204 protein-coding genes and 5 pseudogenes are annotated in these 217,306 nt (G+C 67.9%); 114 read left to right on the top strand and 95 right to left on the bottom strand.

The genetic code is table 11. The features are described from left to right. The first annotated feature begins 214 nt into the window (after window positions 1-214). Window positions 215-361: a hypothetical protein gene (locus AC3ERS_RS25590; RefSeq protein WP_431970621.1), complete on the top strand. Its 147-nt coding sequence runs from the start codon at window positions 215-217 to the stop codon at window positions 359-361. A gap of 201 nt (window positions 362-562) precedes the next feature. After that, window positions 563-1,330, top strand: a complete 768-nt coding sequence (gene map, locus AC3ERS_RS25585) for a type I methionyl aminopeptidase (protein WP_431970620.1) — start codon at window positions 563-565, stop codon at window positions 1,328-1,330. A gap of 18 nt (window positions 1,331-1,348) precedes the next feature. Here the strand turns inward: map and AC3ERS_RS25580 are convergent, their stop codons facing one another. Then, complete coding sequence (locus tag AC3ERS_RS25580; RefSeq protein WP_431970619.1) at window positions 1,349-2,068, bottom strand: VOC family protein; 720 nt, start codon at window positions 2,066-2,068, stop codon at window positions 1,349-1,351. Between the two features lie 118 nt (window positions 2,069-2,186). Here AC3ERS_RS25580 and AC3ERS_RS25575 point away from each other — a divergent pair, with 118 nt between their 5' ends. The 3 genes from AC3ERS_RS25575 (at window position 2,187) to AC3ERS_RS25565 (ending at window position 3,906) form a co-directional block, all read left to right on the top strand. Further along, window positions 2,187-2,735, top strand: a complete 549-nt coding sequence (locus tag AC3ERS_RS25575) for a PadR family transcriptional regulator (protein ID WP_431970618.1) — start codon at window positions 2,187-2,189, stop codon at window positions 2,733-2,735. Between the two features lie 52 nt (window positions 2,736-2,787). Further along, the gene (locus AC3ERS_RS25570; protein WP_431970617.1) at window positions 2,788-3,174 is read left to right on the top strand and encodes a PPOX class F420-dependent oxidoreductase; all 387 of its coding nucleotides are present in this window, start codon (window positions 2,788-2,790) and stop codon (window positions 3,172-3,174) included. Window positions 3,175-3,408: 234 nt separating this feature from the next. Further along, on the top strand, window positions 3,409-3,906 hold the full coding sequence (locus tag AC3ERS_RS25565; RefSeq protein WP_431970616.1) for a DUF4333 domain-containing protein: 498 nt from the start codon (window positions 3,409-3,411) through the stop codon (window positions 3,904-3,906). Between the two features lie 84 nt (window positions 3,907-3,990). On the opposite strand, the gene AC3ERS_RS25560 is transcribed toward AC3ERS_RS25565, so the two are convergent. Next, the gene (locus AC3ERS_RS25560; RefSeq protein WP_431970637.1) at window positions 3,991-5,307 is read right to left on the bottom strand and encodes a metallopeptidase TldD-related protein; all 1,317 of its coding nucleotides are present in this window, start codon (window positions 5,305-5,307) and stop codon (window positions 3,991-3,993) included. A gap of 95 nt (window positions 5,308-5,402) precedes the next feature. Continuing rightward, a complete protein-coding gene (locus tag AC3ERS_RS25555) occupies window positions 5,403-6,941 on the bottom strand; it encodes a TldD/PmbA family protein (RefSeq protein ID WP_431970615.1) in 1,539 nt (512 codons plus the stop codon). A 208-nt stretch (window positions 6,942-7,149) separates the two neighbouring features. On the opposite strand from AC3ERS_RS25555, the gene AC3ERS_RS25550 reads away from it, so the two are divergent. Next, the gene (locus tag AC3ERS_RS25550; RefSeq protein ID WP_431970614.1) at window positions 7,150-7,806 is read left to right on the top strand and encodes a TetR/AcrR family transcriptional regulator; all 657 of its coding nucleotides are present in this window, start codon (window positions 7,150-7,152) and stop codon (window positions 7,804-7,806) included. Window positions 7,807-7,865: 59 nt separating this feature from the next. On the opposite strand, the gene AC3ERS_RS25545 is transcribed toward AC3ERS_RS25550, so the two are convergent. After that, a complete protein-coding gene (locus tag AC3ERS_RS25545) occupies window positions 7,866-8,633 on the bottom strand; it encodes a TSUP family transporter (RefSeq protein ID WP_431970613.1) in 768 nt (255 codons plus the stop codon). A 66-nt stretch (window positions 8,634-8,699) separates the two neighbouring features. On the opposite strand from AC3ERS_RS25545, the gene AC3ERS_RS25540 reads away from it, so the two are divergent. After that, window positions 8,700-9,878, top strand: a complete 1,179-nt coding sequence (locus AC3ERS_RS25540) for a sensor histidine kinase (RefSeq protein WP_431970612.1) — start codon at window positions 8,700-8,702, stop codon at window positions 9,876-9,878. Window positions 9,879-9,991: 113 nt separating this feature from the next. Here AC3ERS_RS25540 and AC3ERS_RS25535 read toward each other — a convergent pair whose 3' ends face one another. Further along, entirely contained in the window at window positions 9,992-10,693 is a 702-nt protein-coding gene (locus AC3ERS_RS25535; protein WP_431970611.1) for a DUF4132 domain-containing protein, read from the bottom strand. A gap of 119 nt (window positions 10,694-10,812) precedes the next feature. Between AC3ERS_RS25535 and AC3ERS_RS25530 the strand changes: the two genes are divergently transcribed. The 7 genes from AC3ERS_RS25530 (at window position 10,813) to AC3ERS_RS25500 (ending at window position 31,452) form a co-directional block, all read left to right on the top strand. Next, a complete protein-coding gene (locus AC3ERS_RS25530) occupies window positions 10,813-11,472 on the top strand; it encodes a response regulator (protein ID WP_431970610.1) in 660 nt (219 codons plus the stop codon). A gap of 83 nt (window positions 11,473-11,555) precedes the next feature. After that, on the top strand, window positions 11,556-12,080 hold the full coding sequence (locus AC3ERS_RS25525) for an FxsA family protein (protein ID WP_431970609.1): 525 nt from the start codon (window positions 11,556-11,558) through the stop codon (window positions 12,078-12,080). Between the two features lie 55 nt (window positions 12,081-12,135). Beyond that, on the top strand, window positions 12,136-13,734 hold the full coding sequence (locus AC3ERS_RS25520) for an amidohydrolase (RefSeq protein ID WP_431970608.1): 1,599 nt from the start codon (window positions 12,136-12,138) through the stop codon (window positions 13,732-13,734). A 2-nt stretch (window positions 13,735-13,736) separates the two neighbouring features. After that, complete coding sequence (gene lnt / locus AC3ERS_RS25515; RefSeq protein ID WP_431970636.1) at window positions 13,737-15,428, top strand: apolipoprotein N-acyltransferase; 1,692 nt, start codon at window positions 13,737-13,739, stop codon at window positions 15,426-15,428. A 376-nt stretch (window positions 15,429-15,804) separates the two neighbouring features. Continuing rightward, entirely contained in the window at window positions 15,805-29,496 is a 13,692-nt protein-coding gene (locus AC3ERS_RS25510; protein WP_431970607.1) for a non-ribosomal peptide synthetase, read from the top strand. A 16-nt stretch (window positions 29,497-29,512) separates the two neighbouring features. After that, complete coding sequence (locus AC3ERS_RS25505) at window positions 29,513-30,505, top strand: ATP-binding cassette domain-containing protein (protein WP_431970606.1); 993 nt, start codon at window positions 29,513-29,515, stop codon at window positions 30,503-30,505. A 143-nt stretch (window positions 30,506-30,648) separates the two neighbouring features. Next, window positions 30,649-31,452, top strand: a complete 804-nt coding sequence (locus tag AC3ERS_RS25500) for an ABC transporter permease (protein ID WP_431970635.1) — start codon at window positions 30,649-30,651, stop codon at window positions 31,450-31,452. A gap of 68 nt (window positions 31,453-31,520) precedes the next feature. On the opposite strand, the gene AC3ERS_RS25495 is transcribed toward AC3ERS_RS25500, so the two are convergent. After that, complete coding sequence (locus AC3ERS_RS25495) at window positions 31,521-31,856, bottom strand: RNA polymerase-binding protein RbpA (protein ID WP_067791875.1); 336 nt, start codon at window positions 31,854-31,856, stop codon at window positions 31,521-31,523. A 264-nt stretch (window positions 31,857-32,120) separates the two neighbouring features. Between AC3ERS_RS25495 and AC3ERS_RS25490 the strand changes: the two genes are divergently transcribed. Then, window positions 32,121-32,444 carry a hypothetical protein gene (locus tag AC3ERS_RS25490; protein WP_068061705.1) on the top strand — a complete coding sequence of 108 codons (324 nt, stop codon included), beginning with the start codon at window positions 32,121-32,123 and terminating at the stop codon, window positions 32,442-32,444. A 99-nt stretch (window positions 32,445-32,543) separates the two neighbouring features. Here the strand turns inward: AC3ERS_RS25490 and AC3ERS_RS25485 are convergent, their stop codons facing one another. Further along, entirely contained in the window at window positions 32,544-33,593 is a 1,050-nt protein-coding gene (locus AC3ERS_RS25485; RefSeq protein WP_431970605.1) for a hypothetical protein, read from the bottom strand. A gap of 228 nt (window positions 33,594-33,821) precedes the next feature. Then, a complete protein-coding gene (locus AC3ERS_RS25480) occupies window positions 33,822-34,517 on the bottom strand; it encodes a M23 family metallopeptidase (RefSeq protein WP_431970604.1) in 696 nt (231 codons plus the stop codon). 183 nt (window positions 34,518-34,700) lie between these two features. On the opposite strand from AC3ERS_RS25480, the gene AC3ERS_RS25475 reads away from it, so the two are divergent. After that, the gene (locus AC3ERS_RS25475) at window positions 34,701-35,018 is read left to right on the top strand and encodes an ArsR/SmtB family transcription factor (protein WP_431970603.1); all 318 of its coding nucleotides are present in this window, start codon (window positions 34,701-34,703) and stop codon (window positions 35,016-35,018) included. Between the two features lie 4 nt (window positions 35,019-35,022). Here the strand turns inward: AC3ERS_RS25475 and AC3ERS_RS25470 are convergent, their stop codons facing one another. After that, a complete protein-coding gene (locus AC3ERS_RS25470) occupies window positions 35,023-35,997 on the bottom strand; it encodes a glycosyltransferase family 9 protein (RefSeq protein ID WP_431970602.1) in 975 nt (324 codons plus the stop codon). A 196-nt stretch (window positions 35,998-36,193) separates the two neighbouring features. Here AC3ERS_RS25470 and AC3ERS_RS25465 point away from each other — a divergent pair, with 196 nt between their 5' ends. The 3 genes from AC3ERS_RS25465 (at window position 36,194) to AC3ERS_RS25455 (ending at window position 39,464) form a co-directional block, all read left to right on the top strand. Continuing rightward, window positions 36,194-36,607 (top strand): VOC family protein, encoded by a 414-nt coding sequence (locus AC3ERS_RS25465; RefSeq protein WP_431970601.1) that lies wholly within the window; start codon window positions 36,194-36,196, stop codon window positions 36,605-36,607. Between the two features lie 85 nt (window positions 36,608-36,692). Then, on the top strand, window positions 36,693-37,277 hold the full coding sequence (locus AC3ERS_RS25460) for an HdeD family acid-resistance protein (protein ID WP_431970600.1): 585 nt from the start codon (window positions 36,693-36,695) through the stop codon (window positions 37,275-37,277). Between the two features lie 417 nt (window positions 37,278-37,694). Next, entirely contained in the window at window positions 37,695-39,464 is a 1,770-nt protein-coding gene (locus AC3ERS_RS25455) for a hydroxysqualene dehydroxylase (protein ID WP_431970599.1), read from the top strand. On the opposite strand, the gene AC3ERS_RS25450 is transcribed toward AC3ERS_RS25455, so the two are convergent. From AC3ERS_RS25450 to AC3ERS_RS25440, 3 genes and pseudogenes are all read right to left on the bottom strand, one after another. Then, window positions 39,461-40,288 (bottom strand): MFS transporter, encoded by an 828-nt coding sequence (locus AC3ERS_RS25450; protein WP_431970598.1) that lies wholly within the window; start codon window positions 40,286-40,288, stop codon window positions 39,461-39,463. The two genes, AC3ERS_RS25455 and AC3ERS_RS25450, sit on opposite strands and share 4 nt — an antisense overlap. 116 nt (window positions 40,289-40,404) lie before the next feature. Further along, window positions 40,405-40,617 (bottom strand): annotated as a pseudogene (locus AC3ERS_RS25445) (MFS transporter); the annotation flags it as partial. Beyond that, entirely contained in the window at window positions 40,554-40,958 is a 405-nt protein-coding gene (locus AC3ERS_RS25440; protein WP_431970597.1) for an MFS transporter, read from the bottom strand. The pseudogene AC3ERS_RS25445 and the gene AC3ERS_RS25440, both read right to left, overlap by 64 nt. 46 nt (window positions 40,959-41,004) lie before the next feature. Between AC3ERS_RS25440 and AC3ERS_RS25435 the strand changes: the two genes are divergently transcribed. Next, window positions 41,005-41,415, top strand: coding sequence for an FCD domain-containing protein (locus AC3ERS_RS25435; protein ID WP_431970596.1), 411 nt, complete (start codon window positions 41,005-41,007; stop codon window positions 41,413-41,415). A 149-nt stretch (window positions 41,416-41,564) separates the two neighbouring features. Here AC3ERS_RS25435 and AC3ERS_RS25430 read toward each other — a convergent pair. Further along, window positions 41,565-41,906 (bottom strand): annotated as a pseudogene (locus AC3ERS_RS25430) (protein kinase domain-containing protein); the annotation flags it as partial. Between the two features lie 222 nt (window positions 41,907-42,128). Between AC3ERS_RS25430 and AC3ERS_RS25425 the strand changes: the two are divergent. After that, window positions 42,129-43,220: a 4Fe-4S binding protein gene (locus AC3ERS_RS25425; RefSeq protein ID WP_431970634.1), complete on the top strand. Its 1,092-nt coding sequence runs from the start codon at window positions 42,129-42,131 to the stop codon at window positions 43,218-43,220. Window positions 43,221-43,291: 71 nt separating this feature from the next. On the opposite strand, the gene AC3ERS_RS25420 is transcribed toward AC3ERS_RS25425, so the two are convergent. After that, window positions 43,292-43,951, bottom strand: coding sequence for a class I SAM-dependent methyltransferase (locus AC3ERS_RS25420; protein ID WP_431970595.1), 660 nt, complete (start codon window positions 43,949-43,951; stop codon window positions 43,292-43,294). Window positions 43,952-44,082: 131 nt separating this feature from the next. Here AC3ERS_RS25420 and AC3ERS_RS25415 point away from each other — a divergent pair, with 131 nt between their 5' ends. Next, window positions 44,083-44,448 carry a helix-turn-helix domain-containing protein gene (locus tag AC3ERS_RS25415; RefSeq protein ID WP_431970594.1) on the top strand — a complete coding sequence of 122 codons (366 nt, stop codon included), beginning with the start codon at window positions 44,083-44,085 and terminating at the stop codon, window positions 44,446-44,448. 9 nt (window positions 44,449-44,457) lie between these two features. Here AC3ERS_RS25415 and AC3ERS_RS25410 read toward each other — a convergent pair whose 3' ends face one another. Next, window positions 44,458-45,051, bottom strand: a complete 594-nt coding sequence (locus tag AC3ERS_RS25410) for a ClpP family protease (RefSeq protein ID WP_431970593.1) — start codon at window positions 45,049-45,051, stop codon at window positions 44,458-44,460. Then, a complete protein-coding gene (locus tag AC3ERS_RS25405) occupies window positions 45,048-45,653 on the bottom strand; it encodes a ClpP family protease (RefSeq protein ID WP_431970592.1) in 606 nt (201 codons plus the stop codon). Before AC3ERS_RS25405 ends, AC3ERS_RS25410 begins: the two co-directional genes overlap by 4 nt. 340 nt (window positions 45,654-45,993) lie before the next feature. Here AC3ERS_RS25405 and AC3ERS_RS25400 point away from each other — a divergent pair, with 340 nt between their 5' ends. The 3 genes from AC3ERS_RS25400 (at window position 45,994) to AC3ERS_RS25390 (ending at window position 49,520) form a co-directional block, all read left to right on the top strand. Continuing rightward, a complete protein-coding gene (locus tag AC3ERS_RS25400; protein ID WP_431970591.1) occupies window positions 45,994-47,310 on the top strand; it encodes a lipase family protein in 1,317 nt (438 codons plus the stop codon). Between the two features lie 520 nt (window positions 47,311-47,830). Then, on the top strand, window positions 47,831-49,042 hold the full coding sequence (locus AC3ERS_RS25395) for an alkane 1-monooxygenase (RefSeq protein ID WP_431970590.1): 1,212 nt from the start codon (window positions 47,831-47,833) through the stop codon (window positions 49,040-49,042). A gap of 307 nt (window positions 49,043-49,349) precedes the next feature. Then, entirely contained in the window at window positions 49,350-49,520 is a 171-nt protein-coding gene (locus AC3ERS_RS25390; RefSeq protein WP_488186862.1) for a hypothetical protein, read from the top strand. Window positions 49,521-50,353: 833 nt separating this feature from the next. On the opposite strand, the gene AC3ERS_RS25385 is transcribed toward AC3ERS_RS25390, so the two are convergent. Then, window positions 50,354-50,614 (bottom strand): hypothetical protein, encoded by a 261-nt coding sequence (locus tag AC3ERS_RS25385; protein WP_431970589.1) that lies wholly within the window; start codon window positions 50,612-50,614, stop codon window positions 50,354-50,356. 146 nt (window positions 50,615-50,760) lie between these two features. On the opposite strand from AC3ERS_RS25385, the gene AC3ERS_RS25380 reads away from it, so the two are divergent. Beyond that, window positions 50,761-51,327, top strand: coding sequence for a DUF6968 family protein (locus AC3ERS_RS25380; protein ID WP_431970588.1), 567 nt, complete (start codon window positions 50,761-50,763; stop codon window positions 51,325-51,327). A gap of 95 nt (window positions 51,328-51,422) precedes the next feature. Here the strand turns inward: AC3ERS_RS25380 and AC3ERS_RS25375 are convergent, their stop codons facing one another. Further along, complete coding sequence (locus AC3ERS_RS25375; RefSeq protein ID WP_431970587.1) at window positions 51,423-51,914, bottom strand: MarR family winged helix-turn-helix transcriptional regulator; 492 nt, start codon at window positions 51,912-51,914, stop codon at window positions 51,423-51,425. A gap of 121 nt (window positions 51,915-52,035) precedes the next feature. Here AC3ERS_RS25375 and AC3ERS_RS25370 point away from each other — a divergent pair, with 121 nt between their 5' ends. Both AC3ERS_RS25370 and AC3ERS_RS25365 read left to right on the top strand, forming a co-directional pair. Then, complete coding sequence (locus tag AC3ERS_RS25370; protein ID WP_431970586.1) at window positions 52,036-53,340, top strand: catalase family peroxidase; 1,305 nt, start codon at window positions 52,036-52,038, stop codon at window positions 53,338-53,340. Window positions 53,341-53,345: 5 nt separating this feature from the next. Beyond that, entirely contained in the window at window positions 53,346-53,900 is a 555-nt protein-coding gene (locus AC3ERS_RS25365; RefSeq protein WP_431970633.1) for a cytochrome b, read from the top strand. A gap of 58 nt (window positions 53,901-53,958) precedes the next feature. Here AC3ERS_RS25365 and AC3ERS_RS25360 read toward each other — a convergent pair whose 3' ends face one another. The 14 genes from AC3ERS_RS25360 to AC3ERS_RS25295 form a co-directional block, all read right to left on the bottom strand. Beyond that, the gene (locus AC3ERS_RS25360) at window positions 53,959-54,354 is read right to left on the bottom strand and encodes an antibiotic biosynthesis monooxygenase family protein (protein WP_431970585.1); all 396 of its coding nucleotides are present in this window, start codon (window positions 54,352-54,354) and stop codon (window positions 53,959-53,961) included. 119 nt (window positions 54,355-54,473) lie between these two features. Next, a complete protein-coding gene (locus tag AC3ERS_RS25355; RefSeq protein WP_431970584.1) occupies window positions 54,474-55,451 on the bottom strand; it encodes a glycine betaine ABC transporter substrate-binding protein in 978 nt (325 codons plus the stop codon). Further along, a complete protein-coding gene (locus tag AC3ERS_RS25350) occupies window positions 55,448-56,230 on the bottom strand; it encodes an ABC transporter permease (protein ID WP_431970583.1) in 783 nt (260 codons plus the stop codon). The genes AC3ERS_RS25355 and AC3ERS_RS25350 overlap by 4 nt, the downstream gene beginning before the upstream one ends. Beyond that, the gene (locus AC3ERS_RS25345; RefSeq protein WP_431970582.1) at window positions 56,227-57,411 is read right to left on the bottom strand and encodes an ABC transporter ATP-binding protein; all 1,185 of its coding nucleotides are present in this window, start codon (window positions 57,409-57,411) and stop codon (window positions 56,227-56,229) included. Before AC3ERS_RS25345 ends, AC3ERS_RS25350 begins: the two co-directional genes overlap by 4 nt. Beyond that, complete coding sequence (locus tag AC3ERS_RS25340; RefSeq protein ID WP_431970632.1) at window positions 57,404-58,054, bottom strand: ABC transporter permease; 651 nt, start codon at window positions 58,052-58,054, stop codon at window positions 57,404-57,406. The genes AC3ERS_RS25345 and AC3ERS_RS25340 overlap by 8 nt, the downstream gene beginning before the upstream one ends. Window positions 58,055-58,218: 164 nt before the next feature. Continuing rightward, window positions 58,219-59,310 (bottom strand): alpha/beta hydrolase, encoded by a 1,092-nt coding sequence (locus AC3ERS_RS25335; RefSeq protein WP_431970581.1) that lies wholly within the window; start codon window positions 59,308-59,310, stop codon window positions 58,219-58,221. 148 nt (window positions 59,311-59,458) lie between these two features. Next, on the bottom strand, window positions 59,459-60,421 hold the full coding sequence (locus AC3ERS_RS25330; RefSeq protein WP_431970580.1) for an alpha/beta hydrolase: 963 nt from the start codon (window positions 60,419-60,421) through the stop codon (window positions 59,459-59,461). 156 nt (window positions 60,422-60,577) lie between these two features. After that, window positions 60,578-61,090 carry a GNAT family N-acetyltransferase gene (locus tag AC3ERS_RS25325; RefSeq protein ID WP_431970579.1) on the bottom strand — a complete coding sequence of 171 codons (513 nt, stop codon included), beginning with the start codon at window positions 61,088-61,090 and terminating at the stop codon, window positions 60,578-60,580. 352 nt (window positions 61,091-61,442) lie between these two features. Next, window positions 61,443-62,906 carry an NCS1 family nucleobase:cation symporter-1 gene (locus AC3ERS_RS25320; RefSeq protein WP_431970578.1) on the bottom strand — a complete coding sequence of 488 codons (1,464 nt, stop codon included), beginning with the start codon at window positions 62,904-62,906 and terminating at the stop codon, window positions 61,443-61,445. Window positions 62,907-62,933: 27 nt separating this feature from the next. Further along, window positions 62,934-64,442: a CoA-acylating methylmalonate-semialdehyde dehydrogenase gene (locus tag AC3ERS_RS25315; RefSeq protein ID WP_431970577.1), complete on the bottom strand. Its 1,509-nt coding sequence runs from the start codon at window positions 64,440-64,442 to the stop codon at window positions 62,934-62,936. Next, window positions 64,439-65,767 (bottom strand): aspartate aminotransferase family protein, encoded by a 1,329-nt coding sequence (locus AC3ERS_RS25310; protein WP_431970576.1) that lies wholly within the window; start codon window positions 65,765-65,767, stop codon window positions 64,439-64,441. Before AC3ERS_RS25310 ends, AC3ERS_RS25315 begins: the two co-directional genes overlap by 4 nt. Beyond that, window positions 65,764-66,789 (bottom strand): TIGR03842 family LLM class F420-dependent oxidoreductase, encoded by a 1,026-nt coding sequence (locus tag AC3ERS_RS25305; protein ID WP_431970575.1) that lies wholly within the window; start codon window positions 66,787-66,789, stop codon window positions 65,764-65,766. Before AC3ERS_RS25305 ends, AC3ERS_RS25310 begins: the two co-directional genes overlap by 4 nt. Before the next feature lie 9 nt (window positions 66,790-66,798). Continuing rightward, window positions 66,799-68,220 carry a dihydropyrimidinase gene (hydA, locus tag AC3ERS_RS25300; RefSeq protein WP_431970574.1) on the bottom strand — a complete coding sequence of 474 codons (1,422 nt, stop codon included), beginning with the start codon at window positions 68,218-68,220 and terminating at the stop codon, window positions 66,799-66,801. A gap of 13 nt (window positions 68,221-68,233) precedes the next feature. After that, the gene (locus AC3ERS_RS25295) at window positions 68,234-69,082 is read right to left on the bottom strand and encodes a nitrilase-related carbon-nitrogen hydrolase (protein WP_431970573.1); all 849 of its coding nucleotides are present in this window, start codon (window positions 69,080-69,082) and stop codon (window positions 68,234-68,236) included. Between the two features lie 105 nt (window positions 69,083-69,187). On the opposite strand from AC3ERS_RS25295, the gene AC3ERS_RS25290 reads away from it, so the two are divergent. Continuing rightward, entirely contained in the window at window positions 69,188-70,564 is a 1,377-nt protein-coding gene (locus AC3ERS_RS25290; RefSeq protein WP_431970572.1) for an aminotransferase-like domain-containing protein, read from the top strand. On the opposite strand, the gene AC3ERS_RS25285 is transcribed toward AC3ERS_RS25290, so the two are convergent. Together AC3ERS_RS25285 and AC3ERS_RS25280 are read right to left on the bottom strand one after the other, a co-directional pair. Beyond that, window positions 70,516-70,923: a hypothetical protein gene (locus AC3ERS_RS25285; RefSeq protein WP_431970571.1), complete on the bottom strand. Its 408-nt coding sequence runs from the start codon at window positions 70,921-70,923 to the stop codon at window positions 70,516-70,518. The two genes, AC3ERS_RS25290 and AC3ERS_RS25285, sit on opposite strands and share 49 nt — an antisense overlap. Next, entirely contained in the window at window positions 70,920-71,378 is a 459-nt protein-coding gene (locus tag AC3ERS_RS25280; RefSeq protein ID WP_431970570.1) for a DUF6463 family protein, read from the bottom strand. Before AC3ERS_RS25280 ends, AC3ERS_RS25285 begins: the two co-directional genes overlap by 4 nt. Window positions 71,379-71,459: 81 nt before the next feature. Between AC3ERS_RS25280 and AC3ERS_RS25275 the strand changes: the two genes are divergently transcribed. Beyond that, a complete protein-coding gene (locus AC3ERS_RS25275; protein ID WP_431970569.1) occupies window positions 71,460-72,026 on the top strand; it encodes a TetR/AcrR family transcriptional regulator in 567 nt (188 codons plus the stop codon). A 108-nt stretch (window positions 72,027-72,134) separates the two neighbouring features. On the opposite strand, the gene AC3ERS_RS25270 is transcribed toward AC3ERS_RS25275, so the two are convergent. The 9 genes from AC3ERS_RS25270 to AC3ERS_RS25230 form a co-directional block, all read right to left on the bottom strand. Further along, window positions 72,135-72,779, bottom strand: a complete 645-nt coding sequence (locus tag AC3ERS_RS25270) for a hypothetical protein (protein WP_431970568.1) — start codon at window positions 72,777-72,779, stop codon at window positions 72,135-72,137. Window positions 72,780-72,832: 53 nt separating this feature from the next. Next, window positions 72,833-73,444 (bottom strand): isochorismatase family protein, encoded by a 612-nt coding sequence (locus AC3ERS_RS25265; RefSeq protein WP_431970567.1) that lies wholly within the window; start codon window positions 73,442-73,444, stop codon window positions 72,833-72,835. Between the two features lie 56 nt (window positions 73,445-73,500). Continuing rightward, entirely contained in the window at window positions 73,501-74,484 is a 984-nt protein-coding gene (locus tag AC3ERS_RS25260; RefSeq protein WP_431970566.1) for a GlxA family transcriptional regulator, read from the bottom strand. Between the two features lie 118 nt (window positions 74,485-74,602). Beyond that, window positions 74,603-75,637, bottom strand: coding sequence for an LLM class flavin-dependent oxidoreductase (locus AC3ERS_RS25255; RefSeq protein ID WP_431970565.1), 1,035 nt, complete (start codon window positions 75,635-75,637; stop codon window positions 74,603-74,605). Next, window positions 75,637-76,152, bottom strand: coding sequence for an SRPBCC family protein (locus AC3ERS_RS25250; protein WP_431970564.1), 516 nt, complete (start codon window positions 76,150-76,152; stop codon window positions 75,637-75,639). The genes AC3ERS_RS25255 and AC3ERS_RS25250 overlap by 1 nt, the downstream gene beginning before the upstream one ends. 94 nt (window positions 76,153-76,246) lie before the next feature. Continuing rightward, on the bottom strand, window positions 76,247-77,131 hold the full coding sequence (locus tag AC3ERS_RS25245; RefSeq protein WP_431970563.1) for an acetoacetate decarboxylase: 885 nt from the start codon (window positions 77,129-77,131) through the stop codon (window positions 76,247-76,249). Next, window positions 77,118-77,999 carry an alpha/beta fold hydrolase gene (locus AC3ERS_RS25240; RefSeq protein ID WP_431970562.1) on the bottom strand — a complete coding sequence of 294 codons (882 nt, stop codon included), beginning with the start codon at window positions 77,997-77,999 and terminating at the stop codon, window positions 77,118-77,120. Before AC3ERS_RS25240 ends, AC3ERS_RS25245 begins: the two co-directional genes overlap by 14 nt. Before the next feature lie 32 nt (window positions 78,000-78,031). Beyond that, window positions 78,032-78,535 (bottom strand): hypothetical protein, encoded by a 504-nt coding sequence (locus AC3ERS_RS25235; protein ID WP_431970561.1) that lies wholly within the window; start codon window positions 78,533-78,535, stop codon window positions 78,032-78,034. A 7-nt stretch (window positions 78,536-78,542) separates the two neighbouring features. Beyond that, on the bottom strand, window positions 78,543-79,013 hold the full coding sequence (locus AC3ERS_RS25230; protein WP_431970560.1) for a hypothetical protein: 471 nt from the start codon (window positions 79,011-79,013) through the stop codon (window positions 78,543-78,545). Between the two features lie 207 nt (window positions 79,014-79,220). Between AC3ERS_RS25230 and AC3ERS_RS25225 the strand changes: the two genes are divergently transcribed. From AC3ERS_RS25225 to AC3ERS_RS25215, 3 genes are all read left to right on the top strand, one after another. Beyond that, a complete protein-coding gene (locus tag AC3ERS_RS25225) occupies window positions 79,221-80,024 on the top strand; it encodes an IclR family transcriptional regulator (protein ID WP_431970559.1) in 804 nt (267 codons plus the stop codon). Between the two features lie 258 nt (window positions 80,025-80,282). Then, window positions 80,283-80,621: a histone-like nucleoid-structuring protein Lsr2 gene (locus tag AC3ERS_RS25220; protein ID WP_431970558.1), complete on the top strand. Its 339-nt coding sequence runs from the start codon at window positions 80,283-80,285 to the stop codon at window positions 80,619-80,621. A gap of 248 nt (window positions 80,622-80,869) precedes the next feature. Continuing rightward, the gene (locus tag AC3ERS_RS25215; protein ID WP_431970557.1) at window positions 80,870-81,451 is read left to right on the top strand and encodes a YdcF family protein; all 582 of its coding nucleotides are present in this window, start codon (window positions 80,870-80,872) and stop codon (window positions 81,449-81,451) included. 41 nt (window positions 81,452-81,492) lie between these two features. Here AC3ERS_RS25215 and AC3ERS_RS25210 read toward each other — a convergent pair whose 3' ends face one another. Next, the gene (locus tag AC3ERS_RS25210) at window positions 81,493-82,119 is read right to left on the bottom strand and encodes a TetR/AcrR family transcriptional regulator (protein WP_431970556.1); all 627 of its coding nucleotides are present in this window, start codon (window positions 82,117-82,119) and stop codon (window positions 81,493-81,495) included. A gap of 7 nt (window positions 82,120-82,126) precedes the next feature. Continuing rightward, window positions 82,127-82,936: an SDR family NAD(P)-dependent oxidoreductase gene (locus AC3ERS_RS25205; protein ID WP_431970555.1), complete on the bottom strand. Its 810-nt coding sequence runs from the start codon at window positions 82,934-82,936 to the stop codon at window positions 82,127-82,129. A gap of 66 nt (window positions 82,937-83,002) precedes the next feature. Here AC3ERS_RS25205 and AC3ERS_RS25200 point away from each other — a divergent pair, with 66 nt between their 5' ends. From AC3ERS_RS25200 to AC3ERS_RS25190, 3 genes are all read left to right on the top strand, one after another. Next, window positions 83,003-83,836, top strand: a complete 834-nt coding sequence (locus tag AC3ERS_RS25200) for a TIGR03619 family F420-dependent LLM class oxidoreductase (RefSeq protein WP_431970554.1) — start codon at window positions 83,003-83,005, stop codon at window positions 83,834-83,836. Beyond that, entirely contained in the window at window positions 83,836-84,312 is a 477-nt protein-coding gene (locus AC3ERS_RS25195; RefSeq protein ID WP_431970553.1) for a nuclear transport factor 2 family protein, read from the top strand. Before AC3ERS_RS25200 ends, AC3ERS_RS25195 begins: the two co-directional genes overlap by 1 nt. Window positions 84,313-84,860: 548 nt before the next feature. Then, window positions 84,861-85,112, top strand: coding sequence for an FDXHR family putative zinc-binding protein (locus tag AC3ERS_RS25190; protein ID WP_431970552.1), 252 nt, complete (start codon window positions 84,861-84,863; stop codon window positions 85,110-85,112). Window positions 85,113-85,324: 212 nt separating this feature from the next. On the opposite strand, the gene AC3ERS_RS25185 is transcribed toward AC3ERS_RS25190, so the two are convergent. Next, complete coding sequence (locus tag AC3ERS_RS25185; protein WP_431970551.1) at window positions 85,325-86,335, bottom strand: AraC family transcriptional regulator; 1,011 nt, start codon at window positions 86,333-86,335, stop codon at window positions 85,325-85,327. 91 nt (window positions 86,336-86,426) lie between these two features. Between AC3ERS_RS25185 and AC3ERS_RS25180 the strand changes: the two genes are divergently transcribed. Then, window positions 86,427-86,960 (top strand): DUF4334 domain-containing protein, encoded by a 534-nt coding sequence (locus tag AC3ERS_RS25180; RefSeq protein WP_431970550.1) that lies wholly within the window; start codon window positions 86,427-86,429, stop codon window positions 86,958-86,960. A gap of 254 nt (window positions 86,961-87,214) precedes the next feature. Next, complete coding sequence (locus tag AC3ERS_RS25175; RefSeq protein WP_431970549.1) at window positions 87,215-88,447, top strand: NAD(P)/FAD-dependent oxidoreductase; 1,233 nt, start codon at window positions 87,215-87,217, stop codon at window positions 88,445-88,447. 24 nt (window positions 88,448-88,471) lie between these two features. On the opposite strand, the gene AC3ERS_RS25170 is transcribed toward AC3ERS_RS25175, so the two are convergent. Both AC3ERS_RS25170 and AC3ERS_RS25165 read right to left on the bottom strand, forming a co-directional pair. Beyond that, complete coding sequence (locus tag AC3ERS_RS25170; protein ID WP_431970548.1) at window positions 88,472-89,431, bottom strand: phosphotriesterase family protein; 960 nt, start codon at window positions 89,429-89,431, stop codon at window positions 88,472-88,474. Next, the gene (locus AC3ERS_RS25165) at window positions 89,428-90,939 is read right to left on the bottom strand and encodes an AMP-binding protein (RefSeq protein WP_431970547.1); all 1,512 of its coding nucleotides are present in this window, start codon (window positions 90,937-90,939) and stop codon (window positions 89,428-89,430) included. Before AC3ERS_RS25165 ends, AC3ERS_RS25170 begins: the two co-directional genes overlap by 4 nt. 312 nt (window positions 90,940-91,251) lie before the next feature. On the opposite strand from AC3ERS_RS25165, the gene AC3ERS_RS25160 reads away from it, so the two are divergent. The 8 genes from AC3ERS_RS25160 (at window position 91,252) to AC3ERS_RS25125 (ending at window position 99,178) form a co-directional block, all read left to right on the top strand. Next, entirely contained in the window at window positions 91,252-92,211 is a 960-nt protein-coding gene (locus AC3ERS_RS25160; RefSeq protein ID WP_431970546.1) for an ABC transporter ATP-binding protein, read from the top strand. Further along, window positions 92,211-93,200 carry an oligopeptide/dipeptide ABC transporter ATP-binding protein gene (locus AC3ERS_RS25155; protein ID WP_431970545.1) on the top strand — a complete coding sequence of 330 codons (990 nt, stop codon included), beginning with the start codon at window positions 92,211-92,213 and terminating at the stop codon, window positions 93,198-93,200. The genes AC3ERS_RS25160 and AC3ERS_RS25155 overlap by 1 nt, the downstream gene beginning before the upstream one ends. After that, entirely contained in the window at window positions 93,197-94,729 is a 1,533-nt protein-coding gene (locus AC3ERS_RS25150; protein WP_431970544.1) for an ABC transporter substrate-binding protein, read from the top strand. Before AC3ERS_RS25155 ends, AC3ERS_RS25150 begins: the two co-directional genes overlap by 4 nt. Before the next feature lie 47 nt (window positions 94,730-94,776). Continuing rightward, window positions 94,777-95,703 (top strand): ABC transporter permease, encoded by a 927-nt coding sequence (locus AC3ERS_RS25145; RefSeq protein WP_431970543.1) that lies wholly within the window; start codon window positions 94,777-94,779, stop codon window positions 95,701-95,703. After that, complete coding sequence (locus tag AC3ERS_RS25140) at window positions 95,700-96,593, top strand: ABC transporter permease (RefSeq protein WP_431970542.1); 894 nt, start codon at window positions 95,700-95,702, stop codon at window positions 96,591-96,593. The genes AC3ERS_RS25145 and AC3ERS_RS25140 overlap by 4 nt, the downstream gene beginning before the upstream one ends. A 114-nt stretch (window positions 96,594-96,707) precedes the next feature. Then, on the top strand, window positions 96,708-97,346 hold the full coding sequence (locus AC3ERS_RS25135) for a TetR/AcrR family transcriptional regulator (RefSeq protein WP_431970541.1): 639 nt from the start codon (window positions 96,708-96,710) through the stop codon (window positions 97,344-97,346). Window positions 97,347-97,528: 182 nt separating this feature from the next. Continuing rightward, window positions 97,529-98,347 carry an SDR family oxidoreductase gene (locus AC3ERS_RS25130; RefSeq protein WP_431970540.1) on the top strand — a complete coding sequence of 273 codons (819 nt, stop codon included), beginning with the start codon at window positions 97,529-97,531 and terminating at the stop codon, window positions 98,345-98,347. A gap of 150 nt (window positions 98,348-98,497) precedes the next feature. Beyond that, the gene (locus tag AC3ERS_RS25125; protein ID WP_431970539.1) at window positions 98,498-99,178 is read left to right on the top strand and encodes a TetR/AcrR family transcriptional regulator; all 681 of its coding nucleotides are present in this window, start codon (window positions 98,498-98,500) and stop codon (window positions 99,176-99,178) included. 7 nt (window positions 99,179-99,185) lie between these two features. Here the strand turns inward: AC3ERS_RS25125 and AC3ERS_RS25120 are convergent, their stop codons facing one another. Next, the gene (locus AC3ERS_RS25120) at window positions 99,186-99,947 is read right to left on the bottom strand and encodes a crotonase/enoyl-CoA hydratase family protein (RefSeq protein WP_431970538.1); all 762 of its coding nucleotides are present in this window, start codon (window positions 99,945-99,947) and stop codon (window positions 99,186-99,188) included. 408 nt (window positions 99,948-100,355) lie between these two features. Here AC3ERS_RS25120 and AC3ERS_RS25115 point away from each other — a divergent pair, with 408 nt between their 5' ends. From AC3ERS_RS25115 to AC3ERS_RS25075, 9 genes are all read left to right on the top strand, one after another. Beyond that, the gene (locus AC3ERS_RS25115) at window positions 100,356-101,108 is read left to right on the top strand and encodes an SDR family oxidoreductase (RefSeq protein WP_431970537.1); all 753 of its coding nucleotides are present in this window, start codon (window positions 100,356-100,358) and stop codon (window positions 101,106-101,108) included. Window positions 101,109-101,118: 10 nt separating this feature from the next. Next, window positions 101,119-102,102 carry an NADPH:quinone oxidoreductase family protein gene (locus AC3ERS_RS25110; RefSeq protein ID WP_431970631.1) on the top strand — a complete coding sequence of 328 codons (984 nt, stop codon included), beginning with the start codon at window positions 101,119-101,121 and terminating at the stop codon, window positions 102,100-102,102. A gap of 31 nt (window positions 102,103-102,133) precedes the next feature. Further along, window positions 102,134-102,895, top strand: a complete 762-nt coding sequence (gene fabG / locus AC3ERS_RS25105; protein WP_431970536.1) for a 3-oxoacyl-ACP reductase FabG — start codon at window positions 102,134-102,136, stop codon at window positions 102,893-102,895. A 19-nt stretch (window positions 102,896-102,914) separates the two neighbouring features. Continuing rightward, window positions 102,915-103,367 (top strand): MaoC family dehydratase, encoded by a 453-nt coding sequence (locus AC3ERS_RS25100; protein WP_431970535.1) that lies wholly within the window; start codon window positions 102,915-102,917, stop codon window positions 103,365-103,367. Continuing rightward, a complete protein-coding gene (locus tag AC3ERS_RS25095; RefSeq protein WP_431970534.1) occupies window positions 103,367-104,404 on the top strand; it encodes a phosphotransferase family protein in 1,038 nt (345 codons plus the stop codon). The genes AC3ERS_RS25100 and AC3ERS_RS25095 overlap by 1 nt, the downstream gene beginning before the upstream one ends. 118 nt (window positions 104,405-104,522) lie before the next feature. After that, the gene (locus AC3ERS_RS25090) at window positions 104,523-105,539 is read left to right on the top strand and encodes an NADP-dependent oxidoreductase (protein WP_431970533.1); all 1,017 of its coding nucleotides are present in this window, start codon (window positions 104,523-104,525) and stop codon (window positions 105,537-105,539) included. A 159-nt stretch (window positions 105,540-105,698) separates the two neighbouring features. Further along, window positions 105,699-106,922 carry an acyl-CoA dehydrogenase family protein gene (locus tag AC3ERS_RS25085; RefSeq protein ID WP_431970532.1) on the top strand — a complete coding sequence of 408 codons (1,224 nt, stop codon included), beginning with the start codon at window positions 105,699-105,701 and terminating at the stop codon, window positions 106,920-106,922. Between the two features lie 44 nt (window positions 106,923-106,966). Further along, window positions 106,967-107,290, top strand: a complete 324-nt coding sequence (locus AC3ERS_RS25080; RefSeq protein ID WP_431970531.1) for a putative quinol monooxygenase — start codon at window positions 106,967-106,969, stop codon at window positions 107,288-107,290. 97 nt (window positions 107,291-107,387) lie between these two features. Then, window positions 107,388-108,389 carry an NADP-dependent oxidoreductase gene (locus AC3ERS_RS25075; RefSeq protein ID WP_431970530.1) on the top strand — a complete coding sequence of 334 codons (1,002 nt, stop codon included), beginning with the start codon at window positions 107,388-107,390 and terminating at the stop codon, window positions 108,387-108,389. A 166-nt stretch (window positions 108,390-108,555) separates the two neighbouring features. Here the strand turns inward: AC3ERS_RS25075 and AC3ERS_RS25070 are convergent, their stop codons facing one another. After that, on the bottom strand, window positions 108,556-109,371 hold the full coding sequence (locus AC3ERS_RS25070) for an enoyl-CoA hydratase-related protein (protein ID WP_431970529.1): 816 nt from the start codon (window positions 109,369-109,371) through the stop codon (window positions 108,556-108,558). 65 nt (window positions 109,372-109,436) lie between these two features. Next, a complete protein-coding gene (locus tag AC3ERS_RS25065; RefSeq protein ID WP_431970528.1) occupies window positions 109,437-110,090 on the bottom strand; it encodes an HAD family hydrolase in 654 nt (217 codons plus the stop codon). A gap of 250 nt (window positions 110,091-110,340) precedes the next feature. On the opposite strand from AC3ERS_RS25065, the gene AC3ERS_RS25060 reads away from it, so the two are divergent. The 3 genes from AC3ERS_RS25060 to AC3ERS_RS25050 all read left to right on the top strand — a co-directional run bounded on the left by AC3ERS_RS25060 (window position 110,341) and on the right by AC3ERS_RS25050 (window position 112,504). Further along, window positions 110,341-110,949 (top strand): TetR/AcrR family transcriptional regulator, encoded by a 609-nt coding sequence (locus tag AC3ERS_RS25060; protein WP_431970527.1) that lies wholly within the window; start codon window positions 110,341-110,343, stop codon window positions 110,947-110,949. Between the two features lie 140 nt (window positions 110,950-111,089). Beyond that, window positions 111,090-111,983 carry an SCO6745 family protein gene (locus AC3ERS_RS25055; RefSeq protein WP_431970526.1) on the top strand — a complete coding sequence of 298 codons (894 nt, stop codon included), beginning with the start codon at window positions 111,090-111,092 and terminating at the stop codon, window positions 111,981-111,983. A gap of 11 nt (window positions 111,984-111,994) precedes the next feature. Next, entirely contained in the window at window positions 111,995-112,504 is a 510-nt protein-coding gene (locus tag AC3ERS_RS25050; RefSeq protein ID WP_431970525.1) for a thioesterase family protein, read from the top strand. 90 nt (window positions 112,505-112,594) lie between these two features. On the opposite strand, the gene AC3ERS_RS25045 is transcribed toward AC3ERS_RS25050, so the two are convergent. From AC3ERS_RS25045 to AC3ERS_RS25025, 5 genes are all read right to left on the bottom strand, one after another. Next, on the bottom strand, window positions 112,595-113,518 hold the full coding sequence (locus tag AC3ERS_RS25045; protein WP_431970630.1) for an alpha/beta fold hydrolase: 924 nt from the start codon (window positions 113,516-113,518) through the stop codon (window positions 112,595-112,597). Between the two features lie 111 nt (window positions 113,519-113,629). Then, window positions 113,630-114,427, bottom strand: a complete 798-nt coding sequence (locus AC3ERS_RS25040) for a class II aldolase/adducin family protein (RefSeq protein ID WP_431970524.1) — start codon at window positions 114,425-114,427, stop codon at window positions 113,630-113,632. A gap of 291 nt (window positions 114,428-114,718) precedes the next feature. After that, window positions 114,719-115,567 carry a 3-hydroxybutyryl-CoA dehydrogenase gene (locus AC3ERS_RS25035; RefSeq protein ID WP_431970629.1) on the bottom strand — a complete coding sequence of 283 codons (849 nt, stop codon included), beginning with the start codon at window positions 115,565-115,567 and terminating at the stop codon, window positions 114,719-114,721. A gap of 158 nt (window positions 115,568-115,725) precedes the next feature. Then, on the bottom strand, window positions 115,726-116,619 hold the full coding sequence (locus tag AC3ERS_RS25030) for a TauD/TfdA dioxygenase family protein (protein WP_431970523.1): 894 nt from the start codon (window positions 116,617-116,619) through the stop codon (window positions 115,726-115,728). Window positions 116,620-116,662: 43 nt separating this feature from the next. Next, window positions 116,663-117,637 (bottom strand): quinone oxidoreductase family protein, encoded by a 975-nt coding sequence (locus tag AC3ERS_RS25025; protein ID WP_431970522.1) that lies wholly within the window; start codon window positions 117,635-117,637, stop codon window positions 116,663-116,665. 251 nt (window positions 117,638-117,888) lie between these two features. On the opposite strand from AC3ERS_RS25025, the gene AC3ERS_RS25020 reads away from it, so the two are divergent. Beyond that, window positions 117,889-118,893 carry an AraC family transcriptional regulator gene (locus AC3ERS_RS25020; RefSeq protein ID WP_431970628.1) on the top strand — a complete coding sequence of 335 codons (1,005 nt, stop codon included), beginning with the start codon at window positions 117,889-117,891 and terminating at the stop codon, window positions 118,891-118,893. 74 nt (window positions 118,894-118,967) lie between these two features. Here AC3ERS_RS25020 and AC3ERS_RS25015 read toward each other — a convergent pair whose 3' ends face one another. From AC3ERS_RS25015 to AC3ERS_RS25000, 4 genes and pseudogenes are all read right to left on the bottom strand, one after another. Continuing rightward, entirely contained in the window at window positions 118,968-119,384 is a 417-nt protein-coding gene (locus AC3ERS_RS25015; protein WP_431970521.1) for a pyridoxamine 5'-phosphate oxidase family protein, read from the bottom strand. A gap of 76 nt (window positions 119,385-119,460) precedes the next feature. Next, the gene (locus tag AC3ERS_RS25010; protein WP_431970520.1) at window positions 119,461-119,670 is read right to left on the bottom strand and encodes a TOBE domain-containing protein; all 210 of its coding nucleotides are present in this window, start codon (window positions 119,668-119,670) and stop codon (window positions 119,461-119,463) included. A 60-nt stretch (window positions 119,671-119,730) separates the two neighbouring features. Then, window positions 119,731-119,859 (bottom strand): hypothetical protein, encoded by a 129-nt coding sequence (locus tag AC3ERS_RS25005; protein ID WP_431970519.1) that lies wholly within the window; start codon window positions 119,857-119,859, stop codon window positions 119,731-119,733. 128 nt (window positions 119,860-119,987) lie between these two features. After that, a pseudogene (locus AC3ERS_RS25000) lies at window positions 119,988-121,083 on the bottom strand (molybdopterin-dependent oxidoreductase); the annotation flags it as partial. Here AC3ERS_RS25000 and AC3ERS_RS24995 point away from each other — a divergent pair. Then, the gene (locus AC3ERS_RS24995; RefSeq protein WP_431970627.1) at window positions 121,048-121,635 is read left to right on the top strand and encodes a molybdopterin-binding protein; all 588 of its coding nucleotides are present in this window, start codon (window positions 121,048-121,050) and stop codon (window positions 121,633-121,635) included. The pseudogene AC3ERS_RS25000 and the gene AC3ERS_RS24995 sit on opposite strands and share 36 nt — an antisense overlap. A 35-nt stretch (window positions 121,636-121,670) precedes the next feature. On the opposite strand, the gene AC3ERS_RS24990 is transcribed toward AC3ERS_RS24995, so the two are convergent. The 5 genes from AC3ERS_RS24990 to AC3ERS_RS24970 all read right to left on the bottom strand — a co-directional run bounded on the left by AC3ERS_RS24990 (window position 121,671) and on the right by AC3ERS_RS24970 (window position 127,283). After that, the gene (locus AC3ERS_RS24990) at window positions 121,671-122,606 is read right to left on the bottom strand and encodes a protein kinase family protein (protein WP_431970518.1); all 936 of its coding nucleotides are present in this window, start codon (window positions 122,604-122,606) and stop codon (window positions 121,671-121,673) included. A gap of 84 nt (window positions 122,607-122,690) precedes the next feature. Beyond that, window positions 122,691-123,554: an alpha/beta fold hydrolase gene (locus AC3ERS_RS24985; protein ID WP_431970517.1), complete on the bottom strand. Its 864-nt coding sequence runs from the start codon at window positions 123,552-123,554 to the stop codon at window positions 122,691-122,693. Further along, the gene (locus tag AC3ERS_RS24980; protein ID WP_431970516.1) at window positions 123,551-124,927 is read right to left on the bottom strand and encodes a flavin monoamine oxidase family protein; all 1,377 of its coding nucleotides are present in this window, start codon (window positions 124,925-124,927) and stop codon (window positions 123,551-123,553) included. Before AC3ERS_RS24980 ends, AC3ERS_RS24985 begins: the two co-directional genes overlap by 4 nt. A 158-nt stretch (window positions 124,928-125,085) precedes the next feature. Beyond that, window positions 125,086-126,525 (bottom strand): wax ester/triacylglycerol synthase family O-acyltransferase, encoded by a 1,440-nt coding sequence (locus AC3ERS_RS24975; protein ID WP_431970515.1) that lies wholly within the window; start codon window positions 126,523-126,525, stop codon window positions 125,086-125,088. A 107-nt stretch (window positions 126,526-126,632) separates the two neighbouring features. Continuing rightward, window positions 126,633-127,283 (bottom strand): TetR/AcrR family transcriptional regulator, encoded by a 651-nt coding sequence (locus AC3ERS_RS24970; RefSeq protein ID WP_431970514.1) that lies wholly within the window; start codon window positions 127,281-127,283, stop codon window positions 126,633-126,635. 131 nt (window positions 127,284-127,414) lie between these two features. Between AC3ERS_RS24970 and AC3ERS_RS24965 the strand changes: the two genes are divergently transcribed. Next, on the top strand, window positions 127,415-129,004 hold the full coding sequence (locus tag AC3ERS_RS24965) for an MFS transporter (RefSeq protein WP_431970513.1): 1,590 nt from the start codon (window positions 127,415-127,417) through the stop codon (window positions 129,002-129,004). A gap of 220 nt (window positions 129,005-129,224) precedes the next feature. Here AC3ERS_RS24965 and AC3ERS_RS24960 read toward each other — a convergent pair whose 3' ends face one another. Further along, window positions 129,225-129,704, bottom strand: coding sequence for a hypothetical protein (locus AC3ERS_RS24960; protein ID WP_431970512.1), 480 nt, complete (start codon window positions 129,702-129,704; stop codon window positions 129,225-129,227). Between the two features lie 246 nt (window positions 129,705-129,950). Here AC3ERS_RS24960 and AC3ERS_RS24955 point away from each other — a divergent pair, with 246 nt between their 5' ends. Then, complete coding sequence (locus AC3ERS_RS24955) at window positions 129,951-130,676, top strand: hypothetical protein (RefSeq protein ID WP_431970511.1); 726 nt, start codon at window positions 129,951-129,953, stop codon at window positions 130,674-130,676. 124 nt (window positions 130,677-130,800) lie between these two features. On the opposite strand, the gene AC3ERS_RS24950 is transcribed toward AC3ERS_RS24955, so the two are convergent. Continuing rightward, window positions 130,801-131,535 (bottom strand): TVP38/TMEM64 family protein, encoded by a 735-nt coding sequence (locus AC3ERS_RS24950; RefSeq protein WP_431970510.1) that lies wholly within the window; start codon window positions 131,533-131,535, stop codon window positions 130,801-130,803. Between the two features lie 10 nt (window positions 131,536-131,545). Then, window positions 131,546-132,127 carry a TetR/AcrR family transcriptional regulator gene (locus tag AC3ERS_RS24945; RefSeq protein WP_431970509.1) on the bottom strand — a complete coding sequence of 194 codons (582 nt, stop codon included), beginning with the start codon at window positions 132,125-132,127 and terminating at the stop codon, window positions 131,546-131,548. Between the two features lie 134 nt (window positions 132,128-132,261). Here AC3ERS_RS24945 and AC3ERS_RS24940 point away from each other — a divergent pair, with 134 nt between their 5' ends. Beyond that, window positions 132,262-132,672 carry a nuclear transport factor 2 family protein gene (locus tag AC3ERS_RS24940; protein ID WP_431970508.1) on the top strand — a complete coding sequence of 137 codons (411 nt, stop codon included), beginning with the start codon at window positions 132,262-132,264 and terminating at the stop codon, window positions 132,670-132,672. A gap of 292 nt (window positions 132,673-132,964) precedes the next feature. Next, window positions 132,965-134,500: a flavin-containing monooxygenase gene (locus AC3ERS_RS24935; protein WP_488186861.1), complete on the top strand. Its 1,536-nt coding sequence runs from the start codon at window positions 132,965-132,967 to the stop codon at window positions 134,498-134,500. 104 nt (window positions 134,501-134,604) lie between these two features. Here the strand turns inward: AC3ERS_RS24935 and AC3ERS_RS24930 are convergent, their stop codons facing one another. Both AC3ERS_RS24930 and AC3ERS_RS24925 read right to left on the bottom strand, forming a co-directional pair. Beyond that, entirely contained in the window at window positions 134,605-135,327 is a 723-nt protein-coding gene (locus tag AC3ERS_RS24930) for an ABC transporter ATP-binding protein (RefSeq protein ID WP_431970506.1), read from the bottom strand. A gap of 16 nt (window positions 135,328-135,343) precedes the next feature. After that, window positions 135,344-136,390, bottom strand: coding sequence for an ABC transporter permease (locus tag AC3ERS_RS24925; protein WP_431970505.1), 1,047 nt, complete (start codon window positions 136,388-136,390; stop codon window positions 135,344-135,346). Between the two features lie 130 nt (window positions 136,391-136,520). Here AC3ERS_RS24925 and AC3ERS_RS24920 point away from each other — a divergent pair, with 130 nt between their 5' ends. Together AC3ERS_RS24920 and AC3ERS_RS24915 are read left to right on the top strand one after the other, a co-directional pair. Next, a complete protein-coding gene (locus AC3ERS_RS24920; RefSeq protein WP_431970504.1) occupies window positions 136,521-137,717 on the top strand; it encodes a sensor histidine kinase in 1,197 nt (398 codons plus the stop codon). Further along, window positions 137,714-138,331: a LuxR C-terminal-related transcriptional regulator gene (locus AC3ERS_RS24915; RefSeq protein ID WP_431970503.1), complete on the top strand. Its 618-nt coding sequence runs from the start codon at window positions 137,714-137,716 to the stop codon at window positions 138,329-138,331. Before AC3ERS_RS24920 ends, AC3ERS_RS24915 begins: the two co-directional genes overlap by 4 nt. Before the next feature lie 57 nt (window positions 138,332-138,388). Here AC3ERS_RS24915 and AC3ERS_RS24910 read toward each other — a convergent pair whose 3' ends face one another. Both AC3ERS_RS24910 and AC3ERS_RS24905 read right to left on the bottom strand, forming a co-directional pair. Next, the gene (locus AC3ERS_RS24910) at window positions 138,389-139,126 is read right to left on the bottom strand and encodes an MBL fold metallo-hydrolase (protein ID WP_431970502.1); all 738 of its coding nucleotides are present in this window, start codon (window positions 139,124-139,126) and stop codon (window positions 138,389-138,391) included. A gap of 10 nt (window positions 139,127-139,136) precedes the next feature. Continuing rightward, entirely contained in the window at window positions 139,137-140,090 is a 954-nt protein-coding gene (locus AC3ERS_RS24905; protein ID WP_431970501.1) for a fumarylacetoacetate hydrolase family protein, read from the bottom strand. A 184-nt stretch (window positions 140,091-140,274) separates the two neighbouring features. Between AC3ERS_RS24905 and AC3ERS_RS24900 the strand changes: the two genes are divergently transcribed. After that, window positions 140,275-140,907 (top strand): TetR/AcrR family transcriptional regulator, encoded by a 633-nt coding sequence (locus tag AC3ERS_RS24900; RefSeq protein WP_431970500.1) that lies wholly within the window; start codon window positions 140,275-140,277, stop codon window positions 140,905-140,907. 79 nt (window positions 140,908-140,986) lie between these two features. On the opposite strand, the gene AC3ERS_RS24895 is transcribed toward AC3ERS_RS24900, so the two are convergent. Together AC3ERS_RS24895 and AC3ERS_RS24890 are read right to left on the bottom strand one after the other, a co-directional pair. After that, window positions 140,987-141,898, bottom strand: coding sequence for a thermonuclease family protein (locus AC3ERS_RS24895; protein WP_431970499.1), 912 nt, complete (start codon window positions 141,896-141,898; stop codon window positions 140,987-140,989). A 23-nt stretch (window positions 141,899-141,921) separates the two neighbouring features. Continuing rightward, window positions 141,922-143,124, bottom strand: coding sequence for a peptidoglycan-binding domain-containing protein (locus AC3ERS_RS24890; RefSeq protein WP_431970498.1), 1,203 nt, complete (start codon window positions 143,122-143,124; stop codon window positions 141,922-141,924). Window positions 143,125-143,410: 286 nt separating this feature from the next. Between AC3ERS_RS24890 and AC3ERS_RS24885 the strand changes: the two genes are divergently transcribed. Then, entirely contained in the window at window positions 143,411-143,770 is a 360-nt protein-coding gene (locus AC3ERS_RS24885) for a hypothetical protein (protein WP_431970497.1), read from the top strand. Window positions 143,771-143,876: 106 nt separating this feature from the next. Next, the gene (locus tag AC3ERS_RS24880; RefSeq protein ID WP_431970496.1) at window positions 143,877-144,740 is read left to right on the top strand and encodes an SDR family oxidoreductase; all 864 of its coding nucleotides are present in this window, start codon (window positions 143,877-143,879) and stop codon (window positions 144,738-144,740) included. 109 nt (window positions 144,741-144,849) lie between these two features. Here AC3ERS_RS24880 and katG read toward each other — a convergent pair whose 3' ends face one another. The 6 genes from katG to AC3ERS_RS24850 all read right to left on the bottom strand — a co-directional run bounded on the left by katG (window position 144,850) and on the right by AC3ERS_RS24850 (window position 149,558). Then, complete coding sequence (katG, locus tag AC3ERS_RS24875) at window positions 144,850-147,081, bottom strand: catalase/peroxidase HPI (protein ID WP_431970495.1); 2,232 nt, start codon at window positions 147,079-147,081, stop codon at window positions 144,850-144,852. A 34-nt stretch (window positions 147,082-147,115) separates the two neighbouring features. Beyond that, on the bottom strand, window positions 147,116-147,520 hold the full coding sequence (locus AC3ERS_RS24870) for a Fur family transcriptional regulator (RefSeq protein WP_431970626.1): 405 nt from the start codon (window positions 147,518-147,520) through the stop codon (window positions 147,116-147,118). 385 nt (window positions 147,521-147,905) lie between these two features. After that, window positions 147,906-148,760 carry a class I SAM-dependent methyltransferase gene (locus tag AC3ERS_RS24865; protein ID WP_431970494.1) on the bottom strand — a complete coding sequence of 285 codons (855 nt, stop codon included), beginning with the start codon at window positions 148,758-148,760 and terminating at the stop codon, window positions 147,906-147,908. 5 nt (window positions 148,761-148,765) lie between these two features. Continuing rightward, window positions 148,766-149,107, bottom strand: coding sequence for a VOC family protein (locus AC3ERS_RS24860; protein ID WP_431970493.1), 342 nt, complete (start codon window positions 149,105-149,107; stop codon window positions 148,766-148,768). Next, window positions 149,104-149,280 (bottom strand): CopG family transcriptional regulator, encoded by a 177-nt coding sequence (locus AC3ERS_RS24855; RefSeq protein ID WP_431970492.1) that lies wholly within the window; start codon window positions 149,278-149,280, stop codon window positions 149,104-149,106. The genes AC3ERS_RS24860 and AC3ERS_RS24855 overlap by 4 nt, the downstream gene beginning before the upstream one ends. Window positions 149,281-149,330: 50 nt before the next feature. Beyond that, window positions 149,331-149,558, bottom strand: coding sequence for a hypothetical protein (locus AC3ERS_RS24850; protein WP_431970491.1), 228 nt, complete (start codon window positions 149,556-149,558; stop codon window positions 149,331-149,333). 224 nt (window positions 149,559-149,782) lie between these two features. Between AC3ERS_RS24850 and AC3ERS_RS24845 the strand changes: the two genes are divergently transcribed. The 3 genes from AC3ERS_RS24845 (at window position 149,783) to AC3ERS_RS24835 (ending at window position 153,600) form a co-directional block, all read left to right on the top strand. Continuing rightward, complete coding sequence (locus tag AC3ERS_RS24845) at window positions 149,783-150,067, top strand: hypothetical protein (protein WP_431970490.1); 285 nt, start codon at window positions 149,783-149,785, stop codon at window positions 150,065-150,067. Between the two features lie 20 nt (window positions 150,068-150,087). Next, on the top strand, window positions 150,088-152,823 hold the full coding sequence (locus tag AC3ERS_RS24840) for a helix-turn-helix transcriptional regulator (protein WP_431970489.1): 2,736 nt from the start codon (window positions 150,088-150,090) through the stop codon (window positions 152,821-152,823). Window positions 152,824-152,934: 111 nt separating this feature from the next. Then, window positions 152,935-153,600: a hypothetical protein gene (locus AC3ERS_RS24835; RefSeq protein WP_431970488.1), complete on the top strand. Its 666-nt coding sequence runs from the start codon at window positions 152,935-152,937 to the stop codon at window positions 153,598-153,600. 75 nt (window positions 153,601-153,675) lie between these two features. On the opposite strand, the gene AC3ERS_RS24830 is transcribed toward AC3ERS_RS24835, so the two are convergent. The 3 genes from AC3ERS_RS24830 to AC3ERS_RS24820 all read right to left on the bottom strand — a co-directional run bounded on the left by AC3ERS_RS24830 (window position 153,676) and on the right by AC3ERS_RS24820 (window position 157,960). Continuing rightward, the gene (locus AC3ERS_RS24830; protein WP_431970487.1) at window positions 153,676-154,197 is read right to left on the bottom strand and encodes a RipA family octameric membrane protein; all 522 of its coding nucleotides are present in this window, start codon (window positions 154,195-154,197) and stop codon (window positions 153,676-153,678) included. Window positions 154,198-154,315: 118 nt separating this feature from the next. Then, complete coding sequence (locus AC3ERS_RS24825; protein ID WP_431970486.1) at window positions 154,316-157,138, bottom strand: TIR domain-containing protein; 2,823 nt, start codon at window positions 157,136-157,138, stop codon at window positions 154,316-154,318. Between the two features lie 261 nt (window positions 157,139-157,399). Beyond that, window positions 157,400-157,960 (bottom strand): hypothetical protein, encoded by a 561-nt coding sequence (locus tag AC3ERS_RS24820; RefSeq protein WP_488186860.1) that lies wholly within the window; start codon window positions 157,958-157,960, stop codon window positions 157,400-157,402. Window positions 157,961-158,295: 335 nt separating this feature from the next. Between AC3ERS_RS24820 and AC3ERS_RS24815 the strand changes: the two genes are divergently transcribed. Continuing rightward, entirely contained in the window at window positions 158,296-158,844 is a 549-nt protein-coding gene (locus tag AC3ERS_RS24815) for a hypothetical protein (RefSeq protein WP_431970484.1), read from the top strand. Window positions 158,845-159,059: 215 nt separating this feature from the next. Further along, on the top strand, window positions 159,060-159,542 hold the full coding sequence (locus AC3ERS_RS24810) for a hypothetical protein (protein WP_431970483.1): 483 nt from the start codon (window positions 159,060-159,062) through the stop codon (window positions 159,540-159,542). Window positions 159,543-159,851: 309 nt separating this feature from the next. On the opposite strand, the gene AC3ERS_RS24805 is transcribed toward AC3ERS_RS24810, so the two are convergent. Further along, window positions 159,852-160,517 carry an SRPBCC family protein gene (locus AC3ERS_RS24805; RefSeq protein ID WP_431970482.1) on the bottom strand — a complete coding sequence of 222 codons (666 nt, stop codon included), beginning with the start codon at window positions 160,515-160,517 and terminating at the stop codon, window positions 159,852-159,854. Window positions 160,518-160,663: 146 nt separating this feature from the next. Between AC3ERS_RS24805 and AC3ERS_RS24800 the strand changes: the two genes are divergently transcribed. From AC3ERS_RS24800 to AC3ERS_RS24775, 6 genes are all read left to right on the top strand, one after another. Then, window positions 160,664-161,311: a TetR/AcrR family transcriptional regulator gene (locus tag AC3ERS_RS24800; RefSeq protein ID WP_431970481.1), complete on the top strand. Its 648-nt coding sequence runs from the start codon at window positions 160,664-160,666 to the stop codon at window positions 161,309-161,311. A gap of 230 nt (window positions 161,312-161,541) precedes the next feature. After that, the gene (locus AC3ERS_RS24795) at window positions 161,542-161,979 is read left to right on the top strand and encodes a Pycsar system effector family protein (RefSeq protein ID WP_431970480.1); all 438 of its coding nucleotides are present in this window, start codon (window positions 161,542-161,544) and stop codon (window positions 161,977-161,979) included. Between the two features lie 120 nt (window positions 161,980-162,099). Further along, the gene (locus AC3ERS_RS24790; RefSeq protein ID WP_431970625.1) at window positions 162,100-164,814 is read left to right on the top strand and encodes an AAA family ATPase; all 2,715 of its coding nucleotides are present in this window, start codon (window positions 162,100-162,102) and stop codon (window positions 164,812-164,814) included. A 174-nt stretch (window positions 164,815-164,988) separates the two neighbouring features. After that, complete coding sequence (locus AC3ERS_RS24785; protein ID WP_431970479.1) at window positions 164,989-166,035, top strand: alpha/beta fold hydrolase; 1,047 nt, start codon at window positions 164,989-164,991, stop codon at window positions 166,033-166,035. A 241-nt stretch (window positions 166,036-166,276) separates the two neighbouring features. Then, window positions 166,277-166,705, top strand: coding sequence for a hypothetical protein (locus AC3ERS_RS24780; RefSeq protein WP_431970478.1), 429 nt, complete (start codon window positions 166,277-166,279; stop codon window positions 166,703-166,705). Beyond that, complete coding sequence (locus AC3ERS_RS24775; RefSeq protein WP_431970477.1) at window positions 166,705-167,619, top strand: alpha/beta fold hydrolase; 915 nt, start codon at window positions 166,705-166,707, stop codon at window positions 167,617-167,619. Before AC3ERS_RS24780 ends, AC3ERS_RS24775 begins: the two co-directional genes overlap by 1 nt. A gap of 159 nt (window positions 167,620-167,778) precedes the next feature. Here AC3ERS_RS24775 and AC3ERS_RS24770 read toward each other — a convergent pair whose 3' ends face one another. The 3 genes from AC3ERS_RS24770 to AC3ERS_RS24760 are packed head-to-tail and all read right to left on the bottom strand — an operon-like array spanning window position 167,779 to window position 170,579. Further along, the gene (locus AC3ERS_RS24770) at window positions 167,779-169,224 is read right to left on the bottom strand and encodes a dihydrolipoyl dehydrogenase family protein (protein WP_431970476.1); all 1,446 of its coding nucleotides are present in this window, start codon (window positions 169,222-169,224) and stop codon (window positions 167,779-167,781) included. 23 nt (window positions 169,225-169,247) lie between these two features. Next, complete coding sequence (locus AC3ERS_RS24765) at window positions 169,248-169,694, bottom strand: VOC family protein (protein WP_431970475.1); 447 nt, start codon at window positions 169,692-169,694, stop codon at window positions 169,248-169,250. Window positions 169,695-169,727: 33 nt separating this feature from the next. After that, the gene (locus AC3ERS_RS24760) at window positions 169,728-170,579 is read right to left on the bottom strand and encodes an alpha/beta fold hydrolase (protein ID WP_431970474.1); all 852 of its coding nucleotides are present in this window, start codon (window positions 170,577-170,579) and stop codon (window positions 169,728-169,730) included. Between the two features lie 153 nt (window positions 170,580-170,732). Here AC3ERS_RS24760 and AC3ERS_RS24755 point away from each other — a divergent pair, with 153 nt between their 5' ends. After that, the gene (locus AC3ERS_RS24755) at window positions 170,733-171,029 is read left to right on the top strand and encodes a hypothetical protein (RefSeq protein WP_431970473.1); all 297 of its coding nucleotides are present in this window, start codon (window positions 170,733-170,735) and stop codon (window positions 171,027-171,029) included. Window positions 171,030-171,051: 22 nt separating this feature from the next. Here AC3ERS_RS24755 and AC3ERS_RS24750 read toward each other — a convergent pair whose 3' ends face one another. Beyond that, window positions 171,052-173,169 carry an alpha-amylase family glycosyl hydrolase gene (locus tag AC3ERS_RS24750; protein ID WP_431970472.1) on the bottom strand — a complete coding sequence of 706 codons (2,118 nt, stop codon included), beginning with the start codon at window positions 173,167-173,169 and terminating at the stop codon, window positions 171,052-171,054. A gap of 377 nt (window positions 173,170-173,546) precedes the next feature. On the opposite strand from AC3ERS_RS24750, the gene AC3ERS_RS24745 reads away from it, so the two are divergent. The 21 genes from AC3ERS_RS24745 (at window position 173,547) to AC3ERS_RS24645 (ending at window position 199,285) form a co-directional block, all read left to right on the top strand. Further along, window positions 173,547-174,116, top strand: coding sequence for a LuxR C-terminal-related transcriptional regulator (locus AC3ERS_RS24745; protein WP_431970471.1), 570 nt, complete (start codon window positions 173,547-173,549; stop codon window positions 174,114-174,116). 204 nt (window positions 174,117-174,320) lie between these two features. Continuing rightward, window positions 174,321-175,880: a phage tail sheath family protein gene (locus AC3ERS_RS24740; protein ID WP_431970470.1), complete on the top strand. Its 1,560-nt coding sequence runs from the start codon at window positions 174,321-174,323 to the stop codon at window positions 175,878-175,880. A gap of 9 nt (window positions 175,881-175,889) precedes the next feature. After that, the gene (locus tag AC3ERS_RS24735) at window positions 175,890-176,399 is read left to right on the top strand and encodes a phage tail protein (protein WP_431970469.1); all 510 of its coding nucleotides are present in this window, start codon (window positions 175,890-175,892) and stop codon (window positions 176,397-176,399) included. A gap of 4 nt (window positions 176,400-176,403) precedes the next feature. Continuing rightward, on the top strand, window positions 176,404-177,147 hold the full coding sequence (locus AC3ERS_RS24730) for a T4 family baseplate hub assembly chaperone (protein ID WP_431970468.1): 744 nt from the start codon (window positions 176,404-176,406) through the stop codon (window positions 177,145-177,147). Beyond that, window positions 177,140-177,892, top strand: coding sequence for a hypothetical protein (locus AC3ERS_RS24725; protein WP_431970467.1), 753 nt, complete (start codon window positions 177,140-177,142; stop codon window positions 177,890-177,892). Before AC3ERS_RS24730 ends, AC3ERS_RS24725 begins: the two co-directional genes overlap by 8 nt. After that, window positions 177,889-179,163 (top strand): Pvc16 family protein, encoded by a 1,275-nt coding sequence (locus AC3ERS_RS24720; RefSeq protein ID WP_431970466.1) that lies wholly within the window; start codon window positions 177,889-177,891, stop codon window positions 179,161-179,163. Before AC3ERS_RS24725 ends, AC3ERS_RS24720 begins: the two co-directional genes overlap by 4 nt. Further along, window positions 179,163-181,055 carry an ATP-binding protein gene (locus AC3ERS_RS24715; RefSeq protein ID WP_488186859.1) on the top strand — a complete coding sequence of 631 codons (1,893 nt, stop codon included), beginning with the start codon at window positions 179,163-179,165 and terminating at the stop codon, window positions 181,053-181,055. Before AC3ERS_RS24720 ends, AC3ERS_RS24715 begins: the two co-directional genes overlap by 1 nt. Continuing rightward, the gene (locus tag AC3ERS_RS24710; protein ID WP_431970464.1) at window positions 181,046-181,255 is read left to right on the top strand and encodes a hypothetical protein; all 210 of its coding nucleotides are present in this window, start codon (window positions 181,046-181,048) and stop codon (window positions 181,253-181,255) included. The genes AC3ERS_RS24715 and AC3ERS_RS24710 overlap by 10 nt, the downstream gene beginning before the upstream one ends. Beyond that, on the top strand, window positions 181,252-183,516 hold the full coding sequence (locus AC3ERS_RS24705) for an eCIS core domain-containing protein (RefSeq protein ID WP_431970463.1): 2,265 nt from the start codon (window positions 181,252-181,254) through the stop codon (window positions 183,514-183,516). The genes AC3ERS_RS24710 and AC3ERS_RS24705 overlap by 4 nt, the downstream gene beginning before the upstream one ends. Before the next feature lie 172 nt (window positions 183,517-183,688). Then, on the top strand, window positions 183,689-184,345 hold the full coding sequence (locus AC3ERS_RS24700; RefSeq protein ID WP_431970462.1) for a hypothetical protein: 657 nt from the start codon (window positions 183,689-183,691) through the stop codon (window positions 184,343-184,345). An 8-nt stretch (window positions 184,346-184,353) separates the two neighbouring features. Further along, complete coding sequence (locus AC3ERS_RS24695) at window positions 184,354-184,713, top strand: LysM peptidoglycan-binding domain-containing protein (protein WP_431970461.1); 360 nt, start codon at window positions 184,354-184,356, stop codon at window positions 184,711-184,713. A gap of 79 nt (window positions 184,714-184,792) precedes the next feature. Then, a complete protein-coding gene (locus AC3ERS_RS24690) occupies window positions 184,793-185,833 on the top strand; it encodes a hypothetical protein (protein WP_431970460.1) in 1,041 nt (346 codons plus the stop codon). Continuing rightward, window positions 185,830-186,345: a phage baseplate assembly protein V gene (locus AC3ERS_RS24685; protein WP_431970459.1), complete on the top strand. Its 516-nt coding sequence runs from the start codon at window positions 185,830-185,832 to the stop codon at window positions 186,343-186,345. Before AC3ERS_RS24690 ends, AC3ERS_RS24685 begins: the two co-directional genes overlap by 4 nt. A 303-nt stretch (window positions 186,346-186,648) precedes the next feature. Next, window positions 186,649-187,017, top strand: a complete 369-nt coding sequence (locus AC3ERS_RS24680) for a GPW/gp25 family protein (protein ID WP_431970458.1) — start codon at window positions 186,649-186,651, stop codon at window positions 187,015-187,017. Between the two features lie 14 nt (window positions 187,018-187,031). After that, a complete protein-coding gene (locus tag AC3ERS_RS24675) occupies window positions 187,032-189,740 on the top strand; it encodes a putative baseplate assembly protein (RefSeq protein WP_431970457.1) in 2,709 nt (902 codons plus the stop codon). Beyond that, window positions 189,737-192,238 (top strand): putative baseplate assembly protein, encoded by a 2,502-nt coding sequence (locus AC3ERS_RS24670; protein WP_431970456.1) that lies wholly within the window; start codon window positions 189,737-189,739, stop codon window positions 192,236-192,238. The genes AC3ERS_RS24675 and AC3ERS_RS24670 overlap by 4 nt, the downstream gene beginning before the upstream one ends. Beyond that, window positions 192,235-194,241, top strand: a complete 2,007-nt coding sequence (locus AC3ERS_RS24665) for a hypothetical protein (protein WP_431970455.1) — start codon at window positions 192,235-192,237, stop codon at window positions 194,239-194,241. The genes AC3ERS_RS24670 and AC3ERS_RS24665 overlap by 4 nt, the downstream gene beginning before the upstream one ends. Window positions 194,242-194,254: 13 nt before the next feature. Then, window positions 194,255-197,323 (top strand): DUF6519 domain-containing protein, encoded by a 3,069-nt coding sequence (locus tag AC3ERS_RS24660; protein ID WP_431970454.1) that lies wholly within the window; start codon window positions 194,255-194,257, stop codon window positions 197,321-197,323. A 260-nt stretch (window positions 197,324-197,583) separates the two neighbouring features. After that, complete coding sequence (locus AC3ERS_RS24655) at window positions 197,584-197,976, top strand: hypothetical protein (protein WP_431970453.1); 393 nt, start codon at window positions 197,584-197,586, stop codon at window positions 197,974-197,976. A gap of 180 nt (window positions 197,977-198,156) precedes the next feature. Next, a complete protein-coding gene (locus AC3ERS_RS24650) occupies window positions 198,157-198,282 on the top strand; it encodes a hypothetical protein (protein ID WP_431970452.1) in 126 nt (41 codons plus the stop codon). Between the two features lie 442 nt (window positions 198,283-198,724). Then, a complete protein-coding gene (locus AC3ERS_RS24645; RefSeq protein ID WP_431970451.1) occupies window positions 198,725-199,285 on the top strand; it encodes a choice-of-anchor K domain-containing protein in 561 nt (186 codons plus the stop codon). A 72-nt stretch (window positions 199,286-199,357) separates the two neighbouring features. Here the strand turns inward: AC3ERS_RS24645 and AC3ERS_RS24640 are convergent, their stop codons facing one another. Both AC3ERS_RS24640 and AC3ERS_RS24635 read right to left on the bottom strand, forming a co-directional pair. Further along, complete coding sequence (locus tag AC3ERS_RS24640; RefSeq protein ID WP_431970450.1) at window positions 199,358-200,542, bottom strand: zinc-dependent alcohol dehydrogenase family protein; 1,185 nt, start codon at window positions 200,540-200,542, stop codon at window positions 199,358-199,360. Between the two features lie 294 nt (window positions 200,543-200,836). Next, window positions 200,837-200,998 (bottom strand): hypothetical protein, encoded by a 162-nt coding sequence (locus AC3ERS_RS24635; RefSeq protein WP_431970449.1) that lies wholly within the window; start codon window positions 200,996-200,998, stop codon window positions 200,837-200,839. A 33-nt stretch (window positions 200,999-201,031) separates the two neighbouring features. Between AC3ERS_RS24635 and AC3ERS_RS24630 the strand changes: the two genes are divergently transcribed. Both AC3ERS_RS24630 and AC3ERS_RS24625 read left to right on the top strand, forming a co-directional pair. Next, the gene (locus tag AC3ERS_RS24630) at window positions 201,032-201,712 is read left to right on the top strand and encodes a hypothetical protein (RefSeq protein WP_431970448.1); all 681 of its coding nucleotides are present in this window, start codon (window positions 201,032-201,034) and stop codon (window positions 201,710-201,712) included. A gap of 276 nt (window positions 201,713-201,988) precedes the next feature. Further along, window positions 201,989-202,606 carry an SGNH/GDSL hydrolase family protein gene (locus AC3ERS_RS24625; protein ID WP_431970447.1) on the top strand — a complete coding sequence of 206 codons (618 nt, stop codon included), beginning with the start codon at window positions 201,989-201,991 and terminating at the stop codon, window positions 202,604-202,606. 161 nt (window positions 202,607-202,767) lie between these two features. On the opposite strand, the gene AC3ERS_RS24620 is transcribed toward AC3ERS_RS24625, so the two are convergent. Further along, window positions 202,768-203,730 (bottom strand): NADP-dependent oxidoreductase, encoded by a 963-nt coding sequence (locus AC3ERS_RS24620; RefSeq protein WP_431970446.1) that lies wholly within the window; start codon window positions 203,728-203,730, stop codon window positions 202,768-202,770. Window positions 203,731-203,799: 69 nt separating this feature from the next. Here AC3ERS_RS24620 and AC3ERS_RS24615 point away from each other — a divergent pair, with 69 nt between their 5' ends. From AC3ERS_RS24615 to AC3ERS_RS24590, 6 genes and pseudogenes are all read left to right on the top strand, one after another. Next, complete coding sequence (locus AC3ERS_RS24615; RefSeq protein ID WP_431970445.1) at window positions 203,800-204,810, top strand: GlxA family transcriptional regulator; 1,011 nt, start codon at window positions 203,800-203,802, stop codon at window positions 204,808-204,810. A 66-nt stretch (window positions 204,811-204,876) separates the two neighbouring features. Next, a pseudogene (locus AC3ERS_RS24610) lies at window positions 204,877-204,999 on the top strand (zinc-binding dehydrogenase); the annotation flags it as partial. Between the two features lie 633 nt (window positions 205,000-205,632). Further along, the gene (locus tag AC3ERS_RS24605) at window positions 205,633-206,346 is read left to right on the top strand and encodes a type 1 glutamine amidotransferase domain-containing protein (protein WP_431970444.1); all 714 of its coding nucleotides are present in this window, start codon (window positions 205,633-205,635) and stop codon (window positions 206,344-206,346) included. Between the two features lie 194 nt (window positions 206,347-206,540). After that, complete coding sequence (locus AC3ERS_RS24600) at window positions 206,541-207,494, top strand: alpha/beta hydrolase (RefSeq protein WP_431970443.1); 954 nt, start codon at window positions 206,541-206,543, stop codon at window positions 207,492-207,494. Between the two features lie 35 nt (window positions 207,495-207,529). Next, a complete protein-coding gene (locus tag AC3ERS_RS24595; protein WP_431970442.1) occupies window positions 207,530-208,522 on the top strand; it encodes an NAD(P)H-quinone oxidoreductase in 993 nt (330 codons plus the stop codon). A gap of 280 nt (window positions 208,523-208,802) precedes the next feature. Next, complete coding sequence (locus tag AC3ERS_RS24590; RefSeq protein WP_431970441.1) at window positions 208,803-210,368, top strand: acyl--CoA ligase family protein; 1,566 nt, start codon at window positions 208,803-208,805, stop codon at window positions 210,366-210,368. 6 nt (window positions 210,369-210,374) lie between these two features. Here the strand turns inward: AC3ERS_RS24590 and AC3ERS_RS24585 are convergent, their stop codons facing one another. Beyond that, a complete protein-coding gene (locus tag AC3ERS_RS24585) occupies window positions 210,375-210,956 on the bottom strand; it encodes a TetR/AcrR family transcriptional regulator (protein WP_431970440.1) in 582 nt (193 codons plus the stop codon). 95 nt (window positions 210,957-211,051) lie between these two features. Next, window positions 211,052-211,360: an ArsR/SmtB family transcription factor gene (locus AC3ERS_RS24580; RefSeq protein ID WP_431970623.1), complete on the bottom strand. Its 309-nt coding sequence runs from the start codon at window positions 211,358-211,360 to the stop codon at window positions 211,052-211,054. 163 nt (window positions 211,361-211,523) lie between these two features. Between AC3ERS_RS24580 and AC3ERS_RS24575 the strand changes: the two are divergent. The 4 genes and pseudogenes from AC3ERS_RS24575 to AC3ERS_RS24560 form a co-directional block, all read left to right on the top strand. After that, window positions 211,524-212,186: pseudogene (locus AC3ERS_RS24575) on the top strand (energy-coupling factor ABC transporter permease); the annotation flags it as partial. Window positions 212,187-212,198: 12 nt separating this feature from the next. Beyond that, a complete protein-coding gene (locus AC3ERS_RS24570; RefSeq protein WP_431970622.1) occupies window positions 212,199-212,585 on the top strand; it encodes a PDGLE domain-containing protein in 387 nt (128 codons plus the stop codon). Beyond that, window positions 212,586-213,347, top strand: a complete 762-nt coding sequence (cbiQ, locus tag AC3ERS_RS24565; protein WP_431970439.1) for a cobalt ECF transporter T component CbiQ — start codon at window positions 212,586-212,588, stop codon at window positions 213,345-213,347. It begins immediately after the preceding gene. Beyond that, the gene (locus AC3ERS_RS24560) at window positions 213,344-214,063 is read left to right on the top strand and encodes an energy-coupling factor ABC transporter ATP-binding protein (RefSeq protein WP_431970438.1); all 720 of its coding nucleotides are present in this window, start codon (window positions 213,344-213,346) and stop codon (window positions 214,061-214,063) included. The genes cbiQ and AC3ERS_RS24560 overlap by 4 nt, the downstream gene beginning before the upstream one ends. Window positions 214,064-214,287: 224 nt before the next feature. Here AC3ERS_RS24560 and AC3ERS_RS24555 read toward each other — a convergent pair whose 3' ends face one another. Together AC3ERS_RS24555 and AC3ERS_RS24550 are read right to left on the bottom strand one after the other, a co-directional pair. Next, complete coding sequence (locus AC3ERS_RS24555) at window positions 214,288-215,886, bottom strand: HD domain-containing phosphohydrolase (protein WP_431970437.1); 1,599 nt, start codon at window positions 215,884-215,886, stop codon at window positions 214,288-214,290. A gap of 97 nt (window positions 215,887-215,983) precedes the next feature. Beyond that, window positions 215,984-217,306, bottom strand: a 1,323-nt coding sequence (locus AC3ERS_RS24550; protein ID WP_431970436.1) for a tetratricopeptide repeat protein, incomplete at its 5' end; no start/stop codon positions are given.

Genomic DNA, 217,306 nt, shown 5'->3' with positions numbered 1-217,306 from the left:
CCCCCCCCCCCCCCCCCCCCCCCCCCCCCCCCCCCCCACGCCCATGTCGGCTATCGGGAGCACGACTGTTCACTCGTTGGATGTGACGCCGCCCACCGGCTGGATACCCGGTCGCGCCTCGAAAACTCGTTCCCGTGACGCGGGGTTTCCGCGCTCGGAAACCGGACATCCCCCGAATGGAATGAGAACGCCGCGAGAGCGAGAGGGAGGATTCATGGTTTCCCGCGACACGATCGCCCAGCTTCGTCAGGACATCACCACGGCCGAGGATTGCAACGATCGCCAGGCCGCCGAGCGGTTGCGCGCCGAGCTGGCGGAGGCCATGCGCGCCTTGGAGCAGGGCGAGGACGACGCGGAGTAAGGGCCGCCTGCCGGTGATCCGGCGCGTGTGTCTCTCGAGTCCTGCCGCGCCCGGGAATCGCCGGGCGCGGCGAGCTCTCGTGTGCGATTGGTATTTAAATACCGACGCCGCTACGCTGGTATAAAAATACCGGTCGACCGTCGGCGCGTCCCGCCGGCGGGGTCGGAACCGGTAGTGGATTCGGCGCAGTGGAGGTCGGAAATGGTGGAGTTGAAGTCGGCGGCGGAGATCGCCCGGATGCGGGTGGCCGGTGAGTTCGTCGCGGACGTGCTCGCCGAGGTGCGCACGCGGGCGCGGGTCGGGGTGAACCTGCTCGACCTGGAAGCCTATGTGCGCGAACGCATCCGCGACCGCGGCGCCGTCTCGTGCTATTGGGATTACGCGCCGTCCTTCGGGCGCGGACCGTTCCGGAACACGGTGTGCCTGTCCGTGAACGACGCCGTGCTGCACGGACTTCCGTTCGACTACGTGCTGCGCGATGGCGATGTGCTGAGCATCGACCTCGCGGTCGGCGTCGACGGGTGGGTCGCGGATTCGGCGATCACGGTGATCGTCGGGACCGCGGCGGAGGCGGACCTGCGGCTGGTGCGTGCCACCGAGGAGGCGCTCGCCGCGGCCATCGCGGTGGCATTGCCCGGCAACCGCATCGGCGATCTGTCCGCGGCCATCGCGGGGGTGGCCCGCGCCTACGGTTATCCGGTCAACACCGAGTTCGGCGGGCACGGCCTCGGGCGCACCATGCACGAGGATCCGCACATCCCGAACACGGGCCGGGCCGGTCGCGGCTATCCGCTGCGGCCGGGACTGACCATTGCCATCGAACCGTGGTTCGCCCGCACCACCGATCGCATCTACACCGACGCCGACGGCTGGACCATCCGCTCCGCCGACGGTTCGCGTACCGCGCACTCCGAGCACACCGTCGCCATCACGGCCGACGGGCCGCAGGTGCTGACCCGCGCGGCCTGACGCGGAACCTCCTTCGCCTCAGCGCGTTTCGGTGAGCCAGCGCTCCAGCTCGGCGCTCGCACCGAGTTCGGCGGCCACTGCCGCGCGATCTTCGGCCGAAAGATTCAGCGCGCGCACCTCGTCGCGGTATCGGGCGGCGCGCTCCGGGTCCTCCGCGGCAATGGCGATCTCGGCGAGCATGGCCAGCGCCCGCGCGCGCTCCACCGGCGCGGCGGTTGCGGCGAAGCGACCGAGGCCGACTTCGAGCACCCGCGCGGCGGCTTTGTCGTCGGTCTTGAAATCGCGCAGGATTCGCGCGTTGTCGATGACCCTCGCCAGATCTTCCAGGTCGCGTGAGCCGCCGTACTCGCGGTCGTCGGGCTCGTCGCGCTGGATGAACAGCAGGGAATTGCCGTCGGGGTCGACGAGGGTGAAGCGGCTCTGCCCGGGGCGGAAACGCGTGATGCGCGGGCGGCCCTTGGTAGGCACCTTGCCGAAGGCGGCGCGCAACGCGGCGGTGAAGTCGCGGTGGCGCGCGGCCACGTCGTCGACCATCACCAGGCAGCCGACGCGCTCCGGCGGCAGCTCGAAGCCCTTGGGCGGCGAGTTGAAATGCACCGGACAACCGTGGAATTCCAGCGCGAGATAGACGTAGGGGCGGGTCTGCTCGTGGGTCACCGTGTAGCCGATGGCCCGGTAGAAGTCGAGGGTGGTGGCCGGCGACGCGGTCCACAACACCGGGACCGGAGAGTCGTCCATGAGTCGTTCCTCCGACACTAGTCAAATTTGAGTACCGCCAACCTAGGCGCGCGCTCTCCCGGAAGTCAAATTTGAGTAGCATGGGTCGATTCGTGGCGACAGGGAGAAAGGAACGCGCGTGGCGGCCGTGCGTCTGCTCGTCCTCGGGGTGATCCGCACCCGCCAACCGACGCACGGTTACGCCGTGCGGCGCGAACTGCTGTCGTGGCGGGCCGAAACCTGGACGAACGTCAAGCCGGGCTCGATCTACCACGCGCTCAAACAGCTCACGCAGGAAGGGAAGCTGCGCGCGCTCGGCACCGAGGACAGCGACCAGGGACCCGGCCGGACGCTGTTCGAGCTCACCGAGGCGGGTGAGGCCGAGTTCCGCACGCTCATGGACGCCGCGCTGGTGAGCATCGATATGGAAGAACTCGGCGCCGCCATCGCTTTCATGGACGCTCTGCCCCGCGCGCACGTCATCGCCAAACTGGCGGAGCAGCGGCGCAACGCGGCCGCGGTACGCGAGGACCTGCTGGCCATGATCCCGACCTTCCCCGGCCGCTACGAGGCGCCGCACGCGCCCGATCTGCTCGAGCTGTGGAGCGGCGTGTTCGACAACCTCACCCGATGGACCGACGGACTGCTCGCCCGCCTGGAGTCGGGCGAGTACCGCATGCCGGAGTGATCCCTTCGTGCTGCCCTCGCACCCCCGCCGCGCCCCCGGATACGCTGTGATCATGACGAACTCGCTCGGTGAGGCAGGCTCCGCCGACTACGTGCAGCTGACCACCTTCCGCAAGGACGGCACGCCCGTCAGCACGCCGGTGTGGGCGGTCGCCGACGGCGGCAAGCTGTACATCTGGACGGAGACCGAGAGCTGGAAGGTCAAGCGGCTGCGCCGGGATCCCGCATGCACCGTGCAGGCGTGCGACGCCAGAGGTAAGCGGGTGCGCGGCGCCGTCGTCGCGGGCACCGGGCGCGTGCTGGACGCCGACGGTACCGAACGCGTGCGCGCGTTGCTGCGCAAGAAGTACTGGCTGCTGGGACCGCTGCTCATTCTGGGCAGCACCCTGCGCAGGGGCAAGGCCGGCACGATCGGCATCGAGTTCACGCCCGACGCCTGACCGGCGCTGCCCGGCGAGGTCGATCCCCGGGTCCGCGCACACTCGGAGCGGAAGCGGGAGTGCGCAGATTCGGCCGAATGCCCGGAAGGTCCGGAATAGGCAAGGCGGACACGGGGATTCCGGGGGTACCGGCGGAGGCGGTGATCATGGCTCGGCTATCCTTCGTCGGGCATACCGGGGTAGTCCCCAGGCGGACACGATGTCTCGACCCTGCCCCGGGGGGAGGGATCGTTCATGACAGCACCGACTCGGCCGCCGCGGGCCTCGCAGCCTTACCCGGTCGCCGCCCACTCGGACGCCGAAACCACCGACAGCGGTTGGCTTCCCGTGCTCGTCGCCGCTCTGGTCGGCGCCGTCGTCATCGCCATCGCCGGGGTGATCGCCGGACTCGTGGTGGTCAACATCCGCGAGAGTGCGGCGGCCGACAACCCGGTGCGGACACCGGCAGCCTCGGCGCCGCTGGCGCAGACCTCGGCTCCCGTCGCGCCGGTCCGCGCGGTGGATCCGCCGGCCAAGCAGCTGGACCAGATGGACCTACAACGCGGTGTGCAGCTGGTGCTCATCGACTCCTACGGCATGGACGACGTCCGCGACGTGCGCTGCCCCGGAGGTCAGACCGTCGTCCTCGGCGCGACCTTCGAATGCCTCGTGAAGGTCGGCAGCATGCAGAAGTCCGTATCGGTCACCATCACCGACAGCGACGGCACCTACGAGGTCGGCCGCCCGCACTGAGGCCGGTCGCCGCCACGATCCCGTCCGCACGGGCCGCTCCCAGCACGGAGCGGCCCTGCGTCGTGTCTCGGGTGGTGTCGTGTCTCAGGTGGCCTGGCTGACCGAGGACATGTGGAAGTCGGGAATCCGCAACGGCGGCATGGCGGTTCGGGTGAACCAGTCCTTCCACTCGCGGGGCAGCGTGGCCTGGGTCACGCCCGCCTCGGTGGCCCTGCGCAGCAGGTCGATGGGGCTCTCGTTGAAACGGAAGTTGTTCACCGCCGCGCTGACTTCACCGTTCTCCACCAGATACACGCCGTCCCTGGTGAGACCGGTCAGCAGCAGGCTGGCCGGATCGACCTCGCGGATGTACCAGAGCGTGGTGAGGAGCAGGCCGCGCTCGGTGCGCGCGATCATCTCGTCCAAGCTCGCGCCGGAACCCCCGGTGAGCAACAGGTTCTCGCCGGGCACCGTGGCGGGGGCGTCGAATTCGGCGGCGGTGGCGCGCGGATAGACCAGCGATTCGATGACGCCCTCGCGCAGCCAGTCGACCCGCGCGGCGGGCAGCCCGTTGTCGAAGACCGAGAGCGCCTCGGACGAGGCCGATGTCGCGACGAACGGCCGGTACTCCAGCCCGGCCGCGCTCGGGTCGGAATACAGCGTGAGCGGAATGTCGGTGAGCCGCTCGCCGATTCGGGTGCCGCCCGCGCGGGCGAAGGCGTTGTGCCCCTCCTGCGCGCCGCGGCCCTCCATCGACCACGCCATGTAGATCATCAGGTCGGCGACCGCCGAGGGCGGTAGCAGCGTCTCGTAGCGACCTGCGGGCAGCTCGACGCGGCGCCTCGCCCAATCCAGGCGTCGGTTCAGCTCGGCGAGCAGGCCCGGGGTGTCGACATCGGTGAAATCGGCGGTGCCGACGCCGACCCAGGCGCTGGCCAGCTCCGCGCCCGCACCGCGTTTGCCGTTGATCTCCACCGAGCCGGTCGGTTGCACGAAGCGGCGGCGGATGCCGGTGGAGGTGCCGAGCCAGGTGGTGTGCATCTGGTGGTGGGCGAAGCCGTACAGCAGGTCGGCGCCGTCGAATCCGGCCGACAGGTCACGGGCCAGATCGGCGAAGACCTCGATGCCCGTGCTGCCGGGTGCGGCCGCCCAGTCCTCGGCGGCGGCGTCCGATTCCAGCAGCGGCATCGCGTCTTTCGCGGGTTCGGCGGTGCGCGCCGCGTCCTCGCTTGCCCGTACGACCGCCTCGATCTCGGCGAGGTCGACGCTCGTCGAACCGACGCTGCCGACCCTGGCCGCATGCGGTCCGTCGCGGAAGATCGACACCACCGCCCAGTCCCGCGAGACCGACGAGCCGTTGGTCGTCATCGAATTGCCCGCCCAGCGTAGCGACGCCTCGTGCGCGTCGGTGACGATCACCATCGCCTCGTCGGCGCGGGAGAGCGCCAGCGCCCTCTCCACCACGTCGCCCGCGGGCGCCACACCGCGCGCGTGCACCCTGTCGCTGCCCGGCTCGCTCACTGACCGGCCTCCGTCCTGGTGTTGAGAACGTTGATGCCGCGCACCAGGATCGATGGGCAGCCGTGGCTGACAGCGGCCACCTGACCCGGCTGGGCCTTACCGCAGTTGAAGGCGCCGCCGAGCCGCCACGTCGACGGGCCGCCCACGGCCTCCATCGCGCCCCAGAAATCGGTGGTGGTGGCCTGGTAGGCGACATCGCGCACCTGGCCGTCGAGCGCCCCGTTGCGGATGCGGAAGAACCGTTGGCCGGTGAACTGGAAGTTGTAGCGCTGCATATCGATCGACCACGATTTGTCGCCGACGATGAAGAGGCCGTCCTCGACCCGGGAGATCAGCTCCTCGGTGCTGGTGTCGCGGTCCGGGTCGGGTTGCAGCGAGACGTTGGCCATTCGCTGGATCGGCACGTGGTGCGCGGAATCGGCGTAGGAGCAGCCGTTGGAGCGCGGCAGACCGAGGCGCGGAGCGAACGCGCGGTCCAGTTGGTAACCGGCGAGCACGCCGTCGCGCACGAGATCCCAGCGCTGCCCGGCAACGCCCTCGTCGTCGTAGCCGACGGTGGCCAGGCCGTTGCGCTCGGTGCGGTCGCCGGTGACCTGCATGATCGGGGTGCCGTAGCGCAGCGTGCCCAGCTTGTCCGGGGTGGCGAAGGAGGTGCCCGCGTAGGCGGATTCGTAGCCGATGGCCCGATCGTATTCGGTGGCGTGACCGATGGATTCGTGGATGGTCAGCCACAGATTGCTGGGATCGATCACCAGATCGGTCGGGCCCGCGGTGACGCTCGGCGCCTTCACCTTCTCGGCAAGCCAGCCGGGGATCCGCGCGAGTTCGTCGTCCCAGTCCCAGATTCCGTCGGCGCCGGTGACGTACTCCCAGCCGCGCCCGGCCGGAGCGGCGAGGGTGCGCATGGTCTCGAAGACGCCCGCGGCCGAATCGACAGTGACGGCCTCGAGTTGCGGGTGCAGCCGGACGCGCTGCTGGGCGATCGACGAGCCCGCGGTGTCGGCGTAGAAGGTCTGCTCCTTGACCTGCAACACCGAGGCGGTCACGTGATCGACGCCGTCCGCCGCGGCCAGCCTGCCCGAATAATCTTGCAGCAGAGCGACCTTGTCGGCGGTCGGCACGGTGAACGGGTCGATGTCGTAGGCCGAGACCCAGTGCGCGTCGGTGTAGCGTGGCTCGTCGGCCAGTTCGACGCGCTCCCGGTTCAGATCGCGCAGGGCCGTGGCCACGGTGACCGCGCGGCGCGCCACCTCGGCGGCGGTGTCGGGGGTGAGCGCGGCGTGCGAGGCGAAACCCCAGGTGCCGTCGACGATCACGCGCACGGCAAACCCTAGATCGGTGGCATTGCTGATCGCCTCGACGCGGCCGTCGCGCAGCCGGATGGACTGCGTGACCAACCGGTGCACGCGCAGATCGGCGTGTTCGGCCCCCGCCGCGGTGGCCGCCGCGAGCGCGGCGTCGGCCAGCGCGGACAGTGGTAGCGCGAGGAATTCGGCGTCGATCACCGAGCCGTCCCCGGAAGTCGCGATGCTCACCCCGTTTACGCTACCGGGTGTCCGCCGACCCAGGCATCGGCGGACGAGCCGCGCACCTCGGCGCGGTGGGCGATCGGCCGAAATACTCAGCGGTGCAAGAAGACATCCGTCGGCAGCCGATTCGTGACGCCGGATCGCACCGGCGCGAACGGCACGCGCAAGGCGTGGGTTACCGCATCGGCGCTGCGGAATGCCGTACTGTGCCCGCGTGCCGCCATCCGCCCTCCGTGACCGCAAACGTGACCGTACCCGCCGCGCGCTGCTCGAGGCCGCCGTCGAACTCTTCGAGACAAGAGGCTACGACGAGACCACGGTGGCCGACATCGCCGCCACGGCGGAGGTGGGCACGCGCACCTTCTTCAATTACTTCGCCAGCAAGGAAGAACTGCTCTTCCCCGAGCCCGACGATCGCGTGCGAATGGCGGTGGCCGCCATCGCGAGCCGCCGTGTCGGCGAGCGTCCGGTCGAGGTGCTGCTGCGCGCGCTACGGGCCGCGGGCGACAATCCGGGCGAACACCTCGTCGACGATCTGGGCGCTCGCATCGCCGCGGTGCGCGCCCAGGTCTCGCGGACCGTGCCCGCGGTGAGCGGCCGCGCCGCGCACGCCCAGCTGGTGGCGCAGCGCGAGATCGGCAGGCAGCTACACGCCGCGTTCCCCGACGAATTCGACGAGGTCGGCGCCGCGGCGCTGGTCGGCGCGGTGGTCGGTGCGGTGTCCGGCGCGCTCACCGTGCTCTTCCAGCAGCCGCACGCGGGACCCGAGGACGGTGAGCGGTTGCACCGCCAGATCAACGAGACCACCCGCCGCGTCCTGCGGCCGTGGCTCACCGCCAGCTGCGCGGCGCACGCCGAACCGGTCGGCTGAGCGCCTCGAAAGGCTGAGCGCGTTCGACTGACTGCGCACCGACTGACTGAGCGCGCCGCTCAGCCGAACTGCTGCCAGCCGAGGCGGAGCACCATCGCCACCACGACCACGAGCAGCACGACGCGGACGAATTCGGCGCCCCGGCTCAGCGCCATCCGCGACCCGGCGATCGCGCCGGCGATATTGGCGACCGCCATCGTCGCGCCGAGCGCGAACATGACGTGCCCGGTGAGGCCGAAGAAGAGCAGCGCGCCGGCATTGGACCCGCAGTTGATCACCTTCGCCATGGCCGCGGCCCGCACGAACTCGGTGCCGAGCAGCGTGGCGAAGGTGATGATCAGGAAGGTGCCGGTGCCGGGCCCGAGCAAGCCGTCGTAGAACCCGATCAGCCCGGCGGCCAGCGCCACGACCAGCACCACCTTGCGGCGGGTCGGCGGATGGGTGGCCATGGTGACGCCGATCGACGGGCGCAGCGTCACGACGATCGCGACCGACACCAGGACCACCATCACGATCGGGACGAACAGGTCGCGATCGATCAGCGAGACCGCCGCCGCGCCCGACGCCGCGGCCACGGCGGCGATGCCCGCCGCGGGCAAGAGCACCCGCCACTGCATCGGCACCTTCCTGGCGAAGGTCAGCACGGAGGCGGTGGTGCCCGCGAACGCGGCCAGCTTGTTGGTGCCGAGCGCGGTCTGCGGCGCGATGCCGGGAGCGACCAAGAACAACGTCGGCAGGACGATCAGGCCGCCGCCGCCGACCACCGCGTCGACCCAGCCCGCGGCGGTCGCGGCCGCCACCAGGGCCGCCCAGTCTGCAAGATTCACGGTGCAACCCAACCAGACGTCCCATGTTTCCGTGCTGCCTGGGACGGAGGGCCTAGTCTTGCCGGCATGCGCCGGTTCAGTCTGTGGCTTCGTGGCAAGCCCCTCGTGGCGGATTCCATCCTCGCATTCGGCTTGCTGTTGCTGGACCTCACGGCCATCGGCGATTCCAACCAGAAGGCCGTGTACCTGGTGGTCGGCGGATTGCTGCCGATCCCGGTCGCCTTCCGCCGCGTCTACCCGAGGGCCACCGCCGCCACCATGCTCGGCCTGGCCATCAGCACCACCCTGCTGAGCTACCTGCTCGACGACAAGGCAATGCACCCGGCGCTGCTCGCGCTCGGGATCATGCTGTACACGCTGGTCGCCTACGTCGGCAGGCGCGAGGGCTTGCTGCTGCTGGCGGGTCTTGTCGTCGACACCACGCTGTCCACCCTGCTGCTCGATCAGCCCGTGTGGTCGACGATCGCGTTCATCGCGTTGTACTACGCGCTGTGCTGGACCTTGGCGGAGTTCAACGGCGCGCGGCACGCCTACGACGCCGAGGTGGCCGCGCGGCTCGCGGTCGCCGACTACGACCGGGAGCGGCGCACCCACGACGCGGTCGCGCTCGAACGCACCCGAATCGCGCGCGAACTGCACGACGTCGTCGCGCACGCGGTGAGCGTCATCATCGTGCAGGCCGACGGTGCGAAGTACGCGCTGCGCCGCGACCCGGACATCGCCGAGCAAGCCGTCACCACCATCGCGAGCACCGGCCGCGAGGCGCTGCGTGAGCTGCGCCGCACGGTCGCACTGCTGCGCACCGAGCACGCGCCCGATCAGCTGCCCCAGCACGGCACGGCAGGCATCGCCAAGGTGGTGGAGATGATGCGCGGCACCGGTCTCGCCGTCGAGCTGGAGCTGACCGGCGACATCGACGACATCGCCCCGGAGGTGAGCCTCGGCGTGCACCGGATCGTGCAGGAGTCGCTGACGAACACGTTGCGTCACGCGGGCGCCCACCCCAAGGCGTGGGTCCGGGTGCACCGCCGCGACAGCGACGTCCTCGTCGAGGTCACCGACTCCGGCGGCGTTCCGATGCACGGGCCCGAGGCCAACCCGATCAAGGGCAGCGGCCTCGGGCTCGTCGGCATGCGTGAACGCATCGCGGTCCTCGGCGGAACCCTGGACGTGGGCCGCGCCGCTGACGGCGCCTGGCGGGTACGCGCGACCATCCCGCTGGTCACCGAGCCGCTGGACTGCTAGGGCGCGGTCCCGCTGCCGCGGCCCCGGTGGGGGCGGTCCCGCTGGTGCGGCCGCGGGGGATGGAGGGGCGGTTCCGCTGGTGCGGCCCCGGGGGAGTGGTCAGCTACGCCCGGTCACTCGAAGATCGCCGCGAGCTCGCGCAGCACCTCGCTGGCGGTGATCGGGTTCAGCGCGCCGAAGGCGGTGTCGCCGCATCGGCGCCACCACGGTGACGCGGGGCGCGAGCTCAGCTCGACCGCCTCGATGACCCGCTCGCCCTCGGGCTCCGCATCCCCGACGGCGATGCCGTCGTCCAGGTGCAGCAGCACCTGGAGGTCGCCGTCGACCCGGCGGTAGAGGTGATCGTGCACCCCGTCGATCGGTGCGCCGCGGCGCCAGCCGAATCCCTCCAGGCGCAGCAGCGCGCAGGTGGGCACCATGCGGTGCGCGAAGCGTTCCAGCGAGGTCGCCGCCCGCTCCCGCTCGGTCAGCGCGTGCACCTCTCTGGCCAGTTGCGGAAAGGGTTGGCGCAGTTCGTGATCCGTGAAATGGCTGACCCAGTGCGGTAGCTCGCCCGCGAGCTGGAGCGGATGGGCCACCGCGATACGGGCCGAGTCGACGCCGATCGTCCGCCCATCGCGGTCGGTCGCGGAGCCGTCCGCCGCGACACGGAAGGAGACCTCGAGGTTGGCTCGCTCGTCGAACCCGAGCCAGACCAGCCGTCGCGCCGGATGGCGCAAAAACGGATGGTCGAGGACGGAAACCCGATGCTGACCGCCGGTCCACGTGTGCTGCTGGATCATCGCGATCTCCAGAAGCCGAATCTGTTCGCACATCTCCCCACCACGAGAGTCGATTACAGGGAACGCAAGAGAATATCGGCGCGCGCCGACAAGTCCGGGAGACGCGCGGAAGCGGTAACCGAATTGTCGCCCGGCACCGCTAGATTGGACGCGTGCCGATCACTGTTCTCGTAGTCGACGACCAAGAATTGATGCGCATGGGGCTGAAGATGGTGCTCGGCGCGCATCCCGACATCGAGGTGATCGGGGAGGCCGAGAACGGCGCGGCGGCCGTCAGCAAGGCCAAGGAACTGCGCCCCGACGTGGTGCTGATGGACGTCCGCATGCCCGTGGTCGACGGCGTGACCGCCACCGGCCGCATCGTGGAAGCGGGCGACGGGTGCCGTGTCCTGGTGATGACCACCTTCGACCTGGACGAACACGCCCTGGGCGCGCTGCGCGCGGGCGCCAGCGGCTTCCTGCTCAAGGACACCCCGCCGGAAGATCTGGTCTCGGCCATCCGCAGCGTGGCCGCGGGCGACGCGGTGGTCTCACCGAAGGTCACCAAGCGGCTGCTCGACCGGCTCATCGCCGACGATCCCGCAGGCATGCGCGACCCCTCGGTGCTCGATGTGCTCACCGCGCGCGAACGCGAGGTGCTCGAGCAGATCGCCGCGGGCCGCTCCAACGCGGAGATCGCCGAGCAACTCTACCTCTCCGAAGCCACCGTCAAGACGCACGTCGGCCGGGTGCTCACCAAACTCGGGCTGCGCGACCGGGTGCAGGCCGTGGTGTTGGCCTACGAGACCGGGCTGGTGCGGCCCGGCGGCTGAATCTCAGCGAGCTATCAGCCCCGGGCGGGAGAAAAACACCGCTCGCTTGCGTTGGTAGGGGTAGATCGTCCGGAAGGAACGCCATGCCCGCCCTGCTGTTCGTGCTCTACGTGGTCGTCGAGATCGCCGCGCTGTTCGCCGTCGGTCAGCTGATCGGCGCGATGCCAACCATCCTGCTGCTCATCGCGGGCTCCGCGGCGGGCATGCTGCTGATCGGCTCCCAGGGGCGGCGGGTGTTCGACCAGTTCCGCCGGGCCGGACGCGGCGAGATCACCCCCGGCACCGCCGTCGCCGACGGCGCGCTGGTCGCGACGGGCGGAGTGCTGATGTTCGTGCCCGGACTGGTGACCTCGCTGTTCGGGCTGCTGTTGCTGCTGCCGCCGACCAGGATGCTGGTGCGTCCCATCGTCACCGCGCTGGCCGCGCGTCGCTTCGGTCGTCTGCTGAGCCGCGCGCCGTACCGCGGCGTCGTCATCGACGGCGACGAGGTGATCGACGGCGTGGTCGTCCAGCAGTGTTCACCCACCCCGTCGGCTCCGCCGACTGCCGTCCCCCAGTGGTACGACGACGGTCAAGGCAACGCCCGCCGGGCGGTCGGCCCGGCCTGACGGTGGGCCGTCCACGGTGATCGACCGAATCCGGCATACGGCAGACTGGTGACCCGTGGGTACCCAGTTGCTGATCGGCGGTCGTTTCTACAGCTCTAGTTCACCGGACGCGACCGCGATGGCGGTCAGCGACGGCATGGTGGTGTGGCTCGGCGCCGAGCGGCCCGGCCGCGCGTTGCACCCGGACGCCGAGATCATCGACCTGGACGGCGCGTTCGTCGCGCCCGCGTTCGTCGAGCCGCACGTGCACGTGACGGCACTCGGCCTGAAACTCACTGGACTCGACCTGTCGGGCGCGCGGTCGCTGGCCGACTGCCTCGCGGCGGTGCGCGAGCACGCCGCCGCGCGGCCGCACGGCGCGATCCTCGGCGACGGTTGGGACGAGACCCGCTGGCCCGAGGGCCGCCCGCCGACGATCGAGGAGATCGATGCCGCGGTGGGCCCCGGCCGTCAGGTGTATCTGGCCCGGGTGGACGCCCATTCGGCCGCGGTGTCCTCGGCGCTGCTGAACGCCGTGCCCGCGGTGACCTCGGCGGCCGGGTTCACCAGGGGTGAGCCGCTGCGTGGTGCGGCGCACCACCTCGTGCGCGCCGCGGTGCTCGGCGGTCTGGACCGCGCGCGGCGGGACGAGGCGCGCCGCGCGGCGCTGGACGCGGCGGCCGCTCACGGCATCGCGGCCGTCCACGAATGCTCCGGACCCGATATCGCGGGCCGCGACGACGTGCGCGAACTGCTGGAATTCGAGCACGGGGTGGAGGTCCGCGCCTACTGGGGCGAAGCCGTGACCAGCGCCGAGCAGGCCAAGACCCTGGTCGCCGAGCTCGGCGTGCACGCGCTCGGCGGCGACCTGTTCGTCGACGGGTCGCTCGGCTCGCGCACCGCCTGGCTGCGCGAGCCCTACGCCGACACGCCCGGGACGGGTATCGGATATCTGGACGTCGACGCCATCGCCGCGCACCTGCGAGCGTGTACCGCCGCGGGCATCCAGGCAGGCTTCCACGTCATCGGTGACGCCGCCATGGACGCGGCGGTCGCGGGCTTCCAACGGGTCGCCGACGAGCTCGGCGGTCCGGCCGTCGCTTCACGCGGACACCGCGTCGAGCACGCCGAGATGGTCGACGCCGAGCAGATCGGCAAGCTCGCCTCGTGGGGCGTGATCGCCAGTGTCCAACCGGGTTTCGACGCGACATGGGGCGGTACGGACGGCATGTACGCGGCCCGGCTCGGCGCCGAGCGGGCCGCCGCGCTGAATCCGTTCGCGGCCATGGCCGCCGCCGGTGTGTCGCTGGCCATCGGCTCGGACGCGCCGGTGACCGAGCTGAACCCGTGGCAGGCCGTGCGCGCCGCCGTCGACCATCGCACGCCGGGCCACGGCATCTCGCCGCGCGCGGCCTTCGCGGCCGCCACGCGCGGCGCCTGGCGGGCGGGCGGCGTGCGCGACGGCGTCGCAGGCACGCTCGTTCCTGGCGCGCCCGCCTCGTACGCGGTGTGGGAGGCCGACGATCTCGTCGTCGCCGCGGCCGCCGATTCGGTGCAGCGCTGGTCCACCGATCCGCGCTCGCGGGTACCGGGATTGCCTCCGCTGGAACCGGATTCGGCGCTGCCCCGGTGCCTGCGCACCGTGCACCGCGGCGCCACCCTGTTCGAGGCATGACGATGCCCGGCCTCGCGCGCACCGGCGTCGCTCCGGAACAGTTTCGCGGCGTAGCGGCGCGTGTCGTGGCCGCGCTGATCGCGGGACTGCTTCTCTTCGGCAGCTTTCCGCCGCGGCCGTTCTGGTTCCTCGCGCCGGTCGGCATCGCCGTACTCACCGCGACGGTCCGCGGCGCGGGCAGCCTGCGCGGCGGCTTCGGCTACGGAATGCTCGCGGGGCTCGGCTTTTTCGTGCCGCTGCTGCCATGGACGGGAATCTACGTCGGACCTGCGCCGTGGCTGGCGCTGTCCACCGCGTGCGCGGTCTACCTCGGACTGTTCGGCCTGCTGACCAACCTGATCGGGCGGCTGCCCGGCTGGCCGCTGTGGGTGGCGCTGGCCTGGGTGACGGCCGAATGGATCCGCTCCAGCTTTCCGTTCGGCGGATTCCCCTGGGGACGGCTGGCTTTCGGGCAGGCGGACGGTTGGTTCCTGTCGCTGGCCGCGGTCGGCGGCGCGCCGCTGATCGGCTTCGCGGTGGCGCTCACGGGCACCGGGCTCGCGGCGCTGGTCGAACGGCTGGCGATGGCGCGCCAGGCGGCGAAGGCCGCTGCGGGCGAGCGGAACTCGGCGGGCGAGGCCGTGGGCAGCGACTCGGCGAACTCGGCTAGATCCCGGGCAGGTCTCGCATCGAGGACCGGAATTATCACCGCGGCAGCGACTTTGGCTATCATGCCGATCGCCGGAGTGATCCTCCGGTCCGCGCTGCCCGCCCCTGACGACGGTGACCGGACGATCACGGTCGCCGCGATTCAGGGCAGCGTGCCGCGGCTCGGACTCGACTTCAACGCGCAGCGACGGGCGGTGCTGGACAACCACGTCCGGCGCACCGAGCAGCTGGCCGACGAGGTCGCCGCGGGGCGGGTGCGGCAGCCGGATGTGGTGATCTGGCCGGAGAATTCCTCCGACATCGACCCGCTGCGCAACGCCGACGCCGCGGCGCTCATCACGCGCGCCTCCGAGGCGATCCACGCGCCGATCCTGGTGGGCGCCGTGCTCGTGAACGGCGATCGCACCACAACGAATTCGGTGATGGTGTGGAACGGCGCGGCCGGCCCTGGGGACCGGCACGACAAGAAGATCATCCAGCCGTTCGGCGAGTACCTGCCGATGCGTTCCTTCTTCCGGCTGTTCTCCGAATACGCCGACCGGGCAGGCTATTTCGTGCCGGGTGACGGGGACGGCGTGGTGCGCGCCGACGGCGTCGACATCGGCGTGGCGACCTGTTACGAGGTCGCCTTCGATCGGGCCTTCCGCGATTCGATGCGGGCCGGAGCGCAACTGCTCACCGTGCCGACCAACAACGCGACCTTCGGCGACAGCGAGATGACCTACCAGCAGCTGGCCATGTCCCGTGTACGCGCGGTGGAGCACGGCAGGGCGCTGGTCGTCGCGGCGACCTCCGGTGTCAGCGCGATCGTCACCGCCGACGGCGCGGTGCCGCAGCAGACCGATCTGTTCGTGCCCGCGGCCCTCGTCGCGGACCTGCCGTTGCGCAGCAGCACCACATTGGCTACTCGAATCGGCGCCACACCGGAATGGGTCTCCGCTATCCTGACCGCTGCCGCCGTCGTTGTTGCATGGTCCCGCCGGCGGGGGTCGCGGTCTGTCTACGCGACCGACCAGGGTTTTTCGGTCGACCAATCGGTCGGCTGACCTGGATAACGATCTCATCGACAACCGAACATCCGGTCTTTTCCGGGACAGGCGAGACCTCCGTAGCCTGTTCGTGATGTTGCGTGCCGTTTGCTGGCGTGACTCGCGAGGTCGATCCTGTCCGCGGCGTCAGCCGTCGGACCTCGGTGTTTCCGGTCCGCGACGCCGCTCGCCGCAAAAGTTTGCGGAAATGTAGCTGACCAAAAAGACGTTCTGCCAACGTCGTTCGATGTGAAACAAATCCAATACGTCGGCCATCCGGCATCTGGGGTGCTCCGAATCATAGGGCGTGGATCACACGTCCTACGGCTCGCGCGTGCGTGCCCGCCGTGGGGGGTCGGGGAGTTGCGTCAGTTGCGGCAGAACGGAGTGATGAATGAGTTCATTGGCCACCGATCGCGTCGACCAATGCACTTCGGGTGAATTTTCGGCACAACCGTTCGCTCTCTCCCCAGCGCAGACGGCCCTGTGGTATGCCCAGCGGATTCGGCCCGACGTTCCCTTGACGATCGCCCAGTACCTCGAGATCCATGGGGATCTCGACATCGGGTGCCTGCTCTACGCGATCGAACGTTTCGGTGCCGAGACCGAGGTCGGGCACGTACGGATGGCGGAGATCGACGGTGTTCCGCACCAGATGGTCGACTGGTCCCGCCGTCCCGGCTGGGGCCGCGTCGACATGCGCGACCAGCCCGATCCGCGCGGCGCCGCACTGCGCTGGATGACCGAGCACGCCAGCTCTCCCATCGATCTGGAACGCGATCCACTCACAACTAACGTGGTGCTGCGCGTCGGCGAATCCGAGTACTACTGGTACTCGCGCGGGCATCACATCGTGATCGACGGCTACGGCGCGATGAACGCGCTGACGCGGACGGCCGAGATCTACACCGCCGTGCAGAATCAGACGGAGCCGTCGGTCTCGCGCGCGACGGGGCTGGAACAGATCTACGCCGACGAGTCGGCTTACCGCGAGTCCAACCGGTTCCGCACCGACCGCGACTATTGGCGCGAGCAGCTCTCGGACGCGGGCGGGCCGCTCAGCCTGTCCCAGGTCGCGGTGACCACCTCGACGCCGGATCCGGGCAGGCGCCTGGCCATGGGCATGCTCGACGATCACGCCGATACCACCATGACCGCGGCGATGGCGGCGTTCGACACGAACAACTCGACGCTGTTCGTCGCGGCGCTCGCGTGCTACGTGCGCTCGGTGACCGGCGATTCGGACGTGGTGCTGAGCCTGCCCGTCGCGGCGCGGACGACCGTCGCGCTGCGCCGTTCGGCGGGCGTGCTGTCGAACGTGGTGCCCATCCGCCTGCGGTTCGACGCCGACACGACCGTCGGAGACGTGGTGCGCTCGACGGAGCTGCAGATCACCGGCGCGTTGCGGCACCAGCGCTACCGGCACGACGACATCCGGCGCGACTGCGGCTATTCCAGGGACGCGCGCGGCTTCTTCGGGCCGATGGTCAACATCATGCTGTTCCACAACGAACTGAAGTTCGGTGATCTGACCGGCTCGCTGCACGTGCTCGCCACCGGACCGGTGGAGGACCTCTCGATCAACCTCTACAACGGCGAGGCCGGGCACATCCATGTCGACTTCGAGGCCAACCCGCGGCTGTACGGCGACACCGAGGTCGTCATGCACCACGGTCGCTTCCTCGACTTCCTCGGCAAGTTCCTGGCGTCCGAGCCGGCGACCGCGGCGGAATCGCTGTGCGCCCTCACCGACGCCGAACGCGATCTCGTGCTACGCGACTGGAACGCCACCGAGGCGCCGGTCCAGGACGACACGCTGGCCGGGCTGTTCGCCGATCGCGTCGAGATCTCCCCGGATGCGACCGCGCTGGAGTTCGAAGACCGTGTGCTGACCTACCGCGAGCTCGACGAGCAGGCCAATCGATTGGCGCGGCTGCTCATCGCCCGCGGCGCGGGCCCCGACACGGTGGTCGGCCTCTGCCTGCGGCGCAGCATCGAGCTGATCGTCGGCATGTACGCGATCGTCAAGGCAGGCGCGGCGTATCTGCCGCTGGACCCCGATCATCCGGCCGATCGCATCGACGGCATCCTCGCCCAGGCCGAACCCGTGTGCCTGATCGGCGCCGAGCGCGACGGGCTCGCGTTGCCGCTGCGCACCCCGGTGCTGACGCTCGACACCGTCGATCTCTCCGGTTTCGACGCCGCGCCGATCACCGACGCCGACCGGAAGGCGCCGCTGCGCCCCGAGCACTTGGCCTACGTCATCTTCACCTCGGGATCCACCGGAAAGCCCAAGGGCGTCGGGGTATCCCACGCGGCCATCGTGAACCGGCTGCGCTGGATGCAGCACGAGTACTCGCTCGACCACACCGACGCGGTGCTGCAGAAGACCCCGGCCACCTTCGATGTCTCGGTCTGGGAGTTCTTCTGGCCCCTGCAGATCGGCGCGCGTCTTGTGATCGCCGCGCCGGACGGCCACCGTGACCCGGCGTATCTCGCCCGTGTCATCGCCGAAAAACGCATCACCACCGCGCATTTCGTGCCGTCCATGCTGTCGGTGTTCGTCACCGACACCGATGTGCGCCAGTGCGGCTGCCTGCGCCGGGTGTTCTGCAGCGGTGAGGCGTTGCCCGCCGCGATCATCCGCGATTTCCACGGGGTGCTGCGCGGGACCCAGCTGCACAACCTGTACGGGCCCACCGAGGCCGCCGTCGACGTCACCTACTGGCCGTGCCCGGAGGAGCCGGGGACCGTGCTGATCGGCTCGCCGGTCTGGAACACCCAGACCTACGTGCTGGACAGGCAGTTGCGGCCGGTGCCGCCGGGTGTCGTGGGTGAGTTGTACCTGGCAGGAGTGCAGCTGGCGCGCGGCTATCTCGGTCAGCCGCGGCTGACCGCCGACCGCTTCGTGGCCAACCCGTTCACGCCGGGGGCGCGCATGTACCGCACCGGCGATCTCGCCCGCTGGCAGCTGGAGCCGGCGGCGGACGGCCGGGGCGTACTGGAATACCTGGGCCGCACCGACTTCCAGGTGAAGATCCGCGGCCTGCGCATCGAGCTCGGCGAGATCGAGGCCGCGCTGCTCGACGACGATCACGTCGCGAGGGCGGTCTGCATCGCGCACGCGGGACGCGCAGGCGACGAGCTGGTGGCCTATGTCGTCGCGGCGCCCGGCGCCGACTTCGAACGCCTGGACACCGCGACACTGCTGGCCGCGCTGCGGCGCACCCTCCCCGCCTACATGGTGCCTTCTGCGCTGATCGAGCTCGACGAACTGCCGCTCAGCGCCAACGGCAAGATCGACCGCAAGGCGCTGCCGGTGCCGACGCTCGTCGCCAGGACGATGCCGGTCACCGCCGCGCCGCGCACCGAGGTGGAGCGGGCGCTCGCCGCGATCTTCAGCGAGGTGCTCGGCACCGAGGCGATCGGGCTCGAGGACGGTTTCTTCGATCTCGGCGGCAACTCGCTCATCGCCGCGCGCGCCGTGGCGCGGATCAACGTCGCGCTCGGCACGGCGCTGACCATCCGTGACCTGTTCGAGGCCTCCACGGTTGCCGCGCTCACCCAGCGTTTCGCCTCGCACACCCCGGACACCAGCTCGCCGCGGCTGGTTCCCGCCGAACGGCCGGAACGGATTCCGCTGTCGCTGGCCCAGCAGCGTCTCTGGATTCTGAACCGCTTCGCCGAGCACGCCGCCGCCTACAACATGCCGCTGGCGGTGCGCCTCGACGGACCGCTCGACCACGCGGCGCTGCGTGCGGGCCTCATCGACATGATCGAGCGCCACGAGAGCCTGCGTACCACCTTCCCGGAGAGCGTCGACGGTCCGTACCAGCTGATCCACCCCGCGACGGACATCCCGCTCACCCTGGATCCGATCGACGCCGTCGGTGCCGACGTGACCGAGCTGGCCACCGAATTCGCCGGGTACGGCTTCGATCTGCGCAGCCAGGCCCCGATCCGGGTCGCGCTGTGGCAGACCGGCCCGCAGCAGCACGTGTTCCTGATCGTGCTGCACCACATCTGCGGTGACGGCTGGTCGGTGATTCCGCTGGCCGACGACCTCATGACGGCGGTGGCGGCGCGGGTCGACGGCGTCGCCCCGCAGTGGACGCCGCTGCCGGTGCAGTACGCGGATTTCTCCCTCTGGCAGCGCGAGCTGCTCGGTGACGAGGACGATCCGGCCAGTGCGCTGAGCCGTCAGCTGACCTACTGGCGCTCGGCGCTGATCGGGCTGCCCGATCAGCTCGATCTGCCGCTGGACCGCCCGCGCCCGCTGCGTCGCTCCACCGCCGGCGGCCGGGTCGCCTTCACGATCGCCGCCGAAACCCGCCGTGCCGCAGCGGAACTCGCCGCGACCCGGGGCGTCAGCATGTTCATGGTGCTGCACGCGGCGCTCGCGACGCTGCTGGCCCGGCTGTGCGCGAGCACCGACATCGCCGTCGGCACCCCGATCGCCGGGCGTTCCGATCCGGCGCTCGACGACCTCGTCGGCATGTTCGTCAACACCCTGGTGCTGCGCACCGAGGTGGATCCGGCGGCGGGCTTCGACCGCATGCTCGACGTGGCCCGTGAGACCGACCTCAACGCGTTCGCCAACGCCGATGTGCCGTTCGAGCGGTTGGTCGAGGTGGTCAACCCGGAGCGGACGGCCGCACGGCACCCGCTGTTCCAGGTGATGCTCTCCTACGACGGCACGCCGGAGCTCGCCATCGATCTGCCGAACGTGACGGCCCGAGTGCTGCCGCTCGCGTCCGACATCGCCAAGTTCGACCTGCAGCTCGAGGTGCACGACAGCTTCGGCGAGGGACCGCTGGCCGCCGAATTCGGTTACGCCAAGGACGTTTTCGACGAGCGCACGGTGGAGTGGTTCGCGCGGCGGTTCGTCGCGCTGCTCACCGCGGCGGTCGCGGCGCCGCAGCGGCCGGTCGGCGACATCGACATCCTCGATCGCAAGGAATCGGCCAACCTGGTGCCGATCGCGGCGGCGCCCGCCGAGCCCCAGATCTCGCTGGCCCGCCTGCTCACCGCCACCGCCGAGCGACTCCCCGATTCGGTCGCGGTGCGCTACCTCGGGCAGGACACGACCTACCGTGAGCTCGACGAGATGTCGAACCGCTTGGCGCGCGTGCTGATCGAGCACGGCGCCGGGCCCGAGGTCGTGGTGGCCATCGCGCTGCCGCGCAGCCTGGACTCGATTGCCGCCATCTGGGCGGTCGCGAAAACCGGTGCGGCGTATGTGCCCATCGATCCCGGGTACCCGGCCGAGCGGATCGGGCACATGATCGCCGACTCCGGCGCGATTCTCGGCCTGACCATCCCGGAGTGCTTGGCCGCCATGCCCGAATGGCCCGCACCGCGCGGGCGGCACCGCAAGTCGTACGTGGACTGGCTGGTGCTCGGCTCGACGGAACTGGCCGACGAATGCGACGACCAGTCCACCGCGCCGGTCACCGACGTCGACCGCTACCACCCGCTACGGACCAGCCACCCGGCGTACCTGATCTACACCTCGGGCTCCACCGGCATACCGAAGGCCGTCGTGGTGACCCACGCGGGTATCGCGTCGCTGGCCAGCGAACAGACGCATCTGTTCGGCGTCACGGATTCCGCACGCACACTGCACTTCTCGTCGCCCAGCTTCGACGCCTCGGTGCTGGAACTGCTGCTCGGCTTCGCGGCAGGCGCGACGATCGTGATCGCGCCCGCGGGAATGTACGGCGGCGCGGAGCTGGCGGAGCTGCTGCGCACCGAACACGTCACGCACGCGTTCATCACCCCCGCCGCGCTGGCCACCGTGCCGGACGAGGGACTCGACGAACTCGAGGCCGTGATCGTCGGCGGCGAGGCGTGCTCGGAGGAACTCGTGACGACCTGGTCGGCACGGCACCGCATGCACAACATGTACGGACCATCCGAGGCCACCGTCGCCGCGACCGCGTCCGGCCCTATGGCCGCGGGACGTCCGGTGCCGCTCGGCATGCCGGTGCGCGGCATGCGCCTGTTCGTGCTCGACGCGCGCCTGCACCCGGTGCCGCCGGGCACGCCCGGCGAGCTGTACCTGTCCGGCCCCGGCTTGGCCCGCGGTTACCTGGGACGTTACGGCCTGACGGCGCAACGCTTCCCGGCGAACCCGCACGGCAGGCGCGGCGAAAGGATGTACCGCACCGGCGATCTGGTGGTCGCCGACTTCGGCGGGCGCCTGCGCTTCCTCGGCAGGGCCGACGACCAGATCAAGATCCGCGGCTTCCGCATCGAGCTCAGCGAGATCGATCACGCGTTGCGTGCGCATCCCGGGGTGAGCTTCGCGCTGACGCTGGTGCACACCGGCGAGCACGGCGACCCGCGGTTGGTGTCGTACGTGACGGCGGAACGGGACGCCGCGTCCGTCACGCCGGCCGCGATCCTGGAGACCGCGCGGCAGCGGCTGCCCGGCTACATGGTGCCCGCCTCGGTGATGGTGCTCGACGAGCTGCCCGTGGCGCCGACCGGCAAGCTGGATCGAAAGGCCTTGCCGCAGCCGGTGTTCGCGGGCGCGGGTCCGTCGAGGGCGCCGCAAACCGAGGCCGAGATCCGGGTGGCGGGCGTGTTCGGCGCTGTGCTCGGGCATCCGGTCCAGGGCGCCGAGGACAGCTTCTTCGACATCGGCGGCACGTCGCTGCTCGCCACCCGGCTGGCGGCCGCGCTGCACGAAGAGTTCGGCGTCGACCTGCCGGTGCGGACGCTGTTCGAGGAGCCGACGGTCGCCGCCGTCGCGCTGCGGATAGCGGAAGCGCCCCGGACGCAACGGGTGCCGCTGGCTGTTCACACCCCGCGTCCGGGACGCATCCCGCTGTCGCTGCCGCAGCAGCGACTGTGGTTCCTCAATCGATTCTCGCCCGAATCCAGCGCCTACAACATCGCATTCGTCATTCGAATCGACGGCGATCTGGATGTGGCGGCGCTGCGCGCGGCCCTCACCGATCTGGTGGAGCGGCACGAGGTGCTGCGCACCGTGTACCCGGAGGACAGCGGCGGCGCCCAGCAGTTGGTGCTGCCGATCGGCCGGGCACTGCCCTCGGTGGAGCCGATCGCGGTCGACGAGGCGGCAGCGAAGGACGCGCTGCGCGTGCTCGCGCGCGGCGGCTTCGACTTGACCAGGGACACGCCGCTGCGAATCGTGTTGCTGCGCACCGGCGCCGAGCGCTATCAGCTCGGCATCGTGCTACACCACATCGCGGCCGACGGCTGGTCGCTCGGCCCGCTGACCCGCGACCTCGCGATGGCGTACGCGGCGCGCCGCGACGGCCGGGTGCCGGGCTGGGCGCCACTTCCGGTGCAGTACGCCGACTTCGGGCTGTGGCAGCGGGCCTCCCTCGGCGACGAGAACGACCAGGACAGCGTCGCGGCCGCTCAGCTGGCCTACTGGCGCGACGAGCTGGCCGAGCTGCCCGCCGAGCTGCCGCTGCCGTACGACCGGCCGCGGCCCCTCGATCCCACCCAGCAGGCGGGCACCGTGCGGTTCACCGTGCCGGAGCCGGTCCAGCGCGCGCTGGCCGAGCTCGCGCGTGCGCAGGGTGTCAGCCTGTTCATGGTGCTGCGCTCGGCGCTGGCCGTGCTGCTGCGGTTCGTCACCGGCGGGCGCGACATCGTCATCGGCACACCGGTGGCGGGCCGCACCGATACCAAGCTCGACGAGCTGGTCGGCATGTTCGTGAACACCATGGTGCTGCGCTCCGATGTGGATCCGGACCGGCCGTTCGTCGCCCAGCTGCGCGCCGACCGCGACACCGAACTGAGCGCGATGGCCAACGCCGACGTGCCGTTCGAGCGCGTCGTCGAGGAGCTGGGCCGCGCCATGGGCGTCGGAGCGAACCGTCCGATGTTCCAGGTGGCGCTGACCGTTCAGGACGGCCCCACGCCGACCCTGGAGCTGCCCGCGTTGGCGCTGAGCGCCGAGGAACTCGACATCGCGCGCGCCAAGTTCGATCTGGAACTGCGGGTCGCGACCCGCGACAACGGCGCGCGCGCCTTCGAATTCGTCTACGCGGCAGAACTTTTCGATGCCTCGACGGTCGAGACGCTTGCCGATCGTTTCCTGCGCGTGCTGGCCACGGTCAGCGCGGACCCGCGCATGCCGGTGCGGGCGATCGATGCGCGCACCGAAACCGAGCGCAGGCTGCTCGGCCCGGCGACCGGCGGGGCGACCACCCCGCAGCTCACCTTGGCGGACTACTTCACCGCCACGGCGCGACGGCACGCGCGGCGCGAAGCGGTGCGGTCCGGCGGTATCGCGTTGACCTACGCCGAGCTCGACCGTCTCTCGAACCGACTGGCCCGTGCCCTCATCGGGCGCGGACTCGGCGCGGGCGATCGGGTCGCGCTCGGCCTGACCCGTTCCATCGAATCGGTGCTCACCGTGCTCGCGGTCGCCAAGTCCGGCGCGGCCTTCGTGCCGGTCGACCCGAACTACCCGGTGGATCGCGTCCGGCACATGCTGATCGACTCCGGCTGCCAGGTCGGCGTCACCGTGTCCACGCACGCCCAACGGCTGCACGCGGCGACCGACGACACGGTAACGATCGACGGCACGGGGTCCATCGACGGCACGGTGTCGACCGACTGGCTGCTGCTCGACGACCCGACCCTGATCGCGGAGCTGGATCGATGGGACGACAGCACGATCGAGGAGTCCGAGCGGCTGCGTGCCGTGCCGCTGACGGAGCTGGCCTACATCATCTACACCTCGGGCTCGACCGGTAAGCCGAAAGGCGTCGCGGTCACCCACGGCGGAGTCTCGAACTTCGCCGACGAGGTCAGGGACCGGATGCGGGTCGACGCGAACGCGCGGACGCTGCACTTCTCCTCGCCCAGCTTCGACGCCGCCGTGTTCGACCTGCTGCTCGCGGTGGGTTCCGGCGCGACCATGGTGATCTGCCCGCCGGACATCTACGGCGGCGACGAGCTCGCCGCGCTCATGGACCGCGAGCGGGTCAGCCACACCTTCATGACTCCCGCGGCGCTGGCCACCATCGACAGCGAACGCTGGCCGCTGCCGCACCTGCGCTCTCTGATGATCGGCGGCGAGGCGTGGGGACCGGAACTGGTCGACCGGTGGGCGCCGGGACGGCTGATGTTCAACGGCTACGGCCCGACCGAGACCACCGTCGTCGCCACCGCGAGCGAGGTGGCCGTCGGCGCGCCGATCACCATCGGCACGATGGTGCGCGGCGCGCGGGCCATGGTGCTCGACGATCGGCTGCGGCCGGTGCCGGTCGGCGTGCCGGGCGACCTGTACCTCAGCGGATTCGGCATGGCGCGAGGCTATTTCGAGCGCTTCGGCCTGACCGCCGCCCGGTTCGTCGCCGACCCGTTCGGCCCGGCGAACGAGCGCATGTACCGCACGGGTGACGTGGTGCGCTGGAACGCCGACCACGACCTGGTGTACCTCGGCCGCAGCGACCATCAGGTGAAGGTCCGCGGATTCCGCATCGAGCTCGGCGAGATCACCGCCGCGCTGGGCACACATCCGAGTGTCCGCTTCGCGCACACCGAGGTCAGGCACATCGCGGGCGCGGACCGGATCGTCTCCTTCGTCCACCCGTCCGACGAGCGGGCAGGCATCGACGTCGACGCGGTGCGCGAGCACGTGGCGCAACAGCTGCCCGCGCACATGGTTCCGGTGAGCATCACGGTGCTGGACCGGATTCCGCTCACCCCGGTGGGCAAGCTCGACATCGCGGCGCTGCCGGAACCGCAGTTCACCGCCGTGTCCGCGGGGCGCGCGCCGGAGACCGAGTCCGAGAAGGTGGTCGCCGCGGTGATGGCCGAACTGGTCGGCGTGCAGACGATCAGCGCGACCGACAGCTTCTTCGAGATCGGCGGAAACTCGCTGCTGGCAACCCAGCTGGTGGCCCGGCTGGAGGCGGCGACGAACACCCGGCTGGAGGTGCGCGGCGTCTTCTCGTCGCCGACCGTCGCCGAGCTCGCCGCCATGCTCGACTCCGGTCCCGCGGGAACGGCCACGCGTCCCGAGCCGGTGCGGCGCGACCGGCCCGATCGGATTCCGCTCTCCGCGGCGCAGCATCGGTTGTGGTTCCTGAACCGGTTCAACGAGGTCGGCGCGGCCGCCGACGGGCCGGACCGCAGCGCGGGCGCCTACAACATTCCGGTCGTGCTGCGGATGCGCGGCAGGCTCGACGTCGACGCGCTGGTGCATGCGCTGCACGAGGTGCAGGCCAGGCACGAGTCGCTGCGCACGGTGTTCCCGGAGCTGGACGGCGAACCGGCCCAGGTCGTCCTCGACGAGGACGACGCCGCGGTGACCCTGTTCGTCGCGACCGTCACCCCGGACGCCGTCGACGACGCGGTGCGGCGTTTCGCCGAACCGGGATTCGACCTCGGCGAGACCGTGCCGCTGCGCGCGGCGCTGATCACGGTGTCGGACGAACCCGATCCGGACGGCATGGCGCCGCCTGCCGCCTCCACCGACAACGTCCTGGTGCTGGTCGTGCACCACATCGCCATGGACGGCTGGTCGCTGGAACCGCTGGCCGCCGACGTGGCCACGGCCTACCGCGCCGCCTGCGCCGGGCAGCAGCCGGACTGGGACGAGCTGACCCTGCAGTACGCGGATTACACACTGTGGCAGCGGGATACGCTCGGGGACGAAAACGATCCCGACTCCGTGCTGCGCCACCAGCTCGACTACTGGCGGACCACGCTGGACGGCGTCCCAGAGCTGCTGAGCGTGCCCGCGGACCGGCCGCGTCCGCCGGTGCCTTCCTATCGCGGCGGCACGGTGGAATGCGCGATCGACGCCGTCACCCACCGGGAACTGCAGACGGTGGCCACTACCAACAACGTCAGCATGTTCATGGTGCTGCACGCCGCGCTCGCGGTGCTGCTGCACCGGATGACGGCCACCGACGACATCGCCGTGGGCACGGCGATCGCGGGTCGCGGCCACCCGGCGCTGGACCGGATGATCGGCATGTTCGTCAACACGCTCGTGCTGCGCACCAGGATCGATCCCGACGCGCGGTTCACCGACCTGCTGCACGGCGTGCGCGACGCCGACCTGGACGCGTTCGCCCACGCCGACCTGCCGTTCGAACGGCTCGTCGAGGTGCTGAACCCGACCCGCTCGCAGTCGCACCACCCGATGTTCCAGGTCATGCTCTCGGTGCGGAACCGCCCGGTCCGGACACTGGAGCTGCCGGGGCTGCACATCGAGGCCGAGGACGGCGACACCGGGATCGCCAAGTTCGATCTGCAGTTCACCCTCACCGAGGAGCAGACCGCGCAGCGCGAGCCCGCAGGCCTCACCCTCGCGGTGAACTACGCCAGCGATCTGTTCGACGAGCGGACCGCGCACGGGCTCGGCAAGCGCCTGATGCGGCTGCTCTCGGCGATCGCCGCGACGCCGACCGCCGCGGTCGGCGATCTGGAGCTGCTCGACCCGGAGGAGTGGACCGGGCTGGCTCCGGTGCGCGGTATCGAAGCCGACCGCCCGATCGTCTTCCCCGAGGTCTTCGAGGCCGCGGCGAACGTCGACCGCACGGCGGTGGCGCTGCGTTCCGACGGCACCCACGTGACCTACGACGCGCTGGATCGCTGGACCAACCGGCTGGCCCGCGTGCTCATCGGCTGCGGTGTCGGACCCGAAACGCTGGTGGCGCTGGGGATTCCGCGCTCGGTCGAGTCGGTCGCCTCGGTGCTCGCGGTGGCCAAGGCCGGCGCGGCGTTCGTGCCGGTCGATCCGCTGTACCCGTCCGGGCGCATCACCCACATGCTCACCGATTCCGGTGCGGCGCTGGGCATCACGCTCGCCGAGTACCGCGAGGAGCTGCCCGACGGCATCGAGTGGATCGTGCTGGACGATCCGGACTTCCGCGCGGCCGTGCTCGCGGAATCGGACAACGCGATCGCGGACGAGGAGCGGGTGCGTCAGCTGCGGGTGGACAACCCCGCGTACGTGATCTACACCTCCGGCTCCACCGGCACCCCGAAGGGCGTCGTGGTGACCCACGGCGGCCTGTCCAACTTCGCCGCCGAGACCGCGGAGCGCTTCGACGTCCATCCCGGCAGCCGGGTCCTGCATTTCGCGACGCCGAGCTTCGACGCCGCGATGCTGGACCTGCTGCTCGCCCTCGGCGGCGCGGCGACGCTGGTGATCACGCCGTCCGGGGTGGTCGGTGGCGCGGATCTGGCACAGGTGTTCATCGAGGAAGAGATCACCCACGCCTTCATCACGACCTCCGCGCTCGGCACCGTCGACCCGACGGGCGTCACCGATCTGGCGCACGTGCTGGTCGGCGGCGAGGCGCTGCCGCCCGACCTGGTCACCCGGTGGGCGCCGGGCCGCAACCTGTACAACGTGTACGGCCCCACCGAGACCACCATCGTCACGGTGATCTCGCAGCCGATGGAGCCCGGCGGTCCGATCACGATCGGCGGTCCGATCCGCGGCGTCGCCGCGACCGTCCTGGACCACAGGCTGCACCCGTCGCCGGTCGGCGTCACCGGCGAGCTGCACCTGGCGGGCACCGCGCTGGCCCGCGGCTACCTGAACCGGTCGGGACTGACCGCGCAGCGGTTCGTCGCGAACCCGTACGGCAAGCCGGGCGAGCGCATGTACCGCACCGGCGACCTGGTGCGCTGGTGGTCCGGCGCCGCGGAGGGCGAGCACGAGATCGAGTACGTCGGCCGCACCGACCATCAGGTCAAGGTCCGCGGCTTCCGCATCGAGCTCGGCGAGATCGACACCGCGCTGTTCCGCCACCACGCCGTCGAGTTCGCCACCACCATCGGCTACCGCACGCAGGCGGGCAGCACGGCGCTGGTGGCGTATGTGAAGCCGCGCAACGGATCCGAGGTCACCGCGCGGGAGCTGACCGAGCACGTGGCCGGGCTGGTGCCGAATTACATGGTGCCGCAATCGATCATGCTCATCGACGAGGTGCCGCTGAGCCCGGTCGGCAAGCTCGACCGCCAGGCGCTGCCCGAGCCGGTGTTCAGCGCGTCCGGCGGCTACCGACCGCCGAGCAACCCCGTCGAGGCGGTGTTGTGCGCGGCCTTCGAGTCGGTGCTCGGCGTGGAGACGGTGGGCGCCGACGACGCCTTCTTCGAACTCGGCGGCAACTCGCTGCTGGCCACGAAGGTCGTCGCGCAGGTGCGTGCCGAGGGCATCGACCTGCCGGTGCAGGTGATGTTCGGCGAGGCGACGCCCGCCGCGATCGCCGCGCGGCTGACCGGCTCCGAGGGCGCCGCGGCCGCCATGGCCGGTGCGCTCGGGCCGGTGCTGCCCATCCGGCCGGTCTCCGCGAGGCGGTCGGCGCCGCTGTTCTGCGTCCACCCGGCGATCGGGTTGTCCTGGTGCTACTCGGGCTTGCTCGCGCACCTGTCACCCGACCGCCCGGTGTACGGGCTCCAGTCTCCGCACGTCGCGGGGGAGGACGGCTTCTCCTCCCTCGGTGAGGCCGCGGATTACTATGTGGCCCACATCAAGTCGGTGCAGGCCGAGGGGCCGTACCACCTGCTCGGCTGGTCGCTGGGCGGCCTCATCGCGCACGAGATCGCGGTGCGGTTGCAGGAGTCCGGCGACGAGGTGGCGCTGCTGGCGATGATGGACAGCTACCAGCTCTCCGACGAATGGCTCGAACACGCCATCCCGAGCGTCGCCGAGATCATCGCGGAGTTCGGCAGCGATCTGGGCGACGGCGACGACCTCGACCCCACGATGAGCCTGCTCGATGCGGCAGAACTGCTGCGCTCGCGGCCCGGTGCGTTCTCGGCGCTCACCATCGAGCACCTGGAACGGCTGTACGCGGGCTACGCCAACGGCACGGTGCTGGCGCACGGCTTCCGGCCGCGCACCTTCGACGGTGACGTGCTGTTCTTCACCGCCGCCGACGACGAGGTCAACCAGTCCGATCCGGCCAGGTGCGCCGCGGCGTGGGAGCCGTTCGTCACCGGGACCGTCCACGACCACGAACTGTTCTGCCGTCATTCGGCGATGACCGCACCCGAATCGCTCGCCGTGATCGGACCGGTGCTGAACCGGCATCTCGAGGGTGAAGCGGGCACAACGAAGGAGGATGCGTAGTGAGTGAGGTGCGGCCATGACTCTCGCGGTGGAAGTGCGCGGCCTCGTGAAGAGCTACGGCAAGGTCCGGGTGCTCGACGACATCGACCTGGAGATTCCGGCGGGAACGGTGATGGGACTGCTCGGCCCCAACGGCGCGGGCAAGACCACCACCGTCCGGATCGTGACCACCCTGCTGAAACCGTGCGCGGGTTCGGTGCGGGTGGCCGGGGTCGACGTGCTGCGCGATCCGGCGGGCGCGCGACGGCGGATCGGCCTGTCCGGCCAGTACGCCGCCGTCGACGCGAACCTCTCGGGTTACGAGAACCTGCGCATGGTGGCCCGGCTCTACGGGATGTCACCGCGCCAGGCCGCCACCAGAGCCACCGAACTGCTCGACGCGCTCGGCCTCGACCATGCCGCGCACCGCCGCGCGGGCACCTACTCCGGCGGCATGGCTCGCCGCCTCGATCTGGCGGGCGCACTGGTGGCCCGCCCCACTGTGGTGGTGCTCGACGAGCCGACCACCGGTCTTGATCCGCGCGGCAGGCTCGACATGTGGCGGGTCATCGGCGATCTCGTCGACGACGGCACCACCGTGCTGCTCACCACCCAGTACCTGGAAGAAGCCGATCTGCTCGCCGACCGCATCACCGTCATCGACCGCGGGCGGGTCATCGCGCGCGGCTCGGCCGACGAGCTGAAGACCTCGATCGGCGGCGACCGGCTCACCGTCACCTTGGCCCCCGGTCAGGAGGCGAAGCCCGCGATGAGAGTGCTCGCCCAGGTCGGCGTGGGCGAGCCGAGCCACGATATCGGCACCGAGGAGGTGACAGTGGTGGTCGGCGACGGCTCGCGCACGATGGTTCAGGCGTTGCGCAGGCTCGACGACGCAGGGGTGTGCGTCGTCGACGCGAGCGTGCACCGGCCGAGTCTCGACGACGTATTCCTGTCTCTCACCGGCACCCCCGCGCCCACGTCGGGCGCCGAATCGGAAACCGACGACGTACCCGAGGAGATCATGTCGTGAGTCAGCGACGCGAACCGACGACGACCAGCGCACGTGAGTGAGGTGACCCTGTGACGAGTGCATCGACCGTGGTACGCGAAGAGCTCGACAAGTCCGAGGAAGCCCCGCGGCAGCCGGAGCCGAAAGCGGCTGTGGCCCTGGAGATCACGCCTCCGAAGCTGCGGGTCTTCCGTGACAGCGCGATTGTCGCGCACCGCAATCTGCTGACCATCCTGCGGGTGCCGACGCTGCTGGTGACCGCGACGATCCAGCCGCTGATGTTCGTGTTCCTGTTCGCGTACATCTTCGGCGCCACATTGGGCGGCGGCCAGTACCGCGAGTTCCTGCTGGCCGGAATCTTCGCCCAGACGGTGGCCTTCAACGCCGCGTTCACCACCGTCGGCCTGGCGGGCGACCTGCAGAAGGGCATCATCGACCGGATGCGCACATTGCCGATGTCGCGGCTGGCGGTGCTCATGGGCCGCACGCTGTCGGATCTGGTGGTGAACATCCTGAGTTTGGCGGTCATGGTGGGTTGCGGCTACATCGTGGGCTGGCGTATCAACGGCGGAGTCGCCGACGCCGCCTTGGCCTTCGGAATCATCCTGCTGTTCGCGTTCGCGATGTCGTGGGTGGGCGCGGTCACGGGCCTGTTCTCGCCGACCGTCGAGGTGGCGCAGAGCGCGGGTCTGATCTGGTTGTTCCCGCTCAGCTTCATCTCCTCGGCGTTCATCTCCGCCGAGACGCTGCCGGGACCGCTGCGCACCATCGCGGAATGGAATCCGATCACCGCGGTCTCGGCGTCCGGCCGCAAGCTCTTCGAGAACGGGTCGCCGCCGTCGTTCGTGCCGCCGTCGGGCTGGGCGGCCGACCATTGCGTGGAATACGCGATCATCTGTTCGGTCGCGATCCTGGCCGTGGCGATGCCGTTGGCGCTGCTGCGCTACCGCAAGGTCGCCAGCCGCTGACACACCCCGCCGATGTCATGACAAAAGGCCGCCTCCCGAACGGGAGGCGGCCTTCGTAGTCTGCTGCGTCAGGCGCGGCGGCGGGTCTTGAGCAGTTCGAGGCGCTCCTTGAGCAGTTCCTCGAGCTCTTCCTTGCTGCGGCGCTCCAGCAGCATGTCCCAGTGGGTGCGCGGCGGCTTGACCTTCTTGGTCTCCTGCGTGGTGCCCTCGACCAGGATGCCCTCCTGGCCGTTGCGGCACAGCCAGGTCGGGGGGATCTCGGCGTCGTCGGCGAAGGGCACGTCGAACTCTTCGCCGTTGTCGGTGCGGTACCGGGCGATCCGACGCGGGGCCAGGTCGTGGTCGCGATCGGTCTCGTAGCTCACCGCTCCGAGCCGACTGCCCCGGAGTACGCGATCTGCCATGGTGTGCCTCTCCCTGTGTGCTCGAGTCTTGTTGCGCTGCGACCGTGCCCGGGCGAACGCGTCCTGCGCTCGCTGGACCTCTAGTGCAACGAACGGGCCTGCGTCAATAGTTCCCGATACGGCGACGGTGAACCGTTCCATTGTAGTCGGTGCCGAGGTAGTTGCTCGCCACGCGGGCGGCGGTGCGGTCGGCTGTGTTGCGGTCCGGCCACGGTGGGGGGTCTCCGGGCGCACCCCGCGGGCGACACACTAGTGTTCTGCCTCATGTCGCGCCGCTTGCTGTCCTGCCTGTGGTGTGGGCGGGAGATCGTCGAGTCGGAGGCCGGACGTCGTCGCCGGTACTGCCGCCAGTCCTGCCGCCAACGGGCCTACGAACACCGCAACAGCCTCAAAGGCACCGGTATTCCGGAAGACTCCGTGGTGCTCAGCGCCCAGGAGGCCGCCGACTTGGCGGACCGCTGGTTCGCGGCCCGCTGCGCCGCCGAGGACATCGCCACCGCGATCGGCGAAGGCGCCGACACCGACGAGCTCGCCTCCCTCAGCGCGACCCTCGTCACCTTGGCCCGCGAAGCGGAACGGCTGCGCTAGCTGGCCCACCGAACGTGGGCGGGATGACTTCGTCTCGGATGCCGATCGCCTGCGCTGAGAACGGGCGAACGGCTGTGGGCTGTCACGATGGCGTCCTCACTACACGGCTGTCTGTGCTTCGGCGACCAGTCGTCGTCCGTGTCGGCGGACGACGAGGGTCGCGCTGACGGCGAAGGCGGTGAGGCAGGCGTAGGACGTGAGGGTCGCGGCGTCGGGGTGGACGAGGGACTGGGCGCGCATCGCTTGCGCGAAGGTGACGGCCAACAGCCCGGTGTAGGCGAGGGCGAGGACGCCGATGAGGGCGGCCCGGATGGATTCGGGGCGCAGCCAGGCGTGGCGGCGGGCCAGGCGGGTGAGCAGGAACGTGGCCAGGAGCAGGATCTGGATGCCGTGCAGGCCGAGGAAGTGGGGGATGCGCAGGTCGCCGCCGATGGTGCTCCAGTGGGTGAGCGGCATGCCTTCGGCGGCGTCGCGGACCGCGCGTTCGGCGGCGGGGGCGTCCCGCAGCACGGTGTGCCCGGCCTCGAGTTCGACGACCCGTCCGTTGGCGTCGCGGACGAGTTGTCCGCCGGTGAATCCCATCAGATAGCCGAGGGCCATGCCCGCCACGGCCAGCGCGAGTCCGGCGTGGATGGCGCGCGCGGTGGGGCGATCGACCAGCCGCTGCCAGGACAAGATCAGCACGATCAGCAGGTTCGCGAAGAACAGGCCGGGTACGCCGGAGGCGAACACCGTCTGGCCGACGGAGTTGACCGGGTCGTCGGAGGAGTTGAAATGGCTGAAGGTGCCGCGGGCGGCCTGTAGCGCGATGAAGCCGACATCGAGCGCGCCGGTCACCGCGAACACCGTGCCGAGCCACCAGGTGGCGCGAGATCCTTTGTGTGGCAGGGACAACAGCCACGCCAGCGTGATCCCGTAGACCGCGAACGCGACCCCGAACTTGAAGGTCTTCAACCACACCGATTCCCCCAGCAGCGTGCGGTCGTCGACGACCATCGCGCCGAGGGAGAACACGGCCAGCGCGGTCATCGCCGCCGAAGACCACAGCAGCGGACCGTGCAGGCCTCGCACGCCGCGCGGCAGATCGAGCCAGGGACGCGGATCGAGGCGGTGGCGTCGGGTGACGGTGCGGAGCTCGGTCGTCGGCATGTCCCGAAAGTAGGTACCGGCGACGCCGGAACACGTCCCGCCGCAGCGCCATTCGCGTCTCGTACCGGAGTATCAGACGGCGCCGCCGCTCACCCCGGAGCGGGGGAGCGGCGAGCGGAAACGCACATGCCCGCGAACGGCGCTGTTCGCGGGCATGGCTGCCGGGAGTGACGACCGGCGGGGTTTCACGAGCCCCTCATCGTTGCTCGCGAAACCCCCGGGAGTGGATCACTCCTCGACGTGGCCTACATCGATGCCTCGGGCGGCGAGCCACGGCATCGGGTCGATCGGGCCGTAGGTGGGATCGTGCACTTCGTAGTGCAGGTGCGGTCCGGTGGACTGGCCACGGTTGCCGACGGTGGCGATCAGATCGCCCGCGCGGACCGGCTGGCCGACCTCGGCGAGGATGTCGTTGACGTGTCCGTAGACGCCGACGGTGCCGTCGTCCTGCTGGACCCGCACCCACAGGCCGAAGCCGGAGGCGGGGCCCGCCTCGATCACGACGCCGTCGGTGACGGCCGAGATGGGGGCGCCGAGCGGGTCACCGAAGTCGAGGCCGTTGTGCGCGGCACCCCATCGGCTGCCGAAGTTGGAGGTGAGTCGTCCGGCGACCGGGCGAACGGTCTTCGGGCGGGCGGCTTCCGCAGCTGCCGCGGCTTCCTGGGCGAGGCGGTGCTCTTCCCAGGCGGGGTCGACGACCTGGCCCTCGTCGGTGAACGCGGCATACTGGATGGCGCTCGAGTCGGCGGTGGCCTGGGCGGCGGCCGCGGGCGCGGCAGCCTGGTCATCGGGGTTGGCAGCGGCGAGGACGCCGAGAGTGGCGCCTACGGCGGCGGAGACAGCCACCGCACGGGTGGCGACACGGTGCCGGCGAGAGCGAGTCGCGCCGGGCCGAAGAGCGGATAACAGATCGGTCACGGGCATGACTCGAACGTAACGGACCGTGATAGTCGGTTCGTTATCTTGTGGCTACCATCACAGATCGGTAAAAGCCCAGCTCGTGTGTCACGAACCGATAACGACACGACGAGCCTCCGTTATCAACCTGCGGAAATTGGGTAATAGCCGATCTTGACCAGTTAATCGCTAGTTGATCACAATGTTTAAGTGGCGACTAACGGAGTCCGGGCCCTGGAGGCGCTGGCCGAGCCGACCAGGCGGGCGATTTTCGAGGCATTGCCGCAAGCGCCGAGGTCGGTGGGGGAGCTGGCCGAACTGGTCGGCGTGAGCAGCTCGGCGGTCTCCCAGCATCTGAAGGTGCTGCGGGCGGCGCGGCTGGTCATGGTGCGTCCGGAAGGCACCCGGCGGGTGTACACGCTCGACCCGCGCGGGCTCGGCGACGCGCGCGATTACCTCGACCAGTTCTGGCCGAGCGCGCTGGCGGCCTACTCGGCCGCGCTGAGCGAGGCGAGCGCCGAGGGGTGAGTAGTCAGCCGACCCGGCGATAGGTGGGGCGACGCGCCGCGGCCGAGTTGCGCTGGTTCAACTGCTTCTCGACAGCGCCGACGACGTCGGCTACTCCTATGCGCAACAGGCCCGGGTCGGGAGTGTCGGCATAGGGGTCGCCCGTCTGACCGGCCCACAGCACGATGTGCCTGGCGAGCAGGTGCGGCGGCGGACCGCCCCAGCGCGGCGGCGTCGGCCCGAACAGCAGCACCGTCCTGGTGCCGAAGGCCGTGGCCAGCCGTGCGACCCCGGTGTCGCCGCTGATCACCAGCGCGGCCTCGGCGACGGTGGCGGCGAGGTCGATGAGGTTCTGCTGACCCGCGAGCACGTTCGTCTGGGCGAGTCCGGCCCGCGCCGCGACGTTCAGCGCGATGTCGCGTTCGAATTCGTCGCCGGTGAGCACCACCTCGCGCCCGAGCACGAGCAGGTGCCGCACCACCGCGGCGAACCGGTCCGGCGGCCAGCGTCGCGCGGGCGCGCCCGCGCCGACGTGCACGACGACGCAGTCGCGGCGGCTGTTGGTGGACACGGGCGGCACCAGGCCCAGATTGCGGCGGTCGGCCACGATGCCGTCGGATTCGAGCAGATGACACCACCGCTCCACGTCGTGCATCTCCGGCTGCCAGTCCGGGCCTTCCAGCTCGGGAAACGCCGGGTTGCGGTAGGTCAGTATCCGTCCGGGGTCGGTCTTGACCAGTTCGACGATGCTCTCGGCGCTCGGCCCGTTCAGGTTCACCGCCAGCTTCGGCGACGGCCCGTCCCAGCGCAGCGCGCTCACGTCGGCGGTGGGCACCATGGTGTCCACCGACGTGATCAGGTCGATGATCGGTTTGAGGCGGTGTGGGGCGGCGAGCACGATCTGGTCGCTCGGCTCGGCGCGTCGCAGCGCACGAAGCGCCGGGACCGCGGTGAGCAGATCACCGAGTCCGCGTGCCTGCAGCACGAGTACAACCGCCACCCTCTTCTCCCTAGCAACCCGAGACTCACGAAATGCGACCCCCGCTCCGCAGGTGCTTACGGCGAGAGCCACTGAGGGATGACTTCCCATGCCGCGCGAGCGGTAAACGTGGACCGGGTCCAGCGTTATCTACGCCACTTTTCGCGGTGCGGCAGTACCCTCGCACGTGGCGGCAACGACAGCTAAGGAGCATCCGATGGTCTCCAAGCTCAATCCGTATCTCGGCTTCGGCGACAACGCGCGCCCTGCCCTCGAGTTCTATCGCGAAGTGTTCGGCGGCACCCTGGCGGTGAACACCTTCGGCGAGTTCGGCGACAAGGAATCGCCCGGCGCCGAACTGGTCATGCACGGCCAGCTGGAGACGCCGAGCGGGTTCACGCTGATGGCGGCGGACACTCCGCCCGGCATGGAATATCAACCGGGCAGCAGCATTTCGATCAGCCTCAGCGGTGACGACGGCGAGGAACTGCGCGGCTACTGGGACAAACTGATCGCGGGCGGCGTGGTCACCGTGCCGCTGGAGAAGCAGATGTGGGGCGACGAGTTCGGCATGTGCCGCGACAAGTTCGGCGTGGCGTGGATGGTGAACATCGTCGCGTCCGGGGACTGACCGGCGCCGCGCCGCGGAGTCGATCCGCGGCGCGCTGTATAGCGAATGACCAGAAAACCTATGCCGCAAGGCATAACATCTGGTCATGACGACAAACAGTGTGGTCGAGGGACCTGCTCAGGCGCTCGTGCGGGCCGCCTGGCAAACCGTTCTGGTCACCGGCGTCCTCTCGGTGATCCTCGGAATAGTGATTCTGGTGTGGCCGGACAAGACCCTGTTGGTCGCTGGCGTCCTCTTCGGTATCTATCTTGTTGTCGCAGGCGTGCTGCAGCTGGTTGCCGCGTTCGGCGCGACCAAGAGCACCGGCATGCGGGTGCTGTACTTCATCAGTGGCGCGTTGTCGATCATCATCGGCATCTTCTGCTTCCGTGACGAGCTCGCCTCGATCCTGCTGCTCGGACTGTGGATCGGTATCGGCTGGCTGTTCCGCGGTGTGGCCATGCTGGTGGCCGCCATCTCCGATCCCGACCTGCCGGGCCGCGGCTGGCAGGGATTCTTCGGTGTGATCACCACGATCGCCGGCATCGTCCTGATCGTCTGGCCGGTCAGCTCGGTGGCCACGCTGACTCTCGTCGCGGGCATCTGGCTGATCGTGCTCGGTGTCATGGAGATCATCACCTCCTTCGGCGTCCGCAAGGACGCGGCGCGGTTCAGCGAGGCGGGCCTCTGATCGCTGCGGCCACCTCTTCTCCGCCCGGTGCGTGCTACGCGCCGGGCGGTGTCGTTTCCGGTCTGTTCGTGCAATACCCCAGGTAGCGCGACATGCTCGCCGATCTCGATGCGCCTCTCGAGCAGCGCCGTCTCCGGGCTCGAGCCGTGTGCCGCCTGACTATTTCGAAGGACTCACCGATAACATAATGGCCTCGACAGGAGTGGAGATATCTGACCCGAAATCCCCATTGACGATGCAGCACTGCCTATATAGCGGGTGTTTTGCCGAAGTCGTGGCCCGCGAAGTTCTCCCGAATCGACTTCTCGTGTAAGGAATGATTGTTAACATAGTCCTCGCGAGGCAAAGGCGCCTGGGCGCGACGTCAGTGTCGAGTCGCGGGCCGATGGTCGGGAGTTCGAATTGCACAGAAGGCAATTGCCGTCGCAGTCGCGGCGAGCGTTCATCAAGTCCGCGGCGTGGGCGGGCGGCGTGGCCGCCGCCATGACATTGGCGCCGGCGCATCCGGTCCGGGCGGTGGCGGGTCGATCGGTCGCGGTGTTCGGCGCGGGGCCCGCGGGCCTGACCGCGGCGCACGAGCTGGCCGAGCGGGGATTCGCGGTCACGGTGTACGAGAAGCTGGCGGACTTCGGCGGCAAGACGCGCAGCATCTACAGCCAGGACGGGCTGCCGGGTGAACACGGTTTCCGAAGCTTCTTCGGCTTCTATCACAACCTGCCGGACACCATGCGGCGCACGCCCTTTCCCGGCAACGCGAACGGCACGCTCGACAATCTGGTGCGGCTCAACGCCGAGATGATCGTCGGGACGAATCGCAAGAACCTGACGATCCCCCTGCCGTTTCCGCTGCCCTTCTCGCAACCTCCCATGACGCCCCAGGCGTTCGTCGACTCGGTCGCCGCGGTCTTCGAGACGCTGTTCCGCCTACCGCTGCACGAGGCGATCTTCGCGGCCGAGCGCCTCGCGGTGTACGTATCCAGTTGCGGTGAACGCAAACTCGGCCAATGGGAGCGCATGACCTGGTGGGATTTCGCGAAGCTGGACAATTCTTCGCCGGAGTACGGCCGTTTCCTCGGCGATGGCTTCATCCGTTCGCTGGTGGCCACCAAATCCGCCAACTGCAGCGCCCATTCCATCGGGTTGGTCGGCGAGGAGTACGTGTGGTCGTTGCTGAATCTCAACAACGACAACGACGGACGCGGTAACGACCGGGTGCTCAACGGACCGACGACGGAGGCCTGGATCAGCCCGTGGGTCGACTACCTGCGCTCGATCGGAGTGACCTTCCGTGCGGGACAGCGGCTTTCGGGGTTCCAGCTGGATGGTTCGCACATCGTCTCGGCGACGGTGACCGACGCGGGCGGCGGCCGTCACGAGGTGGAAGCGGATCACTACATCTCGGCCATTCCCTTGGACAAGGTCCCCGACGTGCTGTCCGACGAGATGATCGCCGCCGACCCAGCATTGGACGCGATCCGTCGGCTGCAGGCGGCGTGGATGGTCGGGTTGCAGTTCTTCCTGACCGAGCGCGTCGATCTGGTCAACGGCCACACCTCCTTCGTCGACGCGCCGTGGAGCATGACCTCGATCAACGAGGCGCAGTTCTGGCGTCGTCCCCTCTCGACCTACGGTGACAGGACCGTGCGCGACGTGTGTTCGGTGATCATCTCGGAGTGGGACGCGCCAGGCACGTTCACCCGCAAGACCGCCAAACAATGCACGCCGGAGGAGATCGCGGCGGAGTCGTGGGCGCAGCTCAAAGCGGGCCTCAACGACGACGGCGTCACGCAGTTGACCGACGACATGCTGCACTCGTGGTTCCTCGACCCCGCCCTCACCGGCGCCGGAACTCCGGACGTGGCCTACGACGACCCGATCTTCATCCAGAACCCCGGCTCCTGGTACGACCGGCCCGACGCGCACACCGCCATCGACAATCTGTTCCTGGCCGGGGATTGGATCAAGACCCAGATGAACGTCGCGTGTATGGAAGCGGCCAACGAGGGCGGCAGACTGGCGGCGAACGCCGTCCTGCACGCCGCCGGCGTCCCCGGATCTCCGGCGAAGGTCTTCCCCAGATACACCATGCCGCTGTGGGAGCCGCTCAAACTGATCGATCGCGAACTGTACAAAGCGGGCCAGCCGAACATGTTCGATGTGATCGACCGGCGATATCCGGTCCGTTAGCGCTCGGCGAGCCCAGTGCCGATCCGGCGCTCGGCGAGCCCAGCGCCGATCCGGGCTCCACCGTCGTTCCTGTTCCCGGTGCGAAGAAACGCCGCGACGAACAGCGCCGCGAGCGCGCTGGCGGCCCCCATCCCGAAGCCGAGGTGGAAGGCCGATTCGGCGGGGGCGGCGCCCGCGGCGGTGCCGATGGTGACGGTCGTGAGCAGCATCGCGAGGACGGCGCTCGAACTCGAGGTGCCGATGGTGCGCATCAGGGTGTTCAGCCCGGTCGCCGCCGCGGTCTCGGATTCCGGTACCGCGTTCATGACCAGGGTGGGCATCGCGCTGTAGGCGAGTCCCACTCCTGCTCCGTTCACTCCGGCGCCGACCGCGAGCTGCCAGACACCGGGAGTCATCAGGGCGGCGGTGGCATAGCCGAAGGCGGTGATGACGAGCCCCGCGAGCAGCGTCGTCTTCGGGCCGTGGCGCGTGGACAGGCGGCTCGCGGCGGGGGAGAGCACCATCATCATGAAACCGGCGGGCGCCAGCGCCAGCCCGGTGACGAACGCCGAACTGCCCAGCCCGTACCCGGTGTTCTCGTCGGCCTGCAACAGTTGCGGCGTCAGCATGTTCTGGGTGAACATCGCGAAGCCCGCGAGCACGGCGGCGATATTGGTGAGCAACACCTGCCTGTGCAGCGATGTCGCGAGGTCCACCACGGGATTCGAGACCCGGGTCTCGTACCAGAGCCACAGCGCGGCCGAAATCGGGCACGCGACAAGGGGAACGACCACCGCGGGGTCCAGCCCCAGGAATTCCCTTTCGTGATCGGCACCAGCAGGCACAGCAGCACGACGCCGAGACCGAGTGCGCCGAGGTAGTCGAATCGACCCACTGCGCGCGCGTTCGACTCCGGGACGAAGGCCCGCACCAGCGCCGTGGCGAGCAGGCCGACCGCCGCCGCGCACCAGAACAGCAGATGCCAGTCGAACCGATCCGCCACGAACGCCGACACCGGCAGCGCGACCGAGGCGCCCGCACCGAGGGTCGCGCTGATCAGGGCGATGGCGGTGGGTACCCGGGCCGGGCGCAGTTCGTCGCGCAGAATGCTCAGGCCGAGCGGAACCGCGCTGAGCGCCGTGCCTTGCAGTACGCGCCCCCGAGCTCCGTCCACAGATTGCTCGACAGCGCGCACACCGCGGATCCGAGGGTGAGAATCATCAAGCAGGCGAGCAGCACTCGGCGTTTGCCGTACATGTCACCGAGTCGTCCGCTGATCGGCGTCACCACGGCAGCGGTCAGCAGCGTCGCGGTGATCACCCACGAGGCGCTGTCGGCGCCGACGCCGAGCATGTCGGGCAGGTGGGCCGCGAGCGGAAGCACGATCGTCTGCATCAAGGCGGCCAGGATTCCCGCGAACGCGAGAACGGTGACCATGACGCGGCTGCGGTACGCGCGCGCCGCGGGACGGTCCAGCCAGGGCACGTGCGCGATTCGCGTCTCGGTCTGCGTCACCCTGGCCTCCATCTTTCGCTGCTCGGCCGTGCGGCGGGGGCGAAACGTGGCCAGCCGCTCCGCCAAGTCGATCTCGATCGCGCAGCTCGATCATCTGGCCGCCGTGGTCGCTACGCACGAGCAAGCCGTCGCGGAGGGCGCGGGCGCCGAGCGTGTCGTCGCGCTGGGACACGAGTTCCACCGGACGGTGAACCTCGCGGCCGACTCGCATCGTCTCGCGATACTGCTCGGCGCCGTCGTCAAGCAACTGCCCGACCGGTTCTACAACGAGATCGAGGGCCGCGGCGAGCAGGCGCTGCGCGATCACCCCGCGATTCTCGAGGCCCTGCGGAAGCGCCGCCCCAAGGTGGCGAGCACGGTGATGCGCGATCACATCATGTCGGGCGCCGACGAACTGGTCGCGATGCTGGAGAAGCAGGGCTTGTGGTCCGAGGAGGAGCGCAAGTCCACCGCGTGAGATCGCCCTGTGCAGGCGGATGTTCGCGGCGATCAGCCCGTCGCGGCCTTCCAGCACATAGGCATTGGTCGATCGGAGGCCGAAGAGGGGCAGCGGAAGCGGCACGCGGTAGATCGATCAAGGTGTGATCCACCGCGTACAGCCTAGTGCCTGATCCGCTGTTCCAGCGAGCCGCGGGGGTGATACGGCATGACGAGATAGGGGTGTCCGGAGCCGGTGGTGCCGACCTGGAAGACGTCGACGATGTGCGGGTGGCCGGACAACCGGCCCATGGCCTGCTGCTCACGAATGAACCGTTGCATGCCTTCCACATCGAGATCCGAGGTCAGCACCTTCACGGCAACGGTGCGGTCCAGGTCGGGTTGCATGCACCGATAGACGACGCCGAAGCCCCCACGCCCGATCTCCTCCGCTTGCTCGAACCCTTCGGCGTTCAGGTCCACGTCGATGCCGGAGGACGGACTGCGCTGTGTCGGCAGTATGTCGGCCATTGTCGGCCTCGATTCTGGGCGAGCTCTCGGGGTGACCCTGCGGTCGAATCGTGCCCCACGAGGATAACCCCGATCGACGGCTCGGCAACGGTTCCGCAACTCACCGTGACCGCCGTGAGCAGGGGAGCGGCGCCGCGGGCCGATGAATTTCGACGCTCAGCGGGGTCTATCTTCTCGAGGCCGTCTCGGCCGCACGATGGGTAGGAGGGCCCGATGTCGACAATGGACCAGGAATCAACGGGGCGACTGGCCGATCACCCGACCGTCAAGCGGGTCGCCGAGCGTGCACGCACGACGCCCGACCCGGTGCTGAACACCGCTCGGCTGCGCGAGATCTGCCTGGCCGCCGGCGCCGACGACGTGGGCTTCGTCCCCGTCGACGACCCCAGGGTCGCCGAGGAATTCGACCACGCGCGCGGAATCCTGCCCGCGGCAAGGACATTCGTATCGTTCTGCGTGCGGATGAACCGCGACAATCTGCGCAGTCCGCAGCGCAGCCTGGCGAACACCGAATTCAACCACGCCGACGACGAGACCAACGAGGTCTCGCGTCGCATCACCAGGGCGCTCCAGGACGCGGGCTACCGCGCCGTCTACCCCGCGCCGGGATATCCGATGGAGGTCGACCGGTTTCCCGGCCGCATCTGGGTCATCGCGCACAAGGTGGTCGCGCAGGCAGCGGGGTTGGGCGTGATGGGCATCCACCGCAACGTGATTCACCCGAAGTTCGGCAACTTCATCCTGCTCGGCACGGTGGTCACCGACGCGGTGGTCGACGAGCCCAGCGTCACACTGGAGTTCAATCCGTGCCTCGAGTGCAAGCTGTGCGTGTCCGCGTGCCCGGTCGGCGCCATCACCACCGACGGAGGCTTCGACTTCCAGGCCTGCTACACGCACAACTATCGAGAGTTCATGGGCGGCTTCACCGATTGGGCCGAGACCGTCGCGGACAGCGCCGACCGCGACGAGTACCGCGCGCGAGTGACCACGGGCGAGTCCTTCTCGATGTGGCAGAGCCTGTCGTTCAAGCCCAACTACAAGGCCGGCTACTGCATGGCCGTCTGTCCCGCGGGCGAGGATGTGATCGGCGGGTTCCTCGACGACCGGAAGGGGCATCTCGAGGAGGTCGTGCGTCCGTTGCAGACCAAATCGGAACCCGTCTACGTGCTGCCGGGGTCCGCCGCGGAGGAGCACGTCACGCGCCGGTTCCCGAACAAGATCCCGAAGCCGGTCACCAACGGCTTCCCGGACGAGGTCAACACGCTGCTCGATCAGATCGGCCCGCGCCCGCGTCCGCGGCCCGCGTCGGACTGATCGCGGTACGTCCGCGACCCGGGTCGGCGAATCCGTCCGCGCGGGCAGTACGACCCGCGCGGACGCGACGCTCAGACGCGCCGGATGCGCGCCAGCCAGGCGGCCACGTCGACCAGACCCTCGGCGGGCAGGTCGAGACGCGCCACCTCCTCGGCCACCACTTCGGTGATCCGGCCGCGATAGGTGGTGGGGACGAGATCCTCGAGCTCCCAGCCCTCACCCGCGAACGACTCACGGATGAGCGAATCGCTGATGCGCGGGCCGAAACCCGGCTCGGTGTCGGAGAGCGCGAGGACGTGCACGAGACCGTCCGGTTTGCATATCCGGTGCAGTCCGCGGACATAGGCGGCTCGCGCCTCCGGTTCGGTGCCGAAGACGTGGAAAAGCGCACTGTCGACGACGGTGTCGAAGACGCCGAGCCGGTCGTCGTCCGCGTCGGCGAGCGTGAGCATGTCGACCACTTCGAACCGGGCGCCGGAAACGCCCTTGTCCGCGGCGTTGTGCCGGGCGTAGGCGACCGCGCTCGGCGACAGGTCGACGCCGAGCACGTCGTAGCCCAGTTTCGTCAACGCGATCGTGTGCTCGCCCGCGCCGGTGCCGGGATCGAGCACCCTGCCGCGAATCCAACCGTCCCGTTCCAGGGCGACGATCGCAGGTTGCGGTTCGCCGATCACCCACGGGGCGGTGTCGTTGTCGTAGACGGTGTTCCAGAATTCCGGAGCCTGAGTCATGCTCCCAGCCTTCATCCTCAACCAGGGTTCAGGTCAAGCGCCACGGCCCGGTGGCGGCGGCACCGCCGAGCACGTACGCCCACAGCGTAATGACTAGCCGCGCACCGCGGGGCGAAACGTACGCTTCGTCCATGACCGAGCATCCGAGACTGCACTCGATCCCCGGTGGACGCGACGACCGACCCCGGCGCAAGGAGCCCACCGCTCCGGAACCGCTGTGGCGCGAGGCGCTCGGCGAACGATTGCGCGCGCTGCGGCAGGAACAGCGCGAGACGCTGGTGGAGACGGCCGGACGCGCGGGTATCTCGCCGCAGTACCTGTCGGAGGTGGAGCGCGGTCGCAAGGAGCCGTCGAGCGAGATGATCGCGGCGTTGGCGGGTGCGCTCGGCACCACCCTCGTCGGGTTGACCGAGCAGGTCGCCGAGGAACTGCGCGCGCGGCGCACCCCGATGCGGCACTCCCAGGCCGCACCGACCCTGCTGCTCCGCGCGGCCTGAGCCCGTCGCTCAGCTTCGCGGTTGCAGCACGGTATCGACGAGTCCGTAGTCGATCGCGGCCTGCGCGGTGAAGACCCGGTCCCGATCGGTGTCGTGACGCAGCCGCTCCACCGTCTGTCCGGTGTGCCGGGAGAGGATCGCCTCGATCTCGGCACGCATCCGGACCAGCTCGTCGGCCTGCAGGATCAGATCCGGAATCGCGCCCTGCCCGCGGGCGGCGGGCTGGTGCAGCACCACTCTCGCGTGCGGGAGCATCGCGCGTCGACCCGGCGCGCCGCCCGCGAGCAGCACCGCGCCCACGGCGATGGCCTGGCCGACACAGGTGGTGTGCACGGGCGCGCCGATGTGCTGGATGGTGTCGTAGATCGCGAGCATGGAGGTCAGGTCGCCGCCCTCGCAGTTGATGTAGAACTGGATCTCTTGCTCGGGACTCTCCGATTCCAGGTGCAGCAGCTGCGCGATGAGCGCGTTGGCGACGCCGGAGTCGATCGGCGTGCCCAGGTAGACGATGCGCTCGGCGAGCAGGTGTGAGTAGATGTCGGTGATGCGCTCGCCGCCGCGCGGATGCTGGGCGATGACGTTGGGGATGGTGTAGGTGGTCATGCCGAGATCCCGATTCGCTGGCGTTGGGGGACAACCTGTCCGAAGTTGTCGACGATGTGGTCGATGAATCCGTACTCCTTGGCCTGTGCCGCGGTGAACCAGCGGTCGTGCAGGGAGTCCTCGTAGATCCGGTCGTAGGGCTGGCCGGTGTCGGCGGCGATCAGGCCGAGCACCGTTTCCACGGTGTGGCGCAGGTCGTCGGCCTGGACCTCCACGTCGACGGCCGTGCCGCCGATCCCCGCCGAGCCCTGGTGCATCAGGATCCTGGCGTGCGGCAGGGCGTAGCGCTTGCCGGGGCTGCCCGAGGACAGCAGGAATTGCCCTGCGCTGCACGCCAAACCGAGCGCCAAGGTGGAGACCTCGCACGGCACGAGCCGCATCACGTCGCGGATCGCGAGCATCGCGGGGACCGAGCCGCCCGGCGAGTGGATCCACAGCGAGATGCCCGCGTCGTCGTTCTCGGCGGCGAGGGTCAGCAACTGCGTAGCAAGCAGGGTGCCGTTGTCGTCGTCGAGCGGTCCGTCGAGCACCAGGATGCGGCGGCCGAGCAGTTGCTCTCTGGCGCGCCAGCTGAACAGGGGGGTCTTGTCGTCGTGAGCCATGCCTTCACCGTGCCTCAGCGCGGCGGTGAAACCGGGCCGTCGCTGCCCTCGGCAGATCTGCTCACAGCAGCGCGCGACGTGCGGATCGGGCGCTCCGGTGATCGGCGGGACAGGCCGCACGTTTATTGCCGCGAAGCATGGGAATTCGGGCGGGCGATGAAACAGGCGGTCTGGCTGGACTTGTCGAAACCGTGACGTGGATATCGGCGTTTCGAACTGCCTTTCGACAGTTACATGGAAATAGGATGCGCATTGTTCCTGTCTGACGACCGCGATACCGATAATCTCGGTATCCGATTCTAGATGTCGAGGCTCTTCCCCATCGAAGGAAGGACAGATCGTGAGGAGTCGACTACTCAGCTGGGCCGCAGTTTTGACGGGAACCCTCACCGTGGTTGGCGGCGGGGCGATTTCCGCACCGCAGGCGTGGACGGATCCGGTGGCGGAAGCCGTCGCCGATTTCTACATTCCGCCCGCTCCGCTGCCGGGTGGCGCCCCGGGCAACATCCTTCGCGCCGAACCGACACAAGTGGCTCTGTCTGCCCCGGGGCAGCCCGGAGTCATCCCGGCGCGCGCGACGCGCCTGATGTACCTGAGCAGCGACGCGCAGGACGGGATGACCGCGGTGGTGGGAACGTACCTGGATCCCATCGTGCCGTGGACCGGTCCCGGTGAGCGGCCGCTGGTCGCGTACGCGGGCGGCACGAAGGGGCAGGGCGATCAGTGCGCGCCCTCGAAGCTGCTCTCGCAGGTCGTCCAGTTCGAGCCGCCTGCCGATGTGATCTTCGAATACGACCTGGTCGCGATCTTCACGCTGCTGGCCCGCGGCATGCCGGTGATGGTGACCGACTATCACGGCCTCGGCACGCCCGCGATGCACGACTACCTCAACCGCAAGGCGCAAGCCCACGCGGTGTTGGACTCCGCGCGCGCCGCGCAGCAGTTGCCCGGCAACGGGCTCGGGCCGAACGCCCCTGTCATCCTCTACGGATACTCGCAGGGCGGCATGGCCTCCGGCGGTGCGGCCGAACTCCATTCGAGCTACGCCCCCGACGTGAACGTGCGCGGCGCCTACGTCGGCGGACCGGTGGTCGACGACCAGTACTTCATCGGGTACAACGACGGGCGCGCCGACATCGCCCCCACCTACGCCTGGATTCTCAACGGCATGGCGGCGAACTACCCGAGTGTCGGCCCGGTGCTCGACGCCGAGCTCAACGACACCGGCAAGGCGATCCTGAACGAAGCGGCGGGCAAGTGCGCCGTACCGATGGGGCTGGCGCAGCAGAACCAGCACACGTCCCAGTGGACCGCGAGCGGGCTGCCGCTCACCGCCGTGATCGATCAGTCCCCGACGCTGAAAGCGGTGTTCGACGAGCAGCGCGTCGGTGGGCTCACCCCGGATATGCCCGTGCTGATCTCCTCGGCGCCGAACGACGAGGGCGCGCCGTTCGCGCCGATTCACGGCGTGGCGGCGAGCTGGTGCAGTCGTGGCGTGCCGGTTCAGCTGGACGCGAATGCTCAGATTCCCAGCATGTCCGGACTCGTCGGCACCCACGTGATGGCGTTCTTCCCGGCGCTGGCCGCTTCGCAGCAGTGGCTGACGGATCGGCTTGCCGGTGTTCCCGCTCCGACCAACTGCGGTGGGCTGCCGTGATCGCGGATCCGCGGCGCGGTTGTTCGTCTCTGTGATGTGGTGATTGTCTGATGCACGATGCCCGGCGGCGGGTCGGCCTCTGAGCCGACCCGCGCCGATGGCCGAGCCCGGTCGCGAAGTTCGGGTCACCTGGTGGTACGAAACGGGACCTCGCGCCTTCGGAGCCGGCGAAGTCCCAGCACTCCCGCGCATTCATTCTGGCCGGTGACGGCGAACCCGGCATTGCGCGTGCGGATTCGGGGGCATCCCGCTCGGTGGCGTCGACGGCCACTGCCGAGTGTCACTACTCGACGGTGTAAAGCACCGAGAATCCATCCGCCGCACCCAACTCCCCGAATCATCGGGCCGACCGCTCCGGGTCGGCGAGCATGGCGGCGAAGCGGCCCGGTCAGGGGACGATTTTTCCGGAACTCTGGATTGCTGCGAGGAAACCGCTATTCTGGAACGACAACTCAGTGCACCGTTTTCGGCGGCCACACTTCTGAATTGGGTGTTGTTCTGTTGAATCAGCGGGACGGCTATGACGGTCTTCAAAAACACGCAAGCGCGTGACCCCAAGCGGTATCTCTGGATTTTCGGTCTGATAGCACCGGGTTGCGCACTCCTTCCCTCACAACTGGTGGCCCACACCGGCCTGGAACTGTTTTGGTGGATCGGTCCGATCATCGTGTTCGTGGCCATCCCACTGCTCGACTGGGCGGTGGGTGACGACGGAAGCAATCCACGCGACGAGGACTACGAGGCATTGTCCAACGATCGCTATTATCGTTGGTGCACTTACCTTTTCCTGCCGATGCAGTTCATCGGTCTGCTGATCGCAGGCTATCTGTGGTCCAGAACGGAACTGAGCCTCGCGGACAAGCTCGGGCTCGCCGTGACGCTCGGCGTCGTGTCCGGTATCGGTATCAACGCCGCGCACGAGCTGGGCCATCGCGTCGAGCGCATGGAGCGGTGGTTCGCGAAAATCGCTCTGGCGCAGTCGGGTTACGGACACTTCTTCGTCGAGCACAACCGCGGCCACCACGTGCGGGTCGCCACGCCGGAAGACCCGGCCAGCGCGAGGTTCGGCGAGTCGCTGTGGGAGTTCCTGCCGCGCAGCATGTTCGGCGGGTTCCGCTCGGCGATCGCCCTGGAACGAGAACGCCTGTCCCGCAGGGGAAAGGGCTTCTTCAGCCCGGAAAACCACCTGCTGCAGGCGTGGTCGATGAGCATCGCGCTGTTCGGCACGATGATCCTCGTCTTCGGGCCGATGGTGATCCCGTTCCTGGCGCTGCAAGCGTTGATCGGCGCCGGACTGCTGGAGACGGTGAACTACGTCGAGCACTACGGCCTGCTGCGCGCGCGCCGCCCCAACGGCAACTACGTGCGGTGCACGCCGCGTGACAGCTGGAACAGCGACCGTCTGGTTACCAATATCTTCCTGTTCCATCTCCAGCGGCACAGCGACCATCACGCGAACCCCGGCCGCCGCTACCAGACCTTGCGCAGCTCGATGCAGGCGCCGCAGCTGCCCGCGGGCTACGCCTCCATGGTCGTGCTGGCCGCGGTGCCGCCGCTGTGGCGCGCGGTCATGGACCACCGAGTGCTCGACCATTACGGCGGCAACCTCATGCTCGTCAACCGGAAGCCCCGCTTCAAGCGCAATCCCTTCTCGAATGCCGGGTCTACGCCACCTGTCGATCGAACACCGGTGCGGACGCCGGAGGGAGCCGGTGAGGCGGGATCACATTGACCACCGCCTTGCCGTGCGACCGGCGCGACAACAACGCCCGCGCCCCCTCGCCGACCTGGTCCCAATCCCGCACCAGGCGATGCCCGGATCGAGGCTCCGGCCGCAACCCGGTCGGCGAGCCAGATCGATCCGGGCCGATGTCGGTGCACGACAGCAGGAAGGCGTCGCGATCGTTCGGCCGTGGCGACCCTGAACACCGAAGCACGCACTGGACAGGGATGTCTCGTCCTGCCCGGCTGCGTGGCCGATGGCGTTCCGCCCTCGGCCAGAACGCGGTAGGCCGCCCCTGCCGAGCGGGTCGCCGGTGATGGCGATGACGTGCGCGCCGCCCAAGCGCGAGCTGAATCGCATTGCGGCCGACGCAACCGGTCGCCCCGGGGGGGTCTTCGAGCGCACCTTCTTCCACCCTTTCATCGGAACGAAAGACGTCGCGATGGCGCCAGTGCACAACGTGGCGGTGCTTCTTGCCGATCGCTGAGAGGGCAGGCTCGGAAGGCCTCGTCCGCCCCAGTGCCCGCCGTCCCGCTCCGTGCCAGGCAGGTCGCCGGTAGTGGCGCGATGACGTGCGCGCCGCCCATGCGCTCGAGCTGGATCGCATAGCGGCCGACGCCGGGTCGCACCGGTACGCGACGACCCAATATCGCGCCGATCCGGTGTCGTGCCCGTAGGCGCTCCTGCGACCGGGAGCGTGCTCACCGCGCGGGGTCAGCACCGGTCTGGACGACCGCGAGCAGTCCGGTGTCGACTGCCGCAACTTCGCCTGCGCCTCGGCATCGGACCCTGCGTGACCACAGAAGTGCCCACCGCAGGACCGCAGCCATCGGCAGCCGCTCACTCGACGATCCTGGCCGTGTCCAATCCCAGCGCCGCCCCCCGGGAGCGTTCGCGATTCAGGGACCGGCGAACCGAATCCACTTGCGGCCGAAGGAGTTCGGTGGGAAGTCTGTTGTCTGCCAACACATTAGGTCTGGCCGCGGCCAGGAGGTGGGGCTACGCGACCGCCCACAGCCGGGAGCGAGTCACCCGCCAGATAAACGTAGCTCGGCTTCGAGTCCAATCAGCCTGCTGTGGCAGTGTTCTCGCGGCCTAGCCAGGTTGGGCTCGTCGGCTTGGACCGGCGCTGAGGCCGCATTTCGTGCGAGCCAGTCGAAGCAGGACCTGCCGATCGGCACCGAGCTGAGCGGGCCGAGGCAGGAATCGGCGGGAGAGAAATGGTCGTTCCGGACTACTGGGGACCACCATTCGACTACCGTCGAATCCATTTTCCTATCGACCGTAGTCGAATGGTGGTCCGGGGGTCGGGGGTGAAAATCAGAGAAGGCGAGGGGAATTAGTGGGCCGGCGTGGGGTGCGGCCGATGGAGGGCACCAGCACGATCATGCCGAAGCACACCGCCGCGAAGGAGCCGAGGGCCGCGGATAGCGACCCGGTCAGGATCGCTACTCCGCAGCCCAGAGCCATCGCGATGAGGCCGCCGAGCATGGCGGTACCGCGCTCGATGCCGACGATCTGTTCAGGTCGATCGTTCATCGGAGTCATGCCGATGGTGTTACCCGTCGCGTGCGTGATCAAAACGTGACTGGCGCATCCTCGTTCGGCATCGAAGTGTCGGGTCGCCGTTAGGCGCACTGGTGGCCGGGTATCGCGTGGACACGTCGCTACAGCGCGGAAAGGTGAGACCGGTCCGGCGGATCGGCCGGAAGGCGGGAGGTGTACCGGTGATCGATCGCCTGGGTGAGGTGATTGCGAAACGGATGGTCGCGGACGGGAATCGGTCGGTCCTCATCGAAGTCGGCAGACCGCGGCCCGCGGCGGGCGCGGGTGGTGACGTGTGCGGTTTCCGCATCGAGGGATGGGGCGAGTCCAGGGCGACCGGGGTGGATGCGTTGGCGGCGTTGTATCGCGCCTTGGTGGAGATCGGTACGCAGCTGACTCGGGCGAACGAGGCGGGCGCGCAGTTCACCGTCGCAGGCCCCGCCGAGCTCGGTTTCCCGGCGCCGCCGACCCGCGAGGACATCTCCCACGACCCCGGAATGGAGTACGCGCTGGGCGATCTGCTCGCTATCCGCACGGTGACCGCCGCCAACGGCCCGCACACCGTCACGATCGGCCGCCCCGTCTGCTCGTCCGACAGCCAGTTCTACGTGTGCCCCTTTCGTATCGACGGCAGCCGCCACGCCGTCGCCTCCGGCCTCGACGAAATCCAGGCGTTGCTCACCGCGATCCGCATGATCGGCGCCTGGCTCGAGTTACCCGGCGACTGGCCGGTCAGCCGATTGTCGTAGAGCGTCCTTTTGCAGTGCTTCGAGCACCGGGAAACGACGACGGCGCAATGGATTCGGGGAACACCGGCCGGTCACGGCGACGTCGGCGGGATACGTCATGACGAAGGACCCGGCGGCGGTGTGACCTCACCCTCCGCCGGATCGGCGTGCACTCCGGCGAGGTCGCGAAGCACCACGAGAGCGGCTTCATGCCCGTCGGGGTGCAGGGCGGAGAACAGAATCCGTTGCACTTCATCAGCTTTCGGGAGGAGCTGCGCGTACTCCCGGCGGCCGGTGCGCGTCAAGGCGATCCGCCGTTCGCGCTTGTCCGCGGGGTTGACGGAGCGTTCGACGAGTTTCTTCCTTTCGAGCGCGCTCGCGGACTGCGTCATCGTCGAGGCGTCCGTACGGATGCGGACGGAGATCTCGTGCTGGGTCAGCGGGCCCTCCACGTAGACGGCGTTGAGAATGGCGAACTGCGTTGGCGTGATCGAATCCCCGACGGTGGCGTGCCAGATGGCGTTGTGTCGTTGGTAGAGCAGGCGAATCAGATGGCCGGGTGTATTCGCGAAGACGTGAGGGACCGGCTTCGGGACGGGGGATTCCATCCACCGATTACATCACGGCAGGTGTCGGCGACAGGGCCCGATCCATCACCGTCACCGACCGATTCCCGCGAAATCCATACGTGTACGTACTATCTTCCGCTATTGCTCCAGCATGCTAAAGATGCTGTTGCGCAACATATTTGAACGGAACATCGACACGGAAGAGGCGGTCGAGACCACCTTTGATGTTGTCGCCGCTGACCGCACTGGTGTACGGTTCGGAACCATACGAATGTGGCGTAGTATCACCGGGAAATGCAATGAATTCGCCACCGTGGGGATTCGTCTGGAATTGTCGGATTTCAAATATGGGGGTATGCGAATGGCCGAGCGAAATTCACACAAAAGCACGACCGGGCCGAATATCGGCCCTATTCCGCTGAATCGCCGCACACTGCTCGGCGGCGCCGCCGTCGCCGCGCTCGGAGCCGCGGGAATCGGTGGGTTCTTGTTCGCCGAGGACAGAATCGGACCGTGGCGACTGACCGCGCGCGGCATCGTCGACCGGCTCCAGGACACCGCGGGCGGCTCGTTCCCCGGCTGGCGCCGCAACCACGCCAAAGGAGTGGCCGTGGCCGGATACTTCGACAGCAACGGCAACGGTGCCGAACTGTCGAAGGCGTCGGCGTTCCGATCCGGACGCTACCGGCTGGCCGGACGCTTCTCCCTCGCCGGGGGCAACCCGCACGTGCCCGATACGCCGACCGCGCCCCGCGGACTCGGGCTGCAGCTTTTCCTGCCGGATGGAGAGCAGTGGCGGATGGCGATGCTCAACATCCCCGTCTTCCTGGACGCCACCGCGCAGGACTTCTACGACCGCACCCTGGCCTTCGCTGTGGACCCGGCCACCGGCAAACCCGATCCCGCGGTGATGAAGGACTACATCGCGTCGCACCCGAAGACCGCCGCGGCGCTGGCCGTCATCGGGCAGGGCGCTCCCGCGCCGACCTTCGCGACCTCGACCTTCTTCTCGCTCAACGCGTTCCGATTCACCGACGGTGACGGTCGCACCGTGCCGGTGCGCTGGCGCCTCGAGCCGGAAAACCCGCCGCCCGCGACCGGACCGGCGAACGGCGACAACGCCCTCTTCGACGGCCTCGTCACCGACCTGCGGGCGACGCCGCTGCGGTGGCGGCTCATGGTCGTCGTCGGCGAGGCCGGCGTCGATCCCACCGACGACGCCACCAGGATGTGGCCGAACGATCGCCGCACCGTGCACGTCGGCACGGTCGTGCTGGACCGGATCGAGACCGAATCGGCGGACAACGTGCGCGACGTGAACTTCGATCCGCTGGTGCTGCCCAACGGAATCGAAGCCTCCGACGATCCGCTGCTGCAAGCCCGCTCGGCCGTCTACGGCGAGTCCTTCCGCCGCCGCGCCGGCGAAACGAAGCCCGTGGGCGCCGTCGTGGTGAAGGAGGCGTGACGACCATGTCCATCGGTGAACTCGACACCGGCGCAACCCGATTCGGCCTCCCAGGGCGGATCCTGCACTGGACGATGGCCGTCCTGATCATCACGATGATCGGTATCGGCGCGGCCATGGTGGGCTACCTCGGACACTATGGCACCCTGTTGACCTGGCACAAAACCCTCGGGGTCGCGATACTGGCGCTCGCCGTCGTGCGCATCGCCTACCGGATCCGGCACCGGCCGCCGCCGCAGATCGAAACGATGGCCCGCCCCGAGCGGCTCGTTGCCGCCGGATCCGAAATCCTCATGTACGCGCTGTTTCTCCTCCAGCCGATCGTCGGTTGGGCTGTGGTATCGGCGTCCGGCATCCCGATCCACATCCTCGGCGGCTTCCGGATTCCCGCGATCGCACCCACCGATCCGGAGCTGTACGCGGCGCTGCGCACCGTGCACGGCCTGCTCGCCTACGCCCTGCTGCTCGCCCTCACCGCACACGTCTGCGCGGTGATCTTCCACGCGGCGGTCCTCCGCGACAACCTGCTCCACCGCATGACTTTCCCGCTACGCCGCTAGCGGTCCTCCCGCACCTCCGGCCGGACCCGTACGGCTCCTGGGCGTCTCCGACCCGCGCTCAGAACTCGGCGACCACCTGAAACAGCGCGGGGTTGGCGGCGGCGAAGTCGGGGGAGGCGGACAGGCGCTGCTGGAACCGGGGGTCGTCGCCCGCTGCGCGCCAGGCCTCGGCGCTGTCCCAGTGCGCGATGTTGACCAGTTGGAAGCGAGTGTCCGGGTTCACCGCGCGGTGCAGCCGGTTGTCCCGGAAGCCGGGCGCCTGGCTCATCAGCTCCGCGCGGCCGAGCCAGTGCGGCAGGAATTCGTCGATCCGTCTGCGGTGCATCCGTGCATCCCGGAAACCGGGGGCGGTGTGGATCAGCCCGACGCGCTCCCGCCAGCGCGCGACAGACTCGTCGATCCGGTCCTCGGGCAGTTCCCACGCGTCGATCAAAGTGATTCCGTCATCGGTCACCGCACCATCGTGAAACCTCAACCACACTACAGGTCAAGGTCATTCACGCTACCTAGTGCACGGTCCTCGCGCTTCGCAGCCGCCACACCCGGTGCGAGGCGTGCGCGAACCCGTCGCGGTCATTCGGCGGTGACGAAACCTTGGGCGACCATCCAGTCGCGGGCGACTTCGGCGGGCTCGCGGCCGTCCACGTCGACCTGGCGGTTCAGGTCGGTGATCACCTCGTTGGTGAGCAGCGCGGAGATCGGAGCCATGATCTCGGCGATCCGCGGGTGCGCTTCGTGGAAGTCGGCGCGCAGCACGAGTGCCGCGTTGTACTTCGGGAAGAACGCTAGATCGTCTTGCAGCAGAACGAGATTCAGCGCCGGTATGCGTCCGTCGGTGGCGGCGACCGAGCCGAAGCGGCACTGGCCCGCGTCGGCGGTGGCCTGGTAGACGAGGGGGTCCTGCATGATCCGCTTGCGCACCGTGCCGACGTCGATGCCGTACTTCCGGGCCAGGCCCGGGTAGCCGTCCTGGCGGACGTTGAATTCGGTGCCGACGCAGGTGGCCGCGGCGGCCGGGTCGGTCGCGACGAGCCTGGCATAGTCCGACAGCGTCCGGACGCCGGTCTCCTCAGCGGTGCGGCTGCTGGTCACCAAGGCGTAGGTGTTGTTCATCGGCGCCATCGCCGTCCACACCATCCCGTGCGCGGCGCGGTCGGCGTCGCGCACCGCCTCGAATTGGCCGACCTCGCTCGGCACCGGGGTTTCGTTGCCGAGGTAGTTGATCCAGCCGGTGCCGGTGTAGTCGTAGGCGACGTCGATCTGGCCGTGCAGCTGCGCGTCGCGCAGGCTGTTGGAACCCTGGATGTTGGTCAGGTCGCGAACGTTCGCGCCCGCCGCGGTCATGGCGAATTCGATGAGGTAACCGAGGATGTTCTGTTCGGTGAAGTCCTTGGAGCCCACCGTGATCGTGACGCCGTCGAGTTCGGCCGACGGCTGGATGCTGCCCGGCCCCACGCGCAGCGGCACGGCGCCGCCCGACTCCAGACCGCAGCCGCCCAGCACCAGCAGCGCCGCCGCCACCAGCGCCCACAGCCGTCCGCCGCGCCTCATGCCAAACCCCTCGGTCCGAGGAAGCGTTCGGCCAGCGCGCCGAGCCAGTCGACGAGCAGCGCCAACGCCACGGCCAGCACGGCGCCGACCACCAGGGTGACGTTGTCGCGCAGCTTGTATCCGGTGTCGATGAGAATCCCCAACCCGCCCGCGCTCACCAGGAACGACAGCGTCACAGTGCCGACGGCCAGCACCAGCGAGGTGCGCAGTCCCGCGAGAATGTAGGGCACCGCCAGCGGAAACTCGATGCGCCGCAACACCGTCGCCGCCGACATGCCCTGGCCGCGGCCCGCGTCCATTAACGTCCGATCCACCTGCTGATACCCGAGAATGGTGTTGCGCAGCACCGGAAGCAGTGTGTAGAAGGCGATCGGAGCGACGCCGATCCAGAAACCGGTGGTGCGGGTCGCCAGATAGCACAGCACGATGAGTCCGATGGCCGGCGCGGCCGCGCCGATGTTGGCGATGCCGACGAAAACCGGTGCGAGACGGCGATATCCGGGCCTGGTGAGCAGGGTGCCGAGCGGCACCGCCACCGCGACGACGATCAGCACCACCGTCGCGGTGAGCAGCACGTGCTGCCAGGTGACGGTGGCGATAGTGCTCGCGTTGATGCTCGCGCGCTGGGTGGCGGTGAGGTCGCGGCGGAATGCCCACACCAGGACGCCGACGGTCAGCACCAGGACCAGCGCGGGCTGGACGAGCAACCGCAGCCGCTCGGCTCGGTGCGCGGCGACCGGTGCGGACGCGGCGCTGGGTGCGACGACGGCGGCGGTCACGACGTGGCCTCGGCGGCGGGTTGCTCGCCGCCGTGGCGAGCCCGCGTCGCGGACAGGTGCCCGACCAGCGTGTCGATGGTGATCAGTCCCGCGAATTCGCCGCGCGCGTCGGTGACCACCGCGGTCGCGGTCTGCTCGGCGAGCAGGGCCTCCAGCGCGTCCTGCAGCGTCGATCGCAGCGACAGCGCCTGACCGATCGGGCTGCCGACCTCACGCAGCGTCCCGGCGTTCGTCAGCTGCTCGGCCGACACCCACCGCAGCGGGCGCCGCCGCGCGTCCAGGATCAGCGCCCACAGCGATTCCCGGCCCGCCAGTGCCGCGCGCAAGGTCTCCGCCGGTTCGTCCTGCCCCGCGGTCGGGCAGTCGCCGAGTTCCACATCGCCGACCCTGGTCAGCGTCAACTGCTTGAGCGAGGCGTCGGCGCCGACGAATCCGGCCACGGTGTCGTCGGCGGGGTCGGCGAGGATCGCGGCCGGGGTGTCGTACTGGAGGATTCTGGACCGGTCGCCGAGCACGGCGATCCGGTCACCGAGTTTCACCGCCTCGGCGAAATCGTGCGTGACGAAGACGATGGTCTTGCCGAGTTCCGCCTGCAACCGCAGCAATTCGTCCTGCAACAGGCCGCGGGTGATCGGATCGACTGCGCCGAACGGTTCGTCCATCAGCAGCACGGGCGGGTCGGCGGCCAGTGCGCGCGCCACCCCGACGCGCTGCTGTTGTCCGCCGGAGAGCTGACGCGGGTAGCGGCCGCGGAAGGTGTCCGGGTCGAGGCCGACGAGGTCGAGCATCGCGTCGACCCGCGCGGCGATCCGCGCGCGGTCCCAGCCGAGCAACCCGGGCACGGTCGCGATGTTCTTGGCCACCGTCATGTGCGGGAAGAGGCCGGCCTGCTGGATCGAGTACCCGATGCCGCGGCGCAGCTGATCGGGATTCATCGCCGCGGCGTCGCGGCCGCCGATGGTGATGGTGCCCGAGGTCGGTTCGATCAGCCGGTTGATCATGCGCATGGTCGTGGTCTTGCCGCAGCCCGACGGCCCGACGAGCACGACGATCTCGCCCGCGGGGATGGTCAGCGACACCTCGTCCACGGCCGGATCATGTTGTCCCGGATACCGTTTGGTGACGGCGTCGAGCACGATGTCGACGCCGGACACCGCGGCGCCGGTCTCGATGTCAGTCACGAATCCCCCTCGAGGTGGTCAGTCGCCCCACGAGGACGAACAGGCCGTCCAGTAGCAGAGCGAGCACGATGATCAGCACCGTGCCGGTCAACGCCTGCGGCACGGCGTTGGGGCTGCCGAGCCGGGACAGCCCGGAGAAGATCAGATTGCCGAGCCCAGGCCCTTTGGCGTAGGCGGCGAGCGCGAGGATGCCCATGATCATCTGGGTGCTGACCCGCATCCCGGTCAGGATCGCGGGCCAGGCCAGCGGCAGTTCGACGGCGGCGAGCACCCGCATCCGGTTCATGCCGACACCGCGGGCGGCGTCGACCACCGACGGATCGACCGCGGCCAGCCCGACGATGGTGTTACGCAGGATGGGCAGCAGGGCGTAGAGCACGAGCGCCGTGACGGTCGGCCCGACACCGAGTCCGAGGATCGGGATCAGCAGACCGAGCAGCGCGAACGAGGGCACCGTGAGGATCGCGCTCGCCGCGGCCGTGGCCGCCGCCGAACCGAACGGGCTGCGGTAGACGAGCACGCCGACGACCACCGCGATCAGCGCGGCGACCAGCAGCGACTGGATCACCGCCGAGACATGCAAATACGAGTCGACGAGCAGCTGGTGCCGTCGGGTCACCACGAACGTCCACAGTGTGTCCAGGGCCGAACCTCCCGTACCACGTTGCGCCGGAGTCTATCTCGCACCTTAACTCGCCGCAGCGAGTCGGCGGGACCGAAACGCGCTGTGGTGGATGCGAACTGCGTGGTTCACGCGAACTGCCGTCCGGCGCGGCAGGCTCGGACGGTACGCCGGTGGTCCAGGGTTCAGAAACCGGATGGGCGAGTGGCGATCGGGTTTCGTCCGCCGTCCGGATCCGGGTCGGCCGAGGAGCCGGGCGCCGCCAATGCGTCGGCGAGCATCGCGGCGATCTCGCCGACCGCGGGACCGAAGGCGAGCGCGTTGTTGACGAAGCCGTGCATGTAACCGTCGAATCGCCGCGCCGTCACGGGCACGCCGTCGGCGCGCAGGCGGGTCGCGTAGGCTTCGCCCTCGTCGCGCAGGGGGTCGAAGCCCGCGGTGATCACGACGGCGCGGGGGAGCCCGGCGGTGGTCTCGGCGTAGAGCGGCGACACGTCCGGTCGGGTGCGGTCGAGGTCGGGTGGTAGGAAGCAGCGGTCGAAGAAGTCGATGTCGGTGCGGGTGAGGGCGAATCCCTCGGCGAACGTCGTGCGGGACTGAGCTTTCCCGGTCAGATCCGTGGGTGGGTAGATCAGCAGCTGGAGCAGGGGCGCGGGGCCGCCCTCGTGGCGCATCCTCTGGCACAGCACCGCCGCCAGATGCCCGCCCGCGCTGTCACCTCCCACCGCGACACGTTCGGCCGTGACACCGAATTCGCCTGCGCGAGCGGCGATATCACAGAAGGCCGCCACCGCGTCGTCGACGGCTGCTGGATAAGGGTGCTCGGGTGCGAGCCGATAGTCGACCGCGACCATCCGGATCCGCGCGGTGTGCGCCACGGTCCGGCAGAACGCGTCGTGGGTGTCGAGATCGCCGATGACCCAGCCGCCACCGTGGAAATAGACCAGCAGCGTATCGGCCGCGCCGGGGTCGTACAGCCGCGCCCGCAGCGGTCCGGTGGCGCCCGCGACGGTGATGTCCTCGACGCGCACGGGTGCGCGCCGCCCCGCGCCGATCGCCGCCATCCGCCGCGCCTGGTGACGCAGCCGCACCGGATCCGGCGCCGACTTCGGCAGCGCCCGGGTGATGCGCAGGAGCAACTGGGCATCGAGGTCGAGCTCGTTGCCGTCGCGGTACACCGCGGGACCGGCGAGCGCGCGTTTGACGCGCGGTGGCAACCGGAGCAGTCCGCGGACTGCCGCCGCGGCCGTCCGCGCGGTGGCTGGCACGGAGGGCATCGGGGGGATGGGATCGACCGGCACGGGAACACCTCTCTTGTGCGGTTCAGGCTCGGAGCACGTCACGACGCAGCACCGATGCTGCCACCTGGGTCCTGGAATGCGGCCGATCGGGCGTGATTCGCAGGCCACGCGAACACGTCGACTGTCATCGTGTGTGCTCGGTGACGAATTGGGTGATGGCGTCGTGCATCTGGGTCAGGCCTGGCTCTTCGAGCGGATAGTGCCCGGCATTGTCGAGCACAACCGTGGTGACCGGGACCTTGGTGATCGCCCTGGTGACCGGCTCGCTGAGTTCGAGCGGGGTCCAGTGATCTTCGGCCGGTTGGGTGTGCAGGACGGGGCAGACGTCGAAGTCGGCGGGTTCGAGATCGGGGGCGTAGGAGCCGAATTCGCTGAAGAATTTCGCCGAGACCCAGCTGCCCGCCGAGGTCTTGTCGCGCAGAAAGACTTTCATGGCATCCGGGTTGTTGCACAGTGCGCTCATCTTCGACGCCAGTGACATCGGATAGCGCACACCGCGCAGCGGGGTGCGTGCCAGCAGTTCGAACACCGCGGTACCGAAGGTGGCGTGGAAGGCGTCGTGGGAGACCGCGCGCCAGACCTTCCTGTCGCGCGGGTCGAGGAAGGTCGTGCCGATGATGCCGCGCAGCGTGCCGCGCGGTGCGTGCGCCGCGACGTGGTAGGTCAGCATGCCGCCGGCGCTGAGCCCGTAGAGCACGATCGGCCGGTCGTCGCGGGTGTTTTCGTAGGCGAGGAAATCGGTGGTGAGCTGGATCCAGTCGCGGTAGCCGGGCGCGGCGCCGTCGGCGACCTGGGTCAGGCCGTAGCCGAGGTTGTCCAGGGCGACGGTCTCGAAGCCGCGCTGGGCCAGCGTCGCCCCGGCAACGAGGCTCATCTGCCTGCCGTTGGTGCCGACCCCGTGGTGCAGCACGATCTTGGCGGGAGCGTCGGGCAGGGGATACCTGTCCAGGTGCACGTGATTGCCCCGCCAGTTCCAGTACTCCTCGGCGGGCGCGGTCTCGTCGGTCAGCCGCAGGCGCTCGGGCAGGAACCGCTGCAGGTCCCGCCACGCCTGCTGATCGCGATACCACCGAGGACGCTCGCTCACGGCCAACTCCTCTCGCTCCAGCTATGCTCCGGTTAACCGTCGAGGTGGAGTGTATTCCAGCGGGGGCGGCAGGCCCGCGATGGGAAGCCTTCTCCTCGGCGGGACGGCCCGCGGCTCTCCGGCGCCAGGGACGGTACGCCGCCCCTCGGTGGCGAGCTAGGAACGATCGAAATCGGCAGGCTCCCAGGTGTATTCGTACTCCGGAAGTTCGAAGCCCGCGTCGAATCGCCCGATCCGCGCGTCGGTGCGCCGCCCGCCGCGCCGCTCGTAGAAGGCGATGGCCGCGGCGTTGTCGCGCAGCACCTCCAGATACACCGGACGGCCGGGAAATTCGCTCGCCGCCCACCCGAGGCCGCGCTCGAACAGGCGGCTGCCGATCCCGCGCCCGAGGTTGCCGGGCCGGGCGTGCAGATTGTCCAGCAGCACCCGGCCGTCGTCCGTCGGTACGAGGTAGACGAAGCCCAGCAGTGTCGCGGCGTCCTCCGCCACGAACAGTCCTGGCGTGACCGCGGTGGTCAGCCGCTTTCCCCACAACGCTGACCGGTCGGCGTCGAGCGGCCCGGCGAGATAGTCGTCCGGCATCATGCCCGCGTAGGCCGTGCGCCAGCTCGCGGTGTGCAGCGCCGCGATCGCCTGCGCGTCCGCCGCGCCGCCGGTCCGAATCAGCATGGCGCCAGCATCATCGACGGCACGGTGTTTGTCACGTCGATATCCGCCGCACGCCCGAGCAACATCGGCCGGGAGTGGCGCCTCGCGACAGTCGGCCGAGGCACGTGGCCGAAAGCGGCATTGCTCGACGGCGGCACGGTGACTGTCGAAGGAGGCGGCCCGGTCGACCGCGATGCGGTGGCGGACGCGGTCGAGCGGGCCGGCTTCCGGCTCACCGACTGATCGGCGTCGCGAACGCCGTGGTGGCCGACATCGATCGCGCGGGTACCCGCACCACCGTCCGAGGCCTGCCAGGCCCTCGACCGGCTATCCGACACCGTCGCCGCCGTCGGACAACCGGTCGCGGGTCGGATCAGGAAGCGCTCGCACTCCTCGATCCGGACGGCCGGACGACTTCGAACGCGTACATGAGCAGCGCTCCCAGCGCCGCGCCGACCGGCCAGGACAGCGCCGTCACCTCCTGGGAATCGGGAGCGAGCGCGACGATCACCGCGATCGTACCCGAAAGTGCAAGCGCCGCAAGCGCTTTCGGGTTGAACCCGCGAGAGAAGTAGTAGCGCCCCTCCGCGGTGTCGTCGTACAGCTCGGCGACCGCGGTGCGCTGTCGCCGCAGCAGGTAGTAGTCGACGATCAGGATGCCGAACACCGGACCCATCAGCGCGCCGACACCGCCGAGGAAGTAGATGATGAAATCCTGGTTCTCCCAGAGCTTCCACGGCATCACCAGGATGGACAGGACGGCGGTGATGATGCCGCCGGTGCGGAACGAGATGAATCTCGGTGCGGCATTGGAGATGTCGTAGGACGGGGACACGAAGTTGAGGACCACGTTGATGCCCACGGTCGCCGTCGCGAACAACACCGCGGCGACGACCACCACCACATCGCTGTCGATATCGGCGACCAGCTGCACGGGGTCGCTCAGCACCTTCCCGTACACCTTCAGCGTGGCCAGCGAGATGACGATCGACAGGACCACGAACGCCGTCTCGTTGAACGGGATGCCCCACGCGTTGCCGCGCAGCACCGCCCGCTTGCTGGGGGAGAAGCGCGCGAAGTCGGCGTAGTTGACGAGCGGACCGGCCATGAACGACACCATCAGGAAGGCGACGCCGACGAACGCGGCGACGGTCGCGCCGCCCGACAGCGGCGCACCGGCTCGCGCGTTGAAGTCGATGCTCCACTCGGCCTTGCCCAGAATCCAGATCGCCAGCGCGATCATGCCGAGCCAGACCGCGGGGCCCGCGAAGTCCGAGGCCTTGCGCACGACTTCCATGCCGTAGTTGATGATCGCCAACTGCACGGTCCACAGCACGAGGAACGCGATCCAGCCCAAGGTCGACAAGCCGAGGAAACTGGATTCGGTCCACGACGCCAAACCCGGCGACACACGCAGCAGCAACACCATCAGCGCGGTGGAAGCCAGGTAGGTCTGGATCCCGTACCAGAACACCGCGACGATGGCCCGCAGCAGCGCGGGGATATTGGCGCCGAAGACGCCGAAGGCGGCGCGAGCGAAGACCGGGAACGGCACCCCGACCTTCTGGCCCGCGACGCCGACGAGATTGCTGCCGAGCCAGAGCACGAGCACGCCGGTGAACAGGGCGAGCATCGTCTGCCACCCGGTCATGCCGAGCGCGAGCATGCCGACCGCGAAGCCGTAGCTGGCGATGCTGTGCGCCGAGGTCATCCAGAGACAGAAGATGTCCCAGGTACGCCAGGTCGCGGTCTCCTTGGTCGTTGGCGCCAAGTCGTCGTTGACCAGCGAGGAACTGCTCGGCGCGCCGTCCAGCGGCCGTACCCGAGTTTCGGTCATCGGATGTCCTTCGTGCATCGGTGAGTGCTAACTGTTGCGCGGAAAACCGAGGTCTATGCCGCCGTGGCTGGGGTCGAGCCAGCGCGAGGTGATCGCCTTCTCCCGGGTGAAGAACGCGAAACCGTTGGGTCCGTAGGCTTTCGCGTCGCCGAACAGCGACGCTTTCCAGCCGCCGAAGCTGTGGTAGGCCACCGGTACCGGGATCGGCACGTTCACGCCGATCATGCCGACGTGCACCTGCCGCTGGAAACGCCGCGCCGCGCCGCCGTCGTTGGTGAAGATGGCGACGCCGTTGCCGTAGGGGGAGGCGTTGACGAGGTCGACGGCATGCTCGAAGCCCTCGACCCGCACCACCGAGAGCACGGGCCCGAAGATCTCGTCGCGATAGACCGCCGAGGTGACCGGCACCCGATCGATCAGGGAGGGGCCGAGCCAGAACCCGTTGGGGTCGCCGTCGACGGCGGTGTCGCGGCCGTCGACCACGAGACGGGCCCGATCGGCGACGGCGGTGTCGAGGTACCCGGCCACGCGGTCCCGGTGTTCCCGGGTGATCAGCGGTCCCATGTCGCAGCCGCGGCGGCCGTCCCCGGTGCGCAGCCCGGTCATCCGCGCGGCGACGCGCTCCACCAGCTCGTCGGCGATGGAGTCGACCGCGAGCACCACGCTCACCGCCATGCAGCGTTCACCGGCCGAGCCGAAGCCGGCGTTGACGGCGGCGTCCGCGGCCAGGTCCAGATCGGCGTCCGGCAGGACGAGCATGTGGTTCTTGGCGCCGCCGAGCGCCTGCACCCGTTTGCCGTGCGCGGTGGCGGTCCGATACACGTAGTCGGCGATCGGCGTGGAGCCGACGAAGGAGATCGCCGCGACCTGCGGGTGCGTCAGCAGCGCGTCCACCGCCTCCTTGTCGCCGTGCACGACATTGAGCACACCCGCGGGCAGTCCGGCGTCGGCCGCGAGCCCGGCCAGCCAGTTCGCCGCCGACGGATCCTTCTCGCTCGGTTTGAGCACCACCGTGTTCCCGGCGGCGATCGCGATCGGGAAGAACCACAGCGGCACCATGGCCGGGAAATTGAACGGGCTGATCACGCCGACGACGCCGACCGGTTCGCGCACCGAGTACACGTCGATCCCGGTCGAGGCGTTCTGGCTGAACTCGCCCTTGAGCAGGTGCGGCATGGACAGCGCGAACTCGACGACCTCGAGCCCGCGGGCGATCTCACCCGCCGCGTCGGCGAGCACCTTGCCGTGCTCGGCGGTGAGGATGCTCGCCAGCTCGTCCTTGCGGGCGTTGAGCAGCTCGCGGAAGTTCAGCAGGAACCGGTGGCGGGTGGCGACGGAGGAATCGGCCCAGCCGGGCAGCGCCGCCGCCGCGGCGGCGACGGCCACGCCGACGTCCTCGCCGGTGGCCATCCGGACGCTGCGCTGCGCGACGCCCAGTGCGGGATCGAAAACCGGTGCGGTGCGGGTGGATTCGCCCGTCCACGGCTTGCCGTCGACCCAGTGGTCGACGATGTCGATGGTCTCGGGATGCGTCATCGGATCTCCTCGGCGGGCAGGGCGGTCAATACGTCACGCAGGATGGCGGTCGCCTCCGCGACCTCGGCCTCGGTGACCACGCACGGCGGCGTCACGTGAATGCGGTTGTCGGCCAGGAACGGAAGCAGCCCGCGGGCGACGAGCTCGGTCTTGACCCGAGCCATGGTCGCGGCCGACACGGGTTCCCGGGTGGCGCGATCGGCGACCAGCTCCAGTGCCCAGAACACGCCCTCGCCGCGCACGTCGCCGATCACCGGGCACTCCTCGGCCACACGCGTGAGCGCCGGTCCGAGCACGGTGCGGCCGATACGTTCGGCATTGGCCACGATGCCCTCGTCGGCCATCACATCGAGGGCGGCGACGATCGACGCCGCGGCCAGCGGATGCCCGCTGTAGGTGAGGCCGCCGGGGAAGACGGTGTGGTCGAAGGTGTGGGCGATCTGCTCGGAGATGACGACGCCGCCCACGGGAACGTATCCGGAGTTGACGCCCTTGGCGAAGGTGATCAGGTCGGGCGTCACGTCGTAGCCGTCGAACGCGAACCACCGTCCGGTACGGCCGAATCCGCACATCACCTCGTCGAGGATCAGCACGATCCCGTATCGGTCGGCGATGGCGCGGACACCGGCGAGATAGCCGGGCGGTGGCACCAGGATGCCCGCGGTGCCGGGCACCGTCTCCAGCAGGACCGCGGCGATACTGGACGGCCCCTCGCACTGCACGACCCGCTCGAGGTGCCGCAGCGCGCGCTCGCTCTCCTCCTCGGCGGTGCTCGCCCAGAACTCGCTGCGATACAGGTAGGGACCGAAGAAATGGACGTGGCCGCGGGCGTACTCGTTCGGTATCCGCCGCCAGTCGCCGGTCGCGACCACCGCCGCGCCCGTGTTCCCGTGGTAGGAGCGGTAGGTCGAGAGCACCTTGTCGCGGCCGGTGTGCAGCCGCGCCATCCGGATGGCGTTCTCGTTGGCGTCCGCGCCGCCGTTGGTGAAGAACACCTTCTCGAGCCCGTCCGGCGCGAGCGCGGCGATCCGCTGCGCCGCCTCGCCGCGTTGCAGATTCGCGGCGGCCGGGCCGATGGTGGCCAGGCGCGCGGCCTGATCGGCGATCGCGGCCGTGACCACCGGATGCTGATGGCCGATGTTCACGTTGACCATCTGACTGGCGAAATCCAGGTATTCGCGGCCCCCGTGATCCCAGACCCGGCAGCCGCGACCGCCCGCGAGCACCACCGGATTCAGCGCGGCCTGCGCCGACCAGGAGTGGAACACGTGGTCGCGGTCGAGCTCGTAGGCGCGCGCGTCCAGATCGACGCGCACGGCGGTCATGCCGTCACCTTCGTCGCCGTGATGGATTGCCGCAGTTGCGGAATGATCGTCTCGCCGTAGACGCGCATGGTTTCCTCTTTGTTGTCGTGTTGCAGGTAGCCCGCGAACTGATCGACGCCGAGGTCGGCGAGTCGCCGGAGTTTGGCGATGTGCTCGTCGGCGGTGCCGAGCACACAGAACCGTTCGACGATGTCGTCGGAGACGAAGTCGGCGTGCACGTTTCCGGCGCGGCCGTGCAGGTTGTAGTCGTAACCCGCGCGGCCCTCGATGTATTCGGTGAGCGCTTGCGGCACGGCCCCGCTGCCGCCGTAGCGCGCGACGATGTCGGCGACGTGGTTGCCGACCATCCCGCCGAACCAGCGGCACTGATCGCGCATGTGCTTGCGATCGGTGCCGATGTACATCGGCGCCGCCACGCATATCGTGATCGAATCCGGGTCGCGGCCCGCCGCCACCGCCGCCTCGCGCACCGTGGCGATCATCCATTCGGCGATGTCGAGGTCGGCCAGTTGCAGGATGTAGCCGTCGGCCACCTCGCCGGTCAACGCCAGCGCCTTCGGTCCGTAGGCGGCCACCCAGACGTCCAGCGTCGAGCCGACGCTCCACGGGAACTGCACGGTGCCGCCGCCGTATTCGACCGGCCGCGAATTGGCCAGCTCCCGGATCACGTGGATCGAGTCGCGCAGCGTCTTCAGCGTGGTGGGTTTGCCGCCGCCGACGCGCACCGCGGAATCGCCGCGCCCGATCCCGCAGATGGTGCGATTGCCGTAGGCCTCGTTGAGCGTGGCGAACAGCGACGCGGTGACGGTCCAGTCCCTGGTCGCCGGATTGGTCACCATGGGCCCGACCGTGATTCGCTTCGTCTCGTGCAGAATCTGGCTGTACAGCACGTACGGCTCCTGCCAGAGCAGATGCGAATCGAAGGTCCACAGGTGGCTGAACCCGTGCGCCTCGGCCAGTTTCGCCAATTGGACGGTGCGCGCCGCCGGGGGATCGCACTGTAGTACCGCTCCGAATTGCATGGCGTCTCCTCAGATCAAGTACTGACACGGGTCGCGGCGCACGAACTGCCCGTCGCCTTTGCGGCCGCGGTACTCACCGTCCGCGACCACGACCTTGCCGCGGGAGAGCACGGTGTCGACGTGGCCGTCGATCTCGTAGCCCTCCCAGGCCGAGTGGTCCATGTTCATGTGATGGGTCTTGCCGAGACCGATGGAGGTGTGGCCGTTGGGGTCGTACACCACGATGTCGGCGTCCGCGCCGGGAGCGAGCACGCCCTTGCGTCCGTAGAGGCCGAACATGCGGGCCGGGGTGGTCGAGGTGATCTCCACCCAGCGCTCCAGGGTGATCCGGCCGTCCACGACGCCCTGGTACATGAGGTCCATCCGGTGCTCGATGGTGCCGATTCCATTGGGGATCTTGGAGAAATCGCCGATCCCCATGTCCTTCTGTCCCTTCATGCAGAAGGGACAGTGGTCGGTGGACACCATCTGGAGGTCGTTGGTGCGCAACGCCTGCCACACCTGGTCCTGATGTTCTTCCTGCCGGGAGCGCAGCGGTGTGGAGCACACCCACTTCGCGCCCTCGAAACCCGCTGCGCCGAGGTTGTCCTCCAGGGAGAGATACAGGTACTGCGGGCAGGTCTCGCCGAAGACGTTGCGGCCCCGGTCCCGCGCCGCGGCCAGCTGGGCGACGGCCTGCTTCGCCGACACGTGCACCACGTACAGCGGCGCACCGGTCAGATCGGCCAGCATGATCGCCCGATGGGTCGCCTCCTCCTCGAGCTGCCAGGCGCGTGCGATGCCGTGGTAGTACGGATCGGTCTTGCCCTCGGCCAGCAGCTGCGCGACGAGAACGTCGATGGCGGGGCCGTTCTCGGCGTGCATCATGGTGAGCAGCCCGGTGTTCGCGCCGATCTGCATGGCGCGCAGGATCTGCGCGTCGTCGCTGTAGAAGACGCCGGGATAGGCCATGAAGAGCTTGTAACTGGTGATGCCCTCGTCCGGCAGTCCGCGCAGCGCGGCCAGCGACGCGTCGTTCACGTCGCCGACGATCTGGTGGAACGAGTAGTCGATGGCGCACTGGCCCGACGCCATCTTGTGCCAGGTTTGCAGGGAATCCTGCACGCGCTCACCGAACTTCTGCACCGCGAAGTCGATGATCATGGTGGTGCCGCCCCATGCGGCGGCCCTCGTCCCGGTCTCGAAATCGTCGGACGCCGTCGTTCCGCCGAACGGCATCGACATGTGCGTGTGCGCGTCGATGCCGCCGGGGATGACGTACTTGCCGGACGCGTCGATGACGGTGTCCACGGTCTCGGCCAGATTCGCGCCCAGCGCGGTCGTGCCCGGATGCAGCAGTGCGACAATGCGTTCACCGTCGACGAGGATGTCGGCGGGGCCGCGGCCGGTCGCCGAGACGACCGTTCCTCCGGTGATCAGTGTGGTGGCCACGTTTCCTCCCGGTTCAGGGCGCCACGATGGCGTCGTAGGAATCCGGCCTGCGGTCGCGATAGAACTGCCAATCGCTGCGGACCTCGCGCACCAGATCCAGATCGAGGTCACGGATCAGCAGTTCGTCGGTGTCGGCGGAAGCGCGCTCGCCGACGTAGCAGCCGCGCGGATCGACGAAATACGAACTGCCGTAGAAGGTCACGGCATCGTCGCCGAACTCCTCCGTCTCCGTACCGATGCGGTTGTTCGCGCCGATGAAGTACTGGTTGGCGGCCGCTGCGGCGGGCTGCTCCAGCTCCCAAAGCCGCTCGGACAAGCCGGGTTTGGTCGCCGACGGGTTGAAGATGAGCTCGGCCCCTGCCAATCCGTAGGCGCGCCAGCCCTCCGGGAAGTGGCGGTCGTAGCAGATGTAGACACCGACCTTGCCCACGGCGGTGTCGAACACGGGATAGCCCAGGTTGCCCGGCCGGAAATAGAACTTCTCCCAGAAGCCGGACAGCTGTGGAATGTGGTGCTTGCGGTATTTACCGAGATAGCTGCCGTCGGCGTCGATCACCGCCGCGGTGTTGTAGAGCACGCCGGGCTGGTCTTCCTCGTACACCGGGAGCACGATCACCATCCGGTGCTCCTTGGCCAGCTCGGCGAACCGTTCGGTCGTCGGCCCCGGGACGGATTCGGCGTACTCGTAATACTTCCTGTCCTGCACGTTGCCGAAATACGGTCCGTAGAACAGTTCCTGGAAGCAGATGACCTGCACGCCCGCGGCGGCGGCCTGCTCGACGAATCCCTCGTGCTTGGCCAGCATCGACTTCTTGTCACCGGTCCACGTCGCCTGGGTGATGGCGGCCCTGATTGTCGTCACCTGTCGATCTCCCTACCGAAGTTGGTTATGTTATCTTCGAAGGTAAACATTTCCTGAATATTTCAGTCGGTGCCGAAAGTGTAAATCTCGCGAGGTGTTCGAGGCATGGAAATGAACGACCGGATCCAGATCGATGACCCGACTCCCGCGGGCATCGCGGGCGCCATCGCCCGCCTCATCACCAGCGGCGAGCTGCGCGCCGGGGACCGGCTGCCCACGGTGCGGGAGCTCTCGCGCCGCCTCGGGGTCAGCCCCGCGACCGTGAGCCACGGCTGGCGGGCGTTGGCGCAGGCCGGGCTGGTGGTGTCACGCGGGCGCAGCGGGACCTTCGTCGCCGAGAGCGGAGCCAGGCCCGCGTCGTCGCGGACCGACAGCATGACCCGCGGTGCGACCGATGCCCGGCTCGACCTCTCGCTCGGCACCCCCGACCCGGCGCTGCTGCCCGAGATCGGGTCGATCCTGTCCCGGCTCGCCCTCGATGCCGAGACCACCGATTACCACCAGGCGCCGGTGGTGCCCGAACTCGGGCGGCTGCTGCAAGCGGACTGGCCGACCCGGTCGGGCGCACTGACCGTCGTCGACGGCGCGATGGACGCCATCGTCCGCAGCCTGCAGGCCGTCGTCCGCTTCGGCGACCGGGTGATCGTCGAGGACCCCACCTTCCCGTACATCCTCGACTACCTGGAATCCATTGGCGCGCAGATAATTCCGGTGCGCATGGACGAAGAGGGCGTGCTGCCGGACGATTTCGCGCGTGCGATCGCCACCGGGGCGAGCGCGGCGGTCCTGCAACCGCGCGCGCAGAACCCCACCGGGGCGTCGATGAGTGTCGAGCGCGCCGAGGAGTTGGTCGCGATCCTGCGGCACAGCGAGCGCCGGTGCATGGTCATCGAGGACGATCACTCCGGCGCGGTCGTCCCCGTCGAGGACATCAGCCTCGGCCGATGGCTGCCCGACCGGGTGCTGCACGTGCGCAGCTACTCCAAATCGCACGGCCCCGACCTGCGGATCGCGGCACTGTCCGGCCCGGAGGAGATCATCGACCGCATCGTGGCCACCCGCGTCCTCGGTCCCGGCTGGACGCCGCGCATCCTGCAGCGCCTGCTGCACGAGATGCTGCGCGACGAAACCGTCACCCGCACCGTCGAACACGCCCGTGCGCAGTACCAGATCCGCCGCCGCGCCCTCGCCGACGCGCTGCGCCGCCACGGTCTGCACCTCGCCGAGGGCCAGGGCCTCAACGCCTGGCTGCCCGTCGCCGACGAGCGCACCGCGCTGATCCACTTGGCCGCCAATGGAATCCGGGTCGCCCCCGGCGGCCCGTTCTTCGTGGCCGACCGCGGTCATCCCGAAGCGGTGCGCGTGACCGTCGCCCCCCTCGCGGACGGCATCGATGAGGTCGCCGCCGTCCTCGCCTTGGCCGCGCGGCCCCGTCAATCGGAATACTTCTCCCTGGACCAGGAATCGTGGGATGGTCGGTGAAGGGGAGCGGCCCGTCTCCGATCACTACCCGAAATCGTCGTCGAATCCCGCCGAATCGGCTCCCGCCCACCAGGATTCGAGTGGGTCGTCTTCGTAAATTCCGGCGGCGGCCGATAGCCGTCGGGGAGATCGAAGGCGATCGCGTCGGTGCGCAGTGCGATGGCGCGGACGGCGCGGGTGGCGCGCATCCGCCGCGGATCCTCGGTGCCCGCGACGCCGAGCAGAACGTCGACTCCCGGTGCGTGCCACAGCGCGATCAGCTCGATGTCACCCGCGTCCTCCGCGGCGAGGGCCACTTCATGGACGACCTCGGCCAGGGGTGTGCCGCGCAGCGGTTCGGCGTCAGGCCCGCCTCTCATCCTCCGGCGACGACGCTACCGGCCGCATCTCGGTCTGCTTGGGCCCGAACGCCTTTCCGCGCGGCTAAGACGACAAGTACGCCTGCGACGGCCCCGGCGAAGTACGGGGACGGTACGAGCAGGACGCCGCTGAACACGCAATAGGCCGCGAGGCCCCAGCCGATTCCGGCGGGCACGGCGATCCCGCGCTCGGCGAGATGCCATGTCAGGCAACCCAAAAGGATGAACGGTACGGCGAAACTGCCCGGACCGGCCCAGAAGGTGACCTCGTTCTGCAGCGACTCCACCGTCGGGCCGTCGCTCGTGACGGCGAGGGGGACCGCTCCCCATATCCCGCGATCCACCCAGCCTGCGATGTCGTCCCCAGCGAACAGCGCGAGCAAGGCGAGGTGCCCTGTTCCGAGGACGACCATGATTCCGGCGGCCCAGCGCAGCAATCGCTTGGGGGAGTTCATGAGTTGTGGCACGGTTCGCCTCTCGTTTATACGGTACCGTACAGATCGTTTGTACGGTACCGTATAAACGAGAGGCGAACAATGGAGGTGACCGGAATTCCCGCAGTGGCCCGAACGACACGAGCCCGCTGGATAGCGGCGGGTCTCGACGCCCTCGCCGAAGGAGGGCCCGACGCGGTCCGGGTCGAGACGCTCGCCGCCGCACTCGGCGTGACGAAGGGCGGGTTCTACGGGCACTTCGACGGGCGTGCCGCGTTCCTCGCCGAGATGCTCGACGAGTGGGAAAGTCGCTGCACCACGGAGGTCATCGCCCAGGCGAACGCCGAAGGCGGCGAGGCCGCTGACCGGATCCGGCGCGTCGGCCGGATGACGTTCTCGGAGGACCTGCATCGTATCGATCTGGCGATTCGTGCGTGGGCCAACCACGACGAGGCCGTCGCGGCGCGCCTGCGGCGCATCGACAACGAGCGAATGGCGTTCCTGCGCAAGATGTTCGGCGCCTTCCTCACGGATCCCGACGAGATCGAGGCGCGCTGCATGCTGACGTTCGCGCTCGCCATCGGCCGCCACTTCATCGTCGCCGACCACCCCGGCTACACCAAACTCGAAGCCATCCAGCTCGCCGGAGAACATCTCTTGCGCCCGTGACGGCGTAGCCGACTTGCGTATCCGTTGCGACGAGGGCTGGGCTTGCGCTGCGTCGAGCCCAGCCCTCGCTCGAGCATGTCCGAGCCGACGGCCTCCAAGGATGTGGATTCAGAACGGAAACTCGGCGTAAGCCTCTCCCGCGAACCGGTGGACGGCGTGCGTGCGCATCCGCGAACCATAGATCGCGTGCTCGAAAAGCGCCGTGTAGGTGGGGAATTCCATACGGACCAGACCCGCGGTGTGCGCCAGGTACACATCGAAGCCGGGGTACATCAGACCGGCGAACGGCAGGTCGTCCACATCGAGGGCGATCACCGGGTATTCGCCCTCGGCGTCCGGCTCGCCGACGGCGAGCACCCGCCGCGAGTCCGAACCGCCGGGGAGCAGGAAGCATTCGCCGAAACGCTCGGCCAGCGGGGTGAAGAACTCCGCCCACGGCCCGCCCAGTTCGTCGTCCACGAGCTGGTCGAGCGGTCGGGGCGCGAACGCACCGTCCTGGCCGAACCAACCGTAGCGCTCCAGCAGGCTCACATCGAACGCCAACCACGCCCGCAGGCTGGGCGGCAGCGGTCGTCCCGACGGAAAAACCATGTCCGCCAGTACATCCGCCGCCATCGGCCGCGGGCTGCCCTCCACCCATGGGACGTGCTGGTATTCCAGTGCGGACGCTTCGGGCGCCCGCCGCACCGCCTCGATCACGCGCTCCGTCAAGGCCACTCCGTGTGCGGAGCTCGCGCCCCGGTCGATCACCATGCCGCGCAAAGTAACAGCCCCGACCGACACCGACGCGTGTGTATGGCCCCGGGCTAGTGCAGGATGTCGTCCACGGTCGGGGCGACGACGCCGAACAGGTCGGCGATGGTGGTGAGGGCGGCGCTCTGCAGTGCGGCGGAGGGCACGGTGTCTCCCAAGGGGCTGGGCAGTGGTCGGGTGGCGGTGGCTTCGGCGACGACGGTGGGGCGGTAGCCGAGATTGAACGCGCCCTGGGCGGTGTAGCTCACGCACATGTGGGTCATGAATCCGGCGAGCACCAATTCCTGCCCCGCACCCAGCTCCTTCAGGGTCTGCTCGAGATCGGTGGCGTGGAACGCATTCGGGAATTGCTTGACCACCACCGGTTCTCCCGTCCGCGGGGCGACGGGATCGCTGATCGCACCGATATCGGCGCGAATATCGTAGGGGGTGTCCGGCCCGCCGTCGTTGACGATGTGCACCACCGGTCGCCGCAATTCTCTTGCGGCCGTGAGCAATCGGGCACCGGCGGCCAGCGCCTCCTCGGGCCCGTCCACCGCCATGACACCGCGGAGGTACGTGTTCTGGAAATCGATCATGATCACCGTGGCATCTGCCAATCGCGGTAGCCGATCATCGAGACCGATCACGTCGCGCAGGGTGCTGGAGACGGCATTCATCGACATGTGTCGCTACTTTCTGTGTGGGAGAGGGAAATACGTGCGGGATCACCGCTCGACATTCAGGTAGTGATGCGGAATCGCTTCCGGTAGTCGCCGGGTGTGGCGGAGAGTTGCCTGCGGAAGGCGCGGTGCAAGGTCTCGACCGATCCGAGCCCGACCGTCGCGGCGATCCGTTCGACGGGCTGGTCGGTGGTTTCGAGCAGGCGGCGCGCCGCCTCGACCCGGCACGCCTCGACATAGACCGCGGCGCTGGCGCCGGTCTCCTGCTGGAAGACCCGCGTGAAATGGCGTTCGCTCAGGCACATCCTGGCCGCGAGCGCTGCGGCGGACAGATCGCCGTCCAGATTCTCGGTGATGAAGAGCCGCAGGTCATCGATGTCGCGGCGGGCGGTCGCGGGACGGCTCAGCGGCACGCTGAATTGGCTCTGCCCGCCTTGCCGTTTGAGATACACCACCAACTGCCGTGCCACCTGCAACGCCAAGTCCTCGCCGTGATCCTCGGCCACCAGAGCCAGGGAGAGGTCCAGGCAGGCGCTGATCCCCGCGCCGGTCCAGATCCGGCCCGAGCGGATGAAGATCGGGTCGGGGTCCACGACGATGTGGGGGTGTTCGGCCGCGAGCTGGTCGGCCGTCGACCAGTGTGTGGTGGCCGTTCTCCCGTCCAGCAGACCCGCGGCGGCGAGCAGATGCGCGCCCACGCACACCGAGGCTATTCGCCTCGCATGTGGCGCAACGGACTCGATCCACGCCACGACCTCGCGATCGATCCGCGCGACCGGCCCGCTGGGCGGAGTGTCGACCGCGCCGGGGACGATCAACGTGTCGATCGTCGGCTCCACCTCGTCGAAGCCGAGGTCGGTGACGACGCGCACCCCGGCGGAGGTGCGCACTTCACCGCGGACCGGGCTCGCCAGCCGCACGTCGTAGCGCACTCGCCCGCCACCCTCGCGGTTGGCCAGCGCGAACACTTCGGCGGGCCCGGTGACATCGAGCAGGTCGACATCGGGGAAGGTCGCGATGACCACGCGGTGGCTCGAAATCATGAGTCCATCGTCGAGGCGCGCGCCGATGGCCGCAACGACGGATCTCTGTCAGATCCGGCCACCGGATCCCACGCCCGAGCTCAGCGGCGCACCGTCGTCTCCCGCTCCACGCGCGGACTCAGTTCAGGTCGCGGATGATGTCGAGTGCACGGCCCAGGGTTGTCACCCGGGCATCGATGGTGTCACCCGCCGGATAGAGGCGAATCGTGTCGACACCCGCGTCGCGCCAGACGCGCAGCCGGGCGCGGACCATCGCCTCGGTGCCGATCAACGTGGTCGCCAGAACCATCTCGTCGGTGACGAGCGCCGCGGCTGCTTGCCGGTCTCCTGCCTGCCAGCGCTGACGTACCGCTTCGGCGACGTCGGCCCACCCTTGACGGCTGTAGGCGTTGTTGTAGAAGTTGGTGGCGCCCGATCCCATTCCGCCGAGGCTGAAGGCCAGTTCCTTCTTGCGGGCCGCGAGCATCGTCCGCAGGGTGTCCTCGTCGTCGGCGAAGGCCACCTCCGCGCCTTGGCAGATGTCGAGCTCGTCGCGTGACCGGCCCGCGGCGGCCAGCCCGGTGTCGAGGCGATCGAGATACGCGGCGGCGCGTTCGGGAATGAAACTCGTGCCGAGCCAGCCGTCGGCCATCCGTCCGGTCAGTTCGAGCATGCGGGGCGACAGGGTCGCGAGGTAGATCGGGATGTCGGTGTTCGCAGGCAGCGACAATCGCATCGGCCTGCCTTCGCCGCCTGCCATCGGGATCCCATGCCTGTGACCGGAGTAGCTGATCTTTTCTCCGGCGAATGCCTGGCGGATGATCTCCACGGTCTCGCGCATACGGACGAGCGGCTCGGCGAACGAAACGCCGTGCAGCCCTTCGATGACCTGCGGTCCCGAGGCGCCGAGGCCGAGCAGGAACCGTCCCTGCGACAAGTCCGCCAAGGTCAATGCCGATTGGGCGATCGCCACGGGTGTGCGGGTCCCGATCTGGATGACGCCGGAGCCCAGCAACATTCGGTCGGTTCGGGCGGCGAGGTAGCCCAAGGCGGTCGGGGCGTCCGAGCCCCACGCCTCGGCGACCCAGCAGATATCGAGACCGAGTTTCTCTGCCTCCAGGGCGAATTCGAGTGCTCCCGGGTAGGAGGCTTCGATGGTGGTGGCGGTGCGCATCAGTGCTCCTCACCCTCGAGGAATGTCTTGATCGCCGCGAGGGTGTGCTCGATGGCTCGTTCGAGCTCGCGCATCCGGACGAAGACGATCTTCTGTTCCTTCTCCGGCATGGCGGCGATGGCGAAGCTCAGGCCGGACGGCCCCGGCCCCATCCGAACCCATTGACGCAAGCGGGTGCCGTCGTTGTCCGCCTCGAGGGTGAACCGCCAAGTCGCACCGGGATTTTCGACGCTTCCGACGACCCAGGAGAAGGTCCGGGACGCGTCGAATTCGACGATGTAGGACGTGGTCGACCACTCGCCGAGTTTCGGATGCCGGCTCGTACCGACGAAGGCGCCGCCCAGCCGCGCGCCGTGAATGGGATCGACCCATTCGGCGGACTTCAGTTCGTCGCTGAACAGCGGCATCAGTTCGATATCGGTGACAACGCTCCAGACCTTCGCGAGGGGCGCATCGATGTGGATGACGCTCTCGGCGGTCGGGGTGTCGGCATAGATCGCGCCGGTCCACTCCATCGTGTCGGTACTCCTTCGGTTCGGTGGTACGAGGTCCGCACCCGGTGCCGTCGCGTGGCAGTACCGGGTCGCGGTGCGGGTGCGGCGGTGTGTGTCACAGTGCGAGCGGACGCGGAAGATGCAGCACGAGTTGCGCTTCGGTGGTGACTTCCAATCGCAGCGGTCTGCTGAGGCCGAGCCCGGTGAGCAGGTCGCTGAGCGGTCCTGTGCCGCGGTGGAGCCGAACGTTCGAGGGAAGGATCCGCGTGCCGATCGTGAGAGGGTTGGCCTGGGTGGTCGTCTCGTACCACGTTCCGTTCAGGGTGTGGACGAGTTTCGTGGTCGAGACACGGGATTCCGGACGAAGATCTCGGATGGCGGGGAGCTTCGCGCGGACCTCGATATCGGTCCGGCCCCCGGGCCCGGCGACTCGCGCGTACACCTCGCCGGCGACGTTCACGTCGATGTCGGTTCGCCACTTGGGCAGGTTGTAGCCGTCGACCCCGCGCAGGCGCGCGATCTCGGTGTTCACGGGCAGCGCGAGCACGTGGGCATGGTTGACCCGGCGCCGGGCATCGCCGATCACGCCGAGGGCCCCGGCCCGGCGGCGCGGATCGTGCACGACCGCGGCGACTCCCACTTCGTTGTACGGGTCGTTGTCACAGACTTCGTAGCGATAGAGCGCCAGCGCGATCAGTCCGACGCCCGGCAGGATGCGGACGGGTTCGAGCGGTGCCGGAAGGTGAGCTCGCAGCCGCGACAGCGGCGCCGTGAAAAGCAATTGCGCCGAACTCGTGCGGTAGTAGAAATTCGGCGTCCACATCGGACCCAGCGCCGAATCCGCGATTCGCTTCGGTATCCGACGGAAGAAGGTGATGTCTCCGACGGCCGGATCTCGCTGGATCTCGTCGAGATCCGGATTCATCCGGTAGCGGTCGTAATAGCCGTTCTTGACGACGGGAACCTTGCGGTCCCCGATCGTGATCTCAGTGAATTCCATGACCGATTCCGTCGAGTGAGCTGGTGGCTTCCGGGCTGTCGCCGGGTGCGTTGTCGACCGAGTGGAGGAACGACGCCAAGCACGCGGTGACGATGTGCGGTTGCTCGAGGTTGCTGGTGTGCCCGGCGGCGGGAACGACCTGCAAAGCGGATCCATCGATCCGAGCGACGAGGCGCTCGGCGTCGAGGCGGGGGGTGGCGGTGTCGTCGGCGCCGACGATCACCAGGGTCGGCGCCACGATCTCGGCGAGTTCGTCCCCCATCGGGGCGTGGTCGGCGACCGCCAGAATGGCTTTCCTTATTCCGGTTCTGCCGGAACAGGACAGGCGGGCATTCCATTCGTAGACAACGGGTTCGCTGCGCCGGGAGTTGAGGAAATCCGGACCGAACAAGGTCGGCAGCACCTGCTGCTTCAACGGTGCGGCGCCGAGGAGCTGGTAGATCCACGCGAACAGCGTGTACTTCCGTGCGACATCACGCGGCTCACCGTCCGCGGTGGTGTCCAGAACCGTCAGCGATCGCAAGAGCTCACCCCGGCGTGCGGCGAGCCGCAGACCGACGAACCCGCCCATCGACAGACCGACGAAGTGCACCGGCGCGAGATCCAGTTCCCGAATCAACGCTTCGACATCGTCGCAGAGCGTGTCCATGTCGTACCCGCCCGCCGTGGCGGGGGTTTCGCCTTGGCCGCGCCAATCCACGGTGACGCACCGGTATCGGTGCCGCAGGACATCGATCTGCGGCCGAAACATCCAGCCCCCGAACAACAATCCGTGACCGAACAGGATCGTCGGGGCATCGGGCAGGCCCGGTGGAGTTCCGGTATCGATATAGGCCAGCGATACGCCATTGGCGTGCAGCAGCGGCATGGACAGCTTCCTTTCGAACTGGAGATTTCGGTCTAGGGGACCGGGGTCTGACGTTGCCCCGAGGTGAAGAGCCCCGCGAGAGACAGAGCGACGGCGCACAAGGTCGGGGTCGACACGACCTCGAACCGAGGAGGGGGATAGGACGTGGCCACGGGACCCGAGTGGTGAGCCGCGTGGTCCGCGCCCGACCCGTTGTTCGCCGGTGCGCCCATGGCGGCGTCCATGAACGCGGGATCGGTGAGGTAGGCGTAGACGACGTAGCACACGCCGGTCGTGAGCAGCAGGCTCACGGCGGTGATCGCCGAAATGGCCCACACCCGGGGGAGGCGTCCGAGCGCCGATCTCGCGATCACCGCGGTGAGCGCTCCGGGTGCGAAACCCCACCCGAGCATGAACCACACCGCCGCCAACGCTTTCACCGCGGCGCCCTGGGCCATTCCCAGAAGCGCACCGTGCCAAGCGATCAGCGTCAGTGCGGCGGCAATGACGGCCGCGGAGACCGTGATTCGGAAATCGCCGGTGGCGGCGCCCGTCATCGCGGACTCAGACTCTCGCGAAGTCGAGCAGCCGCGCGCCGCGCCGGGAATTGAGCAGGTAGCCGCCGAGCAATCCACCCGCCAGCGCCGAGGCGTAGCCCTTCACCAGGAACAGTTCGGGCATGTCGATCGATCCCCAATAGTTCAGTCCGACATTGTGATCCAGCGACCAGCACAGGGTCTGACACACGCTCAATGCCAGCGCGCCGCATGCCGCGGTGAGCGCGAACCCCGCGGGACTGCCGGGGCGTCGCCCGGCGGTGACGAGGTAGGTGAGTCCGCCGACCGCCGCCCCCATGCCGATGCCGCACAGGCCGAGCGTCCAGACCACCCGCCACACCAGCGTGCCGTGATCGGGAAACAGGATCAGGCCGAGGAGGAGGAAGTTGAATTCTCCGAAGAAGCTCAGCGCGATGAACACCTTGATCGTGCGGGTGGCGCGGTCGTCGTACGAGCCGTCGGATACGGGTGTGCCCACCGGCGTTCCTCCTCGGTATTGGGCGAAAAGTTCATTGAATGGACTTTCTGAAGTCCAGTTTGTGCGCGGTCAGACCGGTGACGGCGGCCCGTATTCGCGCCGAAGACATCATCAAACGGAATTGACCAATCTGTCAACCACTGGTTTATGGCATAGGGCATATTTGTGAAAATAGTCCGTTGAATGGACTTTTGCTAAGGTCATAGCGTGGTGCAGAGCGAGGAATCGGAGGAGTCCGGCGGCGACACGTCGCGGACGAGCGTGCTGAACCGGGTCGCGACGATCCTGGAGGCGGTCGCACTCCACGGATCGTGGGGAGCCCGTTTGATCGACGTGACCCAGGCGACCGGCCTGTCGCGACCCACCGTGCACAGGCTTCTGCAGGAACTGATCGAGATCGGATACGTCGAGCAGCGTGCGAAGAAATACAGCCTGGGCCCCGCCCTCTACGCGCTCGGGCTGAGCGCCCCGTCGCCCATCGGCGACTACGGCGGCATCGAACGATGCGCGCAGCGACTAGCCGACAGCACCGGCGACACGGTCTACATCGCCATTCGCCAGCTGGGTGGACTGCACTACCTGATTCGCGCCGAAGGTTCGTACCCGATTCGCGCCCGAGTCGTCGAAGTGGGCGAGACGGTGCCGCTCGGCGTCACCTATGCCGGGATCGCGCTGCTGGCCTGGCACGCCCCCGACGAGGTCGAAGCGCAGTTGCGCGCCAACGAACCCCGCCGCGAGAGACTGGGATTCGACGTGTCGAACTTCTCCGCGCGCCTCTCCTCGGTGCGGAGGCAGATCGCCGGCGTCCGGGAACACGGGTGGTGCTTCGACACCGACACCGTGCTACCCGGAGTGACGGGGATGGCGGCGCCGGTACCGTCCCGGACGCGCCAGCCCTACATGGCGGTCACCATCTCCGCCGTGAACGACCGGCTCCCTCCCGACCGAGTCCGCGCACTACGAGGACCGTTGCTCGCCGCGGCGCGGGAGATGACCGGCTTCATCGCGTAGATCGCCTGCGGCGCCGCCTGTTTCCGGGAACGTCGCTCGCCCCCGCGTCGAACGGAGTGTGCCGACTGCTGTGTCCGGCAGAGGACCTCGGAAGTTCCGGAGCGGACATCGATTCCGCGTTCGGACCGAACGCGCGTACCATCCTGCGTCTGGACGGAGAGTCCCAGAACAGAGATGGTTTCGAGCTGTCTGGATCGCGTCGCTCTCCGGTTCTGCAGGGGTCGGTCGGTCGATTCGATGAGTTGGGAGTGGATGTCGATGGCACGCAGAGTGGTTGTCACAGTGATCGATGATTTCGACGGACGTTCACCCGCGGTGGAAACGGTGACGTTCGCTGTCGATGGAGTCGGCTACGAGATCGACTTGTCCGAGGAGAACGCGGCTCGCTTGCGGGAAGTGTTCGGCGAGTGGATTCCGTTCGGTCGTCAAGTCGGCAAAGTGGGACGTCGGCGCAGCGCCACCATCGTGCCGACGAATACGCGCGGACCCGAGGCGGGCGTGGTTCGTCAGTGGGCGCGGGCGAACGGTCTCGCGGTGCCCAGTCGCGGACGGGTGCCGTCCGATCTCGTTGCGGCGTACGAGAAGGCCGCTTCGTAACCGGCGAGTCCCGAAGGGTGTGCGGTCGGGCGGGGGCCGGCGGTCCGGTCGGCCCTTGGCTCAGGTTCCAGCACGGTGCTCCAGCCACCTCGGTGGCCTTCCGAGACGCGGTCAGCGCGTCATTCCGGACGCACAAGGCTCTGAACTGGGAATTCGCAACCTGAACCACGCGGGCGCGGATGGCGCTGGTTGGCGCATCCTGAGCGAGAGCGCTGATCTCTCTTGACGCGTGTGCTTGGCTGGAAGTCGTGGGGAAACGGACCTGGCTGACGACCACCGCCGGTCTCGCGCTGCTGATGCTGTGGGGCGAGTGGGCGAACTGGCGTGCTTCCCGCAGGCTCGTCGGGTCCGTGCCCGGCACCTCCGAAGCCGTCGTGGTCCTCGGGTATCGCAACCCGGGCGCGCGCGCCAACGCCATGAACCGGTGGCGCGTTCGTGCGGGCCTGCGATCCATCGACCCGGCGGCGGTCGAGAGTCGGCTCGTGCTGTGCGGGGGCGCGTGCGCGGGGCCACGCACCGAGGCGTCGCTGATGGCCGAGTACGCCACGCGGACCCGTGGGTACCGCGGTGAGCTCGTCCTGGAGGATCTGAGCCGGACCACTTGGGAGAATGTCGCTTTCGCGATTCCGTACCTGAACGACGTCGATCGGATCAAGATCGTCTCGTTGCCGTCCCATGCCGCGAAGGCTCGGCACTATCTCGCGCAGCAGTCGCCCCACCTGGCGTCCCGCCTGGTCAGGGGAGCGGAGTACCGGTTCGGCGACTGGATGCCGCTGAAACCTCTCTTCGCCCTCTACGGTCTGCTGAAAGCCGTTCGCGACCGTCCGTGACGCGCGGCGTCGTCCGGCCCGCCGCCGACTGTCACGCTGAGCTACTGGTCACCGCCTCCGACGCCGTCGATTGTGCGGGCCCGCCGTTGCCACGGCGCGAGCAGGAGTTCGCAGGCGCGTTGGACGTCGTCGACGGCCTGCTCCGGGGTGATCTCCCCGGCGGTGGCCCAGGTGAGAACTCCGTAGACGGCCTGTTCGACGAGTCGGGCCAGCCGCCGGTCCTCGGCCGTGGCGCGTTGCAGGGCGGCGATGTCGAGGATGCGCTGGTCGATCGCGAACGGCGGGTTGAGCCCGTATTCGTTGCGCACCACGTTGATCGAGACGATCATGGCGCGGGCCAGCGGGACGCTGGTGAGCATGCGCCGCACGGCGGTTCCCATGGCCTCGGCCACGGCGGTGGTCGCGGTGGTGGCCGAGCTCCCGGGGATCGGCATTCGCTCGACTCGGTCGGCGAGTAGCGCGGCGTAGAGGTGGTGCTTGGAGGGGAAGTAGCGGTACAGCGTCCCTACGGCGACGCCTGCGCGGGCGGCGATATCGCTGATCTGGACCTGCTCCAGCCCGTGGCGGGCGCCGAGTTCGGCTGCGGCGCGCAGCATTCGGTGGCACCGCTCACGCTGGCTCGGGGTGCGTGGCTCGGCGAGCTTGCGCATGTCGTGGGTACGGGGCACCGGACGATCATGATCCATCGTCGGCCGTGGCGCCGATGAGCCGTTGCATGGCCCGGTGAGCGCCGAGCACGGCCCGCGCGCGGTCGGCGTCGTTGCGCGCGGTGACCAGGCGCTCGTTGCCGCTGACGATGTGCACCGGTCCGTGCGGCAGCGCCCGCAAGCCCTCGACGGCGACCTGATCGGGCTCGGCGACCGGCAGTCCGGGCACGTCGAAATTCAGCCCGGCTCGCCGCATCGCCGGTGTGCGGGTGACGCCGAGGACGAGCTCGAGGACGTCGACGCCGTGCTCGCGAAGTTCCAGCCACAAGCCCTCGGCGAAGATGCGGCCGAATGCTTTGACGCCGCCGTACACGGTGTGCTGACTCGAGCCGAGATAGCCTGCCATCGAGCCGACCAGGATCACTCCGCCACGCCCCCGCGCCACCATGCCGGGCGTCAAGCGGTGCACCAGCCCGAGCGGGGTGGTCACGTTCAGGTCGATGACCCGGTCGAATGCGGCCAGGTCGCCGTCGAGGAACCGCGCGCTGTGGGTGTTGGCGCCCGCGTTGTACACGAGCAAGCCGATGTCGAGGTCGTCGACCGCGCCCGCGACGAGTGCGGCCGCACCACGGTCCGCGAGGTCGACGGCGAGTGTCCGAACTTCGACACCCGAAGCCCGGCAGGCCTCGGCCGTCTCGCGCAGCGGATCGGCGCGCCGGGCGACGAGAACGAGGTTGATGCCCGCGGCGGCGAGGTGGTGCGCGAACGAGGCGCCGACACCCTCGGAACCCCCGGCGATCAGGGCCCACGGCCCGTATCGAGCGAGCGAGTCGTCCACGGAATGACCTCCACAATTAGAATTCATTCTAGTAATCGGAGTGGACTGTAGCGTATAACTGCTGCCATGCGCATCGGCTTGTCGGCTCCAGTGGTCACCGCGGTCCCGGGAACGGCCGCGGCCTGGGAGGCCGTGGCGGGTCCGGACGAACTCGGTCGGGTGGCGTCCTGCGCGGACGAGCTCGGTTTCGACTACATCACCTGCTCCGAGCACGTGGCCGTGCCGATCGACGCCGCGGCGACGCGCGGCGGCACCTACTGGGATCCGTTGGCCACGTTGTCGTTTCTGGCCGCACGCTCACGCAGGATCCGCCTGGTCACCTCGGTCCTCGTCCTGCCGTATCACCGCCCGCTGGAGATCGCGAAGCGGTACGGCACCCTCGACCGGCTCAGCGGCGGGCGCGTCGTGCTCGGCGTGGGTGTCGGTTCGTTGCGTGAAGAGTTCGAACTCCTGGGAGCGCCGTGGGAGGACCGAGGCGCGGTCACCGACGCGCGGATGCGCGAATTGCGTTCGGTCTGGGGCCGTCCCGAGGTGTCGGGCATGGTCGTGTCGCCGTCGGCGACAAGGGATCACGTACCGCTCTGGGTCGGCGGCCGGACGCCGCGGTCGTTGCGCCGCGCGGTCGAACTGGGCGACGGCTGGATGCCGTTCGGCCTGAGCTCCGAGCGCATCGAGACCATGCTCGGTCGCGTCGAGTTACCCGCGGGATTCGACGTCGTGCTCGGCACCGGCCGCCCGCTCGACCCGCTGAGCGATCCCCGCGCTGCCGGGCGGACGCTCCAGCGCCTTCGCGACGCCGGAGCGACCGCCGTGACCTGCACCGTCCAGGCGACGTCCGCCGCGAACTACTGCGAGCAACTGGAAGCGTTGCGCGCCCTCACCGAAAGGATCGACCACTGATGACACCCGTGCCCACTGTCCCGGCGGAATGGGAGCGACGCCTCCGACGAGTCGAAGACGAACTGGCGATCGGCAAACTCGTCGCCCGCTACGGTCCCGCGGTCGACGCCGCCGACGCCGACGCGGCGGCGGAGTTGTGGACCGAAGACGGAACCTACGACGTCGAAAGCTGGTCCATGAACGGCCGCGACGAGGTGCACGCGATGGTCTGCTCCGCCGAACACCGCGGACTCGTCGAGCGGGGCTGCACCCATTTCCTCGGCCCGGTGGCGACCGTCATCGAGGGCGACCGCGCCACGGCGGTGTGCGAGTCGCTACTGGTCGTGCACCGCGACGGCCGCTTCGTCGTCGCCCGCGCCGGAGCCAACCGATTCGAGCTGACCCGCACCGCCGACGGATGGAAGATCCTGCGTCGCGTCACGCGTGCCCTCGACGGCACTCCCGAGAGCCGTGAGCTGCTCGCGTTGAACCGATGAGCGGCCCAGGTCGATTCGGCGATGCGGCAGTTCCACTCGCACCGCCGAACCCGTAGCGGGCGACAAGGAGCCGCCGACGTCGCGCTGACCATGGACCCGGCGTGGGCGGAGAGGACGGTCCCGAATCCGGTGTCTCCCAATCCAAGGCGAACCTGCGCGTAGAGCACGAACGTGGCGAAGGCCGCGCACAACGGAATCTGCACAACTCCCCGGCGCCGATGGGCGCAGTTCTGTCACGTGCGAGCATCCGTCCGATATTCGCTGACGCGGCGAATCGCTGTCGGACGCATCGGTTCGCAGGTCGGCCCATCAGATCGGGGACCGGGCAACACAATCCGGCGAACACCGAGTTCGACGCGTACGCTACCGTCGGGGTCGCCGAGCCGGGCATGGAATGACGACGTCAGGACAGGATCGACTCCCGTGGTCGACAGCGCTGCCGGAGACCCCGCTCGGCGATCGAAGACGAAGGGTGTGACGCAGCACGACGCGGGTACGGCCAAGGTGATGGCGGACCGCGGCGCGGCAGCGCGAGTGGGTGAGTGATCATGAAGACGAAATCGGCGGAGACGGTGAAATGCCGAGGGTGCGAGTGCTGGTGGCCCTTGAGCGCGCACAACGTGTGCCACTGCTCCCAATGCCATCAGACATTCACGGGCGAAAAAGCGGCGAATCTACATCTGGTCGTGGACTACCGACACAAACCACACGTCGTCTGCCGCACACCGCAAAGCGTCGGCCTCGTCGACGCCGCCCGCGACTACCCCTGCTGGGGCTTGCCGGAGAAGGCCCTCGCGTGAGCGTTCTCCGGCCCGGACGCTGGTTGCTGTCCATGATCATCGAAAACAGCCGCGCCCGTTGAGCGCGTTGACCTGCGTGGTCAGCCGTTACGCTCCCGCCGTGATGATCGCGGCGGGAGCTACCGCCCGAACCCCCGTCATCGAGAATCAATTGGGCCGCTGACGTATGGGCGGCGGGCAACACCACGGGACGCAGCGTAATCGTCAGGGCGTCAGCGGGCTGCGCGGGCGAAGCGACCGGGTGTGACGCCCGTCCAACGGGTGAAGGCGTGGGTGAAGCTGGAGGCGTCGGAGTAGCCGAGGCGGCCGGCGACGTCTTCGACGGTGGCGCCGATGGACAACAGCTCCTCGGCCAGCATCTGGCGGGTCTCGGCGACGAGTTCACGGTAGGAGGTGCCTTCGTCGGTGAGTCGGCGCCGCAGCGTGCGGGTGCTCATGCGCAGTTCGGCGGCGACCTCGTCCAGGCCCGAGGCGACACCGAGGGTGAGCAAGGCCTCCCGGACCTGGGCCGCGAGTCCCTGCCGCTTGCGGCGCTGCTGCATGATCTCGGCGGCTTGCCGCTCGGCGAAGGCGGCGGTGTACGGGTTCGCCTGAGGGAGGGGCAGATCGAGTAGATCCTGGGCCATGACGACCTTCGTCACCGGAGCGTCGAATTCCGGCTCCATGCCGAGCAGTGCGCCGAACTGGTCGGCGTACGGCGGTGGGGGACAGGCCAGCTCGACGCGGGTGGGCGTCACGGTACCGCCGAACACCTCCTTGGCGATCGCGGCCATCTCGGCGATGTCGCGTTCGAGCAGGAATGTGCGCACCCCGGCGGGGACGGCGGAGTCGTCGATGGTGGCGACCCCGTCGCCAGCGTGCACCTCGAAGCGCCAGCGGGCGAAGGAATAGCCGATATCGATGTGGTCGACGCCGATCCGCCAGGCATGCCGCACCGTGGGGCTGCTGATCACCGCGAAGGCCCAGATGCCGTGGACGAACAGGGGGTAGCGGCGGCCCGCCTCCAAACCGAGCGCGGGAACGTGCCCGATCGCGGTGACCAGGTTGTGAACCAGTCGAAGCTCTTGGCGCGCAAGGATTTCCGATTCCGGATCGGGCAGCGCGGCCGGGGCGATGCCCGTGCCGTCCAGGCACTGCTCGACGGGCATGCCGTGCTCCATGGCGAGTTCGACCAGAATCGCCGCGCTGGCGATCGAGCGCGGCATGTTGAGCCGGGTGGTCATCTGCCAACTGTCGAGAGCGTGGCCGGAAAAGTCAAGTTCTGGCCGTCGACCTCATGGCATGGACACGTCCGGCCTTCTAGCGTGAGAGCACATGACAACCACCGACCAACTCGCCGCCTTCGAACCCGCGTGCACCCGAGAGGCGGCATTGGCGCTGTTCGACGGACTTCCCCCGGTGCGTGCCACCGACCTCACCGGCCGATGGCACGGCAGGGAACTGGCGACGGGCCACCGCATGGACGGCCTCCTGGAAGCGTCGGGGTGGTACGGCAAGCAATTCGACGGCGTCGAGCGCGTCCACCCGCTCCTGTTCGTCGATGCTTCCGGCGAGATCTTCGCCGTCGACCCGAAGCTGGTGCCGCTCGGCGTCGCCCACCGGGTGTCCGCTTCGGTCGTCGGCCGAGGCCGGAGGCTGCTCGGCGCCGTGAAGCCCGCGGTGCGCACCAGGAAGTACCGGGCGCGCTTGCGTGAAATCGAGCATCGAGGCGTCGTGACGGCGGCAATGATCTACGACCATCTCCCGATCATCGACGTCTTCCGGCGCGTCGACGACGACACCGTACTGGGCCTCATGGACTTCCGCGACCGCCCGGAGCCGTACTTCTTCATCCTGTCCCGAGACTGACCGGGCGTTCGGCTCGAGAAATCACCATCGCAACGTTCGGCCGGCGATGGATGCGGGCTTCGGCGATCGCGATCTGCCCGGCATGTTCGACCAGGTCCGGTCCGCGCCGGTGCGATGATGCTGGAAGCCGACCGCTGTACCGCTGATCGCACCCTGCTGTCCGGTCTATTGGAAGGAAAGCCCTTGCCTCTCGACCTCTCGCCGGACGGCCACCGATCGCGTGGCGGGCGCGCCGCCGGGGAACCGGAGCGCGCGTGAACACGCCGCGCACCGCACTGGTCGTTGGCGCCGGGATCGCCGGGCTCAGCGCCGCCTATCACCTGGCGCGGCGCGGCGTCGACGTCACCGTCGTGGAAGCCGAGCACGTCGGCGCCGGTGCTTCACACGGCAACGCCGGTTGGGTCGACCCCGTCCAGACCGGACCGCTGCCCGAACCAGGACTGCTGCGGGATGGGTTGCGGCACATACGCTCTGCCGATTCGGCCACTCATGTCGCGTTGCGGGACTACCCGCGCCTCATGCCATGGCTGGTGTCTTTCGCGCGGCACTCCACCGCCCGCCGCTACCGTGACGGCACCCTGGCGTTGGCCGAGCTCGGCACCCGCTGTTTCCCGCTGCTGGATCAGCTCGCCGCCGACGGCGTCGAATTCACCCGCAGCGACGCCGGTTTGCTGGCCGTGGCGCGCGATATCCGCACCGTCGAGGCGTTCACCCACACCCTCGAACCGTTCCGCACCGCCGGATTCGCGATATCCCGGACCGTATTGGACGCCCACGCGCTGCGCGCGCTGGAACCCGCGCTGTCGGCGCAGGTGCGCTCCGGCGTGGAACTGCGCGATCACGTGCAGATCGACCCGGGCGCCTTCCTCACCGCGCTGGCCGCCTACCTGCGAACACAGGGAGTGCGCATCGAGGAAGACAGCCTCGTCGCCGGGTTGGCCGAGCCCGGCCCACGGGCCGGAGTCGAGATGCGCGACGGCCGCCGCTACGCCGATGTGGTGATCGTCGCGACCGGTGCGAGCACCGCGCTGATCGGCAAGCGATTCCCGCTGATCGGCGGGCGCGGCTACAGCTTCGATGTTCCCGTCGCCACCGCGGTGCGGCGGTCCATCCTGCTGCTCGACGCGCACATCGCGTGTTCGCCGATCGGTGGCCGCCTGCGCATCGCATCGGGCATGGACTTCGGCGCTTCGGCGCGGCTGAGCGCCGAGCGTCTGGCGCCGATCGCGCGCAACGCGGCGGTCATGCTCGACGGCATCGATTGGACCGATCGGCAGCGCCTTTGGAGCGGGCGGCGACCGTTGACACCCGACGGGCTGCCGATCATCGACCGCCTGCCCGGCCACCCCGACACCTACCTCCTCACGGGACTGTCCATGCTCGGCATGACCCTGGCCTCGCCCGCCGCCGAAGCGCTGACCGGCTACATCCTCGACGGCGCCTGTCCGCCGGTGCTCACACCGTTTCGCGCCGACCGGTTCCGCTGACGCAGGCATCCGGTACCCGAGGACTCATTTCTCGAAGTAGCGACGCGGATTGCGGACCAGGATCGCGTCGATGTCGTCGTCGGTGAGTCCCTTCGCCAGCAGCGCGGGGATGACGTCCTCGCTGATGTGGCGGTAGTTCCACTTGGGTGCCATCTGGGTCTTGGCCTCGTGCGGGAACCAGTCGATGAAGCAGGCCGCGTCGTGCGCGATGGCGATCTTGTCGCGGTAGCCGCGGCGCACCAGCGCCGCGATCGTGTTCACCCGGTCCTCGAAGGGGAGCAGGACATCGACGCCGAAGCGGTCCATGCCGAGCAACGAACCGGCGTCGGCCAATTCGGACAGGTACTCGAGATCGGTGGAGTCACCGGAGTGCCCGATCACCACGCGGCTCAGATCCACGCCCTCCTCGGCGAGCACCTGTTGCGCAACGAGACCGGATCGGGTGTGCGGGTTGGTATGCACGGTCACGGGAGCCCCGGTGCGCACCGCGGCCTGCCCTACCGCGCGCATCACCCGTTCCACGCCGGGAGTCAGACCGGGTTCTTCGATGGCGCACTTGAGGAATCCGGCGCGGACGCCGGTGTCCGCGATGCCTTCCGTCAGATCCCGGACGAACAGGTCGACCATCGGCTCCGGTTGGTCGAATGTCAAACCCGGTCCGCTGTAATGGAATTGGAAGGGTACGTCGTTGTACGTGTACACGCCCGTGGCGACGACGATCTGCAATCGCGTCCGGGCCGCGATCCGCTGGATGCGCGGAATGTAGCGGCCGAGCCCGAGCACCGTCGGGTCGAGGATGGTGTCGATGCCGAGCGAATGGAGCTCCTCCAACTGGCGGACGGCGTCGTCGATGCGCGCGTCCTCGTCCCAGTCGCCGTAGTTCTGCTGGAACTCCGTGCCGAGCACGAAGACGTGCTCGTGGACGAGCACGCGGCCGAGCTCGCTCGAGTCGATCGTTCCGGTCACGGTGGGTACTTGTGTCATCCGGCGACCTTGTCCGTCGCGGCGGTGAACACGGTGGGGTCGAGCGCGCGTTTGAGGATCTTGCCGGTGGCGCCCTTGGGCAGCTGGTCGACGAAGGCGAAGCGGTGCGGGACCTTGTAGGCGGACAGGCGTTCCTTCGCCCAGGCCCGCAGCTCTTGCGGATCGAGACGCGCCCCGGGCGCGGCGGCCACGACAGCACCCACCTCCTCGCCGTAGTGGTCGTCCGGAATGCCGATGACCGCCACTTCCACGATGTCCGGATGCTCGTAGAGCACCTCTTCGACTTCCCGCGGATAGACGTTGTATCCACCGCGAATGATGAGGTCCTTGGCGCGGTCGACGATATAGACGTAACCGTCGGCATCGACGCGTCCCAGGTCGCCGGTCTTCAGCCATCCTCCGGACAGTTCGGCGGCGGTGGCATCGGGGCGGTTCCAATACCCCTTCATGACGCTGGGTCCGCGGAGGAAGAGCTCGCCGACGGCGTCCGCGGGCAGGACGTCGCCCTCCGGATCGCGAACTTCGATCGAGGTCCCCGGCAACGCGACCCCCACCGATCCGACCCGCCGCTCACGATCCAGCGCGTTGTAGGTCGCGGCGCCACTGGATTCGGTGAGTCCGTAACCCTCCAGAATGGTGCAGCCGAACCGATCCGAGAAGGCGCGGATGACCTCGGCGGGAAGCGACGCCCCGCCGGAGGCGGCCAGTCGCAGGCTGGCGAAGTCGTCCGGGCCGTAGTCACCGGCGGTGTGCAGCATGGCGTTCCACATCGTCGGCACGCCGGAGACCACGGTGAGGCGGTGGTCTCTGATCATCTCGATCATCGCCTGCGGCTGGAACGGTGACACCATCGAGAACGAGCATCCCGCGTGCAGCGCCGTGATCAGGCACACCGCTTGGCCGTATACGTGGAACAGCGGCAATCCGGTGCCGAACCGTTCCTCCGGTGTGAGCTGCAGCTGGCCGATGAAGATCCGCGCGGTCTCGATCAGATTCGAGACGGTGAGCTCGACGCCTTTCGGCTTGCCCGTGGTGCCCGAGGTGTACAGCAGGATCGCGGTGTCGTCGGGGTTGCGCCGGACCGGTTCGGCGACCACCCGCGTCGGCTCGGTGTACGCGCCGGGTTCGAGCACGAGCAGCGGAATGTCGCGCTCGGCCGCCGCCTGCCGCGCTGCGGCCTGCGCCGCGTGCCAGGCGATGGCGAGGCGGGCGCCGGAATCGTCCAGCACATAGCCGATTTCGGGCGCGGTGGCCATGGTGTTCACCGGAATGGCGACGGCCCCCACGAGATGGGCCCCGAGGTAGGCGACGACGAACTCCGGGACGGTCGGCGCGACGAGCAGCACGCGGTCGCCCGCTGCCACACCGGAATCGGTGAGAAGGCCACCGAAGGCGGCGCTGCGATGTGCGAGGTCGAGATAGGTGATGCGCTCGTCCCCGATGCGCAGCGCGATGGCGTCGGGGCGCTCGGAGGCGTGCTGCCAGAAACGGTCGGCGACATTGGTCATGGCACATCCAGACAGGTTGAGACCGGACAGGGACAGGCGTGTGACGGGGGTCACGTACGGTCGCACGATATATGAATCCGGCGTCAACTTCAATCGTGTCGATTCGGCGAAGCGTGGGTTGTCGCGCCCGCCAAACTTCGGTGAAACCGCTATTGAACTTGACGCCAGATTCAATTAGAGTCCGCCCAGCGGATGTGTTGATCGTCACACCGAACCGTCCTCTCGGCTGATCCCGCCCCGCGGACCCGGTGACGATCGGCACATCGATCGCCGCCGGAACATCCTGGCCGACAGGAAGATCGGGAGAAGAATATGGCCGCCTTGCTGAGGGTGGAAGAACTGTCGCTGTCGTTGCCCGCGGTGGGCGGCCTGCTTCGCGACGTCGGGTTCGAAGTGGCCGTTGGCGAAGTCGTCGGGCTCGTGGGGGAGAGCGGCAGCGGGAAGACGCTGACGGGACTCGGCGTCCTCGGGCTACACCCGCCCGATGCCCGGGTGACGGGCCGCATCGACTTCTGCGGCGAGGATCTCCTGACGGCGACGCCCGACAGGTTGCGCGCCCTGCGCGGACGCGAAGTCAGCATGATCTTCCAGGAGCCGCGGTCGTCGCTCAATCCGGTCATGACGGTCGGACGTCAGATCGCGAATGTGCTTCGGGCGCACGAGAAGATGACATCGGCCCAGATCGGCGCACGGACCGCGGAGCTGCTCGAAAAGGTCGGCTTGGCCGACTCGGGGCGCCTGATTCGCTCCTATCCCCACGAACTGTCGGGTGGCATGTGCCAGCGGGTCATGATCGCGATGGCATTGGCGTGCAGACCGAAACTACTGATCGCCGATGAACCGACGACCGCACTCGACGTCACCATCCAGGCGCAGATCCTCGAGCTGCTCCGGGGGCTCACCGTGGACGAGGACTTGGCCGTGCTGCTGATCAGCCACGACATCGGCGTGATCACCGAGCTCTGCGATCGCGTCGTGACCATGTACTCGGGAGAAGTCGTCGATATCGCCGTCCGCGACGAGTTGCTGCGTCGTCCGGCCCACCCTTACGCACAGGCGTTGCTCCAGGCATCGAGTCGCGAGACCGCGCCGACGGTCGTGCGGCCGGCACACGAGTCCACGCGCGACGGGAACGGGTGCTTCTATCGAACCCGGTGCCAGTACGCCATCGATGCCTGCCGGACGACACATCCGGATCTGATCGGCGACGCTCGGTCGGCGACGCGCTGCCTGCGCGCCGGCGACCTCGAACTGGCCGGGTTGGCGGCCTGATGACCGAGATCCTGATGAACGTCCGCGATCTGGTCGTCGACTACGGCGGCGGCGCCGACCGGTTGCGCGCGGTCGACACCGTGAGCTTTTCTCTGTACCGCGGCGAAACGTTCGCCGTCATCGGCGAATCCGGCTCGGGAAAGACCTCCCTGGCCCACGCTCTCGCCGGACTCGTCACGCCGGCCGCGGGATCGATCGACCGCGTCCCGGGCGCGCACGACCGCACCGCGGGGACATCCCATGTGATCTTTCAAGATCCGCGGTCGGCGCTCGACCCCCGGATGGCGGTCTGGCAGTGTGTCGCCGAGCCGATGGCGCCGCGCCGGTTGCGGATACCGCGATCGGCGCGCCCGGCCGCGGTCGAGCTGCTGCGCCGGGTCGGCCTCGGCGACGAGCTGGCCGACCGCAAGCCCGCGCAGCTGTCCGGCGGTCAACGGCAGCGCGTGACCATCGCCCGGGCGGTGGCGTCGCGCGCGGAGTTGATCCTGTGCGACGAACCGGTCGCGTCGTTGGACGTGTCCCTGCAGTCCGAAGTGCTCGCGCTGCTGGCCGAACTGCGCGACGAGCACGGGCTGACCTACGTGTTCATCTCACACGACCTGGGTTCGGTGGCGCGCATCGCCGATCGAGTCGGCGTCATGTACATGGGCAAGCTGGTGGAGCTGGGACCGACCGCGTCCGTGCTCGAATCGCCACGGCATCCCTACACCCAGGCACTACTCGCGGCCGTGCCCCATCCGACTCGTGTGCGCAAGGACAGGCGCGGGCTGCTGCTGCGCGGCGAGATTCCCGATCGGCGTAACCCACCGTCGGGCTGCCGATTCCGTACGCGGTGCCAACTGGCCACCGATCGCTGCGCCGCGACCACCCCCGCACTGACCGACGACACCGAAAACCATTCGGCAGCATGCCATTTTCGCCAGCAAGCCATCGAGGCGTGGCAATCCGCGCTTGGTCCCGCCGCGGACCGGAAAGAAGAATCGCGATGAACCGGAAACTGATCGCCGCCGGGGCGGCGGCCGCACTCACTCTCGTGCTCGGCGCCTGCGGCGCCGACCCCTCCGCGTCCGCGCCGGACCCGAACGCGACCATCAAGGTCGCCACGCGGCAGACGCCCAGTTCGTTCGACCCCTGCCGGGGCAATTCGGGGTACGACCTGACCTATCTCAAGCTGCTGTACGCCCCGCTCATCGATACCGACCCGCAAACTCTCGCACCGCAACCGGGGATCGCCACCTCGTGGGAGTTCGCCGGAGCCGACAAACTCACCTTCACGATGAAACTCCGATCGGGCCTGACTTTCCACGACGGCACACCCGTGGACGCGGAAGCGGTGAAGGCCAGCATGCAGCATTGTCTCGGCACCGGTCTGGTGTCCGTTCCGTCGATCAAGAGCATCGACGTCCAGGGCGCGGACACCGTATCGATCAAGTTGAGCAGCCCGACTTCTGGGCTGCCCGGCTACCTCAGCACCCGTCTGGGTTTCGTCGTCTCGCCCGCCGCGCTGCGACAGTACGGTGACGAATTCGGTAACCATCCGGTCGGCGCCGGGCCCTACCAGCTCGCGCGCGCGGTGCCCAACAGCGAATACTCCTTCACGAGGTTCGCCGGATACCAGCCGGTGAGCGACCCCGCACCGCGAGCGGCGGGCATTGATATCGCGATCATCACCAGCGACACGGCACTGACGAACGCCTTGACCTCAGGGACAGCGGATTTCGCCTTCGGGATCGGCGAATCCGCGGCGCCCGCGCTCGAGCGCCTGCCGGGCATCACTGTGGAACGGCATCGGCAACTCGGCTTCACCGCGGTGGTGATCAACACCAAGAACCACCCGGTCGACAACCCGAAGGTACGGTTGGCGATGGAGTACGCGTTGGACCGCAAGGCCATCGCCACGGCCGCGCTGAACAGCGACGCGGGCACTCCCGCCTGGTCGGTCTACCCGCCGGGGGCGACCTTCCATGATTCCGCCAGCGACAACGCCTGGCCCTACGATCCGGACAAGGCGCGGCGGTTGCTCGCCGAGGCCGGCTACCCGAACGGCGTGCACGTGCGAGGCATCGCCGCCGCCGCGCCGCCGTTCTCCACCAACGCACTGCTGGTCGCGGAGCAGTGGAAAGCGGTCGGCATCGACGTCGAATTCACCAACGTTCCCGGTCCGCAGGCTATTTCGCAGTTCGTAGCGCACAACGGCGCGGACGTCTTCAGTGTCGGATGGCCTTCGCAGGCGTCGGCGCCGCTCAACTACAGCGCCCTGCTGGGTCCGACCTCCTACTACCGGCAGAACGCCGCGCCGAATCCGCAACTCGACCAGCTCATCGCACAGCTCAACAACACCTACACCGACGGCGAACAGCTCGAGGTCGTCAAGAAGATCAACCGGATCATCGTCGAACAAGCCGAATTCATCCCGCTCTACCACGGTCCCGCGGTGATCGCCTACACGCAGCGCGTGCAGGGAGTGGTTCCCTCGCTCAGCGGATCGCCCGAACTCGCGTACCTGGCCGTGTCATGAAGCGGATCCGTCCTCGTCGGCCGGTCGGGCCGATACTCGGGCGATCGGTGTCGATCCTGCTCACCGCGTTTCTGACGACGGTGATGACCTTCGGCCTGATCCATCTCGTGCCGGGCGGGCCCGCCGAGGCGCTGATCGGAGTGAGCAGCACCGATGTCGATCCCGCGGTCATCGAGCAGCGGCTCGGTCTCGACAAACCGCTGCCCGAGCAGTACCTCCGGTGGTTGAGCGGGGTGATCCGAGGCGACCTCGGGACCTCCCTGGTCAACAACGCGCCCGTCACCGATCAGGTGCTGCACCGCTTGCCGGTCAGCGCGGAACTCGTCGGGCTCGCGTTGGCGCTGTCGGCCGTGGTCGCGGTGCCGCTCGGTGTCTGGACCGCGTATCGGGCAGGCCGCCGGTCCGACGGGGTCGTTCGCGCGGCGTCCGGAATCGGGCTCGCGATACCGGAATTCTTCCTGGCCATCGTCTTGATCGACGTGTTCGCCGTCGGCCTCGGGTTGTTTCCCGCCTTGGGTTATGTACCTTTCGGCAAGGACCCGGTGGCGAATCTGCGCCACCTGGTCCTCCCCGCGGCGGCACTGGCGGCGGGCGCGAGCGCGATCGTGGTGCGTCAGGTGCGTGCCGCGATGATCGACGCGCTGTCCAGCGAATACGTGCGCGCCGCGCGGGCCATGGGACTGCGTGAGCGCACGATCGTGTGGCGTTACGCGCTACGTAACGTGTCGACGACCGTCGTGACGGTGTACGGGCTGCTCGCGATCGGCTTGCTCGGCGCCACCGTTGTGCTCGAGCAGATCTTCGTGCTGCCCGGCATGAGCGGCGCACTGGTCACCGCCATCGACACCCGCGACTATCCGATGCTGCAAGGCATCGTGCTGACCTACGTCGTGATCGTGCTCGGCATCAACGTGGTGGTCGACGCGGCCACCGGATTCCTCGATCCCCGGCTCCGAGCGGAGGCGAACGCATGAGCACCGTGACACTGGCCGGCGGAACTCGCTCGACCGGTGACGCCCGGCGGCGGTCCCGCACCGGGTTCTGGCTCGCCCTCGCGATTCTCGGCATCCTGATCGTGCTCGCGGTGCTGGCGCCGCTGGTGACGCCGTACAGCCCGACCGACCAAGATCTGACGAACAGGTTCGCAGGCCCGAGCGGTGCGCATCTGCTCGGGACGGACAGCTACGGCCGGGATGTGCTGAGCAGGTTGATCTGGGGCGGACGGTCCTCCTTCGTCGCGGTGGCCATCGCGGTCGGCGTCGGGCTCGCGGTCGGGCTGCCATGGGGGCTCGGCGCCGGATACGGTCCGGCCTGGTTGCGAATGTTGTTGCTGCGCGCGGCGGATGCATTCCTGGCGTTCCCGGCGCTGGTGCTGGCTGTGGCCATCACCGGTGTGCTGGGACCGGATCTGGTGACGGCCATGTGCTCGGTCGGCGTCGTGTTCGCTCCCGTCATCGCACGGCTTACCGCAGGGGGAGTGGCGCAGATCAGGCGTTCGGAGTACGTGCTCGGCGCGCAGCTGGCCGGCTGTCCGACGCACGTCACGCTGCTGCGGCACGTCCTGCCCAACGCGGCGGGACCGGTGATAGTGCAGGCCACGCTGTTCTCCGGACTCGCCTTCGCCATCGAAGCCGCGTTGTCGTTCATCGGCCTCGGCATCCAGCCGCCGACGCCGAGCTGGGGCGGCGATTTGAACAACGCCTACCAGCACATACTCGGCGCCCCGAATCAGGTGCTCGCACCGGGCGCGCTGATCGCGGTCGCGGTCATGGCCACGTATCGGATCGGCGACGAAGTTCGAGATCGCTTTTCCGAGCTCGGCTCGGCCCGTGCGGCCGAACAGTCCCGGCGAGAAGCCGAATAGCCCTGGTACGGGCGCACTTCGCGCGCAGGACGGAGGTGCGTCCGACGCTGCCGGGGCGGTGATACGGTGAACACGTCAACCGTCCCATCGACCGACAGTGAGTGGCCAGCGTTGGTGTCCGAGCCCGTTGTGAGCGAGGCCGAGCCTCGGAAAGGCGTCCCGCGCACCAAGCGCGGCGAACGGACGCGCACCGCGTTGATCACCGCGGCACGGGAGGTATTCGAGCGCGACGGGTACCTCGACGCCAAGATCTCCGAGATCTCGAAAGCCGCCGGGACGGCCTCGGGGTCGTTCTACACCTATTTCGACAGCAAGGAAGAGATCTTCGCGGCGGTCGTCGAGCAGGTGCAGGAAGAGATGCTGCACCCGCACGTTCGCGAGCGCACCGGCGTCACCGACCCGCGCGACCTCATCGAGGCGGCCAACCGGGAGTACCTGCGCTCCTACAAGCGCAACGCGCGCCTGATGGCCGTGTTCGAAGAGGTCTCCTTGATCAACGAGGACTTCCGCAGGCTGCGCATCGAACGAGGGAAGGCTTTCGCGGCACGCAACGCGAAGATGATCAGCGAGCTGCAGGAATCCGGCCGGGCCAGCGCGGACCTCGATCCCATGATCACCGCGCACGCTTTGTCGGTGATGGTCAGCCGGATGGCCTATACGGTCTTCGTCCAGGGTCATCGCATCCCGTTCGAGAAACTCGTCACCACCCTCACACAGCTGTGGGTGAACGCTCTGCAGCTCGAATCGGACTGATTCGCACTCTCCGAACCCTGTTTCCCTGGGATAGCCGGGCCGTGTGCCTGCTCTTTTCCCAATCGGCGGCCCCCCTTGTCCAAACTTGAAATTGACGTAGGATTCAAGTTTGTTGGATGCTCGGCCCGGCGTGGCCGACCGGGGGATCGCTCGCGCCAGGGGAATCTCGGAAGGAGATGTTCGTGAAGGTCGCTGGAAGAACCGCGATTGTCACTGGAGGCGGCGGCGGGATCGGCGGCGCGATCGCGCGGCTCTTGGTGCACGAGGGTGCGCGAGTGGTGGTCGCCGATCTGGACGCCGACGCGGCCGAGTCTCTCGTTCGGTCCATTCCGGAAGACGCCCCCGGCTCGGCGGTGGCTGTCGGGGCGGACGTGTCCGACGCGGCGCAGATCAGCGGGTTGATCGCGCGCGCGGAGGACGAGTTCGGTCCGGTCGACCTGTACTTCGCGAACGCGGGCGTCAGCGGACCGGTCGGTCTCGGCGACGACGCGGGCTGGGACACCGCGATCGATGTGAATGTCAACGCCCACGTGCGGGCCGCCCGGCTGCTGGTCCCCGGCTGGCTCGAACGGGGCGAGGGATACTTCGTCAGCACCGCCTCCGCGGCGGGATTGCTGACCCAGATCGGTTCGGCCTCGTACGCGGTCACCAAGCACGCGGCCGTCGGGTTCGCCGAGTGGTTGTCGGTCACCTACGGCGACAACGGAATTCGGGTGAGCTGCCTGTGCCCGATGGGCGTCGAGACGAAGCTGCTGCGCGCGGGAGCCGAGTCGGGAGACGTGCTCGGTGCGGCGGCGACCAGGGCGGTCACCACCGCCGGGGCGGTGTTGAGCCCGGAGGCGGTCGCGACGGTGGTACTGGACGCCGTCGACGAGGAGCGTTTCCTGATCTTGCCGCATCCCGAGGTGCTCCAGATGTACCGCGGCAAAGGGGCGGACTACGACAGGTGGCTGGGTGGCATGCGCCGCTACCAGGCCGCGCTGTTGCAGACGGCGGAGTGAATCGCGTCGTCGAACGGTGAACGTGGCCTGAACCTCGGTGCGAGCGGGGGTTCGGGCCGCGTGCGCGGGGAAACTTGATGATGAACTCATGTTCGATTAGCGTTCGACCTGGATGCAGGGCGAATCGAGAGGCGAGAGCGAGGGGTAGTGATGCCGAAAACGACGCGGGGTGACATCGCGGCGGAGGGCATCCCATCGCTTGCCGACACATCGGTCCTGCGCGAGCTGCCGATCACGGCGCGGGGTGCGCGAACGCGCGCGGCGCTGGTCGCCGCGGCTCGGACGGTATTCGAACGCGACGGCTATCTCGAGGCCAGGTTGTCCGATATCGCCGCGGAAGCGAAGTGCTCGACGGGCTCCTTCTACACCTATTTCGCGGGCAAGGAGGAGGTCCTGCAAGCGGTGCTCGACCTCGCCCAGGGCGAGATGCTGCACCCTGGCATGCCCCGGCTCGATCCGGACGAGGCGTCACCCGCGGCGGTCATCGAGGCGAGCAATCGGGCCTACTTCGAGACGTACAAACGCAACGCGAAGCTGATGGCCATCCTCGATCAGGTGGCCTCCATCGATCCGAAGTTCCGCGAGGCCCGTCGGCGGCGCAGTCGCGCCTTCTGGGAGCGCAACGCTCGCTCGATCGCGGAGCTGCAGGAGCGCGGGCTGGCCGATCCCGAGCTCGATCCGCACCAAGCGGCCCGAGCGCTGTCGGGCATGGTGGGGCGAATGGCGTACTACGCGTTCGTCCTCGGTGAAGAGGCAAGCATCGACGAGTTGGTGCGCACCGCCACGCGACTGTGGGTGAACGCGGTGCGTATCGGGCCTGCGGCGGCCTGAGCGCGGATCAGGCGCCGCGCCACACGGGCGGGCGCTTCTCGGCGAACGCGCGTGCTCCTTCCAGCGCGTCCGCCGAGGTGTTGACGGTGCGGACGATCTCGAGCTGGGCGTGGAACGCGTCCGTATCGGTGTATCGAATGGCTTGGGAGAGAACCTGTTTCGTTCCGCGAATGGCAAGGGGTCCGTTCTCGGCGATGCGTGCGGCCAGTGCCTCGGCCGTCCGGAGGGCTTGTCCGGGTTCGGTGATCGCGTTGACAAGACCGAACTGATGCGCGCGGACCGCGCCGAGGGTGTCACCGGTCAGGGCGATCTCCATCGCCAGCTGGTAGGGGAGTGTCTTCGGCAGCCGCAGGACGCCGCCACCCGCCGCGATCAGGCCGCGTTTCACTTCCGGCAGGCCGAACTTCGCGTCGGTGGCGGCGACGATGAGGTCGCACGCGAGCGCGAGCTCGAAGCCGCCCGCGAGGGCCCAGCCCTCCACGGCGGCGATGAGCGGTTTCGTCGGCGGTCGCTCGGTGAGGCCGCCGAATCCGCGCTCGGGCAGGACCGGATGCTCGCCGTCGGCGAATGCCTTCAGGTCCATTCCGGCGCTGAACGTGCCCCCGGCGCCGGTGAGGATTCCGACCGCGAGGTCGGGCCGGGATTCGAATTCGTCGATCGCGTCCGCCAGCGCGTGGGCGACCGCGCGGTTCACCGCGTTGCGCGCCTCGGGGCGGTTGATCGTGATGGTGGCAATGCCGTCGGCGAATTCGGTCAGAACGACGCTCACCGCGGACTCCTCTCGGGGGCTTCTCGTGGCCGCCGCGGGTGCGGCTCGGCCGCGTGATGCTCGGCGCCCGCGCGGTCGGCCGTGTCGCCGTGACGCTAGCGAAATCTGAATTCGAGTTCAACATCGTGTCGGTATCCATGGCATGACCTGGTCTTTCGAGTTCTTCGTGAGGCAAGTCACAGACGATTTCCGGGGTGCTCGGTATTGACGCGGCGGCACCCGTCCCGCAAGGTGGCGGGAGGAAAGTAAGCGCTTAGTTAGTTCCTGCACGCTCGGCACCTCACTGCAATTCCACGACAAGCAGATCGGCCTGGAAACGATGTGCGTCGGCGGTGGCCGGGGGCACGGCCATGGTGCTCGAACGACTGTCGTGACCGCAGGCAACAACCGAAAGGATCGACCCGACCCGTGAACAGGTTCGAAGGAAAGACCGCCATCGTCACCGGCGCCAGCCGTGGCATCGGCCTCGGCATCGCCCAGCGTCTGGTCGACGAGGGCGCGAAGGTCGTCATCACCGCCCGCAACGAGAAGTCGCTCGACGAGGCCGTCGAGACGCTGGGCGGTCCGGATCGGGCGCTGGCCGTCGCCGGGCGCTCCGACGACGTCGCCCACCAGGCCGAGACCATCGAGCGGGCGATCGAAGCCTTCGGCAGCGCGGACCTGCTCGTCAACAACACCGGAATCAACCCGGTCTTCGGCCCGATGGTGGAGCTGCCGCTGGAGGCTGCCCGCAAGATCGTCGAGGTCAACTGCCTGGCCGCGCTCTCGTGGGTCCAGCAGGCGTACCAGGCGTGGATGAAGGAGCACGGCGGCGCGATCGTGAACGTCTCCTCGGTCGCCGGGCTGAAGCCCGCGCCGGGCATCGGTTTCTACGGCTCCAGCAAGGCGATGCTGACCCACATCACCCAGGAACTCGCCGTCGAACTCGGCCCGAACCTGCGGGTCAACGCCGTCGCCCCGGCCGTCGTGAAGACCAAGTTCGCCAGCGCCCTGTACGAGGGCCGCGAGGACGAGGTCGCCGCGGCCTACCCGCTCAAGCGGCTCGGCGTGCCCGAGGACATCGGCAGCGTCGTCGCCTTCCTGCTCTCCGAGGACGCCGCGTGGCTCACCGGACAGCTGCTCGTCGTCGACGGCGGCGTCACCCTCACCGGCGGTGTCTGACGTGACGGCGATGAAGGCGTGGCGCGTCCACGAACTCGGCGAGCCGGGCACGGTGCTGCGGCTCGACACCGTGGAGCGCCCCGAGCCCGGTCCACGTCAGGTCCTTGTCCGCGTCACCGGCGCCGCGGCGAACTTCCCTGACGTGCTGATGTGTCGCGGCCTGTACCAGGTGCGCCCGCCGCTGCCGTTCACGCCGGGCGTGGAGGTGTGCGGCTTGGTGGTGGCCGTGGGGTCCGACGTCGCCGGGATCGCGCTCGGCGATCGCGTGATCGGCGGAACCGCCCTGCCGCACGGCGGATTCGCGGAATTCGCCCTGATGGACGCCGCGCAGACGTTCCCCGCGCCGCCCGCGCTCGACGACGCCGAGGCGGCCGCGCTGTACATCGGATACCAGACCGGATGGTTCGGATTGCATCGCCGCGCCGGTCTGAAGGCCGGGGAGACCCTGCTCGTGCACGCCGCGGCCGGTGGCGTCGGCAGTGCCGCCATCCAGCTCGGAAAGGCCGCGGGCGCCAAGGTGATCGGAGTCGTCGGCGGTCCCGAGAAGGCGGCATATGCCGCGAAGCTCGGCGCCGATGTGGTGATCGATCGCCGGACGGAGGATTTCGTCGAGGTCGTCAAGAAGGTGACGAACAATCGGGGCGCCGACGTCGTCTACGACCCGGTCGGCGGCGATGTCTACGCGCGATCGACGAAATGCATCGCCTTCGAAGGCCGGATTCTGGTCGTTGGCTTCGCCGGCGGGGAAATCCAAACGGCCGCACTGAATCACGCGCTGGTCAAGAACTATTCGGTCGTCGGCCTGCACTGGGGTCTGTACAACGCCTACGAACCGGCCGCGGTCGCCGAATGCCATCGCACGCTGACCCGGCTCGCCGCGGAGGGCGCGATCAGGCCACTGGTCAGCGAACGGCTGACGTTGGACGGCATCGCCGAGGGCGTGCAACGCCTCGCCGACGGCAAGACCGTCGGTCGAGTGGTCTACGCGCCGTAACCGCCGAACACACACCACAGAGGAGAACACCATGAGCAACCAGACGCCGCGGATCGCGGTCGTCACCGGCGCGGCGCGCGGCATCGGCGCGGGCGTCGCACGACGGCTCGCCGCGGACGGCATGGCCGTAGCCGTGCTCGATCTGGACGAGGCTGCGGCCAAGCCCGTGGCCGACGAGATCGAAGCCGCGGGCGGCCGCGCACTGGCCATCGGCGCGGACGTGGCCGACGAAGCCGCGGTGACGGCGGCCGTGGACCGCGTCGTCGCCGAACTCGGTCCCCCGACGGTGCTCGTCAACAATGCGGGCATCCTTCGCGACAACCTGCTGTTCAAGATGACCGTCGACGATTGGGACGCCGTCATGGGCGTGCACCTGCGCGGCGCGTTCCTGTGCACCCGCGCGGTGCAGCGCTACATGATCGACCAGGGCTGGGGGCGCATCGTCAGCCTCTCCAGCACGTCGGCGCTCGGCAACCGCGGCCAGGCCAACTACGCCGCGGCCAAGGCCGGTATCCAGGGCTTCAGCAAGACGCTCGCACTCGAACTCGGCAAGTTCGGCGTCACCGCCAACGCCGTTGCGCCAGGATTCATCGAGACGGACATGACCGCGGCCACGGCCGAACGAATGGGCGTGTCCTTCGAGGAATTCAAGAAGGTGGTGATTGCACAGATCCCCGTCGCTCGCGCGGGAACGCCCGATGACATCGCGCACACCGTGTCGTTCCTGGTGAGCGAGGGCGCGGGATTCGTGTCCGGCCAGGTCATTTACGTGGCCGGCGGACCTCGGGACTAGGACGGAAGGACATCGACCGATGAAGGTATTCCAGGGCTTGGCCGAGCTGGAGAAGGCCATCGGAACTCACCTCGGATACAGCGACTGGCACACCGTGACCCAGGAGCAGATCAACCTTTTCGCCGAGGCGACGGGTGATCACCAGTGGATTCACGTGGATCCGGTGAAGGCGGCGACGGGACCGTTCGGGACGACCATCGCCCACGGATTCCTCACGCTCTCACTGATTCCGATGCTGACCCAGCGGATCTATCGCGTGGACGGCTTGTCGATGGGCGTCAATTACGGCGCCAACAAGGTCAGGTTCCCGGCCCCGGTGCCGGTGGGATCCCGGCTGCGCGCGGGCGTCGAGTTGCTCTCGCTCACGCAGGCCACCCTGGGATTCCAGGCTGTCAGCCGCGTCACCGTCGACATCGAAGGCGCCGCCAAGCCCGCGTGTGTCGCCGAGACCGTCTCGGTGCTGGTGCCTTGATGAGCGATGGTCACGGCAAGGATCTGCCCGGCTTGGACATGGATCGCCTGACGGCATGGCTGGACGATGTCGAGCCGGGCCTGCTCACCGGGCCGCTCACCGGTCGCTTGATCGCCGGTGGGAGATCCAATCTGACCTACGAGATCAGCGACGGCAAATCGGCATGGATCGTGCGGCGGCCGCCGCTCGGTCACGTGCTGGCGACCGCGCACGACATGTCCAGGGAATACCGGGTCATGACCGCGCTGGCCGACACCGGCGTACCCGTTCCCATCACCTACGCGCTCTGCGAGGATCCCGAGGTCCTCGGCGCCCCCTTCTATCTGATGGAGCGGGTGATCGGGACGCCGTACCGCACGGCGGCCGAGCTGACGGCGGTCGGCGCGGAACGGACGCGAACCATCTCGGCCGGAATGGTCGACGCGCTGGCCGATCTCCACACCGTCGATCCGGCGAAGGCTGGACTCGCGGATTTCGGACGCCCGAGCGGATTCCTCGCGCGGCAGGTGCACCGCTGGAAGAAGCAAATGGACGCCTCCTACTCCCGGGAACTGCCGAGCGCGGACGAGCTGTACGGAAAGCTGGCGGCCCACCAACCCCCGCAGTCTCCGGACGGAATCGTGCACGGCGACTACCGGCTCGACAACATCCTGGTGGACTCCGGGGACCGGGTGGTCGCCATCATCGATTGGGAGATGGCCACCCTGGGTGATCCGCTCACCGATGTGGCGCTCCTGCTGCTGTACCAGCGCCTCGGCGATATCGGCGTCACCGGTGTGAGCGACGTGGCCCTCGCACCGGGGTTTCTCACCGAGACCGAACTGCTCGACCGGTACGCCGAACGCAGCGGCCGCGACCTCGCGCACTTCGGTTTCTATCTGGGGCTGGCCGCCTTCAAACTCGCGGCGATCCTCGAGGGCATCCACTACCGTCATCTCCACGGGCAAACCGTGGGTTCCGGCTTCGAGACCGTGGGATCCGGGGTCGAACCCCTGCTGCGCACCGGTATCGACGCCCTCGCGGAGAACACTCGATGACCGGCACGGTTCTCGACGACCTGCGTCGGCGCGTGCGCGTCGGCCTCGGCAGTCCCGGTGAGCAACCGGTCGGTGCTCACCGAGCTCATCGATCTACGGCTGGGAGAGGACTGAATCCATGGAATCGACACAGATCCGGCTCGCCGCCCGGCCCGAAGGCGAGCCCAAAGACAGCGACTTCGCTGTCGCGACGGTCGACCTGCCGGAACTCGAAGACGGTCAGGTGCTGCTTCGTGTGCTCTACCTGTCGCTGGATCCGTACATGCGGGGCAGGATGAGTGCGGCCAAGTCCTACGCCGCGCCCGTGGAATTGGGCGAGGTGATGGTCGGCGCCACCGTCTGCAAGGTGGTCGAGTCCCGAGCGGATTCGCTCGTGCCGGGGGACGTGGTGCTGTCGTACTCGGGCTGGCAGAGCCATGCGGTCGCCGGCGCTCGTCACGTACGGAAATTGGACCCGGAGTCCGCGCCGGTCTCGACCGCGCTCGGCGTTCTCGGCATGCCCGGGTTCACCGCGTACGGGGGCCTGCTCGAAATCGGCCGCCCGCAGCCCGGTGAGACCGTCGTGGTCGCGGCGGCCACCGGTCCGGTCGGCTCGGCCGTCGGGCAGATCGCCCGAATCAAAGGCGCGCGCGCCGTCGGTATCGCGGGCGGACCCGAGAAGTGCCGCGCCCTGCTCGACGAATTCGGATTCGACGCGGCGGTCGACCACCGTGCGCCCGATTTCGCGGAGCGACTGGCCGAGGCGGTGCCGGACGGCATCGACGTGTATTTCGAGAACGTCGGGGGACAGGTGGCCGAGGCCGTCGTCCCGCTGCTCAATCGCTTCGCCCGGATGCCGGTGTGCGGCCTGGTGGCGCAGTACAACGCCACGGAACTGCCCGCGGGCCCCGACCGATTGCCCGGATTCATGCGGCAGATCCTGACACTGAGCCTGACGGTGCGCGGCTTCATCCAGGACGAGTTCATCCCCACCCGGCAAGCGGACTTCCTCCGCGACATGTCGGGGTGGATCCGCGACGGCTCGGTCCGATACCGGGAAGACGTCGTGGAAGGGCTCGAGAACGCACCCGAGGCGTTCCGGGCCATGCTGGCAGGCCGCAATTTCGGCAAGGCGCTCATCCAGGTCGGCGATTGAGCCCGAGCCGGCGATCCCACCATCGAACGGTGCCGTGACATGCCCTGTCACGGCACCGTTCGTGTCTGTGCCGCGTCTCGTCGCGCGGCCCAAAGTTGAATCCGATGTCGAATTCAAGTACGGTGCGAAGGAACCCAACAGTCACCACGAGGAGTTGCCATGTTCGAGTTCTCGGAGCGAGCGCGCCGATACCAGGAGGACTTGCTCACCTTCATGGACGAGCACGTCTATCCCGCGGAGTCGATCTATCACGCGCAGATGACGGAGTCGGGTGATCCGCACTTCCATCCGCCGATTCTCGAAGAACTCAAGACCGAAGCGCGCAAGCGCGGTCTGTGGAATCTGTTCCACCCGCACCCGGAGTGGGGGCCGGGCCTGACCAACCTGGAATACGCGCCGCTCGCCGAGATCATGGGCCGCAGCGCACACCTGGCGCCGGAGGCGACCAACTGCAACGCGCCGGACACCGGGAACATGGAAGTCCTGACGCTGTTCGGCACGCCCGAGCACAAGGAGACGTGGCTGCGGCCGCTGCTGGACGGCGAGATCGCCTCGGCGTTCGCGATGACCGAGCCCGCGGTCGCCAGCTCGGATGCCACCAATATCGAGCTACGCATGCGGCCCGACGGCGACGAGTACGTGCTCAACGGCCGGAAGTGGTGGACCTCCAACGCCTTGCACAAGAACTGCAAGGTCCTCATCGTCATGGGCAAGACGGATCCGGACGGGCCCGTGCACCGTCAGCAGAGCATGATGGTCGTCCCGATCGACACCCCGGGCGTGACGGTCCTGCGCAACCTGCCGGTCTTCGGGTACCAGGACCGGGAGGGGCACGCGGAGGTGGTGTTCGAGAACGTCCGCGTGCCGCGCACCGCGCTGCTGGCCGGTGAGGGCGACGGGTTCATGATCAGCCAGGCCCGGCTCGGGCCGGGACGGATCCACCATTGCATGCGCGCGATCGGCATGGCCGAACGGGCGCTGGACCTGATGATCGATCGGGCGCAGTCGCGGACGACGTTCGGCGCGCCGGTGGCCGACCGCGCCAACATCCAGGATTGGATCGCCGAGTCCCGCATCGAGATCGAGATGGCGCGATTGCTGACCCTCAAGGCCGCCTATCTGATGGACACCGTCGGCAACCGCAATGCGCGCGTCGAGATCGCCGCGATCAAGGTGGCCGCGCCTGAGGTCGCGCTGAAAGTGGTCGACCGCGCCATTCAGGTCCACGGCGGCGGCGGCGTCTCCGAGGACTTCCCCTTGGCGAGCATGTACGCGCACCTGCGGACGTTGCGTCTGGCCGACGGGCCGGACGAGGTGCACAAGCGCACGATCGCCCAGATGGAGCTGCGCCGCCGCGACCCCTCGTGGGGCAAGCGAAAGTAACCGAACGGAAGAACCGACACAACCCACTCCAAGAGGAGGAACCGATGGCCGAACCCTGCGTGGTGGTGGCGACCATGATCGCGAAGCCGGGCCAGGAAGAGCTGGTGGAGAAGACGTTGCGGGCGGCCGCGCCCGCCGTCCACGCCGAGCCTGGCTGTCTGCTGTACGCCCTGCATCGACGGATCGGTGAACCCGGCCGTTTCGTGATGATCGAGAAATGGGAATCGAAGGAAGCGCTGCGCACCCACGGCCAGGGCGCCGCACTGCGTGAGGTCGGTGCGGCATTGAGCGACGCGCTCACCGGTCCGGCCGAGGTGCTGGTCTTCGACGCGTTGCCCGCGGGCGATCCCGAACTGGGAGCGCTCTGATATCAGAACTCGCCGGTCGGGCGAGTCGGCTCGACGGCGTTGGACGTCGTGCCGCGAGATGGCTCGCGGCACGACGTCACGAACGAGAAGAGATCTCATGACGAAAACTCAGCAGGTGCGCCTCGCGCGGCGCCCGTCGGGACTGCCCGACGCCGACACCTGGAACGTGACGACCGAGGAGCTTCCCGAGCTCGCCGCGGGACAGATTCTGGTCAAGATCGACTTCATCTCCCTCGATCCCGCGATGCGCGGATGGCTCAACGACGTGCGCTCGTACCTGCCGCCGGTCGGGATCGGCGAGGTGATGCGATCGCTGGACATCGCGACGGTCGTCGAGTCGACGCACCCGGACTTCTCCGCCGGCGACACCGTCAGCGGAACCTTCGGGGTGACCGAGTTCGCGATCAGCGACGGGAAGGGCGTCCAGAAGGTCGACGCGGGCGTGGCATCGGGGCCCACCTGGCTCGGCACGCTCGGAATGCCGGGCATGACAGCCTATTTCGGCCTGCTCGAGGTCGGGAAGCTGCGCGCGGGGGAGACCGTCGTCGTGTCGGCCGCGGCCGGAGCCGTCGGCAGCGTGGTGGGGCAGATCGCGAAAGCCAAGGGCGCCACCGTCATCGGCATCGCCGGTGGAGCGGAGAAGTGCCGGTGGCTCACCGAGGAGCTCGGTTTCGACGCGGCCGTCGACTATCGGAACGAGGACGTCCTGCGGCGGTTGCGCGAAGTGGCCCCCAAGGGGATCGACGTCTACTTCGACAATGTGGGCGGCGACATCCTCGACGCCGCGCTCGCCAATCTCCGCTTCGGCGCCCGGGTTGTGCTGTGCGGGGCGATCTCGGCCTACAACGACGACAAGCTGCCGCCCGGGCCGTCGCGTTACATGTCGCTGTTGGTCTTCCGCGCGTCCATGACCGGATTCGTCGTCATGGACTACGCCGACCGCTACGGTGAGGCCGTCGCGGAGATCTCGCAATGGCTGGCCGACGGGACGCTCAAGAGCCGCGAGCACGTCGTCGAGGGCGGCGTCGGACGGTTCGGTGAGACGCTCAACATGCTGTTCGCCGGAGCGAACGTCGGAAAGCTCGTGCTAGCGCTCTGAATTCGAGGCGTCAGGGCCCCGCGCGACACCGCGCGGGGCCCTTTCCGGCGGCCGCCGGGGCGTTCACTTTGCCTAGCGGATCGTCCAGTTCAGGTCGTGGCCGGGGCACCGACGTGGATCCAGCTCTGCGTCGCTGGTCGATGGCGCAGAGCCGGTTCCCGAGAATTCAGTCGACCGAGGCGGGTCCGAGGGGGGCGAAGGCAGGCGGTCTGCGGTCGAGGTAGCTCGTGACGCCTTCGGTCGCGTCCGGATGGGCGAACGCCGCGAGCATCAGATCGTCGGCCAGGGCTACCGCGGCCGCGAAGTCGGAATCCATGGCGCGATGGACCTGGCTCTTGACGATGCTCATCGAGGCGGGGGAGCAGAAGTTCGCCAGGTCGGTCGCGTAGTCGACCGCGGATTGCAGCAGCGTCTCCTGCGGACAGAGGCGGTCGACGAGCCCCATCGCATGGGCCTCGTCACCGCGAATCACTCGGCCGGACAGCAGCAGATCCAGCGCACGGCTGCGGCCGATCACGCGGGGGAGCAGCCAGGCGATCCCGTACTCCGCGATCAAGCCGCGGCGAACGAATGCCGTCGTGAACTTCGCGTCGGGGGTGCTGAATCGCAGGTCGCAATAGAGTGCCTCGACCAGTCCGAGTCCGGCGACCGCGCCGTTGATCGCCGCGATCAACGGTTTGCGTACCGAGAGCGGGAACTCGCGGGGGCGCTGCCGTTCCGGGGCGGTGAGATCCGTCGCCGAACTCGCTGCGGCCAGATCGTCCATGTCCGCTCCGGCGCAGAAGCCCCGCCCCGCCCCGGTGACGACGATGGCTCGGACCTCAGGGTCGTTCTCCGCACCGTCCAGCAATTCGAAGTAGCGGCGCTCGAGCGTGTCGTTCCAGGCGTTGAGCCGGTCCGGCCGGTTGAGCGTCAATATCAGTACCGGGCCGCGTTTCTCGGCCAGAACGGTGTCGGTGGATGCCTGGGCGGTCGTGCTCATCGCCGTGTCCCTTCGTCGTGCTCGCTGACAGGTGCTTCCGGGTGGAGGTCGGTGGATCACCGGGCTCACGATCGGCCGAGAGCGGCCCAGAGCCGCTGAGTGGTGTCCGCCGCGTCGCGGTGCAGGACGCCCGCGAGTCCGGCGCGCTCGGCCGCGACGATATTCTGCGGCAGGTCGTCCACCATCACGGTCGCTTCGGGATCGACATCCAAACGGGCGCAGGCGATGTCGTACGCGCGCCGGGAGGGCTTGCGCACTCCGATCTCGCCGGAGATGGTGACGGCGTCGAACATCGAAGCGAGATCGAATCCGGCGTAGCAGTCGTCGCCCAGTGAATTCGACAGCAGCCCCACGCGGAACCCGGCATCCCTGACTTCGGCCACCAGCTCGATCATGGCGTGGTCGGCGCGCATTCCGGACTGAATACGGCGCACGAGCCCGGTGCCGTCCACCTCGACGCCGTGTGCCCGCAGCCGCACGGCGAAGCCCTGTTCGAACTCTCGCTCGCGCATGCGCCCTTCCTCGTGCGCGACCAGCAGTTCCCGCGCCTCCGCGTCGTCCCTGAACAGGCGCAGCGGTAAGCGTGGGTCGCAGCCGAGCGACTCGCCGAAGGCCTGGAACGCGTCGAAGACGCTGGACGTCAGCACACCCCCGAAGTCGAACAGCACAGCGGTCGCCCGGACGGGGTGCTCGGTGGTTGCGAGTGTCGGACTGGTCATGGGATTCCCTTTCCGCTCGGTGCCGCCGGACCGGACGGGGCGTCATGGTGTCGAGTGCGTGCGGCTGGCGGCGGCGCGGCCGAGCGCTTGGTGCGAGTGTCCAGTTTCGTTTCCGGAATCGAGCGTAGTTGAATCTGAGTTCATGTTCAATCCCGATTGCCGACCGTGAGCGGGCGTTTTGCTCGGCGGTGTGACCCGGCGGGCCATACCGGTCCGCAGGTTTCGGACGGATGGATGCGAGACTGTGCCGGTGACCGGATCAGAAGACCGCTCGCGCGCGGACGAGACGCGAGCACGGCTGTTGGAAGCCGCTGTCGCCGCGTTCGCCGAGCGTGGCTTCCACGGCTCGACGACCCGCGACATCACCTCGATCGCCGGCCTCAGCGCCGCGGCGATCTACGTTCATCACCGTTCCAAGGAGGAGTTGCTCTACCAGGTCTCGCGTGCGGGTCACCAGGACACCCTGGGCAGAATCCGGGGGGCCGTCGCCTCCGCGGACGACCCGGTGGGCCAGTTGATCGCGGTGATGCGGGAATTCTCGATCCATCATGCCCGCGCGCACACCGTGGCCAGGGTCATCAACTACGAGCTCGCCGCGCTGAGTCCGGAACATCAGCGGGAGATCACGGCGATCCGGCGGCTCATCGACCGCGAGGTGCGCAGCCTGATCGAGCGCGGCGTCGCGGCGGGCGTCTTCGACAACCCGAATCCGCGCATGGCGGCGATCGCGCTGCTTTCGCTCGGCATCGACCTCGCGCGGTGGTACCGGGACGACGGTCCGTGGTCACCCGAGGAGATCGGCGACTACTACGTCGACCTCGGCCTGCGCATCGTCGGCGCGCGGAAACGGGACACCTGACCTGCCGCGGATTCGCGGGCTGCGCCCGTGAAGCCACCGACTCGGTGCGACTGCCTCCACTCCATCTCTTGAACTTGACATCGGATTCGGGTAATTGTCGAAGTCGAGTTTTCAGTACAACGAGATATCGGAGCAGTCTCTTGACAACGGTCTCCCCGCACAGTGCTCGTCTGACCTTCCGCGCCCTCGAGCCCATCCACGGAATGATCTACTTCACCCCGCACGGCGCCGACGCGTATCGCGACCTGGGCATCACGAATCCGCGGATGATGTACTTCGCATCCAGGTCCGCTGCCTTCGGTCCGGTGGCGGCCGATGTCACCGTGGCCGCGTTCTTCAACTTCAATCCGGCCGCGGTGCACGCCGTCCTCCCGGCCGCGTGGGAAATCGCCACTCCCGCGGCGATTCTGCGCGCCAGGTCGGTCGCCGCGGACCGATCGCTGCGACAGGCGTGGGGCGATGACGTCACCGGCGCCGACGTGCGCGAGGCCGCCGATCTGGCCCGGCGAGCCGCCGAACGCGCCTGCGAGCGGCCCCAGGGGCGTGCGCTGTTCGCGGCCCACGCGGCGCTGCCCTGGCCCGACGAGCCGCACCTGGTGCTCTGGCATGCCCAGACCTTGCTGCGGGAGTACCGAGGCGACGCCCACGTGGCCCTGCTCGCGACGGAGGGGCTCGACGGTGTCGAAGCGTTGATCACGCACAGTGCGACCGGCGAGATCGCGGCAGAGGTGCTGCGCGTGAGCCGAGCCTGGAGCGAGGAGGACTGGGCTTCCGGCGTGGACCGGCTCCGTGGTCGGGGATGGTTGGCGGACGGGGATCTCGCACTGAATGAGCACGGCGCAGCCCGGCGCGGGGCGATCGAGGAGAAGACCGACGAGCTGGCGGTCTATCCGTACGAGGCGATCGGCGAAGAGGGGTGCGCACGGCTGCGTGCGCTGACCTCGTCGTTGGCGATCCGGGTCATCGAAGGCGGCCTGGGATTTCCGCCTGCGCTGTCGGAGCGCTACCGGCAGATCCAGGCCGGATCTCGGTGAGGCGGGCGAATGTGGCGGCGGTGCGACCGGAGATCACCCAGGTACTCGCGATTCCCCCGGCCGTGGTCAGGGAGATCCCGCCGGAGTTCGAGGACGGCAACCGGCACATGAACGTGACGCACTACTTCGGGCTGCACGGCGAGGCGATGTGGCAGCAACACCGTGCGCTCGGTTACGCCGGGTCGGGCAGGTTCGGTCTGTTCGCGATGGAGCAGCACGTCGCCTATTACCGGGAAGTGCTGGTGGGACACGAGGTCTCGGTGCACGTGTGCGATCTGGGGCGCACCGACAAGGTCATGCGCGGCATCTCGTACTTGGTCAATCGCAGCGTCGGCGAGGTCGCGAGCTCGTTCGAATTTCTGAGCATGAACGTCGATCGGGTGTCTCGTCGCCCTGCGGAGTTCGAGGACACCGTCGCCGGGGCCTTGGACGCATCGATCGCGCGCGCTCGGTCGCTCGGTTTCGGTCCCGAGAACGGCGTGCTCGAATTGCGCCCGACGACGGTCCGGGCGCGGGACTGAGCGGCTCCGGGCGGCGGCGTAGCGGCTTCGCGACGCCGCCGCCCGATCGGGCCGCGCGCTGAAAGCTGTTGCGGTCCCGCTCTCTTCGATTCAGCCGAGGCTGCGGGCGAAGTCGATCAGAGCGGCGTTCACTTCGGCCGCGCGTTCCTGTTGGATCCAGTGCCCCGCACCCTCCAGGATGATCGACCCGCGCAGGTCGGACAGCACGGAGGTCATCTTGGCGGTCGGGGTGAACCGGATGACCGGGTCCTCCGACCCGGCGATGAACAGCGCGGGCCGGTCGATCTTCGCGTCGGCCAGGTCCGCGGTGAGCTCCCAGTTCCGGTCCAGGTTGCGGTAGTAGTTGAGCCCGCCGGTGAAGCCGGTGGCGGTGAAAGTCTCGACGTAGTAGCCCAGTTCGGCTTCGCTCGTCCAGTCCGGGACCGCGGGCTCCGCGCCGACCAGAGCACGGGCGCTGATGACGTCGTCCATGAGCAGGGTGCGTCGCACGTCCGCCGCCAGCGCGGCGTCGGCTACGCCCGGCTCCTGGAACCAGCACATGTAGAAGTCGTCGCCGAGCCGGGACCGCAGGATCGTCATCGGCGGCGCCGAGGAGCGCGGAGTGACCGGAACGCTCAGGCCCGCGACCGCCCGCACCCGGCTCGGATACCGAAGGGCGAATTGCCAGACCACCGACGCGCCCCAGTCGTGGCCGACGAAGATCGCGTCGTCGAGACCCGCGTCGTCGAGCAGGCCGACCAGATCGGCGCACAGGGCGGTGACGTCGTAGTCCTCGATCCGGTCCGGGCGGGCGCTGCCGCCGTACCCGCGCATATCCGGGGTCAGCGTACGGAAGCCTGCCTCGGCGAACGCGAAAACCTGATGGCGCCAGGAAAATCCGAGCTCGGGGAAGCCGTGGCAGAAGACGACCGCGGGCCCCTCGCCGTGGTCGACGACCCGCAACTCGATCCCATTCGTCGCGACCTGGCGGCTGCCGAGTCGCAGCCACTCATCCAGCAGATTGCGTGTTTCCATCCCGGGGTCCACCTCGTGTTCGGATGCTGTGTCGCTCATCGACGGTATTCAATTTTGACGTCGAATTCAACTAGCTCGACGGGTCGTGCGGCGGTGGCTGCCCGCCACGCCTCAGACGAACAGGTCGGGGTCGGAAGCGGTGATCTGATCCCACAGCGGCTGGGCCTGGAACCAGCCCGCACGGTGGGTGCCGACCTGTTCTCGCGTGATCAGAGCCGTCTCCCGGTCGATCAGCTTGGGACGTCCCGCGGCCATCGCCAGGAGCTGAGCCTGGCAGGAGCGTTCCATCGTGATGAACCACCACACGGCCTCGGCCACGGAGTGCCCGACCGTGAGCAGGCCGTGGTTCTGCAAGATGACGGCCTTGCAGGAACCCAGCGCGCCGGCGATCCTGCGTCCCTCCTCGGCTTCGTTGACGACGCCGCGGTAGTCGCTGTAGACAGCGTGGTCCTCGAAGAACGCGCACGCGTCCTGGGTGATCGGATCGAGCGGGATGCCCAGGCTGGAGAACGCCTTGCCGTGTACGGAATGCGAGTGCGCCGCCGCCACCACATCGGGACGGGCGGCATGGACGTGCGAATGGATCACGAAAGCCGCCCTGTTGACGGGCCGGTCGCCATGTAGCACTGCGCCTCGGTGATCCACCAGCACTAGGTCCGAGGCCTTGATATGGCTGAAGCTCATGCCGAATGGATTGACCCAGAAGTAGTCCGGGTTCTCGGGGTCGCGGACGGTGATGTGTCCCGCGACCCCTTCGGCGAAACCGAATCTGCCGAAGAGGCGGAATCCCGCGGCGAGCTGTTCTTTGCGGTACTGGCGTTCGGCCTCGATCGAATCGAACGTCGGCGGCGTCGGCAAGGCCGCGCCTTCGGACTGCGGACCGATGGCTGCGATGTGCGGGGCGTTCACGGAGGCCTCCTGAGGGTCGCGCGGGTGGGCGTCGACCGGTGCGATGGCGTGCCGGTGCGCCGTGGATGTGCGCGCGAGGCCGCCGGGCGGCTCAGTGGCGCGCAGCGCTCAGCATAGGCGAATGTGACGTCAGATTCATGTTTATCCGAAAGGCCGTCGGCGGGGAATCCGGGCGGGCCCACCCCTGGAAACGGGTCGGGCAGGGCCGATGCGGTGTGTCGGTCCTGCCCGATCTCGTGTGATGTCGCCCGTGTCCCCGTCTTCCAGCGTGAGGACGGACGCGACTACGTGTCAGCTGTAGTTGTAGAAACCGCGGCCGGTCTTGCGGCCGAGGCGGCCCGCGTCGACCATCCGGCGCAGCAGCGCGGGCGGGGCGTAGTGCGGCTCGGCGAACTCCGCGTACAGCGACTCCGCGGCGGCCAGGGCGATGTCGAGGCCGACGGTGTCGAGCAGGGTCAGCGGGCCCATGGGGTAGCCGCAGCCGCCCTTCATGGCCGCGTCGATGTCCTCGGCGGTGGCGTACCCCGACTCCAGCATCCGCACCGCCTGGCACAGGTAGGGGATGAGCAGCGCGTTGACGATGAAGCCCGACCGGTCGCCCGCCTGCACGGTGGTCTTGCCGAGGGTGTTCTTCGCGTAGTCGGTGACGGCGGCGGCCGTCTCCGGCGCGGTCACGAGGGTGGAGATGATCTCGACCAGCGGCATCACGGGGACCGGGTTGAAGAAGTGCACGCCGACGACCCGCTCGGGGCGCTGGGTGGCGCCCGCGACCTTGATCACCGGGATCGAGGACGTGTTGGTGGCCAGGATGCCGGACGGCTTGACGATCTTGTCGAGCTTGCCGAAGATCTCGTACTTCAGCGACTCGATCTCCGGGGCGGCCTCGATGACCAGGTCGCGGTCCGCGAACTCGTCGATGTCGAGGGTGACGCGCACGCGGGCGATCGCCGCGTCCGCCTCCTCCTGGGTGATCTTGCCCCGCGCGACGCCGCGAGAGATCGACGCGGCGATGCGCTGCTGCGCGGCATCCGCGTACTCCTGCTTGGTCTCGAGCACGAGCACCGAGCTCCCGGCCTTGGCGCATACTTCCGCGATGCCGGCGCCCATGGTGCCGCCACCGATCACTCCGACCAGCTCCACTGTCATCTCTCCAAACTCGAATCCGTCATCGCTAACGGGACCATCCACAACTCCCCGGTAGCGTACTTTCCTTCGTCTGCCCCCTCTGACGGTAGGAGGAGGTCGCGACGGCCGGAGTGGGGCGCGTCACACGCCGGGTGCACTCGGCCGAGGCGTGCTCAGAAGGTCGCGTCGCCGACGATCCCGGCGCGCTCCATCTTCCGGACCGCGGGCCAGTAGTCCTGGACCGCGTAGTGCTGGGTGGACCGGTTGTCCCAGATGGCGAAGCTGTTCTTCGTCCACCTCCAGCGCACCTGGTACTCGGGGATGCTCGCCTGTCGCATCAGGTAGTGCAGCAACTCGGCGGCCCCCGGGGCGTAGTCGGCGCCGAAGCGCACGTTCTCCGGGGTGTGGTAGTTGACCAGGTGCGTGGTGAAGGAGTTGACGAACAGGATCTGCTCACCGGTCTCGGGGTGGGTGCGCACCACGGGGTGTTCGGCGTCGGGGAACCGTCGTGCGAGGTCGTGCCGCTCGTCGATCGGCATGGCCGCGCCGAAGCTGGCTTCGATGCTGTGCCGGGCCCGCAGGCCGCGAATGCGCTCCTTGACCCGGTCGGGCAGCCGCCGGTGCGCCTCGGCCATGTTCACCCAGATGGTGTCCCCGCCGACCGGCGGTGTCTCCACGCAGCGCAGGACGCACCCCATGGGCGGGTGCTGCCGCCAGGTCGCATCGCAGTGGTAGGCGTTCTCGAAGTGCTCGGGCGGGCTGTCGAGGTCCTTGTAGATGCGGACCAGCCCCGGATGGTCCGGGTCGCTGCCCGCCACGGGGTGGTCCTCCAGCGGACCGAAGCGGCGTGCGAGAGCGACGTGCTCGGCGCGGCTGATGTCCTGGTCGCGGACGAACAGCACTTTGTACTCGAGGAGCAGGGCGCGCAGTTCGGCGAACAGGGCGTCGTCGCGAGCCGCCTGCGCGAGGTCGACGTCGTACAGTTCGGCGCCGATCGTGCAGGTCAGGGGCCGCGCCCCGATCGACCTGCGGACTGTCGAATTCCTCTGGGGGGCAATGCTTGTCATGAGAATCTTCTCCTCTGGGTCGAGTCGTGGCTACGGTTGTGCGTCAGAGCGTGAACACCGAGGAGCCGATGCTCCGGCCGGATTCCAGGTCGCGGTGGGCGTGCGCGGCGTCGGGAAGCTCGTAGCGCTGGTTGACTTCGATGCGGATTCGTCCCGCGGCGACGTGGGAGAACAGTTCGTCGGCCAGTTCGGCGCGCTCGGCGGGATCGGCGATGTAATCCGCGAGGGCGGGCCGGGTGACGAACAGTGACCCCTTGACCGCCAACTGCATGGCATCGATGGGCGGCACCGGCCCCGAGGCCGTGCCGAAGCACACCAGCAGCCCTCGGCGCGACAGCGAATCCAGCGACGACGCGAACGTGGCCTTGCCGATGCTGTCGTACACGACGGGCACACCGGCGCCGTCGGTGATCTCGCGGACTCTGGCCGGGACGTCCTCGCGGGTGTGGATCAGCACGTGATCGCAGCCGTACGCGCGGGCGATCTCGGCCTTCTCCGGACTCGACACCGTTCCGATCACGGTGAGCCCCAACAGCTTCGCCCACTGCGTGAAGATCAGTCCCACGCCGCCCGCGGCGGCGTGCAGCAGCACGGTGTCCCCGGCGTGCAGTGGATGAATGCGGCGCAGCAGATAGGCCGTCGTCAGGCCGCGCATCGTCATCGAGGCGGCCACATCGAAACCGATCCTGTCCGGCAATCCGATCAGATGCTCGGCGGGCATCACCCGCTCGGTGCTGTACGCGCCCAGCGGGCTACCGGTGTAAGTGGCACGGTCGCCGGGCCGGAAATCGCGCACGCCGGGGCCGACGGCTTCGATCACACCCGCGGCCTCGACACCCATGCCCGCGGGCAGCGGCGACGGGTAGAGCCCGCTGCGGAAGTAGGTGTCGGCGAAATTCAGTCCGACGGCTTCGTGCCGGATGCGTACTTCGCCGACGCCGGGCTCGCCCACTTCGACATCCTCCCAGCGCAGCACCTCGGGTCCGCCGGTCTCGTAGAAGCGAACAGCTTGTGCCACAGTGGATCTCCTCCTCGATGCCGCACCGCGATGGCGCGGCGGGTCTCTTGTCTCCGACGAACGGTGTCCGGAATCCGCCATCCACACCCGGCGTGCGCGGGTCGTGACTATCGGCGGCGGAGCTGCGGAAGGTCGTATCCTTTTCCGCTGGTCACCGTCGGGGTATGTCATCCACAGTAGGGCGGGCGAGCCGGAAGTGCTTATCCTTAGGGGACGAGTTCATGTTCATTCCGGGACATCAGGAGGTCGTGTTGAAGCCGCTGGCTCGCTACGCCGCGCTGCACAGTTATGTGGAGCTCGGCCGGTCGCTCGGCATCGACCCGGTCGGGTTGATCAGGGAAGCCGGTCTCGATCCGGCGGGCGTGAGCATGCAGGATCGCTGGGTTCCGGCCGCCGCCATCGCTGACCTGCTCGAACGCTCCGCGCGCGCCTCGGGGCGCGAGGACTTCGGGCTGCGCCTGGCCGAACGTCGCCGCTTCGCCAACCTCGGGCCGCTGAGCCTGGTCATCCGCGATGAACCCGATGCCCGTAGCGCGCTGCGCATCATGTCCCGGCACGAGCACCTGTACAACGAGGCCATCCACACGCGTCTCACCGAGCGCAACGGCATCGCCACCATTCGCCTTGTCCTCGACCTCGGCGAGCCGGGAGAGGCCAGGCAATCGACCGAACTGGCGATCGGCGTGCTGCACGGACTCCTGCGGGGGTTCCTCGGAACCGAGTGGCAGCCAAGGGAAGTCCGCTTCGCCCACGCCGCGCCGCGCGACAGCGGCACCCACCACCGGCTGTTCGGGCCACACGTCGCCTTCGATCAGGATTTCCACGGAATCATCACCTACACAACCGATCTCGACGCGCCGAACGCGATGTCGGACCCCCAGCTCCGGCTCTACGCCCAGCAGCAGTTCGACTCGGCCCCGAGCACTCCGGCCGCGACAACGGTGGATCGGGTTCGCGAACTCATCGAACTGCTCCTCCCGGCAGGCCGCTGCTCGGCCGACCAGATCGCCAGGAGCCTCGGCGTCGACCGGCGCACCATCCACCGCCATCTCGCCGCCGAAGGCGAAACCTTCACCTCGCTGGTGGATGCCACTCGTGCCGAGCTCGCCCAGCATATGGTCGCCAGTCGCCGTCACTCGCTGACCGAGGTCGCCGAACTGCTCGCCTTCTCCTCGCCCGGCAACTTCTCCCGCTGGTTCCGCCAACGCTATGGGTGCAGTCCCACGCAATGGCGTGCGGCTGCTGAGGGGCAGTAGAAATCGTTCTGCCACAGGGCATGTCGTCCCAGGCGAGCACCTAGAGCGGCGGATCGCCGGGGGCGCAACCGAAGTCAGCCCCGACTGGTGCGAGGGAGTTGATCGGTTCGACTCGGCATGTACGGGGGAGCGAGGTTGTACCGGCGGCAGTCGGCGCACTTCCGCGACATCGAGTCGGCCGTGCCCGTGTGGTGGAGAACCGCCTGGGTCGGGACGATCTCGAGGGTGTAATCCCGCAGCGCGGCGTGACCGTCGACGATGAGCACGTGCCCACCCGGCGTGTGGGGCGGCCACAGCAGGGTGACGGCCGGGTTGGCGATGATGTTTCGGCAGGTCACCGGGCCGGGCGCGGCGATATGGAACCGGTCGCTGTCCAGGACGGGATGCTGCGGCGTGGTGTGCGGTCCCCAGTCGCCGATGCTGACCAGGAAGGCGAGCTCGTACCGACCGATCAGATCGACCAACTCGGACGGAAGATGCGGCGCGCTCATTCCCCCAGATTAGGGGAATTTGCGGAAGTATCGCCGTGAATGAGTGATTGTTGGCCTGTATTCACCGTAGATGAGGTTACTCGATACCGAGAGTGACCTCGGTCGCCTTGATCAGAACCTTGACCACCGAGCCCTCGGCGAGGCCGAGGTCGTCGGCGGCGGCGCGAGTGATCGACGAGGTGATCTCGTCGCCTCCCGTGAGGCGGACGCGAACGACGGCCATCGCTTCACCGCGGGTGACCGAGACCACGGTTCCGTCGAGTTGGTTGCGGGTGCTCAGGCGCATGGGCGCGACGATACGCGCCGCCGTCGCGGCCGTTCGGTATCGCCGCGCCGGTCGGCGAGTTCAGTAGACATCGCGCACGTAGCGTTTGTCGTCGGTGAGTCGCTTGACGTAGGCGTCGGCATCCTCGGCCGTCATGTGGCCGTGGTGCGCGACGATCTCGCGCAGCGCGGTGTCGACGTCCTTGGCCATGCGGGTGGCGTCGCCGCAGATGTAGAAATGCGCCCCGTCGTCGAGCCATCTCCAGAGGTGGGCGCCGTGTTCGCGCATCCGGTCCTGGACGTAGACCTTGGTGCGCAGGTCGCGGGAGAATGCGAGGTCGAGGCGGTGGGGAACCACAGCCGTGGCGTCGACCCGTCCGGGTGCGCGCGTACTTCCTGGCTGATGCCGTCGTTGTGGTAGCGGATCGGGTTGCGCGCGGGCCCATCCGGGGCGATCGGCCATTGCAGCGGGCCTTCGCGCAGCCGCTGGTAGCTGACCCCGCGTAGGTCGTAGCCGGTCTTCGGATTCCAGGCCCGCTTGATCTCGTCGAGGATCTCCTCGGCATGCGTGTAGCCGAAGGCATCGGAGTATCCCATCGCACAGGCGATGCGCGCGATGATCTGCCAATCGGGGATGGCTTCGCCGGGTGCGGGCAGCGCCTTCCGCACGAGGGTGAGGTTGCGCTCGGAGTTGATCATCACCCCTTCGCCCTCGACCCAGAGGGTGGCGGGCAGCGTGATATCGGCGTAGGCGTTGGTCTCGGTGTCGACGAAGACGTCCTGGGTGACGACCAGTTCCGCGGCTTCGAGTCCCGCCAGTACGGTCTTCCGATTCGCCACGGTGGCAACGGGATTGGTGCAGATGATCCAGCAGGCTTTGATCTCACCGGCCGCCATCCTGGCGAACATGTCGACGGTGCCGGTGCCGACGTCGGTGCGCAGTGTGCCCTGCGGCAGGTCCCAGAGCCGTTCGACGAACTCGCGGTCGGCGTCGACCAGCACCGACCGCTGGCCGGGCAGGCCGGGGCCCATGTAGCCCATTTCCCGCCCGCCCATCGCGTTCGGTTGCCCGGTCAGCGAGAACGGGCCACTCCCTGTGCGGCAGATCGCACCCGTCGCCACATGCAGATTGATCAGTGTTGGTGTTCCAGGTGCCGTGCGTGGACTGGTTGAGTCCCATTGTCCAGCAACTCATCCAGTTGTCGGCGGCGCCGATCAGTTCGGCGGCCCGCCGGATGTCGTCGGCGGCCAGCCCGGTGATCTCGGCGACCGTGGCGGGCGGGTAGTCGCGCAAGAACTCCGGCATCACCTCCCAGCCCTCGGTGAACTCGGCGATGAACTCCGTGTCGGTGTGGCCGTTCTCGACGAGCAGATGCAGCAGCCCGTTCAGTAGTGCGAGATCGGTGCCGGGCGCGATCTGGAGGTACAGGTCGGCGGCTGTGATATCGGTTGCCGCAAGCTGTGGCGGCTGCCCGATGACCGCGCGCTGCTGCGATCCTGGTTCGAACTCGACACCGACGCGGAGTTCGTCATCAGCGTCGGCGCCACGGGCCGGGGCACGGCCGATCGGCTACGCGACGTGCTCGACGAGATCGGGGCGCACATCCTGATCGACGGCGTGCGCATGCGGCCCGGTGGCTCGCAGATCGTCGCCCGCCTCGCCGACGGGCGGGTCCTGCTGGCGCTGCCCGGAAATCCCTTGGCGGCCATCGCGGCCACGCTGGTGACCGGCAGATCGGTGGTGCGCGCTCTCACGGGCCGCCGCCCGTCACCCCCGCTGCGAGGGTGGATCCTCGACGCGGCGGCGCCGGACCGTGAACTGACCCGGGTCGTGCCCGCCTGGCAGGTCGACGGCGGCGTCTGGCGGACCAACGGTGCGGTGAGCACTCCGCATCTGGCCGATCTGCTCGGCGCGCACGCACTGGCGCTGTTGCCACCCGGGGTAGGCCGGGGTTCTCTGGTCGAGATCCTGCCGCTCCCGCACTGAATCACACCGCAGGAACCATTGTTCGCGTGGGTTTTTCACCAACGGAGTCGCCGACCGAGCCAGTCAGTGGTGACCCTGGCCGAGCGGGCTTGGTACCGGCGGAGGCTGGGTGATCGTGGTGGCGCGGGCTCACGGCTTTTCGCGGCCCAGTAGCCGGCCAAGGCGCAGAGGAATGCCGAGACCGCGACAGGATCGATGTCACTGGTCACCGGATGGGTGGCGAGGAGCCGATCGGTATCGATTCCGTGCGCGGCGATGGCCGGGCTGAGTGCGACTAGGTCGATCCACGCGGCTCCGCGGCAGGGCCATGCCCAGTCGAGGACCGCGATGGCGCCGTCGGGTCGGAGCAGCATGTTGTCCGGGCGCAGGTCGGTGTGCAGCAGTGTTTCGCCTGCGGCGTGGTCGGTCCAGGTCGATTCCAGCTCGGCGAGCTTGTCGAGGTTGCGCCGCGACCAGTCGTCCAGGTCGGCGGGTGGCTGGTGTTCGGCGAATCTCCGCCAGCCCTGTAGTTGCGGCCCGTAATCCTGGGCGATTGTCGGCAGATCGGGCAACGGGCTGGGTGTGAGAGTTGCCGCCAGCTGCTCGATCGTGGACAGTACCGCCGCCAGCTCGGCTGGTCGATCGAGCCGGGGATGGTGACCGGGTACGTAGTCGAAGATCGCGACGAGCCAACCGGGGGTGTCGAGGCTGAATCGCAGCGCCGGCGCGGGAGCCGTCGACGGCAGACGGGCGGCGGTTTCGAGCTCGGTCCGGTACATCGCGGCGAGACTGTCGTCGGAGTCGATCGCCTTGACGAAAACGTCTCGGCCGTCGCTCAATTCGAGCCGGGCGGCCAAGCCGTGGCTGAATCCGCCCGGTTGCGTGGTGGCCGCACGCACTCGCGCGCCCGAACGGTGCTCGATCTCGGCGCGCACGACGTCGGGAAGCTCGTTCCATCGGATCCGGTTCGCGCTGTTGTCGTTGCCGTCCATGCGACCATCGTGGTGCGGGCGCCTTGCCGGTTCCAATTCTTTTCACCCTGTGCCGACAAGAGACTACGACCGAATCGGGACGACTCAGTGTTCTGTTCCGGGGTCCCGCCCCTCGAACGCGGCGCCGCCGAAGGTTTCGAGGGTTGCCGCGGGGTCGCGCCAGAAGGCGGTGACGAGGTCGGCCAGCAGTTCGGGTGCTCGGATGAGGGGACCGACGTGCCCGGCGGCGGGGAACAGGACGAGCGAGCCGTTGCGGAGCCGGTGAGCCGCGGTTTTCGCGTCCGCGACGGTCCACATCGGATCCGCGGGTCCGGTGGTGAGCAGGGTGGGCGTCTCGATGGTGGCGAGGACCGGCGTGAGGTTCGGCCGGGCCAGGCTCAACGCCGAGACCGCGTGCAGCATGTCGGTGCGGCGGGCTCGGCGAAACGCGTCGCCGACCAGTGCCGCGCCCGCGGGGTCCGCCGCGCGGGCGTCGGGACCGAGCAGGACATCGACGAGAAGGGATCGGATCGGCCGGGCGCCGACCAGGAGATAGAGCACGGTCAGCGACCGGACCCGGCGTCGCTCGGCCGGGGTGAGCGCCGGGATCGGCGCGCCCACGGCCGCGAGCGTCCGGCAGCGGCGCGGATGCGCGGCCGCGAACAGGATGCCGACATGTCCGCCCCAGGCGTTGCCGAGCCAGTCGACGGGCTCGTCGATACCCAGGTGGTCGAGGACGTCCTCCGCGACGCCCACGCAGTGGTCGAGGGTGAAGCGGCGCGTGGGTGGCGGGTTCCCGCCGTGGCACGGCCCGTCGACGAGGAGGAGCGTGCGGCTCTGGGCGAGGCGGTTTTCGACGCGGGCCCAGGTGGTGGAGTCGACGAAGAGACTGTGCCACAGCAGCGCGGGCGGACCGGAGCCGAGCGTGCGGACGTGCAGCGAGCCGAGCCGGGTCGGAGTGAGCGTCACGCCTGGGCTCCGGCCGCGGTCACCGTCTCCTGTTGCAGTACTTCGCTCGCCGCCCGCTCGCCCGAGCGAACGGCTCCGTCTACCCAACCGCACATGACGGCGGAGCTCTCGGTGCCTGCCCAGTGGACGCGGCCGCACGGTTCGCGCAGGGCAGGACCGAACTGCGTCAGCACACCGGTCGGCGCGTGGCTGAGCATCCCGCCACCGGAGTACCGCTCGGCACTCCAGTCCTGCTCGACGTAATCGACGGGCAGGCTTGCCTTGTCGCCGAAACGTTCGGCGAGCGAGCCGAGTATCGCCCTTCTCCGCTCGGCCGGATCGAGTCCTCCGATACGCCGCGCGATGGGTCCCTCGGTGATGACACACAGGATCCCGGGTCGTCCGGTGTTCGTGCACGCATCGATGGTGATGGTCGCCGGTGAGCCCGGCGCCGCCGACTGTCCCGTCAGCCCGTCGTCACGCCAGAACGGCTCGTCGTACACGGCAGCGATCTTGAGGATCGAGCCGCTCGGCATGCGCTGATGCAGGAACGAGCGATTCACCGGCAGCATCGGCTCGTAGAGAATCTGGCTCGCGATCGCCAGGGGAACCGCAACGATCACCCGGCTAGAGCGCACCGTCAACTCGTCGGAGCGGACCGTCACGCCGTCGGCGTCCTGATCGATGCGCCGGACAGGCTGGGACAAGTGGATCGCATCGCCCAGCTGTGCCGCCATGGCGCCGGAGATCGCGCCCATGCCTCCGACCGGTCGCGCATCCTGGGCGCCGTCTTTGACCCCCAAGACGAAGCCGGGCCCGCCTCCCGACGCCATCTGGTACAGCACGAACAGCAACGACACCTCCGAGCCATCGGAGGTGTAGAGGCCGGCGATCGCGGTCTCGAGCAGCTCACGCGCGGGTTTGGAGAGCACATTGCTGTCCAGCCAGTGGGCCAGGCTGACCCGATCCCACTTGTCGGCATGCTTCGCCGCCCACGGCCTTTCGAGCGGAATCGCCTTGCACATGTGACCCAGCTCGAGCAGTACCGTGCCGAGGTTCAGCGCCGCCCACGGACTCATCGTCCACGGGATCGTGCCCTCGTAGCGGTGCCGCTTGCCGTCGACCACCATGAGGGCCTCGCCGTCGGTGTACTGCTGGTAACTCGATATTCCGAACTCGGTCATCAACGCCCGGATCCGGTCCTGCCCCGGCCCGATCCAGGCGCCGCCACGATCGATCCAGGACCCGTCCGCACGCACCTCGGTGAACGTGCGTCCGCCGAGCCGGTCGCGAGCTTCCAGCATCGCCACCGATCGACCCGCCTGTTTCAGCCGCAGTGCGGCGGCCAATCCGGCAAATCCCCCACCAACTACGCAATAGTCGACGTCTGTCATGAGCGCCGCCTCGTGTTGAAGTTCCGCGCGAAGACCGCCGTGCGGCCGGGCGCTACTTGCCGCACCCTCGACACACCGGGTGCACATCGCCTTCGATCAGGCTCGAGCGTCGAATTCGTCCAGCAATTCTATAGCAATCCGGGGATGCGTTCCCGGCCTCACGCGGGTTTGGGAAGGTCGGGAATCGCGGTGGCGTAGCGGTCTTCGAGCTCGTCGACGGCGTCGTCGATGTAGCGGGCCAGGAGCTGGACCTCGGGCAACGCCGTCGGGCACGCGGTGAAGCCGAGGTGCATTCGACCGGCGTAGGACACCGCGGTGATGTTGAGTGCTTCACCCTTGAACAGCAGCGACAGCGGGTAGAGGCCCGCCATCCTCGCGCCGGCGAGGTAGCGAGGCTGCGATGGCCCCGGCACGTTCGAGACGATCAGGTTGAACGCCGGTGCGAGGCGCTCGACGGCGCCGGGTGTGAGCTGCCGGATCGTGTGCGGCGCCATGGCGAGAATCGAGTAGGGGAGCGGCGCCGCGTGCGGCAGGGCGGCCTGATGGTTCTTGGCCGCGGTCGTCGAGCGGGAAATCGTCGTCAGCCGGGCGGCGGGATCGGGCTGGTCCGTGGCGAGGTCGGCGAACATGATGCCTATCGAACTGTCCGCGTTCGATCCCTCCGGCGCCGCGATGGAGACCGGGCAGCCCGCTATCAGCGGCTTGTCCGGCAGTCCGCCGATGTCGAGCAGGTAGCGGCGCAACGCGGTGGAACACGCGGCGAGCACGATGTCGTTGGGACTCGCTCCGCTGGCCTTCGAGAGATCCTTGATCCTGTTCAGATCGATCGAGGCCGTGCAGACGCGGCGTCGCGGGCCGATGTCGACATTGAGACGCGACCTCGGTGCGGTGAACGGACCGGTCAGCGGTGCGTTGGTTCGCCACGCCAGGAACAGCGTGCCGACGGCCTTCGCCGCGGCGAACAACGCTCTGGCCGGATTCGGCCGGGATTTCGTTGCTCGACGGGCCTCGATATCGGTCGGTCGCGGACGGCCGATCGTCCAGACCGGAGTCGCCACCGGCGCGCCCCCATCGGTGGCGAGGGAGCGGCTCAGCAAGCGGACCGCGTCGACGCCGTTGATCAGCGCGTGATGGGCCGCCAGGTAGACGGCGAATCGATTCCCGGACAGTCCTTCGATGACATGGACCTGCCACATCGGGCGGCGGGTATCGAACCGGCTCGACCGCAGTTGTGAAACGAGTTGTGCCAGTTCGGATTCGCCCCCGGCGGCCGAGAGTGTGTGATGGCGGAGGTGGAAGTCGAGGTCGATGTCGTCGACCAGTGCGCGCCGAGCTCGCCGGGGGAACCGCCGCATGCGGATGACCGTCCGGAACCGGGGATCGACGTCGGTCCGCTTCCTGAAGTCCGCCAGAATGCGTCGCACGACCTCCGCGGCCGGTTCGCCGTCCGTCTCGAACGTCGCGAGCGCCGCGACGTGCATCGGCGTCGTGGGCGATTCGAGCCAGACCCAGAACGACTCGTCGATACGGAGGTGCTTGCTTCTCTTCTGGCGACCCACGATGTTCCCCTTGCGCTCGGCGGCGATTCGATGCGACATCGGCGGCGCGTGATCGGGTTGGCGGCGGCAGACTCCAGCCCGATGATGATGATGATTTCATCATCCATGATGGAATGGGTCAAATTGTGGGGTGTCGGCCGAGTGCTCTAACCGGCGGGGCTGTGTGCCGGTGTCGGCTCATATTTCTCCAAAGAAGCTGCTGCTCTGGCAATTTCGCCTGCTTCGACGGGGGGGACGCCCAAGGTGATCAAGCAAGCGCGGGCCGCGGCCACCTCGGGCTCGGGGTCGGTCCAGGTTTCGTCGTTGCGCGCCTCGAGCAGGGCGAGGACCAGGCCGGCGAGGGCGCGGGACAGTACCTCGGCGGGAAGGTGGTCGGAGAAGACGCCGAGGTGCTGTCCGTGGCGCAGCGTCTCGGCGCCGTTCTCGTGCACCGGCGCCAGTCGCTCTTCGATGCGCGTCCCCAGCGTCGTTTCCGCGAGTCTGAGTAGCAGGCGGTACTTGTCGCCGACTCGCCACAGGGCGATCGTGCAGCGCGCCGAGGTGACGGCGACCGGTTCGTCGGGGTCGAGCGAGCGCAGGGTTCGGGCGATGTCCTCCGAGGCCAGGTCGAGGATGCCGTCGATCAATGCCTCGCGGGTGGGGAAGTGGCCGTACAGGGTTCGGCGCACAACGCCTGCGGCGGACGCGATTTCCTCCATGCTGGCCGCGGGGTTGCGTGCCAGCTCGCCCGCTGCGACGTCGAGGATGTGCCGTCGATTGGCATGCGCGCGGGTGCCCGGTGTCGCGGATGAAGTCATGGTTCCTGTCGTCGTCGTGTGAGTCCCTTCACGTTCCAGGGTCGCACGGTTGCACGTTGCTGTGCAAATTCCGTAGATTGCACAACAACGTGCAATTGCACGGCAGTGTGCATTTACCGAGAGGAACGGACGTGTCTCTGCTAGTCACCACGCCGGTGGAACCGGGCGCCGTCTACGGCAGGCGATGGGCCGCGCTGGCGGTGCTGTGCCTGAGTGTGCTGATCGGCGTCATGACCAATACGTCGCTGATCGTCGCCGCGCCGGATATGACCGTCGACCTGGGATTGTCGAGCCAGGATCTGCAGTGGATCATCGACGCGTACACCATCCCCTATGCCGCGTTGATGCTGCTCATGGGCGCGATCGGCGACAAGTACAGCCGCCGCGGCATGCTGCTGCTCGGCCTCGCCGTCTTCGCGGGCGGCGCGGTGCTGGGATCGGTCGTCGACAGCGCGGACCTGGTGATCGTCGCCCGCGCGATCATGGGCACGGCGGCCGCGATGATCATGCCCGCGACGCTGTCGCTGCTCGTGGCGACCTTCCCCAAACGCGAACGCGCCGTGGCGATTACGATCTGGACGGCGACCACCGGCCTGGCCATCGCGGTCGGGCCGCTGGTGGCGGGCTGGCTGCTCATCGACAACGGATGGGCGTCGACCTTCCTCATCAACGTTCCCATCGCCGTCGGCTCGTTCGTCGCGGCGCTGGCGCTGGTCCCGCCCTCGCGGGCGCAGGCGACGCAGCGGCTGGACCTGATGGGCGGTGCGTTGTCGGTCGTGGCCGTCGCGGCGCTGGTCTACATGATCATCGAAGGCCCGCGCAACGGCTGGCACACCTCCGCGGTGATCGCCGGTGCGCTGGCCGCTCTCGCCGCCGCCGCGTTCACCGCCTGGGAACTGCGCCACCCCAACCCGATGCTGGACATCCGCAAGTTCGGTGACCGCGCGTTCGCGGGCGCGAATCTCGCTGTGCTGCTGTTCTTCCTGGCCGCGTTCGGCGCGATCTACTACATCACGCAGCACCTGCAGTTCGTCCTCGGCTACGACCCGCTGGACACGGGTGTGCGGCTGCTGCCGCTGGCGGGCGCGGTGTTCGTCGGCTCGGCGATCACCGGTGTGCTGACCCCTCGGCTCGGACTGCGGACGATGGTTGTCGCGGGTATGACGGTCGGGACTCTGGCGCTGATGATCCTCACCCGCGTCGATGCCGAGTCGGGGTACGCGGCGTTCGTCGGGCCGCTGATGCTGCTCGGCCTCGCGATCGGGCTCAGCGTCTCCCCGGCCACCGACGCCATCATGGACGCCTTCCCCGAACGGCTGCTCGGCGTGGGAGGCGCGGTGAACGATACCTCCGTCGAACTCGGCGGCACGCTGGGCATCGCCATCCTGGGTTCCCTGCTGGCGAGTGCCTACAGCGACGAGATCGGTCCTGTCGTCGCGGGCCGTCTGCCCGCGGAAGCGGCCGACGCGGCGCAGGATTCGATCGGCGGCGCGCTCATCGTGGCCGAGCGGATCGGTGCGGCCGGAATGCCGGAGCAGGCCGCGCAACTCGTCTCCGCCGCCGATGCGGCCTTCGCCCACGCGGTCTCGCAGACCAGTCTGATCGCGGCGATCGTGCTCGCGATCGGCACCGTCACCGTCGGGGTCCTGCTCCCGGCGCGGCGCAAGCCCGCACCGGCTCCCGCCGCGAGCGCGACCGAGGAGCTGGTGACGGTCGGCTGATGCTTCGGCACGCGGTGCGGGAATTTCCGCCGCGCTGTCCGTGATTCGTTGCGATCCGTCCTCCGCATGTCGATGCGGAGGACGGATCGCTTCCCCGTCGGCCGTGGGAACGCCGCCACGCTCCGAGCCGGCCCGACTGTCGCCGGTGGGATCGGGAGCACAGGGCAGCGACACCGCGCTCGGTGGCGGGCGACGCGACGAGCGTTTCGGCAGCCTGTACCTACGCGTCGGCCGGAGCGGAGAGTGTCCGACGGGCGCCGCGCCGCTTGGCGGCATACGGCTGTACGAACATGTAGAGACCGGAGAACAGGAGTGCGGCGAGCGGGAGCAGCGGGAGGTAGGACACCCAGACGATCGGCTCTTCCGGCGCCAAGGCCACGAAGGTGGCGAGAACGGTCGAGAGGAAAACGATCGCCGACCAGCGGTGCAGCTGCCGGATCCACTGGGCCGTCGAGCGACCTCGGTTCGCAGCGGCCTGCCGGGATGGGATGTCCGCGGCTCGTCGATTGCGTCCGATGGCATACGGCAACACGAAGAGGTAGAGGCCGGAGAACAGGAGCAGGGCGAGCGGGAGCAGCGGTAGATACGACACCCAGACCGGACCCTCTAGCGCCAAGGCGGCGATGGTGACGACGACGGTCGCGGTGAAGGCGATGGCCAGCCACCGGTGCGTCAGCCGAATCCGCTTGTTCCAGTTCATTGAGTCCTCCTCCGAAGGCGAGCAACCCGGCGATCTGCCGGGTGGACGTCGATAGCGAGAACGTTAGCTACGGCCCGGTGACCTGCGCTTCTCGATTCCTGATCGTTCTCGTCGCTTGCTCGGCGAGCGTGCCCAGCCCGGTGAGAAGTCTCCGAGAGTCGCACCCGGGGCCTTGCGGCAAAACCCCGGGTGTGCCGCAGAATCGCCGGCCGAACGTCGGAATCTGCGAGAAGGGGAGTAGCGAGCATGCGTGAGTTGTCGACGACCGAGGACGCGACGAAGGACTCCGAGGGGAGTGGGCGAGTGAAGCGCTGTCGTGCTGGTTCGGCGCACCCCGGAAAGCGACAGTGCCGATGTAGTTGTCGCGCGTCTCCGGTTGTCGGCAGGTGTTTCTACAATCCGTCCGTGACGCTCACCCTCGCCGACCTCGTCGGCTACACCGACCGTGATCTCGACGCCGACCTGGCCCGGTGGTTCCCCGATGCCAGTCCCGTCCACGTGCCGGAGGAAACCCGCTCGGTCGCACCGTTTCTCGAGCGCCTGGCCCCCGCCGACGCGACGGCCTTGGCCGCGCTCGACCGCCGGGTCCGCTCGGGCCGGTTGCCGCAGTTCTTGGACATCTTCGACTGGTCCTACGGTTTCGAGTTCGCGGAAAACGATTGCGGCATACGCGATTCGGACTACACGACCGAGCTCACCGACGACGATGTCTACTCGGTCGGCGCGGACGGCGGCGGCAATCTGTATGTCGTGCTCGCGAACGGTCAAGTGGCCGTGTGGTTTCACGAAGAGGAGGTGCTGGAGGGTGGCACCCGTTTCGACAACCTCGACGTGTTCCTGTGGTCGTTCGTGCGCTACCGCGCGGTGCGCGCGGGGAAGCTCGAACGCTCGGAGGTGGAGGCGGACTTCCTGGCGCTCGGTCAGGACGGTGCGCTCGAACCGAACCTGGGCCTGCTGAAGTTCATGAAATAGCGGAAGCATTCGCCGTCGGAGCGGCGCCCGGCTGATGGTCGGACGCCGCTCCCGTCATGTCAGGCCGGTGACGTTCCGACGCGGCCGAGGTGCCGGACGAAGAACCAGACCGCACGACCTCGGTTCAGCCGGCCGATTCCGCGGCGCCGTCCGACACCGCTTCGCGCTCCCGCTCTGCGCCGCGGACCCGCCAGCTCCGATATCCGCGATGCACGGCGAAGGCTCCGATGATCGCGGTGACGCACCAGACCGCGATGGCGGAATAGGCAAGGGGCGCCGACAGATCGCCGATCGACGCGCCGAGCGCGGTGTAGACGAATGCCCGCGGCGCCGATCCGATGAACGATCCGACGGCCATCTGCCACAACGGAACTCCGAAGGCGCCGAACACATACGACGCCAGCGCATCCGAGATACCGGGGACGAAGCGTTGCCCGACGACGGCCCACAAGCCGCGCTGCTCGATCTGCGCGTCGATACGAGCGGCGCGTTCGGCGCCGAGCAACCCGCGCGTACTCTCGCGGCCCGCCCGGCGCCCGAGGAAGCTGGTGATGACCGCCGTCCCGACGGCCGACCCCAGCGTCACGAACGTTCCGAGCAGCGGTCCGAAAAGAAACCCGCTCCCAGCCGCCAGAATCGGGCCGGGAACGAAGACGGCGCCGAGCGCGGCCGACACCACCACGTAGGCCAATGGCGCCGCGGGCCCGGTCGCCGCGATCATGCCGCGCACGCCGTCGACGTCGATCACTCGCGCGATGGCGACGAGATAGAACATCGCGAGCAGGAACGCGACGGACACCGCGAGCCGCACGATGTGCCGCCGTCGGCTGGTGGGGGAGAAATCGTTGTCGTCGGGCATGGTGAACCTGTCACTTGTCGTCGGCGCGGCGAAGGAGTCCGTTGGCGGCGAGACCGAGCAGGGTCTCGGCGCGTTGTGCCGGATCGGGAAGGGATTCGGTGGCCAGGGATATGCCGTTGGCGAGTTGCAGGACGTCGTCGACCGCGACACCGGAGGCGATCGAGCCCTCGCGTCGGGCGCGATCGACGAGTTGTCGTGCCGCTTCCCTGATCATGGCGTGGGGCGAGAACCCCGGATCGGAGTTGTACCCCGTCAGCGCCGGTCCGAGACCTCGTGCGGTGGCCGCGTGCGCCACGACATCGCGCAGCCACATCACCAGGGCCGCACTGGCATTCGGCGCGGTCAGCAGATCCTCGGCCCGTGTGCACAAGACCTCGACGCGTTCGCGCAGCACCGCTTCCAGCAGCATCTCGCGGCTCGGGAAGTGCCGGTGCAAGGTGGCCGATCCGACCCCGGCGCGGCGGGCGATCTCCTCCAGGGACGCGTCGGCCCCGGCCTCGGCGATCACGGCACTCGCCGCCGTCACCAGCCTGTCGCGGTTGCGTCGCGCATCGGCCCGCATGCGACCCGATGAGCTGGGGTTCTCTCCCATCTGTTCGACTGCCTTCTTGCTAAATGGGGTGGGCACCCCGTATCGTACCCGGCGATAAATGGGGTGGGCCCTCCGTTTCGCGTCGCGTCCGATGCGCTCGTCGAATCGGCCCACGGATTCCGAAAGGTGACGAGATGCCGGACATCACCGTGGCGGACCGCGTCGCGATTCACGAAACGATCGCCCTGCACGGGCATTTGGCCGACGATCGTGCGTGGGATCGGCTCGATGAAGTGTTCGCCGACGACGTGGTCTTCGACCTGACGGACTACGGCTACGGCACGCTGCATGGACTGCGGGCGATGCGGGACCTGGCGCGCGGCAGTCGGGATGCGGCGAATCAGCCGATGGGGCATCACGTCACCAATATCGTCATCGTCGGCCAGGATCGCGAGAACGTGCGGGTGCGGTCGAAGGCGCTGGCGGTCGCGGCCGACGGGACGAGCGCGTCCGCGGTGTATGAAGACGTGCTGCTGCGGGAGCCGCGGGGGTGGCGCATCGGCTACCGCAAGGTGGTGGCGCGTCGCGGGCCGGCCGTCGGGTAGTCGGCGCTGCGCGGTTCGACGCCGACGATCGACATGAGGCGCACGTCTTCAACGGGTTAGCCGAAGGTGTGCCACCGGGGGAATTTCGCTGCAGGGGGGCCGACTCGCTCGATATCAATCGACCGCTTGGTGGTACCTACGTCGAGGGCGAACCACCTTGGTAGCCGCTGTTTCTCGGATTCCGCTCGGTCTGTTTCGGCAAGGAGGTAATGCCTCCCATCCGTCCCATTCCGCCGCACGAATAGTGAGGTAGCTGAATATTCACTCACAATGAAAGGGAGGTGGTAACGGAATGTCGAGTTGCCGCGTGGCCGTGATCGGAGCCGGATTCGGTGGTATCGGGATGGGAGTGGCTCTGAAGCGGGCGGGATTCGAGGATTTCGTGATCTTCGAGAAGAGCGCCGACGTCGGCGGGGTCTGGCGGGACAACACCTATCCGGGTTGCAACTGCGATGTCCCCTCGCACCTGTATTCGTTCACCTTCGCGCCCTATCGCGACAGGCACATCCGCTATCCCGGACAGCGACAGATCCTCGAGTACCTGCGTCGGGTCGCTGTCGAGTGCGATCTGATGCCGCACCTTCGGCTGGGCACAGCCATCACCGCGGCCACCTACCTCGAGCAGCAGGGCCGCTGGGAGCTGGCCACGGCCACGGGCCGGTCGGTGGCCGATGTGGTCGTCTTCGCAGTCGGCCAGCTGCACCGCCCGTATCTGCCCGACATCGAGGGGCGGACCGACTTCGCCGGGTTGTCGTTCCACACCGCCGAATGGGATCACCGGCACGACTTGCGCGGTCGCGACATCGCGGTGATCGGCACGGGATCCAGCGCCGCCCAGATCCTGCCGACCCTCGCGGCCGCCGCCGCGCGGGTACGCCTGTTCCAGCGCACACCGCACTGGGTGCTGCCGAAGCCTCCGGCCGAGTTCGGGCCGTTGGCCCGAGCGGGCCTGAGTCTGCCTGGCGCGCACCACTTTTACCGGCAGGCGCTCGACCACGGTGCGGACGCCCTGCTGGCGCCGATCATGCGGCGGGGGTGGTCGGCGCGGCCCGCCGCATGGCTGGCCCGCCGGTACCTGCACCGCCAGGTCCCCGACCCCGCATTGCGTGCGAAACTCACACCCGACTATCCCATCGGTGGCAAACGCATCATCTTCGACAGCCACTACTACCCGACCCTCAACCGCCCCAACGTCGAACTGGTCACCGAGCCGGTCACGGGCATCGTCGGCGACGGTCTGGTGACCGCCGACGGGACCTGCCATCGAGTCGATGTGATCGTCTACGCCACGGGTTTCCGGGCGCCGGAATTCCTCGTCCCGGTCGTGGTGCGCGGGCGGGAAGGGAGGGTGTTGCACGAGCAATGGCGCACCGGCGCGAGCGCGTTCTTCGGCTTGGCCGTCCCCGGCTATCCGAACGCCTTCCTGATCGCCGGGCCCAATTCGTTCAACCCCGCGGGCAGCAACCCCGCCATGAAAGAACGTCAAATCGACTACATCCTCGACTGCCTGCGCTTGCGCGACCGGCTCGGCGCCGCGGCGATCGAAGTCGACGAGGAGGCGATGCGCGCCCATCGGCGATGGCTCGATCGGGCGATCGCCAAGACGGTGTGGCCCATCACCGGGCCGAGCTGGTACAAGGATCGCGCCGGGCGCGTCACCAACCCGTGGCCGGCCTCGGCGCGGACCTACGAGCGGATGCTGCGAAATCACCGGCCCGTGGCGTGCTTCCGCGCGGTCTCGGCGGACACGCCATATCCCAGACACGGTCGCCCGGCCCCTGCGGTGACCCGATGTTCGACGCCGGTCGCGTCTCCCGCGGTGTCCTGACCGGGCGCCCTCGACCGGCGTCGGCCGGTTGAGTTCGTGTGGAGCCCAGCATGATCGACAGACAGCGCGGCCGCGTCCGTTGCCGCGCTGTCAGCCCTCCGTACTCAGGCGGCGGCGTGGGCGGTCCGGTCGCGGGTGAGCGCGCCGTCGGTCATGCGGTAGACCGCGTCCATGCGAGGCAGGTGGGTGTGGTCGTGGGTGACGAGGAGGGTGGCGGCGCGGTGGTCGTCGGCGACGGTCAGGATGAGGTCGATGATCGCCGCGCCGCGTTCGGAATCCAGTGCGCTGGTCGGCTCGTCGACGACGAGCAGCGCCGGATCGTTCATCAGCGCGCGGGCGATGTTCACGCGCTGACGTTGGCCGCCGGACAGCTGCGCGGGGCGCTTCGCCGCATGCTCCGCCAGCCCGACGGCATCCAGGAGTTCCCTTGCCTTGGCGCGGGCTTCGCGGCGTCGAGCCGGTGTCGTGAAGACTCGTCCGCCGAGATGGTGCATCATCTCGAGCTGTTCGAGGGCGGTGAGCGCGGGAACGAGATTGGCCTGCTGGAAGACGATGCCGATGGACGAGCGGCGTAGCGCGGCCGCCTCGCGGCGGCTGAGCGATACCAAATCGACTGCGGTCGAGGAGGTTTCGAGCAGCACCCGGCCGGAATCGGGTCGGGTCAGCGTCGCGACCACGGCGAGCAGGCTGGATTTGCCCGAGCCCGAGGGGCCGGTGATCGCGGCGACGGTGCCCGCGTCCACGCGAAGGCTCACACGGTCGAGTGCGGTGAGCCGGTCCGCGCCGTCGGGGTAGGTGAGGGTGACGTCGTCGACGGTGAGGGTCATGAGGTGCTCCGGTGTGTCAGCGGGCCGCGCCGAGCGCGGCGAGCGGGTCGGTGGTGAAGAGGAAGCGCAGGGCGAACGCGGCGCCGAGCAAGCCCAGCACGACGAGCGCGGCCGCGGGCAGCACCGTGGTCGCGGGCGTCACCACGAACGGGACCGCTTCGCCGACGAAAGACGCTGCCGCCAGGGTGATTCCGAGTCCGGCGACGACGCCCGCGACAAGCACGACGGCGGCTTGGCCGAGCGCGTCGCGGACCAGCGATCCCGAGGTCGCCCCGAGCGCCTTCAGTGTCGCGATGTCGGGCGTGCGCTGGATCGTCCACACGGTGAAGAACGCCCCGATCACCAGCGCCGAGATGGCGAAGAGCAGCACGGTCATCAGGGTCAGCGAACCGTTCTCGGCGCGGTAGGAGCCGAGCGCGTCCAGTGACCCGGAGACGCTGGTCGCGGTGGTCCGCGCGGCGGCGTTCGCGGCCGCGGCGTCGGACACGCCGGAGACCGCGAGCACCGTGGCCACACCACCGCGCGGGCTGACCGAGCGCCAGTCCTCGACCGTCATCCAGACCACCGGCGTGTGGCTGTACCAATCGTCGCCGCGGACCGCCGCCACGGTGAAGTCGCGCTCGCCGAGATGCAGAATGTCACCCGCCGCCGTCTTCAGTTCTCGCGCCGCGCCTTCGCTGAGCACGACCGATCCCTGCTCGGTTGCGGCGCGATTGCCGACCGTGGATTCCCGCGCGCCGAACAGGGCGACGCGCGCGGGGGCGCCGGACCCGACCGCCTCGGCGCGTCCGATGCCGACCGGGTCCACCGTCCGCGCGGCGGCTCGCCAGATCTCGACCTGCCGCTCGGTGAGCGCGGACGTGTCGAAGGACGGATCACCGCCGCTGTCGGCGAACACCAGTTGCTCGGCGGAGATGGCCTGGACCGCGGAAATGTTCTGGTGCGCGAGCCCGGCGGTGAGACCGCTCAGGAAACTCACCAGCAACGCCACCAGCGTGACGACCAGCGTGATGAGCAGGAAACGGCCGCGGGCGACGCGCAAATCCCGGAGTGCGAGGAACATGCCTCCACTCTCGCGGTGCGCGGCCGGTGCGCCATCGCACGCGGGAAGGAACCGGCGGCGGACGAAGGGTGGAGGCGGTTTTCCACCTTTCGATGGATGCCGCCCGGATAACCGCACATAAGCTGGCAGCGTGCACCCGTCGCCGCTCACCCCTGTCGTCACCGCGTTGCGGCTGGGCTTGCACCTGTTGGTGACGGTGCTCGCCGCGGTGGTCGTGGTGCGCGCGCTGCTGCCGGGCGCGCCGCATTCGGTGCCGGTGGTCGTGCTGACGGCGGCGTTTCTGCTCGTCTATTTCGCGGGCGCGTTCTTCGGTGATCAGCGGGGCGCCGCGCTGCCGGTGTGGCTCGGGGCGCTGACCTTGCTGTGGCTCGGCCTGGTCGTCCTCGCACCCGACGCCGGGTACCTGGCCTTCGGATTGTTCTTCCTCTACTTGCACCTGCTGCCGCGTCCGTGGAGCCTGCTCGCGGTGGCGGCGGCGACCGCGGTCGCGGTCACCGGGTTCGGCGTGCACACCGGGTGGTCGGTCGCCGGCGTGGTCGGTCCGGTCATCGGGGCCGCCGTGGCGGTGGGCATCGGGCTCGGATACGAGGCGCTGTTCCGGGAATTCGCGGAACGACAGCGGCTCATCGACGAATTGCTCAGCACCAGGGCCGCTCTCGCGGACCGCGAACACACCGCGGGCAGGCTCGCCGAGCGTGAGCGCCTCGCCCAGGAGATCCACGACACCGTCGCCCAGGGGCTGAGCAGCATCCAGCTGCTGTTGCACGCGGCAGAACAGGCCGATCCGCGGCATCCCGCCCTGCCGCAGATTCGGCTCGCTCGCGAGACGGCGGCCGAGAACCTGGCCGAGACCCGTGGTCTCATCGCCGAACTCGCGCCGGTGCCGCTGGAGGGCTCGTCGCTGGCCGAGGCGCTGGAACGGATCTGCCGTCGCGCCGAAACGCCGAGTCTGCGCACCCAGCTGGTGGTGGAGGGCGAGCCCGAGCGGCTGGCCATGCCGATCGAGGCGGCCCTGGTGCGCATCGCGCAGGGCGCGGTCGCCAACGTGGTACAGCACGCGAACGCCGGTCGAATGCGTCTCACCCTGACCTACGCCGACACCGACGTGCACATGGACGTAGTCGACGACGGAATCGGCATGGACCCCGAGGTTTCGGTGCGCACCAAGTCCGGCGGCTTCGGGTTGCCTGCGATGCGGGCGCGGGTCGAGCAGCAGGGCGGCAGCATGGCGGTGGAGTCGGAACCCGGGCACACCGCCGTCTCGGTATCGTTTCCGCTCGTGCCGGGAACCGTTGTCGCCGAGGCAGATTCGGCGGCCGACGGATGATCCGGCTGCTGCTGGCCGACGATCACGCCATCATGCGCGCGGGCTTGCGCGCGCTGCTCACCGGTGCCGACGACGTCGAGGTCGTGGGGGAGGCGGCGACCGCCGAAGCGGCCGTGGCGTTCTGCGCCACGACGCCCGTCGACCTCGTGTTGATGGACCTGAGTTTCGGTGGCGGGCGTTCCGGCGTGGACGCCACCGCGGAGATCCGCGCGCTGCCGCGCCCGGCGAACGTCCTGGTGGTGACCAACTACGACACCGACGCTCACATCCTCGGCGCGATCGAGGCGGGCGCCTGCGGGTACATCCTCAAGGACACCCCGCCGCCCGAGCTGCTCTCGGCGGTGCGTTCCGCCGCCGCGGGGGAGAGTGTGCTCTCGCCCGCGGTCGCGTCCAAACTCATGACGCGGGTCCGGCGTGCCGACACCACGTTGAGCCCGCGCGAGATCGAGGTGCTCCGGCTCGTCGCCGACGGACGGTCGAACCGGGAGATCGCCAAGGAACTGTTCCTGAGCGAGACCACCGTGAAATCCCACCTCGTGCACATCTACGCCAAGCTCGGGGTCCGCTCCCGCACCTCGGCGGTGGCACGCGCTCGTGAACAGGGCGCGATCTGAGACTGTCCCATCACATCGCGGGTTTCGCGCGGCGTGATTCGCCCGGGTGGGAGGCGTTCACGGCTGCTGGAGGATGCTCATCGGCGTCGCCGGGTCGCGCTGTGTCGGCAGCCCGTGTCCGGGGACGATGATCCGGGCCGGCTGGGCGGCCAGGATATGAGCGCTGTCGAGGGTGCGGGTTTCGTCGTGGTTGAACACCTTCGGCAGCAGTTGCGGTCCGGTCTCCCGGACGAGGGGGTGTCCGGTGACCAGGGCGTCGCCGGTGAACAGGACCGCTTCGGACGGCATGAAGTAGGCGGTGTGGCCGTCGGTGTGGCCGGGGGTCGGTATCGCGACGAAGCCGCCGGGCAGCGACGACAGGGTGGTGTCGTCGGCGGCGGTGGCGGACGGCACGCTGGTACCGAGATGGCCCCGCACCGCTCGCAGGGTCTGGACCACCCATCGACGGCCCCGGCGGGTGCGGAGGAGCCCGAGCATCTGGGCGGGGGTGATTTGTTGCAGGTATTCGCGTTTCGCGTGCCGGACTTCCTCGGCGCCGGTGTAGACGGGCGCCCCGGTCCGTTCGACGAGGGTGGGGATGGCGCCCATGTGATCGAGATGGGCGTGGGTCAGCAGGACGGCGGCGATGTCGGCGAGCTCGTGGCCGATCTGGCGTACCGAGCTCAGGACGTCGTCGGTGTCGGAAGGGTATCCGGCGTCGACGACGGTGACGCCGGATCCGTCGCTGACCAGTGCCCAGTTGACGTTCGTTCCGGCCACGACGTAGACGGAGTCGGAGACCTGGTCGATCTTCACGGGTGTGTCCTCACTGCTCGATGCGGTGTTCGATGACGCCGACGCCGTCGATCTCCAGGCGCAGTTCGTCGCCGGGCGCCAGCCAGCGGCCCAGTTCCATCCCGCAGCCTCCTGGCAGGGTGCCGCTGGACAGGAGTTCACCGGGATAGAGCTGCTCGCTTCGGGAGGCGTGCGCGATCGCCTCGGCCATCGAGTATCGCATTCCCTGAGTTCCGGTCCGCGAGACCGTGTTTCCGTTGATCCTCACGGTGGCCGTCAAGCGATCGAGCCGGTCGGCCACCGCCGCACCGGCGACCGCGGTCGCCGACATCGAGGTGGTGAAGTGCTTGGACTTCTGCGGACCGAACCCGGAACGCATTTCCGCGAGTTGCACGTCGCGCGCCGAGAAGTCGTTGACGACGACCACCGCGCCGATCGCGGCGGCGGCTTGCTCGACGGTGGCATCGCGCAGCGGTGCGGCCAGCACGACCCCGAGTTCGAGCTCGAAATCCAGTGCGCGGCTGTAGGCCGGGCAGGTGATCGGGACGCCGGAGGGGACGATGGTCAGCGCGTTGGACATGTAGTAGATCGGCTGACGGTACCAGAGCGCGTGCGGCCGGAAGGCGGGAAAAGTGCGGCGGGTCAGTGTTTCGAAGGCGCGTCCGAGCCGGTGGGCGGCAGGCACGAAGCGTCGCGCCAGACCACGGGCGGCGGCGATGGCGTGCTCTTCGAACACCATGAAGTCGCGGAAGGACGCCGGGCACACCGGCAGTACCGTGGCACCGTCGGCCAGTCCCATGCTGTCGTAGCGGGCGAGCTCGAATTCCGTGGTGAACGCCGATGGAATAGCGAAAGCCTCTGTAGAACTGTCTATTTCGTCTGCGGACTGCCAGCCGTCACCGGTGTCGATGTGCACTTCGATCCGCCGTTCGGCGAGGTCGAGCGTTCGCCGCATCCGCGGCAGCAGCGTCGGAGAATCGTTCATCGCGTCACCGCCACGACGGTCTCGCGGACGGCCGAATGATCGTGCAGACCCGTTTTCGCCAGTTCCGGCAACGACATCATTGCTGAGCCTTCCACCTAGCCGCTGATTCGCAGAATATTCTGCTTTAGTAAGCCTAGGTAGCCGGCGCGGCTAAAAGCAAGAGATTCTGCTTTAGAATTTCTGCGTGACCGAACTCGAGAACGCCGTGCCGCAGCGACGACCGGGAGGTCGCGCAGCTCGAGTGCGGGAAGCCGTCCACAGAGCGGTCCTCGACGTCGTGACCGAGCACGGCGTCGACAAGGTCGGGATCCCGGAGGTCAGCCGCCGCGCGGGCGTGCGCGACAGCTCCATCTACCGACGCTGGGGCAGCCGTGAGAATCTGATCCTCGACGCACTGCTCGCCGCGAGCGAGCGCACCCTGCCGCTGCCCGACACCGGGACGCTGCGCGGCGACCTCACCGCCTTCGGCACCGCTCTCATCGATCTCCTCGACAGTCCGCTGGGCCACGGTCTGTTCCGTGCGCTGGCCTTCGTCACCGACTCCGAGGAAGTCGTCGAGGCGCGAAAGACTTTCTGGGCCACCCGATATCGCGTGACCACGCTCATGATCGGCCACGCTGTGGCACGCGGCGAACTCCCGCCGGACACCGACGCCCGCCTCGCCATCGAACTGCTGATCGCGCCCATCCATTTCCGCAACCTGCTCACCGGCGACCACCCCGACGCCGAGTTCGTCGACCACCTCGTCGCCCACGTGATCCGCGCCCTCCAACCGGCTCCTGTCGGCGATCCCGACGATGGTCGCGCTCGAGAATGAGCTCACCAGGCGCGCTGTTGCGAGTATGCGACTACTCGAATTCTCGTCGACGCGCCTGGTCGCGCAGGCACTCGGCGCCTCAGTGGATACCGACCAGCCTAGGGGAGGGTGTCAGGTTGAGGCTGCCGACGGCCGCGCGGACGTCGGTCGGCCAGATGAAGAGCCGGTAGGTCGGGTCGATGTCGAAATAGTCCTCGGGGCCGACCAGCACTCGCGTGCGCATGTCGGCGCAGTATCGTTCGCGCCAGGCGAAAGGATCGGGTACCGGCTTCCTGTCGACGATGATCGATTTGGCGATCGCGTACAGCCTTTCCACGCAACGGTATTCGTATGCGGGCATGGTCGTCGGCTCGTCCCAGATTCCGCGTCTGGCGGTGACCGCCTCGTCGGCGGCGCTGAGGAACAGGGGCAAGTCGAGTTCGCCGGGGATCGATGGGTAGATGATGAACGTCGCAGCCCAGCCCGAGCGCACCATGTCGAGGTTGAAGGTCGAGCGTTGTTCGCGGGTCAGTGTCGCCAGTTCCGGCTTCGAGTAGTTCGGGGCGAGGTAGGCGAGCAGTCGTCCGTTGCCGTCGAACGGTGCGTCCGCGGTGTGCACGAACAGGTTTCGCCGGGTCCCGTCCGGCCGTGTCAGTCGCTGGGCGGCATTGGCTTTGGCGAAATCGGCCGCCTGCGTGCCCTGGGTGAACTGGATGGTTCCCGCCTTGCCGGTGGAGAGTCTCGGGAGGAGGAAATCGGCGAACCGGCGTGAGACGGGTACGTCGGCCGGCCGTTGCTGGATCCACTCCGCGAGTTGAGCGAACTTCTCGTCCACCCCCACCGCGCCTTGTGGCGAACCGGCGGTGACTTCCGGTGTGTCGATCGACAGCATCCGCACGGGCATCCGGATGCTCGGTGTGTCGCCGTCGTGGATGTCCACCAAGGCCTTCGAATCGAGTGACGGTATGCCGACACCGCTGGATGACCAGAAGATTTGTACTGCCTCGAGCATTTCGGTTCCTTCCGAGTTCGGATTCAGTGAAAGTCGCCGGGTTCCGGGAACAGGCCCCTTCCGATGGGACGGTGCGTATTCGGGTCGGCGGCGATGACGTCGGCCACGTCGGCGGCGTCGCGGAACAGCCGCGCACTGATCTCCTGCTGCTCCGGCTTGCTGGTGAAGGTCAGCTGAGCTGTTCGACGAAGCCACAATGCGAGCTGCCGGTAGGTCTTCTCATGGCTCTGCACCATGTTCGCCATGTAGCCGTTGTCGAAGAACAAGCGAAGGCCGGTCTCGGCGAAGTAGAAATGCGCGGCCGCGCACAACTCGGCCGGCGGCAGGAATCTCGCGGCGAAGGGATCGCCCGCGTCCTCACGCTCGGTGATCCATGTGACGTGGCGGGCGTTCATTTCGTTCGCGAAATGCATGAAGACGAAGGCGGTATTCGGCAAGTTCGCCGCGAGGACCGGGTCCAGGAAGGTATCGGTATCGAAGGTCGGCGTGTGCTCCAGGTTCGCACCCTCATTGCGCATGTGCGTCAGCTCGTGGGCGAGCTGGCCACGGAAGCTGGCCTTCGCCTGGCGTCCGTCCGGGTGGTGGGTCAGGACCATGCGTCCGCGAATCAACAAGTCGTTCAGCGCGATTGCGCTACGCTGCCGCCCATTCGAATCCTCGAACGAGACCGTGACACCGGATGCGTCCCGGGGTAGTTCGGCGAGTTCCTCGATGACGTTCTCCGGTATTCGATCGTCGTTCAAGCCACGGGCCCGGCTCGCCGCGACGATGGCCGAGCAGTCACCGGAGGTGAGCCTGTCGAGCATCGCGCGGCCGAGGTCGTGGCGTTGGCTCTCGAACGACTTCCGCAGCAGGTTCGCGAGCTCCAATCCGACGAAGGGTTCCACGCGGTGCTCGGCGACGAAACCGGCGAGTTCACCGAAATCGGCGTCCCCCGAGATGACGGGATCGTGGAACATGAACATGTCCAGGCGGCCCGAAGTGCCCTCGCCGACGACCGGATCGTCCGGGAACAGGCGCTGTTCCCGCTTGAATTCGCTGACCGCCGCGCCGGTCTTCACCCCGAAGATGCCGTCGAGTATTCCGGGGTCTTTGTCCAACCTGCGCAGTGCTTCCTGCACCCGCATGACGGAGAGGTTTTCCTCGGGCTCCATCATTCGGTGGGAACCCGCCAAGCACTTCTCCAGCACCGGATCGCCGGAGAATCGTTTCGACATCAAGCTCATGTCTCGCCTCGCATTCGCACTGGCCTGGACACTCGCCACGCGGTCTCGCGACGGGGTCGACACTTGTCGGGACGCCGACCGGCGGGCAGCGGACCCGCACGATTCGTGCGTCACGTGCACTATCCGCTCGGACCCCCGAGGCGCACACGAGTAGCCGGTACTCGATTTCTCGACGGCACGCGTTGGCGGTGTCCGCTCGAACCGGCGATCGCTCCACCTTCGGTGCCCGAGTGCGTACCGTGGCGAGGGTTCCGGCGTGGAAACGCTCCGTGAGAAGGGTGGAAGCATGACAGAGGCGCGAGTGCTTGTGGTCGGTGTAAATCCCGCGACGTTCGAGGGCTGGGATCCGGCGCCGGTCGAGGCGGCGATGGCACGCGGCCGGGCCCGATTCGACGATCTCGGTATCGAGGCCGACTGGTGCTTGGTGGCCCTCGACGAGAACCCCGAAGGAACGATCGTGGCGGCGCTGAACCGCAACAACTACGCCTGCGTGGTGATCGGCGGCGGCATCCGCAAGCACGAGCCGCTGCTCGAGTTGTTCGAGAAGATGGTCAACCTGGTCCGGCAGCACGCGCCCGACGCGGCCATCGCCTTCAACAACAGCCCCGAGGACTGCGCCGACGCGGCGCTGCGGTGGCTGCCCTAGCCGGCGTGTGGGCTCGGTTTCGGCCGGGCGACCACTCCGGAACCCGCGCGCGCTACCGACTGACTGACGTCCGAACTCCATGATGGTCGAAACCGAAAGGGAGCACATGAAACTGGAAACAGGCCAGGTCGCGGTGGTGACCGGCGCCGCCAATGGAATCGGACGAGCTGTGGCGCAGGCATTGTGCGACCGCGGGATACGAGTGGTGCTCGCCGATATCGATGGCGACGCGGTCGCGACAGCCGCCGACGAGCTCGGGCCCGACGCTCTCGCGGTGCGAACGGATGTCGCTGATCCACAACAGGTTCGGCAACTGGCCGACACCACCCTGGCGCGTTTCGGGCGGGTCGATCTGGTGTTCAACAATGCCGGAATGGCCGTGGGCGGACCGATCTGGCTGGTGGAACCCGAGGACTGGCAGCGGATCTGGGCGGTCAATGTGCAGGGCGTCGTCAACGGGATGCGTGCCTTCGTCCCGCACCTGATCGCGGCGGGACGCGGCCACGTCGTCAACACCTCGTCCCTGGCGGGTGTCACCACCGGTATGTTCAACGCCCCCTACACCGCGAGCAAGCACGCGGTCGTCTCGCTGACCGAGGCGCTGCACGGCGAACTGGCCGTACTCGCGCCCGGGATCGGTGTCACTGTGGTGTGCCCGGGCCCGGTCGACACCCAAATGTTGCGCGGGATCACCGACGGCATCGGATCCCTGCTCGGCGACAGCGTTACCACACAGCCCGAGGAAGGATGGCTCGGCACGCTCACTCCCGAGCAATGGGAGCGTCTCGCACCCGGGCTGGGCGTCATCGCCCACTTGGCGGACGAGGCCATGCCCGCGGCGCAGGCCGCGGAGATCATCCTGGGCGCGGTCGAGGCCGATCGCCTCTACGTGACCACTCACCCCACCTGGGCGACACAGGCCAGCGAACGGGTCGCGAGGATCGTGGCCGACATGCAAGCGTCCACCTAGCCTGCGGTCCTACGACAATCTCTCAGGGTCGCGCCCGCGTATTCGCTTGTGCGACAAATAAATCCCCAGGCCGACCCGGCAAGGTCGGCCTGGGGATCGTCGATATCGATCAGGCCAGGTCGAAGCGATCGTTGTCGACCACCTTGGCCCACGCGGCGACGAAGTCGTCGACGAACCTCCCCTCGCCGCCCTCCTGCGCATACACCTCGGCCACCGCGCGCAGCACCGAGTGCGATCCGAAGACGAGATCGTTGGCGGTGGCCGTCCACTTGGTCTGGCCGGTGCGCCGGTCGGAACCTTCGTAGACGTTCTCCGTCGACTCGGACGCCTTCCACTCCGTGCCCTGGTCGAGCAGGTTGACGAAGAAGTCGTTCGTCAGGGTGCCCGGCCGGTCGGTGAAGACGCCGTGCGAGGTTCCGCCGAAATTGGCGCCGAGGGCGCGCAGGCCGCCGATCAGTACCGTCAGCTCCGGAGCCGTCACGTCGAGCATGTACGCCCGTTCGAGCAGCAGTCGCTCGAGCGGGGCCTTCTCGCCCTCGCGCACGTAGTTGCGGAACCCGTCGGCCCGCGGTTCGAGCACCGCGAACGACTCCACATCGGTGTTCTCCTGCGTGGCGTCGGTTCGTCCGGGCGCGAACGGCACCGTGACGTCGTAGCCCGCGTCCTTCGCGGCCTTCTCGACCGCCGCGGACCCGGCGAGGATGATCAGGTCGGCGAGCGAGACCTTCTTGCCGCCCGAGGCCGACCTGTTGAAATCCTGCTGGATCTGCTCGAGCATCGGGAGCACCTCGGTCAGCTCGGCCGGCTCGTTGATCTCCCAGCTCTTCTGCGGCTCCAGCCGGATCCTTGCGCCGTTGGCGCCGCCGCGCTTGTCGGTACTGCGGAAGGTCGCCGCCGACGCCCAGGCGGTCTTGACCAGCTGGGAGACCGACAGGCCGGACTCGAGCACCTTGCCCTTCAGCGCCGCGATGTCCTGCTCGTCGATCAGCTCGTGGTCGACCGCGGGCACCGGATCCTGCCACAGCTGCGGTTCGGCAACCCACGGCCCGAGATAGCGGCTGATCGGTCCCATGTCGCGGTGCAGCAGCTTGTACCATGCCTTGGCGAACGCCTCGGCGAGTTCCTCGGGGTGATCCAGCCAGCGGCGGGTGATCTCCCGGTAGATCGGGTCTTCCCGCAGGGACAGGTCCGTGGTCAGCATGGTGGGGGCCCGAGAGGGTCCGCCGAACGGATCCGGGATCGTGCCTTCGCCGGCGCCGTCCTTCGCCTTGTACTGCCACGCCCCGGCCGGGCTCTTGGTGAGCTCCCATTCGTAGCCGTAGAGGTTTTTCAGGAAGCCGTTGTCCCACTGGGTCGGGGCGGCTGTCCAGATGACCTCCAGGCCGCTCGTGATGGCGTCTTTGCCTTTGCCCGTGCCGTAGGCGCTCTTCCAGCCCAGGCCCTGCTGCTCGATCGGGGCGGCTTCGGGTTCCGCGCCGACGAGATCGGGGTCGCCCGCGCCGTGGGTCTTGCCGAAGGTGTGGCCGCCGACGATCAGTGCGGCGGTCTCCACGTCGTTCATCGCCATGCGGCGGAACGTCTCTCGGATGTCCCGTGCCGCGGCCACCGGGTCGGGCTTGCCGTTGGGCCCTTCCGGATTGACGTAGATCAGGCCCATCTGGACGGCGCCGAACGGGCGCGCCAGCTCACGGTCACCGCTGTAGCGTTCATCGCCGAGCCAGGTGTCCTCCGGGCCCCAGTAGACCTCTTCGGCCTCCCAGATATCCGGGCGACCGAAGCCGAAGCCGAAGGTCTGGAACCCCATCGACTCGAGGGCTACGTTGCCCGCGAACACCAGCAGATCGGCCCACGAGATCTTGGTGCCGTACTTCTGCTTGACCGGCCACAGCAGCCTGCGCGCCTTGTCCAGGCTGGCGTTGTCCGGCCAGCTGTTGAGCGGCGCGAAGCGTTGCGCGCCCTGACCGCCGCCGCCGCGTCCGTCGGCGATCCGGTAGGTGCCCGCCGCGTGCCAGCTCATCCTGATGAACAGGCCACCGTAGTTTCCGTAGTCGGCGGGCCACCAGTCCTGCGAATCGGTCATGACCGCGGCGACGTCGGCCTTCAGGGCGTCGACATCGAGCTTCTCGAATTCTTTCGCGTAGTCGAAATCCTCGCCCAACGGGTTGGATTTGGACGAGTGGGCGTGCAGCACCGAGACATCGATCTGCTCCGGCCACCAGTCTTCGTTGGTGCGGGGGCGATGGCCGGTCTGGGGAGTTGGGGACGTGATCGCCGGGTTCTCGCTCTCACTCGTGCTTCGAGTTCCGGCGTCAGGAGTGGATGGACGGCTATCGGATGTCACGACATTCCTTCCTGAGAGGTGGTGCGGGCTGCGATCAGCGAGGTGGTGATGCCGCACAGTCGGGGCACAGGCCCCAGTAGATGACCTCGGCTTCGTCGATCGAGAAGCCGCGATCGTCGGACGCGGTCAAACACGGGGACTCGCCGACCGCGCAATCGACGTCGGCGATCAACCCGCAGGTCCGGCATACGACGTGGTGGTGATTGTCGCCGACTCGCGACTCGTAACGCGCCACCGAGCCGGACGGCTGGATACAACGGATCAAGCCTGTCGCGGTGAGCACGCGCAACGAGTCGTACACCGCCTGGTGGGATACCGCCGACAGACGGGACCGCACGGCGCGGATGATCGAATCCGTGTCGGCGTGCGGACGATCGTGCACCGCGCTCAGCACCGCGACACGCGGAGCGGTCACGCGCAGCGAAACTTCCCGCAGCATTTGCTGGAATTCCGTGGCCGTGGGCACGCTCGGAAGTCTCGTCCGGTTTCTGGAACGAGTCAAGCATTTCGGCGGCCGGGTTTCGATTCGATGTGCGGCCACAATCGCCCCTGACCTGGGCCTCGGGCGCCGTTGCGCCACCGCGGAGGGGTTCGGCCGGATCCGCTCGGTCGAAGGTAGCGACGCGTCTGCTGCGACCACCGCGTCAGTCGATCACGGACCGTTTCCCCTCGCTTCGATCACCGAGTGGCGTGCACCGGCCGCCGCTCGGCGCTGCCGCGGTCAGGGCCGTCGCTCTCGACACTGCAGCGCTCCGCGGCGACGAGGTCTTGTCCCGGGCACGCGCTCTACTGCATCGCTCCACAATGCGCGCGGCTCCGGGACATCAGCAGGTTGCCACCAGGATCTGCTCCGATTCCGCGGGCCGCAGACCGTCGGCGCGGTCGGCGAAGTAGCGGCGCGTCAGCTCTTCGGACGAAATATGCTGGGCGGCAGGGAAACCCGCTTCCTCGGCGAGCGACACGACCTCGTCGGGGCGGAAGAAGCTGATGAACGGAGTGCCCGAGGCGCGGGCGCCCTGTTCGGCGAACCGGCGCATCTGCTGTTCGCCGGAGCCGACGAGTTCGAACGGCAGCATGAATGTCATGGCCAGGGTGGACCCGGGCGCGAGTGTCGAAATCTGACGCAGGGTGGCGATATTCGCCTCTCTCGTGAGGTACATCGAGACGCCGGTGGACGCCACGACCGCGGGCCTGCTCGGATCGAAACCGGCGGCCAGCAGACGCTCCCACCACGAGTCCACCTCGAAATCGACGGGTACCAGCCGCAACTGGTCCGTGAGGTCGAACCCGAGCTCGGCGAGGCGTTGGCGCTTCCACGCCTGCGGGCCGGGCTGGTCGACCTCGAACACCGTCAACCGCGCGGCCGACTCGGGCCTGCGCTGGGCGAAGGTGTCCAGTCCTGCGCCGAGCAGGACGTACTGATCCACGCCCTGGCCGACCTGTTCGGCGAGCAGATCCTCGACGAAGCGAGCGCGGGACACCATGCCCGCGCGCATCGGGCCGGTGGTCTGCGGATCCATATCCGGGCGCTGCTCCCAGCCGTCCTCGGGCCCCGCGAGCCGCAGCCCGATCTCGTCGTCGAAAACATGCGGGGCCGCATCGATCCGCACGTGCAGCGCCCGCCACAGCGCGGTCCGGATCGCGGTCTGATCCGGGGCGATCGTCAGCTCGTTCGGCATCGCGCTCACTCCTTGCCCGGTGCCTGTAGATTCCACTGCCGCCCGTCCGGGTCGCGGACGGTCATCTCCTGGGTCCCGTAGTGGGTCTGCTCGAATTCGGTGACGATCTCGACATCGCCGCCGGGGCGGCTCTGCGTGTCGGCGACCTTCATGACCAGCAGTGTCCGCGGATCCTGGGTCGGCGGGACCTCGGCCACGAAGACGGATGGGCCGTCACCGTTGCGAAACTGACCCGAACCGTGGCCGGTCTCGAACTCGACCTCGAATCCCAGCTCCTGCAGAAACCTGGCCTGCTTGCCCCAATTGTGGGTCTCCAGGAACACGGCATCGATGCCCTCGGTCCTCATTGCTGATCCTCTCCTGATGGTGACTGCGGGTGGGTGTCGCCGAGGTACGCGCGCAGCGCGGCGGCAACAAGCGCCGACAACGACATTCCCGACTCGATCGCCTGCAATTTGACCTGCTTGATCAGCCCGATCGGCAGATAGACGTTGAACTGCTTCACATCCTCGTCGCCCACGAGAGGATGCTAGCACGCTAGCTTGCTAGCATGCTAGCTCGAGCTTCCGATCAGAGTGACCGGTGGTCGGTCGTCGCGGATCTCCGGAGACCGACGCGGTTCAGCACCTGCACCACGATCGGCGCCGCGACGGCCGCCAAGACAGTGGCGACCACCTGCGCGAGCGCCGTGCTCATGAGGCAGCCGTCGCCGTAGCTTCGAGCGAGCCTGCCGGATTCTTCCGCGGCCCCTCTCGCGCGGGCGGCCGCTTCGGCTCCGTCCCAATGGGGAGATGTCATGGCGGTGAAGTCCTTTCGAGATCGGTGTCACCGACACTGTGACGCTATCGACCCGGAGGACGCGTCGAATCCGCCGAAATACTCAGCCTCGCTGCTCATTCCGTCGTTCCCGCGGGGCGCCGAATGAGTAGTGCCATTGAGTAGTTCGGCCGATGTCACCGAAACGTCGGCGCTCGTAGCGTTCGGTGCGTCAACACCGTGAGTTCGCGAAAGGCGGAGAAGCTATGCCATACATTCACATCACCCATGCCCCTGGCGCCGGTTTGACGGAATACCGTGCCGTGGTCGAAGCGCTCGGCCCGGAACCGGTGACGGGGAACCTGCTGCACATCGTCGGGGAATCCGACGGCGTCCTGCACGTGGTCGATGTCTGGGATTCGTCGGTGTCGGCCGATCGGTACGCGGCCGAGAGACTGTTCCCGGCGTTCGAGAAGGCCGGAGTGCGGCTGGGTCCCGATACGCGATGGGAGGTCTTCGACACCGAAATCATCCGGGGCACAATGGATTGACCCGGTGGAGGAGGCGGCGAGTGACATCCGGATTGATCGGTCGTGACCGCGAGCTCGCCGATCTGCTCCGCAGCCTGGACGGGGCGGTCGGCGGAATCCCGCAGCTGGTGACGTGCTCCGGTGAGGCGGGCATCGGCAAGACCAGGCTGATGACGGAGCTCGCCGGACGCGCGCGCAGCAGGGGCATACGCACCCTCTGGTCGAGAGCGATGGAATTGCCCGACGCGCCGCCCTTCCGGCTGTGGCAACCGGTGCTCGGCGACGGCTTCGGCGATGAACCGATCTCCGGCCGTGCGGCATTGTTCGAGAGGTTCGCGGCACGGCTCGATTCCGACGGGACCCCGACACTGTTCGTCATCGATGATGTGCAATGGGCCGACGAACCCTCGCTGCTCGGCCTGTTGCACGTGGTGCGTCAGCTGCGGACACAGCGAATCCTGGTGTGTGTCACCGAGCGCGACACCCTCGCCGACGCGGCGCCGGGCTGGCGAGTGATCAAACCGGAGCTGCTGAGGGAGGCAGCGGCCCGCACGATCCACCTCGCCGGCCTCACTTCGACAGCGGCCGCGGCGTGTCTCGCGGCGGAGGCGGGGCAGCCGGTGCCGGACGAGCTCGCCGCGCGCGTCCATGCGGCAACCGGCGGAAATCCGTTCTACCTGAGAGAATTCGGCCGCGCGTTCCGGGACGGCGCGGACCGCCGGCTGCCCGTGCCCGCCACCCTGCGGCAGGTGATCCAGGGCCGAGTGGCGCGGTCGTCACCCCGGGCGCAGGAGTTCCTGCGCGCCGCCTCGATCATGGGCGACCAGTTCGCGATCGCCGTCGTCGCCCGCCTGATCGGGCGACCGGCAGCCGAATGCCTGTCCGCCGTGGACGAGGCCGCCGCAACCGGGTTGTTGACCACCACGACCGAGCCCGGCTCGATGCGATTCGGGCACGCACTGGTCAAGGAGGCGTTGCGGGAGGGGCTGCCGCTACAACAGCGCGTGGTATGGCACACGCGTGCGGCGAACGCCATCGAGGCGTTGTATCCCGATGCGCTGGACGCGTTTTCGGCAGCGCTGGCATGGCACTACGCGGAGGCGGCGATCGCCGGAGATCGCGAGCCCGCCCGGCGGTGGGCGCTTCGCGCGGGCGATCTGGCGTTGCGTGAACTGGCTTTCGAGGAGGCCGTCCGGCTGTACGGGCTCGCGGTGGCCAATGCCGACGACGCGCCGCCCGGCAAGCGGAGCCGGATGCTGCTTGCCCGGGCCACGGCAAGCCAGCGGGCCGGTGATCTGGCCGCGGCGCGCGCCGATTGCTCGGCGGCCGTGGCCCTGGCCCGCCGCACGAACGACGCGACGTTGTCCGCCGAGTGCGCACTGGTCCTCGAACCGATCGGAGATCGGTTGTGGGACCGTGACATTCACGCGTGGTGCGCCGAGGCGCTGGCGGGCGATGTCCCCGACCTGCTGCGGGCACGACTGCTGGCCCGCCTCACCGAGGCTGCCGTCTATCTCGGGCAACTCGATGAAGTAGCCGAAACCAGCGGTGCGGCAATGGCTCTCGCCGCCACAGTGGCGGACGACGAAACCAGGGTGGCGGCGCTGCGCGCGCGTCAGCTCGCCTGCACCGGGCCGGAACATCGCGACGAGTACGCCGTCCTCGCCGCCGAGATGGTGTCCGCCGGTGTCCGCACGGGCGACGCCGCGGCCGAGATGTGGGGCCACCTGTGGACCATCGACAGCCTCTGGGCGCGCGGAGCGATCACCGGCATCGCGACCGAACTGTCCCGGCTGCGCTGGTGCGTGCGGCACACCGGCGGCCCGATGGCGAACTGGCATCTCTTGATCGCCGAGGCCGCGCTCGCCCAAGGGCGTGGTGATCTCGCGGAAGCGACACGCCTCGGCGAGGAGGCATACCGGCTGGCAGAGTCGGTCGCCCACCCGGCGGGCGAAGGCGCCTACCGCGCATTGCTCACGGTGATCGGCCATCACGGCGGCCAGTCCGACGTCTCGTGCACGCCGCCTCCGCCGCGCATGAGCGGCGAGGTGCGCAACGCATTGTTCGCGGCACTGGGCATGGCGTTTCCGCTGGTGGAACTCGGCCGGCTGCACGAAGGCGAATCGTTGTACCGCAGCCTCGGGCCTCCGCAGAAGTGGGAGATCCCGCCCTATTTCCTGCTGGATGCCCTGGTGACCGGAGGTGCGGTCGCCAGCAGGCTCGGGGCTGTCGACGATATCCGGTATTTCGCCGACCGCCTCGGCGAGCATCGCGGATTCCACGTGGCGGGCACCGGTGGAAGCGGTCACTACCTCGGACCGGTCGAATTGTGGCTGGGTAAGTTCGCTGCCGCGCTGGGTGACGCCGACTCCGCCGCAGCCGACCTGCGCAGCGCGGGACGGATCTGCCGTGACATCGGCGCCCGGTGCTTCGCGGTCGAGGCCGACTGCGAGCTCGCCGAACTGGTCGTGGCGGACGCACCCGAGGAAGCTCTGGCTTTGGCGAAAAGAGCTCTGCCCCTCGCGGAGAGCTGCGGCATGGCGCCGTGGGCGCAGCGCCTGCGAACGATCATCGGCGTGTACGCGCAGTCGACGACACTGTCACCCCGCGAGCTCGAGGTCGCCGAACTGGTCGCCACCGGCGCGACCAACCGCGACATCGCGCGCATCCTGATCATCTCCGAACGGACGGCACAGAACCACGTCCAGCACATCCTTACCAAGCTCGGCGTCAACAACCGCAGTCAGATCACGGCCTGGATGCGCCGGTCCGGCTGACAGCCGCACTTTCCTGCGGGAATCCTACTTCGGGCGGGTCTTGCACCGTGGAGTTCGCCGCGCCGCCCGGCAGCTGCCCGGTCTGTCGGGGCGCGCCGATAGTCTGCCGGGATGGTCAGTCCCGATTCGGCGCTGCGTCGTGTGCTGCGTGAGACAGGAAAGTTGCTACAGCCGTATGGGTTTCATGGTTCGGATCCGGTGTGGGTGCGGATCGAGCCGGGTGGTGTCGCCTCCGTCGGCCGCACCCGGGTGACCCGCACGTGGACCGGTGGACAGCAAGTCCTCGCATTCGGGCTGGAGCTGAACGCCACGCCGACGGCTTGGTGGGAATTCTGCAACTGGCGCGACGCTCGGCTGGGTCTGCCGCCGACGCCGCTGGAGAAGGCCGCGGGCCCGGACCTGCTCACCTCCCATCGTCTGCCGGACGAGCTGACCGCGCTGTGGTCGGTGCGACTCGACCCGGAGCAACCGGGTCAGCACGTCCTGCAAGCCGATATCGATGCCATTCGCACCGAGTTGCCCCGCCGCGTACACGCTTACGCGCGCCGCGCATTGCAGCTGGTGGAGCCGGATCGGTACCTGGATGAGCTGCTGGATCGGCCGGACAAGGGGATCGGGGAGTGGGAGGTGATCGTGGTTCTGCTCGCCGATCGTGGTTCGGGGCCCCAACTCGATGACGCGATACGCCGGCTCCGAGTGTGCTTGTCGGAGCATGATGCGGCGGCCTACGAAGAGAACGTCATCGCGTACGCGCAGACCAGGGCCGCGCTGGTCTGAAGGCATCGAGGTCGTCGGAACCCGGGTGGTTACTGTTTCCGATTCGGTCCCGAGATGCTTGGGACAGAGCCGGATTCAGGTGAAAACGAGGGCCAGGAACCCGGAGGTGTAGGCGAGCGCGAAGAGGATGGGGATCCACTCCTCGATGTGCGAGAGGGGCCAGTACCGTGCTCGGTCCTTTCCTTCACCCAGCGCCCACCATTCGGCACGCCAGAAGGGGGAGGCGGGGAGTCGTTCCTCCAGGGCGCCGACGACCTGGTACTTGGCACTGTTGAGGAGCCGGTAGCTGCGGACCAGGTAGAACCACGCGAAACACTGGCCGAGGATCGCGGCCAAGGGGATCGCCAGCCACCAGACCTTGTCGTTCGGCGGGGCTTTCCCGAAGGCGGCCGTGAAGGTGAAGATGCCGGTGTTGAGTGTCAGGAAGAAGGAGTTCGCCAGGCCGCGCCTAGCGCTCACCCGGTCGGCCATCTCGACGCAGAGCCGGTACTGTTCGAGCACCGCACTCTCGAAGGTGGCGGTGCGGTTGTCGGAGTCTTCCGGTGCGTCGTTCCAGAGTCGGGTGCGAAGCTCGGATCGCTGATCGTCGTGGTGCACCGCCGACCTCCTCGTGTCGTTCTGGGCGTCCGGCTCGATCCGTCTCTTCCGGAGGCGTGGCCGGTAGGTGCGGACTCCGCTTCGGCGCCGAACTGCTTGGTTTGCAAAGGCTTTGGATTCAGCTGGCATAACGGCACGTCATCTTCCAGCCGGATGGCACGTAGGTCTGTACTTGGGCTCGGGTCACGAACGGAGTGGCGAGTTCGCACGCCTTGTTCGCGTCCCAGGGGCGGTCCCACAGTCGCACGGTGTGATCGGCGCCGGCGGTGGCCAGCCGCATGCCATCCGGGCTGAACGCCACCGCGTACACGGCGGCGGTGTGGCCGGTGAGTGGGGGACCGATCGGCCTACCGGTAGTCGGGTCCCACAACCGCACGGTGTTGTCCGAGCCTGCGGTGGCCGACAAGGTATCGGACGGGGCGAACGCGACGTTGTTCACCCCGTCGGTGTGGCCGATGAGCGGCGGACCTGTGGGTTGTCCGTCGGTCGCGTTCCACAGCCGCACGGTGTGGTCGGTGTCGGCGGTGGCCAGCCGGGTGCCGTCGTGGCTGAACGCCACCGCGGAGACCCCGCCGGTGTGGTCGATGAGTGGTCCGTCGACCGGCTTGCCGGTGGCCGGGTCCCACAGCCGCACGGGATGGTCGTCGAAGAGTCCTGCGGTGACCAGTCGGGAACCGTCTGGGCTGAACGCCAACGAGTACACCGGACCGGTGTGGCCGGTGAGCGGCGCACCGATAGGCCGTCCGCCGGTGGGATCCCACAGCCGCACAGTCCGATCCTGTCCTGCGGTGGCCAACCGCGTGCCGTCCGGGCTGAAGGCCACATCGAGCACCGCCTCGGTGTGGCCGGTGAGCGGAGGGCCGACGGGTTGTCCGGTAACGGGGTCCCACAGTCGCACGGTGTTGTCTGCGCCCGCGGTCGCCAGCCGAGTGCCGTCGGGGCTGAATGCCACCGCAGCTACCGGGCCAGTGTGTCCGGTGAGCGGTGCACCGATCGGCTTGCCGGTGGCCGGGTCCCAGATCCGCACAGCGCCATCCCGGCTGACGGTGGCCAAGCGGGTGTCGTCCGGACTGAACGCCACGTCGAGCACCCCGTCGGTGTGTCCGGTGAGCGGTGCACCGACCGGCGCGCGAGTACTGACGTCCCAAAGCCGCACCGCGTCGTCATCACCGCCGGTGGCCAGCCGAGTGCCTTCCGGGTCGAACGCCACCGCGTTCACCTCGCCGGTGTGGCCGGTGATCGGTTCACCGAGGGAATGACCGGTGGCGAGGTCCCATAGACGGACGGTGGTGTCGTTGCCTGCGGTGGCCAGCCGGGTCCCATCCGGGCTGAATGCCACGGAGTGCACCGTGGCGGTGTGGCCGGTGAGCGGGGTGCCGAGCGGCTGACCGGTGGTGGCGTCCCACAATCGCACGGTGTTGTCTCCACTGGCGGAGGCCAGCACGGCGCTGTCCGGGCTGAACGCCACGTCCGCCACCCAGTCCGTGTGGCCGGTGAGCGCGGGACCGACCTGTCCGCCGGTCGCCGGGTCCCACAACCGCACGGTGTGATCGGCGCCCGCGGTGGCCAAGCGAGTGCCATCCGAGTTGAACGCCACGTCGGACACCGCGTTGGAGTCGCCGACGATCGGTTCACCGACTTGCTGTCCGGTCGCCGGATTCCACAGCCGCACCGTTCCGTCCCAGCTTGCGGAGGCCAGCACTGTGCCGTCCGGGCTGAACGCCACCCCGTTCACCCTGTCGATGTGTCCGGTGAGTGGGGGACCGACCTGCCTGCCGAGGGCGGTGTCCCACAGTCGGACGGTGTTGTCCGCGCCGGCCGTGGCCAGCCGGCTGCCGTCCGGGCTGAAAGCTACCGAGTACACCCGCTCTTGGTCGCCGGTGAGTGGGTCGCCGACCGGCGCGCCGGTCGCCGGATCCCACAGTCGCACAGTGCCATCCATGCTCGCGGAGGCCAGCCGGGTTCCGTCCGGGCTGAACGTCACGTCGTTCACCCAGTCGGTGTGGCCGGTGAGCGGTGCGGCGGCTTGCTGCCCGGGGGCCTTGCCGAAGGCGATGCGGGCGTTGACCAGTGCGCTGGTGGCCTGCCACAGCGGGGCCGGCGTCGCTCGGCTGCTCTCGGCGGCAAGCGCGAGTGCGAGCCCGGCGTTGCCGGGCGCGGCATCGCGGGAGGCCGCGGCCAGGGCGAGAGCGACCGCCTCGTTGCGTTGTCGTTCCGCCTCGTGCTGCTGGTGGATCGCTTCCCGCCGTTGATCGAGCGCGATGGTCGCGGCGGCGAGGGCGATGACGGTCAGCAGGGCCAATCCGGTGACAGCGGCACGACGCAACCGCCGGAAGCGACGTTGCTCACGCAGGTCTTCGCTGGCCAGTTCGTATTTGGGCTTGCCGTGGACGGGGGCGGCCAGATCGATGACCTTCTCCCGGAACATCGGTGCGCGCGGGTCCCACGGCGCATCGTCGGTGACGTCGACGTAGAACGGTTCGGTCGTCAGGACACCCGGTCGTGTCAGCACCGGCAGGGCCACGTCGGATCGGTCCGGGTCGAACCGCCCGGTCTTCTCGTCCCAGATCAGGCGTCCTCCGGTGACGACGAACAGCAGGTTGTCCGATCCGCGGCGCGCCAGCCAGTGCGCGACTTCCTTGTCGACCCAGCCCGAGGCGGCCGCGTGCGGGGAGAGGACGACGACCAGGAACCGGGCCCGGTCCATCGCTTCGGCGACCTTGCCCCACAGGTCGGGACTGGCGGTGAGGTCGGTAGCGTCGCGAAACACACGCAGTGCGTGCAGGTGGCCCATGCGCCGGCCGATGCGGTGCAGGCCTTTCTGAATTCCGGCGGCGACCGGTCGATCGCGGTGGGTATAGGAGATGAAGGCGTCGTAGTCGAACGACGCCCCCTGTCCGCGAGCCGGCTGCTCCAGAGCAGCGGCAGGCTGTGCGCACATGGAAGATCTCCCGAGCCGAGACGTATGGGGCTGCGATATGCGAGCCTGAACGATACGAATGCGGATGTCGCGGGTAGTTCACTACTCGGGTTTACGGCAGGTCGAGAACCTCCCCGTGACCAGCAGTGCGGCGGACCCAGCGCGCACCGCGCCTGGGCGGCCGCCGCCTAGGCGCGGTGCGCGGACAAGCTGGAATCCCATGCCGATCCGATCGCCGATCATCGCCAGGTCGTCAGCCACCGGATCAGCCGTCGGACGGGCTCAGGGGAGGACGTTCGGAATGAGCTCCGGAGCCTGCTCCGCCACTGCCGATCCGATGAACGAGCCCGCGTAGTAACCGGCGTAGGTGCCGACCACGCCGCCGATCACACCGCCTGCGACGACTCCGATCGGTACGGCCGAACCACCCGTCGGCCCGGCGAGAGGCGTGGCGAGCGCGGCTCCGACGGTGCCGCCGAGCACCGCTCCGGTCACGCCTCCGATCACCTGGCCCGCGGTCTGGCCGATGTAGGTGCCGTTCTCGTTCGGGCTCGCGATCGCCGTCGCGTGAGCGACCGGTGCGGCCTGGGGGAGCGGCTCTACCGCCGAGGGCTCGACACTTTCGGCCACCGGATTCGATACGGCCGAGCTCGGAACGAAGTGGGCTGGGATCGCCGCCGGTGACTGGGTCGCGTATACGAGCGTGGCGGTGTCGGGCGCGTGCTCGACAGCCTGCGCGGGGGCGGCGTGCGCCGTAGTGACACCCAGATCGCCGAGGCTGACGGCAGCAGGCAGCGCCATCGCAACCGGTATTCCGCGCAGAACTTTGCTGCGCCTGCTCATCGCACGATGCCGACCGGCCATGTGTCTCCGCCTCTCCGTGAAAACGTCTGCTGTCGTCCGGGTATCGGCGGCCGCTTGCGGGGCACAACAGGAATGTGACCGGGTTCGCGCCCTGTCGCCGCGGCTATGGGTCGTTGGCCGGGCCGCTTCGCTCCGCGACCCAGGCCGCGATCTGGGCGCGTGAGGTGGCGCGGGAGCCTGCGAAGGCGTTGCGGGTGAACAGAAGTCGTGATCGGCATCGACAAGTTGCGGTCGAGCTGCGAAGAACGTCCGGGCGTGGGAGTTTATGATCTCGAAATCCGGGCGGCCACAACAGGACTGCCCTACATGCCTGCTTGGAGAACGCATTGAACAGCCCGTACTCGCCTGTTGCGGAGCTCAACCTGCTGATGGAGTTGCAGGAGAGACTCGGCTACGAGAATTACGCCGACGGTTTCGGCCTGACCGACTTCGGAGACCTCTCGGGCCTGGTGGCGGGCTGGTCGAAGGATCCGGAGTTCACCGACCGGCTGATTCCCTTCGCGCAGGCCAACGGTTCCGGTTCGTTCTACGCGCTGTGGCGTTTCGACGACCGAGACGATCCGGCGACGCTGCCCGTCGTCGTCTTCGGAGACGAGGGCGGGCAGCATGTCGTCGCCCGTCATCTGCGGGAGTTGTTTCAGCTCCTCGGCTTCGACTCGGAGATACGAGTCGATTGGGACGAGGTGTACTTCTACCGCGAGGAGGACGAGGAGTACAGCGACGGGCACGACGAGTTCGTGACGTGGCTCGACGAGCACTTCGGCCTGCCGGTGGCGGAGGACCCCGCGGCCGTTCTCGCGGCGGCGCAGGCGGGGCTGGGGGAGCGGTTCACCGAGTGGGCAAGGCCGTTCCTGGAGCACTGATGTCCAGCCGACCGGCGAGCCGCAAGTCTGGGCGGGTCGATGCCGTGAATATCGCACGCCGGGCTGTTTACTGGCAGGTGCTCGTTACCGCTCCGTGCCGAATGCGCAGGCAGCGCGGTGAATGCGGCCGTCGGCAACGCTGATCCGATCATGTCATCGATCGTCACGGCGTCACCGGCACGGATGCGGGCCGGAATCGACTGTGAGGAGGGCTAGTGACGAATAACGTGGTTCGCCGGGCTGCCGGCGCGGGCGTCAAGCTGGGTGTCGCGGGTACGGTGGCCGGTGCGCTGGTGCTGGGACAGCACACCGTCGCTCACGCCGCGCAGACGACCACGTTCCAGCTTCCGCTGATGAAGTTGACCCAAACATGGGGTATTCCATCGCAATTCAACGTCTACCTGACGGCGACCGTCGGTGACCAACCCGGCGTCACCACCTTCGGCGTCGCCAATCCCAGCCCCTTCGGCGGTGGCAGCATTTTCGACTCCCACGCCCGGATCTACTGGTCGAACACGACGACCGGAGCGTCCGGCATGGTCGACGTGGCGGATCGGGAAACGGCGCAGCGGCCCTGCGACTGCGCCCCGGCGCCGGTGCCGGTGTTCACCGGAGCGGGCGATATCGTCGCGGTCGCGTTCGCGGGCGGCTTCGCCATCAATATCTCCTCGGGCCTCGGTCTCTTCAGGGCTGTGTGAGCCTGGCTGCACGGCGTCGGAACCGCTCGATCCCACCGTCCTCACCGCTATCTGGCATCGCTCGGTGTGGGGTCGAAGCAGCAAGGCTTTCTCTCCGATCGGCCCGGGCGGGCATGGAACTCCGCCCGGGCCGATCGCCGAGTTGCTGTCACCCCGAACGAGTTTCGCCCGGTGGGTGCTGGATTCGCTCGCCGAAGGCTGGGTTTCCGGCAGGCCGGGCCGCGCGCGTCGAGGGCGGTCGGAACCCGATCGGCGAGCGCCATGTGCTGCCGCTGCGTCCATACCGAAATCTGTTGGTGAACAGAGGGTTTACCGACCTTCGGCGGCGGCGCGCAGGTCGGTCAGCCAGGCTTCGAGACCGGCCCCGAGGAACTGGGTGGAGGTCGCTACGTCGGCTTCGACCTGGGCTCCGTTCCAGTTCTCCTCGGTGCGCACGAGGACGCCGCCGTCCACCGGGGTGAAAGTCCAGACGTGGATGCCGTTGTCGATGCCGATCCCGTCGCCGATCGCAGGCCCGCTCCAGCGGATGCAGCGCTGGGGCTCTATCTGCTGAACGGTCGAGGTGATCGTGAGGGTGGTCGCGGGAGTCGTGGCGGTGGCGGGGACGGGGGTGGTCCACCGGAATTGTGAACCGGGCTGCAGTGGACCGGAATCCAGGCGCTTGTTGCTGGTGACGGGCTTCTGCCAGGTCGGCCAGCGTTCCACGTCGGTCTGCAAGTTCCAGATGGTGTCCAGCGGCGCCTTGATCAGGGTCTCGGTGCGGTAGTGGATCGGGGCGGCGGGATCGATGCCTTGTCCCCCGCAGGTCAGCGGAGCCGAGTCCGGCGAGCCGTCGGCGAGGGCCTGTGTGGCGGTGGCGCCGGCGATCGCGGCGGTCAGGGCGATACCGAGCAGGGCGGTTCGTCCACGGCGGCTGCGCGTGGCGCCGGAGGTGGTCTGCGTTTTCGGTGTGCTGGCCGGGCGGGTGTCGGTCATGGTTCTGCTCCTTGTCGGCGGCGGGCGAGGGAGTGTTATTCGGTCTCGCTTAAGTTAGAAGCTATAACAGATCACGGTGAGAGGCAAGAGTCAAAGTGATAGCCTCTAACCAACGTCGGAGAGACACAGTGGGAAAGGGGTGGACCATGACGGACACAGGGGTGCGCAGCCCGCGGGAGCGCTATCGCGCGCAGATGCGTGCGGAGATCAAGCAGTGCGCCTGGGAGCAGATCGCCACGGCGGGAACGTCCGCGCTGTCGCTCAACGCGATCGCCAAGCAGGTGGGCATGAGCGGCCCCGCCCTGTACCGGTACTTCGCGGGCCGCGACGAGTTGATCACCGAACTCATTCGCGACGCCTACCGAAGTCTTGCCGATACCCTCCGCGCGGCCCGAGACTCCGGCGCCGACGTGACCGGGCTGGCCTACGCCCTACGGGAATGGGCCTTGGCCGACCCTCAGCGGTACTTGCTCATCTACGGCACACCGGTTCCCGGCTATCGCGCACCCGACGACACCACCGCGATCTCGAACGAGACCATGACGATGCTGATCGAGGGATTCTCCGCGCTGCCCCTCGACAAGCGGGCGACACCGTTCGACACCCACCTCGAACACCATCGCCGATGGGCCCCCGACGACTCCGTGCCTACCGCGACCCTGCACCGCGCCCTGTCGTTCTGGACCCGAATCCACGGCGTCCTCTCCCTCGAACTCGCCGGGCACTTCACCGGAATGGAGTTCGACCCCGCCCTCCTGTTCGACGACGAACTGAAAACCCTCGTGACCGACTGACCGCGATCCCACTCCCACCGGCTTGTCGCCACCGTGCGGCCGGTCCCGGAGGCGGCGCACGGGAGACACTGGCTCCCTTTTGGTTTCGCGATGAATCTCGTCGAGAATCGGGTCATGACTACTGGGGGATCCGGCGGCAGACCGCGCGGCGTGAGTCTGGATGTCGTTCACTGGCACATCCTTCGAGAGGACGCCAGGTTTGCCGCGGGGTGACGACGCGGGCGACCGCTGTGCTGAGTACGAATGCGCTCGTGGTCGCGGGAACGGCGCTGGCGTTCTCGTCGAGGGGCTCGAAGCCGTTGAGTCCGTGGGTGTTCGCGCTGGCGGTCGGCACGCTGGTGCTCGTCGCGGGCTCGGTCATCTACGCGACGCAAGCATTGGTTCTCTTGCGGCGTCGACCGTTGGGCAAGGTCTTCGCACCGCGCAGCGCGGCGTCCGAGCTCTACAACTATCCCTACATCGGTCGCACCTGGTCGAGCTTCGAAGACTTCCATGCCTCGGTGATGAGCCAGTCGCCGGAGCAGCAGCTCAAAGGGGCGCTCGACGAGCTGTGGCGGACGTCGCACCTCTACCTCTACCGCTACCTGAAGTTCCGCAAGGCCACGTGGTTGTTGCTGGCGTCCATCGGGCTGCTGCTGGCGACCGTACTCTTGGCGGCCGTGTCCTGAGAGATCGCGAGCTTCTCGGCCCTTCGCGCTCGCCGACTGCGGCGGCGCAGATCGACCGGACGGGCTCGAGTAGGGTCGTAGGGCCCGCGATCGAAACGGGCAGGAGAGGGAGTGCGCACCATGCCGCTGTTCGGGCGGGATACCGAGCTGAAGGATCTGGGTGCGCTGGTCGACGGGCCCGAGGATCGCAGTGGGATGCTGATTCGGGGTGCGGCCGGGATCGGGAAGTCGGCACTGGTGGACGAGGCCGTCGCGGCGGCGGCCATCGCGGGGGTGCGGGTGCTGCGGACCGCGGGGGTGGAGGCCGAACAGAACTATGCCTACGCCGGGCTGCATCGACTGCTGTACCCCTTGCGGAAACAGCTGGATGGGCTGCCGCCCCGGCAATACTACTCTCTCGCAACCGCTTTGGGATTGCCGGACGGCGGCGACGAACCCACCGCCTATCTCGTCGGGCTCGCGGCGCTGACGCTGCTGGCCGACGCGGCGGGCGAGCGGCCGCTGTTGATCGTCGCGGAGGATGTGCACTGGCTCGATCCCGCAAGTGCGGAGGTTCTGGCGTTCGTGGCCCGCCGCATCGACCCCGAGCCGATTGCGTTGATCGCCACCCTGCGCGATGGCGTCGACTCGCCACTCGCCGACGCGGGGCTGAGCCTCATGGGGCCCGAACCGCTGTCCGACGACCATGCCGCCGCACTGTTGGACCTGATCGCCCCCGAATTGCCCGCGCAGACCCGTCATCGGCTGCTGGCCGAGGCTCACGGCAACCCGCTGGCGCTCACCGAACTGCCGAGCGCGGTGCGCGACCTCGATGAGCTTCCCGCGACACTGCCGCTGACCGAACGGCTCGAACGCGCCTTCTCAGCGCGCGGCACCACGCTGCCCGCCCCCACCCGGACCGCGCTACTCGTCGCCGCGCTCAACGACAGCGACTCGGTCACCGAAACACTGTCCGCCGCAAGCATTCTCCTCGGCACACAGGCCGGCACCGAGATCTTCACGCCCGCCGTCGAAAACCGGCTGCTGGTACTCGGGCGCGACACCGTCACCTTCCGGCATCCTCTGATGCGATCGGCTTTCACCACGACGGCGACGGCCGACGAGCGTACCCGCGCACACCGCGCGCTCTCCGACGTCCTCGCCGCGCACCCGGATCGGCGCGCCTGGCAGCGGGCCGCGGCCGCGACCGGTCCCGACGAACAGGCGGCACGCGAACTGGAGAACGTCGCCGAACGAGCACGCCACCGCGGCGGCGCCGTCGCGGCATTGGAGCGCGCCGCCGACCTCAGCGGCGGCCCGGGCCTGCGCGCGGACCGGCTGCTGCGTGCGGCCGAACTCGCCGTCGATTCCGGCCGCCGTGATACCGCCGAACGACTCGTCCTCGCCGCACGCGCGCTCCCCACCACGCCGCGGCACGATGCCACCGCGGCCTGGCTGCTCAGCGGATTCGACGACGGAGTCCGCGAAAACCCCTCGCGCATCACCGAGTTGGCGGCACTGGCGGCCGCTGTCGCCGCCGACGGGCATCCGGACGCGGCAATGCGGATCCTGTGGGGTGCGGCCATGCGCTGCTTCTGGTCCGAACCCGGTCCCGACACCCGCCCCGCGTTGCTCGCCGTCGCCGACGAACTCCCCATCGCGGATGACGATCCGCGCCTTGTCGCCGTCTCCGCGTATGTAGCCCCGTTCGAACGCGGCGGACGGGTCATCGACCGCCTGCGCGCCCTGGCCTCGGACACCGGCCGCAACCCCGAGGTGGACCGGTTCCTCGGCAGCGCGGCACTTCAGGTGGGCGCTTTCGATCTCGCCGCGCACTTCTCCGCCGCGGCCGCGCCGGGATTTCGCGCCGCCGGACAGCTCGGACTGCTGCCGCGCGCGCTCACCGTGCAGGCGTGGAGTCTGACCCGGCTCGGCGATCTCGCCGCCGGGGCCCAGGCTGCCGCCGAAGCCGCCGACTTCGCCCGCGAAACCGGTCAGCCCTTCATGCACGGGCTGGCCACCGCCGTCCAGGCCGAAATCGCCGCGCTGCGAGGGGATTACCCGCAGGCCGCGACCCTCGCGAGCGATGCCGAACGAATCGGGCTCGCCGCCGGCGCGCGACCCGTCCTGGCCACCGTCCAACTCGCACGCGGGCTCGCGGCGCTCGGCGAGGGCAGGTACGACGACGCCTTCGCCGATCTGCGCCGCACGCACGATCCGGGGGACCCGTCGCACTCGCCCGCGCTGCGCGCCTATTTCCTGGCCGAACTCACCGACGCGGCGATCCGTGCGGGTCAGGTCGATGCGCTGCGTGAACTGCTGCGCGGCGTGGAGCCTGCCGTGGCGTCTACGCCCTCGCCCGCGTTGCACATCGGATGGCGATACGCACACGCCCTCCTGGCGACCGACACCGCCGAAGCACACTTCACCGACGCGCTCGCGGTGGATCTGGCCGCGTGGCCCGCCGAGCGCGGGCGGCTGCACCTGTCCTACGGCGAATGGCTGCGGCGGCAGCGCCGGGTCGTCGAATCCCGCACCCATTTGCGCACGGCCAGAGAGATTTTCGACGCGCTCGGGTTCACCGCCTGGAGCGAACGAACTCGGCTGGAACTGCGCAGTGCCGGTGAATCCAGCCCGAACCGGGATCCGGACGCCCGCGATCGGCTCACTCCACACGAGCTGAGCATCGCCCGGCTGGCAGCCCAGGGACTGACCAACCGGGAAATCGGGCAGCGGCTGTACCTGTCGCATCGGACCGTCAGCACCCATCTGCATCGCATCTTCCCCAAACTCGGCGTCAGCTCGCGCACCGATCTCGCGGCACTGCTTCCGGCCGACGAGGACACGACCGCCTGATGCGGGCCGACCCGGCGGCGGACCGAAGCGCACGAACAGCCGTTCCACGCCGATGACCGACAGGGAGTACGTCAACCGACGCTCGCAACGGCATTCGCGCGCTACCTAGCGTCATCGGCGTGGCCGGGGCGATTCACCGGCCTTCGCTCATGGACGACACCGGTAGGAGTTGCGATGACCATCAGCAGACGACGACTGTTCGGCGGAGCGCTCGCGGTGAGCGCCGCGAGTGTGGCCGCGACCTCCCTCGCCGCTTGCGCCACCGACCATGCCGCCGCACCCGCGACCACCGCACCGGGCGCGGACCTGCGCGCGGGATCGGGAGCCAACACCACCCTCGGGCCCATCACGCAGATCGACGCCGGTGTGCTGAACGTCGGATACGCCGAATTCGGTCCCCCCACAGGACAACCGGTCCTGCTGCTGCACGGCTGGCCGTACGATCCACACAGTTACGCCGATGTCGGACCGCTGCTCGCCGCGGCGGGCTACCGGGTGATCGTCCCGTACCTGCGCGGCTACGGACCCACCACCTTCCTGTCCGACCGAACCATCCGCAACGGCCAGCAGACGGCCATCGCGCGCGACATCGTCGACCTGATGGACGCCCTGCACATCGACGAGGCAGTCCTCGGCGGATACGACTGGGGCGCAAGGACGGTCGACGTCATCGCTGCGCTGTGGCCGCAGCGCTGCAAAGCCATCGTGTCCGTGAGCGGATATCTGGTCACCCAGATCGCCGCCAACCAGCAACCGCTCCCGCCGGAGGCCGAACTCGGCTGGTGGTACCAGTACTACTTCGCCACGGAGCGCGGACGGCTCGGCTACAGCCGCAACCGCCGCGATTTCAACAAGCTGATCTGGCGGCGGGCCTCGCCGCTGTGGAACTTCGACGACGCCACCTACGACCGCAGCGCCACCGCCTTCGACAATCCCGACCACGTCGACATCGTCGTCCACAACTACCGGTGGCGGCTCGGCCTCGCACCGGGCGAACCGCACTACGACGCCTATGAACGGCAACTCGACGGTGCCACCGTCTCCGTGCCTGCCATTACCGTCAGCAGCGATTTCGACGGCGTGGCCAAGGACGGAAAGGCCTACCGCGGCAAGTTCACCGGCAAATACGAGCATCGCGTCCTGGACGGCATCGGGCACAACGTCCCGCAGGAAGCGCCACACCCGTTCGCCCGGGCCGTCATCGACGCCGACCACCTGTGATTCCCGGCGCAGAGTGTCCGCGCCCCGCACAGAGGCCAGAGCTTCTGCGAGGAGTGCGAACGGCCTGCGCCCATCGTCCTGCTCTCCCGCGTCGCCAGTGCGAGAGGCGATTACGTCAACGCAGCGTCATCTGACGGATTCGCGGGGATACTCCGGAAAGCGATGCTCGATCAGCGTCCGGAACCGTGCAAACGGCTCCGGAATCGCAGACATCCCTCGCTGAAATTCAAGGAGCATTCCCATGGCAACGGTCCGATTCCACCTGCTGTCCACCCTGTCTCCCGCCGAGGTCGTGCAGGTGCTCACCGATTTCGGACCCACCCGGGCCCAGACGTGGCCGACGATCGATGCCGAGCACTTCGTCGTCCACGACCGTGGCGACACCTGGGCCGAGGTCACCGAGGGCACCGCGGCCGCGTGGGAACGCGCCCGCTACCAATGGGATCCGGCCGGTGTCACCGTCACCATCACCACACTGGACTCCAAGCTCTTCGGCGCGGGCGGCGGCTGGGTCTTCCGCGCCACGCCCGGCCAGGGCGGCACCAGGGTCGACGTCGAACTGACCCGCACCCCGCGGACGGTCAAAGGCAAGATCCTCGCGGCGCTGCTGCCCCTGATCGGCCCGTCCTCGCTGCGCAAGTCCTTCGCGGGCCCGCTGAAGGCCGCGTGATGACCGCAGCGCATTCGACCACGCACAACACGCGGCTTTCGCCCGGCGTCCACTCGTTCGACTCCGACGGCGTCCGGCAGCGGTACCACGTCCACGGACGCGGCCCGGTGTGCATCGCTCACCCGGGCGGTCCCGGAATCTTCTGGGAGTACCTGCGGATGCCGGCCCTCGAGCAAAACTTGACGATGGTGTACGTCGAGGCCATCGGCACCGGCGCATCCGGTCGGCTGCCGACGCATCCGCACGGCTACACCCGCGAACGCTACAGTCGCGCCTTGCAACGGCTCATCGAACACCTCGACGTGCCGGAGGTGTATCTGCTCGGCCACTCGCATGGCGCGTTCGTCACCGCCTATCACGCGCTGCACCGGCCGACCGGGCTCGCGGGAATCGTCCTCTACGAGGGCGCGCCGGTGACCGGCCCCGAGCACGCCCTCGAGGCCGCGCGCAGGCTGGAACAGTTCGCTGCCGCGCACGCCGACCGGCCCGAACTGGGCGAGATCCTCGCCGCATTCGGTGCGATGCAAGACATTTCGGATGACGAGCAGACCCTCGCCGTCGCCCGCGGTGTGCTGCCGTCGTACTTCGCCGACTACTGGGGCGACGAGCAGCGCTGGGGGGCCGTGCGGAATGCCATACAGGCGAACTACATTTCGGGCTTGACCGCCGACCGGACCCCCGATCCGATCGACGATCGCGCGGACCTGCCGGGCATGTCCGTGCCGGTCTTGGTGATCGTGGGCCGCCATGACGTCATCTGTGGACCGCGCTGGGCGGAGGAACTGCATCGGCTGATCCCGGATTCACAACTGCTCGTCCTCGAAAACAGCGGGCACCTGGGGCATGTGGAGGAACCGGAGCGTTTCGCCGAAGCGGTCTGGGACTTCGTCTCGACGCGCGGACGGCGAGAATGAACGCAGCGCGACCCGCCGATCCCCATACGGATCGGCGGGTGCGCGTGGCTGTCCTCTTCGCTGGCCCGGTAGCACTGTGGCTATGGGCGGAGGCTGCGGTCCTGCACGGCAGCGGCCCGGCGGCCGGGGAGTTCACTGACGATGGTGGCCTCGTAGGCCTCACTGGTCTCGATAGGTTTCGAGCAGCCGCAGCCAGACCTCGCCGATGGTGGGGAACGAGGGCACCGCGTGCCAGAGCCGATCGAGGGGGATCTCGCCGCTGATCGCGATAGTCGCCGAATGCAGGAGTTCGGCGACGCCCGCCCCGGCGAAGGTGGCCCCGACGATCACGCGGCGCTCGGGATCGATGAGGACGCGCGCCTGCCCTCGATAGGACGGATCGTGCTGAATCGCGCCCGCGACCCGGCCGATGTCGTAGTCGACGACGTCGACCACCCGTCCGGCACGGGCGGCGTCCTCGGTGGTGAGGCCGACGGCCGCGATTTCCGGGTCGGTGAAAACGACCTGCGGCACGGCGAGCAGATCGGCGGTACCCCCGTGCCGTCCCCACGGGCCGGTGTCGAGGGCCAGCCCGCGCGCCCGGTCCGCGATGACCGCACCGGCGATGCGTGCCTGGTACTTGCCCTGATGGGTGAGCAGCGCACGGTGATTGACGTCGCCGACGGCGTACAGCCAGTCACCCTCGACCCCGGTCACGGTGAAGGTGTCGTCGGTGGCGAGCCACTGCCCCGGAGCCAGACCGACGGTCTCGAGTCCGATGTCGTCGGTGCGGGGTGCGCGCCCGGTCGCGAGCAGGAGTTCGTCGGCGACGAGCCGGTCGCCGTCGCCGAGGGTGAGGTGGATGCCGTCGTCCGGTCCGCCCGCGCGCTCGGCGGCGGTGATGGTGGTGCCGAATCGCAGGTCGACGCCGGCTTCCCGGAGACGCTCGGCGACCAGGTCGGCGGCGAAGACTTCGACGCGGGGGAGCAGCCGGGGTTCGCGGGCGATGAGCGTGACCCGCGCGCCGAGCGCCTGCCACGCGGTCGCCATTTCGGTGGCGACCACCCCCGCGCCGAGGATGGCCAGTCGGCCCGGCACTTCGCGGGCGCTGGTGGCTTCGCGGCTCGTCCACGGACGCACGGTGTCGAGACCGGGGAGCGGCGGGAGGGCGGCGGAACTGCCGGTGCACACCGCGACCGCGTGCCGGGCGGTGAGCCGCACGGTGTCGCCGTCGGGGGTTCGCACCGTCACCTGCCGTGGCCCGGCAATTCTGCCGTGGCCGCGCAGGAGCGCGATCCCGGCGGAGTCGAGCCAGTCGACCTGCCCCTGGTCGTTCCAGTCGGCGGCCATGCGGTCGCGGTGTTTCAGGACGGCGCCGGCGTCCAGCGGTCCGGTGACCGCGGTGTCGACGCCGGGGAATCGTGCGGCTTCGGCGTGCAGCAGGGCCGGGCGCAGCATGGCTTTGCTGGGTTCGCAGGCCCAGTACGAGCATTCGCCGCCGACCAGTTCGGATTCGACGACGACAGTGCTGAGCCCGGCGGCGCTGGTGCGGTCGGCGACGTTCTCGCCGACCGGTCCGGCCCCGATGACGACGACGTCGTAGCTCTGGGTTTCCTTGTCGGACATGGGGTTTGCTTCCGATTGTGGGATCAGCGGCCGGGCGCCCGCCGAGTGACTTCCTGCAGGAACCAGCCGTTGCCGTCGGGGTCGGTGAAGGCGGCGAAGGAGCCGTAGCTGGCGCGATCCGGGTGCGGGCCCGCGACGCGGCCGGCGGTTCCGGCATGGTGGAAGACGCCGGTGGCGTCGCGGAAGGGTCCGTCGACCGTGATGCCGCGTTCGGTCAGTTCGGCGACGGCCTTCTCGATGTCGGTGACGATCAGGTGCAGGCCGTGCAGTGTCCCGGGCGCGGCGGCGGTGACGCCGGTGCCGAAAATGATCGAGCATTCCGACCCGGGCGGGGTGACTTGGACGACCCGGTAGCCGTCGTCCACCGGGAAGTCGGCGTCGAGGCGGAATCCGAGCCGCTCGGTGTAGAACGCTGTGGCACGGTCGACGTCGGCGACGGGCAGGACGACGGCTTCCAGCTTCAAGTCCACGATCGTGTTCTCCTGTTCGGTTTTTCGCGGTGGTCAGTGGGTGGCGCGGGCGGCCTGTTCGATCACGTCGGCGACCACGTCGGGATGTGAGACGGCGACGGAGTGCGAGGCGGCGACCTCGGTGACCTGAGCGTGGGCACGGGCGGCCATGAACCGCTGGGCCGCGACCGGGATGTTCAGGTCTTCGGTGGTGATGACGTCCCAGCTGGGTTTCTCGCTCCAGGCCGCGACGGTGGCCTTCTCCTCCAGGGCCGACTGCGCGATCGGCCGCTGGGCGGCGGCCATCAGCGCGGCGCGGCCGGCGGAGACGTCGGCGGCGAACTGGTCGTGGAACTTGTCCTGCCGGATGTAGAGGTCGGTGCCCGCGCCGCCGTCGGTAGCGGTGAACGGCACCGGGTTCAGCGTGCCGGGCAGGGTGGAGCCCGGGTACTGGCTGGTCAGCCCGAGCGCGGTCTCGCCGGGCGCCGGCAGGAAGGCCGCCACATAGACGAGCCCCTTGACCTGGTCGTTTCCGGCTGCGGCCGCGCTGATGACGGAGCCGCCGTAGGAGTGCCCGACCAGGATCACCGGCCCGCCGACGTTGCTGACGAGCGCCCGCAGCGCAGCGGCGTCCGAGGCGGGACCACGCAACGGATTGGCCACGGCCACCACCGGATAGTGGTCCGCGCGCAGCTTTTCGATCACATCGTTCCAGCTGGACCCATCGGCGAAAGCGCCGTGCACGAGAACGACCGTCGGTTTCGGGGCGTCCTCGGTGGGGCCGGCATGGGTGGTGGTGCTCGCGGTGCACGCGACGGCGAGGCTGCCCGCCGCGACTCCGGCCGCGATCGCGGTGACCGCCTTGGTGATTCGCCGCCGTGGGCGGCCTCGTCCTATGTAGACCATGTGGTTCGTCCTTCGAGCAAGTGTCGTGCGAGTTGTGCGCTCCACTGTCGGTCGCGCGGCGCCCCCGCCACATCCGTCAGCTGACGCTGCGCGCGACGTAGTTCGGTCAGCGGTCGAGTTCCGCGATGTCCCAGTCGTCGCCGACTGATCGAAGTGTCGCTCGTCGGTGTCTCCGGCTTCGATCGCGCGCGGTGCGGTGACCGTGTCGGCGACGCCGAGCAGTTCCGCGAGGGTGGTGTCGTGGCGATTTCTGGACTTCCGAGTCCAAGCCGACAGAACCTCGTCGTCGATCTCGGCGCATCCTGCTGTCGGGCTATAGGTTCGAGGTTCGGAGTACGCGCCGATTTCCAGCAAGGCTGCGGTACCGACCTGGTTCTCTGTCGCGAATACCGCGACCGCTCCTGCGTAGCTGCAACGACGGCTGCGGTGCCGCTCGGCAAGCGCATCTGAACTGGAGTTTCCGGGTTCGCATCTACTCGTCCTGGGAGAGAATGACGGCGGTGTATGCGCCGAGACCGATGTCGATGCAGTAGGGCATCTGGTCCATCCCGTGTGGCCGGCTGGTGGCGTCTGTGCTCGGCAGGTTTCCGAAGCTGGGATCGTATCCTTGCCAATCGCTGTTGAATCGCACTCGCCATCGACCTTCCCGTGGTACCCCGATCCGGTAGCGCTCGTATTCTCGGTTGGCCAGGTTGATCACCACGATCACGCTGTCGCGGGGCCCGCCCTCGGCGAAGCGGTGAAAGGCAAGGGCCTTGTTGGTGTTGTTGATGTGGTGCACGTGGACGCCGGGTCCGCGCAGTCCTCGCGTGGTGTGGTGCTGGTTCCGGCGTAGTGCGATGAGGTCTCGGTAGAGGTGGAGGATTCCTGTATGGGCGTCTCGTTTGGACCAGTCGAGCGGGTGGTCGTCGTGCCAGGAGCCGTCTTCGAGGAATTCCTGGCCTTGGAAGATCATCGGGATACCGGGAGAGGTGAATACCAATACCGCGCCCAGCGTGGAACGTTTCTTCGCGGCGTAGTCGCTGGCGTTTCCGGGTGAAATGTCCTCGGGCAGTCGTGATTTCCCGTTGAGGCGGGCGACCTCGTCGTGTGACTCGGTATAGATGACCCGTTGCAGGGCGGTATCGTTGTAGCGGTGTTCGACCGCGGCGCGGACTGTTTGCATGTCCCGGTCCTCGTCGCGCACGCGTGTCAGAAGCCGCCGGATCGGATGGACGAACCCGGCGTCCCATTGGCTGTCGAACCCAGCCCCGCCGCTGTCGGTGTTCTTGGTGAGCCACTCGTTGTTCTGCAAGTCTTCGGCGATGCTGATCTTCCACGGTTGGCGGGTGTCGATTTCGCTGTTGATCTGACGCAGCGCGCGCCACCCGTCCGGCAAGTCGGTGCCCGGGTCGGCGTTGCCGTCGACATTGCGGATGTAACTGGTTGCGTCCCAGCGCAGTCCGTCGAACCGGAACTGCTCCAACCACATCAGGGCGTTGTCTTGCAGGTATCGGCGAACTTCTGGGCGCCCGTAATCGGGTCGGGTGTGTCCCCACCGCGTGCGGTCGCGCCAGTCGTTGTAGAAGTAGATGCCGCCCTTGCCATGTTGATACCAGCCGTCGAATCGCCGGGTGATCGAGTCCGCCCAACCGAAGTGGTTGTAGACGACATCGCACAGCACCGCCAAGCCGCGGTCATGCGCCGCTCGGATCAAGTCCCGCAAAGCCCGCGGCCCGCCGTAATCGGTTTCGACCGCGAAAATCGAGGACGGGTTGTAGCCCCAGGAGAAGCCTCCCGGGAACTCGGCAGGCGGCAGCAGTTGGATGGTGTTGACACCGAGGTCGACCAGATGATCCAGCCGTTGCATCACCCGCGCCACATCGCCCGGGCCGCCGCCCGGCTCGTCGTTGTAGGTCCCGATGTGCAGCTCGTAGATCACCAAATCGTCCCAGTCCGGCATCCGGAACGGCACAGATCCCCAGTCGTAGTCCGGGTCATCGATGATCGAGTCACCGACCGAACTCGCCATCGCACACGCATACGGATCGCATCGCCAGGCAAGCTCGACACCGGCGTGGACGATCACGTACCGGTAAGTATCACCTGGCTTGGCGCACTCCACCTCGACCGACCACACACCTCCGCCCTCGTTGGTGAGCGGATGCGCCGACCTCGACCAGTCGTTGAAACTTCCTGCCACCGTGACACTATCGGCGTTCGGCGCCCACACGCGAAACGTCACGCCCTTCTCATGTGCTGTCGAACCCATCTGAGATCGGGACTGCAAAGTGGTCTTCATCATCGAGCTGCCCTCCTTCCCATGAATGCCCGCGTCCGGTCGAGGGATAGCCGAGGTGTCCTCTCCCACCTGCTCGGATGAAGTGCAATGTCGTTGGTTGCCCGCAAACAGCTTCGAGATCCGGTGGCCGCTGGCCGACAGCGCAGGGTTTCGACCAGAGCGCGATGCGGCGGTCCCTGGGTGTGATAGAAGGTTAACGAGGGCCACAGTAGCCGTAGCGAGTAGTTTGCTACTCGTTTCTCGTGTAGCGACGTGGAACGCAAACCAGACGCGTTCGCCGGTGGCAACTGCTCGACAAGGTCGACTCACCCGTGCAGCGTCGGTTTCGATCGCGGTCTTGCTCAGCGACGGCGGTCAGGATAGGCAGCCAGGGGTTCTCACCGCAGTTCGGGCATCCATTTCGCGAGCCGTCGGGTGGAAGGTCGAGTAGACCGCTACTCTTCACGACTCCCTGCGGGCGATCGAGAATTACCGCGTCGGGTTGCGGAGCGCACGTCATAGGGCAGTACTCGGCGGGACTCCGCAGCACGGCGTCCAAGGAGGACGCGATGGTCCTTCAGTTCGTACCGGACGAGTCCGCACCGGAAGGGGTCGATGTCGCGATGATCAGTGGTCGCGTTCAACCGGCCACCTTGCGGATCGTGATCGTGTCACCGATCCGGCTGTACCGTGACGGGTTGGCTGCGGTGCTGCTGGCGCTCGACGACGTCGGTGAGGTCCGGGCGTGCGAGCTGTCGCTGGACGGTATCGACGCGGCGCGGCGGATGGATGCGCACGTGGTCCTGCTGGACATGTCGGCGGTGACCAGCCCAGCGGCCGCACGCCTGTTCACCCGAGAATTGCCCGGGGTGAGCGTCGTAGCGTTGGCGCTGCCGGAAACCGAGCAATCGGTGGTCGCCTGCGCGGAAGCCGGCATCGTGGGTTACGTGCCAAGAGAAGGCACCCTTGACGACCTGATTGCGGCCGTGCGGCATGCGGTGATCGGCGAGACGCTGTGCCCGCCGATGATCACCGGCGGGCTGATGCGCCGGGTCGCGACGTTGGCCGGCGACGGGCAACCACACCGGGCCCGGTTCCGCTTGACCGCTCGCGAGCGGGAGATCGCCGATCAGATCGCGCTCGGTCTCAGCAACCGCGCGATAGCCGACCGGCTGGGCATCGAGTTGTGCACCGTGAAGAATCATGTGCACAACATCCTCGACAAGCTCGGCGCGATGCAGCGCGCTGATGTAGCTCGCTTCCTCGTGGACGGTTGAAGCCCTATTCGGCGGTCACCGATGAAACGTTTGATCACCCGATCCGGATCGGGTTCAGCGAAAGACAGATCCGGCGATCCATTGCTACGGACGGGTGCCTGGAGTGTTACTTGATCCGATGGCGTCGGTAGGCGGCGTCGGTTTCGAGGTATCAATCCCATTTCTAGCGCTGTAGGAAGGGACTCCTGATTCGGAGGTTTCGTAATGCCCGTTCCGCTGACATACCCAGGCGTGTATATCGAGGAGGTCCCCAGCGGCGTGCGGACCATCACTGGTGTCGCCACGTCGATTGCGGCGTTTCTGGGCAGAACACTCCGCGGTACTCCGAACGAACCAGCGGTGATCAACAGCTTCGCCGACTTCGAGCGGCAGTTCGGTGGCCTGTGGGTCGAGAGTCCGATGACATATGCGGTACGCGACTTCTATCGAAACGGTGGCACCCAGGCTGTCATCGTGCGGGTCTTCAGAAGCGGCGGCGCGACTGATGACACCGCGAGCGTGGCATTGCGCTCCCCCGGTGCCGACTTCACCGTGCGAGCAAGCTCACCTGGCACGTGGGGAAATAGGCTGCGCGCGCGTGTCGACTATGACATTGGGGACCCGACGTCGAGGACACTGTTCAACCTCACGATTCGCGACGACACGACCGGTCAGATCGAGACCTTTCGAAACCTGTCCATCGAGGCAGACCATCCACGGCGTGCCGACAAGGTGATCAACGAGTCATCCTTGGTCCGGGCGTCCACCGCGCCGGACCCGATCAACCGCCCGACCGAGCACACCGATCCGACTGCGACAGACCCCCTCTGGGACGACAACGGCACTAACAGCGTATTCGAAGACACCGACGGTGACGATGGCGTCGAGCTGATCGGTGCGCACTACACGGAAGGTACGGAGTCGAACAAGACCGGTCTATATGCTCTGGAGAAGGTCGATCTATTCAATCTGCTGTGCATTCCGCCGCACGGGCAGAACGATATCGAACAGGGACTGATCGACACTGCGGCCGCGTACTGCGAACGTCGCCGCGCCATTCTCATCGTGGACCCTCCGGCGGAATGGAATGGCAAGGACGACGCGGCGGCGGGCGTTGGCTCGGTCGGTACCAGCAGTAGCCATGCCGCTCTGTACTTCCCGCGACTTCGTACGCCAAACCCATTACGTGACAATCAGCTCGAGGATTTCGCTCCGTGCGGAGCGGTAGCGGGGATCATCGGCCGTACCGACGCGCAGCGCGGCGTGTGGAAGGCGCCGGCGGGGTTGGAAGCGACCATTGTGGGAGCGCCAGCTCTCTCGGTACCCCTGACCGATGCGGAGAACGGCAAGCTGAACCCGTTGGGGATCAATTGCCTGCGTGCGATGCCAGCGGCGGGCCGGGTGGTGTGGGGAGCACGCACACTCGAGGGCGCTGACCGGCGCGCTTCGGAATGGAAGTACCTGCCGGTCCGGCGAACCGCGCTGTTCATCGAGGAGAGCCTTTATCGCGGCACCCAGTGGGTGGTTTTCGAGCCGAACGCCGAGCCACTGTGGGCGCAGATCAGGCTGAATGTGGGCGCCTTCATGAACCGGCTGTTCCGGCAAGGCGCATTCGCCGGGACGACGCCGCGCGAGGCCTATTTCGTCAAGTGCGACAGCCAGACCACCACACAGACCGATGTCGACCTCGGGGTTGTCAACATCGTCGTGGGGTTCGCGCCGCTGAAGCCTGCCGAGTTCGTGGTCATCCAGTTGCAGCAGATGGCCGGTCAGATTGCCACGTAGGAGTTCGTGATGGCCCAGTTCAGTGTGAATCCGAAGCGGTTCGACCCCTACAAGAACTTCAAGTTTCGGGTGATGTGGGACGGCAGGTACGTGGCCGGAGTCAGCAAGGTAGGGGCAATCAAGCGCAGTACCGAGGTCGTTGAACACCGCGAGGGCGGTGACGACTCGACATCGCGGAAGTCCCCGGGACGCACCAAGTTCGAGCCGATCACCCTGGAGGCCGGGGTCACGCACGACCGCGAGTTCGAGCTGTGGGCCAGTCGTGCCTTCCATCTCGGTCGAGTCAACGGCGACTTTCGTAAAGACATCACGATCGAGCTGTACGACGAGGCCGGACAGCTTGCACTGCGGTTCAACATCTTCCGGTGCTGGGTGTCGGAGTACCAGGCGCTGCCCGACCTCGATGCCAACGCCAACGCGGTCGCGATCCAGACGATCAAGCTCGAGAACGAGGGTTGGCAGCGCGACTTCGTCACGCCGGAGCCGGGCGAACCGGTGTTCGTCGAGCCCGGCGGCTGACGCGATGAGCACCGTGCGCGGTTTAGCGGCGCAGGAAGCGCTAGTCGTGTGGGAGCGCGGCGGCCGACTGCCGGCGGCCACCCGGTCGGCTGCTGTGCTCGACGCTATCCGGCTTGTCCGCAATGAGCGTGGCGCGGCCGCGGCACTTCCTCTCGGAGAGTGCGACGCGGCTCTCCTGCGCTTGTATGCTGCCACGTTCGGTGACCGAATCGATGCGCTCGCCAGTTGCCAATCCTGCGCGATCGATGTCGAACTGACGATCTCCTGTGTCGAACTTCTCGATGGCGCGCACGGCGTTCCAGTTCAACCGGTCGAGGAATCGGGCTACGTAGTCGAATGGCGGCTGCCGACATCGACCGACCTGGCTTCGCTCGGCGCCTGCCGGGATGTCAGCGAGGGCGCGGAGTTGCTCCTGCATCGTTGTGTCCTCGAGACCCGAATCGATGGCAGCCGTGTGACGACCGCGGACTTGCCGCCTGAAGTGCGGGACGCGGTCTGCGCCGCGATGGTCGCGGCCGACCCGCTCGCGGAGATCATCCTGATGCTGCAGTGCCCCGAGTGTGGCCACCGCTGGTCGAGCAGAGTCGACATCGGCATGCTCTTCGAGCGCTGTGTGCGTACGGCGGCGCTGCGTGTGCTCAACGATATCCACACGCTGGCCCGGTCCTATGGCTGGTCGGAGTCTCGAATACTCGACCTTTCACCGGCTCGCCGGGCTGCCTATCTGGAGTTGGTCAGCGATGCCTGACTATTTGATGCGGCTTGCGGCACGGGCGTTCGGTGAACCCGGAAGCTCGCTTGTTGTGCCGCGAGTGCCGTTCCGATACGAGAGCGGGTACGAGGGCTGCATCGCCCCGGAAGACATCGACCATGATCCGGACGAATCCTCGCCGGTTGCGAGGCTTCCGCTAGGAGTTCCATCGGCACCGAACGATTCGCCGACCGTGCCGTGGGCCCTGAACCTTGCTCCTTCCGACCCCACGGTATCCGCGAGGGACGAGTTCGCGGCGAAGCCACAGATCAGCGAGACAGCACCGGATTCGAACTGTATCTCCCGTACTGTCCCCGCTGAAACCCCGATGCCCGAGGCGCCGCCGCTGTCGGATCTTCCATGCTCTGCGGAAGACCTTGCCTCCCAACAACGAATCCAGACGCCTGGTGCGCCAACACACCAGCGTGCAGACGCTTCCGCGCTCGTAGGTCACGAACCGTCGAGCCAGGTACCTGTTCAGGTGGAACCGCGCACATTCGTCGATGCCGTCGCGTGGTTGACCGGTGAAGAAGATATTCGCTCGACTATTTCGAAACCTGTACCGACAAAGCAGAACCGCAACACGGCACCGGTGGTGCGGGTCACCATCGGCCGAATCGATGTGCGGGCCGCATCACCTGTTTCGGCCGAGCCGCCGAAGCCCCCGCCGAAGCCCCCGAAAGCCTCTGGCGGCGAGCTGTCGGCATACCTACGCGGCGACCTCCGTGCGAGGTCACGATGAGCACCGCCCTCGCCATCGGCGCGGTGAGCGCCGTATTACGCAACATCCTCGACAACGGCTTGGTCGACGCTGCCGTCGCAGTTGGCGCGCCGGTCAAGGTATCCGCGCTTGCGCCCGACGCCATCAAGCTCGACGATCCGAACGCGCAGCCACAGCTCAACCTCTTTCTCTACCGAGTCACGCCGAACCTCGGATACCGCAACGCCGGGTTGCCTTCCCGCGATGGTGCCAACCGTTTGACGAATCCACCTTTAGCGCTCGATCTGCACTATCTGCTCACCGCATATGGGCACGCCGACCTGCACGCCGAAATCCTGCTGGGATACGCCATGCACCTGCTTCATGAACGGCCATTCCTCGATAGGGAGACCGTCAGCAGGGCACTCAGCTTTACTCCGCTGGACCCGACCATCTTGCCCGACGCGTTCCGCGAACCGCCGGCAGCAAACCTCGCCGAGCAGGTCGAGTCCTTGCGGATCAGCTCGGAGCCCATGGACACGGAGGAATTGTCCCGGCTGTGGTCGGCCACGCAGGCGCACTACCGACCGAGCTCGGCCTACGAGATCTCGGTCGTCCTCATCGAGGCAACCCGACCAGCGACCTCCCCACTGCCCGTACTGACACACTCCGTCGAGGTGGCACCGGCACTCGTACCGCCGTACCCGACCATCACCTCGGTTGAACCGCCGGAAGGGAGAGAAGTCGCCGAACTGGGAGATATCGTCACACTGCGCGGTCATCATCTCGACGGCGCATCAGCAGTCGTCCGATTCAGCCATCGTCTCGTTGCGCCGCACGAGATTCCGATGGGCACGCTCACAGATCCGGACGCGATTCAGGTGGCACTGCCCACTGGAGCCGGAGCGGATACCGACTGGCCGGCCGGGATCTGGAGTGTGAGTGCATCGATGCTCCGACCTCCCGATACCTCGTCCCGACAGACGAATTCGGTCGCAATGCTGCTCGCACCTACGCCCGATCTGAGCGCAGCTGCCATCACGCGAGACACCGCTACCGGGGCGGTGACGGCGACCCTCGACGTGACACCTGCCGCGCGACCTGAGCAGGTGGCGATGCTGGCCGTTGGCAGCTCGGAGGCGATCGCACCGGCCCGCACCGCGAGCGCGTCACGGCTGACGTTCACCTTTGGGCCGCTGCCCACGGGTCCGGCCTGGGCACGGCTGCGCGTCGACGGGGTGGAAAGCGCCCTGGTCGACCGGTCGGCGACGCCGCCCACATTCCTGGCCGACCGATCGGTGACGGTGCCATGATGACTACGATCCGGGCCGAGAGCTACACCGAAGACAACCAGCGCGCCCTGGTCGGTCAGCTCGCCCGCGTCTACGCCTTGCTGACGGACGACATGCCAGCCCTGGACCAGGCGGACGTACCTGGACAGCTGAAGCGGGTGGTCGAGTTGTTCCAGCTGTCCCCGTTCGAGCGCGATCTACTGCTCTGGTGTGCTGGTGTCGAACTGGAAAGCAGATTCGCGGCGGCGTTCGGTTCCGCGCACGGTGATCCCCGCCGTACTCATCCCACCTTCGGCCTCGCCCTCACCAAGCTGAACGGAGAGCACTGGGATGCATTGTCACCGGATCGCCCGCTGCGGTATTGGCGGCTGATCGAAATGAGCACCGGACCTGGGCTGGTCGACCGACCCCTGCAAATCGATGAACGAATACTTCAATTCCTGACCGGCGTGGTATGCATGGATCCCCGACTTTCCGGCCTTCTGGAGGCGGACGATGCCGCCGGGTCTCTCGCGTCAGCTCACCGGCATATCGTCGCCGAGATAGTCGCCTTGCTCGGCCAGCTCGTCAGTCCCGCGGCGGTGGTCCTCAGCGGTGCCAGCGCGGCCATACGACGCCGGGTCGCCGCACGTATCGCTGTCGAAGCCGGTCGGCTCCCGCTCGTCGCCCGCAGCTCACTGATCAATGCTTCCAGTCGCGAGTGCCTCGCCTTGGCCCGGCTGATCGAGCGTGAGGTCGCGCTGCTCGGCGGCTTGCTGTACGTGGACTGCGGCGACGCTGGCGAACCGGAATCAATCGATGCCTTCATCGGCGAGTTCGACTGCCTGATTCTGGCAGGAGTTGCGGAGAGCGGCGCGCGGCCGACCACACGAGCGACGCTGATTTGCCGCAGCCTCCCCGAGCTGACCGCAGCTGATCAGCTTGCTCTTTGGCAGGACTCGCTCGGTCCAGCCGCTGCCCGGTACGGCAACAGACTCCAGGAGGCAGCCGACCAGTTCCGCTTCGACGCCACGGAGGTAGAGGCGATCTGCGCTGAGCAGGCCGCTGGCGGACACGACACGTCCAAGCTGCGGCAAGTATGCCGGGAGCATGGTCGCGGCAGACTCGACGACCTGACCCAGCACATTTCACCCGAGGCAGCGTGGACCGACCTAGTCCTTCCCGACCCGACGCTAGCGGCGCTGCATGACATAGTCCGCCAAGCACGCTACCGCGGCCTCGTCTATCGAGACTGGGGGATGGCCGACACCACGAGCCGGGGCCTCGGGGTGACCGCATTGTTCGTGGGAGACAGCGGCACCGGTAAGACCCTCGCCGCCGAAGTGCTTGCGAATGAGCTCGACCTCGACCTGTACCGCATCGACCTCGCCTTGGTGGTGAGCAAATACATCGGCGAGACGGAGAAGAACCTCAAGCGCGTCTTCGATGCAGCCGAGACCAGTGGCGCCGTGCTGCTGTTCGACGAGGCTGATGCGCTGTTCGGCAAGCGCAGCGAGGCCAAGGACAGCCACGACCGATACGCCAATGTCGAGGTCGCCTACCTGCTGCAGCGTATGGAGGCGTACCGAGGTCTGGCGCTACTGACAACGAACATGAAGACCGCCCTCGACCGTGCATTTCTGCGCCGAATCCGGTTCATTGTGATGTTTCCATTTCCCGATCTGAGGCTGCGCCGGGCCATTTGGGAACGCCAGCTTCCGCGATCATTGCCCACCGAGAACCTGGACTTCACGCGCCTGGCTCAACTGCAGGTTCCGGGAGGAAACATCCGCGCGATTGCGTTGTCGGCGGCGTTCCTCGCCGCCGAGACCGGCGGCCCGGTTCGGATGGACCATCTGCACCAGGCCGCGCGACGAGAGTACGAGAAGCTCGAAAAGCCGCTCACCTATGTAGAGAGCCGGGGGTGGACATGATGCCGCTACGGTTCGAGGTCGAGATTGGTGAAGTTGTGCTGCAGGGCGTGCCGAGGGAAGAAGTGGCCGGGCTGCCGGAGGCGATTGAGCACGACCTGGTTGCACTGGCAAGCGGGCACGAGCTTTCGCGCACGACTGTCGGCGCGCAGGTAGCGCGAGCTGTTTGGGCAAAGCTGCCGAGGCGGAGAAGTCAGTCATGACGCGCATATTCGAGCACCGCGCTCGAACGACGACCCCGCCGCTCGTTGTGTCCTGTCCCCACGATGCGAGCGAGCGGCAGGCCGACCAACTCGCCGACATTGTGACGCGCGGCGACAGTGTCATCGACTGGACGTCGGCGGCGATCAGTGCGGCGAACGTGCACAGGCAGGTCGGTGGTGGGCCGGCGCAGGAGGACACGAAGTTCCGGCAACTCGCCGAAACGCCCCCAACAGAGGAGGAGAGTGAAAAGAAGCGGGAGGAGGAGCAGCAGGCAAGCTACCAGGCCCTGCAGACATCTGCCGAAGCGGTTCTCCAGACCCCGGCGGGTAAGAAGCTGATGAAAAAGATCCAGTCGATTGTGGCTCCGTACGCGGTTCCTCTTCTTGGAGTCCTCGCCACACAGCCGACGAAGCTGCCGCTGCCCGCGATCCGGCTCGACACAATCCTGCAGGGACTCTCGGGTCAGCTCATATTCGAGGGCCCGCTCAAAAACCCTGAGTACATAGGTATCTCGCTCAATTACGAGCCTGGCACAACCCTGCCGGGGTTTTCGGCCCGTTTCGGGGCCGGGGGACCACTCGATGACCGTCGATACGACGTGGGTCTGTCGCTCACCTCCGAGCGCGGCGCAATTCTGCCCGGGCTTTCGGGCCGTCTCGCGGTCGAGGGACCACTCGATGACCCTCGATACGACGTGGGTCTGTCGCTCACCTCCGAGCGCGGCGCAATTCTGCCCGGGCTTTCGGGCCGTCTCGCGGCCGGGGGACCACTCGATGACCCTCGATACGACGTGGGTCTGTCGCTCACCTCCGAGCGCGGCGCAATTCTGCCCGGGCTCTCAGTCCGCCTCGCGGCGGGGGGACCACTCGGAAAACCTCAATACGACGTCGGTATTGCGCTCACCTACGAGGAGCGCATCGAGCCGGGGCCGCCGGGCCGTACGAAAGGCCCTGCCCGACCCGAGTCCACCATGGCCGCGATCGAGACTGCGCGGGAGGAAATCGCTCGCGAGGCCGCCATCGCATATTTCCTTGCGCAGCAACCGAAGATGCCGGGACTCCACGTGTTGGTCCCGCTGAAGCCTGGTGAGAAGCCGAAAACGGTCGAATCTTCCGAACAGCGGCCCGACGAGAAGAATCTCGAAGACGCGCCACTCCAGCGCCAGCCCGCATCGGCGACGCACGGCGCACCGCTTGACACCAGCGGGGTCGGCGCAGCTATAGCAAACGGCGGCCACCCTCTGGATCCTGTCGTACGCCAAACGATGGACGCCCGCTTCGGTTTCGACTTCGGCTCTGTCCGAATCCACGATGACGATGCGGCACACCGGGCCGCCTCCAGCCTCGAGGCAAGTTCTTTCACGCTGCGCGAAAATATCGTGTTCGCGCGAGGAAAGTACGACCCGTCTTCGCTCGAAGGTCGTCGTCTAATCGCGCACGAACTCACACACGTCGTACAACAGCGGGCTGGTATTCGCCGTGGCCATCTGCAGCGCCAAGTGATTCCAGTGCCCCTGCGATCGAGCGTGGACCTGACCACGCTGAGTGAGGAGGAGCTCGATGACCGGCATGCGCTGATCATCGAGGCGCTGTCGGAGTTCTCGCAATCCACTCCCGATACTGCCCTACTCGAGGAAGAGGTTGGCTCCATCGGCAGCGAACTGACGAGGCGACGAACCTTCTCTTCCGAGGCCATCGCCAAGATGCGCGACTACTTTGTGCAGAATGCGAGGACCCGGAAAGACCGATGCTTGGCCACGCTGAAAAAGGGCCTGCGAATCGTGACCGCCCAGCCAGAGCTACCGACTACCGGAGACACGATCTACAAATCCATGGAGAAGGTTGCCGCAGCTGGTTTCGCGGGCGGTGCTCGCGATATTGGCTTCCGATCGAAGACCGGCCGAATCACGAGAGGGGGCGCGCGCCCTGAAAAGCTGGATTCGAGTGTCTTCGAAGCGGTGCTCGAGATGAATGAAGGGGACAAGGGATGGAGCGTTTTCGCCATGGGCGTTTTTTCCGGTTTCCACAGCGTGACGTTGACCCTCGATAATTCCGATCCGGCATGCCCGCACTTGTATTGGTCGGACCAGTATGAGGAAAAAGGCGGTTGGAAGGAGTATGCAAAAAAAGATCTCGACGAGGAGGTAACTCGCATGGTCCAGGACTGGTGGGACGAGCAACTCGTGGGGGCGAAGCATGGGCTGGTCGTGAGACTCTGGCGCCTTCGTTCCACGCCATCGACTTCTACTGTCGAACAATGATCTCCAGGTGTGATCAAGGGCCAGAACTTGTGGGTGGATGCCATGATCGGCGAGCCGGTCCGAGCAGTATTACGGAAAGCTGGCTCGACACACCTGGCGCGGTGTGTCACTGGACATTCGATTCTCTTGTTGCCAATCCATCTGGACGCGAACAAATACCGGGAGCGCTGCGATGACGGATCTCGATTATACAGCAAAGCTGGTAAAAGGCGGCCTGGTCGTGATCGGCCCGAATAGTGGTGCGTTGCTGCAAATCATAGCATTGCAGTACAATCCGGAAACCTTGACTCGGTCTTTCCAGATGCAGACGAGCGGGGAGAGTAGCGACCGATCACAACCGCTGCGGATAAGCGCCGCTCCGATCGAGACAATCAAACTGGATGCGGTTCTGGATGCCACCGAGCAGTTGGAGCCGCCAGGTCGTCAGCCGACAGTCGTAGAACACGGCCTGCATTCGCAATTGGCGGTGCTGGAGACGCTCGCCTATCCACGCAGCGACGACCTCCTGGCCAACGACCGGTTGGCGGGATCCGGCACCCTGGAGGTGCTGCCCATCGAGGCGCCCTTGACGCTGTTCGTGTGGAGCCGCAGCCGGGTGATCCCGGTCCGGCTGACCGACCTTGCGGTCACCGAGGAGGCATTCGATCCGGCTCTGAATCCCTTGCGCGCCAAGGTCTCACTCGGTTTGCGGGTGTTGTCGGTCGACGACTTCGGCTTCACCCACCGGGGCGGCGCCATCTTCATGAGCCATCTGCAGCAGAAGGAAAGCCTCGCTGCGCGGTCATCGGCGGCGACGCTCTCGGTCATCGGATTGGAGCGGCTGCCATGAGAGATCCGGTGCAGGCACTGATCGAGGCCGGTGCGGTGCCCGCCACGACTTATCCGAATACCAGTCGGTATGTGGACACGCCGGTGGTCGCCCACGATCCGGGCACAGGTGAGCCACCGGTGCCGTATCTGTCGAGGCGCCTCGTCCCGCTGCCCGAACGACTGGCCACGCTAGGGCAGTACGAGGTGGTCGAGGGCGACCGGCTCGACCTCATCTCTGCCCGGTGGTATGGCGATCCAGAGCTGTGGTGGCGGATCGCCGACGCCAATCCGTCGTCCCATCCGGACGAGCTGACAGCAAAGGTCGGGCGCCGATTGCGGATCACAGCACCGGAAGGCATGCCGGGGGTGGAAGATCATGCTGACTAGCGGAGTGAAGCTCTCGTTGTACATCGGTTCGCTGGTACCGGTACCGGTCGGGCGCGACATTCTGGAAACCCTCGAATCGGTGGAGGTCGAGATCGCCTCGGGCGCTACACAAAGTGGCTTCGAACTCGTGTTCCGCCTCTCACGAGGGTCACCGCTGCACACTGTTTTCCTGCTCAGCGATGGCGCGCCGCTACCGGTGGTCCGTGTCGTCGTGGTGGCCAGCTTCGGGGGCATATCCCAGGTGCTCATCGACGGTGTGACGACCCGTCACGAATTTCGTGACGCTCGCCCGGAACCCAACCTCGTCATCATGGGCAAGGACCTCTCCGCGCTGATGGACCTCATCCCGTTCGACGGCCTGCCGTACCCGGCCATGCCGATATTCGCCCGGGTAAATCTCGCACTGCTCAAGTACGCGGCATTCGGCATCGTTCCAGTCGTGATCCCGCCGGTGATCGAGGACATCCCGCTCCCGATCGAACGCATCCCGCTGCACCATGGCACTGACCTGCAGTACATCAAGCTGCTGGCCGAAAGCACAGGCTATGTCTTCTATCTCGAGCCGGGGCCCACCGTTGGTACGAGCCGCGCCTATTTCGGACCGGAAGTTCGCGTCGGCGCCCCGCAGCCGGCCCTCGATCTCGATCTCGATCTCCCGCACCGCAATGTGGAGAGCCTGAGCTTCCGGTTCGACAAGGAGGACAAGGAGATACCGCTCGTATACCTGCAGGAGCAGTTCTCCAAGGCTGTGCTCAGCGTGCCTATCCCGGATGTCAGTCCACTCACCCCGCCGCTCGGCCTGATCCCGCCTTTGCCGCCGAAAATCGTGCCGCTTCGGGACACCGCGAAGCACAAGCCATGGGTGGCCCTCCTGCACGGGCTCGCGTACGCCGCCGAGCACGGCGACGCGGTCGTCGGTGACGGTTCGCTCGACGTCGCACGATACGGCCGAATTCTCCAGTCCCGCCGCCTCGTCGGCGTCCGCGGCGCGGGCGGGGCGTTCGATGGGCTCTACTACGTCACCCGAGTCACGCACACCCTCGAGCGCGGAGAGTACAAGCAGTCGTTCTCCCTGGCTCGCAACGGCCTCGTCTCCACCGTCGAGAAGGTTCCGGTATGAACGAGAACAGCACCTATTACGGCAAGTATCGCGGCACGGTCGTGAACAACATCGACCCGATGCAGATCGGCCGGATTCAAGCGATGGTTCCCGATGTCTCGGGTTTCTCGCCGGGCAGTTGGGCGATGCCGTGCCTGCCGATCAGCGGTCTCAATGCCGGTGTCTTCGGTGTGCCGGCAATCGGTGCCGGCGTCTGGATCGAGTTCGAACAAGGTGATCCGGACTATCCGATCTGGGTCGGCGGGTACTGGGGATCGGCGGCGGAGACTCCAAAGTTGTCAGCGTTTGTGCCGCCAGGCGTTCCCGGGATCACGCTCCAGACCACGCTGAAGAACGGCATCGTCATCAGTGACGTGCCCGGCCCGACCGGCGGTATCCAGCTCCAATCCACGACTGGAGCGGTGATCTCGGTTACCGATGTGGGAATCGTGATCTCCAACGGCAAGGGCGCGGTGATTACGTTGACCGGGCCCACAGTGGATATCAACCTCGGTGCGCTGACGGTGGTTTGACATGCCTGGCCCGATCGTCCATGTAGGAGCTGTCATGACCTGTTCGCATGCCGGGCAGGCACAGCCGACCACACCTGTCCCGCGCGTCCTCGTGGGCGGTCAGCCCGTCGTAGCGATCTCCTCGCCATACGTCATAGCAGGCTGCACATTCTCGGCGCCCTGTGTTTCGGGTCAGTGGACCGTCGGCGCAGTCCGTGTCCTAGTCCTCGGGACGCCCGTGGTCGTCCAGAACGGGCTGTCCACCTGCATGCCTACTGGCACCCCGCTCCTACCGATAACTATCCAGCCAAGGGTGGTCGCGACATGAACGTGGATTTCCCGTACAGCTTCGACAACTCCGGCCGGACCGCCACCGCAACAGACGACGACCATCTTCGCGATCTGATTGCGCAGGTGTTGTTCACGGCCCCTGGCGAGCGAGTCATGCGGCCCGAATTCGGCAGCGGACTGTTCGCGCTGACGTTCGAACCGAACAGCATTGCCCTCGCTGCCACCACACAGGCGCTCATCCAGGCCGCCCTCCAGCAGTGGCTCGGCCACCTCATCGCACTCGAGCAGGTCGAGGTGACCGCCTCTGACGGAACGTTGTCCGTCGCAGTCAGCTATGTATCGCTGCGCACCAAGCAACGCCGAACCGACCGGCTGACCGTTCCGGGAGGAGGCGCGGCATGAAGTATCTGTGTTGCGTGGTGCGACGGCTCACCGCAGTAAAACAAGCGGGCGTACTCAACGGGATCGAGTACCTCGAAGTGAGTGATTCGGATGCGCCGACCGAGGGGTTGCGTCAGCGCACCCTTTTCGTTCGGCTGCTGTTGTCGGCGGAGGCGCTCGACGTCACGAACGTCAGAATCGAAGGTGGTGAACGGATCCGCAATGTCGGCATTTCCTGGGCGACCACCGCGGATGCGCTGCCGCCCGAAGAGGAGCCGGCTCTGGTCGCCGGGCTGACCGACCTCGACCGGGTGCTCGTAGTGCGGACAGCAGGCAGCGGTGATTTCTCGTCGTACACGCTGCGTCTGGTCGCCGGCGCGGGTAGCGATCAGCCGCCGACGGGGTTCGATCCGCTGCTGGCCGAGATCACGTTCTCGTTCAAGGTGGAATGCGGCAGCAACTTCGACTGCCGCGAGACCGCGCCGTGCCCGCCTGAACAAAGGCCTGCCCCGGTGATCGATTACCTCGCGAGGGACTATTCGAGCCTCCGTCGGCTACTGCTGGACCGCATGAGCCTTCTGGCACCACAGTGGCACGAGCGCAGCGCGGCTGACCTGGGTATAGCACTGGTCGAGCTCCTGGCCTACGTGGGGGACAGGTTAACTTACCGGCAGGACGCCATCGCGACGGAGGCGTACCTCGGGACCGCCCGGCACCGGATCTCGTTGCGCCGCCACGCCCGACTGGTCGACTATCAGGTACACGAGGGCTGCTCGGCGCGTGTGTTCGTGCAAGTGCGGGTAACCGGTGCGGTAACGACGCTGCCCGCCGGAACCCCCGTGCTCACTCGTGTTTCGGGACTGCCGCCCATGTTTGCCCGGGACGGTACGGAGCATCGAGCCGCGGTCGATGCCGGAGCGATCACTTTCGAGACGGCTGAGCATCTCGTCGCCTACCCCGAACACAACGAGCTGCACTTCTACACATGGGGCGACCGGGAATGCTGGTTACCGAAAGGCGCTACCAGGGCAACGTTGCGAGGTGCACGGCCGGAACTCAAGGCTGGTGACGTATTGATGCTGGCGCAGACGATGAGCCCGACGACCGGCGAACGTGTCGATGCCGACATCAGCCATCGGTGGCCGGTCAGGCTGACTCATGTAATGCTCGACGAGGACCCGTCCGGCGGGCTGTTCGCCGACGATCCACACGAGAACGCAGTGCCGGTGACGAACATCGAATGGGACGAGGCCGACGCGTTGCCGTTCCCGCTGTGCCTCACCGCGACCCTGAGGGCCGAGGGTGACGAGGACGCCGCGGACCTCGAGGTGAGCACGGCTTGGGGAAACATGATCGTGGCGGACCACGGCTGTACCCGCGCGGGCGAGCAGTTGTCGAAAGTGCCTCCGCCGCACGACTTCGCACAGACCAGCCCGGAGTCGCCATGCAGCACCCAATCCACGGACAGGCAGGCTCCAGTGCGATTCCGCCCGACGCTCGCGCGTGGGCCCGTGACACACGTCGTACGGACGTCGCCCGCGCTGATTTTCGAGAGCGCAACCGAAGCACCGCTGCTCGCCGAGCTGGAAGCCAGGACCTACGGATCGGCGTTGACCGATTGGCTCGCCAGCCATGGCATCTCTCTCTGCCGACCGGCCACGGTGGGTGGCGGTGACGGGACGTGGTCGATCAGCAATGGGGAGACCGTGCTACGCGCCGTCATCGCCTCGGGCCGATTGCTCGTGTACGGACGTGCCATGGCGGCTACCGCGATCACCGCGGCAGCACCGCGGACGGCGAGGCCCGCGATCACGCTGTGCGTCGCCGATCCCGTCAGCGGAAAATGCACGGACGAGGAATGGCTGCCCCGACCCGACTTGCTATCCAGCGCTGACGCCAAAGAGTTCGTCATCGAGACGGAGGACGACGGCACCGCGATCCTCCGATTCGGTGACGGCGTGCATGGCAGGCGCCCGCCGAGCGGTGCCAGATTCTTGGCCACCTACCGGGTGGGCAGCGGCTTCACCGGCAACATCGGCGCTGAGGCGATCGCTCACGTTGCGATGGTAAACGACCGAATAACATCGGTGGGAAACCCGTTGCCCGCTGCCGGGGGTGTGGATCCGGAGTCCGCGGATCAGGTCCGCAGAGACGCACCGCAGGCGTTCCGCGTCCAGGAACGGGCGGTGACGCCCGCTGACTACGCAGCGATGGCCGAGCGACACCCGCAGGTCCAGCGCGCTGTCGCCACATTTCGATGGACCGGCAGCTGGCACACCGTGTTCGTGACAGTCGACCGCGTCGGCGGTGGCGAGGTGACCGAGGTTTTCGAGGCCGAACTACGCAGTCACCTCGAGCGCTACCGCATGGCTGGCTATGACATCGAGGTCGACGGCCCGATTTACGTCGCGCTCGACATAGGCGTGCACATCTGCGTGCACCCGGATCACTTCCGAACCGCGGTCGCGCGCGACGTGCGTCGCAATCTCACTGAGCTGTTCCGGCCCGACAACGTCACCTTCGGGCAACCGGTCTACTTGAGCCCGATCTACGCAGCCGCGCAGACGGTGCCCGGAGTCGCATCAGTGAACGTGCACACCTTCGCTCGCCGCGGCCATCCGAGTCGGCCGCACCTGCGCACCGGCGTTATCGCGATAGACCGGCTCGAGATCGCGAGGCTCGACAATGATCCGAACTTCCCCGAACGTGGCGTGCTCGCCCTGACGACAGGAGGTGGGAAATGACGACCTCTTACTCAGAGTTCGGCTGCTGCGCCGGTCGCACCTCGACACCGCGGGAAGTGGCGCAACGCCCTGGTCTTTCCTCTATCGAATACCGTGTCGGCTCACACACCGACTTTCTCGCCGGCCTGGTCGCCCGCCTGTCCGATGTGGGCCACCCGGCGCTGGCCCAGCTGCGCAGCCGTGACGAGCGGGACTTCACGATCGCGCTGCTCGACGGCGTCGCAACGCTCTGCGATGTGCTCACCTTCTACACCGAGCGGCTTGCTCACGAGTCGTATCTGGGTACCGCCGTAAACCGCACCTCCTTGCAGGAGCTAGCGCGGCTGGTCGCGTACCGCCTGCGTCCAGGAGTGGCGTCGGCCACGCATCTAGCTTTTTTCGTTCAACCGCCACCCGCAACGTCCGCCGCCACCGGTACAGCGGACGAGGCGTTCGCTGCCGGCCCCTACCTCCCCGCCGGAGCCGTAGAGCTTCCGCTCGGCCTTGCGCTGCGCAGCGTGCCAGGACCCGGCGAGCAGCCGCAGACGTTCGAAGCAGGCGAAGCGATCACTGCGCGGCCGGAGTGGAACGTCTTGCGGATCCAGGCGACTCGACCCACCGTATTCGGCGCGGACACGAACCTCGCATACCTGGTCGGCACCGGACACCGGCTGAAGGCGGGCGACAAGCTGCTGTTCGCCCGCTCCGATGCATCCTCGGCGACTGAGTGGACCATGCGCACAGTCATAACCGCCACGGAGCTACCCGCCGACGACCGGACGATCGTCACCTGGCAGAACCGACCTACCGACACCACCCTTCCGGCCGAAGCGCAGCTCCACGTCTTCCGCAAGACGCTGAGGATCTTTGGGCACAACGCCCCTCACAAAAGCCTCATCGATGGTGGACAGGAAAAAGAGGACTGGTGCTTCGACGTCAGTCCCAACGACCACAACGTCGACCTCGACGGCTCTCACCCTGACATCGTGCGCGGCTCCCACCTTATCCTGCAGTACGACACCGACCGGTCAACCCTCGAGACTGTGGGCGACGTCCGTGAGCTGTCCCGAAGTGAGTATGCGATCTCGGCGACGATCACCCGAGTCTGCGTCGGTCGCAGCGTCAGCGGTTTCGACGTCCACGTCCGGGAAACGATCGTGTACGCAGCGAGCGAACTTCTCACTGTTGCAGAGGAACCGGACCACACTCCGCTGACAGGCGACCTCTTGACCGTCGAGGGCATCGTCGAACTCCCGGCGGGGCGCCGAATGCTGCTCGCCGGCGTCGGCGACGACGGGAATCCGATCAGCGAGTTGGTCACCGTCGCGAGAACGCAGCCCAACGGAATGTCGACCGACATCCAGCTGACCGCCGCTCTTTCACTCGTCGGCTACCGGCGTGGCACCGCAGTGCTCTACGGCAACGTGGCCGTGGCGACGCACGGTGAGACGGTGCACCAGATCCTGGGTGGTGGTGACGGCACAGTGGGACATCAGCGCTTCGAGCTGGGGACCGGGCCGCTGACGTATGTGCCGTCCACAGATCCGGCCGGCGCCATATCGACGCTGAAAATCCGAGTCAACAAAGTCGAATGGCATGAGGTGCCGACCTTGTATCGAGCATCGCCGGAGGAGCGGAGCTTCGTCATCCAGGACACCGAGAAGGGCAGGGTGGTCGCGGTTTTCGGCGACGGCGTCAACGGCGCCAGGCTCGTGACCGGGTCGCACAACGTCCTTGCCGAGTACCGCACAGGCATCGGCACTGTCGGCAACGTGGCGGCGGGCGCAATCAGCCAGGTGATGGATCCGCCGCTCGGGCTGACTAGGGTGACCAACCCTCAGCCTGCAGTTGGCGGCGCCGACAGTGAGCTTGCCGACGTTGCGCGCCAGGCGATCCCGCTGACTGTGCGCACCCTCGACCGAGCGGTGTCTCTGTTGGACTATGCCGACTTCGCCCGTGGGTTCGCGGGAATCGCCAAGGCGGAGGCCACCATGCTCACCCTCACGGGCGGCCGGTCGATTGTGGTGACCGTCGCAGGACCAGACGGAGCGAAGGTTCCCGCCGCCACGCGGTCGCGGCTTGTGACGTCGCTCCGCACATTCGGCGACCCAACGGTGTCGGTGCTCGTGCTCCCGCATCGGGCGGCAAGCTTCCGGCTGGCGCTTCGGTTCCGGCGCGACCCCGACCACCAGGCTGCGGCAGTCGCCGCGGCGATCCGCGCGGAGCTTGCGCGAGTCTTCTCGTTCACAGCACGCGGCTTCGGCCTGCCAGTGCACCGATCCGAAGTATACGCCGCTATCCACCGTGTGCCCGGCGTGCTCGCCGTCGACCTGGACAGGCTCTACCGCGTCAAAGCGCCGAAACCACCTGAGCCAGGATGGCCGACCAACCCGAGCCATCCCGTCCATCGACTGCTCGCCGCGAGGCCACGCGCCACCGCTGTGGGTGCACCGCTCGCCGCCGAGTTGCTCACCATTGCCAGCGGTGATCCCTTCGACGAGTTGAAGGAGATGCGTTGAACGGCAAAGACCTCATCGCGCTGCTGCCCGCGGTCTACCGGCTCCGCGACGAACAGCTGGGCAACCCGCTGCGCGAGTTGCTCGATGTGATCGCTGAGCAGCTCACGGTAATCGATGACAGCCTCGACCAGTTCTACGACGACCAGTTCATCGAGACTTGCGCCGAATGGGTGGCGCCATACATCGGTGACCTGATCGGATATCGGCCACTGCACGGCGTCGTTCCAGCGGTTGCGTCTCCGCGCGCGGAAGTGGCGAACACGATCCGATTCCGGCGGCGCAAGGGCACCGCATCGATGCTTGAACAACTCGCCCGCGACGTGACCGGCTGGCCAGCCCGCGCCGTAGAGTTCTTCGAGCTGCTGACCTGTACCCAGTACATGAACCACATCCGCCACGGCAGAGGTGGCACTCCCAGCCTGCGCGAGCCGACGCTACTGGAGTTCGGCGGCAGCGCGTTCGACAACTTGCCGCACACGCCCGACGTGCGCGGCGTCGCCACCGGCGAGGGTCGCTACAACGTCCCCAACATCGGGATCTTCCTGTGGCGAGTGGCCGCGGTCCCGCTGCGCCGCTCACCGCTGCCTGCCGTCGACGACGGCAACCGGCGGTTCCGATTCGACCCGCTCGGCACCGACCAGCCGCTGTACGGCTCTCCACGCACCGAGGACGAGATCAGCCACCTCGCCGAACCATTCGATGTACCCATTCCGCTGTCCAGGCGTTGGCTGTCCGCACACCGGGACCACTATTACGGTTCGAACAACAGCGTGTCGCTAGAGGTGATAGACGGGACGGTGCCGGCCACCATCCGGATCTGCGATCTCAGCGATGTGGTCGGTGACTGGGCGCATGCGCCCGCGCCCGGGTCGGACACGGTCGCAATCGATCCCATGCTCGGCCGGGTGTACTTCTCCGACCCGCCCCCGAACCTGGCTACGGTGGTCGGAACCTTCCACTACGGCACGGCCCTGAACGTCGGCGGGGGCGGCTACGACCGCGGAGACCCGCCGGTTCCGGATAATCCGGCCATAACTGTCGAATCCGGCGCGGCCCTACGGCCGCCATTGGACTCGACGGCTGACGGCGGGGTCGTCGAGATCGTCGACAACTGGCGCTACGAGGGGACACCACGGCTGGCCCCGAACGTCGGTGCCCGGTTGACGCTCCGGTCGGCGAATCGCCATCGGCCGCTGCTGCTTACCCGCGAAAGCATCAGGCTGGAAGGTGACGTCGGGTCAACCGTCGTCATCGACGGCTTGTTGATCGCTGGTGGACCACTCGTACTCATCGCGCACAGCGACGTCGAGCCGCGCCATCTAGTGCTGCGGCATTGCACGTTGGTGCCGGGTCTCACCCGGAACGAGGCCGGTGAGCCGACCGCACCGGGCGATGCGAGCCTGTGGATCATGCACCCGTTCGCGTCGGTGACCATCGACCGCTGTGTTCTTGGACCGATCGTCGCGGTCGACGGGGCAACGGTGTCGATCAAGGACAGCATTATCGACGCAGGCACGCCGGAGGGTGTGGCCTACACAGGCGACGAGGGATTCGGTGCCGCCCTTCGGCTCGACGGATCCACCGTTGTCGGCCGCGTGCGTGCCAGCCGCGTCGACATATCCAACTCTCTGATAGATGCCCGCCTGCCCAGGCCACCCACGGCGGATGACGCTTGGTCCGCACCGGTCTGGGCCGAGCGCCGCCAGATCGGTTGTGTACGGTTCAGCTACTTGCCTCTCGAATCCCGGGTACCGCGCCGATACCGCACCGAGCCGGCCGAGCCCCCGCACCGGCCGCATTTCACCTCACTGCGGTATGGCGACCCGGGATACGCCCAGCTCCGGCCGTCCACACCGGACGCGATCCGCCGGGGAGCCGACGACGGTGGCGAAATGGGTGTGACCCATTACCTGCACGAGCCACAGCGGGAGATCAACCTCAGGCTGCGCCTCGACGAGTACCTGCGTTTCGGCCTCGAAGCAGGGTTCATCTACGCCGATTAGAAAGGAGGGTGCCATGGCCGCGGACGTGAGCCGAGTGCGCATGGACGCGCTGCGCGATCACTCAGGCGTCGGGCTCCAGCAGGGCAGAGTGCTGCCCGACAGCGACCTCAACGAACTCGGCGACATCCTCGATCGCCGGTTGCGCGCCCAGGTCGCCGACCAACGAGCGAACAACGTTGCCCAGGTATCGAAACTGACACCCGGCGCATTCGAGATCACCGCCGAGGACGGCAGCCTGAAGATCGGGCGCGGGCGGATGTATGTCGACGGACTGCTGGCCGAGAATCATGGCGATCCGCACCACGCGGTATTCGACGGAGTACTAGCTGAACCCACTTTCGACGGTTCAGTGGACTATCCCGCGCAACCTTACCTGCCGGTGCCAGACCCACTGCCCGGTGGAGACGGAACACATCTGGCATACCTGGATGTGTGGCAGCGCGAACTTACCTACCTCAATGCGCCGCATCTCGTCGAGTCGGCGATCGGCGTCGACACCACGACACGGACCCAAACGGTTTGGCAGGTACGCCTACTCGCGGACGTCGGCGAAGCAGCCACCTGCAATGGTCCGATCGAAAATTGGGAGGAGCTGGTCGCCCCCTCCGGTGCCCGCCTCACGACCGGCACGGTTCCGGTCGATCCGGTCGATGACCCGGTCTGCGAGCTACCCCCGACCGGGGGCTATCGCGGGCTCGAAAACCATCTGTATCGAGTCGAATTGCACGGGATCGGCGCCGAGGGCGAGCCGCAGTTCAAATGGTCCCGAGACAATGCGAGCATCGCCAGCCCCGTCGTCGAGCTGATCTCCGAAAGCTCTTTGCGCCTCTCGCAATTGGGTCACGACGACTTCATTCGGTTCGCTGACAACGACTGGGTCGAAATCCTCGACGACAACCGTGAACTCAGCCGTCGTACTGGCGAATTGCGGCAGATTTCGGTCGACCAGGCAAGTGGCACGATCTCGTTCGACACTCCACTGCCAGCGGATTTGGGACCGTCAGAGAACGAGAACGCCACGGGCCGTCACCTGCGGATTGTGCTGTGGAATGGCGTCCGCGAACTTCCTGACCCGCACACCGCCGTCGAGCTCGAGCACGGAATCACCGTCGAGTTCGGCGACGATGCCGGGCGACCAGGTGACTACTGGGTATTCGCAGCCCGGACGGCAGACCAATCCGTCGAACAGCTCACGGTAGCTCCGCCGCGCGGTATCCACCATCACTACGCCCGGCTCGCACTGATCTCACCAGGCGCAGTACGGGATTGTCGACCATCCGATCCGACACCCTCCGCGGGCTGCCCGTGCGAGATCTGTGTGACCCCAACGGAACACAACAGCGACACGTTTACCATCCAGCAAGCGATCGAACGCGCAACGAACGGCGCCACCATCACACTGTGTCCCGGTGAGTACCTACTGAGAGAGCCGCTCTTGCTGGAGCGAGTACGGTCGATCGTGCTTCGCGGGCCCGGCGCCATTTTGACCGCCGGCGGTACGGCGATCGAGGTCAAAGAAGCGCTCGACATCACCGTCACCGGGATGTTGATCGTCGTCTCGGGAACCGACCCGGCCGTGGTCCTGCAGGACTGCGGAAAAACCACACTCGACAACGTCTTCATCGACTGTAGGCAGAGTGCGCGACAGGTCGGAATCGCGCTCGCCGGCGGGCAATGGATCACCACGCTACGGCGGAACCTCATCTTCGCCGATACCGGAATCGAAGGAGTTACCGAACCGCCCCGGGCAGAGACGAACGGACTGCGAATCGAGGACAACACGATCGAGTGTCAACCGCCCGGCGTCGCCAGAGACGACGATATCGTCCGGTGCGGTATTACCCTCAGTGCGCCCGGGGGGCACCGCGGCGAGCTGCGAATCACCAACAACGTGGTGACGGGCACGGACGCCGCCGGTATCGCCGCCACCGGGCTGCTCGTCCACGGCCCTACCGAACCGGTTGATGGCGTCCTCACTATCACGGGCAACGTGATCGAAACCGTCGCCGGGGTAGGCATACGCACTGCGGCGCGGGCGGTGATCACCGACAACGAGATCACCTCCAACCAAGGAGTGCCTGATCAACATGGAATACACATCGAGCTTGCGCATGAGCAGGAGGTCTCCGGCCATGTGCAGATAGTCGGCAATCGCGCAATCGGCGTCGGTGGCTTCGGAATCCTGGTCGATGCACCAGTAGCTAGCCTGCTGGTGAAGCGGAATGTGGTACAGAACGCAGGCGGCGGGATCGTGGTGCGCCACAGCGGACGTCAGGAGCACATCTGCATCGATAACAACCAGATCCTGGACCTGAGCAATCACCACACGGCCGCTTTTGACGGCGGCGCCGACTTCGTATTGGGTATCGCGGTCCTGGACTCTGCTACTGGCGCGGGCGTCGTGAATGTTATCGGCAACGTGATCAACGGCGTCCCCGCACAAGCTCCTCTCGCCAGCGGTACTAGCGCAGCTTTCGGCGTATGGGTCGTGCTCGCCGATGTGGTGCGGGTCAGCGGCAATACAATCCTGCACGTCGGCGGTCTGGCTCTGCCGGCGTTCGGCATCTTCATCGGATCGACAGCCACCGAGGTGGCGATAGCCGACAACATGGTCCGCCCTCGTGCTGAGGAGGATGGTCGTCGAGAAGCATTCTGGAAGGCACTCGGCGTCGGAGGCACCGCAGAAGGAGAGCCGGCTACTCCCGCGACTGTGCGTGTGGAGGGCAATAGTTTCTACGGAGGTGGCGTAGAGGCGGCTGCGATTATCTCGACCGTTGGTTCCGACGCAATAGTGTCGACGAATCGGTTCGTCCAGCCGCGCCCACCTACCGCCAACGACGCCAAGCGAGCTCTCGAGCTGCAGGCTCGACGCGCGGTGGTACAGGGAAACATGGCGGTCGGCGGGGCGCAATTGCCTGTTTTCGATGAGCCAGCCATGCTATTCACCATGAACGACGATGCCTTGGTAGCCGTCGGCAATATGACAACGCCCGGAGGTATCCGGATTCGAAACAACCCGACTGATCCGCCTCCGTATAGGGGGCTCGACGAAGTTTGGTCGGCTGTTAATCGAGTCGTATGACGAGCTCACTTCGGCACACGCTTGCCCGACGGTGGACGCAGCATTCACTTACTGCGCCATCGGCAGTATCGGTGCCGATATCTTGTTCGTGATGTTCGGCCGATCCCGTGCTTGCACTGTGAAACGAACCTTGGGCTGGGACACCGATCCAGATCGGGATCACCGAGAGGCAGACCCGGAGACCCATTGCCGCGGACGGATGCTCGGAGTGTTACTGGATGCGATGGCGTCGGTAGGCGGCGTCAGTTTCGAGGCCTCGAATGAACGACAGGACTAGGACGACTGTAGCGCTGGTCGCATGCTCAGGAATCATCGGCGACCTGATCCGCAGCTGTTTACAGGCTCGTGCCGATCTGACGGTCGTCGAGGCCGTCCCAGCGCGGGATCTGGAAGAGCTGTCACATCAATTGCGTCGCATTGCGCCTGATGTGGTGGTGTTGCAGCTCGATGATAGGGTTCTCGACCGCAGTCCCGAATTGATCGGCGCGGCCGGTGGACTCCCCGTCATCGCGATAACCGACGACGGGCGAGGCAGTACGCTATGGCGGCTACTGCCGCATCGCATCCCTCTTGGAGCGCAGTCCATCGGAACTCTCGTCGACACGATTCATGCCGTCACAGCGAAGCCCGGGGAAACCCGACCGCACCAGTGAGTCCAACTTGGACAACGATTTCGAGGCGCGACTTCGCGTGCCCGGCTCGCATAGGACATCCTGAACATATGGTCCAGTTTCGCAATCGTCAGGCGGGAGGGCGGACTGACGATACTGCTCGACGACCTGACCACCCGTATCGGGCGGTGCAATGTAGGGCTGCTGCGCTTGGGTTGCGATATGAAGATCGGTGAGATCTCGTTTCTCGAAGAGGAAGCCGATCACATCTGGGACGGGGTCTATCCGCCCGACCCGGACTTTCCGGGCTTGGTCGAGGTAGCGCCTGCGGAAGCGCTTTGGCAGTGACGCCGAGGATTGCGTACATCAGGCGAAAGCCGGGGGTGAAGCGCAGGGCGAGGGTTCCTCCAGCGCGTCGATCCTGGAGAGGTGATCCGCGGCCCAGTTGTCACCGAATGCTCCGTAGCTGCCACCTACGATGCTGCTGACGTGGCGCAGTCGTTGCGGATCGATGAGGCGGCTGCCGCGAGTGCCCACGGACCACCCTCCGGCCATCCGGTCACTCCGAAGTCGTTGCACCCCAATGCATCGGCAATGACGAGCGAAGCCTGAGCAGGCAATGATCGCGGCCCAGTGCTTGGTTGGTATCCCGGTTCCGTTGCCGCTCAACAGAGTTCACGTTCAATCGGAGCCATTTCGCTGACAGGGACGCCACCCCGAAGGGACGATGGAGTCGAGGGATGGATAGGCGGATCGTTCGGTGGAATCCAGAACAAGGAGCACATCTGTCATGGGGAAAGTCAGCACCAAAGGCGAATGGACGCGCGTCAGCGTAGAAGAGTCCCAGTTCCAGGGCCTGAGACAACCTGGCGTCAGGTCCAGCACCGGCATCAGATCGAGCCTCAGATGGGGCGGCCTCGAGGACGAGGAGAAGAGCGGCTACGACTTCACGGGCTTGACCGACGTCGAGGCGCGCCTCGACGGCAAGGATTTCAATCTGGGCATCTTCACCCACTACAACCGTCGAATCCACCTGAAACACGACCAGTTCTGGGTGTATCTCGAGGTCACCGTGGACTTCCAGGACGAGGGGTTCGACCACACCTTCACGCTGCGTTTCCGCCATGACGAGACGCCGAACCAGCCCGGGGACGTACCGGATGCGGTCAAACTGCCGCTGGTCCACGAGAACGACATCGTGCCCATCGACGATGACGACTACAAGGTGACGATCACCGGTTTCCTGGATGACACCGGGCAGGTGAAGCCGCAGTTCACCAACCCAGAGGGCAGGAACAAGCGAGTCTGGCTCGTTGCCCGCTTCGAGCGGATAACCGAACCGGGCTCCTGACACCCGCAGTGCTGGTCGCGGCGTGTGGCGTTGTGTGCGCTCGTGGCGCGCCGCACCAGGCCGCCGGATTCTTCACGGCACGGTGATGACGACTTTGCCGAAGGGGTCGCCCTCGGTGAAGTGGCGGAAGGCGTCGACGGCCCGGTCGAACGGAAAGACCTGATCGATCACCGGCCGCGCACCGTGCTCGGCGATCGCCCGATTCATGGCCTCGAAGTCGGTGCGGCTGCCGACCGCCACCCTCCGGATGGCCAGGTACTTTCCGCCCAGTGGATCGGCCGAGGGTTGCCCGGCCGGTCCGGGGAATGCGCCGATGAGTGTCACTTGTGCGTTGTAGGCCGCGGCGGCAAGGGATTTCGGCAGGGTCAGCGGGCCGACCGCGTCGATCACGTGGTCTGCGCCCAGACCATCGGTGAGGTCGAGCACTGCTTGTTCCCAGTCCGGTGTGCGGGTGCGGTCCACGATCTCGTCGGCGCCGAGCCGGCGCAGCCGCTCCGCCTTCTCGGCGGAGGAAGTGATCGACACGACGCGCGCCCCCAGCATTGTGGCGTGCTGCACGGCGAACAGTCCGACAACTCCGGAACCGACGGTCAGAACCGTCTGCCCGGCGCCGACCGGCACCGGCTTGGTGAGCCCCGCCCAGGCAACCAATCCGGCACAGGTGAGCGTGGCGGCCTCGGCGTCGGTCAGATGGCCAGGCACGTGCACGACCGAATCCTCCTCCAGCACTATGTGTTCGGCCAGCCAGCCATCGTGGTTGGCGCCGTACTGCCGCCACGACAGCGCCTGTGTCTGCGGGCCGTCGATCCAGCCCAGGAAGTAGGTGCCGGTGACCCGGTCTCCCACCGCGGCCCGAGTCACCCCGTTGCCGAGCGCGATCACCTCGCCCACACCGGAGGCCAACGGCACCACCCCCGGTTCGGCAGGCACCGGATACGTGCCTTCCATGAGCATGATGTCGCGGCGATCGATCGAGGCGGCGCGCACCCGCACCACGACCTGGTGCGGGCCGGGTCGCGGGATCGTTCGCGTCCGTGCGGTCAGTCCGTCCCGGCTGCGCATCGGTTCCAGTTGGTAGGCAAGTGAATTCATGATCTGCTGATCCCGGACCTCTTCGGGCGCATCGGTCAGCACTTGGGCGCTGCCCACTGCCCGCAGCTCCGCGACGTGCCTGCGACGGGCCTGCGGATCGGTTTCGTTCCACGCGGCCTGTTCGGTCGAGTTCGCGAGTGCACTGTCGTCGAGTCGATTGCTCATGGTGCTCGAGTCTGGTCGGCGCACGAACACCTGGCGATTCCCTCCAGGGAATGATCGACGCGGTGGCGCGCTGGGGGAATCGCAGCACCGCGCACCCGCCCGCACAGTGGAAGTGCACCTTCCCTGACTTCGCATCGACGAGGTTTCCATGTTTCCATGGCAGGGCGTCCAGGCAGCCTGAAATGGCCGTGAAACGATGTGCTCGCGGAAATACCCTGGGCCGCCTACGGACAGGTCGGCTGAGAAGGGGCGAACCGTCGAGGTCGAGCCGATGCGGCCAAGGCCCGTTAGAGGCTACGAACCGAGGGTGCGATAGCCCGGGTGCACGCCCGGGGTCAGTTCCCTTGTCTCGACCAACTTGTCCAGCAGGTTCGCCAGCTGCTCGTACTCATCGTCGGTCAGCCCGGCGAACAGGTCGTGCTCGTGGGTGAGGGCGACGCGGGCGATCTGTCCCATCACAGAACGATTCACTGTAGAGAATGGATAGTCATGGCCATCGCTGCCGCATCCTCCGTCACAAACCCTGCCCGGCCATTCGAACCACCGCTCGGACCACTCGCCGCAGCGGCCGTCGGACTCTTTCTCGCCGGACTTGTCGCCGGTACCGTTCGCGCCGGTGGCGCCCCCTTTCCGTCACCCTTCGCCGATGCCGAAGACGCGCTCGCCTACTTTCGTGAGCACTCCGCCGCGGTGCGGACGGGCGCGGCGTTGCAGTACGCGAGCGCGATCCCGCTGTCGCTGTTCGTGGCGGCTGCTGTCGGCCGGCTGCGCCGCTCCACCGACGGGTTCGGCGCATCGCTCACCGCTGTCGGTGGCACGCTCGCGGCGGCGTTCCTGCTCTGCTCCGGTGTGATCAGCTGGGTGCTGACCGTGCCGGAGGTGAACGCCGATCCGACCACGGTGCGCGCACTGCACACCCTCGCCTTCCTGTCCGGCGGACCGGCCGATGTGATGGCCTCCGGCGTGCTGACAGCGGGCATCGCGCTGGGCGCGTCGTCGGGAAAACTGCTGGGGCCTTGGCTGATTCGGATCGGGTTGGGAATCGCCTTGCTGGCGATGCTCACCACCGTCTCGCTGACCTTCACCGCGGCCGCGGTCGTGCTGCCCATCGCCCGCTTCAGCGGCATGGCGTGGCTGATCGTCGCCGGATTCCGGCTGCCCCGCCCGTAACCGCTGACCACGCCGACCCATTCGGTCGGTATTTCGTTTCATCCGAGGATCATCAGGAGTTTTCGTGAACACCGAACTCGTCGCCAAACTGGTTCGCTTCCAAAAGCCCGAACTGTCGCTGCCGTATCTGAACGGCATCGACGAGGCTCGCATCGCCGCCCTGTTCGGGCTGGAACCCGACGAATACCGTTCGCTCCGAGACGATCTGGACAGCAGGCGCGTGCCGCCGCGGCGGAGCTGCTCACCGAACCGCAGATTGTCGCGCAGGTGGAGCGGTTGCCGTTTGCGCCGGGCTCGCGGGTCGTCGCGCTCGGGGAGAGCAGCACCGCGGATCGGCTGTCCTGGTTCGAGATCCTGCGCCACCTGTTGGCACTGCACCGGCCGGGTGACGAGATCAGCTGCACGAACCTCGCCGTCGCCGGGGCCACCACCACGCAGGTTCTCGGGGGCTCCGGATCGTGGGGTTTCCTGCGGCCGGACTGGGTGCTGTGCCAGCTCGGCGCGAACGACGCACAGCGATTGGGCCGGGAGGGGGAGCGAGTCGTCAGCGCCGCGGAGACGGCGCGCAATGTCGAGCTGCTGCGCGGGCAGGCGCGAGATTCGCGGTGGGTGTGGCTCACGCCGACCGCTGTGGACGAGCAGCTGCTGGCCGAGTTCGCACCGTTCCGGATGTCCGGGATCAGCTGGCGCGTAAAGGATCACGAGGAGACCGCGGCGGCGCTGCTGGAGCGGCCCGAGGCAACGATCGACACCCTCGCCGTCACCAGGCCGACACCGGAGCAGTCCTTGTTCGAACCGGACGGCGTGCATCTCACCCTGGCAGGTCAGGTCGCGGTGGTGCGAGTCGCGCTGGCCGGACTGTCCGGGCTGCATTTACGGTCGGTGCTCTCGTAGGTATCCCTCTTCGGGCGAGGGGGGCGAGCCGGGCGAGTTCGGGTGAGGGGAGGGCGAGCCGGGCGAGCGGGCTTTATCGGCCCGGCACCGCCCACCCGGCTCGCCACCCGGGATATGGCGCCGACCGATCCATCTCAGGCATCGGCCTTCGCCCCCGGCGGTCAGGGCACGGTGAGGACGAGTTTGCCGACGGTGCGGCCGGTGTCACCGAGGGCGTGTGCCTTGGCGGCCTCCGCGAGCGGGAAGGCATCGGCGACGGTGGGGCGCAGGGTGCCTGCCGCGGCCATGTCGGCGAGAGCTCGCATCCCGGCGTGATCGGCCTCGACCAACATGACAACCGCTCGAACCGAGAACTTTTCGGCTGCGGCCGACAGCTGGGCGGCGTCGCACGGGAGCAGCGACACCGCGATGCCGCCGGGACGCACCGTGCGCAAAGACTTCAGGACGCTCTCCATGCCGAGCGGGTCCACGACGGCATCGACATCGCGTACCGCTGTGGTGAAATCGGTGGTGCGGTAGTCGATCACCTCGTCGACGCCGAGCTCGCGCAAGTAGGGATGATTCGGTGCGCTCGCGGTCCCGATGACGTGGGCGCCGCGAGCCTTGGCGATCTGCACCGCGAAATGCCCGACGCCGCCTGCCGCGGCGTGGATCAGAACGCGTTGCCCGGCTTGGATATCCGCGGTATCGACGAGTGCCTGGTAGGCGGTCAGTGCGGCCAGCGGGATGGCGGCGGCCTCGACATGGGTCAGACTGCTCGGCTTCCTGGCGAATGCGCGAGCCGGACCGGTGACGTACTCCGCGGCGGCGCCGTGCCCGTACGGATACGGCAACATGCCGAAGACCTCGTCACCCGGTGCGAACAATGTCACGCCGTAGCCGGTGGCGACCACTTCACCCGCGACGTCCCAGCCCAGCACGAACGGTGGTGCGGGCAGGAACAGGCCGCCGATGGCCCGATGCTTCCAGTCGGTCGGGTTGAGAGCGGTGGCGCGCACGCGGATGAGGATCTCGCTGGGGCCCGGCTGTGGCACCGGCAGCTCGACCTCGTGCAGCGCCTCGGGTCCGCCGAGGACGTCCTGGCTGATCGCACGCATGGTGGCGGGGACATCAAAGTTGCTCATGGCTCGAGCTTGCCGTCAGCCGACGTGCGGCGAAATGGCATGATCGCCAATGTTCGATAGGATCGTGCCATGGTGAGTGGGAGACCACATCGGGTGGTCGTGTTGGCGCTCGACGGCGTGTATCCGTTCGAACTCGGGATCCCGAACCGCGTGTTCGGGGTCGCCGATGGTCGCTACGAGATACTCACCTGCTCGATCGACGGCTCCCCGGTGCGCAGCCAGGCCGACTTCGTCATCGCCGTCCAGCGGGACGCAGCGATACTGGAAACGGCTGAGACGGTGGTGATTCCGCCGTGCGATATCGCGCCGTATCTCGCCGGTGAACCGCCGCAATCGGTGTCCGATGCGCTGGCTCGAATTCGACCGGGCGCCAGGATCGTTTCGCTGTGTACCGCGGCGGCCGTGCTGGCGGCTACCGGCAGGCTGGCCGGTCGGTCTGCCACCACACACTGGAACTCGACCGCCGATTTCCGTCGCGCCTTCCCGCAGGTTCGGCTCGATCCGAATGTGCTCTACGTCGATGACGGCGACATCCTCACCTCCGCCGGCGCCACCGCCGGTATCGATCTGTGTCTGCACCTGGTGCGTGCTGATCACGGCAGCGAGGTCGCGAACATGGCTGCCCGTCGCTGCGTGGTGCCGCCGTGGCGGGAGGGTGGCCAAGCCCAGTTCATCGAACAGCCGGTGCCGCCGACGACGTCCACGGGAACCGCGGCGGCCCGGCAGTGGGCGCTGACCCGTCTGCACCTCCCGCTGATGCTGGCCGACCTGGCAGAACAAGCCAGCATGAGCCACCGCACGTTCGCACGCCGCTTCCGCGACGAGGTGGGTGTCAGTCCCGGCCGGTGGCTGATTCAGCAGCGCGTCTTCCGTGCCCGCGAACTACTCGAGGCCACTGACCTGTCTGTCGACCGCATCGCTTCCGAGGTCGGCTTCGCTACCGGCGCTTCCTTGCGCCAACACTTGCACGAGGCGATCGGTGTCTCGCCCAGGACCTATCGCCGCAACTTCCGCGCGTCGGCGGGTTCGTCCGGGCAATCTGCCACGGCGCGAGCGGAACCCGGCTCCGGTCATCGGTGACCGAGAGGTCATTTGCCTCCGTCGCGGATGATCAGGAGTTCACGGTCGCGCCGGCGGGCGTCGTCGATTTCCGACGGAACAGTCGTGCCGGTCGTTTCTGCCGAGGTCCCGATCACCGATGTCGCCGAGGCGCATCCGCTGCTGGACTCCGCCGAGACCGTCGGCAAGGTAGTGCTCACGATTCGCTAGTACCGAACATGCTCTTCCCGAGAGCTGTTCAGGTGGGGTGAGAGGCGAGTAGGGCGTCCGCGCTCGTCGGACTCGCTGAATCATCGGCACGGCAAGCTTTCTCGGCGTCGTTGGTTCGGAAGGGTATTTCGAAATACGGCCGGGGAGAGGGGCTTCTGGTCGTATTTGCTGTGCAAATCGGTTGGGTCCTGTGTTCGAAGTCCGAGCTTCTGTATCAAGTATGTAATTTTCAGCTCAGCCCACCCGCTGAATATCGAGCTGGACGTATTCGGTGCGAAGCTGAGACGCAACCTGGAAAGTGGATGGTGCCGAGCCTCGCGGCGACTGTGGAGCGTGGCTCGCGTCAGGTCATCCACCTGCGAGGACGAGGTGATCGTAGTGCACTTCAGCACTGCGCTGGCCGGGGCGAAGACCCTGCATTTCATCGCGATTTCGGGCGCGACGCCTTGGTATTTCGCGGGTGCGACCGAAAGGCCTAGTCTATTCGGCTGCCGCGTGCAAAGGTATCAGTTGGACGACTGCCGTCAACGGCACGAGTCTGCCTGATGTGGCGTCGGGCGGTCACAAGTTTTCGTGCGGATCGAACCGCCCGGTGCCGTATCCGTCTCCCGTGACTGCATCAGGAGGAAGAAAATGACGAAGGTTCTTTTCGTGATCTCGGCGGCGGACCGCTGGACGCTGAACGATGGTTCGGTGCATCCGTCGGGTTACTGGGCCGAGGAGGTTGCGGTGCCGCACCGGATCTTCTCCGAGGCGGGCTGGGATATCACCGTCGCGACCCCGGGTGGCAAGGCTCCGACGCTCGATCAGCTCAGCCTCGGCATCGCCGGCGGGATGCCGTGGAGGCGTGGTGCGGTGAAGCACTACCTGGACGGCATCGAGGCTGTCCTCGCCACGCCGGTGACGCTCGATTCCGTCGATCCGGATGCGTTCGATCTGGTGTTCTATCCCGGCGGCCACGGCCCTATGGAGGACCTCGCCTACGACGAGACCTCCGGCGCGCTGCTGGCCAACCGGCTGGCATCCGGCAAGCCCCTCGCGCTGCTGTGCCATGCGCCCGCGGCGATCCTGGCCGCGACCAAGCCTGACGGCACCTCACCGTTCGCCGGGTACCAGATGACCGGGCTGTCCAACCGGGAGGAACTGCTCAACCGGTTCGCGAGGAAGGCGCCGTGGCTGCTGGAGGACCGGTTGAAGGAGGCGGGTGTCGAGTACTCCAAGGCGCGGATTCCGTTGCGGCCGTACATCGTTGTCGACAGGAACCTGTATACGGGGCAGAACCCGCAGTCCTCGGAGAAGCTGGCCGAGCGGCTCGTCGCCGACGTCGGTGCACGGTCCTCGAAGTGAGTCTCTCGCACATCGTCGATGCCCGCAGCACGCCCTCGGGTCCGCGCTCGCTGCCAAGGACTCCGTGACCCGAAGGGCCACCTGATGCAGGGCCGCATCCGCCATTCGGCCCTCGAACAACGGCGCGTGGCGCTCGATCCTGAGTCACACCAGAACAGCCGGAAGCAGGAACGCCAGAACCGAAGGAGAGTGCGATGACCGAAATCAAGCCGGTGCTCGAACCCGAGGCGACCGAGTTCGCGAAGGCTACCGACACGCCGCCGTTTCTGTTCCAGTTGCCGCCGGCCGAAGGCCGCAAGACGGTCGACGAGGTGCAGTCGGGTGAGATCGACAAGCCGGCGATAGACGAGGAATGGGTCACCGCCGAGGGCGGACCGACCGGCACGGTGAAAGTCCGCGTCGTCAAGCCCGCCGGCGCCACCGGGTCGCTTCCGGTCATCTTCTACATTCACGGAGCGGGCTGGGTGTTCGGCAATGCGCACACCCACGACCGGCTGGTCCGTGAGCTCGCGGTCGGCGCCGATGCGGCCGTCGTGTTCCCGGAGTACGACTTGTCCCCGGAAGCGAAGTATCCGACCGCGATCGAGCAGAACTACGCCGCCGCGCAGTGGGTGTTCGCCCACGGCGCCGAGAAGGGGCTCGACTCCTCGCGGTTCGCGGCGGCCGGAGATTCGGTGGGCGGCAACATGACGGCCGTTCTCACCTTGATGGCGAAGGATCGCGGCGACGTCGAGATCAAGCAGCAGGTGCTCTTCTACCCGGTCACCGACGCCAACTTCGACACACCGTCCTATCACCAGTTCGCCGAGCACTACTTCCTCGCCCGAGAGGGCATGAAGTGGTTCTGGGACCAGTACACGGAGAACGACGCGCAGCGCGACGAGATCTACGCGTCCCCGCTGCGTGCCTCGACCGAGCAGTTGAAGGGCTTGCCGCCGGCGCTGGTGATCACCGGCGAGGCCGATGTCCTGCGCGACGAGGGCGAGGCGTATGCGGCCAAGCTCCGTGCGGCCGGTGTTCCGGTCACCCAGGTGCGGTTCGGCGGCATCATCCACGACTTCGTGATGCTGAACGCCCTGCGCTCGACCCATGCCGCGAACGCGGCCATCAAGCTGGCGCAGGACACCCTGCGTACGGCACTGCACTGAACCCATCGGGCCCGCCCGCTATCGGAAGGAGGCGAATGTTCGCGGTGACACTCGACGGTTTCGGCGGTCCGGAGGTCATGCAATGGGCTCGGGTGGACGACCTGCCCGCGCCCGGCCCGGGGGAGGTGGCGGTCGATGTGGTGGCCGCTGGGGTGAACCGTGCCGACGTCATGCAACGCAGCGGCTTCTATCCGCCGCCGCCCGGAGCCAGCGAGATCCTCGGCCTCGAGGTTTCGGGTGTCGTCGCCGAGGTCGGCGCCGGCGTGCAGGAGTGGCGGCCCGGTGATGAGGTGTGCGCGCTGTTGGCCGGCGGTGGCTACACCGAACGGGTCAACGTGCCCGCCACCCAGTTGCTGCCGAAACCCGACGGGGTGAGCCTCACTGCGGCGGCGGCGCTGCCCGAAGCGGCCGCCACCGTGTGGTCGAATGTGGTGATGACCGCTGGGCTGCGCAGTGGACAGGTGTTGCTGATTCACGGCGGAGGGAGTGGGATCGGCACGCACGCGATTCAGGTCGGCCGGGCGCTGGGTGCGCGCGTGGCGGTGACCGCGGGATCGCGGTTCAAGCTGGAGCGCTGCCGGGAGCTGGGGGCGAACACACTGATCAACTACCGGGACGAGGATTTCGTGGCCGTGGTGACCGGCGAGTACGGGGGCGCGGACGTGATTCTCGACATCATGGGCGCCGGCTATCTACAGCGAAATGTGGAGGCGTTGGCCGAGGGCGGCGACCTGACGATCATCGGGCTGCAGGACGGGGCCGTTGCCGAGCTGAATCTTGGTGTGCTGCTGGGCAAACGGGGCTCGATCCACGTGACGAACCTGCGCCGCCGTCCCGAGCGCGGGCCCGGGTCCAAGGCCGACATCATCGCCGAGTTGTGCGAGCGGCTGTGGCCGTTGATCTCCGAGGGAACCGTCACGCCGGTTGTCGCCGCCGAAGTGCCGATCGCCGATGTCGCCGAGGCGCACCCGCTGCTGGACTCCGCCGAGTCCATCGGCAAGGTGGTGCTCATTGTTCGCGAGTCCTGACGCGGGCTTACGTCGTCGGCCCCGTCGAAGCTTTCGGCTTCGACACGCTTCGTCACGGCCGAAATCGGACTCGCGCCCGCCTGAATTCCGCATCGACGCCGATGCTCGCCCGGGGGCGGCCGATAGATCTTCCGCTCATGGCAACTAGCTATTAGCGGGATATGTCAACTCGATCCAGATATTCAAGACGATTCGTGCAAATAGGCTACTAACCATTAGCCGCCTCCACTACGCTGTCGGTCGTTACCGTCGCCGCAGCTGTATCCGAGGAGGCCGATCCATGGCGCTGGATCTCGATCGTTTGTCCTACGAGCCGTTGACGCCGGTCGCGTTCCTGGACCGGGCTGCCGACGCACACGGCGACCGGGTAGCGGTGATCGATGGTCCTCGGCAGTGGACCTACGCGCAGCTGCGCGACCGGTGCAGCCGACTCGCCGGTGCGCTCGCGCCGCTGGCCGATGGGCGACCGGTCGCCGTCTTGGCTCCCAATACGCATGTGCTGCTGGAGGCTCACTTCGGTGTTCCATGGGCGGGCGTTCCGCTGGTCGCTCTGAACACTCGCCTCGCAGGCGCCGAGATCGCTTACGTGATCGAGCACGCGAAAGCGTCTGTCCTAGTGGTCGATCCGGTGTATCGAGACCTTGTCGACGATGCGTTGGCGCGGATGAGCGCGCCGCCCGTCGTGGTGACTGTGGGTGAGCAGTACGAGCGCATGATCGCCGAAGCCGAACCGACGGTCCTCGTGCCGTCCGATGAGCGATCGCTACTGTCGATCAACTACACCTCGGGCACGACCGGGAAGCCGAAGGGCGTGATGTATCACCATCGCGGCGCGTACCTGCAGGCTCTGGCGATGGTCGGTCATACCGGTTTGTCTCCGTCGTCGGTGTATCTGTGGACCTTGCCGATGTTCCATTGCAACGGATGGTGTTTCCCGTGGGCTGTCACGGCAGCCGGTGGTACCCACGTTTGCCTGCCGAAGGTGGATCCGGCCGAGGTGTGGCGACTGATCGGGGAGAAGGGCGTCACGCATTTGAACGGTGCGCCGACCGTGCTTTCTATGCTCGCCTACGCGCCCCAGGCGCATCCGGTGACACCGTCGGTGCGGGTGGCGACCGGAGGCGCGCCGCCGAGTCCGGCGATTCTGCGCAGGATGGGGGAGCTCGGATTCGACGTCACCCACTTGTATGGACTGACAGAAACATTCGGGCCTGCGATGATCTGCGACTGGCGTCCGGAATGGAACGGACTGGACGATGCCGCGCAGGCGCGACTGAAGGCACGCCAAGGGGTCGGCAACCTGATCTCGTGCCGCGCCAGGGTGATCGGCGCCTCGGGCTCCGATGTCCCCTCCGACGGTAAGTCGGTAGGCGAGATCGCACTGCGCGGCAACAATCTGATGCTCGGATACCTCGATGACGACGAGGCGACCCGTACGGCCGTGCCCGATGGTTGGTTCCGCACCGGCGACCTGGGGGTCGTCCACCCCGACGGGTACGTCGAACTTCAGGATCGAAGCAAGGACGTCATCATCTCCGGCGGGGAGAACATCGCCTCCGTCGAGGTCGAACAGGTGCTGGCCGACCATCCGGCGGTGCTGGAGGCCGCGGTGATAGCTGTGCCCGACGAGCGTTGGGGCGAGGTTCCCGCCGCGTACGTGGCGTTGAAGGAGGGCGCGACGGCGACGGAGGGCGAACTGATCGAGTTCGTACGGCAGCATCTGGCGAGGTTCAAGGCACCCAAGACCGTGACGTTCGGCCCGCTGCCGAGGACGTCCACGGGGAAGGTGCAGAAGTACGTGCTGCGGGATGCGGCGTGGGCGAGGGCGGACAGGCGAATCCGGTGAGCACGGTCAGGCGGCGCCGACCAGCCGCAGCGCGAAATCGACGTACTGCCAGACGATTTCGTTCTCGTTGAACTCGGCATCCTCGCGAAACCAGGTGGCGACACCCATGCCGAGGTCGAGGATCGCGTACGAGGCGATCCGCTCCGAGGCCACCTGGAACCGGCCCGCGGCGACGCCATCGGCGATGAGGGACCGGAAGTTGCGCTCGTACTCCGAGCGTCGGGACAAGACCGCCGACAGATACGGCTCGGTCAAGCTGCGGATCTCGCGGTTGCCTGCGAAAGCCTCCAATCGATGGCGTGCGTGATAACGAACGTGCGCCTCGACCGCTCGGCGCAGCCTTTCGGTCGGGTCGCTGGTGCCCGACACCGCCCGTTGGTGCTCGGTGAGCAGGGCATCCATGGTGCCGATCATGATGTCCGCCAGGAGTTCCTGCTTGGACGTGACGTGCTTGTAGAGGCTCGGACCCCGGATCCCGACCCGGGCTCCGATCTCACTCATCGAGGTGGCCTCGTACCCCTGCACCACGAACAACTCCAGGGCTGCTCTGCGGATCGCGGTGCTGCGCGCAGTCGCCGTCCCGTTCATCGAATGCTCCCTTCGGCATGCGGCTATCGCATATTAGCCACCGCTCGCCGCTTCTACCGGAAGGGGCCTGTGCCGCTCCAGCCTGGCCGCCGCTGTCAGAGCGGACTGGGCTCGGGGGCGTGAGGTGCGCCGATCCAGTGCAGGAGCTGATGGATCGTTTCGTCGGCGAGGCGGTACCGAACGATTCGGCCGCTCTTGGATGCGGTGACCCAGCCCTGATAACGCAACAGGCGCAGGGCATGGGACGCGGCGGTGGCCGTCATGCCGACGGCGGCCGCGAGCTCGGTCACGCTCTGATCGGGGGTGTGGTGCAGGCACACCAGCAGCCGGAGCCGATTGGCGTCGGAGAGGAGGTCGAACCGATGGGCCCAGTGTTCGATACCCGCGACATCCAGGCCAGGCACTGGGAGCCGGGCGTGTTCGGGGTTCTTCGGGGAGCTCGAGGCCACTGTTCTACTCTGCCGTTCTCTCCTTGCCGGGGCCAGTCGTCGCCAATGCTCACATATCTGTCCACTTGTACATATATTGCGCGTATCGTATCGGGGGGTGAGCCTCACCACGTCCGCCATGCATATGAGTGACGGCATTGTCGACGCACCCACCTCTGTGTTGTTCGCAGTGATCGCCGTCGCGGGCTTGGGATTCGCGACGTGGCGCGCCCGTGCGAAGCTGGACGAGCGTGCCGCTCCGATGGCAGGTCTGGTGGCCGCGTTCATCTTCGCGGTGCAAATGGTGAATTTCCCGATCCTGCCAGGCGTGAGCGGGCATCTCTTGGGCGGGGCGCTCGCCGCGATCCTCGTCGGGCCATACGTGGGGGCGCTGTGTGTGGCGATCGTGCTCGTTGTCCAAGCGCTGCTGTTCGCCGACGGCGGGCTGACTGCACTGGGTACGAACATCACGAACATGGCGTTGATCGGGGTGGCCGTCGGATACTTCGTCGCGCGTCGTTCGCTGCCCCTTGTGCCGTCGCGCGGCGGGATCGGTGCCGTCGCCTTCGTCGCCGCAGTGGCCGGAACCATCGTCGCCGCAATGGGTTTCGTCTTCGAGTACGCGATAGGTGGGGCCGCGGGGTCGACCGTCGGGGCGGTCGCCTGGTACATGCTGGTCACGCACACGCTGATCGGCATCGGCGAAGGCCTCATCACCGCGATCACCGTCGTCGCCGTCGTCAATGCCCGGCCCGACCTCGTGTACCTACTGCGTGCCACCGAACGGACCGCGACGCCGCGCGTCGCGCTCTCGATGAACGGATTCCTGTTCGGTTTCGCCGCCGTCGCGGTGCTCGTCGCGGGCCTGCTGTCCTACGTGGCGAGTTCGCAGCCCGACGGACTCGATGCCACGACGCAGCGCGGCTGCACCGTGGTCGAGGTCGACGGAACCGAGGAATTGCACGGCGAATGCATCGCGCAGAACGCGGACAGTCACGCGATGGCGGATTGGCCGCTGGCCGACTACACGATCGACGGCAACGACCGGTTGACCGGCATCGCGGGCGTTCTCGGGGTGGCCGCCGCCTTCGCCGCACTGTTCGCGATCGTGCGCATCATCCGCGCTGGTCGATCGGATCGCCCACGGGCCGAGCGGGTTTCGGAGTCCGAAAGCGCATCGCCCGAATCGGAGTCGACCTAGGTGTCCACAGTCAGCCACCGGCTGCACTTGCCCGGCAGTTCGCCGGTGCATCGGACTCCGGCCGAAGTGAAGATCGTCTGCGCCGTGATCACGGTCTTCGCCGTGGTCGCGACGCCACGAGAGATGTTCTGGCCATTCGCTGTCTACGCGGCCGGATTGATCGTGATCTGGCGCATCGCGCGCATCCCACCGCGGTGGATCGCGCCGCGTCTGCTCATCGAGTTGCCCTTTGTCGTGCTGGCGCTGCTGCTGCCGTTCGCGGCAGGCGAACCCAGAACGACACTGCTCGGGCTGTCGCTGTCGACGACTGGCCTCTACGCCGCCTGGGGGATAATCGCGAAAGGAACAATCGGGGTGGGGATTTCGCTGACCGTGGCGGCGACGACCAGCGTTCGTGACCTGCCGGGCGGGCTGAGCAGGCTACACGTGCCCGGCATGATCGTCACGATCGTGGTGCTGATGCTGCGGTACGTGGACGTGATCACCGACGAGGCGGCACGCATGCGCCTGGCACGGGTCTCGCGCGGAGACGACCCGCGGACGATTCGTCAGATCGGCGCGACAGCACGCGGCGTCGGTAGCCTGTTCCTGCGATCCTACGAACGAGGAGAACGGGTCCACTTGGCCATGCTCTCGCGCGGATTCACCGGCACCATCGTGGATTTCGGCACACCCACCGCCACCCGCGGGCAATGGCTCGTCGCCTGCGTTCCCGCATTGGCGGCAGTCGGAGTCTGCGTCGCCGCGTGGGCCGTCCGATGAACGAGTCCGCGGCGCCCGCCGTACGCCTCGTCGACCTAGCTTTCGCATATCCGGACGGGACCGCCGCGCTCGATGGGCTGAACCTCGACATCGCCGCAGGCGAGCGAGTCGCGGTTCTGGGGCCCAACGGCGCGGGCAAGTCCACACTGATGCTGCATCTCAACGGTGTCCTGACCGCGAATTCGGGAGAGGTGCACATCGGCGGAACTCACCTGGACCGCAACACCGTTCGCGCCATCCGCCAACGCGTCGGTGTCGTGTTCCAGGACCCCGACGACCAACTGTTCATGCCGACGGTCGAACAAGACGTCGCGTTCGGACCGAGCAATTTCGGTGCGCGCGGCGAACACCTCACCGAGAGCGTGCGTTTCGCGCTCGCCGCGGTCGGCATGTCGGACCGGGCCGATCGTTCCCCGACGCGGCTGTCGCTCGGCGAACGCCGCCGCGCCGCGCTCGCCACCGTCCTGGCCTGCCGCCCCGAAGTACTCGTCCTCGACGAACCGGCCGCCAACCTGGACCCAGTGGCCCGCCGCGAACTCGCCGACATCCTGCTGTCCCTGCCGACCACACTCGTCCTGGTGACCCACGACCTGCCCTACGCCCAGCGCATCTGCGACCGCGCGGTGATCCTCGACAGCGGACGCATCGTCGCGGACGGCCCCATCGACGAGATCCTGGGCGACACCGACCTTCTCGCCGCCCACCGCCTCAGCTGACCCCACAGCGGACCGATCCCGGATCGTGCGCCAACACGCCGCCGAACCTCCCCATCCGCCACCTACACTGCGACGATGGCAGCAAGTGACGCACCCGATCTGTTCGGAAAAGTCGTGTGGTTCAACAGGAATGCGCCGCTCGACCCAGCCTGGGGCGAATGACTTCTCGGCATTCCTCTCGCGGTCCCACCCGGGCCGCAGCGGACGAGCACCGAGCGCCCGGTTCAATCGGGTAGCAGGCCGTGCTCCATGGCGAAGACGGCCGCACCCGCGCGTGTGCGGCGGCCGGTCTTGTCGTAGATGTGCGCGAGGTGATGTCCCACCGTGCGCTCGGACAACACCAGTTCCGCCGCGATCAGTCGGTTCGACAGGCCACGTGCGGCGAGCCGCAGCACTTCGACCTCGCGTTCGGTGAGGCCGCAGGGGAATTCGGTACGCGGCTTGCGCAGACCCGCCGCCTCCACCACCGCGGCGCAGGCGGCCGTGTCCAGCCTGCCCGTGGTCGCCTCGGCGACGAGCATCTGCGCGGCGTCGTCGGGAGAGAAGGCGGGCCGATGCGGTCGCGGCTCGGTCAGCGCCGCGAAAACGTCTGCGGCGGCGAGGATTCGGGCCGATTTCGACAGGTCGTGACTGCCGACGCCGCGGTGGTAGCCGCTGCCGTCGAGACGTTCGTGGTGGCCCGCCGCGATCTCACGCAGATCGGCCAGGCCCGGACACCGTTGCAGCACCCGGTCGGTCCAATACGTGTGCAGCCGAACGCGTTCCCAGTCACCGGGACCGAGCGGTCCGGGGCGATCCCAGATCGCGGAGGACACCGCCGCCCGGCCGATGTCGTGCACCAGCGCCGCGGCGCGGAGGGTGTCGAGATCGCCCGCACCCATCCCGGACAACCTGGCCGCGCCGCACGCGAGATCGGCCACGTGCGCCGAATGCCCCAGCAGCCAGCGACCTTTCAGGTCGACCACGATGGCGAGCGCGAGGCACAGCTCCAGCCGTTCGGCAGGCCGGATGTACAGCGGAATCCCCGGCTCGGCGTGCATGACCGCGGCCAGCACGTCCGGAACGTCGAGGCAGTCCCACACCTCGTCGGCGGCGAACGAGTCCACTACCTCCGGGTCGAGATGCCCGCCCGCGCGGCGCCGTAGCTCGTCCACCGCACCGCGGCGTCCCCGGCCCATCGCGGCGAGGACCGCCTGCTCGGCGACGTGCACGATGCGCCCCGCCAGCGAGATCTCCTCTCCCCGAAGCCGTTCGGGCGCGCCGAGACCGTCCCAGCGTTCCTTGACCTCGGTCAGCGCGACCACGGCCGCGTCCGGCAGCCCGAGCCGCGGTCCGAGCGCTCGGCTGACCTCGCACACCGAGCGGACCGCCGCGGATTTCTGCGCGGGCGTCGTCGTGGCGAACCGCTCCCGGACCAGCGGCTGGACCCCGGGAGCCCAGGAGCCGAACTGCTCGAGCTGCGCGGCGAAGACCGGTGCGTCGCTGCTGTCGATCACGTGGTAGGCCCGCTGGAAAGCTATGTCGTCGGCGAACGCCTCGGCGTTCTCCGACGCTCGGCTGGTGCACCCGACCGCACCGAGCAGGGCGGCATGGAAGACGATGCGCCGGTCGGCCTGATCGAGACCGATCCGCTCCGCGAGCGCGGTCGCCAGCAGGCAGGTTGCCAGTCCCTTCTCGAACGGCGCTCCGGTCGCTAGGTCAGTGGTCAGTGACAGAGCGGCCAGGACTTCGGTGACCCGGATGGACGCGGCTGGTACACCGCCCGAGCGAGCTGATCCCCGGTACTCGTTTCCGGTGTCGAGACGGGGGGAGGAGTCGGACACCCTCCTACCGTATCGCGGGCCGGATCAGCCCGAATCACATCGACAGTGGCCCGCGTCGATCCGGCGGACCGGTCGACGCGGGCGTGTCCCTATCGATTCATCGGGCGCCGAGCGCGTCGAGGGCCTGTCGGGCCCGCGGAGTGTGCAAGGGCGAGAAGTACGGGTTCGTCCGCAATGCATCGGACAGTGCGGCGGCGGCCTGATCGGCCTCGCCCAGCGCCGCGAGGATCATGCCGCGATGGTAGGCGAGAGTGGCGCTGCGCCAGCCCAGCGATGCCGCTCGGTCGGCGTAGACGATCGCTTCGGCATCACGCCCCGCCTTGTGCAGCGACCAGGCGAGCACATCGGAGGTGATGACGCTCTGCCTGCGGCCGAACTCCAGCTGCGCCAGCCGCACCGCCTCGGCCGGGTCACCGTGTTCCGCGGCGAGTTGAGCGGCGTCCACGTACTCGGTGGCTCCCTGCTCTTCGAGCCTGCGGAACTGGTCGGAGACCTCCCGATACCGGACGGCTGCCTCGTCGGGCCTGCCCGCGGCCTCCAACAACTCGCCGAACTCGATCAAGTACTCCGGCAGTGGCGCGCGGTCGGTCAGTGCCGTGTACTCGGCGATGGCCCGGTCGAGATCGCCGCGGGCGGCGTACGTCTTGGCCATGCCCTGTTGCAGCGCCGCGTTCGCCGGGTTCGCCAGAAGACCGGAGCGGTAATGGCTTTCGGCCTCATCGAGGTTTCCGGTGTGGAACGCGAGCTCGCCGAGGTGGTAGCGGCAGAAAGCGATCTGGTCGGCGGTGTTCGCCGCGTCGAGCGCCATCTGCAGCGCCTGCCGGGCCTCGTCGGTGCGACCGCGCAGTTCGAGGTCGTAGGCGGCGCGGGTGAACGACGGAACGCCGGGACGCAGGTCGAGCATCCGCTGCACGGCCGCGCTCGCGGCGTCGGCCTCGCCGAGTTGGGTCAGCGCATCGATCAGGACGCCGTAGACGTCCGCACTGTCCGGTCGCAGCGCGAGAGCTTGTTCTGCGTAGCCGCGCGCGGCGATGAAGTCGTGCCGGGCGTTGGCGAGCGCACCGAGTCCGGTCAGCGCTTCGGCATTGCCTTCGGGCTTCAGCTCCAGCGATCGATCCAGCGCCCGCTGCGCCTGGCCATAGTTCTCGGGATCGCCGGTCACTCGGGCCAGCTCGACATAGGCTGCGCCGAGTCCGGCCCAGCCGATCGCGTTGCCGGGCACTCGATCGAGCTGTTGCTGCGTCTGGGTGATCTGTGCGGCCAACGGGCCGCTGGGGTCGGTGGTGACGGGCTGCGCGGCCGGGGAGTCGTCGGGCAGCGCCGCGGTGACTCCCAGCGCGGCGGCGATCGTGGCGGCCAGGACGAACAGGATGAGCAAAGGTCTACGGAGGGTGCGGGAAACAAGTTCGGACATCACGAG

Source organism: Nocardia sp. bgisy134 (genome assembly GCF_057708325.1).
The sequence above is the reverse complement of the archived record's forward strand: the minus strand, read 5'-3'. Positions and strand labels throughout refer to the sequence as shown.

Coding starts and splice junctions, on each gene's coding strand:
- AC3ERS_RS25260 (WP_431970566.1), bottom strand. CDS start 74,484: ATGATTTCGAGCCACCGCGTGGTCATCGCGACCTTCCCCGATGTCGAC.
- AC3ERS_RS25490 (WP_068061705.1), top strand. CDS start 32,121: ATGTCGCGCCGCTTGCTGTCCTGCCTGTGGTGTGGGCGGGAGATCGTC.
- AC3ERS_RS24805 (WP_431970482.1), bottom strand. CDS start 160,517: ATGACCGACACCCGCCCGGCCAGCACACCGAAAACGCAGACCACCTCC.
- AC3ERS_RS25370 (WP_431970586.1), top strand. CDS start 52,036: ATGCTGTTGCGCAACATATTTGAACGGAACATCGACACGGAAGAGGCG.
- AC3ERS_RS25250 (WP_431970564.1), bottom strand. CDS start 76,152: ATGGAGTGGACCGGCGCGATCTATGCCGACACCCCGACCGCCGAGAGC.
- AC3ERS_RS25410 (WP_431970593.1), bottom strand. CDS start 45,051: ATGACCACCTACACCATCCCCAACGTCATCGCCCAGCATCCGCGCGGC.
- AC3ERS_RS25310 (WP_431970576.1), bottom strand. CDS start 65,767: ATGACCGCCGTGCGCGTCGATCTGGACGCGCGCGCCTACGAGCTCGAC.
- AC3ERS_RS25560 (WP_431970637.1), bottom strand. CDS start 5,307: ATGGTGATCGTCACCGACGCGCACGAGGCGTCGCTACGCTGGGCGGGC.
- AC3ERS_RS24970 (WP_431970514.1), bottom strand. CDS start 127,283: ATGACTTCATCCGCGACACCGGGCACCCGCGCGCATGCCAATCGACGG.
- AC3ERS_RS25080 (WP_431970531.1), top strand. CDS start 106,967: ATGGCCGAACCCTGCGTGGTGGTGGCGACCATGATCGCGAAGCCGGGC.
- AC3ERS_RS24725 (WP_431970467.1), top strand. CDS start 177,140: ATGCCTGACTATTTGATGCGGCTTGCGGCACGGGCGTTCGGTGAACCC.
- AC3ERS_RS25190 (WP_431970552.1), top strand. CDS start 84,861: ATGAAGACGAAATCGGCGGAGACGGTGAAATGCCGAGGGTGCGAGTGC.
- AC3ERS_RS25245 (WP_431970563.1), bottom strand. CDS start 77,131: ATGGAATTCACTGAGATCACGATCGGGGACCGCAAGGTTCCCGTCGTC.
- AC3ERS_RS25030 (WP_431970523.1), bottom strand. CDS start 116,619: ATGACAAGCATTGCCCCCCAGAGGAATTCGACAGTCCGCAGGTCGATC.
- AC3ERS_RS24655 (WP_431970453.1), top strand. CDS start 197,584: ATGAACGACAGGACTAGGACGACTGTAGCGCTGGTCGCATGCTCAGGA.
- AC3ERS_RS24775 (WP_431970477.1), top strand. CDS start 166,705: ATGACCGCAGCGCATTCGACCACGCACAACACGCGGCTTTCGCCCGGC.
- fabG (WP_431970536.1), top strand. CDS start 102,134: ATGAGCAACCAGACGCCGCGGATCGCGGTCGTCACCGGCGCGGCGCGC.
- AC3ERS_RS25365 (WP_431970633.1), top strand. CDS start 53,346: ATGTCCATCGGTGAACTCGACACCGGCGCAACCCGATTCGGCCTCCCA.
- AC3ERS_RS24790 (WP_431970625.1), top strand. CDS start 162,100: ATGCCGCTGTTCGGGCGGGATACCGAGCTGAAGGATCTGGGTGCGCTG.
- AC3ERS_RS24925 (WP_431970505.1), bottom strand. CDS start 136,390: ATGTTCCTCGCACTCCGGGATTTGCGCGTCGCCCGCGGCCGTTTCCTG.
- AC3ERS_RS25305 (WP_431970575.1), bottom strand. CDS start 66,789: ATGCAATTCGGAGCGGTACTACAGTGCGATCCCCCGGCGGCGCGCACC.
- AC3ERS_RS25420 (WP_431970595.1), bottom strand. CDS start 43,951: ATGACTCAGGCTCCGGAATTCTGGAACACCGTCTACGACAACGACACC.
- AC3ERS_RS25160 (WP_431970546.1), top strand. CDS start 91,252: ATGGCCGCCTTGCTGAGGGTGGAAGAACTGTCGCTGTCGTTGCCCGCG.
- AC3ERS_RS25090 (WP_431970533.1), top strand. CDS start 104,523: ATGGAATCGACACAGATCCGGCTCGCCGCCCGGCCCGAAGGCGAGCCC.
- AC3ERS_RS24660 (WP_431970454.1), top strand. CDS start 194,255: ATGGCCGCGGACGTGAGCCGAGTGCGCATGGACGCGCTGCGCGATCAC.
- AC3ERS_RS24850 (WP_431970491.1), bottom strand. CDS start 149,558: ATGACATCTCCCCATTGGGACGGAGCCGAAGCGGCCGCCCGCGCGAGA.
- AC3ERS_RS24685 (WP_431970459.1), top strand. CDS start 185,830: ATGAACGAGAACAGCACCTATTACGGCAAGTATCGCGGCACGGTCGTG.
- AC3ERS_RS25095 (WP_431970534.1), top strand. CDS start 103,367: ATGAGCGATGGTCACGGCAAGGATCTGCCCGGCTTGGACATGGATCGC.
- AC3ERS_RS24715 (WP_488186859.1), top strand. CDS start 179,163: ATGACTACGATCCGGGCCGAGAGCTACACCGAAGACAACCAGCGCGCC.
- AC3ERS_RS25415 (WP_431970594.1), top strand. CDS start 44,083: ATGACCGAGCATCCGAGACTGCACTCGATCCCCGGTGGACGCGACGAC.
- AC3ERS_RS25065 (WP_431970528.1), bottom strand. CDS start 110,090: ATGACCAGTCCGACACTCGCAACCACCGAGCACCCCGTCCGGGCGACC.
- AC3ERS_RS25110 (WP_431970631.1), top strand. CDS start 101,119: ATGAAGGCGTGGCGCGTCCACGAACTCGGCGAGCCGGGCACGGTGCTG.
- AC3ERS_RS24705 (WP_431970463.1), top strand. CDS start 181,252: ATGACGCGCATATTCGAGCACCGCGCTCGAACGACGACCCCGCCGCTC.
- AC3ERS_RS25070 (WP_431970529.1), bottom strand. CDS start 109,371: ATGAGCACGACCGCCCAGGCATCCACCGACACCGTTCTGGCCGAGAAA.
- AC3ERS_RS24590 (WP_431970441.1), top strand. CDS start 208,803: ATGGCGCTGGATCTCGATCGTTTGTCCTACGAGCCGTTGACGCCGGTC.
- AC3ERS_RS25220 (WP_431970558.1), top strand. CDS start 80,283: ATGGCACGCAGAGTGGTTGTCACAGTGATCGATGATTTCGACGGACGT.
- AC3ERS_RS25465 (WP_431970601.1), top strand. CDS start 36,194: ATGGTCTCCAAGCTCAATCCGTATCTCGGCTTCGGCGACAACGCGCGC.
- AC3ERS_RS25075 (WP_431970530.1), top strand. CDS start 107,388: ATGACGAAAACTCAGCAGGTGCGCCTCGCGCGGCGCCCGTCGGGACTG.
- AC3ERS_RS25270 (WP_431970568.1), bottom strand. CDS start 72,779: ATGGTGATCGACCGGGGCGCGAGCTCCGCACACGGAGTGGCCTTGACG.
- AC3ERS_RS25320 (WP_431970578.1), bottom strand. CDS start 62,906: ATGACCGAAACTCGGGTACGGCCGCTGGACGGCGCGCCGAGCAGTTCC.
- AC3ERS_RS25535 (WP_431970611.1), bottom strand. CDS start 10,693: ATGTGCGAACAGATTCGGCTTCTGGAGATCGCGATGATCCAGCAGCAC.
- AC3ERS_RS25005 (WP_431970519.1), bottom strand. CDS start 119,859: ATGGCCAAGGACGTCGACACCGCGCTGCGCGAGATCGTCGCGCACCAC.
- AC3ERS_RS25280 (WP_431970570.1), bottom strand. CDS start 71,378: ATGAACTCCCCCAAGCGATTGCTGCGCTGGGCCGCCGGAATCATGGTC.
- AC3ERS_RS24740 (WP_431970470.1), top strand. CDS start 174,321: ATGCCCGTTCCGCTGACATACCCAGGCGTGTATATCGAGGAGGTCCCC.
- AC3ERS_RS24800 (WP_431970481.1), top strand. CDS start 160,664: ATGACGGACACAGGGGTGCGCAGCCCGCGGGAGCGCTATCGCGCGCAG.
- AC3ERS_RS24600 (WP_431970443.1), top strand. CDS start 206,541: ATGACCGAAATCAAGCCGGTGCTCGAACCCGAGGCGACCGAGTTCGCG.
- AC3ERS_RS25325 (WP_431970579.1), bottom strand. CDS start 61,090: ATGCTGATTCGGACCGGCGGCGCGGCGGACGCGCAGGCGATCGCGGCG.
- AC3ERS_RS25275 (WP_431970569.1), top strand. CDS start 71,460: ATGGAGGTGACCGGAATTCCCGCAGTGGCCCGAACGACACGAGCCCGC.
- AC3ERS_RS24700 (WP_431970462.1), top strand. CDS start 183,689: ATGACGGATCTCGATTATACAGCAAAGCTGGTAAAAGGCGGCCTGGTC.
- AC3ERS_RS25525 (WP_431970609.1), top strand. CDS start 11,556: ATGCCCGCCCTGCTGTTCGTGCTCTACGTGGTCGTCGAGATCGCCGCG.
- AC3ERS_RS24780 (WP_431970478.1), top strand. CDS start 166,277: ATGGCAACGGTCCGATTCCACCTGCTGTCCACCCTGTCTCCCGCCGAG.
- AC3ERS_RS24890 (WP_431970498.1), bottom strand. CDS start 143,124: ATGAGCTTGATGTCGAAACGATTCTCCGGCGATCCGGTGCTGGAGAAG.
- AC3ERS_RS25140 (WP_431970542.1), top strand. CDS start 95,700: ATGAGCACCGTGACACTGGCCGGCGGAACTCGCTCGACCGGTGACGCC.
- AC3ERS_RS24990 (WP_431970518.1), bottom strand. CDS start 122,606: ATGGACGGCAACGACAACAGCGCGAACCGGATCCGATGGAACGAGCTT.
- AC3ERS_RS24645 (WP_431970451.1), top strand. CDS start 198,725: ATGGGGAAAGTCAGCACCAAAGGCGAATGGACGCGCGTCAGCGTAGAA.
- AC3ERS_RS25395 (WP_431970590.1), top strand. CDS start 47,831: ATGACGGTCTTCAAAAACACGCAAGCGCGTGACCCCAAGCGGTATCTC.
- AC3ERS_RS24620 (WP_431970446.1), bottom strand. CDS start 203,730: ATGAGCAACTTTGATGTCCCCGCCACCATGCGTGCGATCAGCCAGGAC.
- AC3ERS_RS25460 (WP_431970600.1), top strand. CDS start 36,693: ATGACGACAAACAGTGTGGTCGAGGGACCTGCTCAGGCGCTCGTGCGG.
- AC3ERS_RS24940 (WP_431970508.1), top strand. CDS start 132,262: ATGCCGGACATCACCGTGGCGGACCGCGTCGCGATTCACGAAACGATC.
- AC3ERS_RS24935 (WP_488186861.1), top strand. CDS start 132,965: ATGTCGAGTTGCCGCGTGGCCGTGATCGGAGCCGGATTCGGTGGTATC.
- AC3ERS_RS25315 (WP_431970577.1), bottom strand. CDS start 64,442: ATGACGCATCCCGAGACCATCGACATCGTCGACCACTGGGTCGACGGC.
- AC3ERS_RS25505 (WP_431970606.1), top strand. CDS start 29,513: ATGACTCTCGCGGTGGAAGTGCGCGGCCTCGTGAAGAGCTACGGCAAG.
- AC3ERS_RS25355 (WP_431970584.1), bottom strand. CDS start 55,451: ATGAGGCGCGGCGGACGGCTGTGGGCGCTGGTGGCGGCGGCGCTGCTG.
- AC3ERS_RS24635 (WP_431970449.1), bottom strand. CDS start 200,998: ATGGGACAGATCGCCCGCGTCGCCCTCACCCACGAGCACGACCTGTTC.
- AC3ERS_RS24720 (WP_431970466.1), top strand. CDS start 177,889: ATGAGCACCGCCCTCGCCATCGGCGCGGTGAGCGCCGTATTACGCAAC.
- AC3ERS_RS24845 (WP_431970490.1), top strand. CDS start 149,783: ATGCCATACATTCACATCACCCATGCCCCTGGCGCCGGTTTGACGGAA.
- AC3ERS_RS25180 (WP_431970550.1), top strand. CDS start 86,427: ATGACAACCACCGACCAACTCGCCGCCTTCGAACCCGCGTGCACCCGA.
- AC3ERS_RS24640 (WP_431970450.1), bottom strand. CDS start 200,542: ATGAGCAATCGACTCGACGACAGTGCACTCGCGAACTCGACCGAACAG.
- AC3ERS_RS25405 (WP_431970592.1), bottom strand. CDS start 45,653: ATGGCTCACGACGACAAGACCCCCCTGTTCAGCTGGCGCGCCAGAGAG.
- AC3ERS_RS25485 (WP_431970605.1), bottom strand. CDS start 33,593: ATGCCGACGACCGAGCTCCGCACCGTCACCCGACGCCACCGCCTCGAT.
- lnt (WP_431970636.1), top strand. CDS start 13,737: ATGCCCGGCCTCGCGCGCACCGGCGTCGCTCCGGAACAGTTTCGCGGC.
- AC3ERS_RS25375 (WP_431970587.1), bottom strand. CDS start 51,914: ATGGAATCCCCCGTCCCGAAGCCGGTCCCTCACGTCTTCGCGAATACA.
- AC3ERS_RS25240 (WP_431970562.1), bottom strand. CDS start 77,999: ATGCCGCTGCTGCACGCCAATGGCGTATCGCTGGCCTATATCGATACC.
- AC3ERS_RS25335 (WP_431970581.1), bottom strand. CDS start 59,310: ATGCCCTCCGTGCCAGCCACCGCGCGGACGGCCGCGGCGGCAGTCCGC.
- AC3ERS_RS24955 (WP_431970511.1), top strand. CDS start 129,951: ATGCGTGAGTTGTCGACGACCGAGGACGCGACGAAGGACTCCGAGGGG.
- AC3ERS_RS24785 (WP_431970479.1), top strand. CDS start 164,989: ATGACCATCAGCAGACGACGACTGTTCGGCGGAGCGCTCGCGGTGAGC.
- AC3ERS_RS24760 (WP_431970474.1), bottom strand. CDS start 170,579: ATGGTCTACATAGGACGAGGCCGCCCACGGCGGCGAATCACCAAGGCG.
- AC3ERS_RS24895 (WP_431970499.1), bottom strand. CDS start 141,898: ATGCTCGAGGCAGTACAAATCTTCTGGTCATCCAGCGGTGTCGGCATA.
- AC3ERS_RS24570 (WP_431970622.1), top strand. CDS start 212,199: ATGAACGGATTCCTGTTCGGTTTCGCCGCCGTCGCGGTGCTCGTCGCG.
- AC3ERS_RS24605 (WP_431970444.1), top strand. CDS start 205,633: ATGACGAAGGTTCTTTTCGTGATCTCGGCGGCGGACCGCTGGACGCTG.
- AC3ERS_RS25170 (WP_431970548.1), bottom strand. CDS start 89,431: ATGACACAAGTACCCACCGTGACCGGAACGATCGACTCGAGCGAGCTC.
- AC3ERS_RS25580 (WP_431970619.1), bottom strand. CDS start 2,068: ATGGACGACTCTCCGGTCCCGGTGTTGTGGACCGCGTCGCCGGCCACC.
- AC3ERS_RS25390 (WP_488186862.1), top strand. CDS start 49,350: ATGGCGATGACGTGCGCGCCGCCCAAGCGCGAGCTGAATCGCATTGCG.
- AC3ERS_RS24975 (WP_431970515.1), bottom strand. CDS start 126,525: ATGTCGCATCGAATCGCCGCCGAGCGCAAGGGGAACATCGTGGGTCGC.
- AC3ERS_RS25195 (WP_431970553.1), top strand. CDS start 83,836: ATGACACCCGTGCCCACTGTCCCGGCGGAATGGGAGCGACGCCTCCGA.
- AC3ERS_RS24770 (WP_431970476.1), bottom strand. CDS start 169,224: ATGTCCGACAAGGAAACCCAGAGCTACGACGTCGTCGTCATCGGGGCC.
- AC3ERS_RS24950 (WP_431970510.1), bottom strand. CDS start 131,535: ATGCCCGACGACAACGATTTCTCCCCCACCAGCCGACGGCGGCACATC.
- AC3ERS_RS24560 (WP_431970438.1), top strand. CDS start 213,344: ATGAACGAGTCCGCGGCGCCCGCCGTACGCCTCGTCGACCTAGCTTTC.
- AC3ERS_RS24960 (WP_431970512.1), bottom strand. CDS start 129,704: ATGAACTGGAACAAGCGGATTCGGCTGACGCACCGGTGGCTGGCCATC.
- AC3ERS_RS25255 (WP_431970565.1), bottom strand. CDS start 75,637: ATGCGCACCGCCACCACCATCGAAGCCTCCTACCCGGGAGCACTCGAA.
- AC3ERS_RS25155 (WP_431970545.1), top strand. CDS start 92,211: ATGACCGAGATCCTGATGAACGTCCGCGATCTGGTCGTCGACTACGGC.
- AC3ERS_RS24630 (WP_431970448.1), top strand. CDS start 201,032: ATGGCCATCGCTGCCGCATCCTCCGTCACAAACCCTGCCCGGCCATTC.
- AC3ERS_RS24905 (WP_431970501.1), bottom strand. CDS start 140,090: ATGAACGATTCTCCGACGCTGCTGCCGCGGATGCGGCGAACGCTCGAC.
- AC3ERS_RS24860 (WP_431970493.1), bottom strand. CDS start 149,107: ATGAGGACCGAGGGCATCGATGCCGTGTTCCTGGAGACCCACAATTGG.
- AC3ERS_RS25185 (WP_431970551.1), bottom strand. CDS start 86,335: ATGACCACCCGGCTCAACATGCCGCGCTCGATCGCCAGCGCGGCGATT.
- AC3ERS_RS25540 (WP_431970612.1), top strand. CDS start 8,700: ATGCGCCGGTTCAGTCTGTGGCTTCGTGGCAAGCCCCTCGTGGCGGAT.
- AC3ERS_RS25510 (WP_431970607.1), top strand. CDS start 15,805: ATGAGTTCATTGGCCACCGATCGCGTCGACCAATGCACTTCGGGTGAA.
- AC3ERS_RS25045 (WP_431970630.1), bottom strand. CDS start 113,518: ATGGAAACACGCAATCTGCTGGATGAGTGGCTGCGACTCGGCAGCCGC.
- AC3ERS_RS24585 (WP_431970440.1), bottom strand. CDS start 210,956: ATGAACGGGACGGCGACTGCGCGCAGCACCGCGATCCGCAGAGCAGCC.
- AC3ERS_RS24735 (WP_431970469.1), top strand. CDS start 175,890: ATGGCCCAGTTCAGTGTGAATCCGAAGCGGTTCGACCCCTACAAGAAC.
- AC3ERS_RS25265 (WP_431970567.1), bottom strand. CDS start 73,444: ATGTCGATGAATGCCGTCTCCAGCACCCTGCGCGACGTGATCGGTCTC.
- AC3ERS_RS25085 (WP_431970532.1), top strand. CDS start 105,699: ATGTTCGAGTTCTCGGAGCGAGCGCGCCGATACCAGGAGGACTTGCTC.
- AC3ERS_RS25570 (WP_431970617.1), top strand. CDS start 2,788: ATGACGAACTCGCTCGGTGAGGCAGGCTCCGCCGACTACGTGCAGCTG.
- AC3ERS_RS24980 (WP_431970516.1), bottom strand. CDS start 124,927: ATGACAGACGTCGACTATTGCGTAGTTGGTGGGGGATTTGCCGGATTG.
- AC3ERS_RS25015 (WP_431970521.1), bottom strand. CDS start 119,384: ATGAGCGCGCCGCATCTTCCGTCCGAGTTGGTCGATCTGATCGGTCGG.
- AC3ERS_RS25590 (WP_431970621.1), top strand. CDS start 215: ATGGTTTCCCGCGACACGATCGCCCAGCTTCGTCAGGACATCACCACG.
- AC3ERS_RS25290 (WP_431970572.1), top strand. CDS start 69,188: ATGGAAATGAACGACCGGATCCAGATCGATGACCCGACTCCCGCGGGC.
- AC3ERS_RS24825 (WP_431970486.1), bottom strand. CDS start 157,138: ATGTGCGCACAGCCTGCCGCTGCTCTGGAGCAGCCGGCTCGCGGACAG.
- AC3ERS_RS24820 (WP_488186860.1), bottom strand. CDS start 157,960: ATGAGCAGGCGCAGCAAAGTTCTGCGCGGAATACCGGTTGCGATGGCG.
- AC3ERS_RS25480 (WP_431970604.1), bottom strand. CDS start 34,517: ATGCCCGTGACCGATCTGTTATCCGCTCTTCGGCCCGGCGCGACTCGC.
- AC3ERS_RS25100 (WP_431970535.1), top strand. CDS start 102,915: ATGAAGGTATTCCAGGGCTTGGCCGAGCTGGAGAAGGCCATCGGAACT.
- AC3ERS_RS24680 (WP_431970458.1), top strand. CDS start 186,649: ATGAACGTGGATTTCCCGTACAGCTTCGACAACTCCGGCCGGACCGCC.
- AC3ERS_RS25565 (WP_431970616.1), top strand. CDS start 3,409: ATGACAGCACCGACTCGGCCGCCGCGGGCCTCGCAGCCTTACCCGGTC.
- AC3ERS_RS25200 (WP_431970554.1), top strand. CDS start 83,003: ATGCGCATCGGCTTGTCGGCTCCAGTGGTCACCGCGGTCCCGGGAACG.
- AC3ERS_RS24865 (WP_431970494.1), bottom strand. CDS start 148,760: ATGCCGAACGAGCTGACGATCGCCCCGGATCAGACCGCGATCCGGACC.
- AC3ERS_RS24885 (WP_431970497.1), top strand. CDS start 143,411: ATGACAGAGGCGCGAGTGCTTGTGGTCGGTGTAAATCCCGCGACGTTC.
- AC3ERS_RS25425 (WP_431970634.1), top strand. CDS start 42,129: ATGGACCAGGAATCAACGGGGCGACTGGCCGATCACCCGACCGTCAAG.
- AC3ERS_RS25235 (WP_431970561.1), bottom strand. CDS start 78,535: ATGACGGGCGCCGCCACCGGCGATTTCCGAATCACGGTCTCCGCGGCC.
- AC3ERS_RS25125 (WP_431970539.1), top strand. CDS start 98,498: ATGCCGAAAACGACGCGGGGTGACATCGCGGCGGAGGGCATCCCATCG.
- AC3ERS_RS24835 (WP_431970488.1), top strand. CDS start 152,935: ATGGTCAGTCCCGATTCGGCGCTGCGTCGTGTGCTGCGTGAGACAGGA.
- AC3ERS_RS24915 (WP_431970503.1), top strand. CDS start 137,714: ATGATCCGGCTGCTGCTGGCCGACGATCACGCCATCATGCGCGCGGGC.
- AC3ERS_RS24650 (WP_431970452.1), top strand. CDS start 198,157: ATGAAGATCGGTGAGATCTCGTTTCTCGAAGAGGAAGCCGATCACATC.
- map (WP_431970620.1), top strand. CDS start 563: ATGGTGGAGTTGAAGTCGGCGGCGGAGATCGCCCGGATGCGGGTGGCC.
- AC3ERS_RS24945 (WP_431970509.1), bottom strand. CDS start 132,127: ATGGGAGAGAACCCCAGCTCATCGGGTCGCATGCGGGCCGATGCGCGA.
- AC3ERS_RS25010 (WP_431970520.1), bottom strand. CDS start 119,670: ATGCGCCTGAGCACCCGCAACCAACTCGACGGAACCGTGGTCTCGGTC.
- AC3ERS_RS24930 (WP_431970506.1), bottom strand. CDS start 135,327: ATGACCCTCACCGTCGACGACGTCACCCTCACCTACCCCGACGGCGCG.
- AC3ERS_RS25165 (WP_431970547.1), bottom strand. CDS start 90,939: ATGACCAATGTCGCCGACCGTTTCTGGCAGCACGCCTCCGAGCGCCCC.
- AC3ERS_RS24880 (WP_431970496.1), top strand. CDS start 143,877: ATGAAACTGGAAACAGGCCAGGTCGCGGTGGTGACCGGCGCCGCCAAT.
- AC3ERS_RS25285 (WP_431970571.1), bottom strand. CDS start 70,923: ATGAGAGGCGGGCCTGACGCCGAACCGCTGCGCGGCACACCCCTGGCC.
- AC3ERS_RS24870 (WP_431970626.1), bottom strand. CDS start 147,520: ATGCTGCGGGAAGTTTCGCTGCGCGTGACCGCTCCGCGTGTCGCGGTG.
- AC3ERS_RS24595 (WP_431970442.1), top strand. CDS start 207,530: ATGTTCGCGGTGACACTCGACGGTTTCGGCGGTCCGGAGGTCATGCAA.
- AC3ERS_RS24615 (WP_431970445.1), top strand. CDS start 203,800: ATGGTGAGTGGGAGACCACATCGGGTGGTCGTGTTGGCGCTCGACGGC.
- AC3ERS_RS25150 (WP_431970544.1), top strand. CDS start 93,197: ATGAACCGGAAACTGATCGCCGCCGGGGCGGCGGCCGCACTCACTCTC.
- AC3ERS_RS24730 (WP_431970468.1), top strand. CDS start 176,404: ATGAGCACCGTGCGCGGTTTAGCGGCGCAGGAAGCGCTAGTCGTGTGG.
- AC3ERS_RS24670 (WP_431970456.1), top strand. CDS start 189,737: ATGACGACCTCTTACTCAGAGTTCGGCTGCTGCGCCGGTCGCACCTCG.
- AC3ERS_RS25495 (WP_067791875.1), bottom strand. CDS start 31,856: ATGGCAGATCGCGTACTCCGGGGCAGTCGGCTCGGAGCGGTGAGCTAC.